The organism is Paenibacillus soyae, assembly GCF_024623455.1.
In the GTDB taxonomy this organism is placed as follows: domain Bacteria; phylum Bacillota; class Bacilli; order Paenibacillales; family Paenibacillaceae; genus Pristimantibacillus; species Pristimantibacillus soyae.
In genome coordinates this window covers 111033-338831 of the sequence record NZ_JANIPJ010000002.1, presented here as the reverse complement: position 1 = coordinate 338831, position 227799 = coordinate 111033, and the positions used below count along the sequence as shown (strand labels likewise).

Genomic DNA, 227799 nt, shown 5'->3' with positions numbered 1-227799 from the left:
TCATCGTCAAGGAAGGGCGGATCGTCGGCATCGGGACGCATCTGAAGCGCGGCGAAGGCCATGCGGAGGTCCATGCGCTAAGAATGGCGGGAGCCGAAGCCGAAGGCGCGACGGCATACGTGACCTTGGAGCCTTGCAGCCATCATGGCAAGACGCCGCCTTGCTGCGAGAGGCTAATCGATGCGAAAGTGGCCCGGGTCGTCGTCGCGGCGACGGATCCGAATCCTGTCGTTTCGGGCAGGGGGCTTGCGCGGCTGCGGGATAACGGCATTGAAGTGAGAGAAGGTCTGCTCGCGGACCGGTCGCATGCGATGAACGAGAAGTTCAACAAGTACATTACGACCGGTATGCCGTTCGTTACGCTGAAGACCGCCAGCACGCTGGACGGGAAGATCGCGACGGTCGACAATCACAGCAGATGGGTAACGGGCGCCGTTGCCCGGGAACAGACGCACACGCTCAGGCATCAGCATAATGCCATCATGGTCGGGATCGGCACCTTAACGGCAGACGACCCGATGCTGACGACGAGAGCGGAGGTTCCCGCTCTGCATCCGGCCAGGGTTATCGTGGACTCGAAGCTGCGGATACCGCTTGATGCCCGGGTCGTAACAGACAAGACGGCTCCGACCATCGTCTTGACGACGGACGGCGCGGATGCCGGCAAGCGCCAAGCGCTCGAGGCTGCGGGCGTCGCGGTTGTCGCCGCCGGCGACGGGCCTGCGGTCGATCTGACGGCGGCGTTGAAGGAGCTCGGCAGAAGAGAAATCGGTTCCGTCCTTCTAGAAGGAGGAGGCAAGCTGAACGGAGCCATGCTGGAAGCTGGACTTATCGACAAAATGGTTCTCTATTACGCTCCGAAGCTGATTGGGGGCGATCTGGCTCCTTCTAACTTCTCCTTCGAGGGACGGAAACTGATGTCGGAAGCCATCATGCTTGACCGGGTGCAGGTGGAGATGGCCGGCGAGGACATATGCGTCATTGGATATCCGCGCAACCGTTCCGGCCATGGCGAAGCGAAAGGGGAGTAGGATCATGTTTACCGGACTTGTAGAAGAAGTCGGTCAGCTTCAGTCCGTGGCGAAGCAAGGGGAGGCGATGGTCCTGACGATTCGAGGCGACGTCGTGCTGGAGGGCGTAAAGCTGGGCGACAGCATCTCGGTCAATGGGGTATGCCTGACCGTCACGTCTTTCGACCGCCAGTCCTTCGCATGCGACGTCATGCCGGAGACGTATCGGCGTTCGAGCCTGCATCGCCTTAAGGTGGGGGATCCCGTCAACCTGGAGCGCGCGATGCAGGCCGGCGCAAGATTCGGGGGCCATATCGTGCAAGGGCATGTGGACGGAACCGGGCAGATCGTCTCGCGGGCATCGGACGCGAATGCCGTTGTATTCCGCATCCGCTTGGAGGACCCCAGCCAGCTGCGGCACATTATTCCGAAGGGCTCCGTCACCATCGACGGCATCAGTCTAACGGTGATCGACACAAGCGACGATGGCTTCTCCGTCTCGATTATTCCGCACACGCTGGCCGAGACGGCTTTGCAGCATCGGCAGGCCGGCTCTACGGTCAATATCGAGACGGACATTATCGGCAAATACGTGGATCATCTTCTGCACTTCAGGCAAGCCGGAGGGGCCGGCGCAGGGAGCCCGTCCAAGCTGACCGCCGGGTTTTTGGCCGAGCACGGATTTATCTGACGACGAAAGTCGGCTATCTATTCAAAGGAGATGAAGAATATGAGCCAAAACGAAGACGCCGTGTCTCCATTCGATACGGTCGAAGACGCGATAGCGGAGCTTAAGCTCGGCCGTTCGGTTATCGTCGTCGACGACGAAGACCGGGAGAACGAGGGAGATCTGGTCGCGCTCGCCGAAACCGCGACGCCCGAAGTCATTAATTTCATGATTACAGAGGCTAGAGGGCTCGTATGCGCCCCGATTACGGCGGAACGGGCGGAAGAGCTTGAGCTTCCCCCAATGGTCGCTCATAACACGGACTACCATGGGACGGCTTTTACCGTCTCGGTCGACCATGTCTCGACGACGACGGGCATCTCGGCAGCCGAACGCGCCTTGACCGCCAGAGCGTTAATCGATCCGAACGCCAAAGCGTCGGATTTCCGAAGACCAGGCCATATCTTCCCGCTGATCGCCAAGGCGGGCGGCGTGCTGCGCCGCGCGGGCCATACGGAGGCGGCGATCGATCTTGCTATCCTTAGCGGCTCGAAGCCGGCAGGCGTCATCTGCGAAATCATCAAAGAAGACGGAACGATGGCGAGACTGCCCGATTTGGTCGAATTCAAAAAGAAGCACGGCCTGAAGCTTATTACGATCCAAGAGCTGATCCGCTACCGCAACCAGAAGGAGAAGCTTGTCGAGCGTGCCGTCGACGTCAAAATGCCGACGGATTACGGCGTGTTCCGAGCGGTCGCGTATACGAATCAAGTGGACCGGAAGGAGCATGTCGCTCTTGTCAAAGGCGAAATCACGCCGGATAAGGCGACTCTCGTGCGCGTGCATTCGGAATGCTTGACGGGAGACGTGTTCCATTCGCATCGCTGCGATTGCGGTCCTCAGCTTGCCGCCGCCCTGAAGCAGATCGACGAAGCGGGGAGCGGCGTACTGCTCTACATGAGGCAAGAAGGGCGGGGGATCGGTCTTATTAATAAATTGAAGGCCTACGAGCTGCAGGAGCAGGGATTCGACACGGTCGAGGCGAATATTAAGCTAGGATTTGCTCCGGATTTGCGGGATTATGGCATAGGCGCTCAAATTTTGAAGGATCTTGGCATTACGAAAATAAAGCTTCTGACGAACAATCCGCGCAAAGTCAAAGGACTTGAAGGCTACGGAATGGAAATCGTCGAGCGCGTGCCGATTCAGATGGAAGCGAACGAAAGCAATCGCGGCTATCTTCGGACAAAGCATGACAAGCTTGGACATATGCTGAAGCTGGATCGCTTGGAGCAAGGCGAAGCGCCGCGGCAGCAATCATAAATAGAATCGAAGGAGAGTGTGAGAGATGACAAAATATTATGAAGGACATTTAGTCTCGAAAGGCTTAAAATACGGTGTAGTCGCAGGACGGTTTAACGAGTTTATCGGCTCGAAGCTGCTGAGCGGAGCGCTTGACGCGTTCAAGCGGCACGGCGCGGACGAATCGGACGTAGAGGTCGCATGGGTGCCGGGCGCATTCGAAATTCCGCTGATCGCCCAGAAGATGGCGGAGAGCGGGAAATACGACGCCGTTATTACGCTTGGCGCGGTCATTAGAGGCTCCACGCCGCACTTCGATTACGTCTGCAACGAAGCGGCCAAGGGAGTTGCCGCGGTCGCGCTCAAAACGGGCGTTCCTACGGTGTTCGGCGTTCTGACCGTCGATTCGATCGAACAAGCGATCGAACGGGCCGGAACGAAAGCGGGCAACAAAGGATACGAAGCGGCGGTTACGGCAATCGAGATGGCGAATTTGACGAAGCAGCTTCAGGGATAACCGCAAGCTGCGAACTCGGGAGGTCGCGATAGGTGTCTGTGCTTTACAAGCTTGAAGCTTTCGAAGGTCCGCTTGATCTTCTGCTTCATTTGATCGATAAGGCTGAGATCGACATTCATGAGGTGTCCATCAGCGAGATTACCGTACAATATATGGAATACCTGGACGCCATGAAGGAGCTCGAGCTGGAGGTGACCAGCGAATTTCTGGTGATGGCCGCCACTCTACTGGCCATCAAGAGCAAGCAGCTCCTGCCGAAGCCTCCCGTATTCGAGGACCACTTCGACGATTGGGAGGACGACGGGCTGGACCTGCAGGATGAGCTGATCCAGAAGCTCGTGGAATACCGCAAGTTCAAGCAGATCGCCGAGCAGCTGCGGGAGAAAGAGGTTGCGAGAAGCCTCGTATTCTCCCGCGAGCCCGAGGATATGACGCCGTTTCAGAAGGATGAGAAGATTAATCCTGTCGAAGGCCTGCACGTATCGGACCTCGTTAACGCGTTTCAGAAGGCGCTTCGGAGAGCCGCAAGGCGCAATGTCATCGCGACGGTGCAGCGCGACGAGATTTCGGTCAAAGACCGGATCCGAGATATAGTCGATGTGCTGAAGCAATACGAGACGGTCCGATTCTCGAAGCTGATTCGCGAGAATATGGACCGTCACGAAGTCGTCGTCACTTTCCTAGCGATTCTGGAGCTTATGAAGATGAAGCATATCCGGTGTTTCCAGCATTCGTTATTTGACGATATCGTCATTCATTGGAGAGGAGAAGCCGGCGAAGATGGATTATCAGAAGTTGAAGTCGATTATTGAGGGATTGCTGTTCATGGCGGGAGACGAGGGTCTGACGAAACGGCAGCTCGCGGATATTCTGGAGCTGGATCCCGAATTCGCGGGCGAGCTCGTGTACGACCTTCACCGCGATTTGCTGCGTGAAGGAAGAGGCGTCCAAATCGCGGAGGTGGCATCCGCCTACCGGATGACGACGCATCCGGAGCACGCTCCCTACTTCGAACGAATGGCTTACACGCCTACGAGAGCTCAGCTCTCGCAAGCCGCCTTGGAGACGCTCTCGATCGTCGCTTACCGGCAGCCGATTACGAGAATCGACATTGAGGAAATACGCGGCGTCAAAAGCGACAGAGCGATTGGGTCGCTTGTCTCCAAAGATTTAATCGAAGAGGTCGGCCGCGCGGACGCGATCGGCAGACCGATCCTATACGGTACAACGAAATCATTTCTTGATTACTTCGGTCTCGCGTCGATTCGCGATTTGCCGGAGCCCCGGCATGTCGATGTGGAGGATGCTCTGGACGAGCAGACGCAAATGTTGTTCGAGAGATTGGACGGCCGCCAGATGACAATCGACGAACTAAAAGAATGAGATTCAGCCGCCAGGTCATACTATATTCAACCTTTGGGAAACGGAGGAAGCATGCACATGCTTGGAACCCCTAACGGTTGGATGATGGCCGGCGGTTTTTTTGTATTGCTCGCCGCCTTCGTATTGATGTCCCCAATCGTCGTGAAAGCGTACATGAAGCGGGTGGGGCTAGACAATGACGACGATGCGGAAATAAGCGTAAAAGCGCTGTTCGGTCTCATTCAATTCCGGTACAAAATTCCGATTATGAAATGGTCGGGCGCTGCGTTGAAGATGGAGGAGCAGATCAGCGCCAAAAGCGCCGGCATCGACACCTGGAAGCAATTCGAGGATGAAATCAACGCGGATAAGGTCGTCAAGGCGGTCGATAAATTGAGGGATATTTTACATATGGTGAAGGATTTGACCGGGCTCGTCAAAAAAACGATGTCCCATGTCAAGCTGACGGATTGGCAATGGTCGACGTCGGTTGGCACGAAAGACGCGATGTGGACGGCTATGGCCACGGGGGCCGTCTGGTCGATCAAGACGTCGATTCTCGGCGTATTGTCCCAAATGGTACAAGTGAAAAACCATCCGAATATGTCCGTCCATCCGAACTTTAATCATCCTTCATTTACAACCGAATGGTCGTGCATAGCGCAAATTCGCTTAGGTTATGCTATCCTTGCCGGGCTGCAGCTTATAGTTCGCATGAAGAAATGGAAGGGAGGCGTCAAAGCATGGCAGAACACCCTATTCAAGGCTTAATGCAAACCGCTATGGAAAATATTAAAGAGATGGTCGACGTCAACACGATTGTGGGCGATCCGGTACAGACGCCGGATGGCAGCGTCATTATGCCAATCTCGAAGGTCGGATTCGGCTTCGTTGCCGGTGGCAGCGACATCCGAATGGGCGAAGAGAAACAAAACGGGGCGGACATGCACAACGCTCACGTCGCATTGCCGTTCGGCGGAGGCAGCGGCGGAGGCGTATCCATTACGCCAATCGCGTTCCTCGTCGTCGGTACGCACGGCGTGAAGATCGTGCCGCTCGATAATCAGACTCATCTGATGGAGAAGGTCATCGATTCCGCTCCGAAGGTGTTCGACAAGATTCAGACGATGATGAAGAAGACGTCCGGCACTAATAATACGGAGTATGTGGAATCCACCACGACAATCATTGACGGCCATGTCGCCGACGAAGCCGTAAAAGCCGTTCATCAGCAAGGATAAGGTTTTGCCCGAACTGCCCGCAAGGGCAGTTTTTCATTTTACAGGAATCGGCTCGTCTACCTTGGCGGGTACAAGCATATACTAAAGCAGTCGAATCCAATGCTTACGCCTGAATAGCACCGAGAGGAGTTTGGACAGCATGAAAATCGGAAAGCAAGGTCGGCTGCGCAAGGTCTTCCTGCTGGCGGGAATGATCCTTAGCTTATGCGCAAGCTCGATCCATCAAACGGCAGAAGCGGCCCCCGCGGCCATTGGAACCCATGCCAGAGCGTCGGCGCTTATCGATGTGGAGTCCGGCCGCCTGCTGTATAGCAGCCGCGGAGATACGCCGATGAGAATCGCGAGCTTGACCAAAATCATGACGGCCATCGTCGCGATTGAAAATGGCAATTTGACGGATATGGTGAAGGTATCGAAGAGGGCGTTCGGCAAAGAAGGATCCTCCATTTATTTGAAGCTGGGCGAAGAGATGAGCTTGTCCAATTTGTTGTACGGACTGATGCTCAGGTCCGGCAATGATGCGGCCACGGCGATTGCGGAGCATGTCGGCGGATCCGAGGAAGGATTCGTATATTTGATGAACCAAAAGGCGCTCGAGCTCGGGCTTGCGAATTCGCATTTCATGAATCCGCATGGTCTCGATGCAGAAGGCCATTATTCGTCGGCTAACGATTTGGCCAAGCTTACGGCGTACGCGCTCAGAAACAAGGTGTTCGCGGAGATCGTGGCCACCAAAGTGAAAAGCGCGCCGAACCCGAATGAAAAATGGGATTACCGTTGGCACAATAAAAACAAAATGTTAAACATGTACGACGGCGCGGACGGCGTCAAAACGGGATATACCAAAAAAGCGCTGCGTTGTCTCGTCAGCTCCGCAACCCGGAACGGACAGAAGCTGGCCGCCGTGACGATCAACGACGGCGACGATTGGGCGGATCACCGCAGGCTGCTCGATTGGGGCTTCCAGCACTATCCCCTGCACTCCATCGTGAAGAGAGGCGACGATATTGCCGGTTATCCATATGCGGTCGGACAAGACTTCAATTACCCGCTTGAATCGAGCGAGACGGGAAGTATTCATACCGCGCTGCACCTTATTGAGCCGACATCGATTGCTTACAGGCTTGGCGAACGGGGTTCGCTCGTTATATCGATGAACAACAGTCCGATTGGTTCCGTTCCCGTTTACGAACCAGGCAGCGCCCGACTGCAGCAGCAAACAAAGCCGGAAGCAAGCAACAAAACGATGCAGCAGTTCCGCCATGCGGAAAGGAACGATCATTCAATTGGCCGCAGAGTAAGGCAAACCATAGAAGGTTGGTTTGATTAAGGTAAGGTGATGCATGAATCCGCGACCGCGCCGAATGGGGAGAGTTCTGCCGGTTGCTTTTTAACAAGATAGGTTTTTCTGGGGGAGGAAGCAAATCAATGGTGAACTGGATTTGGTTGTTTTTTATCGTGATCAGCGTCGTGGTCGCCGCCGCGACAGGCAAGATGGATACGGTGACGCAGGCCGCGTTCGACGGAGCGAAATCCGGCGTCACCGTAAGCTTTGGTCTTATTAGCATCATGGTGTTTTGGCTCGGTATGATGAGGATCGCGGAGGATGCCGGACTTCTCGCCAAGCTGGCCAAAGCGCTCCGTCCAATCGTCCGGTGGCTGTTCCCCGACGTTCCGAAAGATCATCCCGCTTTAGGGTACATTATGAGCAATCTGAGCGCGAACTTATTCGGACTCGGCAACGCGGCAACCCCTATGGGAATCAAGGCGATGCAGGAGCTGCAGAAGCTGAATCCGGATAAAGAAACCGCGACGCCCGCCATGTGCACCCTGCTCGCGCTCAATACGTCCAGCATTACGATCGTCCCTACGACGCTCATCGCAATTCGGATGAATTACGGCTCCGCGAATCCGGCCGAGATCATCGGCACGACGCTTGCCGCCACGTTCGTGGCCACGGCGGCCGCGATATTGGCCGATCGTTGGTATCGAAGCCGCGCGCAATCGCCGCCGGCGAAGCCTCCGGTTCAACAGGGAGGCCGACACCCGAATACCGGCAGCGGCGTAACGGGAGGTGGCGAGCTTGTATGAGCTGTTCTCCCAGCTGTCGGTGTGGATGATTCCCGCCATCATCGTTTTTATCCCTCTCTATGCGGCCGTTCGCCGCAAGCAGCCGGTCTATGAGACGTTCGTCGAAGGAGCGAAGGACGGGTTCGGCACCGCGATCTCCATCATTCCGCATCTGGTTGGAATGATGGTAGCCATCAGCATGTTCAGAGCGTCCGGCGCGATGGAGCTGATGCTGTCAGCGGTCCGTCCCGTCTTCGACTGGATGGGGATACCGAGCGAGGTGCTGCCTCTAGGCTTACTCCGTCCGCTTACCGGAGCGGGTTCCCTGGCGTATACGGCCGACCTTATCCAAACCTACGGACCCGATTCGATGATCGGCCGTATCGCATCTACCATTCAGGGGAGCACCGATACGACATTCTACGTACTCACCGTTTATTTCGGAGCCGTCGCCGTCCGGAGGACGCGATACGCGCTTAAAGTAGGACTCTTCTCTGATATTGTCGGATTTTTTGCAGCCATCTTTATTTGCTTATACATATTTGGATAGTGCTTGCTTGTGATTTCCTCCCTATATCGTTATGATGTAGAGTGAGGTGAAACCATTGGAACGTTTACAAAAAATTTTAGCCCAGGCGGGCGTGGCTTCTAGAAGGAAATGCGAAGAGCTGATCTTGTCCGGTTCCGTTGAAGTCAACGGAGAGAAAGTGACGACGCTCGGCGTCAAAGCGGACCCGGCGGTCGATGCCATTACCGTGAACGGGAAGCCTATCAAGAGCGAAAAGAAGCTATATTTAATGATGAACAAGGTGAAAGGCGTCATTACGAGCGCCAAGGATCCGCAAGGCCGCAAGATCGTCTCCGATTTCCTGCCGGGCATCAAGGAAAGAGTCTACCCCGTGGGCCGCTTGGACTATGATACGGAAGGGCTGCTGCTGCTGACCAATGACGGCGAATTCGCCAATTTGCTGACGCATCCGAGCCATCACGTGCCGAAGACGTATTTGGCGACGGTCAAAGGCGTTCCGCACGGATCGGCGTTGGAGCAGCTGCAGAAAGGCATTCAGCTGGAGGACGGGATGACGGCGCCGGCCGAGGTGGAGTACCATGACGTCGACACGGAGAAGAAAGAAGCGACGATCTCCATCACGATCTACGAAGGGCGTAATCGTCAAGTCCGCCGAATGTTCGAAGCGATCAACCATAAGGTCATCCGGTTGAAACGGATCAAATTCGGCGATTTGGGCCTTCAGCAGCTGGGCAGAGGCAAGTACCGCCATCTGACTCCGCAAGAGGTGAAGGATCTCCTCGCTGCGGCGCGCAAGACACATAAAGTTCATAAAAAGTGATCGGCGGCGGCATTTATTGCCGTCGACTTTTCGTTATAATGAATAGGAAAATACGGCTATTTTTTATGTTCGAATGGTGGTGCATACATACATGGGCAAATCGCGCAAAACGATCCAAATCGTCATATTATTCGCCGTTCTGCTGCTTGGGGGCTACGCGATATGGGCGGCGCTGTTCGGCGGGGACGACGCCGGCCGACCTGAAGCCGGGGGCGAGCCGCCTTCCTTTACTCTCGCGGATACGGCAGGCGGCGTACAGAGCTTGTCCGATTACGAAGGGCAGCCGGTCGTCATCAATTTCTGGGGCTCGTTCTGCGAGCCGTGCGTGAAGGAAATGCCGGAATTCGAGCGGCAATACGAGAAATGGAAGGATCGGGGCTTAGCGATTCTGGCCATTAATTTGAGCGAAGATACGCTCACCGTGAACAATTTCGTGAGCCGCTTCGATCTTTCCTATCCGATTCTCCGCGATGTGGACCGCAAGATCGAACGGCAATACGGCCTCCGCCAATATCCGACGACCTTCTTCGTCAAGCCTGACGGTACGATCATGGAAGTCGTCGTTGGCGGCATGCTGGAGAGCGATATCAACGAGCGGGTAGAGCGATTGCTGGAGCTGTAGGAGGTCATCATGTGTTAGCAGTAGAGAATACCAAATGCGAGTGCGGGCATCAGAACGCGGTCGGCACGGTGCTGTGCGAGTCTTGCGGGAAGCCGCTCGACGCGGCTCTCCAGCAATCGTCCGAGCCTCTGGAGATGCGCTATGACGGCGTGGCTCGCAGATCGCAGAAGAGCAATCCGGCGATTATCGACCGGATCTGGAACTTCTTCTCTTCCGTCAAGATCGCGATCTACCTCATCGTCGTTACGTTCGTGACGGCGATGCTGGGGACGATCTATCCGCAAGAGAGCTCGTTCATCAACAGCTTCGATGCGACAACCTATTACGAAGAGAATTACGGAACGCCGGGCAAAATCTATTACGAGCTCGGATTATCGCATACCTACGAGAGCTGGTGGTTCATCGGCCTGCTTGTCATGATCGGTACGTCGCTTGTCATCTGCAGCTTGGACCGGGTGCTTCCGCTTTACCGCGCGCTTCAAAAGCAGCAAATCCGAAAGCATCATCAGTTTATTCTGAGACAGAAGACGGTATACAGAAGCGAGATCGCCGGAGATCCGAAGGAATGGGTGGAGAAGTTCGGCGCGCAGCTGAAGCGCAAGGGGTACAAGCTTCACTTCGAAGAAGGAACGGGAACGGCGTTATTGGCGGAGAAAAACAGGTTCAGCCGCTGGGGGCCTTACATTAACCACATCGGTCTCATCCTGTTCCTGCTCGCCGTCCTTGCACGGAGCATTCCGGGCTGGCAGATGGACAGTTACGTAAGCGTTCCCGACGGAGACACGGTCCCGATCGCCGGAACGAACTATTACGTGAAAAGCGAGAAGTTTAACGTAGAGTTTTATACCGACGACGAGCTGCCGGAAGAGCTGAAGGGCACGGCACGCGCGAAGAAGTACGAAACGCAGGCCGTTCTGTACAAGTGCGTCGCCAATTGCGACGATCCGCTTAAGGAGCCGGAGCTTGAAGAGGTAATGGACCACAACATTATCGTCAACGACCCTCTTGTATATAAGGGTCTCAAGCTGTACCAGTTCGATTTCAATCTAACGCCGAGGCTGAACGCCGTAAGTCCCATCCTGGAGGACAAACGCACCGGCGAAATTTACGGACCGTTCTATCTCCCGATGAAAAATCCGGAGCTTAAGCACCAGCTGGGACCGTTTACGCTCGAGATTCGTGCGAACTACATGGAGTTTGCTCTGGACAGCGAAGGCAAGCCGACGACGTTGTCCCGTGAGCCAAATGCGCCGGCCTTTATCTTCTCCGTGAAAGGACCGGGCCTTGCCGAAGAAGGAGAGCCTTATATCTACTTCCCGATGCAGAAGGACAAGGTGAAATTCGCGCAGGACACCATCAACCGGGAGCTGGCCGGGAAAATCGAGATTCGCGTGGACGGCATGGAGAACGTCGATTTTTCGGAAGCGACGACGCATTTGAACGTACGCATGGACAAGGCGTTGCCTTATCTATGGGTCGGAGCCGTATTTTCCATGGTCGGTCTGATTTTGGGCTCCTACTGGCAGCATCGAAGAATTTGGCTGCGCGTGGACGGCACAGAGCTTGCCCTTGGCGCGCACACGAACAAAAACTGGTTTGGCATGCGTTCGGATGTCGCAGGCGCCTTGAAGAAAATCGGCGTCGAGATCGATCCGAAGACGCTGGACAACGGAGGGAATAACGCGTGAGTTTAGTGGAGTTTAGCGGCGACGTTTTTCTGGTCGCGTTTTTTCTATATTGTTTTTCGTTTCTATTCTATGTCATCGCGGTAACGGGCAAGAGATGGAGCGGACGAGAGCCTCGCGAGCATGAGAGGCGCTGGGGCAAAATCGCGTTCGTCGTATCACTGGCGGGGCTGGCGGCCCATCTGGCTTTCTTCTTTACAAGATGGGCCGGCAGCGGCCAAATTCCGACGAGTAATATGTATGAGTTCATGACATTCCTCGCGATGGCGATCATGATCGCCTTCACGATCGTCTTCGCGATTTACCGCAAGCCGCTTCTCGGCATGTTCGCGGTGCCGCTAACGATTATTATTGTAGCTTACGCTTCGGTATTCCCAAGCGAAGTACAGCCGCTAATTCCGGCGCTCGAGAGCATCTGGCTGAAGGTTCACGTTACGACGGCGGCGCTGGGCGAGGCGTTCTTCGCGGTTGGATTTGCGGCCGGTCTTATGTATCTGCTGCGGGTCATCGACTTCAAGGACACGTCCAAGAGTGGGCGGAAAGCGCAGAGATGGGTCGAATTCACGCTTTATACGATTCTCGTTATCGTCGGCTTCCTCATTGCCGTCTTCGCCTTCCGGGGCGCAGGCTACGAGGCGACGTTCACGCAGGAGAAGCTTGTTATCGACAGTCAAGGCCAGCAGCAGGACGTGAAGGAAACCGTCCATTATTACCTGCCGCCGATCGTGAAGCCATACAACAGCCAAGCGGAATCGGTAGAGCCGTTCCTTGGCTTGGACAAACCGCTGCTCGAGGCTCCATCTTGGATGAACGGCGTCAATGCCGGCCGCAAGCTGAACACCGTGGTTTGGTCGATTATCGCGGGTACGCTTCTGTACGGCTTGCTTCGGCTGCTGTTCCGCAAGCCGCTTGGCGCCGTCATTCATCCGGCGCTGGAAGGCGTCAATCCCGAGGATCTGGACGAGATCAGCTATCGGGCGATCGTCATCGGCTTCCCGGTCTTTACGCTCGGGGCATTAATATTCGCCATGATCTGGGCGGAGAAGGCGTGGGGCCGGTTCTGGGGCTGGGATCCGAAGGAAGTATGGGCGCTTATCACTTGGCTGTATTACAGCGCCTATCTGCATTTCCGGCTGTCGAGAGGCTGGCAGGGTCTACCTTCCGCATGGCTCGCTGTCATCGGCTTCGTTATCGTCTTGTTTACGCTCATCGGGGTCAACCTGATTATCGCCGGTCTGCACTCTTATGCCGGAGTATAAAAAAGAATAACGCTCGAGAGGAGCTGCTAGCATGTCCGATTTCGGAAACCGCATATTGGTCGTCGACGACGAAGAACGGATTCGCCGTCTTCTGAAAATGTATCTGGAGAAGGAAGGCTATACGATCGACGAAGCCGAGGATGGCGAAACCGCCCTTCGGCTCGCGTCGAATACCGACTACGCGCTAATCTTGCTCGATGTGATGCTCCCGGGCATCGACGGGGTTGAAGTCTGTTCGAGGCTGCGCCAAGTGAAAGCGACGCCCGTCATTATGCTGACGGCCAAAGGCGAAGAGATGAACCGCGTCCAGGGCTTCGAGGTAGGCGCGGACGATTACGTCGTGAAGCCGTTCAGCCCGCGCGAAGTGATCTACCGGGTAAAGGCGATTCTCAGACGCTCCTCCGCCACGGCGTTCCTGACCAAAGAGTTGAATACGAGCAATAACATCGTATTCCCGCATTTGGTCATCGAGCATGACGCGCATCGGGTGACGGCAGGCGGGCAGGAGGTCAGCCTCACGCCGAAAGAATATGAGCTGCTGCATTATTTAGCCGTATCGCCGGATAAAGTATTTTCGCGCGAGGAGCTGCTGAAGGATGTATGGAACTACGAGTTTTTCGGCGATCTTCGTACGGTAGACACCCATGTCAAGCGTCTGCGCGAGAAGCTCAACAAAGTTTCGTCGGAGGCGGCTTCCATGATTACGACCGTATGGGGAGTCGGCTACAAGCTCGAGGTGCCGAAGTAGATGAAGCTATGGGATAGGCTGGCGCGCCTGCTGTGGCATAGCGTCGTCGGCAAGCTGTGGGCGACCATCATGCTGCTCGTCGCCGTCGTGTTGCTTATACTTGGCGTGTTCCTTCTGCAATATATCGATATTTGGTTCGATCGAAAAGACTCTCATGATATTAAAGTGCTTTTCATCGTCGTTGCGATCATCGGATTTTTATTGTCCACGTTTTTTGCGTTCTTCCTATCCGCGAAGATCCAGCAGCCGCTCCTGCAGCTCAAGAATGCGGCCGACTCCGTCTCGCACGGGGATTACAGCACGCGGGTTCCGATACGGTCATCAGACGAGATCGGCCAGCTGGCCAATACGTTCAACCACATGACCGAGCAGCTCGAGAAGCTCATCTATGATTTGAATCATGAGAAGAACCACTTGACCAGCATCCTTCGAAGCATGGGGGATTCCGTTATCACGTTCGACGCGGACGGCAAGGTGATTCTGACGAACCCAAGCGGCCATCTCTTGATCGACGGGTGGTCGGCGCTGGAATACGCTTGGGACGACGAGCCGCCGGAGAACGCCCCGACCTATTCGGGCGTGCCGATGCCGCTGCGGTACCTGTTCCAGCAGGTCATGAAGGAAGGCAAGGACTTGACCGAGAAGGTGCATGTCCATAGCGGCGTCTGGTCCGTCGTTATGGCGCCTCTGCAGTCCGGAGGCGTGATCCGTGGCGCGGTTGCGGTCATTCGGAACGTGACGGAAGAGCATAAGCTGGATAAGCTTAGAAGAGATTTCGTGGCGAACATTTCCCACGAGATCCGGACGCCGTTGTCCATGCTTCAAGGCTACAGCGAAGCTCTGCTCGACGATATCGTCGCGTCGCCGGAGGAGAGCAAGGAGCTTGTCCAGGTCATTTATGACGAATCACTCCGGATGGGCAGACTGGTCAATGATTTTCTGGATATCGCGAGAATGGAAGCGGGACATGTCGACATGAATTATCAGGAGGTCGACTTGCGCAACGTCGTGCGGAGAGTTCACCGCAAATTCCAAGTGTACGCGAAGGAGCGGGAAGTGACGCTGCATGCCGAGCTGCCGGACAATCTGCCGCTGTTGATGGAGCGGGCCGACGAAGACAGACTGGAGCAAGTTTTGACGAACTTGCTGGACAACGCGCTTAGGCATACTCCCGCTGGCAAATCGATTACGATTTCCGGCGAGACGCAGGTTGTCAGCGGCAAATCCTTCGTCCAGCTTAAGATAAGGGACGAAGGGGCGGGCATACCACCGGAGGATGTTCCTTATATTTTCGAACGTTTCTACAAAGCGGATAAGGCGAGGAAGAGGGGCAATTCCGCAGGCACGGGCCTCGGTCTCGCCATCGTCAAAAATTTGATCGATCTCCACCACGGCAAAATCACGGTAGACAGCTTCAGCGGCATCGGCACGACGTTCACGCTGCTGCTTCCTGTCGAAGCTCATGAATAAATGTCAGCGGGACTGGAAACCTGTCCAATACCGTAGAAACAAGGAAACGGCGCTCCCGTGAGGGAACGCCGTTTTTGTTGAAGCGAAACGATAAATCTTGTTGTACGTGGAACATTGCAAGCGGGCTGGCTTTATTAGCAGGTGCTACTACTAGCGGGTGCAGGTTGAACGGATCGTTTCTGAAAGAAAAAGGGCTGTTCCCGGAAGGGAGCAGCCCTTAAGCTATTAAGCCAAAATAATTTCTTTCGCGGTGTTCAGCTCCGGCATGTTCGTCAGCTGCTGAAGCACTTCTTTTGGCGTGCCTTTGTCGACGCGCAATACCATGATGGCGGAGCCGCCTTCGAGCTGGCGTCCTACTTGCATGGTTGCAATGTTAACGTCATTGCTGCCAAGCAAGGTGCCGACGCGGCCGATAATACCCGGCTTGTCGTTATGCGAAATCAGGATCAGGTTGCCTTCCGGCGTGACGTCCACTGGGAACTTATCGATCTGAACGATGCGCGGACCATAGCCGGTGAGCAAGGTTCCGGAAACGACGTGTTCTTCTTTCTTCGTGCGGAGCGTTACCGTAACCAGGTTTGTAAAGTCCTTGGCCGTGGAAGATTTCTGAATGACGATGTTGACGTCGCGCAGCTTGGCAAGATGCATCGAATTGACGACATTAACCTGCTCCAGACCCAGGTGATGAGACAGAACGCCTCTTACGACGTAACGGGTGAGCGGCTGCGTGTCGACCTCGGCCAGCTCGCCGGAATAGCTGACGACGATTTCCTGTACGGGGCCTTCCGTCGATTGGGCGATGAAGCTGCCCAGCTTCTCTCCAAGCGAGAAATAAGGCTGAAGCTTGCTTTGCAGATTAGCCGGAATCGGCGGCATGTTAACCGCGTTCATGAACGGCTCGTCGCGCAGAATGTGAAGCACTTGCTCCGATACGTCGATGGCCACGTTTTCTTGCGCTTCTACGGTCGATGCGCCAAGATGCGGAGTGACGATGATTTTCGGATGCGTCAGGAATGGATGATCGGCTGCTGGTGGCTCGACTTCGAATACGTCGAACGCGGCTCCGGCAACGATGCCTTCGTCGATGGCGTCGACCAGGGCGATCTCGTCAATGATGCCGCCGCGCGCGCAGTTCACGATACGCATGCCAGGCTTCATGACCGCGAATTGCGGTCTGCCGATCATATGGCGCGTTTCGGAAGTAAGCGGCGTATGAACGGTCATGAAATCCGCCTCGCGGACGATTTCGTCCACGCTTGCCAGCTTGATGCCAAGCTTCTCGGCGCGTTCTTCCGTCATGAACGGGTCGTAGCCCATGATGTTCATGCCGAACGCTTTGGCGCGTTTGGCAACCTCGCTGCCGATCCGGCCCATGCCGAGAACGCCGAGCGTTTTGTTGCGAAGTTCTACGCCGAGGAACGATTTGCGGTCCCATGTTCCTCCGACCGTCTTCGCGTATGCCTGCGGAATGTGGCGGGCAACCGCCATCATCATGGCGAAGGTATGCTCGCAAGTCGTAATGGTGTTGCCGTCAGGCGCGTTAATAACGATGATGCCGCGCTGAGTCGCCGCTTCCAGATCGATGTTGTCGACGCCTACGCCTGCTCGTCCAACGACTTTCAGCTTTTTGCCGGCTTCCATGACGCGGGCGGTGACGCGAGTCTGGCTTCTGACAAGCAGAGCGTCGTATTCGCCGATAATCGCGACCAATTCGTCCTCGCTTAGACCGGGATTTTTGTCGACGGCCACGTCTGTGGCTTCGACAAGCTGTTGGATCCCCAGATCGCTAATGGGATCGGACACTAGCACTTTGTACATGTGTAACAAGCCTCCTAGAGTTTGGCGCCGCAAGCTAAAAAGGTTTGTTCAAAAATCCGCTGATAAGCGAATTTTTGAACCTGATTTTTATAGCCGCGCCGCTGAAATATGTACAGAAAAACTCTCGGCCCGCGCTCTCAGGAGCATGGGTCAAGAGTTCACTCTACGAACGAATAGGACTTTACTATTTTATAGCATTAGCGCGGTTCATTGCAATGCTCAAACTTGCTCATTTGTGAAAATTTCGTTATGATTCAAGCACGACATTCGACAAATTTATTGCTCCGGGTAGAAAAATGGCAGCTGCGGCAGCGTCTCGGCCGAATAGTACCGCGCCTTGTTCGGAGCGAAGTCGCCCGGATCGACGGCGCGCGTGTTCAGAAGCAGCTCGACAATGCTGTTCATCGTCTGAAGCTTCATATTGGAAGCTTGTCCGGATTGAATGAATTCGTCGACGCGGCTCGTAAGATCATGCGGGTAGAAGCCGTACATTTCGTTCCGCTTGGCCAAATATTCGCCGATCACAAAGTTTTTGACCGTTAACGGCAAAGCGCTCCATTGCTTAATGCTGAGCGGGTTCGGCGTCTTATATTCGGCCGAAATGTTGAGATCCACGGTAGCCGCCCATTTCAGCATTGCTTCGTAATAGGCGCTTTGCCCGGCGAGCGCTTCGGATACGGCGGCTTTGTAGGCGTTACCTGCCTGTATGCTCTTGTGCAAGGCGGCATGGTCGGCTGACTTCGAGGTCGCCGCCCAATCGGCAGACTCCTTGAACTTGTTCATGCTGCGTATGTACGCAACCTGCGCTTCGCCCAGAAGAGGAGATTTCTGCATGTTAAACGATCTCGCTTCCTGTGACTTCTCTGTAGCGAGCTTAGATAGGCTTTTGAAGGCCGCCGCCGCATCGACGTTCCCGCCGCGGGACAATTGGTCCATGGTGCTCAGCCATTCCGTCTGAAATTCACGGTAAGGCGAAAATACGGTAAGATAGAAGGATACGAGATCCTGCTGCTGATAAGGCGTTGCGGACACATCCACGACGTCCTCCTCTTCCTTGGCGGCCGCGTATTTGGCTTCGATCCGTTCGGAGCCGAATTGAACGCCGTAGAAGAATGCGCCAACCGCGACGACAAGCATAAACACAAATCCGATGCTGAATAACATTGCTGACATTGTTAATCGTTTTTCCATGATAATCTCCTTCTCTATTTCTATGGATGAAAAGATTGTAACACAACATTACGGGAGCGGGGCGCGCAGAATATGAAAAAATTCGACATACGCAATATTCGCGTACGCAAAGTGGACATTGACGAAATCGATGACCGCATGCTGCTGATCAATCTATATGCAACCCAAGCTCTTACTCTTATTATCGGAATCATATGGATTTTATTTCAGCGTCAAAATCTATTGGATCTATTCACCATTCCGAGAGAGCTGGAAGTCCTTTATTGGGGAGCCGGTCTAGCGGCCGCGGTGATTGCGGTCGATCTTCTCATCTCCAGGTGGGTGCCGGAGGAAGCGGCCGACGACGGGGGCGTCAACGACCGCATTTTCCGGAAGCGCGCGGTATGGCATATCGCAGTCATCTCGCTTATTGTCGCCATATGCGAAGAGCTGTTGTTCCGGGGGGCGATTCAGCATGCGATCGGTCCTTATTGGACCAGTATCGTTTTTGCGGCCATTCACGTCAGGTATCTGAAGCATTGGATTCCAACCGGCCTCGTCTTTTCTATTAGCTATGGCCTCGGATGGATTTACGAACAGAGCGGAACCCTCTGGGCTCCGATCATCGCGCATTTTTTAATCGATCTCGTGATGGGTTTGATCATTCGTTTCAGGAGGGAGAGTCATGAGCAGGAAACTGAGGCATAGCCGCTCGCAGCGATCGCGCCCAAGCGTCCATGCGCCGGACGACACGGCGAATACGGCGCCATCGCAGGACGATGCGCCGCTGAAGCTGCCTCCCAGACGCAAGAAGTTTCCTTCGAGCCTTCAAAAGGTGAACAAGTGGTATTATAATTTTTTGTTCGTATTGTTCTTGTGCCTGGTCGGCTTCTTATTCTGGTACGGCAATAAGTTTAGTCCGTAATTGCAATCGTTTCGGGGTCGATGAATAGGTAGCCTTCGGCTTCGATCTTCGTCAGCAGCTCATCCAGCGCATCCGCCGTCCAAGGCAATTCGTGCATCAGGATATTCGCGCCGGGATGCAGCTGCTCCATTACGTTCCGGATGACCACCTCCGGTTTGTCCCGCGCCGAGCTGTCCCAATCGAGCGAGCCATTCGACCACGTCATGTACAGCATGCCGTGGTTTTTTGCCGTTTTTTTGACGGTGTCGCCTCCGGCTCCGAAAGGAGGACGGAAAAATTTCGGCTTTGAGCCGACCAGGTCATCGACGGAGCGTTGAACGCGGGAAAGCTGGTCTTCGACAACGGCCTCGTCTTCGTTTTTTAAGTTGATGTGATCGTACGAGTGGTTGCCGATCGTGCCGCCGCGTTCAAAGATCAGCTTCAGCAGCTCGGGATTTTGGTCGACCCGGTATCCGTTCACGAAGAAGATTGCTTTCGCCTTATGTTGATCGAGCGTATCGAGAATGCTTGTTATGATCTCTTTATCCTTCGGCCCGTCGTCGAACGTAAGCAGAACCGCCTTTTTCGGCGCATCGCCGATCGGAACGAAGCGGTACGCCTCGCTCATCCGATATCGTTTTGGCGCCTCCTCCGCAGTGGGCGATGGCGACGGCGATGCGGCCGGCTCGGAAGGCGAGGGGCTCGCGGCGGGCACGGAAGCCGGAGCATCGGCTTGGCGCGTTGGCTCAGCCGAGACCGCAGCCTGCGGCGTGGTAATCGAGACAGAGTCGGCGTCCCCGCCCGAGCAGCCGGCCAAGCCTATCAACATGGCGGCGGCGATTATGTATGTCCATTTTTTGCGCATATGGAACCTCCTTAAGAAGAATATCGTGCTGCAGCCATTATCATTCTACCATAAGGCGAGTTACAAACATGGCTCCGTTGTTCTTTCCTTTATTTATCTAGAATTCGCGGGGGGCGGGAGGGCTACACTACATACTGAATCCAAAGCATGAAAGAGGTGTTCGAATCATGAAATGGTCAGGTATTCTGGTTGGAGGCGTCATCGGCGCGGCCGCGACGCTGTATTTCTCCCGGAAACGTCCGGGCGCCGTGGCTTGGGCCGCCAGCGCGATGTCCGACGTAGCCGGCAAATCGGTGGCGAGGATGCTTAGCGCAAGCTCCGGATTGAAGAGGGAGGCAGCCGATCTAGCCCCAAAGCATACAGACGATACCGCCGCAAACTCCGCAGCCGCATGGGAGCGCATTGAAGCGATCGTGGAGAGCGATCCGGCCGTGAAGCAGGAAGTGAATAAGATAAGAGCGGAATCGTCCAACATTTCTCATTAAAAAATAGTGCCGGATTACGGCCGCTTCATCCCGATCCGTCGTCTTCCGAATGAAGGAAGAACGACGGATCGTTTCTTTTTTTGGTTCAAATCTAGTGCATTCGGTCATCAGACATGATAAAGTAAATACATAGCGGGTATGAGTCCATTTTATTCACATCGGATCCAATGATTCATACGCTATTACGACAGATGCTGCAGAGGAGGATCCTGTCATGAAAATCGAGCGACTAAGTCAGGATAGAATACGGATTTTCCTGACGTTCGACGACTTATTGGAGCGGGGGATCCAGAAGGATGATATGTGGCGCGAGCCGCCTAAACTTCACGAGCTGTTCCTCGAGATGATGGAGCAAGCGTATACGGAGCTTGGCTTCGACGCGAGCGGTCCTCTGGCGGTAGAAGTGCTGGCTATGCCGGCACAAGGCATGGTCATCATCGTAACTCGCGGCAAGAGCAACAACGCGGGAGACGAACGCTCGAGAGAAGAGGACGAATTGGAAGACGATATATACGATATGGAAGTGACGATGGAGCAGAGCGACGTTGTCATGTACGCGTTCCGGGACTTTGAAGACGTGATCTCCGTCTCGAAGCAGCTCATTGCTTCCCGCTTGACGGAGAGCGGCAGGCTGTATTCCTATAACGGAAGATGGATACTAGCGATCGAGCCGTCCCAGGTGGATGCGTCCAAGCAGCAAGCGGTGATCGCCCTGCTCGCCGAATACGGCGAAGCGATTTCCGTCACGTACGCGATGCTGGAAGAGTACGGGAAAGTAATCATGCCGGAAGAAGCGGTGCGGCAAGTTTACAATCATTTTCATTTCTAAAGTGGTCTGCGCGTGAAGAACATCGGAAGCCGTCGGCTTTGCGATGTTCTTTTTTCATAATCCGCCCTTCGGAATAGCTGGCGCCCGCTGAGTTCATATTAGATGTAGACAAAGGCGGAAGGATAGGATGGGTGAGTGACGATGAACGACGTATTGCACGCTACGCAGGTTGTTATAGAACAAGCTCTCAAAAGATTAGGCTACGGAGATGACATGATCGAGCTGTTGAAGGAGCCGATCCGTCTGCTGACCGTTCGAATACCCGTTCGGATGGACGATGGCACGACGCTTGTGTTCACGGGCTACCGCTCCCAGCATAATGACGCCGTAGGGCCGACTAAGGGCGGCGTTCGTTTCCATCCGGGAGTCACCGAGAAGGAAGTCAAAGCGTTATCGATATGGATGAGCTTGAAATGCGGCATCGCGGATTTGCCGTACGGCGGCGGAAAGGGCGGCATCATATGCGATCCACGCAAGATGTCGTTCCGCGAGCTGGAGCGGCTGAGCAGAGGCTACGTCCGTGCCATTAGCCAATTGGTCGGGCCGACCAAAGATATTCCTGCTCCGGACGTAATGACGAATTCGCAGATTATGGCCTGGATGATGGATGAATACAGCAGAATCAGGGAGTTCGATTCGCCTGGTTTCATTACGGGCAAGCCGATCGTGCTCGGCGGGTCCAAGGGCAGGGAAACGGCCACGGCAAGGGGCGTCGTCATCATGATACACGAAGCGCTGCGCTTGAAAGCCATTCCAATCGAGGGCGCCCGTATCGTTATACAAGGCTTCGGCAACGCGGGGAGCTATCTTGCCAAATTCATGCATGAAGCAGGCGCGCGCGTAATTGGTATTTCCGATGTGAACGGGGCGTTGTATAATAAAGAGGGTCTCGATATTCCGCATCTGCTTGATCGCAGGGATTCGTTCGGCAACGTGACGAACCTATTCCCGAATACGATCACGAACGAGCAGCTGCTCGAACTCGATTGCGACGTGCTCGTTCCGGCGGCGATCGAGAATCAGATTACAGAGCTTAACGCGGGGAACATCCAAGCTTCCATAATCGTGGAAGCGGCGAACGGACCTACGACGCTTGAAGCGACCCGAATTCTGACCGATCGGGGCGTCCTGCTTATTCCGGACGTGCTGGCCAGCGCGGGCGGCGTCATTGTTTCTTACTTTGAATGGGTGCAGAACAACCAAGGTTATTATTGGGACGAAGACGAGATCGATCACAAGCTGAAAGTCATGATGATCCGAGGCTTCGAGAACGTATACGACATACATCAAACCCGCAAGGTCGACATGCGGCTGGCCGCCTACATGGTTGGCGTTCGCAAGATGGCGGAGGCGGTCCGCTACAGAGGGTGGGTGTAGGAAAGCAGGTTGCTGATGCTTTTATTTTCGATTTTGACGGCGGCGATTGCTCCAGGCATATCGCTGCTGACTTATTTATATTTGCGAGACCGATACGACTCCGAACCGATTCATATGGTGATCCGGATGTTTCTGCTCGGCGTTCTCATCGTGGTGCCGATCATGGTGCTCCAGAGAGGCTTCCAAATATGGCTGGGCGATACGCCGTTCGTGTCGGCGTTCGTCCATTCCGCGTTCGTGGAGGAGTTTCTGAAGTGGTTCGTCTTGTATCACGTCATCTATAATCATACGGAATTCGACGAGCCGTATGACGGGATCGTCTACGCGGCCGCGATTTCGCTGGGCTTCGCCACGATGGAGAACGTGCTGTATGCCATGTACTCCACAACGTCGCTTGGCTCCCTTATCCTAAGGGCGCTTCTTCCGGTTACCGGCCACGCTTTGTTCGGGGTTATGATGGGCGCCTATTTGGGAAAAGCGAAGTTCGCGAAGTCGTCCAAGTCCAAGTGGTACTTGTGCATGTCCTTGGCTATCCCCTTTGCTCTGCACGGCTTGTACGATTGGATTATTCTCGCGACCAAGCATGATTGGATATGGTTCATCGTTCCGTTCATGGTCATGCTGTGGATTTGGGGCTTGTACAAGATGAACCGCGCGAACGCCAGCTCTCCTTTCCGCTTCATGAGCCGAGAGGACGAGATTAAACTTTAATTATTCCGTCTATACTGACTGTATATGGAAGGTTCTATTGAACGTTCTCGGGATCAGGAGGTAAGTATGGAAGCGGCACGTGTGAAGGTGACAATCCGCTGCAACGTTTGCGGCGAAAAATTCGTACTCCGCGGCAAGAGGGAGAAGGGCGCGATCGATACGGGCTTCAAGCAATGCATCTGCAATAATAGCAACGATCTGGAAATTGAAGAGCATCCGGTTTAAGCTCTCGTCATCCGCTCAAATGAATACCAAATATGCATAAAGCTCCTTTCAGGAATCCAAACTAACACCAGGTTTGGCATTAGAAAGGAGCTTTTTGTATGTATAGTAGACTCAGCTCAATTATGTTTCCGATTGTTTTGGTAATAGCGATCGGCGCTGGATATTGGGGCTATCAGGAGCACCAGGAGAAAAACTCGATTCTCATCAAGGCGGAAAACCAATACCAGCGGGCATTTCACGATCTGACCTTCCATGTGGAGAAGCTGCATGAGCAGCTGGGCAACACGCTTGCGGTCAATTCGACCTCGAACGATTACCACCGCAAAGGGCTTGTTAACGTATGGCGTCTGACAAGCGAAGCGCAGAACGAAATCAGCCAGCTGCCCCTGAGCTACTTGCCGTTTACGGACGCGGAAAATTTCTTATCCCATATTTCCAACTTCGCTTACAAAACGGCGGTCCGCGATTTGACGAAGCAGCCGCTGTCCGACAGCGAATACCAGACGCTGCAGGCGTTGTACCAAAAGTCGGACGAGATCGCAAAAGACCTGCACAAAATGCAAGAAGACGTGCTTCTAAACAATTTGCGCTGGATGGACGTGGAGGTAGCGATCGCCGCCGATCAATCGGAGAGCGGCAATATCATTGTGGACGGCTTGCGCGGCGTCAACGAGAAGATCAGCGCTTATCCGGAGCTCGATTGGGGACCTTCAGTTAACAGCATCTACGAGAAACGCTCCATTAAGGTTCTAGGCGGGGAAATGGTGTCGCCGGAGAAGGTGCGGGAGAAAGCGGCTCAGTTCATGAACGTCGATCCTTCGCTGGTGACCGTAACGGAGAACGGCAAGGGCACCGAATATTCCTCCTACTCGGCGGTCATTTACCCGGATGATCCGTCGCGGAAGGTTCAGATGGACTTCACCCAAAGGGGCGGCGGACAATTGATTTGGTTCATGAAGTTCCGCGATCTGGGAGCGCCGAACGTTTCGTTCGAGCAGGCCAAGGCATCCGCGGATAAATTCGTGGAAGAGCAAGGCTTTAAGGACATGGAAGCGGTGAGCTACGACATGTACGAGGATTCGGGCACGTTCACGTACGTCAGCACCCAGAACGGCGTATTGATTTATCCGGACAGGCTGACCGTAAAGGTAGCTCTTGATAACGGGGAAGCGGTCGGTCTTCAGGCAAGCGATTACGTATACGAGCACCGGAAGCGCGAGCTGCCAAGCCCAATCATCAACAGAGAAGAAGCGCGGAAGGCGATCAATCCGGGCTTGAAGGTTACAGGGGAGCAGCTTGCCCTAATCGACGGCGATTTGGGCGAAGAAGTGTTGTGCTACGAATTTACCGGCCAAATCAACGGCTCCTTGTACCGGATTTACATTAATGCGGAAACCGGTATCGAGGAGTCCATCGAGGAAATGAGCAAGGAGGACCGGGAAGCGGCTTCGAGCTGATTCTTTCGACCTATTTTTAGTGTAGCTCCCCTCTAAATGACATGCTATAATGGCTGATATATGGGAGGGGACAATCGTGCTGCCTAAGGTCAATCAGATGCTGCATTACCAAATCGCTTCTTCCGACGAATCGGAAGCGGCGCTCGAATACAAATCCCGGATCGCGGACGAAGAGGGAGAAGCTTTTCTTATCGAATATCCGCTTAGCGAGAAGACCGGCCGTTTGAAGCGCATGTTTCTCGGCGACGAGCTGTCGGTCTTTTTCGTATCGTCCGACGGGGTCAAACATTATTTCGATTCCCACGTGCTGGGTTTTAAGGAAGACGGACTGCTGCGGTTAGTCAAAATCATGAAGCCCGACCCGGAGCGCATGACCAAAGTCCAGCGAAGGAGCTTCCTCCGCATGCCGGCAGCGTTGGATCTCGCTGTAAAGCTCTCGAATCACGAACGTTTCGTCTGCCAGACCGACGATGTCGGCGGGGGAGGCATCTCGTTCATCTGCGAAGGCAAATGGAACCTCAGGGTCGAATCCCAGGTCGACTGCTGGCTGCTTATTCCTTACAAGAACGGAACGATCGACCATGCTCCGTTCCAAGGCGAAGTCGTCCGGATTAACGAACTGGAAACGGGACGGAAGCAGGTTATGATGAAGTTCGTCATGATCAATGATTCCGAGCGCGGCAAGATTATCCGGTACTGCTTCGAGAAACAGCTGGAATACCGCAACAGATAGTCATGCATAAATTACGCGGACGATGGAATGCTATTCCTAATAAGACAAAAGGAGTCGTTCCCCTTGATCCGTCGAACAGCGCGAGGACCGTCCGATGACGGAAGAGAAGAAGTCTTGAAGCTGGCGAACGCGATCGGCAAGCTGCTTGCCAGGGCCGCTCTGGCCTTGCTGATTCTGATGCTGCTTTCCCAGCTCGCCCTGCAAAACGAAATGATCAGAGGCTTCGTGACAAGCGCGGATCGGTGGGAAGGAACCCGCCTGAACTAGCGCTTCTCTTTTGCATCCCAAGGTAAACTGTGGTATAATTTTCACGTTCGCAGGCAATGCCTGCTTTTTCTTTGAAATGACAGAGGAAATACGTTTCATGGAGAAAGAGGCCGTCTTGATTTAAAGGGGGTTGACTTTACGTGGCATTGCAAGAAGGTGACAGCGACCGAATCAACATCGCGATTGACGGGCCGGCAGGGGCCGGCAAGAGCACGGTCGCAAGAATGGTCGCCGGACAGTTAGGTTATGTGTACATCGATACAGGCGCGATGTACAGGGCGGTAACGTTAAGCGCGCAGCGTTTGGCGATAGCGTTCGAGCAAGAATCGGCACTCTCGGAGCTGTTAAGCGGACTCCGCATCAAGCTAGAGCCCGGCCCGAACGGCCAATCCATATTCGTGAACGGCGAAGACGTTACGCAGGAGATCAGGTCGAGGGAAGTAACCCGCCAAGTATCCTATTTTGCGGCAAGCGGCGTCGTGCGGGGCGTTCTCAGCGCCATGCAGAGAGAGATGGCCGCGCGCAAGGGCGTCGTAATGGACGGACGGGATATCGGCACTCATGTGCTGCCGGATGCCGAGCTCAAAGTGTTCCTGACGGCTTCGGTCAAGGAACGCGCCGCGAGACGGTTCAAGGAGCTTCCCGCGGATCAAGCAATATCTCTGGAGCAGCTGGAGAAAGAGATCGCCGAGAGAGACGCGTTGGACGAGCAGAGAGACATTTCCCCGCTGCTTAAGGCCCATGACGCGATCGAACTCGACAGCAGTTACATGACGATCGAAGAAGTCGTCGCTTCCATCGTGAAATTAAGCAGAACCAAATTAGCGGAGGCGAAGTAAACTATGTTATACGTCCTTTTCCGCTTTTTGCTTAGAGTCATTTATACGGTTCTGTTCCGGCTGGAAGCCATCGGCGTCGAACATATTCCGAAGGATGGGCCCGTTATTCTGGCATCGAATCATATCAGCAATTTCGATCCGCCGACTATCGGAGTGAAGGTGCCCCGCAAGGTGTACTTCATGGCCAAGGAAGAGCTGTTCAAGATTCCCGTGCTCGGACCCCTAATCAGGGCATTCGGCGCGTTCCCGGTGAAGCGAGGCGGCGTCAGCAAGGACGCCATTAAATCCGGCATTACGCTTCTGAAAGCGGGGAACGTGATGGGCATATTCCCGGAAGGCTCGCGAAGCAACGCCGGCGCAGCCAAGAAAGGCACGGCGATGATCGCTTTGCGAAGCGAAGCGGCCGTTGTTCCCGTAGCGATCGTGGGAAGCTACAAATTATTCAGGAAGACCAAGGTTGTATATGGCAAGCCTATCCATCTTACCGAAATTATCGATGAATCATCATCCGATGTGCTGGATCAAGCGATGGATGTCGTCATGAACCGCATTCGCGAGCTGATCAAGCAGCATCAATAAGTCGTTTTAAATACCGCCGATGCCAAGGGCTGAAGGCGGGTTTAAATAAAGTTGGGGTATGAACTGAGGAGGTTATTTCAATGTCAGAAGAAATCAATGTGCAAGAATCCGCCGCGGAAGAAGTGAACCAAGACGCGATGGACAATTTTGTTTCTTTGAAGAAAGGCGACTCCGTTAAAGGTACAATCGTCAAAATCGAAGATAACCAAGCTTACGTAAGCCTTGGATATAAATACGACGGTGTCATTCCGATTCGCGAGCTGTCCTCCGTACAACTGGAGAACGCGACAGACGCGGTTCAAATCGGCCAAGAGGTTGAATTAAAGGTTGTCAGCATCGACGACAACAAAGAAAGCCTGGTTCTTTCGAAACGTCTTGTCGACGGCGAGAAAGCTTGGGAAGAGCTTCAAAGCAAATTCGAATCCGGCGAAGTATTCGAGGTTGTCGTGGCTGACGTCGTCAAGGGCGGTCTTGTCGCGGACGTGGGCGTACGCGGCTTCATCCCGGCATCCATGGTAGAGCGCCATTTCGTTGAAGATTTCAGCGATTACAAAGGCCGTACGCTTCGCGTGAAAGTGAAGGAGCTGGACTTGGAAAACAAAAAAGTGATCCTCTCGCAGAAGGATGTACTGGACGCCGAGTTCGAGCAAAATAAACAACAAGTGATGGGCAACCTCCAAGTTGGGCAAGAGCTGGAAGGCACCGTTCAACGCTTGACGCCGTTCGGCGCATTCGTTGACATCGGCGGCGTAGACGGGCTCGTTCACGTATCCGAGCTTTCGTGGCAGCACGTAGCCCATCCGAAGGACGTAGTGTCCGAAGGTCAATCCGTTCGCGTCAAAGTACTTAAAGTTGATCCGGCTGCCGGCAAAATCAGCCTCAGCATCAAAGCGGCACAACCAGGTCCATGGGATACGGCCGCAGGTCAATTCAACGTGGGCGACATCGTAACGGGCACGGTTCGCCGTATCGTGACGTTCGGCGCTTTCGTTGAGATCGCCCCAGGCGTTGAAGGTTTGGTGCACATTTCCCAAATCGCGCATCGCCACGTGGCAACTCCGTTCGAAGTGCTGAAAGAAGGCCAAGAAGTAAAAGCGAAGGTTCTTGACTTCAACCCAGCCGAGAAACGCGTTTCTCTGAGCATCAAAGAAACGGAAGAAGCTCCTGAGCAACCGGCTCAAGAAGCAAAATCCGACCGCGCGCCTCGTGCACCTCGCGCGCCTAAGATCGAAGAGATCAACAACCCGAACGTCAGCCTGAACAGCTCGAGCATGAGCTATTCCCTTGGCGAGCGTTTTGGCGACAAACTGAGCAAGCTGAAATAATAAGCAAACAAAGCAAAAGGCTATTCCTGCTAATCGGCGGGAATAGCCTTTTTTTGTTGGCGCATAATAGGGGTACATGAGGTGAAATGACGATGATACCCGGATACGTATGCGCGCTATTATTGCTAATCGTTTCGATATTGTGGGCTACAGGCTGGAAGGCGGCGTTCGCGCCGCGAGTTTCGACGAGTTGGACTATTGCCGTCTTGGGGATTATAGCGATTTTGTTGATGTTTCCTCTTTGGATTACACCGATTGCCCGCTTGGCGGAAATCAAAATTCACGCCGCCGTATGCGTGCTTCTTCTGTGCGGCTCCGGAAGCTTCTGGCGCCGTCCTGCGCATGGTCAGCGATTATATATCTTGTCCTGTGCTATCATGCTTGCGATTGTTTGGGGGAGCGCTAGAAGCCTCTATTCTCATGAATCGATGTTCTATTTTGTTCATCCGGATTGGGACGCGCCGCTGTTAAGCGGAATACTGTGCGGCGCCTTTACTTCGGACATTCGGCATCAATTCTCAATCGTTGTGTGGGGGGCAGCGGTTAGCGAAGCCGTACAGTGGTTTCTTATGGAGAGAGGCACCTCTCCTTTGTATCTTATTGGAGAGTGGGCATGGTGGGATGGCGTCGCGGTCGCCCTATGCGCTGCTGTTTTGTTTACCGCCGTTTCGAGAGCCGCTCGAACAGGAATCGTAAAGCTGGGGGCCGTTTGGCTTCGACAACTGAGGGGAGGCAAATCGTAATGCTGGCATTTCTACAACACAATCAACATTTGGTCGGCGTATTGCTCGGCATCGCGTTCGGCGTCATCTCGAGGTTATTAATGTTGAAAACGGACTATAGGCAGTATCCGACATACCCGCATGGAAGAATCATTCATATATCGCTTGGCGTTATCGCCGCCGCGCTCGGCGCGGTGGCGGTCCCGGCTTTATTCAACAAGGACTATACGGCTATTACCTTTCTCACGCTGGCGGCTTCCCAATTTCGGGACGTCCGCAAGATGGAACGCGAGACGCTGACAAAAATCGACAGTCTCGAGCTCGTCAGCCGAGGCGCTACATATATTGAAGGCATCGCGATGGTTTTCGAAGGGAGGAACTATCTGGTCATTATGTCGGCGCTGCTGACAAGCCTATTCGCAATCCTATTTAATGTCTGGATCGGCATAGCGGCGGGGTTGTTGACGCTGCTCATCGTCGTCAAGCTCAAATCGGGCAAATCGATTTCCCATATCGCCTCTGTCGAGCCTGGCGAAGTGCGCATAGACGGTCCGGATTTATTCGTTGGCGACATCTATATTATGAATGTAGGGCTTAAGGCGAACCAGGAGATTATATCGGATCGAGGAGTGGGATATATCATCACTCCTTATAATGCCAATGGCAAGGTGACCATCAGCAATCTGGGACAAAGGCAAGCGATTCTTTATGACTTGGCCACTATACTCGGCGTTTACCGAGACAGCGGCGAGCCTGCTTTGATCCCCATGGCCAAGCTCGATATGAATGACGGACGGCTTGCCGTCTTTTTGCTGCCGCAGGAAAGGAACGTCCGGAAAGGGAAGGAAGTTGTGCTAAACGTGCCGATACTGGAATCGGCGGTACGCATGCCGACGGAAGCGCCGGTAAATCAAGGAGGAGCGGGAAAGAATGGCTAAAATCGTTGCCGTCGTTTCGTTGAAAACGGAGGAGGTTCGCGGGGGAGCTCCTATTTTTATTGCCCCGGACCAGAAGAATCTGGAGGAAATCGCCTTCCTTCTGGAGAAAATATTGGATGCGAGCGCACATGATCTGAAGAACGGGACATTCATTCTCGTCGACCATCAGTGACATGAAAAGTTAGCCAAGAGCGTTCTTTTTTGCTATGATGGGTTAGGTGAGAATGATAGTCAGGCTTCTGAGATCGTTCGTTTCAGAAACAACTAAGGAGTGAAACATTTTTATGGCAAGACCCGTAATCGCCATCGTCGGTCGACCGAATGTGGGGAAGTCCACCATTTTCAATCGCATTATCGGCGACAGACTGGCTATCGTTGAGGATAAACCGGGCGTGACCCGTGACCGTCTATACGGAACCGGCGAGTGGAATGGCAAGCCGTTCAGCATTATCGATACCGGAGGTATCGAAATCGACGGCGAAGACGAGATCATGAAGTCGGTCCGCATGCAGGCCGAGCTCGCCGTGGAGGAAGCGGACGTCATTATTTTTATGGTTGACGCCAAGAGCGGCTTGACGCACGCGGACGACGAAGTCGCGCAAATGCTGTTCCGCTCCCGCAAGCCCGTCGTTGTCGCCGTCAACAAAGTGGACAATGAGAACCGCATGGATGAAGTGTATGAATTTTACGGTCTTGGCTTCGGGCAGCCGATCCCGATCTCCGGCTCGCACGGACTTGGCATCGGCGATCTGTTGGATGCGGCATCCGATCTGCTGCCGGAGCTGGAGGATGACGGCTACGACGAGGATGTAATTCGCGTCGCGCTTATCGGCCGCCCGAACGTCGGCAAATCATCGCTCGTCAACGCGCTGCTTGGGGAAGACCGCGTCATCGTGAGCAATGTAGCCGGTACGACGAGAGACGCTATCGATACGCCTTTCGAGCATGACGGACAGCGCTATGTCTTGATTGATACAGCAGGCATGCGCAAACGCGGCAAGGTGTACGAATCCACCGAGAAATACAGCGTCATGCGCGCCATGAAAGCGATCGAGAGAGCGGATGTCGTTCTCGTGCTGATCAACGGAGAAGAAGGCATCATCGAGCAGGACAAACATATAGCGGGCTATGCGCATGAAGCGGGCAAAGCGTCCATCTTTGTGGTGAACAAATGGGATATTGTCGACAAGGATGATAAGACGATGGCTCATTTCACGCAGAAGATTCGCGATCATTTCCTGTTCATGACCTACGCGCCGGTTGTATACTTGTCTGCGCTGACCAAACAGCGCTTACATAAACTGCTGCCCGTCGTGAACCATGTGTCGGAACAGCATGCGATGCGCATTCAGACGCATCTTCTGAACGACGTCGTCTCCGACGCGGTCGCGATCAACCCGCCTCCATCCGACAAGGGCAAGCGCCTTCGCATCAACTATGTGACGCAGGTGGCGACGAAACCGCCGACGATCGTGTGCTTCGTCAACGATCCGGAGCTGATGCACTTTTCGTACGAGCGTTACCTGGAAAACAAAATACGCGCGGCATTCGATTTCGAAGGTACGCCACTTCGTATATTCACGCGGCGCAAATCCGACGAGGACTAGGGGAGAAGAAGGTTGCTACTGGATATTGTCGCGGTTGTGCTTAGTTATTTGATCGGTTCGGTATCATTCAGCATCGTCATTGCGAAATGGGTCAAAGGCATCGATATCCGCCAGCATGGTAGCGGAAACGCCGGCGCAACGAATACGCTTCGCGTCCTGGGGAAAGGACCGGGCATCTTTGTTTTCTCCCTGGATATCGCCAAAGGCATCTTGTCCGTATATTTGGGGAATACGCTTGGCAGCAACGGCTGGATACCGGTTGTTTGCGGCCTGGCCGCCATCGTTGGCCATAATTGGCCGATATGGTTCAAGTTCAAGGGCGGGAAAGGCATCGCGACGACGATAGGCGTTATTGCGACGTTGGCGTTTTTCCCTGCCTTGTACGCGGGCATTATCGCGATTCTGGCCATCGTCCTCACGCGTTATGTTTCGCTCGGTTCATTGATTTTCGCGGGATTGCTGCCCGTGTTTATCCTCTTGTTTCAGTTTACCTGGCCGCTGCTTAGCGCGGCGCTTGCCATTGCGATATTCGCGTTTGTCCGCCACCGGACCAATATCGTGAAGCTGATCCAAGGCACGGAGAACAAGCTTGGAGCGAAGAAGGGAGCTTAAGCGGTTATGATACGAGAAGATGTGAAGCGCGATCGCAAGGCGACCGTTCTAGTCGCGGGAAGCTGGGGAACGGCGCTTGCGCTCGTTCTCGCGAGCAACGGCTACTTCGTCACGTTATGGACGCGCAACGCGGAACAAGCGGCCGAGATCAACGAAAAGCATCAGAACAGCCGATACTTGCCGGGCAGCGAGCTGCCTGCCAATATCGTCGCGACGACGAATATGCAAGACGCGCTCGATGGGGCCGAGCTGGCGCTCTTCGTCGCTCCTTCCGCCGGAATGCGGCTTGTCGCGAAGGCAGCTTCACCTTATCTCGCGGCAGAGACGCTGGTTGTCCACGCTACCAAGGGCTTCGAGGCGGAGACGATGAAGAGGATGTCGATCGTGCTGGCCGAGGAGCTCGGCCGCGAGCCGTCGTCCATCGTCGTATTGACGGGACCGAGTCATGCGGAGGAAGTCATCAAGAAGCAGCCGACGACGGTTGTCGTCGCCTCGGAGTCGCTCGAAGCCGCGGAGAAAGCCCAGGACGCGCTCATTAACGGCGATTTCCGCGTCTATACGAACGTGGATGTCATCGGGGCCGAAGTCGCGGGCGCTATAAAAAATATTATCGCGCTTGGAGCGGGTCTGAGCGACGGTCTCGGTTTCGGAGACAACGCCAAAGCCGCCCTTCTAACGCGCGGACTGGCCGAAATCGGCCGATTGGGCACCGCTATGGGCGCCAATCCGATGACATTCGCCGGGCTTGCGGGCGTAGGCGATCTTGTCGCGACCGGAACGAGCAAGCACAGCCGCAATTGGAGAGCCGGCTATATGCTGGGAGACGGCACGCCTCTCGAGACGGTGCTCGAGAAGATCGGGATGGTCGTAGAGGGCGTCCGCACGACACGCACGGCCTACCAGCTGTCGAAGCAATTCGGAGTCGAGATGCCGATCACGAGACAGCTTTACGAGGTTCTGTTCGAAGGAAAGGAACCAAAGGCCGCGGTGGAGCATCTGATGGGCCGTCTCAAAACGCACGAAATGGAACCGCTGGGCTAGTATCTCCAAGCCTACACCAATTGTGTCCCCTCCTCATATGATGCTAGAAGCTCATAGACCAGAGGAGGGTGAGGAAATTGTCCAAAGGATTACCCAAAGACGTTTTGAGCGCGATCAACCAGAAAACCGGAAAAAACATTACGGAAAATGCCGTCAAAAAATTGGCTAAAGGCGTGGACGCGAGTACGCTGCAGAATGACGCGGAGCTTCGCAAGCTGATCAAACAGGTGGGCGACATGGCGAAGATCAAAGTGCCGGAATCGACCATAAACGATATTGTGAAGGCCGTGAAAGCAAGCGGCATGAGTCCGTCCAGCATGGAGTCGTTAGTCAAAATGATGATGAAGAAGTAACGATATGGGACAAAAGCTAGCGAACGCTCTCCGGAGCGCGCCGAAATGGCGAAATTCGCAGTTGCTTTTGTCCTTTTTTTTGGCTGGTGCTATAATGGTTTAGAATTTATTACGAAATAGGTTAGGAGAATGGAACGGCAATGGATGCAATGACGAAGATGTGGATTTCATTTCTCGGGATCGGGCTGATGGCGGTCGCCGCCTTTTTAATCACTTTTGCGCGCCTCAAGACGAAGGGCATTATTAAATTCGTATTATCATTTGTTGCTTTCGTTTTATTGATTTTCGGATTTATTTACGGCTTCTTCTCCATTCTATAACCGAAACAAGAAGACGGCATGGCGGCATACATAAGGGTCGAAGAACATGAGGGGGCTGGATTAAAGTGTTGGAACTAACGGGCAGGACTTTGACAAAAACGGTGGAAGCGGAAGCCGGGCTTACGATATTGGATCATGCGATCAAACACGATGTCGACTTCGGGTTCTCCTGCACGCGCGGGACATGCGCCCGCTGCCGCTGTCAAGTGACGGAAGGCGGAGAATATCTGGAAGGCGTCACGGACGAGGAATGGGACCGTCTGGAGCCTGAGGAGTTCGAGGACGGCTTCCGTCTAGGCTGCCAAGCGGTCGTAAAGGAAGGCGCCGGCAAAATTGTCGCGGTGAACAAAACGTATTTCTAAGGAGCAACCGGCATGACAGAATCGACGAATATTGGGCAAGCTCTCGGCATCGTCTCGGCGGCGGCCGGGACAAGCGGCTGGGCGCTAGGGGGGAGCGCAGGCCTCTTATTGAGGGGCGTACGTCTGGAGGCTCCGCCGCGGGATATCGATCTGTACTGCGATGAGCATCGGATGGGAGACATCCATCTAGCGCTTGCGCCGTACGCGACAGACTCTCCGTCGTACAGCGAGACCCCCATCTACCGATCGACGCTCAGCCATTATGATATTAAGGGCTGCAAAGTCGAGCTGGTGGGAGGATTCGAGGTTCGCAATTTCGGCTGCCGCTATTCGGTTGACGTCGACGGTTTTCTGGTTCCGTTCGGCGATCTTGTTCATCTCGAGCTGGAAAATTCCCGTTCGGCGGAGGTGCGAGTCGTACCCCTTGCCCATGAATTGCTGTTTAACGTGCTGCGAGGCCGAGAGGACCGCGTGCGTCTTATCGCCGACGCGATGCGTCGCGGCACCCAAACGCATGTAGCCGCGTTCGCCATGCTTCAGGCCGGAAACGAAATAACGAGAGAAGTGGGCGAACAACTGCGCCTGATTCTGGGAGGGGAACGCGAGTGGACGCGGAGGTAACATTCTATCCAAGCGGGAAGTCGGCCAGGGTCAGAAGAGGAACTACCGTATTGGACGCCGCGAGGAGAGCCGGCGTCACGATCGCTACAAGATGCGGCGGGAAAGCGGCTTGCTATATGTGCAAGGTAACGGTTCGCCCGTCGAGCCAGCTATTGCCCATAGGGGACGAGGAACGCAGGAAGCTGGCCGGGCTGGATGAAAAAAATATTCGGCTGGCATGCCAGACGCGGGTATCCGGCAAGACGGAGGTCGAGCTTCCTCCGGATCCTCTCCGCGCCGCGGTGGCCAAGGCGCTCGCGCGCCAGAAGGAAGAGGAAGAGCTTTGGTAATGGGGTAATGGGTAATGAAACGGAGGAACATCGAATGAAATCTTGGATGAAGTCAGCAGCGCGCCGCAGCGGTTATCGGGCGGCCGCTTCCGCTATCATGCTCGCGGCAATGATGACGCTGCTGTCGGGTTGTCTGTACCCGGAGGAGAATTTGAAGCAGAACGTACCGCCCAAAGAAGCGGTGCGCAATGTGCAGGCGGCGATTGACCAGTATTTCGAGGAGAAGGGCTTGCTGCCGATTTCGAACAGCGATCAGGACGTGCCGAAGTACGAGAAGTTTAAGCTGGATTTCAAGAAGCTTCAGAGCACAGGGTATTTGAGCGCCATTCCGACAGCCGCGTTCGAGAACGGAGGAACTTATTTTTTCCTGATCATGGACGAAGAGACGGACCCGACCGTTAAGCTGATGGATATCGTAACCTATCAAAGAATCAATGACGTCCAGAAGTGGGTGAAGGAGTATCGGGACTCCAGGGGCGCTCTCCCGCAAGGGGACGAAATGTATCCCGGCTTCTACACGATTGATTACGAGAGCATGGGCCGCAAAGCGCCGGAATTGCGCAGCGTCTTCTCCGGAACGATGCTTTCGGCGATTATGGACAAGAACGGCCTCGTCTATACCGATTACGGCGTAGATATCATGCAGTTGATGCAGAAGAATGCCGATTTGCAGGCAGCCGAGGATACGGATCTGCGTGAATGGCTGGCGGACGCTTCGGACTTTGTGCCGGTGAAAGCGCCAGAATACCGACTGCGGAACGGCGAGCCTGTCGCCGTTCTCCCATAGCTTTAACACCTATATAATCCTCTCCCAGCCTACCCGGGAGGGGATTTTTTTGTTTGCCCGGGTTATAGATTGCGGCGGGGCTTCATATATTTCAATCTTGGAAGGGAAGCAGGGTTCATCCGGTGAAAAAAAGTTTTCGTAGAAGCAGGCGTCATAATTGGACAGTCCGGACATAAGCTATTACTAGTCCAAAAGCATGTACGAGTTGCGTCGCTGGCCTGCCCTCTTGTCCGGTGGATGGCGGCGAACCGGAAAATCAATTGGGAGGGGATATTCAGTGGAGAAAGTAGATATTTTCAAGGACATAGCCGAACGTACCGGCGGGGATATTTACCTCGGGGTAGTCGGGGCGGTCCGGACGGGCAAATCAACGTTTATTAAGCGATTCATGGAGACGGTCGTGCTTCCCAACATCTCGAGCGAATCCGACCGGGTAAGAGCCGTGGACGAACTCCCTCAAAGCGCCGCAGGCAAAACGATTATGACAACCGAGCCCAAATTCGTGCCCAATCAAGCGGTACAGCTCAAAGTGGCGGAAGGGCTTGAAGTAAATGTAAGACTCGTCGATTGCGTGGGCTACGCGGTCGAAGGAGCAAAGGGCTACGAGGACGAAAACGGTCCGCGTATGATTACGACTCCATGGTTCGACGAGCCGATTCCGTTCCAAGAGGCTGCGGAGATCGGCACGCGCAAGGTGATCCAGGAGCACTCTACGCTTGGCGTTGTCGTCACGACGGACGGCTCCATAGCCGAAATTCCTAGAAGCTCCTACGTCGTCGCAGAAGAGCGCGTCATCGAAGAGCTCAAAGAGGTCGGCAAGCCGTTCGTGCTCATCATCAACTCCACTCGTCCGAAAAGCGAGGAAACCCAGCAGCTCCGCAGCGAGCTGCAGGCCAAATACGACATTCCGGTCATCGCGCTCAGCGTGGCGACGATGGGGGAAGAGGAAGGCACGGCCGTTCTGCGCGAGGTGCTCTACGAGTTCCCGGTGCATGAAGTAAACGTCAATCTTCCGAGCTGGGTCATGGTGCTGAACGACAACCACTGGCTGCGCAGCAACTACGAGAATTCCGTGAGAGACACGGTTAAGGATATTCGCCGTTTAAGAGACGTTGAGAGAGTCGTTCAGCAGTTCATGGACTACGACTTTATCGCGAGAGCTGGACTTAGCGGAATGAATATGGGGCAAGGCGTGGCGGAGATCGATCTCTACGCGCCGGATGAGCTGTACGATCGGATCCTGATGGAAGTGGTCGGCGTGGAAATCCGCGGCAAAGATCATCTCCTACAGCTGATGCAGGATTTCTCGCACGCCAAACGCGAATACGATCGTTTCGCGGAAGCGCTCGAAATGGTGAAGACGACTGGCTACGGCATCGCGGCGCCATCGCTTGCCGAGATGATGCTGGATGAGCCGGAGCTGATCCGCCAAGGATCGAGATTCGGCGTAAGGCTTAAGGCAACCGCGCCATCCATCCATATGATCAGGGTAGACGTCGAATCCGAGTTCGCTCCGATCATCGGCACCGAGAAGCAAAGCGAAGAGCTGGTGCGATACTTAATGCAGGATTTCGAGAACGACCCGATCAAGATTTGGGAGTCCGATATTTTCGGCCGCTCCCTGCACTCCATCGTGAGAGAGGGCATCCAAGGCAAGATCGCCATGATGCCGGACAACGCGCGTTATAAGCTTCAGGAGACGCTGGGCCGTATCATTAACGAAGGCTCGGGCGGTCTGATCGCCATCATTCTGTAATCCATAGGCTGCGAAGGCTGCCCCGCAATTGGTCGGAGACGACCCTGCGGGGCGGTCTTTTTTATCTGCGCGCGCGATTCGGCAACATTAAAAAATGTTTCATTTCCGCGTCAAATCAAGGAATTTACTTGAAATTGCAATTGGGCTGTATTACTATAGGTTTGTTCATGCTAAGAATTAACAAGAAGAGCCGAAGCGCGGCAACAGGTATATATTTCAAGTTTTCGGTGAATAAGAGGGATAAGAAGAAAAACTAAGCCTATGTTTACGAAGTAAGTTTTTCTCAAAGGCTTGCGCCTGTATGAGAAAAACTTTTAAGGAGGTGAAACCATGAACAAAACCGATCTGATCTCGAAAGTAGCGGAATTGACGGAACTGTCCAAGAAGGACGCAACGAAAGCGGTTGACGCCGTATTCGAAGCAATCTCCGAAGCGCTGCAAAACGGCGACAAAGTTCAGCTTGTCGGCTTCGGCAACTTCGAAGTGCGCGAGCGTCAAGCCCGTAAAGGCCGCAACCCGCAGACAGGCGAAGAAATCGATATCGCCGCAAGCAAGATGCCGGCATTCAAACCAGGCAAATCTCTTAAGGACCTTGTATCCAATTAACGTATAGCAAGAGTAACGCTCGAACGAAACGCGGTTTGAGCGTTTTTTCTTTTGGCGCGCAAAGCGCGACGCTAGGACGTACCTGTCATTGCGCAAAAGGGAGACTTCCACTATAATTCTGATGGATGGTATGGAATGACGATGCGGGGGGATCATTAATGGAGCCTACGGTTGGCGAATATATTGTAATTAAGGCAAAGGATCAAGGCGTGCAGGTCATCGGACTGACGCGCGGCCACGATACGCGGTTTCATCATACGGAGAAGCTGGACAAAAACGAAGTGTTGATCTGCCAGTTTACGGACCATACTTCGGCGATCAAAATTCGGGGCAAGGCAACGGTCATGACCAAATACGGAACGGTGGATACCGACCAATAAAACCGGGACCGGATACCAAGCAGGCGATGCCTGCTTTTTTATTTGCCCGTCTGCCAAGAGCCCGCTCTTTAATGCCGAATAAACAACCTTCCAGCCTCGTACACTGTTGTATAAGCCCCGGACGGTATGACTGCGCAAGGGAATGAAAACACTTGATGGGTAACAATTTCGAGCAAGGGTGGAGGTGCGTCCGTGCGTAACAAAAAAACGGTATGGATCGCATTCGCGGCGACGTTTGCGATTACGATAGGAGCGGGCTGGATTCCGGCAGCCATCATGGATGACGAAAATTTGAAACAAGACGTTGCCGTATTCCGCGGAGAGCCGATCGTCCACTTGTCGAACGCGAATATCGTGGATGCGCTCGCGAACGTCAATTTGCGCGAGAGGCTCGGACATGCGGAATGGAAACATTCCGTGTTATCCTTGGAGCTTCTGGTGCCCTCCGAGGGAGGAAGGCCGGAGGCTTGGTTCGATGACATCGGGAAGCTTGTCGGCGTATCCTTTCATCAGCTGGATAACGTCAACCGGCTGCTCGTTCGCATCGTGGAGAACGCCGAAGGCGAGAAACGCCTGCTAGCTGCCGTCGATGTCAGGTCGAGCGATGCTTGGCTGCATGGCGAAGAAGGCGGCGCGGTTATTTCGGATCCCGTTCACGACGAGGTATGGCGCCAGCGCCTCCGGCTCAGCTTTACGTCGGCCTGGGTCGAACGATTCGGCGTTCCGGAGGGGTACTCCGCTCATTCGAAGCGGCAATTCGAGCCGGATATTGCGAAATGATGAACAACGAAGGCAATCGAATGCCCTCCTGTAAAAGTTGTGCTATAATAGTTTAGATATTAATGTGCAAGTTCCCTGTCACAATAGTTCGGAGGCTTCTACCATGACAACTTACCGCATTTCAGAGATGACCAGGCAGCATGCGAAGCATGATATGATCGATCTGCATACCGAGCTGCCGCCGCTTGCGGAACCTAGAACCCGCATGCTGTTCGCGTTCTTGAATGAGCAGGGATCTTCCAAATCATATAGCGAGTTGTACACGCTGGTCGTTTCGCTCGTCCAGCTTGGCATGGATACGCACGACTTGATTGATACGGAAACCGAGCGGCGCTCGGAGCGCGACATGCGCTCGAGGCAGCTTAAGGTGCTAGCCGGCGATTTCTTCAGCGCGAAATTTTATCAGCTGCTTGCCGATGCCGGACAGATCGAGATGATTTCCAGAATCAGCAATGCCGTATGCGAAGTGAACCGGATGAAGGTGAATTTATACACCCGTATGAGAAGTCTCCGCCTATCGGCTGAAGATTACTTCGGCTATGCCGTTCAGCTAAGAAGCGAGATGTTCCAGCAATTCGCCGGCATCATGGACGGGGCCCGGTCGAGAGTCTGGCCCGAGCTGCTGCACGGAGTAGGCCGCTGCGAGGTCGCGCTTGACGAGCTGGAGAGAAGCGGGCATGAGGATAAATTCGAGAAAGGCTGGGCTTACTGGCACGTCATGCAGGTCGGCAGCGAGGAAGAGAAACAAAGGCTGATGTACGAGAAGCCGGATAAGGGATTCATTCTCTCGCTCCTGCACAAATACGATATTCGAGCCCATCTGACGGCCAAGGTGAAGCAAGCCGCGGATTCGGTCAAAGCGGCGGCGGCGAAGCTCGAATCGGACAAGCTGGAGAGAGAGCTGACCGACATCGCGGACAGCATGCTGGCAAGGCTCGCGGGCAGCATGCCCGCGCTTAACGAGACGAGGTGACTGAAAGTGAACAACATGGATTCGAAGAGCCATGTGCATGCATTGTTCGAGACGATTGCTCCCAAATACGATTTCATGAACGACGTCATCAGCTTCAGAAGGCATAAAGCCTGGCGGAAGTACACGATGGAACGAATGAACATGAAGCCCGGACAGAACGCCCTGGACATATGCTGCGGGACGTGCGACTGGACGATTGATATGGCGAAAGCGAGCGGATCAGGCAAAATTATAGGTTTGGACTTCAGCCAGAACATGCTCGACGTAGGAGCTGTCAAGGTTAGCCGTCAAGGTCTTGAAAAGCAGATCGAGCTGGTGCAGGGCAACGCGATGAGCCTGCCGTTCGAGGACGACAGCTTCGACTTCGTAACCGTCGGCTTTGGACTGAGGAACGTGCCCGATTACGTTCAGGTGCTCAGCGAGATGCGGCGGGTCGTCAAGCCGGGCGGCAAGGTGGTCTGCCTGGAGCTGTCCAAGCCGACGTGGCAGCCGTTCAAAAGCATTTATTATTTATATTTCGAGCGCATCATGCCGCTATTCGGCAAGCTCTTGGCCGGACGCTTCAAGGAATACCAATGGCTTCCCGATTCGTTGAAATTGTTCCCCGATTCCAAAGGCTTGAAGGAGCTTTTCCGTCAGGCGGGAATGCCTAATGCGGAGGTTCGTCTCTTCTTCGGCGGCATTGCGGCGCTGCATATAGGAACGAAGGGAAGAGATGGACAACCATGATTCGCAAACTACGCATCATCCTGGAAATGATTAAATTCGAGCATACGGTGTTCGCGCTGCCGTTCGCTTTTATGGGTGCTTTGCTCGGCGGGGTCGTCATGGAGGGCAAGCTCCCGTCCTGGAGCGAAATAGGCTGGGTAACGCTTGCCATGTTCGGGGCGAGAAGCGCGGCCATGAGTCTTAACCGCTTGATTGATAAGGCGATCGATCTGCGCAATCCCCGCACCAAAGATCGGGCGCTGCCGGCAGGCTTGCTTCAATCGGCGGAAGTCGTTCTGTTTATTGCGGTTTCGTTCACGCTGCTTTTTTGGGCGGCTGCCAATTTGGAGCCGATCGCGATGAAGCTCCTGCCTATCGCGGTATTTTTCCTCGTCATCTATTCTTATACGAAACGGTTTACTTGGTTATGCCACGTCGTGCTCGGTCTTACAATCGCGCTGTCGCCGCTTGGCGGCTGGGTCGCCGTGACGGGACAGTTCGATGCGGCGGCATGGCTGCTGTACGGAACGGTCGCGCTCTGGATCGCGGGCTTCGATATTATATACGCGACGCAGGATTACGAATACGACCGCAATGCGGGACTCTATTCGATCCCGTCGCGCTTTGGCATCTCCGCGTCGCTTTGGATCGCGCGCTGCTTCCACATCGTGACGGCCGTCGGCTTCGTGACGCTGTTCTGGATGACTCAGCTTGGATGGCTGTATCTATTCGGAGCGATTCTGTCCGTGGCGCTTCTGTTCTATCAGCATTGGATGGTTAGGCCATCCGATCTTTCGCGCGTTTCGACGGCGTTCTTCGGCATGAACGGCACGCTTAGCGTCGTGCTATTCCTCTTTACGATCGTGGATTTGGCGGTGTTCGGCCAATGGTAGTCACGGCAAGCGGACAGGAACTGCGCAAGCGCTGGGTCGTCGGCTTGACGGGCGCCAGCGGCGCGGTATACGGCATTCGGCTGATCGAGGAGCTGCTGCTGCGCCGGTTCGAGGTGCACGCGGTCGTGACCGAAGCGGGATGGAGAGTGCTCAAAGAAGAGCTGGGCTGGGAAACCTCGCGAAGAGCGGAAGCGCTTGAGCGGGCATTCCCGGGCGAATTGCGCGCCGGCCGGCTCGTCTTTCATCCCAACGGCGACATTGGCGCTGCCATAGCGAGCGGATCCTTCCGCGTCGAAGGCATGTTCATTATGCCATGCTCCATGGGGACGTTGTCCTCGATCGCCCACGGCGCCTCCAACAATCTGATGACGCGCGCGGCGGACGTCATGCTCAAAGAAGGGCGCAAGCTTCTCATCGTTCCGCGGGAGACGCCGCTTCATGCGATACATCTGGAGAATATGCTGACGCTTGCCAGACTCGGCGTTCGGATCGTGCCGGCTATGCCGGCATTCTATCATAAGCCTCAATCGATGGACGAGATGATTAATTTCCTCGTGGGCAAAGTACTGGACAACGCAGATATCGATCATGATTTGTACAGAAGATGGGGAGATGAGCAGAATGGGCAACCTTCGCCCGATCACCATCGGTGAAATAGATTACGCGAACGCGTGGCCGTTGTTTAAATCGTTTTCCCGCCACGCGCGCGAGCTGAATTACGAATTGATCTCGAGAGTGCCGGCGGAGCTGAATCGTCTCCTGCATGCGGGAGAGCTTGACGTTTCCGCCATTTCTTCCTTCTCATACGGACAATACAGCCAAGATTACGTCTTGCTGCCAGGCTTGTCGGTTGGTTCGATCGGCCGCGTTCATTCGATCCTGTTATTTACAAAGGAACCTCTGGAGAAGAGACTGCCGCGCCGAATCGCGGTAACGACAACATCCGCTACTTCCGTTAATTTGCTGAAGATCATTATGGCCATGCGGTTCGAGTGCGAACCCGAGTACGTCCCCGCCGAGCCAAAGCTTCAACACATGCTGAAGGACGCCGACGGCGCGTTGCTGATCGGCGATCCTGCCATAACAGCTTCTTGGCAACGCGAAGGGCTGCATGTCATGGATCTCGGTGAAGCATGGAACGATTGGACGGGCCTTGGCATGACATACGCCGTCGTCGCGGCCCGCAGGACGGCTGCCGAGAAGCAGAGCGAAGAGCTAAGCGCTGTATTTCGGGCTTTGCACGGCTCGAAGGACGAGCTGCTAGGGCAGCCGGAAGCGCTGATCAAACTCGCTTGCGAGCGAATTGGCGGAGAAGAAACATATTGGAGCACGTACTTCAAATCGCTGCGCTACGATTTCGACGAGAAGCTGCAGGCCGGCTTATCGCTTTATTTCAAGTACGCGAAGGAGCTCAGCCTCCTTCAGCACGAAGTGGATCTCTCGTTTTACGAAGAACAATCCCCCCAAAAGGTGAATGAATGAAACTATTAGACCTGTATGCAAAGATGAAAGGCGATTTGAATCAAATCGAGCAAGAGCTCGAGAGGAGCGTATCTGACGACCACGCTCTTCTAAGGGAAGCCTCGACCCATCTGCTGAAGGCGGGCGGCAAACGGATTCGTCCCGTTCTGGTGCTGCTGTCGGGCAAGTTCGGAGACTATAGGCTGGAACGTCTTAAATCCGTCGCCGTTCCGCTCGAGCTGATCCACATGGCGTCTCTGGTGCATGACGACGTGATCGACGATGCCGAGACGCGGCGGGGTCAACTGACGGTCAAGTCGAAGTGGGATAACCGCATCGCCATGTACACTGGAGATTACATACACGGCAAGGCGCTCTCTATCGCAACGCAACTGCCTAATCCGGACATTCATCGTATTTTATCCAAAGCCCTGGTCCAGATGTGCATAGGAGAAATGGAGCAAATCCGCGATTTCTTCAACACGGACCAGTCCGTACGCCATTATCTTCTGCGCATCCGGAGGAAGACGGCGCTGCTCGTCGCGATCAGCTGCCAGCTAGGCGCGCTTGCGGCAGGCGCCGACCGAGAAACCTCGAACAAGCTGTACCGGTATGGGTATAACGTGGGGATGACGTTCCAAATCCGAGACGATCTGCTCGATCTGTACGGTACCGAGAAGCAGATCGGCAAGCCTCCCGGCTCCGATATTCGCCAAGGGAATATAACGCTGCCCGTCATCCTCGCGCTTCGAGACGAGCGCGTCAGGGAGCCGCTTCTTAAGGAAATCGGCTCCATACGATCGCAAGACGGCTTCCCGGACACGAAGCGGGCGATTTCGCTCATTCGTTCGAGCGAAGGCGGCAACCTGGCCGACGAGCTGGCGAACCAATACATAAAGAAAGCTTTGCACGCATTAGAGGGATTGCCGGATATCGCGGCGAAAAAGAACTTGGTCGACATCGCGCATTTCGTCGGCAAAAGAAACTATTAATCAATGTCGCGGGAGGAAGGGGTACATAATGGAGAGAACTTTTTTGATGATCAAACCCGACGGCGTTCAACGTGGATTGATCGGCGAGATCGTATCGCGATTCGAACGGAAAGGGCTGCAATTATCGGCTGCCAAGTTTTTGCAAATTTCCCGGGAGCGGGCGGAGATCCATTACGCGGATCACAAAGGCAAATCTTTTTACGAGCCCTTGCTGCAATTTATTACGTCCGGTCCCGTATTCGCAATGGTATGGAGCGGGGATAATGTAATTGCGCTCACTCGCGCGCTGATCGGCAAGACGGACGCGCTGGATGCTGCGCCTGGAACGATTCGTTCGGATTTTGCCGTGCATACGAACTTTAACCTGATCCACGGCTCCGATTCCGCCGAAAGCGCGGAACGCGAAATCGGGATTTTCTTCGCTCCTGAGGAGCTTGTGGATTACGAGCATACGATCCAGCGCTGGGTTTAATTAGCCTCAGCTGCGCACACATCATGGAGGCCGTTATGACAGAAGATTTGGACTTCTCGCAATTTATCGCCCGCATCAAACGGAAGACGGATATCGATTTGTCCCAATACAAGGAAGCGCAGATGAAACGCCGGTTGACAACGCTGCGGATGAAGAACGGTTACTCGACCTTCGAGCAATATTACCAAGCACTCGAACAGAACAAAGCGCTCATGAACGAGTTTCTGGATCGTATGACGATCAACGTTTCGGAATTTTGGCGCAATCCGACCCGGTGGGAAGTGCTCAAGAACCGCTTTCTCCCGGATATGCTTGCCGCGAACGCCAGGGTGAAAATATGGAGCGCCGCTTGCTCCACGGGCGAAGAACCGTATACGATCGCCATGATCCTGTCGGAATTGGATGCCTTGGGCAGGGCCTCTCTCCTCGCAACCGACTTGGACAACGGGGTGCTGGAGAAGGCGCGTGAAGGCAGCTATCTGGAACGTTCGCTTCGCGATGTCCCGGCGAGCTGCCGCTCCAAATATTTTAAGCCGTCGGAAGGCGCGTTCCTCGTGTCGGATACGCTTAAGAAAGCGATTCAGTTCAAGCAAGGCAATTTGCTTCACGATACGTTTGACAAGGGCTTCGACCTGATCGTGTGCCGCAACGTCATGATTTATTTCACGGAGGAAGCGAAACACGCGTTGTACCATAAATTCGCGGCTGCGCTGAAGCCGGGCGGCATTCTGTTCGTAGGCAGCACGGAGCAGATTTTTTCTCCCGGACAATACGGCTTCGAGACGGCGGACACGTTCTTTTACCGCAAGGTTTAGCTTCGCATGTATACCGATTTCCATGTTCTCCTATACTAGTCGTAGGCAACACAGATGCGAAGGGAGATTGGAGATGGACAAGCGCAAGGTCATAGCGGCTTACCGCCGCGGTTTTATTACGATCCAGGAATGCGCGCAAATTATCGGCGTGGACAGCAGGCAGGCCGCCAGGCTCGTGAACGACGTCAAGCTGACGCACGACTTGTCGATGCTGCGCGAGCAGGCCACCGTCAAAAGTTTATAAAAGGTTATGCCGGCTAGGCCGGAGCTCAAGGTTCGTTCGACGGCCTTCGGCTCCGGCCTTTTGTATTCGGAGGGGCTCTTTCCGAAACAGCGATCCGCTATTACGTTTCTTGTCAAACCAGCATCCCTGTACTATAATGAGGCAAGATGTTCGAGGGGATTACATAACAGCAGGGTCGCGGCGACGCATTCCTGCGGTGAAGGAGGAGCTGGCTTGAATGTAACCTATTTGACGGCCGGTGAAGCGAATGACCCTCTATTGACGGCGATAATCGGAAGGCTGCCCGAAGTTCGGCGGCGACTCCAACGAAGAAATCCGCGCCAATTACGAGCAGTATACGGCGCAGTTAGGCAGGTACTAGAACAATGCGCGAATTAACGGTAGATTTAGGCGAACGCTCTTATCCCATTTATATCGGGCAAGGCCTCCTTGACCAGGCGGCTTCCTACTTCCAGAAGCACAACATCGGCAACAAATCTCCTCTTCTTATTATCGCGGATTCCAACGTGGCTCCGCGTTACTTGGCGAAGCTGGAGCAAGTTCTTCAAGCGGGGGGCTATAAGACAGCCAGCGCCGTCGTACCCGCAGGCGAAAGCTCCAAGTCGCTGGCGATGCTGGGTGATCTGGTTGGCAAAGCCCTTGATGCCGGACTTGACCGCAAATCCGCGATCGTCGCACTTGGGGGCGGGGTCGTTGGCGATTTGGCCGGCTTTGTAGCCGCTTCGTATATGCGCGGAATCAAGTTCGTCCAAGTGCCGACGACGATCCTGGCGCATGACAGCAGCGTCGGCGGCAAAGTCGCGGTGAACCATCCCCAGGCCAAAAATATTATAGGCGCGTTCCATCAGCCGGAATTTGTCCTATATGATTTGAATACGCTGCAGACGCTCCCTCCGCGCGACGTCAGCTCCGGATTGTCGGAGGTCGTCAAGCATGGATTGATCTGGGACGCTTCGTTCGTAGATTGGTGCGAAGCGAATGCGGAGAAGCTGCTCGCGCTTGATCCCGACAGCTTGGGGTATGCCTTGTATAAGGGCTGCAGCGTCAAGGCTGCCGTCGTATCGGAGGACGAGAAGGAAATGGGTCTCCGAGCGATTCTGAATCTGGGCCATACGATCGGCCATGCCATCGAGGCGGTTGCGGGCTATAACGAGATGCAGCATGGAGAGGCGATCTCGATCGGCATGATCGGCTCCGCGAAGCTTGGTCTTCGGTATGGCGCGCCGGAGGAAGTTTATACGAAGACGAAGCGTGTTCTCGCGAAGTGCGGCTTGCCCGTCTCCTTGCCGAAGCATTACGATGTGGACGCCATTATGGCGGCGATGATGCACGATAAGAAGTTTAAGGAAGGCACGATGGTGTTCGTCGTCCCGACGGCGATCGGCAAAGTCGAGATCAAATCCGACGTGTCCGTCGAGTGGATGAAAGAAATCGTGGAGGAATTGAAATTGGAGGCTGAACAGATATGAGTGTACGCGGAATTCGAGGCGCAATTACAGTCGATGCGAATGACAGCAAGCTCATCGCCGACGCGACGCTCGCGATGACAACCGATCTTATGCGTTTGAACGAGCTGGATCCTGGTGATATTTGCAGCGTGTTGATTACGGTAACGAGCGATTTGGACGAGGCGTTCCCCGCTCAGGCGATCCGGCAGCTGCCGGGATGGGAGCTGGTTCCGCTGATGTGCGCCCTGGAGGTGCCGGTCAAGGGAAGCTTGGAGCGCTGCATCCGCCTGATGGTGCTCGTTAATACCGAGAAAACGCAGCAGGAGATTCGCCACGTCTATCTGGGAGGAGCGCGCGTGCTCCGTCCCGATCTATCCAAAGCGAATTAAGCGGTTGACGCCGGCAAGAGTAATGTTTTATAGTTAGAACCATAAGTGAGATGAGCCAGAGTAGGTTTTTAGCTGAGATGAGATGAGACGAGTTTAGAGAGTTGCCCTTGCAGGACTTGGGTTTTTGTTGTCGGTTTATGGCAGTTGCGGTCGCGCAATGACATGTGCATCCCGTTACTGTTCCTCTTTGCCGCATCGCAGTGCCCGAGCTTCGGTCCAAGGCCAATCTATGCCATCATCAAATTTACGGCTCCTGCTTCGGCAGGAGTTTTTTATTTTGGACTCCTCGCCGAAAACATTTGAGAGATGGAGGTCGCATGCGAATGTCCAATGAATTGAAGAACGTAATCCAGCAGGCCGGCACATTCAACCTGATTCCGATCATTCGGTACGTGATGGCGGATACGGAGACGCCGATCCGATTATTTCAGCATTTCGCTCAAGAGGAACACGCGTTTCTGCTCGAAAGCGTAGAGGGCGGCGCGAAGTGGGCCAGATATTCCTTCATCGGCACGGACCCGTTCATGAAGCTGTACGGCAAGCACGGGGAGCTGATCCTTGAGCACAACGGGGAACGGACGGTGCTGCGGGAGAAGCCGATCGAGCTGCTGAAGGCTAAGCTCAGAGCATTCCGCAGCCCGGCGAACAGCGCGCTTCCGCCGTTCACAGGGGGAGCGATCGGATTTTTCGGCTATGATCTGCTCCAGTATTACGAGAAGCTGCCCGCGCATCGGATCGACGATCTGAACATGAACGATATGCAATTTATGTTCTGCGATCAGGTCATCGCCTTCGACCATTTCAAGCAGCAGCTTCAAATAATCGGCAACGTCCATATCGAAACCGGCGCCACGGATGAAGAGATCGCGGTCGCGTACAGGAAAGCGGTCGCCAAGATCGAATCGACGATCGAGAGGCTGCAGCAGCCGGTTCCGAGCATCGCGTCCCCGACCGCTGCCGTTCCGTCCGATCCCGAGCTTGGCGACGTGCAGTCGAATTTGACCAAAGAGCAGTTCATGGCGAACGTGGACAAAGCCAAAGAATATATTCGCGCCGGCGATATTTTTCAGGTCGTGCTCTCCCAGCGCTTCAGCATCGAGACGGATATTGATCCGCTGCTCGTATACCGGGTGCTTCGCACGATGAACCCTTCTCCTTACATGTACTATTTGAAGATGGGCGAGGAAGTGATCGTCGGAACGTCCCCCGAGGCGCTCGTCAAGGTCGCGAACGACAGGGTCGAGACGCGGCCGATCGCGGGTACGAGACCGAGAGGGAAGACGCCGGAGGAAGATCAAGCTCTCGAGCTGGATCTGCTCGCCGACGAGAAAGAACGCGCCGAGCACCTGATGCTCGTCGACCTCGGCCGCAACGACATCGGCCGAGTATCGGAATTCGGTTCGGTCAGGTGCGATTCCTTCATGGAGATCGAGAGATATTCGCACGTTATGCATATCGTCTCGAACGTATCGGGCAAGCTTCGCTCGGACAAAGACTTTTTCGACGCGTTTATCTCCTGCCTGCCTGCGGGAACCGTCTCCGGCGCGCCGAAGCTCCGCGCGATGGAGATCATCGCCGAGCTGGAGAACGAAGCGAGAGGCGCGTATGCGGGGGCGATCGGTTATCTGGGCTTCGGCGGCTCGATGGACACCTGCATCACGATCCGCACGATCATCTTCAAGCACGGCAAGGCTTACGTGCAGAGCGGGGCGGGCATCGTATGGGACTCCGTTCCCGAGAACGAATATATGGAGACGGTCAACAAAGCGAAGGGCATGCTGAAGGCGATCCGCGCGGCGGAAGCGAGCTTCGGCAAGCGGCCCAAAGGCGAATTGATCGCCGCAGCCGTCAATACGGATTACGAAGTCCATATTCCGGTTGAAAGAGAGGCGAAGCTAAGATGAGCGCACCATTCACAATGCAGGCTGCTTTAAACAAAATAATTGCCGGCGAGCATTTGTCGAGATCCGAAGCGGGCGGCGTTATGAGTCAAATCATGAACGGGGAAGCGACGGGCGCGCAAATCGGCGCGATCGCCGCGGCCCTTCGGATGAAAGGCGAAACGAAAGACGAAATTACCGGATTCGCGGAGATGATGAGGCAGCACGCGAGCCATGTTCGGACCGAACAGGAAGGCTTGTTGGATACATGCGGCACCGGCGGCTCCGGCATTCATAAATTTAACATTTCCACGGCCTCCTCGATTATCGCGTCCGCTGCCGGCATTCGCGTGGCGAAGCACGGAAATCGGGCGATGTCGGGCAAGACGGGCAGCGCCGACGTGCTCGAGGCTCTGGGCGTGAACATTAACTTGACGCCGGATCAAGCGGCCGCCTGCTTGCAGGGGATTGGAATCTGCTTCATGTTCGCCCAGCTATACCATCCTTCGATGAGGCATGCCGCGGGACCAAGGCGCGAGCTAGGCATCCGGACGATATTCAATATGCTGGGCCCTCTGACGAATCCGGCCGGCGCGGACCGCCAGCTTCTCGGTTTATATGACCGCGCCAGGACCGGAACGATCGCCGAAGTGCTTAAGGATCTCGGGCTGAAACGCGCGATGGTCGTGAGCAGCCACGACGGCTTGGACGAAATCAGCATTTCCGCCTCGACCCAAATATCCGAGCTCAAGGACGGCATCGTTCGAACGTTCGACATTCAGCCGGAAGATCTCGGTTTGTCCCGCTATCCGATCTCGGAAGTGCAGGGAGGCGAGCCGTCGGTTAACGCTTCACTCATACAAGCGGTATTCCGCGGAGAGCAACGGGGAGCTTACCGCGATATCGTGCTCGCGAACGCCGGCGCTTGCATTTACTTGGGAGGGCACGCTTCCAGTCTGGCCGAGGGCGCGGCAGTTGCTGCCGAAGTCGTCGACTCGGGCAGAGCGGACCAGAAGCTTCGCGAGTTAATTCAGATGACGGGAGAGTTGGCGCATGTTTCTTGATAAAATCGTAGCGACGAAGCGGGCGGAAGTAGAAGCGCTCGCTTCGGAGTTTCAGCTTTCGCAATATGAAGAGATTATCTCGGCGTTGCCCGCGACCAAAGGTTTCGAGTCGGCCTTATCGGCCGACCGCCGCAACCGCGGCATGGGCTTGATCGCGGAAGTGAAGAAGGCCTCCCCTTCCAAAGGGCTGATCCGTCCGGATTTCGATCCGGTCCAGCTCGCGGCCGCTTATGAAGCGGCCGGAGCGGATTGTATCTCGGTGCTGACGGACCGCGATTATTTCCAGGGCTCTAACGAATACTTAATGCGGGTCAGGGAAGCGGTCAACGTTCCGCTGCTCCGCAAAGATTTTACGATCGACTACCGTCAAATTTACGAAGCTCGCGTTATTGGAGCCGACGCGATTCTGCTGATCGCCGCGATCTTGACCAAGCAGCAGCTGGCGGAATACCATGACTTAGCCCAGTCGATCGGGCTGGACGTTCTGGTCGAGGTGCATGACGCGGCGGAGCTCGATACGGTATTGTCGCTCGATAAAGCAACCCTGATCGGCATTAACAACCGCGATTTGCGTTCCTTCGTTACGGATTTGAAAACGACGGAGAAGCTGATCGGCATGATGCCGAAGCACGTGACCGTCATTAGCGAAAGCGGAATTGCCGGCCGGTCCGATATGGAATATTTGCAATCCATCGGCGCGCACGGAGTGTTGATCGGCGAACATTTCATGCGGCGCGAGCATGTCGGCGATGCCGTGCAAGACCTTATGGGCGCGGTGAAAGCATGACTGCCCGCATCAAAATTTGCGGACTTCGAGATACGGAAACGATCGCCGGAATGAATGGACTGCCGATCCACGAGATCGGATTCGTGCTGGCGCCGAGCAAACGCAGAGTAGGCAAGCCGGAGCTTCCTGCGCTGGTTCAGGCCGTACGAGAGTTAAAAGCCGCCGGGGAGCAGCCTCCTAGCACGGTGGGCGTATTCGTGAATGAAAGCCTGGAGGAGATGCAAGATATTCTAGGCATGGCATCCCTTGATGTCGTACAATTGCACGGAGACGAGTCGCCTGCTTACTGCGAGCGGCTTAAGGAGATGCATCCGTCCGTCCGGATCTGGCGGGTTTTCTCGATTCGTGATTCGGGTGCAACATCGGAAGAAGAGTTTGTCCGGCAGGCAAGGGAACGACTGACACCATATGCCGGAGCTGTGGACGCCATTCTCATAGATGCGCCCGGAGGCGGCACGGGGCAGCCGTTCAATTGGTCCGCCATACGGGCCTACAAGGAAGAGGCGGCCGCTCTCGAGCTTCCGCTGTACGTAGCGGGGGGGCTGCACGCCGACAACGTGCAGGAGCTGCTGCATGCTTACTCTCCCGACGGCATCGACGTATCGAGCGGAGTGGAGACGGATGGGCGGAAGGACATCGACAAAATCAGATTATTCGTAAGAAGGGTGATGGAAGCATGATACAAGTACCGGACGCAAGCGGCAGATTCGGCAAATTCGGCGGACGATACGTGCCGGAGACGCTTATGAACGCTTTGCTCGAGCTCGAGGAAGCGTATATACATTATTCGAAGGACCCCGACTTCCAAGCGGAGGTCAAAGAGCTTCTGCATAAATATTCGGGAAGACCGACATCGCTTTATTACGCCAAGCGCCTTAGCGAGCAGCTTGGCGGCGCGAAGGTCTACCTGAAGCGCGAGGATTTGAACCATACCGGCGCGCACAAGATCAACAATACGATCGGCCAAGGCGTTCTGGCGAAGAGAATGGGCAAAACAAAAATCATCGCGGAGACGGGAGCGGGCCAGCATGGCGTGGCGTCCGCGACGATCGCGGCGCTGCTTGGACTCGAGTGTAAGGTATTCATGGGCGAGGAAGATATGAAGCGCCAGCAGCTGAACGTGTTCCGCATGAACCTGCTCGGCTCCGAAGTCGTGCCGGTCACTTCCGGCACTCGCACCCTGAAGGACGCGTGCAACGAGACGCTTCGTTACTGGGTGAGCCACGTGAACGATACGTATTACATTTTGGGCTCCGTTACGGGACCGCATCCTTACCCGATGATGGTTCGCGACTTCCAGCGGATCATCGGGGACGAGGCTCGCGGCCAAATTCTGAACGAAGAAGGCAGATTGCCGGATTACGTCGTCGCGGCCGTCGGCGGCGGAAGCAACGCCATGGGCATCTTCTACCCGTTCGTACAGGACGATGGCGTTAAGCTGCTGGGCGTTGAAGCGGCCGGAAGAGGCGTGGAAACGGATGAGCATGCGGCCACGATGACCAAAGGCCGGCATGGCGTATTCCAAGGCTCGCTCAGCTACGTGCTCCAGGATCAGCACGGCCAAGTGCAGCCCGCCCACTCGATCTCGGCCGGCCTCGATTATCCGGGAATCGGACCCGAGCATGCCTATCTGAAGGATTCAGGCCGCGCGGAATATGTGCCGATTACGGACGCCGAGGCGCTGGACGCGCTTCAGCTGCTGTCCCGCACGGAGGGCATTATTCCGGCTCTCGAATCCGCTCACGCCATCGCGCAGACGATCAAGCTGGCCCCGACGTTGTCCAAGGATCAGATCGTCGTCGTCAGTTTGTCCGGCCGCGGGGACAAAGACGTGGAAGCCATCATGGGCTATCTGGGAGGTCAGAAGCATGAATCTCATTGATCAGACGTTCGCAAGGCTGAAGCAAGAAGGCCGCACGGCGCTAATCCCGTTCGTGACCGTAGGGGATCCCGATTTCGAGACATCGCTCGATATCATTAAGCGGCTTGAACAATCGGGGGCAGACATGATCGAGCTCGGCGTGCCGTATTCCGATCCGCTTGCGGACGGTCCCGTCATTCAGCGCGCATCGGAACGGGCGCTCAGAAGCAGCATTACGCTCGCGGACTGCATACGCATGGCGGAACGGGCCCGCGAAGAGGGCGTTCGAATCCCGCTCATCCTATTCACTTATTTTAACCCGGTGCTGCAATTCGGCTTGGAACAATTTTTCGAGCTTATCGTGAGCAAAGGCATCAGCGGCCTAATCATTCCCGATCTGCCGATCGAAGAGGACGAGGAGGTTCGCGCCATGTCGGAAGCTGCCAATATCCATCTGATTCCGCTAGTGGCTCCAACCTCCAAAGACCGCGTTAGGCGGATTTCCAAAAAAGCGCGGGGCTTCGTCTATTGCGTATCTTCGCTGGGCGTGACCGGCGTTAGATCGGATTTCCATTCGGACATCGATCAGTTCCTGACCACGGTTAGAGAAGCTACCGATCTGCCAATCGGCGTCGGGTTCGGCATTTCGAGCCGCGAGCAGGTCGAACGCTTCGAACGCGTGTGCGACGCGGTCATTGTAGGCAGCGCCATCGTGCGCCAGATCGAGGAAGCGGTGCCTCTTCTCGAAGAGCCCGCGACCCGCGAGCAAGGCTTGGCGGCTATCGGCCGGTTCGTTGCCGGACTGAAAGGGTAACGCGCTTCATGCCAGGAATGTATCATTCAATAGGAAGACCTTCCGACATGGAGGGTCTTTCTTTTTTCAAAAACACTTTAAAACGGCAAACAGATGTGAGACAATGGGTACTGTTACACTTCAATACATAGAAGAGGTGAAGGGCATGCAGCCAAAAACGAATATTGTGCATCTACCCGTGTACCAGCCCGGCAAGCCGGTGGAGGACGTCAAGCGGGAGCTTGGACTCTCCGAAGTCATCAAGATGGCATCCAATGAAAATCCTTACGGCTTCTCCGAAAGCGCGAAAGCGGCTGTAATCGAAGAGCTGTCGTATACGAATATTTATCCTGACGGGGCCAGCGTGGAGCTTACCGCCAAGCTGGCGGACAAGCTGGGCGTTCAAACGAATCAAATTATTTTCGGCTCCGGTTCGAGCGAAGTCATACTAATGGCGGCCAGAGCGTTCCTTGCTCCCGGCGACGAGACGATCATGGCTGACGAGACGTTCGCCCAATACAAGCATAACGCGGAAATCGAAAACGCGCGCATCATCGAGGTGCCGCTCAAAAACGGCAAACACGATTTGCCGGCCATGCTGGCAAAGGTGACCAGCCGAACGAAAATCGTCTGGATCTGCAATCCGAATAATCCGACAGGAACGATTGTCTCCCACGAGGAGCTGACGGCATTCTTGAACGCGGTGCCAAGCCACGTGCTGGTCGTGCTGGACGAAGCGTACGGCGAATACGTGAAGGACGCGGCTTACAGCGACGGCGTCCGGATGTTGCCTTCGTACCGCAACCTGCTCGTGCTCCGGACCTTCTCGAAAATTTTCGGCCTCGCCTCGCTTCGGATCGGCTACGGCATCGGTCATCCGGATGTCGTTCGCTTCATCAACCAAGTGCGAGAACCGTTTAATACAACCCGTGCCGCCCAAGCGGCCGCGCGCGCTTCATTGTCCGATGACGCCTTCGTCGCGAGATGCAGCGATGAGAATCATAAGGGAATTCAGTATTTGACCGCCCAATTCGACCGACTGGGCCTGTCTTACTTCGAGGCGCATGGCAATTTCGTCATGGTCGACGCGAAGCGGCCTTCTTCCGAGGTGTTCGCCGCGATGCTTCGCAGGGGAGTTATCGTGCGGGCCAACTGGACGTATTACCCGACGTATATTCGCGTGAGCGTCGGGACGCCGGAGCAGAATGAAGCCTTTATCGAAGCGCTTGAGCAAGTTCTGCAGGAAGTGACGGTGTAGATACGGAGTTATGACGAATGTAGCGATATTTGGAGTGGGTCTCATCGGAGGATCCATCGCGCTGTGCCTTAAGGGGAAACCCGGCATACGCGTGATCGGCTTCTCCAATAGGGAAAGCTCCGTTCAGAAATATATCCAACGGGGCGTCGTAGACGTCGGCACGACCTCGATCCGCGAAGCGGCCGAGCAAGCTGATTTTATTTTTCTATGCGTCCCCGTCGGCAATCTCCAGGAATATCTGGAGAAGATCAGCGCGTGCAAGCTGAAGGATGGCTGCATCATCACTGACGTGGGAAGTACCAAGTCGTCCGTCGCCGGCTATGCCAGGTCCGTTGACCTGGGCGGCGCCTGCTTTATTGGCGGTCATCCAATGGCGGGCTCGGAGAGATCCGGCGTCGAAGCCGCATCCTATCATTTGCTCGAGAACGCTTTTTACGTTCTGACGCCGGACGAGACAACGCCGCCGGAAGCTGTCGGACGGTTGACCGAGCTGCTGTCTTATACTCGCGCGAACATCGTGAAGGTAGACGCGGATGACCATGACGATATCGTGGGAGCAATCAGCCATCTACCGCACATGATCGCCGTCGCGCTCGTGAATCAAGTCAGAAGCTACAACGAACGCAACGGATTATATGAATCGCTTGCGGCCGGGGGCTTCCGCGACATTACGAGGATCGCATCCGGCGATCCTCCTTTGTGGCGTGACATCCTGCTCGATAACCGCCAAGTGCTTCTAAGGCTGCTGCGCGACTGGAGGTCGGGCATGGACGAGTTCGCGGCCATGCTGGAGACGAACGACGCGGAGGCAATCGAAGAAGCGTTCCGCCAAGCGGGCGAATTCCGCAGCAGGATGCCGGAGAGAAGGAAAGGCATGATTCATTCCGTTTACGACTGTTATGTTGACGTACCCGATCATCCCGGCATCATTGGACGCATCGCGAGCTTATTAGGCAATAACCGCATTAACCTCAGCAATATCCAGATTATCGAGAGCAGAGAGGACGTGCCTGGCGTGCTTCGGTTGTCCTTCCGCAACCAAGAATATCTGGACCAGGCGATCGCCCTGCTGGAGGAAAGCGGATATTCCGTACATCAATAATGGAATGCAAAAAAACGTTTTCATTTTCTGCGAAGAAAATGAAAACGCTTATTGACAGAATGGAAGCGTATACATATAATAAAAGTACAGTATGGTTTCTCTCCACTCCTATCCAATATCTGTAGTGCTCAACATGAGCGCTGACCACTCCTCGGAGTGGTTTTTTTTTGCTCGAAATCCACTGTGCTTCCTTCATATTCCAAATGAGAAAAATGAAGGTTTTTCGGTTCATTGTCGAAAGAAGCAGGAATTTGGCCGCCGAACTCGAAATACATACTACTCGTCCTTCATACTTTTTCGATGAGGGACGCAACTTTTGGTTCCCGGGCCGGTACAATGTAACAAGAGGTTCGGGATGAAGCCGCAGGTGGGGGAGGTTCGCCTGTCATGACTGATTCCCAGTTAATACGCGAGATAAAGGATGGCAATGTCGAGCTGTACTCCGAGCTTATGCGGCGATATCAACGCAAGATATTGGCTTTTATCTTTCATATGCTGAAGAGCGCGAAGCTGGAATTGATGGCGGAGGATTTGTGCTCGGAAACGTTCTATAAAGCGTATCGAAGCCTTCACTCTTTCCGGGAGATGGATGCTTCTTTCTCTACGTGGCTGTACACGATTGCCCGCAATACCGTCCTTAGCGAACTGCGCAAAGGAAAATCGGCAAACGTTTCGCTCGACGAAGCGGGCTTCGAGCCGCTCGCGTCGGCGGAGGCGGCGCCGGAGCAGCAGCTCCTCCGCAACGAGAGAATGGCTATGGTCCGCGACGCGATCAACAATTTGCCGGAGAAGCAGAGGTCGGCGCTCATTCTAAGGGAATACGACCAGCTGGATTACCAGGAAATCGCCAACATTCTTGGCCAGACGGTCAGCTCCGTCAAGTCGCTGCTGTTCCGGGCGAGAGCTAGCGTCAAGACGCAGCTGGAGCCGTATTTCGGTCAGATGCCGATGTCGGAGCCCTTCGAGAGGATGAATACATGATGAAATGCGAGGAAGCACAAGCTAAATTCGACTCCTATTGGGAAATGGGCGAAGAGGATCCGGCGAGAATCGAGCTCGAGGCGCATCTGCTGGATTGCGAGCGGTGCTCCGATCAATTCGGACTGTGGCCGGTGGACGATGAGCTCATCCGTCAGTTGTCCGAGGAGTCTTCGATGGTCGGACCAACCGAGCATGTCAACCGGGCCGTCATGGACCGTATTTATATGGAGCAGGCCTGGTATATGCCCGTTCCAAGCAAGAGCTACCACTTCTCCAAGTCGTTCCGGCGCAACGCGGCCATCTTAATTGCCGCATGCATGGCGATGTTCGCCTGCGCGTTTTTTGTATTCGTGTTCGACTATAAGGATGCTCCGGCCGGAGAAGACATGCAGCAGTGGACCGGATTGATGGAGGCGGCGAACGCGTCCGGCGACGGCGAGGTCATGACGGGAGGCTTCTATGCCGAAGTACCGGTTGCCAGCATCAGCGATCCATTCGTGCTCAAGGTCGTGCCGGCTTTCCCTCAATATTATGTCGCTCTGTCGCTGCTAGGACTGGTGACGGCCTTGCTCATATTAAATTGGCTGTCGAGGACGCGAAGTTAAACAGATACATAGATAGATCGGATCGGGGGGATCGGATTGAATATTGGACTCGTAAGACATGGACAGACGGATTGGAACGCCAAAGGGATCATTCAAGGCCAGACGGACATCCCCCTTAACGCGGAAGGCATTAACCAGGCCAAGGCGCTCGCCGGGAGGCTTGCGCAGGAAGAAGCGTTCTGGGACGCGGTTAGCTCCAGCGATTTGTTGAGAGCCCGCGAAACAGCCGCGATCATTGCGGAACGGCTTCAAGTGCCGCTGCTGGCTCCTGATCCGCGCTTCAGAGAACGGGGCTTCGGGCAAATCGAAGGAACGACCGAGGACGAGCGAATCAAGCGTTGGGGCAGCGATTGGCGGGAGCAGGGCTTAGGGATCGAAACGGACGAGGAGCTGCGATCCCGCGGCGTAAGCGCGATTGCTGATCTGCTGCAGCGCGAAGAAGGGCGCAACGTTCTCATTGTGTCGCACGGCGGATTTATCGCGCAAATGCTGCAGGAGCTTTGCGACGAATTGACGGATGCGCGGCTGGGCAACATGTCCTACTCGATTCTGGAGAGACGCGGGGACGGCTGGTTGCCTTTGCTTCATAATTGCACTAGACATTTGGAATAAGGTACGGACAAACGGCTTCCCGATTGCAATCGGGGGGCCGTTTGTTATTAGCGCCCCGTTCGTTCCCGCGTCATAGACGGCTGCTCCCTTAATCGTCTATGCCTAAGGCATTGCGGCAAGCGAGGTATGAAATGCGAGAATTGTCCCATAATGGTAGTAAAACCTTCGCAATCCTAGCCGCGGCAGAGCTTTCGCGCGCGGTGTTCGCAGAAAGGAGAATGCCATGAATCTATCGGATATGCTGAGCTATGCGGATATCGGACAATTAAGCAAAATCGCGGGCGTCTACCGATGCGAATGCAACGGGAATTCCAAAAACGAGCTTATCCAGTCTATTCTGGCCCAGATGAGCCGGCATGACGTGTTCGAGGAGCAAATCAACGGCATGAAATTGGAAGATTTGCGTTTCCTCAACTCGCTGCTGTTCGAATCGAGGCAGTCCTATAGCTTGGAAGATCTCATTGCAAGAGTGCAGCAAAGCAGGTTCGGAGAGGAACAGCAGGCCCAGGAGAAGGCGGCTGAAGAGACGGTCAAAAAAACGAGAAGCAAGAAAAAAGCGGTTCCGCCGCCTGCGCCGCCGAGTCCAAGAGATATTATCGCCAGGTTCAAGCATCAAGGCTGGCTGTTTAACGGCTATAGCGGACCCGGCCGTTATTTGTTCCAAGTTCCGAACGATTTGAAGACCAGGTTCAGGGAAACGTTGAAGAGGCGATTCGCTGACAGTCTACAATACACCGACGAACCGCCCGTATACCGGGACGAGCAGGGACTGCTGCTCGACGATATCAAGACGTTCCTGCATTACGTCTATCATTATGAGGTTCAGCTCGTATCGGACGGATCGATGTACAAGCGATTCCTTCAGCAGCTGCTTGATCTGATGGGTGTGCAAGAGGAGCCTCCGGCAAAAGGCGCCTGGCGTTTCGGGTACGGTAGACACTTCAATCAATATCCGGACCGTTTCTCATTGCTCTATGATTTTTGTTGCAGCGCCAAGTATGTCAGCGAATCGGAAGGGCTGCTGGCCGTTACGGAAGCCGGCAAGGAAAGACTGCTCAAGTCTCCGACAACGTCCGAGCACGAGCAGCTGTACCGCTATTGGCTGAAAATTTACAAAGGTCCGGTAGCCAATCTGCTGTCGCTCGTCCATTGGGTCCATTCGCTGTCCGGCGAATGGGTCACGGTCGAATCCGTGCGAAGAGTGCTCACGCCTTTCGTCAAAACCTACTATTACGATGACCCGAACGCGATTTTCGAAGCGAGGCTGCTTAAGATGATGACGCATCTGGGCCTGCTGCGGATCGGCGAGCACCCGTTGTACGGAACGGTGATGCGCATGACGAAGGCCGGAGGCTTGCTCGTCGAGGGAGCTGCCCAAAACCTGGACCAGCAGCGGCATTGACTTTCTTCGGGCCAGTTGGTAGAATCTCTCCAATCATTGCGAATGGGAGATGATGGACGATGCTGCTGCCTTATAAGGGAATATTGCCTTCCGTGCACGCCAGCTGTTACATCGCGGAAGGCTCCAAGCTTATCGGCGACGTGTCGATCGGCGAGAAAAGCACCGTTTGGTTCAATGCCGTACTGAGAGGCGATTTGGCACCGATCCGAATCGGCCATAGCTGCAATATTCAGGACGGAGTCGTCGGTCATGTCAACGACGGCCAGCCCCTCATTCTGGAAGACGAAGTGTCCGTTGGCCACAGCGCCATCATTCATGGCTGCCAGATAGGCAGGGGCACATTAATCGGAATGGGGGCCATCGTACTAAACGGCGCTGAAATTGGTGAATATGCTTTAATAGGAGCCGGTTCGATAGTTACTGAGAATAAGAAGATACCACCCTATACGCTTTCTCTCGGAACGCCCGCCAAAGTCGTGAGAGAATTGACAGAGGACGATCTGCAGCGCATGAGGAAAACGATGGAGAGCTACGTGACGAAAGGAATCGAATATAGGATCTCGTAAGCGCCGGCGTGGAGGTGTATCCTATGGACAAAATGAAGGTTACGTATGAAGCCATGCTTGGTTTGGCCGCGGAGCTTGTGCTCGACGAAGCGGTCCTGAAGTTTAAAACGGAAAAGCTGAGCAAGGCGATCGACGAAGCATTGGCATGCGGCGACGAGGATACTTTCTACCGACTCGTCAAGCAGTTGAATGAACTAAAAGCGTAAACGATAAGGAGCTTCCAGACGCCGCGGGGTCATGTCCGCGCTGGCGTTCGGAGGCTTTCTTTTGTAAGATAGAAGAGTTGCAGGATGGAAGAGCCGGTGGAATAGGAGAGGGATTATGAAATTTAGCGACATTTTGGGGGAGCAATGGGACGAGCTGAAGCCTTATTTGGACACGTGCCTGCTTCCCGTTACGGGACTCGATGGGAACGAAGCGCCTCATGAAGCGACGGAGAAGCTGGAGAAGCTGCGCGATCTGATGGATCTGATCGAAATTCCGTTCAAAGGCAGAGTCGTGACTTATCCGGCCAGCCATTACGTGGAATCGTTCGAGAACGCGGGAGAATCGCTAGCGGGCTTCTGCCGGCGTCTTAGAAGCTCGGGCTTTGCATTTATTATTCTCGCTTCCGCTAACCCGGAGATTAAGCTTGGGAATGCCGGAGCGGATCTGGTGATCCAGCCGGGAAGCGAAGGGGAATGGCCGGAAGCCGGAACGGTCTCGTCCAGTATTAGAGAGCTCTGGAGCCGGACATCTCCTTGATTCTGGTTGATCTGCCGTATAAAAGGCTCGAATTATGGGGAAAACAAATGCCAGAGCAGGTCAATTGTGACAAAATGATAACAAATTTTTGAACGTCATTTCCATAATGACGCAAATATCGGGCCATATTCTTGACGCTCCCAAACACCTAGGCTATTATAAGTTATGTCCTAGTTCGTCATGTGTTTTTGCCGTGCGGCAAGACGCGAGATATGGTTGGCAAAGGGGGTTAGAACAGAAGATGAGTAATCATGAACAACACGAGACGGCGCATCGTCCGGTTCAGCGCAAAGAAATGTCCCGGCGTCAATTTTTGTCATATACGCTTGGCGGCACAACGGCTTTCATGATGGGTGGCGCGGTATTGCCAATGGTGCGTTTCGCAGTGGATCCGCTCCTCGTCAAGAAAGAAGGCGGCGACTTCGTCAAGGTTGTCGAAGAGAGCAAGATTACGGCGGAACCGCAGGAATTCAAATTCAAAATCCATCAGGTCGACGGATGGTACGAAAGCGATCCTGAGCTCGTTGCCTGGATTTCCAAAGGCGAAGACAACAAGATTTTTGCCTTGTCGCCAGTCTGCAAGCATTTGGGCTGTACGATTTTCTGGAATACGAAGGGACACAACGAATACGATTGCCCTTGTCACGACGCTCGTTACTCCAAGGACGGGAAGAACTTGGCCGTAGCCAATTCCCCGCTCGACGAATACGAGGTCGAAGTGAAGGACGGATTCGTATATTTGGGACCGATCGTTCCGAACACTAGAAGCTAAGGAGGGCGTATGCCAGATGTTTAAAAATGTATACAACTGGATCGACGAACGTCTTGACATTACGCCGCTTTGGAGAGATGTGGCCGATCACGAGGTGCCAGAGCACGTTAACCCGGCTCATCACTTCTCCGCATTTGTCTACTGCTTCGGTGGCTTGACGTTTTTTATTACGGTCATCCAAATTTTGTCGGGCATGTTCCTGACGATGTATTACGTGCCGGATATCATTAACGCTTACGCGAGCGTTGACTTCCTGCAGCACCAAGTAGCGTTTGGCCAGATCGTTCGCGGCATGCATCACTTCGGCGCGAGCTTGGTCATCGTCATGATGTTCCTACATACTCTTCGCGTATTCTTTACAGGTTCCTACAAGGCGCCTCGCGAGATGAACTGGGTTGTCGGAATGCTCATTTTCTTCATTATGCTAGGCCTCGGCTTCACAGGCTACCTGCTTCCGTGGGACAACAAAGCTTACTACGCGACGAAGGTCGGCGTTGAAATCGCGGCTTCTGTTCCTTACATCGGAAGTTATATCGCCGATTTCCTTTACGGCGGCGATATTGTAGGCGCGCAGACTCTGACTCGCTTCTTCGCGATTCACGTGTTCTTCCTGCCGGGCGCGCTTATTGCGATGCTCGCTGCGCACTTCCTGATGATTCGGAGACAAGGCATTTCGGGACCACTTTAAGCGAAGGGAGGCTTACATATGGCTCACGGTCATAATTCGAACGAGAAGGTCGTCTACGTTGGCGATACGCGGGTCAAGAAAGGCAAGGGCTTCCAAACGCCGCCGGACTACACGTCGTTCCCGGGCAAATCGGAAGCCTTCATCCCTAACTTCCTCTTGAAGGAATGGATGGTCGGCTGCGTCGTGCTGGTCGGCTTCCTGGTGTGGACGATTGCTGAACCGCCTCCGCTAGGGTATCCGGCGGACCCAACGAACGCGGCATTTATTCCGATGCCGGACTGGTACTTCTTGTTCTTGTATCAATTTCTGAAATATCCATATGTTTCGCAGGATTACGTTCTCCTCGGAACAATGGGCATTCCGGCCATTATGTTCGGCGCCTTGCTGCTCGCTCCATTCCTGGACACAGGCAAAGAACGTCGCTTCTACCGCCGTCCAATCGCATCTTCGTTGATGCTGGTAACGCTTGCCGCATGCGTGTACTTGACGGTCGTATCTTGGGATCACTACCAGCACATGCTGGAGAAGAACGGACAAATTCCAGAGCATCATGAGCGTGAAGAGAGGGTAAGGGAAGCCATTGAAGAAGGCAAACCTCGCCCGAATTTCATGAAGAAAGCGGCAGCGGTCATCGAGCCTGACGATCCTGCGGCGACTATCGCGCAAGAAGCTCAATGCTTGGGATGTCACGCGGCTGATCTTAGCGGATCCGCTGGTCCTGCGCTTATCGGCGTAGGCGCGCGGTTATCCAAGGAAGAGATCGCCGAGACGATCACGCATGGACGGAATAACGGCGCGATGCCGGCTTATGAAGGTCAATTGTCGACGGAAGAGATCGATCAACTGGCGACTTGGCTGTCGAAGCAAACGCAAGAATAAGAAAAGGCGCTTAGCCTTTAAAAACCTGATCGTATACATACGGTCAGGTTTTTTTTGAAGGAAAGGGTGGGAGAGTGGGACTGAAGCTGTTTTTTAGCCGAAGCTTTCTGTTGAACCGCCATTTTTTATGGCTATTATTTATCGTAAATCTGCTTGGCACGATTTACGGGTATATCTGGTATGACGACCAGCTTTATTGGACAGCCGTTCACAAACCGGATTGGATGATTCCGTTCGTGCCGGATTCGCCGACATCGAGCTTGTTCTTTACGGCTTCGTTATTGTACTTGCTGTACCCGATGCAGAAACCGTCCAAGGCGGCCCTAGGCGCTCGAGTAATTATTGAGGCGTTAGCTGTCGTATGTTCTGTCAAATACGGCATTTGGGCCGTTGCGATGATCGTATGGGGGGCTGCGCAAGGCGACGTGTTAAATTGGCAGCATTATATGCTTATGGCATCGCATCTGGCGATGGCGGTCGAAGTCTTGCTCTATCTTCGCTTTATGAAAGCGGGAACAGGGGCTCTCGCTATTGGACTCGCTTGGCTGCTTCTGAACGATACGATGGATTATACGCAAGACATCTATCCATGGCTGCCTGAAGAGCTTGAGGACGATCTGGTCAGCGTGCGAACATTTACCTACGCGTTGTCGGTTGCGAGCTTCATCGCGCCATTGATTCTGTTGCGATTTAGAAAACACGAATAACGATGGACATCCCCTCATAGGATTATACTATGGGGGGATGTCCATGAAAGCGCGTTTTATCATTCCGCTAATCGTATTTATAGGAATGGCGGCAGGTTCGGCGGGTGTGGTGTGGGGCAGCGCGAGCCCGGGAGGAAGCTATGATTTTCTGTTTGCGGATAGTCCGTATCGCCAGCTGTACAAGCTTGACGAATCCGCAACGGCTTTATATACGGCCGCATACGCGAATAACCGCCATGCGGCATATGCGGAGCTTCAGAGGCTGAAACGGCTCATGGAGGATGCCATGATCCAGAGCTATGGCACGCCAGAAGGCTGGTCAGCCCAGCTGGGGGATGCCGCGGCGTTAGAACGGGAACTGTCGGCTGGCGTACCCGATTCGTCGTGGATCGAGCATGCTGTTCGTCTGAGGTTAGGCGCGGACGCGCTGGTAGGCGGGGAAGGGGCGCTTTGGCTGCAATACGAGGGCTTACTCAAGGAAGACCTCCAAGCCGTCCGTCAAGCTTGGAAACGCTCGACGGGGGACGCGGCGATAGCAGCCGGCGCGATGCTTAAGGGGATGACGACCCACGCGCATCGAATCGAATCCGCAGCATTGTATGCCGGAGATTCGACGCGAATGAACGAGCTGCTAAAACGGATTTCGTATTCCGAGCGTCTTCTGGAAGCAGCCGCAAATGACAGGTCAAAGATAAAACCCGATCAAATCGAACAGTCTTTCGACGGTATTCAATCGGCCATTAGCGGCGTTTTTCTGCATTATGAAGAAGCGTTGGCCATACCGGCGGAGAAATCCTCCGCACTGGGTCATCCGCTTCAATGGTCGCTGTTCCTCGGAACGTTGATTTCAGCCGTGCTTACCTGGTCGGGCTGGAGAAAATACAAGCAAAGCCCGTTCGGCGTCAAAAAGCTGTAGCGTAAAGCCTATTCTTCTTTGAATCCTTCGCCAAGCACGTCATGAACTTCGTTGATCACGATAAACGCTTTGGGGTCGATATTGCGTACGATGGTTTTGAGACGGCGGGTTTCCGCGCGTCCGACGACGCAATAGACGACCTCTTTCTGCTGTCCGGAGAAGGCTCCCTTAGCCGGCATTAACGTAACGCCTCGTTCCAGCTCTTTCGTTATTTGGAGAGCGATGTCTTGACCGTGATCGGTAATGACCTGGAACGCCTTGGCGGAATAAGCACCGTCCTGGATAAAGTCGATCAGCTTCGAGGCGACGAATACAACGACTAGCGTGTAGAGAACTTTCTCAAGCGAGATGTACAGCAGCGAAACCCCGATAATGATAGCATCGAAAGCCAATATGACTTGTCCCATGCTGTATCCGCGCCAGCGCTGCAGGATGCGGGCGATGATGTCGATGCCCCCGGTCGTGCCTCCAAAACGAAAAACGATGCCGAGTCCCGTTCCAAGCGTCACGCCCGCATACAAAGCGACTAGCATAACGTCGCCGGGCATCGTTATTTTCTCGAGGAGCCCCTTTTTGATCAAGCTTTCCAGCAGCGCTAGGAACAAGGATAACGACACCGTCCCCAGAATCGTATAGAACATCTGGTATTTGCCGAGCGCCTTCCAGCCGAGAAGGAACAGCGGAATGTTAAGCAGCAGCGTCGTGACCGACAACGGCCATCCGGCGGCGTAATTCAGAAGGACGCCTATCCCGGTCAAACCTCCTTCCATAAGCTGGTAGGGGATGACGAAGCATTGCAGGCCGAATGCGTAGATGGCGGTGCCGATAAATATAGGAATCATAAGTTTAAGCTGGTTCAAGATGCGTTTCAAATCGATACTTCCTCTCGTCATAGGTAGGTGTATCCTCTATTATGGCTTATTTGGCGCGATCAAAAAACATTGATTTTCACAATCCCTATACGGTAACATAGTAACGTGTAGCTAATAATGGAAGGAAGCTTACCGATGCAGGAGAAATCTTTGGCGCAAATTCAGCGCGAGGTAGATGAATATATCTCCCAGTTCAAAGAAGGCTACTTCAGTCCGCTCGCGCTCATGGCGAGAATGTCGGAGGAAGTCGGAGAGCTGGCTCGCGAGGTTAATCATTATTACGGCGAGAAGCCGAAAAAGGCGGATGAGGCCGAGAATACGGTCGAGATGGAGCTTGGCGACATTTTGTTTATTTTGTCCTGCTTCGCGAATTCGCTTGGCATCGATTTGACGGAAGCCCATAACAAAGTCATGCACAAGTTCAATACGCGTGACGCGAATCGCTGGACGAAGAAAAGCGGCGAACTGTAAGCAAGCCCCCTACATATGCTGTACCATCACCCTGTACAAGGAGGATGGACAGATGGATGGGGAGAGCTGCATCAGAAAAGCGTACGAATATATTTTTCACAGCGATTTCGAAGAGGCGATTTACTGGTTCGAGCAGGCGATTGTCGCGGAGCCGGACAACGCGGGCTATTATCATAAATGCGCGGTATCATGCGCCAGAAGCGGCAAATGGACCAAAGCGAAAATTTATGCGGATGTCGCGGAGAAGCTGGATCCGGGCAACGAGGAATATCGTTTTCATTCGCAGACGATACAATCCAGGCTGCTGCTCGCGGAAGCAAACGGGTTGATCGCGGAAGCGAATCCGAATTTGAAGGAAGCGGCCGAACGGCTTCGGCATGCGGTGAGCTTGGATCCTCTCAGCTTCGACGCTTACTATACGCTTGCAATGGTTTGTCACTCCGACGGACTGCTGGACGAAGCGATAGACTGCGCGAGAGAAGCGCTGAGGCTGGATCCGAATCACTCCGCCGCCAGAAGATTGTTCGCGGATATTAGCCGCAAACGGAGAATGGAGCGGATTCGTTCCACGATCAGAAGAAAATAAGGATAAGGTGATCAAGATGGCGGATCGGATAAGAGTAGCGGTAATAGGCGCAGGCGGAAGAATGGGCAGGGAAGTCGTGAAGATGGTGCTGGAGGATGAGTCGTTGCAGCTCGTCGCTGCGGTGAGTCCATCCTCGGGGCCAATCGACGCGGGAACGTTCGCGGGCAAGCCGAATACGGGTGTCACGGTAAGCGCAACCTTGGACGAAGCGCTGAGCAATGCGAAAGCGGATGTCCTTGTCGACTTTACCGTGCCGCAGGCGGCTTACGCCAACACTCGAACAAGTATCGAATACGGGGTTCGTCCCATTATCGGCACGACCGGGTTTACGCCGGAACAAATCGAAGAGCTGGACGAGCTGTGCAAAAGCAAGGGAATCGGCGGCCTGATCGCGCCAAATTTCTCGATCGGCGCCATTCTAATGATGAAGTTCGCGGCAGAAGCGTCCAAGTATTTGCCTCATGTTGAAATTATCGAATATCATGGCGATCAGAAGCTGGATGCGCCGTCCGGCACCTCCATCAAAACGGCGGAGCTTATCTCGCAGGTTCGGCAGGAGCTGAGACAAGGCAACCCGAATGAAGAAGAAGTGATCGATGGCGCGCGCGGCGGTTATTACAACGGTTTCCGCATACATAGCGTAAGGCTTCCGGGCGTATTCGCTCAGCAAGAGGTAGTGTTCGGCGGGTACGGACAAACATTGAAAATCCGCCATGATTCGTATGATCGCGCCGGTTATATGCCGGGCGTCAACGTAGCGGTCAAGAAGGTTATGACTTATTCCGGGTTAATTTACGGGTTCGAGCATATTATGGATTAGCCGTTAAGGCATTATTCGACAGCGGGAGAGGGGAACGGCATGCTGAACATTGCATTTATAGCGCATGATCGCAAGAAAGATGAAATGGTGAACTTCGTAATCGCTTATGAACATGTATTCGTTCCTCATAAGCTGTATTCAACCGGCACGACCGGTACTCGCATTATGGAGCAGACAAGCCTATCGATTCAACGCTTCATGTCCGGTCCGCTCGGCGGGGACCAGCAGATCGGGGCTTTGGTCGCACAGAACGAAATGGATTTGATCATATTCCTTCGCGATCCGCTGATGGCGCAGCCGCATGAGCCGGACATTATCGCTTTGCTTCGTCTCTGCGACGTGCAGGGCATTCCCGTCGCTACGAACATCGCGACGGCCGAGGTGCTCGTGAAGGCCGTCGAACGCGGAGACTTCGGATGGCGCGAGCTGGTGCACAAATATAAACCGGGGGCAGCCGAGTAATGGACAATAAGTTAGATATTCTAATCTTCGGAGCGCATGCGGATGACGCCGAAATCGGAATGGGCGGAACGATCGCCAAGCATACCGCCGCAGGCTACCGCGTCGGCATTTGCGATCTGACCGAAGCGGAGATGTCTTCTAACGGCACCGTGGAGCTGAGGCGGCAGGAAGCCGCCGATGCCTCCGCGGTGCTTGGTTTATCTATGCGCTCTAACCTGCGGCTGCCTGACCGCGGCCTTCAGCCGAGCCGGGAACAGATCGATGCGATCGTAACCGAGATCAGGCGCTGGCAGCCAAGAATCGTGTTCGCGCCTTATTGGGTGGACCGGCATCCGGATCATATCGCGTGCAGCAAGCTGATCGAGGAAGCCGTATTTAACGCAAAACTGCGCAATTATTTGCCTGGCCTTCCTGCCGCGCAGGTGGACCAGCTTTTCTATTATTTCATAAACGATATGGAGAACGTCTCTCTAATCGTGGATGTCACGTCGACTTACGAAGCGAAGCGGAACGCCCTGCGCGCCTACCGCTCGCAATTCGATCTTCGGGCGAGCGATAATTCCGTCGAGACGCCGCTTACGAGCGGGTATCTCGAACGGGTCGAAGCAAGGGATTATCTACTTGGACAAAGCAGAGGCTGGTCGTACGCCGAAGGCTTCGCGATCAAAAAACCGCACGGCGTCTCCTTATTCTAATAAATTGTACAGCCCAACAGGAATATAAATAGAGAGTAACCACACGAGTGGGAGGTGCAGCATTCATGACGCGCAAATTAAAGATAGGCATTACCTGTTATCCGACGCTTGGCGGTTCGGGCGTTGTCGCGACCGAACTAGGCAAGCTGCTGGCCGAGAGAGGCCATGAAATTCATTTTATAACGCATAGCATTCCTTTCCGGCTAGGAAAATTTCATAAAAACATTTTTTTTCATGAAGTCGAAGTAAACGAATATTACGTATTCCGTTATCCTCCTTATGATCTGTCTTTAGCGAGTAAGATGGCCCAGGTCGCCAAGATGCAGCAGCTCGATATCCTTCACGTGCATTATGCCATCCCGCACGCCGTCTGCGCGTATTTGGCCAAGCAAATGATCGGGGATGGACTGAAAACCGTAACGACCCTCCATGGCACGGATATAACGGTACTCGCGCAGGATGAATCGCTGAAGGATCTGATTAGGCTCGCGATACACCAAAGCGACGCGGTAACCGCCGTTTCGAATGATTTGATCGCGGAAACGAGAAGCCTGCTCGATATTATGTCGCCTATCGATTTGACCTATAACTTCGTGGACAAACGCGTCTATTATCCGAGGGATGTCACATCGTTCCGGACGGATTTCGCCAAGCCCGACGAGAAGATTTTGATGCATATTTCAAACTTCCGCCCGGTCAAGCGGGTCAGCGACGTCATCGAAGTGTTCGATAGAGTGTCGAAGGAAGTGCCTTCGAAGCTTCTGCTTGTAGGCGAAGGTCCGGAGCTTTCCAAAATGCAATGCAAAATCAAAAATATGGGCCTCGAGGACCGCGTCCATTTCCTCGGCAAGCAGGAGGATGTCGCGCATGTCATTTCCCTCGCCGACGTCATGCTCCTTCCATCAGAGAAGGAAAGCTTCGGATTGGTCGCTCTTGAAGCGATGGCTTGCGGCGTTCCGACGATCGGCTCCAACGCGGGAGGCATTCCGGAGCTTGTGACCCATGGCGAGACCGGATTCCTGTCGAATATAGGGGACGTTGAAGACATGGCGTCTAACGCGATAAAGCTGCTGACAGACGAGGCTTTGCGCAATAAAGTGAAAGAAGCTTGCCTATTCCGCGCGCGGCACGAATTTTGCAACGATTCCATTACGGCGCAATACGAGTCGATCTATTACCGCGTACTCGGCATCGAAGCGGACATTAAGGTTCCTGCCTGCGAGTAGTAAACTTCAAATTCATTTCATTAGGAAGAGAGAGATCGCCTATGCTTCTTCGACTGACGGACGAGATGAAGGAGGCATTGCCGATTATCGAAGCGCTGCGGCAGTCCGGGCATGAGGCCGTTTTCGTCGGCGGAGCCGTACGCGACGCGGTTCTGGGGCTGCCTATCCACGATGTGGATATCGCGACTTCCGCGCTCCCGGAGCATACGATGGCGTTATTCCCCAAGTGCATTCCGACCGGTCTGCAGCATGGCACAGTGACGGTGATGCAGAAGGGAGTGCCCTACGAAGTAACGACTTACCGGGTCGAATCGCAGTACGAAGGGCATCGCAAACCCAAAGAAGTCGTCTTCGTCCAGCGATTGGATGAGGATCTGCTGCGTCGCGACTTCACGATGAACGCGATGGCCATTCAAATGAGCGGCGAGCTCTACGATCCTTATCAAGGAGAACGCGATCTGCGGGAGAAGAGACTAAGATGCGTCGGGGATGCAGGCGCGCGCTTTCAAGAGGATGCGCTTCGAATGGTGAGAGCCGTTCGTTTCCTCAGCGCCTACGAGCTTGCTCCCGCGATGTCCGTCTGGCGCGGATTGAAGAAGCACGGCGCTCTTCTTCGCCACGTTGCCATGGAACGCGTGCAAGCGGAGCTGGACAAGATGCTCGGAAGCAGATCGCCGGGGCGGGCCTGTATTTGGCTGGCCTCGAGCGGCCTGCTTGCTTTTTGGAAGGAGCCTTTGCCGGAGAAAATTCTAAACCAAGTGAACGAAGCGTTGAGAAAGGCCAGGGCAGGCAGCGAATCCGCAATGCCCGATTTCTCTCTGCTGGCGAACGTCGATGAACGATGGGCCGCATTGTTACTAGCGATTTCTTGCGGCGGCTCGGAGGCCAATGACATCTTGTCCGCGCTCCGTTTCTCGAACAAGAGAAGCACGTTCATTCTTCAGCTAATTGCGTGCCAAGAGAAGATGGAGAGCGCGGGGCATCTCTCCGATCATGATTCCATTCAACTCAAACGTTCTTGGACCGAAGCCGTCCTCCGCTTTGGCGAACAAACGGCAAGACACTGGCTGACGGTGGCCGGCTCATTGCCGGAGACCCGGGGTAGTCTTCCGAAATCGACCGCGATCTACCTCGAAAGCGTATTGGACGAGATGCCGGTCAAAGCATTGAAAAAACTTGCGGCGGGCGGCTCCGACCTGCAAAAACATCTTGGTCTGCCGCCCGGACCGTGGCTCAGCGGCATGCTGAACCGGTTATTGCTGGCGGTCGCGCTGGGTGAAGCGGCCAACGAGAAGGACAAGCTGCTGGCGCTAGCAAAAATATGGAGTGAAGAGGACCAAAGCCATGAGCCTTGAACCATTGTTACAGCTTTTCGTACGCTATAAAAATCAATATGTATCAGGGGCTTTAATGAGCCAGGAGCTCGGCGTAAGCCGCACCGCCGTATGGAAGCAAATCCGCAAGCTGGAGGCGGCGGGCTATGAATTCGAAGCGTCGACGAAGCTTGGTTACCGGCTTATATACGCTCCGGAGGCGCTGGGAGTAAGCTCTCTGGCGGGCAAGCTTCGGGCAAAGCGGTTCGGCAGCGTCCTGAGCTTCCAGGAGCAGGTGAAATCGACGCAGGACGTCGCCCGGGAGCTGGCGGACAACGGCGCGGTCGAAGGGACGCTCGTCATCGCTGAGGAGCAGCTAGGCGGTCGGGGACGGATGGGGCGCAGCTGGGTATCCCCTCAAGGCAAAGGCTTATGGATGAGCATGGTGATGCGTCCGAGCGTGCCGATTCATTGCGCCCCGCAGCTCACGTTGTTGACCGCGGTGGCTCTTTGCCGCAGCTTGAAACGGAAGACGGAGCTGCCTATCGGCATCAAATGGCCCAACGATCTGCTCGTAAACGGCAAGAAAATCAGCGGTATCTTGCTGGAATCGGCAGCCGAGGACGAACGGCTGAAATATATTGTTGCCGGCGTGGGCATAAGCGTAAATCTGTCGGAAGCCGACTACCCGGACGAGCTTCTGGCCAAGGCGACGTCTCTGCGTATTCAAGCCGGACATACGTTCAGCCGTCAGGAGCTGCTGGACGAGTTCCTTCTGGAATGGGAGACGCTGTACGACCTGTTCCTGCAAGAAGGCTTCGGACCGATTTCGACTCTATGGGAGTCGTTATCCGTTACCCTCGGAACCCGCGCAAGATTTATTACCCCGCAGGGAGAATTGAACGGTATCCCGGTCGGTCTGGAGGAGAGCGGGGCGATTCGCGTACTGCGGGATGACGGAACGTACGCGTCGATCTTCTCCGCGGAAATGGGCGAGCCGCTCCCTCAAACTTAATTTCTCTCGCATTGACGTAATGATAGTTGCCGCGCCTTGGCGCGGCAGCATTTACGAAACGACCCTTTTTTGTTACACTACAATTATCAGGCGGTATTCCCCCGTGAAGCTGCACTGATAATGAAAGTCCGGTTGGCCATATTGGTGTTTCGCACTCTGCTCTGAGCCGAAGGGACCGAGACAGAAGGAACCGCGAGCAGTATCCTTTTCTCTCCGGGAACCTTTTTAGCAGCGGCTAAAAGGTTTTTTTGTGTTTACACTATGTTGTATGGAAGTGTTCAAAAAAAACGCTGCAATTCGGTAAGCCGGCAGGCGTGCGAGGAACACAATCAAAGGAGATGAAAGCGGATGAGGAAACGACTGACGATTAACTCCCTTCAGAAGATGAAGCAGGAGCGCAATGCGATTTCCGTGCTGACGGCTTATGATTATCCGTCGGCGAAGCTTGCCGAAGAAGCGGGCATTGACGTGATCTTGGTGGGAGACTCCCTCGGGAACGTGGTGCTCGGATACGAAACAACGATACCCGTCACGATTGACGATATAATCTATCATACCCGCGCCGTCGCAAGGGCAGCCGCAAGCACGTTCATCGTAGCGGATATGCCGTTCATGACGTACGGCGCAAGCCGCGAAGCGACGTTAACGAACGCGGCCAAAATCATGCAGCAAGGCGGCGCTCAAGCGGTGAAGCTGGAAGGCGGAGCGGAAATCGCGGATGATGTCAAAGCACTGGTAAAAGCGGGCATTCCCGTAATGGGTCACATCGGCCTGACTCCGCAATCCGTTCACCAGCTGGGCGGCTACAAAGTGCAGGGCAAGCTGGATAAGGACGCGCAGCGGCTGCTTGACGACGCTCTGGCCCTTGAAGCGGCCGGCGCGTTCAGCATCGTGCTCGAGCTTGTCACGGAGCCGGTAGCGGAAGCCATAAGCCAGAAGCTGACGATTCCGACGATTGGAATTGGCGCGGGCAGAGGCTGCGACGGTCAAGTGCTCGTGTACCATGACTTGCTGCAGTACGCTTCTCCATATTTTGAGAAAAAATTCGTAAAAACATACGCCGATATCGGAACGACGATCCGCGGCGCGATCGAATCCTATGTAAACGATGTGAAGACGGGACAATTCCCGGCGGAGGAGCATGTGTTCCAGCCTCATACGTCCTCCTCGACGACAAGCTCGCTATACGGCGGCGCAGCGGGGCAACCGAATTCCCCGGAGCAGGGCAGAAGTCATGAACAGAAGAATGGAGTCCCGGTAAAATGATCATCTGCCGCACGATAAACGATTTGAAGCAGCAGCTTCGCGAGCTTAGAAAAGAAGGCAAGTCCGTCGGCTTCGTCCCGACGATGGGCTATTTGCACGAAGGGCATGCCAGCTTAATGAGGGAAGCAAAAGCCAATAACGATATAGCGGTGCTCAGCATCTTCGTCAATCCGATGCAGTTCGGGCCTACCGAAGATCTGGACCGGTATCCGAGAGACGAGGAGCGGGATACGGCGCTTGCGGAACAGTGCGGAATCGATATCGTGTTTCTGCCGACCGTTCAGGAGATGTACCCGCACAAACCGCTTACGAGCGTCATGGTGAGCAGCATTACGACCCGCTTATGCGGCGCTTCCAGACCCGGCCACTTCGACGGCGTAGGACTTGTCGTAAGCAAGCTGTTCCATCTTGTCCAGCCAGACCGCGCCTACTTCGGGATGAAGGATGCGCAGCAGGTTGCCGTAATCGAGCAGCTCGTCCAAGATTTGAATTTCGATTTGGAAATCGTGCCATGTCCGACCGTCCGGGAGCCGGATGGACTTGCGCTAAGCTCGCGCAACGTTTATTTGTCCGCGGAGCAGCGCGCTCAGGCGGTCGTATTATCCCAGTCGCTGACCTTGGCCGAAGAGTGGATCCGGGAGCCGGGTATGACGGCCAGGCGACTTCTTGATCGGGTCAAGGATCATATTAAGGGAGCAAAGGACGCGGTGATCGATTATGTCGAATTGCTCAAGTTTCCTTCCTTGGAGGAAATCGCCGCGACGGAAAGGACGGACCAGCTGAACGGCTCCGTTATTCTGGCCATGGCCGTCAAGTTCGGAACGACCCGATTAATCGACAACAGCCTGTATCAACCTACCGGAGGTGTAAGCCATGTTTAGAACCATGATGAAATCCAAGCTGCACCGCGCGACGGTGACGGAAGCGAACCTGAACTATGTAGGAAGCATTACGATCGACGAGGACCTGATGGATGCCGCCGATCTTCTCGAGAACGAGAAGGTGCAGATCGTGAACAACAACAACGGCGCGCGATTCGAGACGTACGTCATAACGGGAGCGAGAGGTTCCGGCGTTATTTGCCTCAACGGCGCGGCAGCTAGACTCGTGCAGCCCGGCGACACGGTTATTATCATATCCTACGCCATGATGACGAACGAAGAAGCCAGAACGCACAAACCGACCATTACGATTTTGGATAGCGGCAACAAACCGGTCCAAATGCTAAAAGAAGAGCTGCACGCGACCATTCTGTAACATATGCCTTGGTCGCATCATCCCTGCCTTATGTAACGATTGGGATGCCGTATGAAAAACCGCGTGCAAACAAAAAATGACCGTATCACTCCTTAATCAAAAGCGAAGGCGGGATGCGGCATGTTTCAGCATATGTTCACTTCGATGAACGAAATGCTTGACGGGATCTCGAAGCAATTCCCACAAGCAAGCGATCAGGAGCGACAATTTTATTTGCAGCAAATCGGCGAGCTCAAAAAAATCAGCGACAATTTTATCGAGCAATGGCTGGAATTCGAGGAGAAGGTTGCGGATTTCCAAGACCAGTTCGGTCCAGACGAGCTGCCGTCCCTTGGTACGTCTGCTGACATGTTCAGCCAGGCAGGCGATTCCGGCCAAGCTGGCGTTCTGCCAAAGCTTGACGTCGAGAAGCCTGCGAAAGCGATCGATAAGTCTGTATGCAACATGGCCGATCTTACCATTCCGGAAGAAGTCGCGGCGTTCATTAATCAAGGTCAAGGCTATTATAAATTATTTATGTTTTCTGAAGCCGCGGCGTTGTTCCAAGATGCCATTAAGGTTGCGCCCGAATGCAATTTGGCCCGGCTGTTTCTGGGCATGAGCCAGATGCACATGCAGAATTGGCAGGAAGCCAAACGCCATTTTCAATTGCTGATCGAATTGTCGGACTTCCCGAAATGGCTGGCTTTGGGCTATAATGCCCTTGGGTGCATTCATGCCGTGCACATGAATATGGCGCAGGCGGAGAAGCTGTTCCGCAAGGCATACGAAGTATACCCTAGCTTTACGGATTCCCTGAATAATTTAAAGTCTTGTCAAGAGACACCCGGGCAATTATCGTTATATTTTGGTAGCACGGAGCTGTGCTGTTTGTGAGAGGATCGGAAATCAATGAAATTTGCCGTATTGGATTTGGAAACGACGGGCCATGGCGCGGATGATGACATCCTTCAAGTAGGCGTCGTCATCGTAGATGAACAACTGGATATCGTGAAGACGTATAGTTCATTCGTGAAACCGACGGTTCCTATTCCTACATTTATTACAGGCTTGACGGGAATTACCGAAGAGATGGTGAAGAACGCGCCGGAGCTGAACGATGTCCTGCTTGATCTGATTCCGTTGCTTGACGAAGCCGTGCTCGTAGCCCATAACGTCGGGTTCGACGCCGGTTTTCTTAATCAGGCGCTGGATCGTTGCGGTTATATGCATTTTACGGGCCGCAGACTGGATACGGTCGAGCTTCTGCGTATCTTCTATCCTTCCATAACCACGTATCAGCTCGGCGCCGTAGCCGAGCAGTTCGGCATAGACGGTCATCAGCACCATCAAGCCGACAGCGATGCGATGGCTACCGCACTCATCTTTATCGAAATAACGAAAAAGCTTCGCTCCTTGCCGCTGCTGACCGCGCAGCGGCTCTCTGCGTTAATCGACGAGAGCAAAGACCTGCACTGGTATTTAAAGCAGAACGAGACGTGGATCGAGCAAAGCACCGTTTTCGAATCGGCCGAGTTTGATTATTACCGCCAATTCGCTTTAAGAGCGAAGGAATGGAATGAGGATAAAACGCCGAGAGAAGAAGGATCCGTCAACCCGCTCGACGGTGTTACGTTCGAGGATTATTTGGCAGGCATCAAGGAACGTTTCCAAGCCAAATTCGAGCAGTACGAAGAACGGGAATCGCAAAGCGCCATGTTCCGGGAAGTGTACGCGGCGATGTCGGAAGATAAGCATTTGCTGATCGAAGCGGGCACGGGGACGGGCAAATCGCTTGGTTATTTGATTCCAGCCTTATATTACAGCGTTCAATCGAACAGCAAAATCGTCGTCAGCACGCACACGATCAATTTGCAGGAGCAGCTTAGACAACGCGATTTGCCGCTCCTTGGCGAGGTTCTTCCTTTTCCGTTCAAAGCTTCGATCTTCAAAGGAAGAGGCAATTATCTTTGCATGCGCAAATTCGAAGGCAAGCTGAACGCGCAGGACATGGTTGCGCCTATAGAAGATCCGATAACGGCCGCCCAGATGGTCGTGTGGCTTAGCGAAACAGAGACCGGGGATCAAGAAGAGCTGAATTTCGGCAACCGGGGACCCGAATTTTGGGCGACGGTGGCCAGCGACGCGGATTCCTGCCTCAACCGGGCTTGCCCTTGGTTCAAGCGCTGCTACTATCATCGGGCGAAACACGAATCGAATATAGCCGATGTTTGCATTACGAATCACTCGATGCTGTTCACCGACGTGCAAGCGGATCACCGTTTATTGCCGTCCTACAGCCACCTCGTCATCGACGAAGCGCATCACGTCGAAGAGGTCGCCGGCAAGCATTTGGGACTAAGCGTTCATTATTTCACCCTGGTACAAGCATCGCAAAGATTGTTTCGGGACAGCCGTTCCGGGCTGCTGCCGGCGCTTCGGCTTAAGCTGCAGCAGGAAGGCGACGACCATGTACAATCATGGGTGGAGACCATCGATACGGTCATCCCCGTCTTCCAGGAGATCAAAGAGCATTGGGATAAGCTGTTCGAGCTGCTCTACGGATTCGTTGCGAACGCTTCGGACAGCGTAAGCGAAGGCGGAGCGCTTGTGAAGCGCCTTCATTCCGGCATGCTTCCGAAGGACTGGGAGGATGTTCTGACGGTCGAAAATAATATATACGTAGAGCTTACCCGCGTCACGAAGTCGGTGGAGAAAATGATGAACGATGTGAAGGACCGCGTCGACGATCTATCCGTTCAAGCTCAGATCACGGATCTGAACGGGGCTATACGGGATTTGAATCGGGTGAAGGATGAACTGCGCATCATCATCAAGCTGGAGGATATTCATTTCGTTTATTGGATCGAAGCCAGCTCCGCGTACCGTCATCGGTCGCTGCAGCTCTTCGGCGCCCCGGTTGACGTCAGTACTCAGCTGCAGAAGCATTTCTTCGACGCGAAGGACAGTATCATTCTGACGTCCGCCACTCTCACCGTGCAGAAAAACTTCCAATACGCGGAGGAGCAGCTGGGCCTCGTCGGATATGAGCAACAAGGGAAACTGCGAACGGTGCTTCTGCCCTCTCCCTTCCATTACAGGGAACAGGCGCTTGTCGTCATTCCGCGCGACTTCCCGGTGCTCAAAGGCGCTAACGTGGATGACGCCTATCTGGAGAAGCTCGTCGGATCCTTAGCGGATGCCGCCGCCATGACCAAAGGCCGGATGCTGGTGCTGTTCACGTCCTACAAAATGCTGAAGCAGGTTTACGATCCGCTGAAGGCTCATCTGGACGCCAGAGGGATCGGGTTGCTCGGTCAAGGGATTGACAGCAGCAACCGGACGAAGCTGACGAGAAGATTTCTGCAGCAGCCCGAAACCGTTCTGCTCGGCACGAGCAGCTTCTGGGAAGGCGTGGATATTCCCGGGGAAGGGCTAGTATGTCTGGCCATCGTCCGCCTGCCGTTCCAGCCGCCGAACCATCCGCTTGTCGAAGCGAAATCGGAGCTGCTGCAGAGGCAGAAGCAGAACCCGTTCATGAAGCTGTCCATCCCTCAGGCAGTGATCCGCTTTAAGCAAGGTTTTGGCAGGCTCGTCCGCACGGCCCGGGACAAAGGCATCGTCATTCTGTACGACACGCGCGTCATCGATACGTATTACGGCAAGCATTTCCTCTATTCCCTCCCGGGGCCTAAGATCGAGACGATGCATACGGATCAAATGGTGCCAAGAATGCAGGAATGGCTGTCGAGCGGATACTCTGGGACGCGTGCAGGCGAACAAACCGCGACCCTTACGAAGGAGGAGTAGGTTCCCATGAAGCAAGCCAAAATATCGGAAGCGGTAGTCAGGCGCCTGCCCATCTATCTGCAGGTGCTGAACGAGCTTCACAGCAGGGAGATTCAGACGGTTTCGTCCCAGGAGCTTGGCGTGAAGCTGGATCTGAATCCGGCTCAAATACGGAAGGATCTGGCTTATTTCGGAGAGTTCGGCCGGAAGGGGATCGGTTACGACGTCATCTACTTGATCGAGAAGATCAGACAAATTCTGAAAGTGAACCAAACGATCAAGGTCGCGCTTGTCGGAGCGGGCAACCTCGGCCATGCTTTGTGCAATTACAATAAATATTCAAAGGACAATATGAAAATAACGGCCGTGTTCGACATCCATCCCGATAAGATCGGCACGAACATCAATAATTTGGTCGTTCAGCCAATGAACGAGCTGACGGAGGTCGTGGAGGAGCAGAACATACGGATCGGCATTATAACGGTGCCGGCGTACGAGGCGCAGAACGTCGCGAACCAGTTTATTGCCGCAGGGGTGGAAGGCATTCTGAACTTCGCGCCGGCCATTCTGCGGGTCCCGGAGGAAGTCCGCATTCACAACGCCGATTTTACTCGCGAGCTGCTTAGCTTAGCCTATTATTTGAATCATGAAGACGACGGAGAGAATGAGGAAGGGGACAGAGATGAATCAGCTATGGATTGAGAACGGGTTGTTCGTCACGATGAACGACGACAGGCGCACCGTGAAGGGCCATATGGTCGTCACGGACGATCGCATTACATATATCGGGGAAGAAGCGCCGAAGCCGGAGCAGCTCGCCCCGGACGTGAAGAAGCTAAATGGCAGCCGGCTTGCTTTTATGCCGGGATTGGTCAACACGCATGGGCACGCGGCGATGTCGCTTCTGCGCGGCTATTCCGACGATCAGAACCTTCAAGTATGGCTTCAGGAGAAGATGTGGCCGATGGAAGGCAAATATGTCGACGCGGATACGCGGGCCGGCAGCGCTCTGGCGATTGTGGAGATGCTTCGCTCGGGAACAACGGCTTTTGTCGATATGTACGACCGTATGGATCAAGTTGCGCAAATGACGGAGCAGGCCGGCATTCGCGGCATTCTGACGCGCGGCGTCATTGGGCTTTGCTCAGAGGAGGTGCAGCAAGCGAAGCTGCACGACGCCATTACGTTCGCCAAGGAATGGAACGGCAGAGCCGATGGCCGAATTACGACGCTGCTGTCGCCTCATGCGCCGTATACCTGCCCGCCCGATTATATCGTAAAGTTCGTGGAGGCGGCGCACGATATGAATCTGCCTCTTCATACTCACATGTCGGAGACGCTCGCGGAAGTGGAGCAGAACGTCCGCGATTATGGCGTTCGTCCGGTCGAGCATCTCGATCGGCTCGGATTCTTCTCCCGCCCGTCGCTTGTCGCTCATGCCGTTCATCTCAATGATGACGAAATCGCGCTGCTGGCGGAGCGCGGCGTATCCGTCTCGCATAATCCGGTCAGCAATTTGAAGCTGGCCAGCGGTATCGCCAGAGTGCCGGAGCTTCTTCGCGCAGGCGTGAAAGTGTCGCTCGGCACGGACAGCGCCGCCAGCAATAACAACTTGGACCTGTTCGAAGAGATTCGGTTCGCAGCCTTGCTCCACAAAGGAATTTCCGGCGATCCGACGGTTATACCGGCTTGGGAAGCGCTGAAGCTCGGGACGATTTACGGCGCGCAATCGGTATGGCAAGGCGAGTCGTTCGGCCTGCTTGAGGAAGGCCGGAAAGCCGATTTTATCGCGATTGATCTGGATCAGCCTCATATGTACCCGCTAACGGATATCGTCTCCCACTTGGTATACTCCGCGAGCGGACGCGATGTTCGTCATGTATGGGTTGACGGGCGCCAAGTCGTAAGAGACGGCCTATGCACTCAAATGGATGAGGAGAAAATCCGCTACGAGGCAGCTGCAAGCTTCGAGCGGCTGCTGAATGGATAATGCGGGCGGTCGAGAGGAAACGTCCGCCGTTCATGACGCCGAAGCGTTGGCTGATCATCGCGGCGGCCGCCTTGATTACTCTCCTTGTTTGGTTCGGACTTTATTTCCATGACATTCAGAAGCCGCAATGGACGCTTGAACGGAATATGAGTCAGGCCGCTATTCAGACGGGCGATATTTCGGAGGTCGACGAGCTCTTCATGCATGTATGGGAATCGAAAACCTGGATTGCGGAAGGCGAAGATGAGAATGGCCGGCGGAGCTATGTGTTCCTGACTGGCGAAGGCGAGCCGCTCTTTACCGTAGAAGCCGAAGACGTTATGACGGAAGAGGATGTGCGGGCACGCTTCGAAGCAGAGAACGCCAACGAGCCTGAGATTGACATGATTCGGCTGCAGCCGGGCTTGCTGCGCGAATCGCCCGTCTGGGAAGTGTATTATTCATTAATCCGCGACGGCGTTCGCCGCTATTATTATCAATTCTATTCGTTCGACCGCGATGCCGATTTAATCGAAACCTACAAGCTTCCTGCGAAGACGGGACCATGATGCCATGGTCCCGTTTCCTGTTTTTACACGACCCATACCGTATACGAATGTGATATACTAGCGTATAGCAAAGGACGCACTGATCTATCTTGATCAAATAAATAATACAACTACGGTATGGGAGGGATTGCTTCATGAGAAATCTTCGTATGCTGCCTATCGCCGTCACCGTTACGATATCTGCTGCCGCTTTGTTCGGCGGATGGACGTTATATAAAGAAGTGGCCGTTGCCTCTCCGCTGACCAGCGCGCTTCAAGAAGTGCCAGGCATCGTAGAAGCCGGCAAGGCTCAGATCGGGAAGGATGAAGTCGCCGTTTCGGTCGAGTTGTCCAAAGACGCGAAGCTGAAGGAAGTTTATGGTTCCATTCTGGAAGAGAGCGCGGACGCCTCGAACGGGAAGAAATTGGATCTGGACATCGTGTCGGAGGAAGATCCGGTTCTCGAGGATATTTGGCAATCCGCTTTGTTCGAAATCGCGGAAGCGATGGAAACCAAATCGTATTCGGACATCCCCGCGACGATGGAGAAAGCCGTGGCAGACCATGAGGGGATAACAGCCGAAACGGCTATGGACGAAACGAATGTGTACGTGACGATTCGCAGCGAGAAGGGAGCTAAATTTATCGTTCTGCCAAGAACGCCAAACCAATTGGGGGTGTGGGGGAATGCGTAAATACGGACTAGAGCTATTGGTCGGGTTCGTTCCCGTCCTTCTTGTTTTCTTGCTGTTCTTAGGCGTAAACGTTCTGCCATTCGTCTTTCTTGCGGTAATTGGCGCGGCCGTGTTTTATTCCGCCAAGGGAAGAGGCAAGCTGGCTGCTCTGTCGAACGGGAAAAGCCGTAACGAGGTTAAAGCGTCTGCCTTCAGCTTCGACCAGATTGGCGGTCAGGAACGGGCAAAGGAAGAGCTTGTCGAGGCGCTGGATTTCTTGGTTAAACGCGATAAAATAGAAAAGCTCGGCATTCGTCCGCTAAAAGGCATTTTGCTTGCTGGGCCTCCGGGAACAGGCAAGACGCTGCTTGCGAAGGCCGCGGCGCATTACACGGATTCCATTTATTTGGCTGCGTCGGGCAGCGAATTTGTGGAAATGTACGTGGGCGTCGGCGCCGGACGGATCCGCGACTTGTTCAAGGAAGCCCGAACGAAAGCCAAGAAAGCCGGCAAAAGCAGCGCCGTCATCTTCATTGATGAAATCGAGGTCATCGGCGGCAAGCGCGACGGCGGGCAGCACCGCGAATACGACCAGACGCTTAATCAGCTGCTGACGGAAATGGACGGCATCCATTCGGGCGAGTCTCCGCGCATTCTCATCATTGCGGCGACGAACCGCAAGGAGATGCTGGACAGCGCGCTGCTTCGGCCAGGGCGATTCGACCGTCATATCGGCGTCGACCTGCCCGACAAGAAAGGCCGTCTTCATATTCTCAACATTCATGCAGCGAATAAGCCGATCGACGAATCGGTCAGCATGGAGCGCTTGGCGGAGCAGACCTATAGCTTCTCCGGAGCGCAGCTAGAATCGGTGATGAACGAAGCGGCGATCTATGCGATGCGCGAGGATCGGGACACGGTCGGGGAGCGCCACCTCAATATGGCAATCGACAAAGTCATGCTCGGCGAAAAAACGGACAAGGAAACGTCGAAGGAGGAGCGCGAGCGCGTGGCGCTTCACGAGCTCGGCCACGCGATTATGGCCGAGATCGTACGGCCCGGAAGCGTGTCGCAGGTTGCGCTGTCGCCGAGAGGCGGCGCCCTGGGTTACGTCAGACACCAGCCGCAGCAGGACCAGTATTTGTACACCAAACAATTTTTACACGGGCAAATCCGCATTGCGCTTGCTGGCGCCGCAGCTGAGGAGATATTCTACGGCGAGCGCAGCACGGGCTCGCGAGGCGACTTCGATCAAGCGGTTAACATCGTGAAGACGTTGGTCGAGTCCGGTCTAACTTCGCTTGGCATCCTTAATGCTTCGATGATGACGCCGGAGAAATGGGCGGCCGTTACGAAGGAAGTGCTCGACGAGCAAATGGAGGCTACAAAAGCTTTGCTTGAAGAACGGAAGTCCGTCTTCACTTCGTCGCTCGAGACGCTGCTTACGGAAGAGAATCTGGACGGCGAGCAGTTCCGGACGCTGATGGAACGGGGCTCAGCCGCATAAAACGGTTACAATATTACAATTTGGAGGCGGACCTGCGGTTCGCCTTCTATTTTTGCGGAAAATCGTTATAATAAGAAAGAATCTACCTAGAGGGAGCAATTTAAGCAATGATTAAGAAGGTTGGAGTAATCGGCGTAGGCACGATGGGACAAGGGATCGCGGAGATGCTGGCGGCCAAAGGCCTCGATGTGGTTATAATCGAACGGACGCCTGAACGTCTGTCCTACGGATTACAAATGATTGAAGTGAGTCTGGATAAGCAAATCGAGAAATGGGCGCTGACCGGCGCCGAGAAGAAGCTTATTCTTTCCAGAATACATAAGGCATCGGATTACGGCGAGCTTGCCGATTGCGGATTGATCATCGAGACGATCACCGAGGACATGGAGGCAAAGAAGGAAGTATTCCGGCAGTTGAACGCTATCTGCGGACCGAATACGATTCTGGCGAGCAACACGTCCACGCTGAGCTTGACCGAGCTTGCAAGCGTGACGAACGTGCCTAACCGCGTAATCGGCCTGCATTTTATACATCCCGTACTGAAAATCGATCTCGTCGAAATCGTGCGCGGACTCAAAACGTCCGACGATACGTTTAACCAGACCAAACACTTCGTGGAGGAGGTTATCTCGAAGAAGGGCGTTATGGTGTTCGAATCGCCGGGCTTCGTGACGACGCGTCTCATCTGCCTCTTCATCAACGAAGCGCTTCACGTTCTGGAAGAAGGCGTCGCGTCCGCCGAGGATATCGACAGGGCGATGCGGACCGGCTATTCCTTCCAGCACGGCCCGTTCGAGATGGCGGACCGGTTCGGCCTGGACGCGGTTCTTGCCGCTCTCGACCGGATGTTCCGCGAATACGGTGAGCTGAAGTATCGTCCGTCCATCGTGCTTAAGAAGATGGTGCGAGCCGGACATCTGGGAGCGAAAACGGGCGTAGGATTCTTCGAATACGACAGGGATGGGGATCGGATTTCATGAAAGTATTAGTCATCAACGCGGGGAGCTCTTCCCTGAAATATCAGCTGTACGACATGACGAACGAAGGGGTTCTCGCGAGCGGGAGAGTGGAGCGGATCGGCATGGATTCCTCCATCGTGACGCATGAACCGGCGGACAAGCCGGAAGTTCGCGACGTCAGCGAAATTCTGGATCATGTAACGGCTGTCAAGCGGGTCATCGACATGCTGACCCATTCGGAGCACGGCGTGCTTGGGGCTATGACCGAGATCGATGCGGTCGGGCACCGCGTCGTGCACGGGGGCGAGGTGTTCAAAGGCTCGGTGCTCGTGACGCAGGAAGTGAAGCTGGAGATCAAGAAGCTGTTCGACTTGGCGCCGCTGCATAATCCGGCTCATATGATGGGCATTACGGCGGTTGAAGCGAACATGCCGGGCGTGCCGCAGGTTGTCGTCTTCGATACGGCGTTCCATCAAACGATGCCGGCAACCTCGTATTTGTACCCGATTCCGAAGGTGCTGTACCGCCGCCATAAGATACGCCGATACGGCTTCCACGGCACGTCGCATTCCTATGTCAGCGATAACGCAGCCAGACTGCTCGGCTTACCGCTGGAGTCGCTCAAGATGGTGACCTGCCATATTGGCAACGGCGCGAGCTGCGCGGCGATTCTGGACGGCAAGTCCTTCGATACAAGCATGGGCATGACGCCGCTCGAGGGACTGATGATGGGGACGCGCAGCGGAGATATCGACCCTGCCATCGTACCGTTCGTCATGAACAAGGAAGAGCTGACGCTTAACGAGGTCAATTCCATGCTGAATAAGCACAGCGGCATGCTGGCGATCTCCGGCATCAGCAGCGATATGCGCGAAGTGACGGAAGCCATGACGGGCGGCGACGAAAACGCTAAGCTGGCCTTTGACATGTATACCTATCGTTTGAGAAAATATATAGGCGCCTACGCAGCCGCGATGAACGGGCTGGACGTGCTGGTCTTCACGGCGGGAGTCGGCGAGAACGCGCCGGACGTCCGCGCGGCCGTATGCGACGGCATCACGTTTTTCGGGGTCGAGCTCGACCATGAGCTGAACGCCAGAAGAAGCAAGGAAGCGCGAGTTATTTCGACGCCGGGCTCCAGAGTGAAAGTGCTTGTCGTTCCGACGAATGAAGAGCTGTTGATCGCGAGAGACACGTATGCGATCGTGAATGAAACGAAGTGATGTGAGGACTGCCCGCGCTGCCGGGCAGCTCTTTTTTGTCTGCGCGCCAGGGGAAGGGGGAAGCGGCATGAATGACGAAATATGGAAGGCTTATACGCATGGCATCGCGGCCGCGATCGCGGAGGGAGGCGTACATGTTCCGAGCCTGCTGCTGCAGAGCTACAGCAGCTTGGGGCTGTCGGATTCGGAAGCGATGCTGCTGCTGCAAATTATGCTTTACGCGGAGTCCGATAGGAATGATTTTCCGACGCCGGAGGAGCTGGCCGGACGGATGGGGATCCAGGTGCGATTGATCGGGACGATGCTGGGGCGGCTGATGAAGGAAGGCTTTCTCTCGATCGACGATTATGTCGACGAAGCGACCGGCCTTCAAGCGGAACGGTATAATTGGAGCGGCTGGTTCATGAAGGCCGCGGAATGGCGGGCGGCCGAGAAACGGCAGACGAAGAGGACCGAACGCCAGCCGGCGGGAGGGGTGAAGAAGCCTGCATTGCCGAATGCGGCCATCTCCGATTTGTTCTCCGTATTCGAACAGGAGTTTGGCAGGCTGCTGTCCCCGTTCGAGTGCGACTTGCTCAGCAAGTGGCTTGACGAGGACAAGTATACGGAAGAAATCATCGTGTTCGCTCTGAAAGAAGCGGTATTCGCCGGAAAGCTTAGCCTGAAATATATCGATCGCATATTACTGGAATGGAGTCGCAACCGCGTGACGAACGTGGAAGAAGCGAAAGCGCATGCGGGGAAGTTCTACGGCGGCAAGGCTTAGCGGAAAACGAAACAAATCACATAAAACAAGCGAAAATCGCGACGGATATGACCGTCTGAGTATGGCCCCCAGGCTCAAGCTTGGGGGCTTTCCTATTCATTCGCCTTCCTATCTGTTTTCTACTAACGTTTTTCGGTTTGCGGCTTGAGGGGGTTGCTCCATCCACCCGTTTTTTATCATAATATTAGCGGCATCTTCTAGATATTTGGCTGTCTCTCCCAATAAACGCGTGAAATGTAGACCGATATCTCGTCTGCTGCTTAAGCCTATCGAAGAGCCGTACTTGCTTATTAATACAGAACCCAGCGCCATCATGAAAAACATCATCATTTTATCGCTAAACGGGGATGAGGTTGAGTTTGTTATTTCCGCTTCGTAGGTTGTCGGGGAAGGCAGGTCATCTTCTCATAGCAATGAGGTAAACAGCTCAATGTGGTTATCACACAGTTCCTTTCCTCTAACGAAAAATTCGCGAATTTCTTTTGATTTTGTTACTTGACTGTAAGACATGAGCTTTGCTCTTCCGAAAGCCGCCGTTCTAAAATTAAATACGAATTGATTAATTTCAATCGCATTTAAAGGCCTCTTATCGCCAAACCAGCCCGTTAAAAATCCTTGTCGGTGTACAAATTCTGCTTTTTCGGGAAAGGGAATTGTCGGTGCGGAATTTGCTAATCCTGTTTTTACCAATAGGTTTTTACTTTGATTATAAAGTTTTGTTGTTAGAGAAATACAATGCGTAAAAAAGTCGCGGACATCCAAACGCGTCGAATTCGCTAACGAAAGAACATAAAAAAACAAACCGTTTTCAGCCAAGGCATTATATTGGATAAGAGCGAACCGATCGGAATATAACCGGGGGGCACCTATATCAACATCTTCTTTCGTAAATCCAAACGGTAAGGGGAAGTCTTCTTGTTCCAATATTTGTTCAACACGGGCGAGAATCTCTTGTGAAATTTCTAACGTTAATTCTATAATGGAACGAATTTCTCCATCTTCACATTTTTTCATGTAATAAGGTACAGAAAAAACATACACTGTGTTATTCATATATGTGGTCCATAGACTCGCGATTTCCGAAGCATCTAATTGGTTTGTCATCGTAACGCCTCCATCCGGCATAATGTACAGATATAATTTTCCCAGTTCCCCAAATAAATATCGGGCAAGGAAAAATTAAAAAACGCCCTCCCGCATGACTGACCGGCAGGAAGGGCGATCCAAGGAATGAGGTGAAACGAAATAAAAAAGGGGTGCTCAAGGGCCGAAACGACCCGGAGCACCCCCTTCTTGTCGGGACTGACGTTTGCGTTGTTCCTATACGCCGCCGCGCTTCAGCAGCTCCAGCCGGTAGACGTACTCAAAAATAAACTCGAAGGCCTCGAGGTGGCGCTTCGCTTCGAACGCGTTAGCCCCCCAAGCGTAGATGCCGTGTTTGCGGAGCAGAATGCCAGGGATCTCGTCTGTCATGCGATCCGTTATTTCCGGCACGATCGACGGGATGTGCGCGAAATTCGAAACGATCGGAATGTCGATATGCTTCTCTTCCTCCCACAGGTTGAAGCCCTTGATCAGCTCCACGCCGTCAACCGGCACGGATTTGCGATCCCAGAAATATTCGGAGATGACATTGTTGAAGACGGTATGCACATGAAAGATCGCTCCCGCGCCCGTCAGACGGTAAATTTCGCAATGGATCAGCGTTTCGGCGGATGGCTTCAGCGAGGTCGCCTCGCAAGCTTTACCGTTCTGATCGACGAAGAGATAATCCTCCGGCGTATGTACGGTTTTGTCTTTGCCGCTCGCCGTAATGGCGAACTGGAACGCTTCGGGGGAGAAGTCGCCCACGCGAACCGACAGGTTGCCGCTCGTGCCCGGGAACCAGCCGCGATTCGCGAACAGCTCCTTCACATCGCGAAGCTCGCTGAGCGCCCGCTGCTTCTCTTCCGTCTTAATCTGGTCAAAGCTCATGATCTACTTCCTTTCTTCATCGGCCATCGCCGCTATGATGTCGTGGAACGTATCGAACTCCGTATGCGCAAGACCAAGCTCGCGGCATTTCACCGTCAAGTGCGAGCGGGAATATACTCGGTCGGCCAGCTTGGCGCCTTCGAAGTCCGTTACGCTGTCGCCGATAATGATCCGCTCGTATTGGTCCTCGGGAAACCGGCGCATGATCGTTGTTTTGCACATGCCGCAATGATTATGGCAATGCTCGTCGCAGGGATGCGGCCATAAAATTTCGATGCGCTCGCCAGAGAAGTCGCTGCTGTTGCAGTAAATGTGGTCGCGCGGAATATCGAACGGCTCGAGCGTCGGGTACACAAAAAAATCGATGCCGCCGCTCGTCACGTAAAACTCGATATTCTGCTCTTTGCAATAGCTTAGAAATTCGGCGAAGCCGTCCCGGATGCGCACGTTGTTGACGCCGTACGACACCACCTCGTCACGGAGCGAGGAGGGAAGAAGACGGAACAGCTGTCCGACCCCGTCTTGAATCGTGAGCTCCGTCGCGATCGTTCGTTCGGCGATTCTCTCCCAGCCCTCCGGGTTAAAATGTTTGATGATCGCGATAATATTATCGTTGATTGTGATGGTTCCGTCGAAATCGCAAAACACGATGCGTTTCTTGGTTGCGTTTGATTTCGTCATCATGATTCTCTGACTCCCCATGCTTGAATGGCTGCCTTAAGCGCCTCGTTGCCCGCGGCTTCGGCTGCTTCCTGCAGCGGCGTACCCGCCAGAGCGGCGCCGATTGCTTGGCGGAAGGCTTGGCCTCCGGCCGCCGTTCCCATCGGATGGCCGTGAATGCCGCCGCCGGCGTTCACGACGACGTCGGTTCCGAAGTCCTTCAGGATAAGCGGCACCAGGCCCGGATGAATGCCCGCCGACGGGACCGGGAAGCTTGTCCGCAGGCCGTGGAGCGGACGGAGCAGAGCGTCCTTGACGGCCAAGTTCTCTTCCTTCGGCATGACGACGGAGCCGTAGGGGGAAGGGAACAGCACGAGATCCGCGCCCGCAAGCCTCATTAGCTTGCCAAGCAGCAGGGAGGCGCTCATGCCATAGTGCGGAGACGGATAGATCGCGCCGGCCATAGCGGGATGAGCAGCGATCGGCACGTTGATGTCAGGATCGCTGCTGAGCTCGTGCAGGGCGTCATAGCCGTATGCCAGCACGTTGAACAGGATCGCGTTCGCGCCGGCCGCGATCGCTTTGCGCGCGTTAGCGGCAAGCTGCGAGGTCGGACCGGTCAGGTTAACCGCGTAAAGAAGCTTCTGTCCCGTTTCCTCTTGCGCCTTGCGGGCCGCTTCCATGCAGGTTTCTACGCGCTTCTCGAGCGGCGTAAGCGGGTTCTCGAACAGGATTTCGTCATCCTTAATCAAGTCGACGCCGCCAAGCGCCTGCTTGTAAAACTGCTCCCGCAGGTTGGCGAGATCATGTCCGACAACGGATTTGAAGATGCTCATGAGCAGCGGCCGCTCCTGCACGCCGAGCAGCTCGCGAACGCCGGGCAAGCCGAACTTCGGACCTGGGAACGCGGACGCGAACGATTCGGACACGTCGAGATCGAGCAGCTTGATCCGGCCGTCCATCGACAGCTTGCCGAACACCGTGACGAGAAGGGCGGGAATGTCGCGGCTGAAATTAATGTCCGGATACGCAATCCGGATATCGGCATATCGTTCGCCGGGGCCGCCTTCGTGCACATCGACGGAGAGCACCTTGCCGAGATGCTTCTCCATCTCCGCTTTTTGCGCTTCGGGGAGCTCGGTCCAGCTTCCGACGGTCAGACCGACGGCGATCGAAAGCGCCTTTTTCTGAAAATCCGCCTTATCGTCGTAAGAGCGGTATGTCGCGATACACACTTGACTCATTATCCAATGCTCCTTTCGATGTCGGCGCCGATTTCCGCCGCACGCTCGGAGCTGCGCTTCATGCCTTTGACGATCGCCTCCGGCAAGCCAAGCTCGGTCATCTTCTCGATAGCGGCCTGAGTCGTTCCGTTAGGAGACGTCACCTTGCGGCGCAGCTCTTCCGGGCTTTCGCCGGTTTGCTTCACCATCTGGGCGGCGCCGAGCACCGTCTGCACGACGAGATCCTTGGCGGTCTTATCGTCCAAGCCCAGCTCGGCGGCGGCTTTCATCATCGCTTCCATTACGAAATAGATATAAGCGGGACCGCTTCCGGACACGCCCACGACGGAGTCCTGGAGCGCTTCCTCAACGACGGCGTTCAGGCCGATCGACTGGAACATGACTTCCGTAACGAGCCGCTGCTGCGGCGTGACATGGTCCGAATAGCTAATGCCCGTAGCGCCGAGCCCGATTGTGCTGGACGTGTTCGGCATCGTGCGGACGATCGGCTGGGACGAACCGAGAAGCTTCTCAAGCGACGAGATGGAAAGCCCCGCGATAACGGATACGATCAGTTGGTTGGGCGAGAGCAGGGGGGCGATCGCCGATATTGCTTCGGCCGCGTCCTTGGGCTTCATCGCCAAGAAGATAATATCGGCACCTTTCAGATACGCATCGTTCGTCGATCCCTGCAGCACGGTCTGCACGCCGTACCGTTCATGCAGCTCGCCGAGCCGCTCGGCATTGCTCCGGTTAAGCATGGATATTTTGCCGGGAGCGACCAGCTCCTCGCCAATCAGCCCGCGCGCGATCGCTTCGGCCATGGATCCGGCGCCGTAGAAACAAATGTGCATGGATCCGATGCCGGATTCGGTAAGTATACTCATGGGGGGTTCCTCCTGTCTGTTTGTCTTGCTAACGGATCAGCCTCTGACTTGACCGTTCCCGTAAATCCGGTATTTCGTCGATGTCAGCGCAGGCAGGCCCATAGGGCCGCGGGCATGCAGCTTCTGCGTGCTGATGCCGATCTCCGCGCCGAAACCGAATTCGAACCCGTCGGTAAAGCGCGTCGACACGTTATGGTATACGGCGGCGGCGTCTACCTCCTGAAGGAACCGTTCCGCATGGGCGATTGTTTCCGTCACAATACATTCCGAGTGCTTGGTTCCATAACGGCGGATATGCGCAAGCGCTTCGTCCAGACTGTCGACGATACGCACGTTCATTATATAGTCGTTATATTCGGTGGCGAAATCATCGTCGGTCGCGGTCTTGACGCCGTCAAGCAGCGACTGCGTATCCGGGCAGCCCCTTACTTCAACGTTCGCTTGAAGCATGGGCGCGAGCAGCTCGGCCAAAGAGGTCTCCGCTACCTTGCGATGAACGAGCAGCGTCTCCATGGAGTTGCATACGGACGGGCGCTGCACCTTCGCGTTGAAAGCGATGGACGCCGCCATCTCGAGCTGAGCGCTTTCGTCGACGAAAACATGGCAGATGCCCGCGCCCGTCTCGATAACCGGGACCGTTGCATTCTCGACGACGTTGCGAATCAGCGCCGCGCCGCCCCGCGGAATGACGACGTCAAGCAGACCGTTCAGCTTCAGCATCTCGTTAACGGAAGCGCGGTCGCTGTCCTCGATCAGCTGCAGCGCGTCGCCCGGCAGGGCAGTGGAGCCCAGCGCGTCCTTCAGAATTTCGACGATCTTCCGGTTGGAGGAGAGAGCGGCCGAGCCGCCGCGCAGCACGACGCAATTGCCTGTCTTCAGACAGAGGCCGGCTGCGTCCACGGTCACGTTCGGACGGGCTTCGTAGATCATGCCGATCACGCCGAGCGGCACGCGGATCTTCTCGACCTTCATGCCGTTCGGCCGCTCGAACCGTTCAAGCAGCTCGCCGACAGGATCGGGGAGCTCGACGATTTGCCGCAGGCCTTCCGCGATGCCGGCGATGCGATCGCCGTTCAGCGCGAGACGGTCGAGGAGGGAAGGGCTCGTACCGTTCTCGCGCCCCCGCCGAAGATCCTCTTCGTTCGCCGCAATAAGTTCATCTTGTCTTGCGATTAGAGCATCGGCCATCGCCGAAAGCGCGGCGTTCTTCTGCTCCGTCGTCATCCGGTTCATCGCCGCGGCCGCTTCCTGCGCCCATGTCGCTTTCTGTCTCACTTCACTTATCATGCCAGTTCGCCTCCCGATTCATCAGTTCGATCTCGATTGTTTGCTTGCTATTTCAACGTAACCCACTCATCTCGGTGTATCACTTCGATGCGGGGAACCTCCAGCCGCCGCGCGACTTCCTCCGTGCCTAGACCGGCAGCGGCCAGCAGCTGCCAGGACGCGTAGTTCACGACGCCTCTGCCGAGCACCTCGTTCTGCCGGTTAATTACCTCGACGATGTCTCCCGGATGGAAGTCGCCTTCGGTTGCCGTTACGCCGGCGGGCAGCAGGCTCTTGCCGCCGACCAGCAGCGCGGTGACCGCGCCGTCGTCGACCGTGATCCGGCCCTGCGGCATCGCGTGGAAGCCGAGCCATTGCTTCTTCATCGATAAGCTGTGGAGCTTCGTGTCGAAGTAAGTGCCTCTGCCGCTGCCATTCACGGCCAGATTCAAATCGCCTTCCTGCTGCACTTTGCCGATAAACGCTTGAACGCCGCCGCGCATCGCGATCCGCGCCGCCTCGATCTTCGAGCGCATGCCGCCCGTTCCGACGGAGGAGCCGGCGCCGCCCGCCAATTTCAGAATATCCTCCGAAATCTGCTCGACGCGGTCGATCTTGACGGCTTGCGGGTTTTTGCGCGGATCCTCGGTGTATAAGCCGTCCATATCGGTAATGATGACGAGCTTGGCGGCTTTGGTCATGGCGGCCACAAGGGCGGACAAATTGTCGTTGTCGCCGAACTTCAGCACGAGCTCATCCGTCGCGACGGTATCGTTCTCGTTAATGATAGGAATGATGCGCTGATTCAGAAGCTCCTCGATCGTCATCAGCGCGTTCTGAATGCGGCGGCGGTTCGAGAAATCCGCGCGCGTCAGCAAAATCTGCGCGGCGACGATGCCGTATTCGGACAGCTCTTCTTGATAGGCCTGCATGAGCAGCGCCTGGCCGACGGCCGCGGCCGCCTGCTTCTCGTGCACGGCCTTCGGCCGCGACGCGTAACCGATGCGGCGGAAGCCGGCTGCAACCGCGCCGGACGTCACGAGCATGACCGCATCGCCGCGGCTATGCCTGGACGCCAGCTCCGATGCAAAGAAACGGATGCTGTCCCGGTTAAGCCCGCCTTCTTCGGAAGTCAGCGAGCTGCTTCCGATTTTCACTACGATTCTCTCCGACATGTACGATCCCCATCCCATCCAGCTTTCGTGACAATGAAAAAAAGACCTTCATCCTATAAAGGACGAAAGTCTATGCTTCCGCGGTACCACCTTCGTTGACGGTCCTGCTGCGCGCACGACCATCCATCTTCATGCCTCGTAACAGGAGGCGCTGTCCGGCTTGTCGCCGGCCGTTCGGAGGTAGGTTCGGCAGGGGCCAACGGTAAATTCTCTCAGCCGGTGGAATTTACTCTCTGAACAAGGCCTGATCCGCTTACTGGTCCCGTCATCACGTTTCTTATTTCAGCTAAAATAAGGATAACACGATACCGGTGCCCTGTAAAGAAAGGCGAATCACCAATCTACTCCCGGGAGCCGCCGAACAAGCCGAGCTTGCCGATTCTTTCGACGGCTTCGGTCAACCTCGCTTCGTCGGACAGGAGGCCAAGCCGCACGTAGCCTTCGCCGTGCGTTCCGAAGCCCACGCCAGGCGCAACGACGACGTCCGCCTCGAGCAGCAGCTTGTCAGCGAATTGCTCCGACGTATAGCCGTCCGGCACGGGCAGCCAGCAGAAGAAGGAGCCCCCGGGGCGTTCGGCCTTCCAGCCGATGCGGTCCAGAGCCTCGAATAGCGCGTTCCTTCTCCGCTCGTATCGCGCCGCGAGCTCCGCGACGCAGTCCTGCGGTCCTGTCAGAGCGAGCGCGGCGGCTTCCTGGATGCCGCCGAATAAGCTGCAATAATAATGATCCTGAATGAGATTGATCATGGCGACGACTTCGGCGTTGCCGAGGGCGAAGCCGACACGCCAGCCCGCCATGTTGTATGTCTTGGACAGCGTATAGAATTCGACGCCGACTTCCTTCGCGCCAGGGGTCTGAAGGAAGCTGACCGGCTTCACGCCGTCGTACCCGATAGCCCCGTAGGCGAAGTCGCTGGCGACGACGACGTCATGCGCTCTAGCAAACTGGACGACATCCTCGTAGAACTCCGCGCCCGCGACGGCTCCCGTCGGATTGTTCGGGTAATTCATGAACATCAGCTTCGCACGATTTGCCAGCTCGGGGTCGATCGCCGACAGATCGGGCAGATAGCTGTTCTTCTCCAGCAGCGGCATAAACGACATTTCTCCTCCGGCAAGCGCGACACCCGACCAATAATCCGGATAACCGGGGTCCGGAACCAAACAAATGTCGCCCGGGTTCAGCAGGCACTGGCTGATCTCGACCAGTCCCGTCTTGCCTCCGAACAAGATCGCGACCTCCGTCGCCGGATCCAGCTCGACGCCGTAGTCTTCCTTATAGCGTTTCGCTACCGCTTCCTTCAAGAAGGCGTAACCGCTGAACGGAGGATATTTGTGATACAGCGGGTTGGCTGCAGCCTCCTGCAGCTTCTCGACAATATGGGGAGGCGTCGGCTGATCCGGATTGCCCTGGCCCAAGTTAATGACGTCCCGCCCTTTGGCGATCTGAGCGTTCGCCTTCGCCACCAGCTTCGCGAAAAACTGCGTAGGCAGTCCTTCCATTCGGTCAGCGGGCTTGATCCGCCTCATCTGTTCCTGCGTTTCCATTCCATCACACTTTCATTCGCGATTTTGTCAATCGTTGCCGAGTAGACATTAGCAATAATGTAGCATGAATGTATGGAGAATTGAAGCCTAGGCGCTTCGGGCGTTTAGGATTCGAGCGGAGGAAGCCCTACTTTTTTGATAAACGGTTTAATGTCGGCGTCGAACAAGAACAGATACGGCTTGCGCTGATCGTCGAACGTCAGCAGCATGGGCGGCTGCTCCTTGCAATAGAACAGGAAGAGATCGGACGCCGCTAAGGAAATGCCGCCGGTCTGGATCGTAACGGGTTTGGCGAGCGGGACGCGGTAGACGTAGGTGCAGGATTGATCGGCCGTCAGCTGAGGCGCAAGGCCCGTGATCGAGCCCGTCCATTTCTTCGCCATCTTCTGGAATTTCTTGTCGTTCGGAATCGTCTTGACGACCTTGCCGGCCGCGACGTCGAATACTTGAACGGGTCTGAGCGTCTCCTCCTGGCTGCTTGCGGCGGAATCCTCTCTCTGTGCCTCGGCGAAAGCCGGCGCGCCGCTTAATGCAGCCAACAGCAAAGCGAGGGAGAGCATCGGCAGCAGCCGTCCCAATCGAACCTTCATCATATAGAAAAACTCCTTTGACTGTAGTTTCGAAGAACGAGCTTCCTTGTTACAATGCCCATCTTGACACGGAACCATGAGAAGGTATCATTAGGGAAAACCAACAATGCTGGGAGGCAACACCCATTATGACGAAAAAGCTGCGGCTGGCGCTGCTCCAAATGCCGATCGACGCGGGCCGTCCGGAATCGAATAAAAAGAAGCTGGAAGCGCTTCTGGAAGAGGCGGTTTCCGCCGGGGAGAAGCCGGACGCGATTCTGTTTCCCGAGATGTGGAACACCGGGTACGCGCTGACGGAAATCGATAAGCTCGCGGATCGCAACGGAGAGGAAACGCTGGCGTACTTGTCGGCATTCGCCCAAACACACGGGGTTTATCTTATCGGAGGCTCGATTGCGGAGGGCAGGGAAGACGGCGTTTATAACACGATGTTCGCCATGGACCGCGAAGGCCGCGCGATTGGGCAATATTCGAAGATTCACCTGTTCCGCTTGATGGACGAGGAAAAATATTTGAAGGCGGGCAGCGAGCCCGGAGAGCTTGTTATCGAAGGCGAGCGGGCGGGCATGATGATCTGCTACGATATCCGGTTCCCGGAGCTGGCGAGAACGCTCGCGCTCGGCGGGGCGAAGCTGCTGTTCGTGCCCGCGGAATGGCCGAACCCCCGCCTGCATCATTGGCGGACGCTGCTCACCGCGCGCGCGATCGAAAACCAGATGTACGTCGTAGCCTGCAACCGGATGGGGATCAGCGGGGAAACGAGCTTCTTCGGCCATTCCATGGTGATAGATCCTTGGGGCGAAATTATCGCCGAAGCGGGAGAGGAAGAGACGATTCTTCGCTGCGAGATCGATCTGGCGCTCGTGGACGAGGTCCGCTCGCGCATCCCGGTGTTCGAGGACCGTCGTCCTTCCTTATACCGCCTTGATTAGAGTTTAGCCATTCTGATGATACGCGCTGATCGTCTCCTTCAGCGTAACGATGAAGGCTTGAGCCGCCTTGGACAAGTAACGTCCTTTGCGGCTGGCGACGACAAGCGTGCGGGTCGGCTTCGAGCTCAGCCTTAAATATACGGGCGCGAACTCGGAGCCTTTCGGCCTGGTCAGCATTTGCGGCACGAAAGCGATGCCCATGCCGCCGGCGACGAGAGACTGCACGGTTTCAATGTTGGAGCTCTCGAAGACGATCTGCGGCGAGAAGCCGGCCTGCTCGCAGAGTTCGACCGTAATTTGTCGGAAGCCTTGTCCGCGCTTGAGCTTGATGAACGGCTCCGCCTTCAGCTCCTCGATTCGCACGGCGTCCTGCCGGGAAGCCAGCGGATGCTGGGGAGGGACGGCGAGGCAAATCTGTTCTTCCATATAAGGCTCGCAGGATAAGGTTCCGTCGATAAGCGGCAAGGTCAGGAGACTAAGGTCCGTGCCGCCGCTCGCGGTCAGCTGCTCCAGCTTGGCGGTCGACTCTTCCACGAGCACCACTTCGATCTGCGGATATTGGGCTCCGAACGCCGGGAGCACGAGCGGAAGAATGTGCGACCCCGTAATGGGCAGCGTGCCGACGACGAGACGGCCTCTGCGCATCTGGGCCATGTCGTCCATTTCCTGCTTCAGCTGCTCCACGGCGTCCAGAATGGACTGCGATTTGTCGACGAACACTTGGCCGGCCTGCGTAAGCTCGACGGAATTCGTCGTTCGGCGGAACAGCAGGACGCCAAGCTCCTGCTCCAGCTTGGACAGCTGCTGGCTGAGCGACGGCTGCGCGATGTGCAGCTTGTCCGCGGCTCTGGAGAAGTTTTTTTCGGCGGCGATTTGAATGACGTAGTGAAGCTGACGGAGTTCCATGACGGCGGTTGCCCCTTTCCCAGAAAACAATGTATATACAAAAAGCCAAGCGAACGCTATAGTTTATAACTATAGTCCTTATAGATATTATATCTTAGATCAATCAAGAAAGACATGGTATGATGATAGCAATCAAGAAGAGAAGCATTAGCGTTAACGAAAAGCGAATCATTGCGAAAGCAATCTATGAACTTATGAGGTGATCATAATGGCGAAGAAAACAATGTTTGAGAAGATTTGGGACAATCACGTCATTTATCAAGAGGAAGGGAAGCCGAGCGTCATCTACATCGACCTGCAGCTCGTTCACGAAGTAACGTCGCCGCAAGCGTTCGAAGGCCTTCGCATGTCGGGCCGCAAGGTGCGCCGTCCCGACCTGACGTTCGCAACGATGGACCACAACGTTCCGACGAAGGACCGCTTCAATATTACGGACCCGATCTCCAAGCAGCAGATCGACACGCTGACGAAGAACTGTCAGGACTTCGGCGTGAAACTGTTCGACCTGGACAACATCGACCAAGGCGTCGTTCACGTTATGGGACCTGAAATCGGCCTCACTCACCCGGGCAAAACAATCGTCTGCGGCGACAGCCACACTTCGACTCACGGCGCGTTCGGCGCTCTGGCGTTCGGTATCGGCACAAGCGAAGTCGAGCACGTTCTGGCGACGCAATGTCTGCAGCAATCCAAAGCGAAGACGATGGAAGTCCGCTTCAACGGCAAACGCAAACCGGGCGTAACCGCGAAGGACATGATTCTCGGCGTCATTGCCAAATACGGCACTGATTTCGCGACGGGCTACGTTATCGAATACACGGGCGACGCAATCAAGAGCTTGACGATGGAAGAGCGTATGACGGTCTGCAACATGTCGATCGAGGCAGGCGCGCGCGCAGGACTGATCGCTCCGGACGAGACGACGTTCAACTATCTGCGCGGACGCGAATACTCGCCGAAAAACTTCGACGAAGCGGTAGCGGAATGGTCGAAGCTGACGACGGACGAAGGGGCGGCATACGATACGGTCGTAGAATTCGACGTTGACGCCTTGATCCCGCAAGTCACTTGGGGAACAAGCCCTGGCATGGGAACGGACATTACGTCCCGCGTGCCTAACCCTGCCGACCTCCCGACGGAGAACGAGCGCAAAGCAGCCGAGAAAGCGCTGGAGTACATGGATCTGAAGCCGGGCACGCCAATGACGGAAATCGAGATCGACTACGTGTTCATCGGCTCCTGCACGAACGGCCGGATCGAAGACCTGCGCGCCGCGGCGGAGATCGCCAGAGGCTACAAGGTCAGCGACCGCGTAACCGCGATCGTCGTTCCGGGCTCCGGACGCGTGAAGCTGCAGGCGGAGAAGGAAGGCCTAGACAAGATCTTTATCGAAGCGGGCTTCGAATGGCGCGACGCGGGCTGCTCGATGTGTCTCGCGATGAACCCGGACGTGCTGAAGCCGGGACAACGCTGCGCATCGACATCGAACCGCAACTTCGAAGGCCGTCAAGGCCGCGGCGGCAGAACGCATCTCGTCTCGCCGGCAATGGCGGTGGCCGCGGCGGTGAACGGGCGCTTCACGGACGTGCGCGATTGGGAAATCAAGACTGAAGTGCTGAACTAGAAAGGGGAACGGACGAATATGGAACCATTTAAACAACTGACAGGAATCGTAGCCCCGGTCGACCGGGTTAACGTGGATACGGATGCCATCATCCCTAAACAATTTCTGAAGCGCATCGAGCGCAGCGGATTCGGGCAATTTCTATTCTTCGAATGGCGCTTTCACGAGAACGGCGAAGTGAACGCCGAATTCGAGCCGAACAAGCCGCGTTATCAAGGCGCGTCGGTTCTCATCTCCAGAGCGAACTTCGGCTGCGGCTCGTCCCGCGAGCACGCCCCTTGGGCGATTCTGGACTACGGCTACCAAGTGATTATCGCACCTTCGTATGCCGATATTTTCTACAACAACTGCTTCAAGAACGGCATTCTGCCGATCAAGCTGAGCGAAGAGCAAGTCGAGGAGCTGTTCCAGCGCACGGCGAAGCATGAAGGCTATAAGCTGAGCGTAGACCTCGAGAACAAGCTGCTGACGGACGAATACGGCCTGAGCATCGCGTTCGACCTCGACGAGCACCGCCGTCAATTCCTGCTTCAAGGACTGGACGACATCGGTTTAACGCTGCAGCATGAGGACAAAATCGCCGCGTACGAGCAGAAGCACGCCGCTCGTTTGGGCTAAATCGACTACCCGCAAAGAAGGACATCCGCCCATTAGGACGGCTGTCCTTTTTTTCTTCAGGGCGCAACTTTTATTGACAAGAAGCGTCTATATGTTTGTCCTATTTGTCGAATGAACACATTCGATGCGGGCAATTCAGTCATCGAGGTGGGAAATGAAGAAGTTTGTATCCATTATGGTAATGATGTCGTTGTTGTTCACCATGTTCGCGGCAGTCGGACATGCTGCCGAACCTCCGCCTTCGCCCAAGCTGTTCCTGAACGAGAAGCCGATCGTTACGGATGTCGCTCCGAAAATTGAAAACGGTTCAACGTATGTACCGTTAGCCGTTCTATCCGACGGCCTCGGTTACGTCGTGGAATGGGAACAGGCGAAGCAGAAAGTAACCGTCAAAAACGAAAGCAAGTTGATTGAACTGGTTATCGGTGAAAAGCAAATCAAGGTTAATGACGTCATAATGGAGACAACAGTAGCGCCGAAGCTGGTCAATTGGAGAACGATGGTGCCCGTACGGTTGGTGGGTGAGCTGCTGGGACTTACATTCGAGTGGAAGGATACCGAACGCGAAGTCCACATGTTCAGCGAATCGTACGTGCCCGGGACGGAACAGCCGCAGGAGCCGGGGACGTCCGAGCCGGATGGTTCGGAGCAAGCCGGGCAGATCGGATACATAACCGGAATTGCGATGGACGGACAATCGGTGCTGACCGTGACGCATCAAGGCGTGCAGAAGCCGGGCAAGCCGCTGCTGCTCGACAATCCGAAACGGTTGGTATTCGACTTCCAGAATACGACGTTCAATCCGGCCACCAAAGGCGAGACGGTCGTGTCCGTAGCGGATAACGCGCTGCTGACCGGCTACAAGTACGCGCAGTTCCAGACGAACCCGTTCGTCGCCAGATTGGTCATTCTGGTGGGCGATGAGACGGGATATGTGCTGACGGAGACGGAGAACGCGTTCCATTTTGCGTTGATGCCCAAAAGCGAAGTGCCGGCAGAGCCCGCGACTCCCGCCGATCCGAATCAGCCAGATCCGGAAGATGAAGTGTACGACATTGTCATCGATGCCGGACACGGCGCCAAAGATCCAGGCGCTTACAGCAAGTCCATCAACCGATGGGAGAAGGAATTTAATCTTCTCGCGGCGCTGGCGCTGAAGGCGGAGCTGGAGAAGGACAAGAGGTTCCGCGTGCACATGACCAGAGTCGACGATACGTTCCTAGAGCTGACCGATCGGATCAAATTCGCGGAAGATCGCAAAGCCGATCTTTTTATCTCCTTACACGCCAACAGCTTCGATAAAACAAGCGTTAACGGTTCCGAGACGTATTATTACCGCGATAACAGCAAGCCGCTTGCCGACCACCTGCACAAATACGTGCTCAAAGGACTTGGCTTAAACGACCGCGGCGTCAAGAAAGCGGCTTACAAGGTCATTAAGGAAACGACGATGCCCGCCGTTCTGATCGAAGCGGGATACTTGAGCAACTCGACCGACGCCAAGACGATATTTAACGCAAACGTTCAGAAAAATTTCGCCGTCCAATTGACGGAAGGGATTAAATCTTATTTCAAATTGAAGTAGAAAGCAGGTGACGTGCCCATGGGAATGACCAGATCAAGCCTCTTACTTGCTTCAATGTTATTGGCCGCGGCGCTTGCCGGCTGCGGGAATCAAGAGAAAACGAACTCTAATGGCTCAGAAGCAGTCACTGCATCTTCGCCTTCGCCGACTGCGGGTCAAGTCAGCGGCGCGGGAGGAGATTCGACTAATGCGACGCCTTCGCCATCGGCTCAAGAAGAAGAGAAAGCCGATACCATAGAGATCAGCGTATTCGGTTCAGACGCGGACCTGCAGGAAATGACGGAGCGTAAAGCGAGCGTGCCGAATGGCTCCGAGGCGGAGCAGCTGAAGGCTGCGCTTTCCGAATTAATGAAGGAATCGGACGACATGGTCTCGATGTGGAAGGACATCAGGCTCTTATCGATGAAGTTCGAGGACGGGATCGTTACGATCGATATCCGAATCCCGGACGAAAGCCGTGTAGGCGCACCCGCGGAGACGCTCATGATCGAGACGATGAAAAGCACGCTGTTCCAGTTTTCGTTCGTTAACGGCTTCGATATTCTAGTGGACGGCGAAGCGGCCGAAAGCATGATGGGACATGTCGAGCTCGAGCATCCTTACGTCAAATAATGCCATTATCTATTATTCCTATCGCATAGAGGAGATTCGACAATGCCACTTAAATTATGTTGGAAGCAAATCATGACGGGATCGATCGCGATCACGTTAGCCGCGGGCAGCGGCGCGGCCGTCTTGTCTTCGCCCGTGCAAATCAACGCCGAGCAGCTGCAATCGACGTCTCCTTTCACGGACGTGACTCCCGGCCATTGGGCGGAGAAGCATATCGCGAAATTATATTTGCAGCATATTATTAACGGTTACGAGAATACGGCGAGCGGAACGGTAACCTTCAAGCCGGAGAACAGCGTTTCCCAGCAGGAGGCCGTATTGATGGCGCTTCGTTTCGCCGGCTTGGACAGGCAGGCGGATTCCGACGCGATCATCGTATTCGATTCGTCGTTTCAAGTGGCCGATTGGGCCAAGCCTTACGTAGCGCTCGCGTTTACGGAAGGCTTGCTGGAGCGCGAGGAAGAATACGCTCTCGCTGCCGCCGATCAGAGCGTTCAATGGGGAGAGAAGCCGGCAAGCCGCGAATGGGTGACGAAGCTGATCGTAAGAGCGATCGGCCAGCAGGCGGTGGCGGGCCAGCTTCAAGATACGGAATCGTCGTTCGAGGATGCCGCCGATATCGACTCGCGATACAGAGGCTACGTCAACGCGGCCGTCCAGCTGAAGCTGGTGAAGGGCATTACCGAAACGACGTTCGGCGCGGACAAGCCCGTTACGCGCGCTAGTCTTGCGACGCTGCTCAGCAGAGCCCAGGCTTCCTTCCCAGTTGACTATGAAGGTCAATCGGCCGGCGTTGTATCGGAGCTGACGGAGACGTCGCTGACGCTTTATCATGAAGGCGAAGAAACGACGTATGCTCTGGACGAGAGCACGCTCTATTTCCACTACAATTCCGAGAAGCCGATTACGAAGGATCAATTGCTGGAATACGGCGACGTCTCCGTCATAGCGGAAGACGGCAAAGCGCTTTACGTCGAAGCGCAAGGGGACATTCAGCACACGAAGACGATTACCGGTACATACGCTCGTTATAACAGCAGCGAGAGCACGATTTATATTTGGGTCGAAGACAAGCCGGTCGCGATTCCGTACGAGCCGGGTCTGGTCATCGAAGATTCCGAAGGCAGCCCGCTCTCCATTCTGGATTTGAAGCCGAACTCGAATCTGACTATCGTGCAGGACTCGTTCCGCGACAAACCGATCGCGCTTAGCATCATTGCCGAAACGGCAGCGGCCGCTACACAAATTTCCGGAAGCTTCCAATCGGGCGACAAGAACATCGTGACGATCCGAACCGCGGACGGCAGCTTGGTCTCGAAGGACGTGGCGCCGGGGGCGACGGTAGAAATCAAAGGGTTGGACAACCCGGGCTTCGGGGATCTGATCAAAAACGAAGACGCGGTGGAGCTTTCGTTGAACGCGGACGATCAGGTGACGAAGGTGAAAGTTACGAACCGCGAAATCGAAGTGATGGTCGGGGCGCGCATTACGCAATACGACGCCAAATACAAGTTCATGACCGTTGTGGACCTGAACGGTGAACCGATCTCGCTGAAGCTAACGGATAAATCCGAATTCGACGTATCCGGCGCGGCGATCGATCTGAATACGGCGGTATCGCTGATCAGCCAAAACTTCTACACGACGGTTCGTTATACGGATAACCAGATCGTGTCCGTACACTTCAGCAATTCGATATCGGGCAGCGTTACGGCCATCGATACGAAGCTGAAGACGATATCGGTATTGGCGGACGGCGTGAATCTCACGCTTCCGTATACCGCCACAACGATCGACATGGCCGGCAGGCCGCTTGCCAACCATCTGGATATCGATCTTGGAGACGTCGTGACGCTCCAATTGAATCCGGCGAAATTCGAAGCTTCGGCGATACGCATGCATGTAGCAACCAAATACACGGTATCGTCCGTCGACGCGGCAACCATGAAGATGAAGGTGAAAACGTCCACGAATATTTCGCAGGAGATTTCTCTTACGGGAGCGGAAATCATTTTGGCGGACGGTAACAAAGGTACTCTTTCGGCGTTAAAGGCCGGCGCTTCGATCGAGGTTTCTTACGTTGGCAGCACGGCCGTAAAAGTTCAAATCCTATAAGCGTTTCATACGCTAATTTCAAGAGGTTTGTCTTAAAGCAGGAACGTTTTGTGAAAAACTGCCCGTTCGGGCAGTTTTTTTCATGAAAAGAGGTGATTTGTTATTGCGCCGCGTGACAAATTTCGCTACACTTTGAACGATAGTGATTAAACTGGAGGCTATCTTTAGGATGAATGCGAAGCAGAAAATGCGTCATATATTGGATATCGTAGCGGAGATGTTCCCGGACGCGCATTGCGAGCTGAATCATGACAATCCGTTCGAGCTTACGATCGCCGTCCTGTTATCGGCGCAGTGCACCGACGAGACGGTGAATAAGGTGACGGCGGACCTCTTCAAGAAGTACAAGACGCCGCATGATTATTTGGGCGTGCCGCTCGAAGAGCTCGAGCAAGACATTCGGCGCATCGGCTTGTTCAGAAGCAAAGCATCCAATATTCAGAAGCTGTGCCGCATTCTGATCGATAAATACGAAGGCGAGGTTCCGGAGTCCCACGAGGGATTGACCGAGCTCCCGGGCGTTGGACGGAAGACGGCGAATGTCGTAATGTCCAATGCGTTCGGCGTGCCGGCGATCGCGGTAGACACTCACGTCGATCGAGTCTCCAAACGACTTGGCGTGGCTAAAGCCGACGACAGCGTATTGGCGGTAGAACAGAAGCTGATGAAGCTTGTGCCGAAGGAAGAGTGGACGATCACGCATCACCGCCTCATATTTTTCGGCAGATACCACTGCAAAGCTCAAAGTCCACAGTGCTCCATATGCCCTCTTCTTGATATATGCAAGGAAGGCAAGCTGCGTATGAAGCCGGGAGTAAAAACCAAAAATAGAACTAGAAAACCAAAAATAGCGAACGAAGGATGATGAACATGAAATGCATTTCCGTTTATACGAACAATTTTGAACTGTTTTCGGATATTTACGAGCAAGTACTAGAATCGCCGCCGAAAGAGAATGAAGATATCGTCATTGAAGGCGTTACGGTGAGCGGCTCGGGCGACGTGCCGGACCAATACATCGACCGTATGCGCGTCAAGCCGGAAGTGGTCGTGATGAAGGAGAAAGAGCGTAACATCATGATCCTGCAGCATGGCAACGTCTTCGAAATCTGCTTGCCTTCCGACGAAGAAGTAGAAGCCGTCTAGGAGCAGAGAACGATGACAGTGATCATGGAACAAAGCATCGAGCAGGCGCTGAAGCAGGCGGCGGGCGCGATGACCCAAGCGGGAGATCATACTCGCGCGGCGCAAGCCGGCGAGCTGGGCGGTAAGCTGACCGAAGGTCGGCTTACCGTCGCTTTATGCGGACATTTCTCCGCCGGCAAATCGACGCTCGTTAATCAGCTGTGCGGAGCGAAGCTGCTTCCTTCGAGCCCTATCCCGACAAGCGCTAACGTTGTGTCCATACGAGGCGGCGCTAGAGCGTATGCGGAAGTCGAGAAGGTGACGGAGAACGGGTTCAAGGTTCAGGCTGAAGTGCCGATAGACGGCTTGGCCCAATATTGTACCGACGGGGAGCATTATACGTCCGTGTCGATCGTTTACCCGAGCGAGCTGCTCGGCAACGATATCGTGCTGCTCGACACGCCGGGCATCGACTCGACGGACGACGCGCACCGGATGGCCACGGAATCGGCTCTTCATCTGGCCGATGTCGTCTTCTACGTCATGGACTACAATCATGTCCAATCGGAAATTAATTTCGCGTTTGCGAAGGAATTGAAGGATTGGGGCAAGCCCTTATATTTTATCGTTAATCAAATTGATAAGCATCGAGAACGCGAGCTTCGTTTCGCGGATTATCGCAGAAGCGTGGAGGAAGCGTTTCAAGCTTGGCATCTCGAGCCGGCTGGAATCGTTTATTTGTCGTTGCGCGAGCCGAACCACCCGCATCATGAATGGGAGAAGCTTATTCATCTTATTAAGAAGCTGGCGGGCAAGCGTCTCGACCTCTGCGCATACAGCGTGGACGCATCGCTGCGTCATTTGGTCGAAAGCCATTTGAAGTGGCGTGATGACTTGCTGGAGCCGGAGCGGGAGCGTCTGCTCGAAGAAGCGGGCGGAGAGGAAGCAGCCGCCTCGCTTGCCAAGACGATTCAAGAGCTGAAGCAGCAATTGGAGCGGCTCGCGGCGAAGCGTGAGCAATATCGCGGGGAGCTTCGGAAGGAGCTGCAGTCTATCCTGGACAACGCGAACGTGACGCCGGCAGGCCTTCGCGATCTCGCGCAGTCCTTTCTGGAGAGCCGCAAGCCCGGCTTCAAGGCAGGCTTGTTCGGATCGAAGACGGCCGCCGAACAGGTAAGACGGCTGGATGCGTTCCGCACCGAGTTTAATAGTCTGGTAGGAGCGGGAATAGACTGGCACGTGAAGCAGCTGCTAAGGAACGCGTCCGAGCAGATCCGTTACGATGCGGAGAGCCTCGAGCGACTGCTGGCGGAGCATCTCTCCTGGACGCCGGGCGACGAATGGCTAATTGGCCGGGTGAAGCAAGGAGCTGTATTCGGCAACGAATATACGATGACGTACAGCCGGGAGCTGGCGGCGGACGCGAAGAGCGAGTACCGGCAGCGCGCGCTGGAAGTGATCGACGAATTGGCGGCTTTTGCCGCCGCGGCAGGCGAAGCGGAATCCATCCAGCTAAAGGCTAGGCTGGCAGAGCTGATGGAGCAATCCGGTTCACTGGCGGAGCTTGAGAAGCTGAACGGAAAGCAGCAGCGCCATTCGGAAGAGCTGAGGGCCATTCTGCCTATGCGGTTGCCGCAGCCGGAGCTGCCCGCGCCGGAAGTCAAAGCTTCCTTGCGTGAACAGATATCCGCTCAGCCGCAAGCTAAGGGCTCGGCGGAGGAGAACATCCAAGCCGTTTCGTCCGAACGTCAAGAGCGGACGGCTTCAGTAGGGGATTCCACTGCAGGCGCCAGAAGCGCGCTTGCCGGAGGGAACGGGGCTGCGGCGTTGTCCCTGCAGCGCGATGCGGCTTCCAGGCTGCTCCAAGCGGCAGAACTCATCGCATCGCAGTCTTCGCTGCGCGCGGCGGCGCAATCCATGCGCGAGAAAGCGGCGAGACTATCGGACAGCCAGTTTACGGTCGCCTTGTTCGGCGCGTTCAGCGCGGGCAAGTCATCGCTCGCGAACGCGCTGATCGGAGATGCCGTTCTGCCGGTATCGCCGAATCCGACCACCGCTGCTATTAACCGCCTGCTCCCTCCGAAGGGGGAGTACGGCCATGCCGAGGCGCGCGTCATGATGAAGAGCAGGGATGCGATTCTGTCGGATTTGAGATATTCGCTGGCCTTGCTTGGCGAGAATGCAACCGAATCGCACCTGCCGGATGCCGGTTCGATCATGCGGGCGATCGACAAGCTGTCTCCGCAATCGATCGGAGCGGGAGGCAGGCCGCATTATAGCTTCCTTCGTGCCGCGCGCGCCGGCTGGGACCGTCACGAGCCGCTGCTCGGCAAGGAGCTGAAGGCGGACCGGGCAGAGTACGCGGCATACGTAGCGGAGGAATCGCGTTCCTGCTTCGTAAGCGAAATCGATTTCCATTACGACTGCGCGCTTACCGCGGAAGGAATCGTGCTCGTCGATACGCCGGGAGCGGACTCCGTCAACGCCAGACATACCGGGGTTGCGTTCAATTACATTAAGAACGCGGACGCGGTCCTGTTCGTGACCTACTACAATCATGCCTTCTCGCAGGCGGACCGGCAGTTCCTCGATCAGCTCGGAAGGGTGAAGGACCAATTCGAGCTCGACAAGATGTTTTTCATCGTCAATGCGGCGGATCTTGCGGCGGACGAGGAGGAGCTCCGCGGCGTGCTGTCCCATGTGGAGAGCAATCTCAAGCAGCACGCCATCCGATCGCCAAGGCTGTATCCGGTATCGAGCATTCAAGCGCTTGACGGCAAGATGGACGGCAATGGGGTGCTGCTGGCGGCGTCTCGCATGGAGGCGTTCGAAACCGCGTTCCTATCGTTCATTCAGCATGATCTGGGACGTCTTGCCGCGGATTCGGCGAGCCAGGATCTGAACCGGGTGATCGGCACGGTCGCGAATTGGCTGAAGGGCGCCCAGGGCGATGCCGCGGCGCGGCAATCGGAGCTCGAGAAGCTGAAGGTTTCCGTGCAGTCGGCTGGGAATGAGACGGACGCGCTAGCCCGCGTCGCGCTTCCGGAAGGGGTTAAACAAGAGATTCGGGAGCTGTTGTATTACGTCGTCCAGAGGGTCATGCTTCGCTTCGGAGATTTCTACCACTTGGCGTTTAACCCGTCAACCTTGCAGGACGACGGTAGAGATTTGAAGAGGATCATCTGGACCGCCTGGCTTGAGCTTCAGCGGCTGCTGCAGCGCGAGCTGTCGCAGGAGCTGCTGGCTACGACGCTGCGGGTGGAGAAAGCTTCGTACGGCGCCCTCAGAAAACAATACGACGCTGTTGGCGCAGCAGCGGCTCAAGCGGTAGACGGCTATTCCGCGCTTCCATATGAGGCGGGAGCGATTGAGGCCCCGGATGCTTCGAGGGATTGGGAGATGACGGGGATCGACGCGAAGTGGCTGTGGAGCAGGTTCAAATCGCCTCGCCAGTTTTTCGAGGGGAACGGCAAGACGGCGCTTCGCAAGGAGCTGGAAGCTCTGATCGGCCCTGCCCTTGCCGAATGGTCGGGCGAGGTAGCCGAGCGTTGGCTTGCGCACTACGCTTCGGCATGGTCGCAAGAAGCCGCGCGCGCGGGCGATAGGTTAAAACGCGACCTGACGGCTTATGCGGACGGGCGCAAACAATCGCTCGCGGACAGCGCGAACGTGGATGAACTAAACCGTCTGTATGAAGCGCTGACTCATATCTAATTGTATTGGATGAAGGATGGTTTCATCGCATGAATCGATGGATGCTTTTGCCGGGGTTGTTTCACCTGGCAAAAGCTTTTTTTATTTTTGTGTGCAAATGTGCAAAAACGGAGCAATACGCACATATTGGCAACGATTTTCGACGATTTAAGAGCATAAACCGCTTCCAGTTCCACTATCGGGGATATAAGGGGCACAACTAAAAAATTCACAAAAATATCGACTTTGCTACGCAAAACCGATGCTGATAAGATTCACTCATACTTAAATAAAAGAGACGGGGAGATGGATTTCGTTGGACGTACTGAGGCAATTGAAAGCCTTTTATTTGCCGGAGAGAAAGTTTCTGATTTCGTCGATTTTGTTTCTTATGATCGCGACGGCGCTGGGGCTTATTTATCCGAATTTGCTCAGGTACCTGATCGATGACGTCGTCAGACCGCGGCGGTTCGAGCTGGTGCCGCAGCTTGCGCTAATCGTCGTAGGCGTCATTTCGCTCAAGGCGCTCAATCAGTTCCTGCACGGTTTCTTCGGCGGACGGCTGGGCAACCGAGTGGCTTACCGGATGCGCAACGCGCTCTACGATAAGCTGCAGACCTTATCCTACCAATATTATGACAAAGCAAAAACAGGGGACCTGATGTCCCGGCTGACCGCGGATTTGGAAGCGATTCGAAATTTCATCGGCTTCGGCTTCGCCCAAATTCTAAACATGGTGCTTATGGTCGCGTTCGGCGGAGCGATGATGCTGTACATCAACTGGCAGCTGACGCTCATTACTCTCGTGACGATCCCCGTGCTCGTCTTCCTGGCGCTTCGATTCGAGAAGCTGATTCATCCCGCGTTCCGCGAGATGCGGCAGGCGATGAGCAATCTGACGACGGCGGTACAGGAAAACATTACGGGCGTGCGCACCGTGAAATCCTTTGCCCGCGAGAAGCACGAAGTCACGAAGTTTTCGGTTCGGAACGAGGCTTACCAGACGAACCAGGTCGGCGCTTCGGGCCTGTGGGCCAAGTTTTTCCCGGCGATGGAATTGTCGGCGAACATGAGCGCGGTCATCCTGCTCGTCGCGGGCGGCTCGATGGTCATCAACGGCTCGTTGCAGCTTGGCGAATTCGTCGCGTTCTTCAGCTTGATCTGGTACATCATCGGCCCGATGTGGGGTCTGGGCTTCCATATTAATAACTATACGCAGTTCAAAGCATCCGGTGAACGCGTGCTCGGTTTATTGAACGAGCATATCCATGTGAAAAACGAAGAAGACGCTATCGCGGTCAGCCCTGAGCAAGTCAAAGGCCATGTGCGGTTCGAGAACGTGACGTTCAATTATCCGGATAAATCGGCCGCGCTGACCGATATCAGCCTCGATGCGCCCGCGGGCTCCGTCATCGGTTTGCTGGGAGCGACGGGCTCCGGCAAATCGACCATTATTCAACTGATGATGCGGGCTTATAACGTGAAACAAGGCAGCATCTATCTCGACGGAATGGACATTCGCCATCTGGACGTCGAGTCGCTGCGCCGCCAGATCGCGCCGGTATTCCAGGAGACGTTCCTCTTCTCCGCCTCAATCCGCGATAATATCGCTTACGGAGTGCGGGACGTGACGCAGGAGCAGATCGAATACGCCGCGAAGCTGTCGAAGGCGCATGATTTCATTATGGAGCTTCCCCTCGGCTACGATACGATCGTGGGAGAGAGGGGGATGGGTCTCTCCGGCGGTCAGAAGCAGCGGATCGCGATTGCCCGTGCCCTAATCAAAAATCCTCGCATTCTTATCCTCGACGACGCGACGAGCGCGGTCGACATGGAGACGGAGCACGATATTCAAGCGGGCTTCAAGGAGCTGATGGCGGGGCGTACGACGTTCATTATCGCCCACCGGATTTCCTCGTTGCGCCACGCCGACGAAATTATCGTGCTTGATAAAGGACGCATCGTGCAGCGCGGCAAGCATGCCGAGCTGATCGCGAAGGAAGGACCTTATCGCGACACCTACAATATCCAGTATGCGGACTTCGTGGCCCAAGAAGGCAAACCGAACGTCATCGATATTCAAGACCGGAGAAGGAGCATCGTTCAATGAGCGCAAATACCGCAAAAACCCGCAGCCGCGACGAACGGTTCGTCTATCAGGACGACGACGCGATAGAGAAGCCGTTTAACTGGGCGCAGCTGCGGAGGCTGTACACTTATATGCATCCGTACCGGAAGCAGCTGATGCCCGTAATTATCATGATGGTCATCGGAACCCTCACCAAGCTTACGGTTCCGATCATTATGGGTCTTGTCATCGACAACATCCTTAACGCGGAGAAGGGCTTCGGAGACTTCGGCACGCTGGCGCTCGCGGGCGCCGGCATGCTCGCCCTGTACGTCGTGCAGTGGGCTTCCAACACGTATCGAATCAAATATACGAATATCATCGGCCAGAAGGTCATTTACGACCTGCGCGAGCATCTGTTCCGGCATATTCAGAAGCTGTCGTTCCGCTTCTACGACAAACGTCCCGCTGGCTCCGTGCTCGTCCGCGTCACGAACGACGTGAACGCGCTGCAGGATCTGTTCACGAACGGCGTCGTCAACTTGCTGATGGACTGCATCCAGCTTGTCGGCATCGTCGTCATCCTGCTCGCGCTCAACGTCAAGCTGGGGCTGGCGGTCATGATTACCGTGCCGATCATGTTCATCGTCTCGACGTCGCTTCGCAAGCGGATCCGCTTCGCCTGGCAGGACGTTCGCATGAAGCAGTCGCGCATCAACGCGCATTTGAACGAGAGCATTCAAGGGATGAAGGTCACGCAGGCCTACGTGCAGGAGAAAGACAATATGGGCTTCTTCACCCATATGAATACGGATAACATTAAGTCGTGGAACAAAGCGTCGGCGCTTAACCAGGCATTCGGCCCGATTATCGAGGTTACGGCGGCGATCGGCACGTGCATCCTGTTCTGGTACGGCGCCCACCTGATACAGAGCGATGCCATTACCGTCGGCTTGCTCGTCATGTTTGCCAACTATATCGGCAACTTCTGGGAGCCGATTAACCGTCTCGGCCAGATGTATTCGCAGCTGCTCATCGCGATGGCTTCCTCGGAGCGAATTTTCGAGTTTATCGACGAGGAGCCGACGGTCGGAGAAGCGAAGACCGCGCGGCAGCTGCCGGCCATCAAAGGCGACGTCACCTTCGACAACATCGTCTTCGAATACGAGAAGGACCGCCCGGCGCTCAAAGGCGTCAGCATCGACGTCAAAGCCGGCCAATCGATCGCGCTCGTCGGCCATACCGGCTCCGGTAAAAGCACGATCATCAATCTGCTCTGCCGATTTTACGACCCGGTTCAAGGACGCGTGCTAATCGACGGCATCGACATCCGCGACGTCACGATCGAAAGCCTGCGCTCGCAGGTCGGCATCGTGCTGCAGGATACCTTCATCTTCGCGGGCTCGATCCGCGATAATATCCGCTACGGCAAGCTGGACGCGACGGATGACGAGATCGTCAAAGCGGCCCAGGCCGTCCACGCGCACGAATTCATCATGTCGCTGCCGGACGGCTATGACACGCAGGTCGAGGAACGCGGCAACGTGCTGTCCATGGGCCAGCGCCAGCTGCTGTCGTTCGCCCGCGCGCTGCTTGCCGATCCGCGAATACTTATCCTGGACGAAGCGACGGCGAGTATCGATACGGAGACTGAGCTTAGGATCCAAGAAGCGCTCAAGACGCTCTTGTCGGGCCGCACGTCCTTTATGATCGCGCATCGGCTCTCGACAATCCGGCATGCGGACGACATCATCGTGCTGGATCACGGCCGAATCGTCGAGCAGGGCAATCACGAGGAGCTCCTCGCGAGAAAAGGCGTTTACAATGGATTAATCGAGGCGCAATACCGCTTCCTGTAACAAAGAAAACCGAACGTTTCAGCTATAATCCACGAAATCATATTGCTTTTTGACCAAAGAACCTCCACAATGGAAGAAAAACCGCCGCTTGAAGCGGCAACTTCCAGGAGGTTCTTTGTTGTTATGTATGGATCACCGTTAACGTCAGGCGCGCGTAAAGTGCTGCTGTTGGGTTCTGGAGAATTGGGCAAAGAGGTGGTGCTCGAGGCGCAGCGCCTCGGCGTCGAGACGATCGCCGTCGACCGGTATGCGAACGCGCCGGCGATGCAGGTCGCGCATCGCAGCTATGTGACCGACATGCTCGACGGCGACGGCATACGCCGCATTATTGAAGAAGAACGTCCGGACTTCATCGTGCCGGAGATCGAGGCGATCGCGACGGAAACCCTTCTCGAGCTCGAGAGCGAAGGGCATCGCGTGATTCCGACCGCCCGCGCCGCCCGTCTGACGATGGATCGCGAGGGTATCCGTCGCTTGGCGTCGGAAACGCTGGGTCTGCCGACGGCCCCTTACCGGTTCGCGGATACGCTGGACGAGCTTCGCCAAGCGGCAGCGGAGCTGGGCTTCCCTTGCGTGATTAAGCCGATCATGAGCTCCTCCGGCAAAGGCCAGAGCGTATGCCGCTCCGAAGCGGAGATCGAGGGCTGCTGGAATTACGCGATGGAAGGCGGCCGCGCGAAGAAGAGCCGCATCATCGTGGAAGGCTTCGTCACGTTCGAGTCCGAGATTACGCTTCTGACGGTTCGTTCCGTATCCGGCACCAGCTACTGCCCGCCGATCGGGCACGTGCAGAAGGACGGCGACTACATCGAGTCGTGGCAGCCTCATCAAATGACGGAAGCTCAAATCCGCGAGGCGGAAGAGATCGCGCTACGTATTACGGACGAGCTTGGCGGCTACGGCATCTACGGCGTCGAGCTGTTCCTGACGAAGGACGGCGTCTTGTTCAGCGAGGTTTCGCCGCGGCCGCATGACACCGGCATGGTCACGATGGCGACGCAGGACTTGTCGGAGTTCGCGCTGCATATCCGCGCGATTCTCGGCTTCCCGATCCCGACGATCCGCTTGCTTTCTCCGGGCGCTTCGCATACGCTGAAAGCAGATCGCGAATCGGCCGCTTTCCGCATCGGCGGTCTCGAGGAAGCGTTGTCGCTGCCGAATACGCAGGTACGGGTGTTCGGCAAACCGGAGACGAAGGTTGGCAGACGGATGGCGGTTGCGCTCAGCACCGCACCGGATACGGACGCCGCCCGCGAGCTGGCGAGAAGAGCGGCCGAATCGCTGCGCATCGAATACGACAACAAGTAAGCGGAGGATAGAAGCATGGCGAAAAAATCGAACGGCAGGCAGGCGCCAAGGCAGCATGAGAAGCCGGCGGAAGAGGCCAAGCAGGGCAATTCCTTAAAGGATTTGCTGGGCGCGGCTACGATTCAGAAGCTGAAAGCCCAAGCCGACGAAATGAAGCTGGCCGAACAGAAGCGCAAGGAAGAGAAGCGCAGGCAAGAGGAAGAAGCGAAGAAGCAGGAGCAGAAGCGGCTGGAGAACGACTTCGCTTATTTGCTGGACAACAGCGATCCTAATTGGGGCAAGTTTAAATAAAGGGCCTAAGAGCTTTCCGCCGCGGCGGAGAGCTCTTTTTTTGACCGAAAACAGGCATGGCAGCCTCGATCCGTTCACCGCATCGCCTATCCGCCCATACAATAAATGATCGCGAACGTTTATGGGCTCCCGCGCGATGGGGAGCGAAGGAGGCAGCTACAAGATGCAAGTAACGGTAAGAAGAGGGGATACCCTCTGGCGGTACAGCGTGCTGTTCGGCATTCCCTACCCGCTGATCGTCGATTCCAACAGAGGCGTCGATCCGAACGCGCTCGTCATCGGCCAGACCGTGCAAATACCGGGCTATGTATGGTCGGATTACAGCATACAGAGAGGCGATTCGTTGTGGCGAATCGCCGTGCAGAACGGCATCTCGACGGAGCTCCTGCTGCAGACGAATCCGGGCGTTCAGAGTAATGCTCTGCAGATCGGCCAAGTCATCCGGGTGCCGAGGCGCGTCACCTCCCTTGTCATTAATCCGGTACGGAACTATAATTACGCGGCGCTGCGGGCGGATCTGCAAACGCTGCAGGCGGTATATCCCTTCTTGCTTCGATCTTCGATCGGCAGAAGCGTGATGGGCAAGGAGATGCCCGAGATCCGCATAGGCCGCGGCAGTAAGCGCGTGCATTTCAACTCGTCCATACATGCCAACGAATGGATCACGACGCCGGTGATTATGCGGTTCATGAACGAATACGCCCTCGCGCTGACGAACAGCACGGACATACGGGGGCTGAACATGTATGAGCAGTATTTGCAGACGACTTTGTCCATCGTTCCGATGATGAATCCGGACGGCGTGAATTTGGTGATCGACGGTCCGCCGAACGAGGAGCCGTTTGCTTCGGAGGCTGTGCGCATCAACAACGGAAGCTATGATTTCAGCGGCTGGAAAGCGAATATCCGAGGCGTTGATCTCAACAAGCAGTTTCCGGCGTTATGGGAGAGGGACGCCGTTATCGGTCCACAGGAGCCGGCGCCGCGGGACTTCTCCGGAACGGCGCCGCTCACGGAGCCCGAGGTTCAGCATTTGGCCGCCCTGACGCGGGAACGGGATTTTGTTCGCGTGCTTGCTTTCCATACGCAGGGTAACGTGTTTTTCTGGGGCTTCGAAGGGCTGGAGCCGCCCGAATCGGCCGTGCTCGCGAGAGAATTCGCGGATGTGAGCGGATACCGCGCCGTGCGGGACGCGGGAAGCACGGCCGGCTACAAGGATTGGTTCATTCAGGACTGGCGGCGTCCCGGCTTCACGATCGAGCTTGGCACAGGCGCGAATCCCCTGCCGCTCTCGCAGTTCGGGCCGATATACGACTCGTCGCTCGGCATCATGCTTGCGGCGCTATATATGTAAGCTTGACGTTGGAAGGATGCGGGGCTGCCGCATCCTTTTTTTGTCGGTTTGGCATAAGGCGGAGCGGAAATGCAAACCATGGTAACATCTGACACGATATGGACGAGAGGAGGCAGTCCCTCAATGAACAGCCGCTTGGCGTGGTACCTGATCGCCGTGTGCTCCGTCATCGCTACCGTCTTGTGGCTGACGGGGCTCGGAATAACGGCGATGGATATACTGGTTCCGGCATCAGCGTCGGAAGCGGGAGGAACCGAAGAGACGCGGACGGCTCCCGTCGCGACGCCGCTTGAGCAGGCAGAGGAAATTCGGTTGCTTGCGTTAGGCGACTCCTTGACGAAAGGAACGGGCGACGAGACGGGACAGGGCTATGTTCATCGCCTTGCGGAAGGGCTCAAGTCCCGGTACGGGAAGCCGGTGTCGATGCTCGGCAATCTGGCCGTTAACGGAATGACGGCAACCGAGCTTAGCGAACGGCTAGAGCAGGATGAGATCGTCCAGAACACGGTCAGGCAAGCGAACTTGATCGTGTTCAGCATCGGCGGGAACGACTTATTCCTGTCCGCGCGGGCCAAGTGGAACGGCCGTCAGCTGAAGGCGGTCAGCGTCGATGAGCTTACCGGAGACTTGGAAGAGGCCGCCGGAAGGTTCCGGAGCATAACCAGCAGGCTTCATGCGCTGAATCCGAATGCTACCGTCGTATATATGGGACTGTATAATCCGTTTTTCGATATCGACGAGCTTCGGGACGCCAGCTTGAAGATCCAGCTGTGGAATAAGCAAGCTTACGGCGCTCTTCATGAATTTCCGTTGATGCGGATGGCGCCGACGTTCGACCTGTTCGAGGACCGTATTATCGAGCGACTGTCCTCGGATCATTTCCACCCGAACGGCGACGGCTACGAGAAGATCGCTTCCCGTATGCTGGACGCCCTTTAGTCCCCTTCATTCGATGAGAGGTGAAAGTCATGCAAGAGACGGTTCTTTCCGTCCAAAACCTGAGCAAAAAAATAAACGGCAAAACGATCGTCGACGATGTCAGCTTCGAGCTCCGGGCCGGAGAAATATTAGGCTTCCTGGGGCCGAACGGGGCAGGGAAAACGACGACGATCCGGATGCTCGTCGATCTGATTAAGCCGACGTCCGGAACCGTGACGATCTGCGGGAAACCCGTCCAGCGCGAGCCGGAGCAAGCGCTTCGGCATGTCGGATCGATCGTCGAAAACCCGGAAATGTACGGCTATATGACCGGCTGGCAAAATCTCGAGCATTTCGCCCGCATGCAGGACGGGATAGACGAAGCCCGCATTCGCGAAGTAACGTCGATCGTGAAGCTGCAGGACCGCATCCACGATAAGGTCAAGACCTATTCGCTTGGCATGCGCCAGCGGCTGGGCATTGCCCAGGCGCTGCTGGGAAGGCCGAAGCTGCTCATATTGGACGAGCCGACCAACGGACTTGATCCGAAGGGGATCAAGGAGCTCCGAACGTTCATCCGGCAGCTGGCGCAGGAAGGACTCTGCCTGCTCGTCTCCAGCCATCTGCTCAGCGAGGTGCAGCTGCTTTGCGACCGATTCGTTATTATTCACGGCGGCAAAGTGGCGGCGGCCGGGACGGTGGAGCAGCTGATTCGCAGCGCGGGAAACCAAGTCCTGTGGCAGTTCGAGCATGGCGAGGATGGAATCCGGGAGCTCTTGAAGGATAGCCGGATACAGCTGATCGAACGAATCGATTACGGCGATGCGGCGGCGCAGCCGGCCGCGAAGGCGGTGACCGCGATGAGCGAGGAGCTGATTCCGGAGACGGTGGCCAGACTGGCGGCAGGCGGCGTTCGGATTCATGGCGTATGCAAGGCGGAGCCGACGCTTGAGGAAATGTTTCTAACCATGACGGAGAGTGAGACGATTGCTTAGATTGGCAGCCCTTATTCAGAATGAAGCGATGAAGCTGTGGCTCAAAAAAAGATTTTTGGTTATCGTCCTGATCCTCCTTATTCTGATTCCCGTCTTCACGTACGCGCAGCATAAGATGGTCAAAAACAATCGGGAGCATTTCGCCGATTGGCGAAACCAGACGCTGCAGCAAATCGCGGATATCGAAAACACGTTATCCAGCGACCGGATTCCGGAGGAATGGAAGAAAGGAAGAAGGATAGCCGTTCAGCAGCTCCGCTATTATTTGGAGCATGATATTAATCCGAGCGAGCCCAGCGGCGTCCAATTCACGAGAGAGTTTCTCGGCAACGCGATTACGCTGTTCATTCCGATGCTGGTGCTTGCGATCGGCTCGGATATCGTATCGGGGGAGAGGACGGCCGGCACGATCAAGATGCTGCTGACCAGACCCGTGCGCAGGTGGAAAATATTGCTTGCCAAGCTGCTTGCGCTGACGCTTTACGTGTCACTTACCATTGCGGTAACGGTCATATTATGTTACCTTATATCCGGCTTTGTTTTTGGATACGGCGGGTTCGGCGCTCCGGTGCTGACGGGCTTCAGGCTTCAAGGAGGAACGGTCGACGCGCAGGCGGTTCACGCCATTCCGCAATGGAGGTTCCTCCTCATGCAGGCGGGGCTATGCTGGTTCGCCTCCATGATCGTCGCTATACTCGGACTCATGGTAAGCGTACTGGTTCGCAGCACGGCGGCCAGCATGGTCACGATGATGGCCGCGATCATCGCCGGTTCGATTCTATCCTCTATGTCTTCGACTTGGACGAGCGCCAAATATTTATTTTCCGTCAACTTGAAGCTGACCGGCTATCTGGACGGATCGCCGCCTCCGATCGAAGGAATGACGCTTCCCTTTTCGGTTGCCGTCCTGTCCGTCTGGGGCGCGGCATCGCTTGCCGTTTCGTTTCGCGTCTTTACGAAAGGGGACATCTTGAATTAAAATAGCTTGAAGCAACGTGCGACAAAAGACACGGATTGGGGGAAGCTCATGGCTGAGCAACTGGATTTATTCGGTAACACGGCGGCCAAAGACCGGAATTACGAGGCCGATGACATACAAGTGCTGGAAGGCCTGACGGCCGTCCGCAAACGTCCGGGCATGTACATAGGCAGCACGAGCACGTCCGGCCTGCATCATCTCGTCTGGGAGATCGTCGACAACGCGGTGGACGAGCATCTGGCGAAGTTCTGCTCCGCGATCGAGGTTACGCTCCATAAGAACGGCTCCATCACCATTCACGACAACGGGCGCGGGATTCCGACCGGCATGCATAAGACCGGCATTCCCACGCCTCAAGTCGTCTTTACGATCCTTCATGCGGGCGGCAAGTTCGGCGGCGGAGGCTACAAGAAGTCGGGCGGTCTGCACGGCGTCGGCGCATCGGTGACGAACGCGCTGTCGGAGTGGCTCGAGGTGGAAATCTATCGCGACGGCAAGATACATAAGATGAGATTCGAATATTGGGTCGACGGACAAGGCAAGGAGCATGTCGGCGAACCCGTAACCGGCCTCGAGATCGCGGGCAATACGAACCGGACGGGTACGAAGGTGACGTTCAAGCCGGACGGCCGCGTATTCCAGAGCGGCACTTCGTTCAACTACGACACGCTGGCCGAGCGGCTGCAGGAAATCGCTTTCCTGAACTCGGGCCTTAAGGTGACGATCAAGGACGACCGCAGCGGCAAAGCCGACGTGTTCCATTACGAAGGCGGCGCCAGCCAGTTCGTGCAATATTTGAACGAGGACAAGACGGTGCTGCATGACGTGATTCACTTCACCGGCGACCGTGACGATATCGAGGTCGAGGTGGCTCTGCAGTACAACGACGGATACACGGAGACGATCGCATCATTCGTCAACTCCATTCCGACGCGGGGCGGCGGAACGCACGAGACAGGCTTCAAAACCGCTTATACGCGTGTTATGAACGACTATGCCCGCAAAGCCGCGCTGCTCAAGGAGAAGGACAAGAACCTCGAAGGCAACGACTTGCGCGAAGGCATGATGGCCGTCATCAACATCAAGATGTCCGAGGTCGAGTTCGTCGGCCAGACGAAGGACCAGCTCGGCAGCGCTTCGGCGCGGAGCGCGGTCGACGCCGTCGTCACGGACAAGATGCAGGTGTTCCTCGAAGAAAATCCGCAGGTTGCGCAGTCGCTGCTGAAGAAAGCCGTGCAGGCTTCCAAAGCGCGCGAAGCGGCGCGCAAAGCCCGCGAGGAAATCCGCAGCGGCAAGAAGAAGAGCGAAAGCTCGAATCTCGGCGGCAAGCTGACGCCGGCGCAGTCCAAGGATTACGCGCGCAACGAACTCTTCATCGTCGAAGGGGATTCCGCCGGCGGCTCCGCCAAGCAGGGCCGCGACTCCAAGCATCAGGCGATTCTCCCGCTTAAGGGCAAGCCGATGAACCCGGAGAAAGCGAAGCTCGTCGACATCCTGAAGAACGACGAATACAAAGCGATCATTACCGCGATCGGAGCGGGCGTAGGTCCCGAATTCGAGGCGGAGGAGAGCAATTACAGCAAAATCATCATCATGACGGACGCCGACACGGACGGCGCGCACATCCAGGTGCTGCTCCTGACGTTCTTCTATCGTTATATGAAGCCGCTGATCGACACAGGCCGCATCTACATCGCGCAGCCGCCGCTCTATAAGATCACGCGCAAATCCGGCAAGCTCGAGACGGTCCGTTACGCGTGGACGGATGAGCAGCTGCAAAATTATTTGAAGGAATTCGGCAAAAACTACGAGATTCAACGCTACAAGGGTCTTGGCGAGATGAACCCGGATCAGCTGTGGGAGACAACCATGGATCCGGAATCGCGCACGCTTCTGCAGGTGCAGATCGAAGACGCGGCCAAGGCGGAGCGCCGAGTGTCCACGCTGATGGGCGACAAGGTCGATCCGCGTAAGCGCTGGATTATCGAAAATGTAGACTTTACCGAATACGTGGAATAGGGGGGAGCAAGCATGAGTATCCTGGAACAATTCCTGCCGGCGTTTCTGGAGGAGGTCGTAGGCGACCGCTTCGGACGCTATTCGAAGTACATCATACAGGATCGCGCGATTCCCGATGTCCGCGACGGCCTGAAGCCGGTGCAGCGCCGCATTCTGTACGCGATGTACGATGCGGGCAACACGCCGGACAAGCCATACCGCAAGTCGGCCAAAACAGTCGGGGACGTCATGGGCAACTACCATCCGCATGGCGACTCGTCGATCTATGAAGGCATGGTGCGCATGGCGCAGCCGTGGAAGATGGGTATTCCGCTCATCGACGGCCACGGCAATTGGGGCTCGCAGGACGATGACCCGGCCGCGGCCATGCGTTATACGGAGGCCCGCCTGTCCAAGATCGCGATGGAGCTTCTTCGCGATATCGACAAGAGGACCGTTCAATTCAAAGACAACTTCGACGGTACGACCAAAGAACCTGTCGTGCTGCCGTCCCGTTATCCGAACCTGCTGGTGAACGGCGTCAGCGGCATCTCGTCGGGGTTTGCGACCGAGATTCCTCCGCATAGCCTGAGGGAAGTCATCGACGCCTGCATCGCGTACATGAACAAGCCGGAGATCGAGCTGCCCGAGCTGATGGGCATCATCAAAGGCCCGGATTTCCCGACCGGCGGTCTCATCATGGGCGAAGAAGGCATTCGCGAGGCTTATTCGACGGGCAAAGGACGCATCTATATCCGTTCGAAGACGGCGATAGAGGACTTGCGAGGCGGCAAGCAGCAGATCGTCATCACGGAAATTCCGTATCAGGTCGTGAAGTCGAGACTCGTCACCGCGATGGAGAACATCCGTCTCGAGAAGAAGGTCGAGGGCATCGCCGAGGTTCGCGACGAGAGCGGACGGAACGGACTCCGGATCGTCGTAGAGCTGAAGAAGGATGCCGACGCAAGCGGCATTCTGGCCTACTTGCTCAAGAAAACCGATCTGCAGGTCACCTACAACTTCAACATGGTCGCCATCGTCAACAAGGCGCCGCAGCAGCTTGGCTTGAAGCCGATGCTCTCGGCTTATGTAGAACATCAAAAAGAAGTGGTGACGCACCGCACGAAGTATGAGCTGGAGAAGGCCGAAGACCGCGCCCATGTCGTGGAGGGACTTGTAAAAGCTCTTAATATTTTGGATGAAGTCATCGCCACGATCAAGGCGTCCAAAAACCGGGGAGACGCGCAGGACAACTTGATCGCCAAATACGGCTTCACGGAGCGGCAAGCGGACGCGATTCTGACGCTCCAGCTCTATCGGTTGACGAATCTGGAGATTACGTCCCTCGAGAAAGAGCTCAAAGAAGCGCAAAAACGGATTGCCTACCTGCGTTCCATCCTGGAAAGCGAGAAGAAGCTGCTCGGTGTCATCAAGGACGAGCTGACCGAAATCCGCGATAAGTATGGCATCGACCGCAGATCCGATATTCAAGGCGAAGTCGAGGAGCTGAAGGTCAATCTCGAGGTGCTGGTCACGCCGGAGGACGTGCTCGTCACGCTCAGCCAAGACGGCTACATGAAACGGACCAGCATGCTGTCGTTCACCCGCTCCGGCGGAGAGCTGGACAGTGCGGGAGTGAAGGAGGGCGACGTGATCCGCGAGCTTCTGCAGGTGAACACGATCGACAACCTGCTGCTCTTCACGCGCAAAGGCCAATATTATTTGCTTCCGGTTCATCAAATTCCGGAATTCAAATGGAAGGATACCGGAACGGCGATCGTCAATATCGTGCCGCTGCCGAAGGACGATGCCATTATTAGCGTTATTCCGATCAAAGATATTCAGCAGCCGGAGCTTTCGCTCGTCTTCGTGACGCGAAGAGGGCAGGTGAAACGGACGGAGCTGAAGGAGTACGCGACGACAAGATCGACGGCTGTCGCGGCATGCAAGGTGGCGGACGGCGACGAGGTCATTCATGTTGCCGTAAGCGACGGCTCGAAGCAGCTGATGCTTGTATCGAAGAACGGTCTTAGCATTCGCTTCCAAGAGTCGGACGTGAATCCGATGGGACGCGTGGCATCCGGGGTAAGAGGCATGCAGCTGAAGGAAGACGACGAGCTGATCGCGGCGATGTGGGTTGCTGACGACGAAGGAGAAGTGCTTGTCATGTCGGAAATCGGATACGCGAAGCGCACCTTGCTGCTGGACTATCCGATTCAAGGCCGGGGCGGCCGAGGCGTGCAAACCTTCGAGTTCAAAGAAGGCAAACGCGTAAGGTCGAACGGGGAGAGGCTGGTCTCCGCTTATTATTGCACGCAGCCGATCGAGATTGTCGCGCTTACATCAAGCGGCAGCAAGCTTGCAGCCGAATCCGAGAAAGCGCCGATCGAGGAACGCAAGTCCGTCGGCAAGGGATTGTTCCCCGTCGAGAAAAACGATGTCATTACGACGACCTTTATCAGGTCCATGCCTGAACTCAATCAAAAGGCCGATTAGGCGGATCGAGACGTTCGATCAACTCGAGAAAAGCCTCGAGCATGACCCACAATGGCACAAGCTCATCCGGGCGATCCAGCCATTGCGGGTCTTTTATTATGCCGTATGCGCGTATTCGATTGATCACGTCCGCTTTTCTCTCATCCATTGCAATCACGCTCCCTTTTCCGCCTTTCTGTTGACAACGATTTCACCGAACTTGCGGGCTATCGCCTCATCATATGTCACAACCTGTCATATGGTTCGGAATCGTCGCGATTAGTGACGCAAACTATTAATTGCGTTAACCTTTTATTCGACATACTCAATTGGTATAATAGAGTAAGAGAAAGGTTAATAGGACAGAAAGCGGGTGGTAAGAGTGGTTTCCGATGATTTTACCAAGCTTTGGACGAGGCTTTCGCGCGAGTGGAAGATTAGCTTGGAGCAATCGTTAGCTCCCTTGACGGAGGGGCAGCTGAACGTGCTGGAATTGCTCCTGGAGTCTCAGCCGATGAAGCCTTCCGATCTCATTCAATACTTATCGACGACGCCTGCCGCCATTACGACGTTGCTCGACCGTATGGAGCGGAACGAATTAATCGTCCGGACGCGGGACGACAACGACCGCAGAATCGTATGGATCTCCGTCTCGGACAAAGGAAAGGCGGAGGCGGAGCGGGGACGCGGCATCCGCAGCAGCATGATCGAGCAGTCGCTTGACCGAATCTCCATACATAATCAGCAGCTGCTTGTCTACTTGCTAGGCAAGGTAGCGAATGCATAATGACGAATAAGGCCGCTTTCTCTTATGAGAAAGCGGCCCTTTTTTGTAGATCGTTATTCGCCCGCGCTCATCGATTCCAGACGAGCAACGAGCATGTCGAAGTCGGAGCTTAATTGGTCGTAAATCGTACCGCTCAGCAATTCGTCGTCGCGCTCGGCGAGCGTCTGCTCGACCGGGAGTACGCGGTACCGATAAGAGCGGTCCGGCTTGTATCGATGCACCCAGGTCGGGATCGCTTCAATCTCGGTCAGCTCCGTCACGCCCTCGGTCACGTTTTTGCGAATGCCGACCTTGAAGATGACGCCGTAATCTTTGGAATCTCCGCGTTGATTCGAGATGAAGTTGCCCATGGAGTAAATAATAAGTGCTTTTTTCGTCTGCCCATCAGGTCCCGGCGTTTCAACCACCTCGTAAGGCTGAATGACATGGGGATGGGAGCCGGCAATGATATCCGCTCCGGCCGCGACCAAGGCGCGCGCCAGTCTCTTTTGCTCCTCGCTTGGCGTTGTCTGATATTCGTTGCCGAAGTGAAGCGCCACGGTTACGATATCCGCCCCGCCGTCTCGCAGCCGCTGAATATCGGATTTAATCTTCGTTTCGTCGATCAAGTTGACGAGATAAGGCTTGCCGTCCGGAATCAGTATGCCGTTCGTCCCGTACGTATAGGAGAGCAGCCCCATCTTAATCCCGTTCTGCTCCGAGAAGACGAGCGTTTCCGCTTCCTCCGGCGAAGCGGCGGTGCCGACCGACTGAAGTCCCAGCTCTTTCAAATGCTCCAGCGTGCGCAGAAGCCCCTTCTCGCCCTTGTCGAGCGAATGATTGTTGGCCGTCGACAGCAGATTGAAGCCGGCCGCTTTCAGAGCCTGCGCGAGCTCGACGGGCGCATTGAAGGTCGGATAGCCGGTATAGCCGTAATCCTTGCCCGCAATAGGCGTCTCCAGGTTGGCCATTACCCAATCGCCATCCTCGAAGATCGGCTTGACTTCCTCGAAGAACGGAGTGAAATCGTAAGCGTCCAGCTCCGCGTCATAAGCGCCCGGCAGCTGGGGCGTGTGGCTCATAATATCGCCGACGCCCATCCACACGGCTTCCGTGAACACCGGCTCCACAGGCGTTGGCTCCGGGGTAGGCGGAGCGGGTGACGCGGTCTCGGCCGCGCTCGGCATGACGGAAGCGACGTTATTCTCGTCGCTCAGCGTCCCGGGATTATCGCCGCCTCCGTCTAGAAGGGGGCCGAAGCCTATATATAGAATGACGGCGGAAGCTATTCCGAGCAGAAGGACAAGGGGGATCCAGAACTTCTTGTGTCGCATCGATTCACTCTTCCTCTCATGACGAATGGGAGAGAGGCGCTGCCTGCTCTCCCATTCTTAACGTTACATAAAATATTCGGCCGCTGCGCGGATATGCGCGTCCTGCCACCAGCTCCACGCTCCGATCTTCTCCGGCAAGGAGCGGAACACCATTTGCTCCTTCGAAACCGGGTGGGGCACGGAAACGGAGGTCGACCATAAAGCGATGTCGGAGAAGCCCGAGCCTTTGGCCGCGCCGTACTTAAGGTCGCCTGCCAGCGGACAGCCGATATGCGCCATCTGGGCGCGAATCTGATGCGGTCTGCCGGTATGCAGCCGAACGGCTACGAGACTATGCCGATTCGCGCTGGCCGCGACAGCATAGGCAAGCGAGGCGTCCTTGGCTTCCGGCGCCGGCGTATCGAATACCGATACTTGATTGCGCTTCTGGTCCTTGCGAATATAATGCCTCAGAGTCGCCTCCGGCTCAGCGGGAATCCCGTGCACAACGCACATATAGGTTTTGCCGAAGGAGCGGCTGCGGACAGACTCGGATAACCGGGAGGCGGCCTTCGACGTCTTGGCGAATATCATCGCTCCGCCTACGGGGCGGTCGAGACGGTGTACCAGACCTAGGAACACATTGCCGGGTTTATCATGACGTTCCTTCAGATCCGCTTTCAGCAGCGTCAGCATGTCCGGATCGCCCGTCTCGTCCTCCTGCGAAGGGATGCCGGGAGGCTTCACCACGGCGAGCAGATGGTTATCTTCGTACAGAACGGGAATGCGCATCACTTCGATTCCCAGCGTCCAAGAATGCCGCAAGGCAGATTCAAGCCGGTTCTCGTAATCGGAAGTCCGATTTCCCCGCAATGGATCGAACCGCCGAACTTGCCCGCCATCGTCATATGCAGCATATTGTGCAGAACCGTAGGGGACAGGCCGGTCGTGTAAGAGTTAATAAGCAGGAACAGAGGATTATTCGATAGTATGGTCGTGCAGAATTGTAGGAAAGGATACAGGTTTTCTTCGAGCTTCCATGTTTCCCCGTTCGGACCGCGACCGTAGGACGGAGGGTCCATAATTATCGCGTCGTATTGTCTTCCCCGGCGCTGCTCCCTCTGCACGAACTTGAAGACGTCATCGGTTATATAGCGAATCGGCGCGGACTCCAGTCCGGACAGCTGCGCATTCTCTTTGGCCCATTGGACCATTCCTTTGGCGGCATCGACATGGCATACCTCGGCACCCGCGGCCGCGGCGGCCACGGTAGCCCCTCCCGAATAAGCGAACAAGTTAAGAACGCGAATCGGCCGGCCGGCTCCGCGAATCTTGTCCATCATCCAGCTCCAATTGACGGCTTGCTCGGGGAACAACCCGGTATGCTTGAAATTCGTCGGCTTAATATGGAACGAAAGCTCGCCGTACGTAATCGTCCATCTTTCGGGCAGCGACTTCGTCATCTCCCACTTGCCGCCTCCCGAGGAACTGCGGTAATAGCGTCCGTCCGTCTTCTTCCAAGGACCGGATTCATCGGCGATCGGCCATATAATCTGAGGGTCCGGGCGCCGCAATATGTAGGCTCCCCATCGTTCGAGCTTGTCTCCTTCGCCGGTATCTATCACTTCGTAATCGGTCCATTTATCCGCGATGTACATCATTAAGGCATTCCTTCCTATTCTTCTTGACATTAGGCTTGTCATGTAATAATATCATCGCTTATTATAACGAAGCGAGGGGCACTAAGCAATGAATCTTACATAGGGGGCGTTATTTATTCGTAATCCATCTACAGGCTGGTATATAGGAATGGCAGCGGGCATCATCGGATTCGTCGCCGCATTCCTGACTCTACCGGAGCAAGGAGGCCATTCTCTCGATAGAGAGGTACAGGAGTGGATCGGAGGCTTGAGGAGCGATGGGCTGACATCCGTGATGGAGCTGCTGTCGGGCATCGGCTCCACGGTCGCGATCATCGTCATCACTTTAGGCGCCGCAGGCGTATTCGGCTATCTCTTCGGCTGGGGGTACGGGGGAATGTTCATCGGGGGCGTTCTCGGCGGCTTCGTGATTAATACGATTCTCAAAAACGCGATCGATCGGGTGAGGCCGGAAGAGGCCTGGGGGCTGTCGGCCGACGGCGCCAGCTTTCCCAGCGCTAACGCGATGCTCGGCTTCGTAATATTCGGACTCATGCTGATCGCCCTATGGCGGGAGACGAGATGGCCGGGCTTCGCGAAAGGAATCATAGGCGTCGTTGCAGCGGCCCTGATCTTGTTCATGGGATTGTGCCGAGTGTACTTCCACGTTCATTACGTATCGGATATATTGGCAGGGTACAGCGCCGGATTAGCCGTATTATGCGCAACCGTCATCATTGCGGATGGGATCCGGCGGAAGAAGAGAGGGTGAACAGCGAATGATGCATATCGAATGCGAGTGCGGCAATCGAACCGAACTGTTCGCGACCGGCGATCGCGACGAGCAGGGGCGCGAATTTATCGAGCTCGAGGATGACGACCGATTCAGCTTCGCGATCGGCGAAGACAGTATCGTATTTAAATGCGGCTTTTGCGGGTACCGCTATCGCTTGAAACGTTACGAATAGGCGAACTCAGTTGACATTGATAATCGTTATCGATATGATGAGTGAGAATAATACTCAAATGGGGAGCGATGACGATGTTTATCCAACTGCGCACGATCGTGGTAGAACCCGGCAACGCGGAGCAAGTCGCTGAACGATTCGGCCAGCCTGGCCATATCGATACGATGCCAGGACTTATTGACCGTACGGTTATGGTTAGCAGGAAGAGCAAGGAGTCGGAAGAAGTGATTGCCATGATTCGGTGGGAGTCAGAGGAAGCTTGGAAAAACTGGGAGAAGGACCCCGTTCATATCGCTGGACATCGAGAGAAGAGAGGGGAAGGCCCTCCAAGCTACGTCATTAGCAGCACCGTCAAAATGTACGACGTCAAAAAAGTATTTCAGGGAACTCCTGCCGGCGTCTAAAATTGCGTGATTGAATAACTCTAAATATAAGGGCTGCAGCAATCGAATCGGTTGCTGCAGCCCTTGTCATGATTACCAGCAGTAATATTTCTCCCAAATCTTCCAAGAGTCGTCCTTGTGATCATCCCACCAGCAGTAATCGTCCCACCAATCGTTATCCTTCACCCAATCCCAAAAGTCGTCCTTGTCGTAATGATTGGTATTCTTATCTTTGTCCTTGTTTTTGTCTTTGTCTTTGTCCTTGTCTTTATCCTTGTTCTTATCCTTATCTTTGTCCTTGCTGTAATCCTTGTTGTAGTCGTAGTCGTACCCGCTGTACTTGTCTCCCGACGATCCTCCGAAAAACGAGAAGATGGAGGAAAAAAATCCTTTGTTCTGATCGTTGTTGTAGCTCGAATAGCCCGAGGCGAACGCCGATGCCGGGAACGCGAGCAGTGCCAGAAGCGCGGTAAGGCCGATGATCCGTTTCATCATCTTCATCTGGATACACTCCCATTGTACGGTATTGAGAATATAAGGTGTTCTCTATAAAGAATTTTACCGCATAGGACTTCCGTTGTAAATGTCATTTTCCAGCATAGGGACGCTTTTCCCATATTCATAAAAGATGCCGGCCTCTGCAGGCCGGCATCGATTATTTAATAGGTTAAGGGATGACTTTCCATACATCCGCCGCCGGCGTTCCGGGCGTCTGGCCCTGCGTCCACCATCTGGCTTCGTAATTCACTCCGTTGTATGTTACTTTGTCCCCGCCCCAGTAGACGGTGGAAGCGTTCCAGGCCGGGTAAGTCGCAGGAGCGGCCGGGGTCGTTAGGCTTATGGCATTGCTCGCGGCCGAAACGTTGCCGGCGGCGTCCACGGCTTTGACCGTAAAGGTATATGCCGTATTCGCGGACAAGCCGGTCACTACATGCTCGATGGCTGTGCCGGATACAGTCGCGACAAGCGTGGTGCCGTTGAAAATACGGTAGCTGGTTACCCCTACGTTATCCGTGGAGGAGCCCCACATCAAATGAACGGATTGATGGGTCGGGGTTCCCATAATATGAAGTCCGGTTGGGGCCGTAGGCGCCGTCGAGTCGGGACCGGACACAGCTTGTGTCGTAAAGTTGGCCGTATTGCTCGCGTTCGATACATTGCCGGCCGCGTCGACGGCTTTGACCGTAATGTTGTATGTCGTATTCGAGGTCAATCCCGTCAAATTCAGTGACAATGCTCCGTTCGTGGAGCCGATCTGAGTGGAGCCGTTGTATATGCGGTAGCCGGTGACGCCGACGTTGTCGGTAGAAGCGGACCACGATACAGTGGCGCTGGTCGTGCCGATATTGGACGCGGCAAGATTGGCAGGAGCCGTAGGCGCCGTAGGATCGGTCGGCGCGCCGAACTGAACGTCGATCGCGTTATAGAAGGCGTTCGCCGTGTTGTCGACATCCCAAACCGCAAGGATGACATGATATCCGGAACGATCGGTCGGCACGTTGCACGTATGCGAATAGGTCATCGGGGGCTGCGCGCCGCCGTAGTTCACGGTGCAGAACGGCGTCAGCTCGAATTGGTCGCGAGTGAGCGGAGAGTTCGGGTTCCAGGTCGCTTTCGTAATAAAATATCGGAAGCTGGTCGTGGCATGGTTCGCCGTAAACTTCCAAGTAAACGTTTTTTGCCCGCCGGAGATCGCCACTTTGCTCCAGCGCGTGCTCGATTGTTCATCCAGCTTAGGGAAGATGCCGCCCGCGCTTGCTATTTTGCCGTCGGCGGGACCTGCGGCAGGGAAGCCTTTAGTCGTTTCCAAGCTTTGCGGTTCATAGACCACGGCCCCGCAGTCCGTATTCGTGCCTTGCTTGCAAAGGTAAGGACGGCTCGCGGGCGATTCCACGTAGCCGTGAGCGGAAGCTCTGTCGGATAATACAAACATACAAGCAAGCAGAACAAGCAGGAAGCCGCATGCAGCAATCGCTTTCACCATCAATTGCCTCGAATTTTGAAGCATCGTCATTAATCAATTACCTCCTAATGGGTTTGGATTCATGCGATCGCTAAGATGATGGTTGACGGATAACGGAGCTAGAAGCCTCCTTTCTGCAAATGATTATATAAACTCACGGAAGTGAGCTTATATCAGGTCTCACGGAAAGCGGGCGGGGAGACGCTGGAGTCGAACTCAACGTTAAGTATAGAGGGGAAGCTGAATGATGGGGAGGGGAATTTTCAGAGTAATCAAAATTTATCCCTCTAAAAATCGTTTATAATCGCTTCATACTCAATAAAATGATTTAATAAATCATGATTTGCAAAAAAAGAGACCCATAATCGGATCTATTGAATATGGCGATGTAGAAGGCGGGGCTCCGCGCCGCGATTTATCCGAGGTTTTCATCAGACTGCTTCTTCATACCGAGGAAGGTCATTCCCGCTTCCTGACTCGGCTTAAATGCGTAAGCCCGGTCATGCCAAGCATGCTGAAAGCTCGTGCCGGAAATCGGGTACATCGGATTTCGTTCGCGTTTGTTCCACAAAAAATAATAGCCGTCCTCATCCCGATCGACGATGGCTTGGCAGCCGAAGCCCTCGTAACGACCTCGAAGATGTCCGAATTCTGCTTCGGATAATGGGTAGGCGGGAGGCGGCTCCGGTATGGACGCATCCTGGCCGAATACGATTCCCGCCAACTGCTCGGCGAGAGCCGTAACGGGCACGAAGTCGTAATTGGACAACACGATGACGGTCACGCCGTCATCGGGGTAACGATGAAGCTCGCTGCGGTAGCCGCGGTAAGCGCCCCCGTGATAGACTCTGCGCCGTTCATGCTTACGATCTAGAAACCAGCCTAAGCCGTAACCGGCTTCCTCGTTAAGCAGTATAGGATCCATGACCTCTCTTCCAAGCAATGTGCCGGAATAGAAGGATTGATCCCATAGAAGCAAGTCCCGCGCGGTGGAATACATGCCTCCGGCGGTAAAGACGGAGCTCATGTCGATAAATTCCGCCGGCGACAGCTCATAGCCGGTTGAGTGATAGGCGCTGGCTAGCCCAGGGATCATATGCCGTCCATCGTTAAGGCCTGTATCCCGCATGCCTAGCGGCTCCAGGATCCTGGAGCGGAGGAAGGAGTCATAGCTTTCTCCGGCCGCGCGTTCGACGATCCATCCAAGCAAATAATACCCCGTATTATTATAAGCAAACGATTCTCCCGGTTTGAAGCTTGCGGGGACGTCCCGTAGCAGCGCCAGACATTCGTCCCGCGTCAGCGGCCACTTGTTCCAATTCGCGTTGTACGACGCGAGGCTCGTGAAGTTCGGCAGCCCGGAGCGATGCTGAAGCAAATGCCGAATCGTTATCGGTTCGCCGCGGTCGAATCGTTCGATGTATTCGGCGGCAGGGTCGTCTAGGCTCAGCCTGCCTTGTTCGGCTAAGAGCAGGACGGACATCGCCGTAAACGATTTAGTAACGGACCAAATTCCAAAGCGCGTATTCATCGAATTCGGGACCCCGTGCTCGACATTGGCGCCGCCGAATGCTTCTTCATAGACAATCGCCCCGTCGCGGGCGACCAATACCGTGCCGCTAAGCGGGTAACGATCCTTGTAGGCGTTCAGATACGCGCCGATTTTATTTTCCATTGTCATCCTTATGACCTCCCTAAAGGGTAATTCTACCACAGAACGCGCTGACTGCTATTTTCATCGATCACTTTTTTCGGGCGGAATGCTGAAAAAATTCCCAATATGCTTTATTCTTTTAATGCAAGAAGAAACGATTCACAGACAGTAAGGAGCTTAGGCGATGAACGAGAAACAGCTTGCCGGCGAGAAAGCGGCCGAATTCGTGAAGAACGGCATGACCGTCGGCTTAGGGACGGGTTCTACCGTGTATTATACCATTCGCCGGATCGGCGAGATGGTGAAGGAAGGCTTGACCATCAAAGCGGTATCGACTTCGTCGTCCACGACGCGATTGGCGGAAAGCCTGCGCATTCCGCTTGTCTCGATCGATGAAGCGGGGAAGCTCGATTTAACGATCGACGGCGCGGACGAAGTGGATCCGGCGTTTCGCGGGATCAAAGGAGGAGGAGGGGCGCTCTTCTTCGAAAAAATCGTTGCGGCGGCCTCCGAAAGGTCGATCTGGGTGGTCGGCTCCGATAAGCTGGTGGATCGGCTAGGGAGGTTCCCGCTGCCGGTGGAAGTCGTTCCGTTCGGCTATTCGCAAGTCTATCGGCGGCTATTCGACAAAGGCTTGAATCCAAAGCTGCGCATGTCGGGGGAGAACCGGTACATAACGGACAGCGGCAATTATATTATCGATTTGCAGCTTGGCGCGATCGGAGACCCGGAAGCGCTAAACGATTGGTTAAACGGGATAACGGGCGTTGTGGAGCACGGACTGTTCCTGGGGATGGCGAATGCCGTTGTCGTCGCGCGTCAAGATATCGTGGAAGTAAAGGAGAGGGAAAATGGATAAGCAAGCATCGGTGAAGCTGCCCATAGCGGCGTTCGCGGAGAAGCGGGTGACCTGGCTCGAGCTGTTCTACGATCTGCTCTTCGTGGCTGCGGTCGCGAAGGCGAGCCATGTGCTCCTTCATATGGAGGACGGCGTCATTCCGTTCGAATATTTGGGGAAGTTCGTTCTTATCTTTGTTCCCATTTGGTGGGCTTGGGTAGGTCAATCCCTATTCAATAACCGCTTCGGCCAAGATTTATTGTCGCATCGCCTGTTTATGATCATGCAATTATTTTTCGTGCTCATTATGACGGCCAGCCTCAACGTGGATTTCGACCGCTACTACATGCCGTTTCTTATCGGCTATACCGGCCTGAGGGCGGTAACGGCCATTCAGTATTTGTCCGTCCGAGGCAATGGAGACTCCTCTCATCATCAAGCTGCGGCCCGCTTCCTCGGCAGATGCTTTTGGATCGGCCTCGCGATTTCGGCGAGCTCGCTGTTCTTCGACGGATGGGTACGCTACGTTGTCCTGTACGCCGGCATCGCCGTCGACATTCTCATCCCGATCGCGGGCAGAAAGTATTTGGTGAAAAGCCCCATTCAAACGCATCATCTTTTGGAACGCTTTTCATTGTTCACGTTAATCTTCCTGGGCGAATCCGTCGTGAGCGCCCTTGCCATCCTCGAATCGATCGAATGGTCATGGTCGTCCATCGGTTATGCGTCGGTCTCTTTCTTCCTGATCATCGCCATATGGTGGCATTATTTCGAGAACGTCGAGAAGCGGGTGAACAAGCATAAAGAAACGGCGGGACAAACGATCATATACGGGCATTTCTTTATTTATTTCTCCTTATGCATGCTCGCGGCATCGATTCAATTGCTGTTACTGGAGCAATTCGATTATAGGTTCATGATCGGCTTCGTTTTTGGATCGGCTGCGCTCTACTTCTTGTCGACCGCGATTGTTTTCCATCGGTATCGGCAGTCGCATCAGGTTTGGAGAAACGATCATTTCGCCAGCCTGGCGGCATTGCTTGCGCTGTTTGCCGCGTTCGATACGTTCGTCGAAGTGCCGGGGTATGTCATTCTCTTGGAAATGTTTCTATTTTTTGCAGCGTACGCTTTCCTGTCGAGCCGGTCATCCCAAGCTGTAACCGAAACCAAATCAACCGTCGCGTAAAGGAGAATGGGTTGTGCTATTGCTGGATCGTTTTGTCAATGAATACTGGCCTGAGAGAATTGGGGAGATTCGACAGAAGGAAGGAGGGTGGAACAATTCGACCTTCGTCATTCTGAACGGGAATAAACGATCCGTCTTGCGGATTTACAATACGCATAAGGATCGGGGCAAAATCGAATTCGAGCATCGCGTGCTCGAACGTCTGGCGGCTTGTCCGCTGGCGTTCGCGGTCCCAACGCCGATAGCCGCTCGGAACGGAGAGACGATCGCGCGGCTGGACGACGGCAGCGGACGTTACGCTTGTCTGTTCAGCTATATCGAAGGCGCCGCAGCGGTGGCAGACATCTCCGACTATGCCTGGTCCTTCGGTCAGGCAGCCGGGGGATTGACCGCGGCATTGGCGGCCATTGATCCCGCGATCCCGCCGGTTTATCCTCCCTATTACCGGTTAAAGGAAGCTTATCCTTTATGCGATTCGGATACCGTTCTGGATTTTTGCCGCAATCCGCATGAGCCGTTCCGCCATCTTAAGGGGGAGCTGGCTCTGCTGGAAACGGCTTACACAGCTGCTATGTCATCGCTTGACGGGCTGGAGAAGCTGCCGCATCAGCTGGTGCATGGCGATCTGAACGGCTCTAATCTGCTGCTGGATCCGTTGTCGCCGAGCAAGGTTTCGGCTCTGCTGGATTTTGAATTCTGCACATGGGATGTTCGGGCTATGGAGGCGGCCGTTATTTTGTCCGGCATGCTGGGGACGGAGAGGGAACGGGAGGCGGTGCGTTCGTTCTGCGAAGGCTATGCCGGCAAAGTACGTCTGCTAGGGGAAGAAATCGAAGCGCTGCCCATTCTGCTTCGCCTTCGCGTCGTCGACGTGTTCCTGCATTTCCTAAGCCGATATTTGCATGGCACGGACGATAGCGTGGTTCTCGTTCAGCAAATCGGGTCGCAGGCATCGAGTCTGAAGCAGCTGGACGGCAAGGAGTGGCTGTCGCGAGAGATTGGGATTCTTGTTTAATAGAACCGGTACTTGGTTCATCCAGGTGCCGGTTTTTTTGTTGGGCCGAAACATACTCCGTTTGTCGAAGCTTGTTGTTTTAACGCGATTGAAATAGGCAATAACTGAAAGTACCTCTTCTGGAAAGCGGTGCTTGGGTGAGAAAGAGAATCTATTTGTCGCAACAGAATACGCGCTCCAAGGACGAAGCCAACGAGAAGGATCATAAGCCGCTGTCCAAACAGCTGCAGCAGAATGTCGATTATATCCATTATCGACTGCATTCGCCTGGAGATCTGATTACAAAAGAAATCGAGCTCGGCGAATCCGGTTTATCGTGCGTGATTATGAATCTGGATGGCATGATCGACAAGACGATCGTTCACCAACAGCTCATGAAGCCGATGATTGCGTTCGGCTCGCAATTGGACGCCGAGTCGCTCGCCGATCCGGAGCGTATCGTGAAACGTCTGAAGGACGAGGTGCTGCCGACGGAGGAAGTGCTGTCCATCTATCGGATGGACGACGCGTTGTACGCGATCTTATCGGGAGATACGTGTCTCTTCTTGAACGGAACCGGCCATGCGCTCGTTATTGGAACGAAGGGATGGCTGCGAAGATCAATCGAGGAGCCGCAGACCGAATCCACGATTAGAGGGCCCAAGGACGGATTCACCGAAGATATACGAACGAACAGCTCGCTGATTCGGCGACGAATCAAGGATTCGGATCTCCGAATGGATTCCCATCTTATCGGCAGCCGAGGAAGACGGGAAGTTATGGTCGCTTATATGCAAGACATCGTCAATCCGAAGCTGGTAGACGAAGTGAAGAAACGGCTGCTGTCCATCCAGATCGACGACGTGGAGGGCTCGGGTTATATCGAGCAGTGGATTTCGGACAGCTTCCTGTCTCCGTTCCCGCAAATCCTGAACACGGAGCGCCCCGATCGGTTCGCTGCATCACTGCTTCAAGGGAGAGTCGGACTGCTGGTCGACGGCACGCCTTTCCAGCTTGTCATGCCCATCAGCATATCCGACGCCTTCAAGTCGCCGGAGGATTATTACCAGCATTGGCTGCTCTCGTCTCTGATTCGGGCGTTAAGATATATATCTACGTTCGTCGCCACATTCCTTCCCGGGTTCTATATCGCGCTGGCGGAATATCATCACGGCATGATACCGTCGAATATCGCTTTTTCGATCGCCTCCGCGAGAGAAGGCGTCCCGTTCCCCGTATTTATCGAAGCGATGCTGATGGAAGCGACGCTCGAGATTTTGCGGGAAGCCGGGGTAAGACTACCCAAGCCGATCGGCCAGACGATCGGCATCGTCGGCGGTCTTGTCATCGGAGAAGCGGCGGTGTCGGCGGGGCTGGTCAGTCCGGTTATGGTCATCGTGGTGGCGGTTACCGCGATCGCGTCTTTTACGCTTCCGTCGTATTCGTTCGGAATCGTGACGCGCATTTTGCGTTTTTTCATTATGATGCTGGCATCCGTGCTCGGATTGTTCGGCGTTATTTTAGGCTTTCTGATTATATGCATCCATCTGGTTAACCTGAAGAGCTTCGGCTTGCCGTATCTTACGCCGATATCTCCGTTGTTCTTGTCGGACTGGAAGGATTTGATTCTTCGGGCTCCGGTCACGTTCATCCGGAAGAGACCGGAGATGCTTCAAACAGAGGACAAAAATCGGTTGAACGACTAACTTAGGAGGGAGTGATCGGCTTTGGGCATGCGCAGCTGGGAATACGGGGACGAGCGTATCGGGCAGAAGGAAATGGTGCTCACGACCAGCTCGCTTATGATCGGGGTCGGCATCTTAACCTTGCCGCGAACGATCGCGCAAGCGACGAACGCCTCCGACGGATGGCTCTCCATCCTGCTTGCGGGAGGAGCGGCAATCTTCATTGCATGGCTTCTGGCAAGGCTGAGCACGAGATTCCGGAATCGGACGTTCCTAGAATATACGTCCGAAGTGGCGTCTCGGCCGGTCGCGTACGTCGTAGGAGGATTGTTCGCGTTTTATTTTTTGATCTTCTGCGCGTACATTACGCGCTCCGTCGCGGAGATGAGCAAGCAGTACCTGTTCGATCGCACGCCGCTCGAGGTTATATCGCTGTGCTTTATGCTGATCGTGATCTACGCCGTATCGGGCTCCCGGACGGGGCTTGTACGTCTAACGGTGCTATTCCTTCCGTTCGTCTTCATTACGACGATCGTTTTCCTGCTGCTCAGCATTAATTTGTTCGAGGTGGACAAGCTGCTGCCTTTATTCCATAGCGACTGGAAGACGATTCTGGAAGGCTCGCAGAAATCCATCTTCTCCTTCCTTGGCTTCGAGGCGCTGCTCTTCTATAACTCGCTGTCGAGAAAACCCGAGAAGACGCCGAAAACGGCCGTCATTAGTGTGCTTATTTCGGTGCTCTTGTACGTGATGATCTACGTCTTCACGATCGCCGTGTTCTCCAATGAAGTGACGCGGAACATCATGTACCCTACGCTTGAGCTGGCCCGAGAGGTATCGGTGCCGGGGGAGTTTTTCGAGCGTCTGGAATCTTTGTTCCTCATGTTCTGGGTGATGTCTATCTTCACGACTTCCGCGATCGCGCTCGACGTGTCCATTCAATCGCTCCGTTTTTTTACGAAAATCGATAAAAAGAAGCTGCTGTATGTACTCGGGCCCATCATCTATCTGATCTCCATGTCGCCGCAAAATATCGTGCAGCTATCCAATTTAGGCACGCTCATCAGCTACCTGGGCATGCTGACGGCGATCGCCATCCCCGTGCTTCTTCTTGTCTATGTGAAGCTAAGAGAGGCGATTGGACATGGCTAAACGTCTATTGCTGCTTGCCGCATGCTTCCTGATTATGCTACCGTTGTCCGGCTGCTGGGATCAAATCGAGCTTGAGCAGAGGGGGTTCGTCATAGGCGTGGCAATCGACGAGGGGAAAATGCCGGAGGATGAGGGAAAGAAGGGAGCCAAGCAGAGCTTTCGCGTCACCTTTCAGGAGGTTATTCCGGCAGGTCTTCGCCAGACTAGCCAATCCGGGGGCTCGCTTGCGGGAGATTCCTATTTCAACATTACGCTGGAAGGCAGGACGATGCTGTCCGTTATCGCGAAGATGTCTTCCATGACGAGCCGTACCCCTTTCTTCGAGCATTTGAAGCTGGTCATCATATCGGAGAAGGTCGCCAGTACGAAGTATGGCTTCGCCAACGTGCTCGATTATTTCCTCCGGAACAACGACGCCCGCCGGAGCGTTGCGGTCATGGTCGCCAAAGGAGAAGCCAAATCGGTGCTCGACACGCTGCCTCAAGGCGAAAAAACGCCGGTCATGTTCGTGCAGTCGATTTCCAAAAATCAAGACAGCTACAGAATGGTGCCGGAGACGCGGATCGGCGACGTTCATGAGTATTTGCTGAAAAAGGAAAGCTTCGTCGTCCAGAAGGTGAACACCAAAGGGAATTATATTTCGTTGATCGGCGCGGCGGTCATGGACGGCATGGACAATAATTTGGTCGGGACGTTAAATGAGACGGAGACGGAAGGGTATAATTTCCTGCACGAAGGGATTAAAGGCGGCGTCTTGGAAATCTTGATCGGCGATAACCTCGTCGCATTCAAGGTCGAACGTGTAGACCGCAAAATAAAGGCTGTCACGGAGGATCTCGCCCGTATTCGGTTCGAAATCGAGTTGAACGTGGAAGGGAGCATGCTGGAGGCTTTCGAACGGAAAGACTATTTGAAAGACGCGACCATCAACGAGCTGGAGGAGAAAGTAACCGATTCGATTAAACAGCTGGTTGAACAAACGATAAGCAAAACGCAAAAGGAATTAAAAAAGGATGTGCTCGGACTAGGCACTCATCTGAAGGAGCAGCATCCGAAGGTATGGGATCGCGTCAGCAACAACTGGGATACGGGCGACAATTATTTCGCGTCAAGCCAAATAGTAGTGACGGCGGAGGTCGGCCTCAGGCGGATCGGATCCGTGAACAATACGGAAGAACGAGGCGAGTAGGGAGGAGGCGGAGGATGTTATCCATAGGACAGGTGCCGTCAGGGTTAAGCTTTGTGTGCGCTCTTCTTACGCTAGTGATTCCGCTAGCGTTCAATATCGTCGTCAAGCAAGTCAAGAAGCATGGAAACCCGCCATGGAAGAAGAGCAATCGGTGGTAAAGTGAATAAACGAACCCTCCTGTCCGTTTAAGGACCGGAGGGTTCGTAGTTGTGAATCAGGAGGACTTGGCGCGCAGAATTTTCGTCCAGAGATCAGCGTCCTCATAGCCGAGCCGCCAGAAGGCGACGCCCGCCAAATCGTATTTCTTCGCGATGGCGATCCGCTTCAGCACCGTGTCGTGGGTTTCGGCCCAAAATACGTGCGTGTAGCCGTCTTTGACGTACGTATATTTGGTTTGGCCGGATTCCGCATCGAATACGCCTACGGCGTTCTGCTCCGCGATAAGCTCCGGCAGCTCCTTCATCAGAATCGCGCGATTGTCGACCAGCTTTCCCGCCGCGTCGATGCGCCATTCCCTCACGTAGAAGGGGATGCCCAGCATGAGCTTGCTGCGGGGGATGCCGTAATCCAAATATTGTTTGACGCCCTCTTCGACCCAATGGAGGCCAGCCACGGAGCCCGGCTCCTTGCTGCCTCTCCAGTGCTCGTCGTACGCCATAACGATGACCGTATCGACGATCGCGCCGATAGCGGCATGATCATAAGCGGTAAGATGATTCCAAGCGGCATCGCCTCGGAGAAGATCGATCGATACCTTCAATTTTTTGGCATGCGCGGCTGTCGTCAGCTGCTTCACGAAGGCGGTAAAGGCGGCGCGGTCCGAAGCGGCCACCTCCTCGAAATCGAGATTGATGCCGTGAACGCCCAGAGCCGACGCTTTGGCCACCAGTGCTCCGATGAACTTCGTCTGTGCGGCTTTGTTCGTCAGAAATTCGGTCGTCAGGCTCCGGTCGAACCCGTTATGAACAAGAGGCGTCACTAAGATGTCTTGCTCTTTAAGCGCATTCACGACGGCGATATCCGACGTGTCCTTCATCGTGCCGTCAGCGTCCGTCAGCTCGAACCAGGTCGGCGAATCGATCGACAATCCTTGCGTATTGGCGACATGGTTCATAATCGTCTGACTGCCGCTGCTGCCGTTCCAGCCGAGAAGCTGCAGCGTTTTCGCGTTATTCCACAGCTTCCGTCCGTCTAACGTCCGGATGGAGATGTTCGCGTAATATTTGGCATAGGCAAGGGCGGACGATAGCTTGTGGAACGTTTTTATTTTTTTGTCGCCTTGATATACCTCCAAGTAGGGGTAGCTCGACCATAGCTGCTTACCCTCCAGCAATACCTCGGCATTCGCGAGCGTCTTCGCGTATTTGACGGCCGGCTCAAGTCCGATATACGTCTTGATGAGCTTTCCGTTCTGGCGCACTTCGTATGCCGGCACGTTGGAATACACGATTTTGTCCTTGCCCGTATGGACGACTTGGCTGTTCGGAAGCTGGAGCGACGCGGCGACGGCATCCTTCAAGAAGGAATAAACCGCCGAATCCGGAACGGGCTCGCCGTCCAACTCCAATTGATAAACGGGATCCGCCGCTTTCTGCGCGGCGACCTGCGCCGCCGTCAGGTTATCCCAGATCCAAGCGTTCGTGGATAAGTCGATAATATGGGCGTTGGCCCATTTTTTTGCTTCTTTTTTGGCGTCTTCGAGCGTTCGGAAGCCCCAATTCGGCAAGGTCGCGTCGCCTTGATAGAGCCGGAATTTGGAGAACGTGTCGAAGCTCCAGCCGACATTTTGCAGGTCGCGGACATAGGCGTCCTTCATGGTTTTGGCGACCGCGGCCGCCTGATCGAAGGTGCGGAATTCCCACTTGGCGATCGATGTTCCGTTCGCATAGACCTTATAGCGAGGGAAGTTATCCCAGAGCCACTTCCGGTCCGAGATCGTCTCGACGTGGCTGTAGGCGTAACCGCCGGCGTAGCGGATCGCGTCGCCCTCCTTGGCGAATTCTTTGAGCGGCATATCGTTCTGGTAGACGCGGAACTTGGTCATGCCGGAGCCGAGAGCCGCCGCATCTGCCTCGCGGGCGGGCGCGGCGATGGACGTCAGCAGCATCGCGACAGCGGCGAGCAGCGTTAGCTTCTTGATCATGCTGGTTCTTATCTCCTCCCCAATCTATTCATCTATTAGACGCGAGATAGATGGGAGAGTTGCTGTAGTAATTCGTGGAAACAACAAAACATCCCGCTTCCGGTAAGGAAGGGGATGTCGGAATGAACGATTATGCGGTTATCCCGGAAACTCGGCCCAGAACTGCTCAGCTTCTTCGTCGATGCCAAGCTGGATGTCGGAGCGGAAAACTCGCCGATTGTAATGCGTGTACAAATATTGTTCGATCGCTTCCAGAAGGTTCGATTCAATTAAATATTGACTTCGGCCCGCCACCCACATCTCTGCGGTAATGCCATACTCCTCGTCGTAGCTTAATTGAACCTCCACGTCGTTCGGCCGGAGGCCTCTTCGTTCCGCGGCGTTGAAGCAAATCGCGTTGATAATTTCGTCGGTAAAGATCCTCACAATTAATACGGCCTCCGGCTGTCCGGATTGTTATTCTGATTCTTCTTGCTCTTCAAATAGACGAAGGCAACGCGAATCAACATAATAATGGCGAAGATCGCGAGCAGGTTAATCAACAATCCGAAAATTTCGCCCATGGCGCCCATGTTCGCGAACATGCCGCCGAACAGAAGGCCGGCCAAACCGCCGATCATGAGTCCTTTCATCAGGCTGCTGCCGCCAGACTTGGTCGCGCCGGTCGTAGCGCCTGTTCTGGTGCCAGGATTGGTCTGGCTTACGTTATCGGATTTTTTCGTGTCCGTAACGCTCTGCTTCGGCGATTTGAAGCCTCCCCGTTTGGCCGCGTCGGCAACCTGTCCAAAGCCGAGGCTCAGAAACAACGTAAGGGCGAGCATGACAAGAAAACCTTTTTTCATCTTCTTCTTCTCCTTCTGCGTAATGTGTTGGTATATTGCTAACCATGCGTAATACGGATAAGATGGACGAAGGTTTCAGTCATCAAATAAGTTTTTGTGGGAGGAAACCCATGGATTACCCTGATGCTTATATTGCGTATCTTGTGGAATTTCATGCAACAAGAGATTTTTTCGAATGTCATGAACTTCTGGAAGAATATTGGAAGGAACACCCGGATGACGGCTTGGGCGAAACCTGGATCGGACTGATTCAGACGGCGGTGGGGCAATACCATGAGCGCCGGGGAAATCTGCGAGGAGCAGCCAGCATGTACGGAAAGGCCGCGGGCAAGCTGCTTGCGTCGCCTTTGGAACGGCTGGGCTTGGATCGCGAAGACCTGATCCGGCAATTGGAAGCACGAAGAGAAGCGGCCGAAGCGGGCACGAGCGGCTACGAGGATATTAAGATGCGGCTTGCAGACAGCGAGCTGGCTGCGTTGTGCGAGGAGAAATGCAGAGAGCGCGGGCTTGTTTGGGGAAAATCGGGTTTGGATGCGGCAGACGAGGTTATCCACCGGCATCTGACCCGGGACCGGACGGAGGTCGTGGAAGCGAGAGCGGCTGCCTTGAAGGCCAGAAGAGCAGGGAACGAGTAACTCGGATCGTCCCCATGCTTTCCGGATGCTAAGCCTGCAGACGCATCAACGTCGTGTAGGTTTGGCTGTCGCTCTTCAAGCTGAAGGCGCCGGTCGTCTCCCGGTAGTCGACCTTCATATGAGGCTCATAAAAGACCTCGTGTCTTGGCTCGTACAGATAAGGAAACGGATCGCCTTGCGCTTCTCTGTCGTCTACGGTTGCCTCGCTGACCAGCTGCAGGGCGGGAACGCCGCTCATGACGCAGCCGCAGCCTTCGGTATCGTGCAGAAGCTTCAATTTTTTGGTGCCGTCTTCAAGCAGCGGAGCCAGCTTCCGAACGGCGGCTTCCGAAAAGGTGATGTGCATTTATCGTTCGCTCCTTTGGTGCCCGCGCATGCGAAGCGGGCAGGTTTAGTATGATTATAGGGAGCGCTTGCCCGAAGATCAAGATTGGCGTAATGTTTGAAATAGAATATCGAAGCGAAAGGCGGTCATTCGAATGTCCGAACAACAAGCCGTATTGCAGCAATTCAGAGAGACGATACATAAGATCAAAAGCTATGAAGAAGCGCTGGGCCTGCTTTATTGGGATCTGAGAACGGGAGCGCCCCGCAAAGGTATGGATACCCGCTCCGAATCGATCGGCATGGTGTCCGGGGAGATGTTCAAGCTGTCTACGTCCCCGCAGCTCGGAGAATGGCTCTCCGCGCTCGAGGAAAAAGGCTCGTTCGAGGAGCTGACCGAGATCGATCAGCGGCTCGTGTCGGAAACGCGCAAGGAATACGACCGCAGCGTCAAAATTCCTCCGAAGCTGTACCAGGAATACGTCGTGGCGGCAGCCCAATCCGAAAACAAATGGGAGGAAGCGAAGGCGCAAAACGACTTTAAAGGGTTCCAGCCTTATTTGGAAAAGGTGATTTCGTACACGAACCAGTTCATCGATCTGTGGGGAGCCAAAGCAACGCGCTACGACACGCTGCTCGATCAATATGAACCGGGAATGACGGTCAGCCAGCTGGACAAGGTGTTCGGCGACCTTCGCGATAAGCTGGTCCCTCTCTCCGCCGCGATCGCCGCGTCGCCGCATCAGCCGGATACCGGCTTCTTGCGGCAAAGCTTCGACAAATCCGCGCAGAAGTCGTTCAGCCTCTATATCTTAGAGCAGATGGGCTACGATTTCGAAGCCGGACGGCTGGACGAAAGCGCGCATCCGTTCGCGACGGGGCTGAATCCCGGTGACGTCCGCATCACGACGCGCTACCTGGAGAACGACGTGACGAGCGCGCTGTTCGGGACGATCCATGAAGGCGGCCACGCGCTGTACGAGCAGAACATTATGGCGGAGCTGACGAATACGACGCTCTGCACGGGCACCTCCATGGGCATCCATGAATCCCAGTCGCGCTTCTGGGAGAATGTGATCGGCAGAAGCCGTCCGTTCTGGGAACGCTATTTCGGCGAGCTGCAGAGCCGTTTTCCCGGCCAGCTGGACGTCTCCGTCGACCAATTTTACCGGGGCAACAACATTGTAAGTCCTTCGCTTATCCGTATTGAAGCGGATGAGCTGACCTATAACCTTCATATCATCATCCGCTACGAGATGGAGAAGCTGATTTTCGACGGCGGGGCGAAGGTTTCGGACCTTCCCGAGCTATGGAACGAGAAATACAAGCAGTACCTCGGCATTACGCCGCCGTCGGACGCGGAAGGCGTCCTGCAGGACGTTCATTGGTCCGGCGGGGCGTTCGGCTACTTCCCTTCGTATTCGCTTGGCAATATGTATGCCGCGCAGTTCGCGGATACGATGGAGAAGGAGCTTGAAGGTATGTGGTCGCTTGTCGGCCGCGGCGAGCTGCTGCCGATCAAGGAGTGGCTGTCCGAGCGGATCTACAAGTACGGAAAGCTGCGGTCGCCTTCCGAGCTTGTTCAGTCCGTCACGGGCAAGCCGCTCGATCCGCAATGTTTGGTCGACTATTTGACGAAAAAATATACGGATATTTATAAGCTGTAAAAAAGAGCAAGGCACGGTTTTCTTCATTGAAAACTGTGCCTTTTTTCGTGCACTCTGCACAATCACCGCGTGCCGAGCGCCCGCATAGGCTGATATACATCAAGTTTTATCTATTGGCGGGAGGAATTGATTATGAGCAAACGTGCATTCGGCATGCTGCTGCTGGCGCTGATGCTGGCGGCGGTGACCGCGCTGGCGGGTTGCGGCACGGGCGGTTCGGATAAGAAGCTGGTCCGGATCGGCGAAGTAACCCGGTCGCTGTTCTACGCGCCGCAATACGTGGCGATCGAAAAAGGTTTTTTTGAGGAGGAAGGGCTCGAAATCGAGCTGACGACGACGCCGGGCGGGGATAAAACGATGACGGCGTTGCTGTCGAACTCCATCGACGTGGCCCTCGTTGGATCGGAGACGTCCATCTACGTGTATCAGCAAGGGGCGGATGATCCGGTCATCAACTTCGCTCAGCTGACACAGACGGACGGAACGTTCCTTGTAGCGAGGGAGAAAACGGAGAGCTTCGATTGGAATTCGTTGAAGGGCTCTGTTTTCCTCGGACAAAGAAAAGGCGGAATGCCGCAAATGGCTGGCGAATTCGCGATGAAGAAGCACGGCATCGATCCGCATAACGACATGGAGCTGATCCAGAACGTCGATTTCGCGAACATCGCGCCCGCGTTCTCGTCCGGCACAGGCGATTACGTGCAGCTGTTCGAGCCGACGGCTTCGATCTTCGAGAAGGAAGGAAGAGGGTATGTCGTCGCCTCCTTCGGAACGGAAAGCGGCCATCTGCCTTACACGGTGTTCATGACCAAGGAAAGCTTCATCGACAAAAACGCGGAGACGGTTCAGGCGTTTACGGACGCGGTCTACAAAGCGCAGCAATGGGTGGATGAGAATAGCGCCGAAGCGATCGCCGACGTGGTGCTGCCTTACTTCGAGAACGTCGACCGGGATATTCTGGTCAGTTCCCTCGACCGTTATAAGCAGCAAGGCTCCTTTGCGACGGACCCTATCGTCGACGTGGACGAATGGAATAACCTGCTGGACGTCATTACGTCAGCCGGCGAGCTGCAGGAACGGACGGAGCATGATGTGCTCGTGAACACGGACTTCGCCGAGAAAGCAATCGCCGAGGGAGAGAAGTAATCCGGCTCTCGGCGCGAGGGGGAGATGAAATGAACGACTCGACGGCGCTTGCGCTGCGGCGGCTCTCGCACGTTTACGTGGGCGATAAAGGCGCATCGCTGGCGGTGGAAGGCATCGACCTTGCTGTGGCGAAAGGCGAATTCGTCAGTTTGGTAGGCCCGAGCGGCTGCGGCAAGACGACGCTGCTTAGCCTGCTCGCGGGATTGTTCCCGCCAACGACGGGAGAGGTTTGGCTTGGCGGGGAGCGGGTGTTCGGTCCTTCGCCGAAGGTAGGCTATATGCTGCAGCAGGATTATTTGTTCCCATGGCGTACGATCCGCGACAATGCGGCGGTCGGACTGGAAATACAGGGGACGAAGTCGAAGGAAACGATGAAGAAAGTGGACGGCTGGCTGGAGGAGCTGGGGCTTGGCGGTTCGGGCTACCGATACCCGCACGAGCTGTCGGGCGGGATGCGCCAGCGGGTTGCTCTCGCCCGCACTTTGGTAACGGAGCCGGAGGTGCTCCTGCTCGACGAGCCGTTCTCCGCGCTGGATCTTCATATTAAGATGCAGCTCGAAGAGCTTGTGGTCGAGACGCTCGGGAAGCTGGGGAAGACGGCCGTGCTCGTAACGCATGACCTGTCCGAGGCGGCCGCGATGAGCGACCGGGTCATCGTGCTTGGCCGGAATCCGGGACATATACGCAAGGAGATCGCCATTCCGGAGCCGATCCGATCAACCGATCCGATCGAGGCCCGCAAGCTTCCCGGCTTCCAGACGCTCTTCGAGGAGCTGTGGGCGGAGCTGGATGCCGTTGACGAAGGGAAAGGGGGCGAATCGCATGCGTAACCCGGAACAGCAAGCGGCTGGCGAGCCGGAATCCGAGCGCGCGGAAGTGTCCGGCGCGCAGGAGGAACGCGCCGCGCTCATGGACGATTTGTACGCGAAGCATAAACGGAATGCCAGACGAACGTCCGCGCTGGCATTCGCGACCCAAGTCAGTTTGCTCGTGGCGTTCATCGTGCTCTGGGAGGCGGCGGGCCGGAACAAGTGGATCGACCCTCTGCTCTTCAGCTTTCCCTCCAAGCTTCTAGACCAGCTGTGGACGACGATGATGGACGGCTCGCTGTGGCCTCATGTCGGCGCGACGGTAATGGAGACGATCGTCGGCTTTCTGCTCGGCACGCTTACAGGAACGGTGCTTGCCGCCATTCTATGGTGGTTCCCGTTTCTGTCGCGCGTATTCGACCCTTACCTCGTCGTGCTGAACAGCATGCCGAAGGTGGCGCTCGGTCCCATCTTCATCGTGGGTCTTGGGCCCGGCTTCGCGTCCATCGTCGCGATCACGCTGATGGTGACCGTCATTATTACGACGATTAATATATATAACCGGTTCAGGGAGATCGACAGCGGCTATGTGAAGGTCGTCCGATTGTTCGGCGCGTCGCGGCTGCAGCTGTTCCGGCTGGTTATCCTGCCGGGATCGTTCCCCGTCATTATCGCGACCCTGAAAGTAAACGTAGGCCTTGCGTGGGTTGGGGTGATCGTCGGCGAATTTCTGGTGGCGAAAATCGGGCTGGGCTACCAGATCATCTACGGCTTCCAGGTATTCAACTTCACGCTTGTCCTATCCAGCCTCGTCGTCATCGGGGTGGTGGCGACCGTCATGTACCAGCTCGTCGCTTGGCTGGAGAAGCGGTTGACGGAGGGCTGGCGGGAACGGTAGGATGGTGGATGAGCTATCCAGCATCCTAATTGAAGGCCGGGGTTAAACCATATGGGCATTCGAGTGATCAAAACGGCGGCCGCCGCCATCGCGGCCATCTATACCGCAATATATCTAGAGCTGTCTCCCGCGCTGTCCGCGGGCATTCTGGCGATACTCGGCGTCGAGGTGACGCGGATGAAGGGGCTACGAAGCGCCTCTGTCCGTTTTATCGCCTCGGTGCTGGGTCTTTTTTTCGCTTCGCTCATCTTCACCGTGCTGGGCTTCCACCACTGGGTCGTGGCGATCTTCATTCTGATCACGTTCCCGATTCTATCGCGGTTCCAGCTTAAGGACGGCATTCTGACCAGCTCGGTCATCGTCTTCCAGCTGTTCGCCTACGGAGAAGTAACGGCGGACTTCATCGCGAACGAAATCATGCTGCTGCTGGTCGGGCTCGGATGGGCGACCGCGATCAACTTCATCTATATGCCGAAAGGCGAGAAGGAGCTGATGGCGATCCGCTCCAAGCTGGAAGAGGCGTTCAGCGCGATCTTCCGGGAGATGGCCGTGACGTTGCGCGATCCGGAGCATCTATGGAACGGCGGTGAGCTGCTGGACGCGCATGGCATGATCGAGCAAGGAGCGCAGCATTCCGTGCGGAACCGCGAGAATCGGATATGGAGCCAAGAGACGACGTATTGGCCGACGTACTTCGAAATGCGCGGGCAGCAACTGTATTCGATCCAGCAAATGATGGCGGAGCTGTCGCTCGTCTACGAGAAATGGCCGCAAGGGGAGCTGATCGCCGAGCTGCTCGATCAATTGTCCGGCGACGTCAAGTCGGACGTCTATCAAGGAAAGGCCGAACAAATGGTGTTCGACCTGATGCGTTCGTTCCGCGCGATGGAGCTGCCCCGCACGCGCGAGGAATTCGAGATCCGCGCGGCGCTGTTCACGCTGCTCCACGAGGTAGACCGTTATCTGGCGATCGCGAAGCGGCTTAAGAAGAAAGGCGAGGACATGGAGCAGCTGCCCGCTTAATTTTTGGCAGAGCGCGCTGGAACCGTCTCATATTTGCGCCGCCACCCACATATAAATGAACCAAGAACCGACGATCGTCACGGAGGCGCTATCGTTTCCCGCGAGGCGGCCGCGGGAGGGCATGTAAAATAAATTCGCTTAGATGTACTTGTTTTATCAACAAACGCCTATGACCTGCATACACTTTAATTGAATGATTGTGTGGAGGAGGTTAAATCAATGACTATTGCAGATAAACAGCTACAGTGCAGAGAAATTATTACGAAAGCTGTCTGCGGCAAAGGTCGTAAGTTTTCCACTGTAACTCATACCGTAACACCGCCTCATCATCCGACCAGCATTCTGGGCGCGTGGGTCATCAACCATCAGTATGAAGCGGTTCGTTCGGGCGACGGTATTGAGGTAATCGGTACTTACGAAATCAACATTTGGTATTCGTACGACAAGAACTCGCAAACGGGAGTGGCCAAAGAATCCGTACAATTCGTCGAGAACGTTCCGCTTTCTTATGTCGACCCTAAGCACAGGGCTGCGACGGAGGAAGTATCCGCGGAGGTGCTCCAAGAGCCGAACTGCATCGAGGCGAACATCTCTTCGAACGGCAACAGCGTCAACATTCGCGTTGAGCGGGAGTTCGCGGTGGAGATGATCGCCGAGACGAAGGTCTGCGTGGCGGTCGTGCCTGGCGGCTGCAGCGACTTGGATGACAAGGATCTGGACTTCGGCGTGGGCGAAGACGACGAAGACTACGAAGATCTGGACGCCGATCTTCTGGACGACGAGCTGTAAGGCGTTTTACGATCCGCTTGCTTGGCGGATAATGGCATTATATGCCGCTTATGCGGCGGATTCGAGGGCGAAAGCCCTCTTTTTTTTGGACGTTTTCGGCAGTCAAAATAACGCTCGGGCAAAGGCGGGGATGCGTGTGGCAGCGACATGGATATGGCGGGGACGGGGAGGCGGCTTGGAGCCGGCGCCCGGCGGCATCGCACCGCCCGGCCGGGAGGGAAGCGCCGTGCGCGCTGCGAATGCCGTGGGGCCGGGCGACGCGATCATAGCGGTATCGAAGCAGGAATCGGTTCCCGTCCATTCGTTCGACGGAGTTTGGGTGTTGAACGAAGGAGCCGCGCGCGCCTCGGCCATGGGGTTGGAGGAGCGGCGGAGGCTGTGGAAGCGGGCGGGCTTGAGCGTGGACGGCGGAACGGTAACGCCAGCCAGAGTCTACGCGGTGAGCATCGAGAATTTGAAGCCGTCGCGCGTGGAGAGAATCGGCAGGGCTCTGCCGCCGAAGCTCGGGGCGGACGGCTGGCCGGAGGAGGCGGCCGTGCGCAGGGCCGCGCGCGCCGCCGTGCGGGCGCTGTACGCGCTCGGCCTCGACATCGGAGAGGCCGAGGTGGCGCTGAGCGACGCGGGGCGAGCGATCGTGCTCGACGCGCGGCCGCGGGTGAGCGCGGCCGCGGCGGGTTCGTTCGCCGCGTGGTACGCCGCGGCGGCGGAGGGGGGCGGGCGCCGGCCGATTCTGATCGGCGCCGACCCCGAGTTCGCGCTGCTGACGCCGGCCGGCAAGCTGGCGCCGGCGTCGCGCTTCTTCGGCGAAGGCGCCGCCGGGGCGGCCGGCGCCGACGCCATGGTCGTGGGGCGACGGGTCATCTATCCCGTCGCCGAGCTGCGGCCCGCGCCGGCGGAGACGCCCGCCGCGCTTGCCGCGAACGTGCGGCGGCTGCTCGCGCGCGCCGCCGCAAGCATCGGCGACCCCAGCCTGCGCTGGGTCGCGGGAGCAATGCCCTTGCCGGGGCTGGCGCTCGGCGGGCACATCCATATTAGCGGAGCGCCGCTGACGGGGCGCTTGCTCCGCATGCTCGACAGCTGCGCGGCCTATCCGCTCGCGCTGGTGGAGGACCCCGCCGGCAGAGGCCGGCGTCCCCGCTACGGCGCGCTCGGGGACTATCGTCCCCAGCCGCACGGCGGGTTCGAATACCGCACGCTGCCGAGCTGGCTCGTGTCGCCGGCAGCGGCCAAGGCCGCCTTCGCCATCGCGCTGCTGTGCGCGCGGGAGGCGCTGCGCATTCCCCGCTTGCCGGCTCGGGAGGAGCGCTTCGCGGAGGCGTATTACGCCGGCGACCGCGCGGAGCTTGCCGGCTGCCTCGACGGCGTCTATTCGGCCATCGCGGCTACGGAGAGCTACCCGGCGCTCTCGCGTTACATCGAGCCGCTGTTCGACGCCGCCCGCAGGGGCAAGACGTGGGACGAAAGCGTCGATATCCGCGGCAAGTGGAGGATGAGACTGTGAAGCTGCGGATCCCGCGCCGATTATTGGCGCGGGTCCGCTTCCTTCCGGGTAAGCGGCGTGCCTTGAGGCTCGAATGCACCGGAATATAGCGCTCTATCAACGCGGGAGCATATGGATTTGGAAGAGTTCGGGTTATAGCTTCCTTCCGTTCACATTGGTATAATGAAGAGATGAGGTTTTGAGAGTCGGCCTGCCTGGGTTCATTGAGTCAGGCGCGTCGACAATGGACAGCTGCATTCATTCGTTTACCATACATAGCAGGGGGAACGTTTATGGCCGGATACACGCCGATGATCCAACAATATTTGTCCGTTAAGGAAGAAGCGAAGGACGCTTTTCTTTTTTTTCGGCTTGGGGATTTCTATGAAATGTTTTTCGACGACGCGATCAACGCGGCGAGAGAGCTCGAGATCACGTTAACGGGCCGGGAAGGCGGGGGCGAGGCCAAAATCCCGATGTGCGGCGTTCCGTACCACTCCGCGGAAGGTTACATCAACCGGCTCATCGAGAAGGGCTACAAGGTGGCGATCTGCGAGCAGGTCGAGGACCCCGCCGCCGCCAAAGGCGTCGTCCGAAGGGAAATCGTCCGCATCGTTACGCCGGGCACCGTTATGGAATCCAAGTCGCTGGAGAGCAAATCGAACAACTTTATCGCCTCGGTCGCGGCCGCCGGCGGAATGCTCGGCATCGCGGCGTGCGACTTGTCGACGGGCGAGCTGTACGTGACGTCGTTCCTTGATACGCTGGAAGGGCTGACCGACGAATTGAACGTCTACATGCCGTCCGAGGTTGTCGGCGACGCGGCGCTTCTGGACAAGCTGGCGGCTTCCGCCGGCTGGAGCCGGCCGGTGCCGCTGACGGCGCGCGAGCCGATCGCGGCCGGCAAGCTCGCGGAGCAGTTCGGCGAGGAGCAGCTAGCCGCTCTATCCGCCGCGAGACTGCGGGCCGTGGGACAGCTGACGGGCTACCTGGAGGAGACCCAGAAGCGTTCGCTCGGCCATGTACGCGTCATAACGGCCTACGAGCCGAATCAATTCATGATTCTCGACCATTACACGCGCCGGAATCTCGAGCTGACCGAGACGGTCCGGGACCGCAGCAAGAAAGGCTCGCTCCTCTGGCTGCTCGACCGCACGGGCACGTCGATGGGGGCGAGGCTGCTGCGCCGCTGGATCGACAAACCGCTGCTCAGCAAGAGCGCCATCGACCGCAGGCTCGACGCCGTGGAGACGCTGTACCGGGATCTTATCCTGCGCGAGGATTTCCGTGCCGAGCTGTCGCCGATCTACGATCTCGAGCGGCTCGTCGGCCGAGTCGCGTACGGCAACGCGAACGGCCGCGATCTTAACGCGCTGAAGACCTCGCTTCGCCGCATCCCGGCGCTTGCCGAGCTCTGCCGCGCTTCGGGCTCCAAGGTGCTGATGGAGCTGGTAGAAGGCTGCGACGATTGCTCGGACCTCGCGGATTTGATCGAGACGGTCATCGTGGACGAGCCTCCGGTGTCCATTCGGGAGGGCGGCCTCATACGAGGCGGCTATGACGACTATCTGGATCAGCTGCGGGAAGCGAGCACGAACGGCAAGAAGTGGCTCGCCGAGCTGGAGCGCGCCGAACGCGACGCGACCGGCATCAAGTCGCTGAAGATCGGCTTCAACAAGGTATTCGGCTACTATCTCGAAGTGTCCAAGGCGAATCTGTCGATGCTCCCCGAAGGCCGTTACGAGCGGAAGCAGACGCTCGCGAACGCGGAGCGGTTCGTCACGCCGGAGCTGAAGGAGAAGGAACGCCTCATTCTCGAAGCTGAGGACAAGATGGTCGATCTGGAATACGCAAGATTCATCGAGCTGCGGGATCAGCTGGCGCTTCACTTGCACCGCTTGCAGCGAGCCGCCGCGATTATCGCGGAGCTGGACGCTTATCAGTCTCTCGCGACGGTGAGCGCGGAGAGGCGGTATGTTCGCCCGACGATGACGGAAGGGTTCGGACTCCAAGTGGAGGAAGGCCGTCATCCCGTCGTGGAAGCGATGATGGATGGCGCGCCGTTCATCGCCAACGATACCCGGTTGAACGAAAAGGAACAGCGTATCCTTCTTATTACGGGACCTAACATGGCCGGCAAAAGCACGTATATGCGTCAGGCGGCCCTCATCTCGGTCATGGCGCAGATCGGCTGCTTCGTCCCGGCCAAATCCGCGGTCATTCCGCTTATCGACCGCATCTTCACGCGCATCGGCGCGGCGGATGACCTGATCGGCGGCCAAAGCACGTTCATGGTGGAGATGAAGGACATCCAGATCATGACCGAGAAGGCGACGGCAAGCAGCCTCGTGATCATCGACGAGCTGGGCCGCGGCACGTCGACGGGCGAAGGCATGGCCATCGCGCAGGCCGTCATCGAATACGTGCATGATCATATCGGCTGCAAAGCGCTTGTCTCGACGCATTTCCACGAGCTTGCCCATCTCGAGGACACGCTGCCTTCGCTATCGAACGCGCGCATGGCGGTCGAAGAGAGCGGCAGCGACGTGACGTTCCTTCGCAAGCTGGTGTCGGGAGCGGCCAGCACCAGCTACGGCATCTATTGCGCGCAGCTTGCCGGCTTGCCGCAAACGATCATAGGGCGCGCCTACGCTTTGCTTGACGATGCGGATCAGGCGGCGTCGAATCAACCGGCGCAGCTCCCGCGTCCCGACCGCTTAGCTGCCGCCGCGATTCCGGAAAGGCCGGAGCCCCATGTCGCGGAGGCTCCTGCACCCGGCTATTCCGTCGTCCAGCTGTCGATGTTCGAGGAATCCGCGGCGGCCTCGGCCGAACCGCAGAAGGCGAAGAAAGCTTCGCCGAAGGCGGAGCACTTGGCCGAGGAGCTGCGCAAGCTGGATTTGTTCAATATGACGCCGATGATGGCGATGCAGTGGCTGAATGATCAGAAGGCGAAGCTGCGAGATTAGAAGAGGTTGTTCAAAAAGCGAGAGGAGTGCTTGGCCATGTCGAAAATAAAAGTGCTGGACGAGCAGCTGGCGAACCAGATCGCGGCCGGCGAAGTGGTCGAACGGCCGTCGTCCGTCGTCAAGGAGCTGGTCGAGAATGCCGTCGACGCCGGCAGCACGACGATCGACGTGACGATCGAGGAGGGCGGTCTAAGCCTGATCCGCGTGACGGATAACGGCGGCGGCATCGAGGCGTCGGACATGCAAACCGCGTTCCAGCGCCATGCCACCAGCAAAATATCGACGAGCAGCGACTTGTTCCGGATCGCCAGCCTCGGCTTCCGCGGAGAAGCGCTGCCGAGTATCGCGGCTGTCTCCCGATTGACTTGCGTCTCCGCCGATTCGAACGGCGGCTTGGCCCGCAGGCTGGTCATCGAGGGTGGCCATATTACCGCCGACGAGCCGGCGAATGCGCCGCAGGGCACGGATATGAGCGTAAGGGATTTATTTTATAACACCCCCGCCCGCTTGAAATACATGAAATCGATACAGACGGAGCTCGGCCATATCTCGGATTATATAAACCGCCTGGCGCTGGCGCATCCCGGCATCGCCTTCACGCTCAAGCATAACGGAAGCACGCTGCTGAGGACGATGGGAACGGGCGACAGGCTTCAAGTGATCGCGGCCGTATACGGCACGAGCGCGGCGAAAGCCATGCTGGCGTTCACGGACTCCGATTCCGATTACGAGCTGACAGGCTACACGTCGAAGCCCGAGCTGACCCGGGCGAACCGGAATGGCATTACCGTCGTCGTGAACGGACGGTACATCCGCAGCCATGCCGTCAACCAGGCTCTTCTGCAGGCGTACCACACGCTGCTTCCGATCAACCGGTTCCCGCTCACTATACTGGAGCTGGGCATGCATCCGGGGCTGCTGGACGTCAACGTGCATCCTTCGAAGATGGAGGTGCGCTTCAGCAAAGAAGCGGAGCTCCGCGTCTTGATCGAGCGGGCGGTGAAGGCGACGCTGACGGCCCAGCGGTATATACCCGGCGCGAGCACCGGGGGAAGGAGCGAGCGCTCCGGCCCGCAATATGTTCAGGACGCGATTTCCTTCCATATCGCGGACCGCGACAAGCGCGAGCCTTCCGGGTTCGGCGAAGCCGCGAGCGCGGCCGAACCGAGGCTATCGGGGGCAGCCAGCCCGTCATACAAGCCGGCATGGTCTCCAGGTGGTTCCGTGTCGCCTTCGTCCTCGCCTTCGTCCTCGCCTTCGTCCTCGCGGCCGCTCGCGAACCAGACGAATAGGGAATACGTGCCGAGAAACGCCGCGGAGAGGCTGTATGCCCCTTCGAGCAGCTTCGGAGAGCGCGCGGCGGCCCAGCCGGATTGGACCGTCCGCGAGACAGCCGCGCCTTTGCCAGCATCGGAGCCGGCCAAGCGAGCCCCTTGGCAGGAGGGAGCTGCTACCACCCTGCCTGATCGCGACGAGCCCGCTTTCCCAGCCGCCGCGGAAGCCGATATCCCTGCGCAAGGGAAGCACTTGCCTAATGAAGAGGCTGCGGGGCAACCGGCAGAGCGGGCCGAAATGTCCTCTCCGGCGGCCGAAACGAGCGGCCGGATGAACGATTTTCCCGAGCTGCATTGGATTGGGCAGCATCATGGCACGTATATTGTGGCGCAAGCGGACGACGGGCTCTATTTGATCGACCAGCACGCGGCGCACGAGCGAATCAATTATGAATATTTTCTTCATAAATTTGGGAATCCTGTTGCTGCAAGCCAAGGCCTGCTCGTGCCCTTGACGCTCGAGTTCACGCCGGGCGAAGCCGCGCAGCTGAAGGAACTGCTGCCGCTGCTTACCGAAGCCGGCGTCGAGATCGAGCCGTTCGGCGCACAGACGTTCCTCGTCCGCGCTTATCCGGAATGGATGCCGAAGGGCGAGGAGCAGGCGCTGATCGAGGAGATGGCGGAGCTGCTGATCTCGGAGCGCAAATCGATAGATATTACGAAGCTGAGAGAGAAGGCGGCCATCATGTGCGCATGCAAAGCTTCGATCAAAGCGAACAACCGGATGACGCGCGAGGAAGGCGACGCTCTGCTCGGAAGGCTGTCCGCTTGCTCGCAGCCGTACACGTGTCCGCACGGCAGGCCGATCATCGTTCACTTATCCACTTATCAGCTCGAGAAAATGTTCAAGCGGGTGATGTCATGATCATTACGACGGCCCCGGGCAAATCCGACAAGTCATGGGAGCAAGCCCGCCGCCTCGGCGCGGAGCTGGGCGCCGCGGTCGTGCCGAGAAGGGGGCTGTCCGTCCGAAAGCTGCTGGAAGCAAGCGGGGACAGCCGCGTTATTATCGTCACGGATTCGGAGACGAGATTCTACGAGCATCCGGATGAATCGCCGCTCTATTTCCATCCGAGCATGGCGTTCATCCGGGTGAAGAGACTGCGCAAGGGAGAAAGCGACCCGCTGCTTGCCGTCTCCCACTGCCGGCCCGGCGACAGCGTAATCGACTGCACCGCCGGAATGGCCGCGGATTCGCTTGTTTTCTCCTATGGCGTCGGAGAGGCCGGCAAGGTTACGGCTCTGGAGAGCGAGCCCGTGCTGTGCGCTCTCGTGAGGGAAGGATTAGCCGCGTACGAATCGGGGCTTCCCGACGTCGACGCCGCCATGCGGCGCATCCGGCTGCTGAACGAGAATCACGCGGAATATTTGGCGGCGCAGCCCGATGACAGCGCGGATATCGTTTACTTCGATCCGATGTTCCGGCAGCCGATTCTGGAATCGGCGGCGATCGGCGCGTTCCGAACGCTTGCCAATATGGACGCTTTAACGGCCGAAGTGGTCGAGCAGGCGAAGCGCGTGGCGAGGAAGGCGGTCGTCATGAAGGAGAACGGGAAAAGCGGCGAATTCCAAAGACTTGGCTTCGAGAGAAGCCGTTTCAATACATCGAAAATTGCGTATGGAGTGATCGACATTGATAGAGCTTGAAGGCGGCGGCACGCGGCTGCCGGCGGAAGGCGAGCGGCCGAAGCAGCCATTGCTGGTGCTCGTCGGGCCGACGGCGGCGGGGAAAACCGCGCTCAGCGTGAGCATCGCCAAAGCTTGGAACGCCGAGATTATCTCGGGCGACTCCATGCAGGTATACCGGGGAATGGACATAGGGACGGCCAAGATCAAGGAAGATGAACGAGAAGGCGTTCCCCATCACCTCATCGACATCCGGGACCCCGAAGAGGCGTATTCGGCTGCCGATTTCCAAGCCGAAGCGGGCCGGGCGATACAAGAAATCGCCGGCAGGGGGAAGCTTCCGTTCGTCGTAGGAGGAACGGGGCTGTACATAGAATCGTTATGCTATAATTATCAATTCGCGGACCGGGGCTCGGACGAAGCTTTCCGCGCCGAACAGGAAGCGTTCGCCGAAGCACACGGGCCGGAAGCTTTGCATGCCAAGCTCGCGGAGATTGACCCGAGGGCGGCTCAGCGGCTCCACGCGAACGATATCCGGCGCGTCATCCGGGCACTGGAGGTATATCATACGACGGGGCAGACGTTCTCCGAGCAGCAGGAAGGGCAGCGCAAGGTATCGCCCTACGAGCTCGTCATCATCGGACTGACGATGGATCGGGCGGAGCTGTACCGGCGCATCGAGCTGCGGATAGACGATATGCTACAGGAAGGTCTTGTCGAGGAGGTCCGGCAGCTGCTCGAGCGTGATCTGCCCCCGAACGCGGTGCCGATGCAAGCGCTCGGCTACAAGGAAATCGCGCGTTATCTGCGCGGAGAATGCAGCTACGAAGCGGCCGTCGAGCTGCTCAAGCGGGATACGCGGCATTTCGCGAAGCGGCAATTATCGTGGTTCCGGCACATGCAGGACATCCAGTGGATCGACGCAGGGGAAAATTTTCGCAACAAAATGCAGGCGATTCATGGTATACTAGCAGGAAAGTTTCAAGATCATCTTGAATATACTTCTAATCAATCTTTTTTAGACGGGGGTAGCGGCCAATGAACAAAACAATCAATATTCAAGATACGTTCCTGAACCAATTGCGCAAGGATAACATTCCGGTAACCGTGTTTCTGATGAACGGCTTTCAGATCCGGGGCGTTATTAAAGCCTTCGACAACTTTACGATCATCATTGACAGCGAAGGCCGTCAGCAGATGGTGTACAAGCATGCCATCTCCACCTTCGTTCCGCAGCGCAACGTGTCGTTAATGCAGCAGGACCAGAACCAGACTGAAGGCTAGTCTCGCGCTTTGCGTGAAACTTTCTTATAACGGGTATCGTTTAACTAGATAGCGGCAGTCAAGGGCAACCCGCTCGAGCCGGGTTGCCCTTGCCGTTTCGCGGGTGAATGATAAACGAGGATGGAAGAGCAGGAGGGAGTCATCATGGCTGAGAGAGCAAAAAGAAAGTCGGCAAGTCCGAGGAAAAAAAAGAAAAGGATCTCGGGCAAGGCTTGGTTTTACGGATTGTTTTTTACGGCGGTCATCGGGATCGTGTGCGGTATTATCGGTTATTTGCTCATTATTCTGAACGGCGAGAGGCTGCTGGAGGAGCATGGCAGCAAGCTGGAGTTCGGCGAGGCTTCCATCATCTATGATGTGAACGGAGAAGAAATCTCGCGGCTTTACACGGCTGTTGACCATCGGGAGGTCGCCGAGTTCTCCGAAATTCCCGAGATCATGAGACAGGCGATCGTGGCGACCGAGGACGAGCGTTTCTATGAGCATTCGGGACTCGATTTCTGGGCGATCGGACGCGCGGTCGTCAAGGACGTCATCGCGCGCAGCGCCGTCGAAGGCGGCAGCACGATTACTCAGCAGCTGGCCAAAAACGTGTTTTTGTCCGCGGACAAAACGTTTTTCCGGAAAGCGACGGAGGCGTCGATCGCGGTGGCGCTGGAGCAGCAAATGACGAAGGACGAAATTTTGACCATGTACTTAAACCGGATTTACTTCGGCAAGGGCATTTCGGGCGTGAAAGCGGCAGCTGATTTTTATTTCGGTGTGGAGCTTAAAGATTTGGAGCTCTGGCAAGCGGCGACGCTGGCGGCGATGCCGAAGGCGCCTAACCGTTACAATCCGATCAACGACCCGGAAGCTTCGATGAACCGCAGGGCGGTCGTCCTAAGCCTGATGGAGAAACATGGTTATATAACAGAGCAAGAGAAGCTGGAGGCGCAGGCCGTCGTTTATACGCCGCCTGCCAATCAAGAGCAAATGAAAGAGGGCTCCTATCACGCCTTCGTCGATTTTGCTCTGGAAGAAGCGATGGAAATAACGAATTTGTCGGAGGCGGAGCTGCGCGTCAGCGGCTTGCAAATCTATACGACGCTTGACCAGCAGGCCCAGAAGTCGGTGGATGAGCAATACGCGAACGACGACAACTTCGAGAAGAGCGTGGACGACCAAATCGCCCAAAGCTCGATGGTCATCATTGACCACCGCAACGGGGAGATAAAAGCTCTAGCTGGCGGCCGCGATTACGAGATGAGAGGCTGGAACCGCGTCGACAAGCTCCGTCAACCTGGTTCCGCGATCAAGCCGATCGTCTCCTACGGTCCGGCGCTTGAATCGGGCAAATACTTCCCGTGGTCGACCTTGACGAACGATAAGGAATGCTTCAACAATTATTGTCCGTCCGACGCATGGGGTCCCGTACCGGTATCGATGACGGATGCGATCAAGCAATCCCGCAACTTGCCGGCGGTATGGATGCTGAACGAGGTCGGCATCAAAAACGCGACCGCGTTCGCGGAGAAGCTTGGCATTCAGCTGGAGGACGAGGACCGCAACCTGGCGATGGCGCTTGGCGGTCTGACCAAAGGCGCTTCGCCGCTTCAGATGGCGACGGCGTACAGCGTCATGGCGAACGACGGCAAATCGGTCGATCCGCATACGATTACGCGCATTACAGGCAAAAATTTCGAATGGGAATACAAGGCACCTGCCTCCAAGCAGCTCATGTCACCGGAAACGGCCTGGTATTTGACCGAAATGATGCAGTCGGTCGTAGCCAAAGGCGGCACGGGCGCGCGGGCCGCGATCGACCGTCCGGTAGCGGGCAAGACGGGCACGACTCAGCACGGCATTCCCGGTTATAAGGGCGACGGGATCAAGGACGCCTGGTTCGTCGGGTATACGGCGGAGTGGACAGCGGCGGTCTGGATGGGATACGATAAAACAGACAAGAACCATGTTCTTCAGAAAGGCGGCGGCCAATCCGCAGCCGCTTTGTTCGCGAAGGTAATGGGTCCGGCCCTCAAAGGGGTGGAGAAAGAAAGCTTCAATCGTCCCGCCGAAGCGAAGGAAGATAAACCGCCGGCGACGATCGCGAATTTCAAAGCCGTGTTCGTGGAAGAGGAAGTCAAGGTGCAGCTAAGCTGGGATCCTCTTGAAGCTTCTGGATTAACCTATGAGGTTTATCGCAAAGAGAGCGGGGCGAACGACTTCGTTCACTTCGTAGACGCGGTAACGACCAACGTGGATGATATGTCCGTTTTCCCGGGGGTTACCTACGATTATTACGTCGTCGCGTACGACGCGAAGACGGAGCAGCGCAGCGAGCCGACGCAGACGCTTACCGTCACGATTCCAGAGGTGGAGCTTCCGACGGATATCCCGATGGAGCCCGTGCCGACGGATTCGGAGCCGACGGAGCCCGGCGACGGGCAAGAGGGGCAGCCGGGCGAGGATGGCGGCGGTCAGGGCGAAGACGGAACCGGGCAGACGGAGCCTCCGGCAGAGACGGAGCCGCCGAACGAGACGGATCCGGGAGCCGGCCAGGGTGACGGAAGCGCTGGAGGCGGCGATGCTGGGGCTACCACGCCCCCTCCCGCCGATGATGCGCTAGGCGATTTTCTAAACGGACTTGAGAGCGGCGGCGAATAACAGACTGGGTTCTAGATAGGTGGTTGGACATGTCAATACGCAGAAGGGCCTTATGGTTTCATAGCCTTTGTTTGATCGGGATCGCGCTGTTGCTCGCAGGATGCGGCAGCAACGGCGATTCCGTAGCGGTGTCGGACGGTGCGTCCGGCGCCGCGGGCAAGGCTTTAAGCTGGAACAAAGCCCCGGAATTATCGATTGATCTGGACAAGCATTACGAAGCGGTCGTGACGACCAGCAAAGGCCGGTTCACGATTGCGCTCGACGCGAAGAACACGCCGGTAACGGTCAACAATTTCGTGTTTCTCGCGGAGGAAGGGTTCTATAATGGATTATCTTTTCACTCCATTATCGAATCGTTTATGATTCAGACCGGCGATCCCAAAGGGAACGGCACCGGGAATGCGGGTTATCGCATACCGGACGAGCTCGACGCGGAGGCCCGGTATGAGGAAGGCGCCGTCGCGATGTTCAATACGGGATCGCCGAATACCGGCAGCAGTCAATTTTTTATTTGCACAGGTCCCGAAGCGTCCAACTTGGATCGCCAGCCGAACTACACGATTTTCGGCAAGGTGACCGAAGGCATGGACGTGGTCCGCGCGATCGCGAAGACGCCGTCCAAGGACGGCAAACCGCTGGAGCAGGTACTGATCGAAACCGTGACGATTCAACAAAGCTAAACGGCTATGGCCGCCTTCGGGATGTAATTGTCCCGACGGCGGCCATTGGCGTATTTGCCGCGTTTTTCGGTGCTACTCGGGAGCGGGGAGGACAAGCAGTCCTCTTTATTTTTCCCGCCGGGTGGAGATGGACGTAAAGATATGGTAATCTTTTTCTATAGGGGTTACCTAAATGAGCGGAAAGGTACGTACCGAGATGAAGAGAAAATTTTCTGATCGAGCGAATTGGCGCCGTATACTGCGGAGAAGCTACTCTTGCTTGTCGCTTGACGGCGACGAGTTTCGGGGTCTGGTTACCTTCTATCGGATTCATGAATTGCGGGAACCGCTATGGAAGGAATACGACGGACGCAGGCTATGCCTGGCTGACCGCGGTTACTTGTGGATGCAGCATTTTCCGAAGGGCGAGCACTTTGTCGTCACCACGATGTTCGACGACAAAGGCCGCGTGGTGCAATGGTACATCGACGTATGTAAGACACAGGGGTTGACGGAGCAGCAGGTTCCCTGGTTCGATGATCTATACTTGGATGTTGTCGTGCTGCCTAGCGGCGAGGTTTATTTGATGGACGAAGACGAATTGGAGGAAGCGCTCCGGCAAGGCGACGTCAGCGGCAAAGACGCGGCGCTTGCCCGCAAGACGGCAGGCAGGCTGCTCTCCAGCATTCGGAACGGCAGATTCCGTTATTTCACGCTAAGCTTGAAGCATCGTAAGAGCTTGGCCGAGCGTACGGGGGAACTAAGCGAATCATGAAGACGCAGGTTCAGAAGAGGAGCAGACCGCGGAAGCGAAAAACTGAATTTCGTCCGTGGCTGCTCTTATTTCGTTTGGCGATGTGGACGCTTGCGGCAGGATTATTGTGGTCGGGTTATATGCTTTGGTTAATCAACGGGTACAACGCGAAAGCGTCGTACCCTTCGGCCGACGCGGGAATCGTGCTCGGGGCGGCGTTATGGAATGACAAGCCCAGCCCCGCGCTCAAGGAGAGGCTGAACTACGCGCTTAAGCTGCTCGAGGATGGCACCGTGGGCGCTTTGGTGCTCTCCGGCGGGCATGGAGGAAGAGCATCGACCTTGACGGAAGCGGAGGGCATGAGAAACTACCTTCTCGAACAAGGCGCGCCCGCTGACAAGCTGTTACTAGAGACGGAAGCAACGAGCACGTACCAGAATCTCGTCCTTAGCCGAGATGTGGCGGAGCAGCATGGACTGAAGACGTTTCTAGTCATCACGCATGATTATCATGCGGCGAGAGCCGGCGAGATCGCAGCATATGCAGACATCGGGGCGGTCGGCGTTGCCGGAGCGGAGTCGCTCGTTCTGAACGAATTTTACAACCATTCCCGCGAGGTGCTTGCTTTCACGAAGTGGAAGCTGGACTGGCTCACGCTGACGCTCGGGATACGCTCTCCCGATTCCTTGCTTTGAATCTGCTAATATGCGATCGCAAGAGAGAATAAACTTGTAGTGCGATGCAGCTTCTGTAAAGGAAAGGTGATGCGTCAGATGAACGGACACGTCATATCGGGACCAGGCAACGGAACGACGAGACCTTCCCGTCAGATCAATGTAGTGCTTCGAAGCCATGAAACGTTCGGGGCCGGCGCTTCCGCGCAGGCGCTTGAAGCGGAACCGCTTCCGGCGGTCAAGCCGCTGCCAGCGGTCGACCATTATGCCGACATTCAGAAAGAGCTTGAGCCGATGATCGGCATGGACAACGTGAAGGCGCTGGTCTACGAGATCTACGCGCTGCTCTATATTAGCCGAATGCGGACGGAAGCGGGCTTGTACGGCGGCTCGCAGGTTTACCACATGATTTTCAAAGGGAATCCCGGAACGGGAAAAACGACGATAGCCCGCATCGTGGCAAAGCTGCTTCAGAAGATGGGCGTCCTCACGAAAGGCCATCTCATCGAAGTGGAGCGAGCCGATCTCGTCGGCGAATATATCGGACATACCGCTCAAAAAACAAGAGATTTGGTGCGGAAGGCAATGGGCGGCGTATTGTTCGTGGATGAAGCCTACAGCCTTGCGAGAGGCGGCGAAAAGGATTTCGGCAAAGAAGCGATCGACACGCTCGTGAAAGCGATGGAGGATCACCGCAACGGCTTCGTGCTGATCCTCGCGGGCTACCCGCTCGAAATCGAACAGTTCCTGATGACGAACCCCGGCTTGCCCTCCAGGTTCCCGATTCAGATTGAGTTTCCGGATTACTCCGTGGACCAGCTGCTGCAGATCGGCGAGATGATGGTGAAGGAGAGAGATTACGTTCTCATGCCCCAAACCGTGTTCAAGCTGAGGCAGCTGCTGATTCAGGAGAAACAGAATGACGCTTTCTCCTTCAGTAATGCGAGATTCGTGCGCAACGCCATCGAGAAAGCGATTCGACATCAGGCCGTTAGACTGATCGGGCAATATTCGAACGCGATACCCGGCAGAGGCGAGCTGATGTCGATCAGGCCGGAGGATTTGAAGGTCTAGCATCCTCCGGCCGCCGGCGAGGCATAAGGGAAAGGAGAGCTTGCATGAGCGATAAAACGCATAATGTGGACTATAAAATCACGGAAAAGGCGATCTTGATCAGCCTGATCACATCGGACGACAAACGAGCGGGCAACGATGCCGCCCATTCGCTCGCGGAGCTGGCTCAGCTGGCGGAGACGGCCGGAGTAGCGGTACTCGCCTTGATCACGCAGAACAAGGAGAGCGCCGATTCAAGATGGTTCATCGGCAAAGGCAAGGTGCAGGAAGTGAAGCAGCTTGCCCTCGACTTGGAGGCCACAACGGCCATATTCGACCAAGAGCTCTCCGGCGCGCAAGTCCGGAATCTCGAAGAAGAGCTCGATCTCAAGATAGTCGACCGCACGCAGCTGATTTTGGATATATTCGCGCAGCGCGCCAAGACGAGAGAAGGAATCATTCAGGTCGAGCTGGCCCAGCTTAGTTATTTGCTCCCCCGACTGTCCGGCCACGGCCGCAATCTGTCGAGACTCGGCGGCGGCATCGGCACCCGCGGACCGGGGGAGACGAAGCTGGAGACGGACCGGCGCCATATTCGAAGCAGAATATCGGACTTGAAGGCGCAGCTCCGCGAGGTGATGCGCCATCGCCGTCTCTACCGTGCAAGACGGAAGAAAGCCGGGGCGGTTCAGGTGGCGCTGGTTGGATATACGAACGCCGGCAAATCGACCTTGCTGAGGGAGCTGACGCAAGCGGACGTGTTCGTGGAGGACCAGCTGTTCGCCACGCTCGATCCGACGTCGCGGGTGCTCGAGCTGCCAAACGGCCGGGAGGTCATCTTGACGGATACGGTCGGATTCATCCAAAACCTTCCTCATGATCTGGTCGCCGCATTCCGCGCGACGCTCGAGGAAGTAAACGAAGCCGATCTGGTTCTCCATATTATCGATAGCAGCTCCCCTTACCGGGAAGAGCAGATCGCCGTCGTGGAGGATATTCTGGGCGAGCTGGGGGCTTCGGACAAGCCGATCGTGAAAGTATATAATAAGAAGGATTTGCAGAAGGACGGAGAAGGTATGTCTCTTGTCGATTTGCCGCATCGCAGCCTGAAATCGTTGGTCATCAGCGCGTTCGTCCAGGAGGATCTGACGCTTCTTAGGGAAACGGTTCAGGAACTGCTGACGGGCGGAACCTTGAGCTTACGGCTCCCCGCAGACCGCGGGGATCTGATCGCGCTTGCTTACCGCTGCGGCGAAGTGAAAGGGCAATCGGTCGAAGAGGAATCCGTCCGCATTGAATTGGAAATCAGCAAAAGCGACTATGAGCTGCACGGACAGCCACTTCGTCCATTTATTCAGACGTAGTCCGAAAACTCGGAATTTCATTTTAAAAGCGAGTTCAAAAATGAATTCAATATTCGACGTCGAGTAGGCTTCCCTGAGTTACTTCGTGATCGAAAGTGGACTTTTTGAACATCATCTTTAAGGGAGCAAGGTTCAGTCATGACGACAGAAATGCATGGGAACGGAGAGCTATGGGAAAACTTACTCCGGTTGTCGGAGGAAATGGAAGACAAAGCGCGCGACGCGTTCCGCAGGATTGACGGAATCGCGGAGCGGAATCAATGGAAAGTAATCGAAGCGTTCAAGAAGCATCAGGTCAGCGACTTTCATTTTGCCGGATCGACGGGGTACGGCTACAACGACCGCGGCCGCGAAATATTGGATCTGGTCTATGCGGACGTGTTCGGAGCAGAGGCGGCGCTTGTCAGGCCGCACTTCGCATCCGGCACCCATACGATCAGCTGCGCGTTGTTCGGGGTGCTTCGCCCAGGGGACGAGCTGCTGTATGTAACGGGCAAGCCTTATGATACGCTGCACAAAGTGATCGGCAAGCCCGGCGACGGGAAAGGCTCGCTTCGGGACTGGGGCGTCGTCTACAACGAGGTGCCGCTGCTAGAAGATGGAGGAATCGATTGGCAGGGCATTGAGGCCAGTATCGGCGAGCGGACGAAGGTGATCGGGGTGCAGCGCTCCAGAGGTTATGATTGGCGCGCTTCGTTCACCGTCGCCGAGATCGGCGAAATCGTAAAGCGCGTAAAGGCGATAAAATCCGACGTCATCGTATTCGTCGATAATTGCTACGGCGAATTTACGGAGCTTCTCGAGCCGACGGAGGTCGGCGTCGACCTGATGGCGGGCTCGCTTATCAAAAATCCCGGCGGAGGGTTGGCGGAGACCGGCGGTTATATCGCGGGAACGCGCGATGCGGTTGAGGCCGCGTCTTACCGATTGACGGCGCCGGGAATCGGCGGCGAGGTCGGCGCGATGCTCGGAACGCTGCGTTCGATGTACCAAGGCTTGTTCCTCGCTCCCCATCTTGTCGGACAAGCCGTCAAAGGAAGCGTGTTCGCGGCGGCTTTGTTCGAGCGGCTAGGCTTCGAGAGCAAGCCGAAGTGGCATGAACCGCGCACGGACCTCATTCAAGCGGTGCGGTTCGGACAAGCCGATCATCTGATCGCTTTCGTGCAAGGCATTCAAGCGGCGGCGGCCGTCGATGCGCATGTCGTTCCGGAGCCATGGGATATGCCTGGCTACGAGAATCCCGTCATTATGGCGGCCGGGACGTTCATTCAAGGCGGAAGCCTGGAGCTGTCCGCGGACGCTCCGATTCGCGAGCCTTACATCGCTTATATGCAGGGCGGCCTGACTTATGCGCATGCCAAATACGGCGTTCTCACTGCCTTGAGAAGACTGGTGGAGAGCGGATTAATTGTGATCAAACCTTACATACCTTGACACATTTATGGCCGGACGCTACAATGAAGCTATAAAAGCGAGAGTGGAAGGTTGATGCGACATGGCTGATGAAATTCGCAGAAATATGGCCTTATTTCCAATAGGTATCGTAATGAAGCTGACGGATCTGACGGCCAGGCAAATCCGTTATTACGAGCAGCATGAATTGATCGTTCCGGCTCGGACAGCGGGCAATCAACGGCTGTTCTCCTTCAACGACGTAGAGCGCCTGCTGGAAATCAAGTCCTTGATCGAGAAAGGCGTCAACATCGCAGGAATCAAACAGGTCATGAATCCGGTTTCCAAAGAATCCGATGACGCAACGACCGTCAGCGAGCAATCCGAAGTGAAGCGACGCGAACTGTCCGATCAGCAGCTTCATCGCTTGCTCAAGCAGCAGCTGCTGGAGAAGAGGCCGGGGCAGGCTTCCCTTATTCAGGGGCAGTTAACCCGTTTCTTAAATAGACGGTAACGATAATCGACCAAAGGAGATGATTCTGTGAGTTATACCAAAGAAGATATTAAGCGTATTGCCGAGGAACAGAACGTACGGTTTATCCGTTTGCAGTTTACCGACTTGCTGGGTTCGATCAAAAACGTCGAAATTCCGGTTAGCCAGCTGGACAAGGCGCTAGACAATAAAATGATGTTCGACGGTTCTTCCATCGAAGGTTACGTTCGCATCGAAGAATCCGACATGTACTTATACCCGGATCTGGATACATGGGTCGTATTCCCTTGGGTTTCGCAAGACCGCGTAGCCCGCTTGATTTGCGACATTTACATGCCGGACGGCACGCCTTTCGCGGGGGATCCTCGCGGCATTCTGAAGCGCGCGCTGAAGGAAGCGGAAGCGATGGGCTTCACGGCGATGAACGTAGGTCCAGAGCCGGAGTTTTTCCTCTTCAAGACGGACGAGCGCGGGGAACCGACGAACGAACTGAACGATCAGGGCGGTTACTTCGATCTTGCCCCTATGGATATGGGCGAGAATTGCCGCCGCGAAATCGTGCTTACGCTTGAAGAGATGGGCTTCGAGATCGAAGCGTCCCATCACGAGGTTGCTCCCGGCCAACATGAGATCGATTTCAAATATGCGGACGCGATCAAAGCGGCCGACCAAATCCAAACGTTCAAGCTTGTCGTTAAGACGATTGCCCGCGTACACGGCCTTCATGCGACTTTCATGCCGAAGCCGCTGTTCGGCGTTAACGGTTCGGGCATGCACTGCCATCAATCGTTGTTCAAGGACAGCACGAACGCGTTTTACGACGAGAACGACAAGCTCGGCCTTAGTGAGACCGCAAGGTATTACATGGCCGGCATTCTGAAGCATGCGCGCGCTATGGCGGCGATCACGAACCCGACCGTGAACTCTTACAAGAGGTTGGTTCCGGGCTATGAAGCGCCTTGTTATGTGGCTTGGTCCGCGAGCAATCGTTCGCCGATGATTCGGATCCCGGCGTCCCGCGGTTTGTCCACGCGTATCGAAGTTCGTAATCCGGACCCGGCAGCTAATCCGTATCTGGCCCTGGCGGTTATGCTCAAAGCCGGACTCGACGGCATCCAAAACCAAGAGCCGCTGCCTGCGCCAACGGACCGCAACATCTACATCATGTCGGAGGAAGAGCGTATCGACGCCGGCATCCCAAGCTTGCCTGTCGACTTGAAGGAAGCGCTTGACGAGATGCTTAGAAGCGATATCGTCTGCGAGGCGCTTGGCGATCACGCTCTCGCGCATTTCTACGAGCTGAAGGAAATCGAGTGGGACATGTACCGCACGCAAGTGCATCAATGGGAGAGAGATCAGTATTTGACGCATTATTAATCGTCGTACATAGAAGCGGAATGCCTTTGCGGGCGTTTCGCTTCTTTTTTTCGCACGGTTGAGAACAAAAAAAGGACTGCCCCGTTCGTGAATGGGGCAGTCCTTCTTCGCGATATTAATGAATGTCGCGGAATAGGCCGATAACCTTGCCAAGAATCGTGACGTTATGAAGCCGAATCGGCTCCATCGTGGAGTTCTCGGGCTGGAGGCGGATATGATCCTTCTCCTTATAGAACGTCTTAACCGTCGCTTCGTCATCCTCCGTCATCGCCACGACGATATCGCCGTTATTCGCCGTCTGTTGTTGGCGGACGATGACATAATCGCCGTTATGGATGCCGGCTTCGATCATGCTCTCGCCGACGACGTTCAAGATGAACACCTTGTTGTCTCCAACGAAGTGGGAAGGAAGCGGGAAATAATCTTCTATGTTCTCCGTTGCCGTAATCGGAATGCCGGCCGTTACCTTGCCGACGATTGGCACTTGGGCAACGGGGAAAGGAATGACGTTGTCCTGCTCGTCCTGATTCAAAATCTCGATCGCGCGGGGCTTGGTAGGGTCGCGGCGGATGAAGCCTTTCTTCTCCAGGCGGTCCAGATGCCCGTGAACCGTGGAGCTGGACAGCAGACCGACGGCCTCCGCGATCTCGCGGACGGAAGGCGGATAACCCTTATCCCGAACTTCCTGCTTAATAAATTCAAGGATCGAATGTTGCCGTTTGGACAGCTTCGACACGCAGATCAACTCCATTCGTATTATTGTGTCAAATTATAACACAGAACCGAGGTTCGTACAAACATAAGTTCTTAAGCACAAAGGTTCGCATTTTTTGTTGACTGGAACGTTTGTTCGTGTTATTGTAATAGCAGAACAAATGTTTGGGGTGCTGATAATGATCATGATGAACGAAGGTACATACCGTTCGATTTATGCGAATAACGACGCTGCAAGAAACCATACATCCAACAACGCGACGGCACGTTGGCTGAGATCGCATGCCGTGAAGCTGACGGCGTGCATTCTACTAGCTCTTCTTTTATTCTCTAGCTTCCTCTTAATACGTACGAACGCTTCCGGGGGCGAGCTTCCTGGCCAAGGCGAGCTTCAAGTAACGGTGGGCAGCGGCGATTCATTATGGTCGATTGCTAGCCGCCATGCGGAAGCGGGGGAAGATGTCGGTTTTCTGGTCTATCGGATCAAGGAACGGAACAATCTTACGCATGTAACGATCCTTCCCGGGCAACAGCTCATTATTCCAAACTCATAATTGATCCTATAAATCAGAGCATGATTTCTGCCAAACAGGAATTATGCTCTTTTTGCCTTTGTGTACCGACATCTCTCCGCATGTTTTCTTGACAAGACATTAGCGAAAATGTCAAAGTAAGGGGTAGTATGTTCGCAGCTAGAGAGGGGTGGAAACAAAGGTATGGATATCGATAAGCTGATTGCGCGAATCAACGAATTATCCCGCAAGAATAAAACCGTCGGACTCACGGACGAAGAAACAAAGGAGCGGGACGAGCTCAGACAGCAGTACTTGAACAATTTCAAACGGAATTTCAAGCAGCAATTGGACTCCATCAAGTACGTGGAAGACGAAGAGGACAACATGAAGCATTAATGGAAAATCAGACACACAAGTATACGCAATTATATAGGAGGAATCCGATTGTCACGTTCATGGGAGCGCAAGGTGCGCAAAAATATGAGCAAAATCAATCAAAACCGGAAGAAGCAAGGCGCCGGACAAATCGTATTGAACGCGGAGAAAAAAGACCGGTACGTGGGCCGCAGTTACGCGCTTCCTTCCTTTCTAGTCTTGTTCGCATTGTTCTACGTCGTCATGATGCTGATGACGCCAAAGTTTGAGACGGATACGATGTTCTGGGTGACGATCGCCTGCTACTTCGCGCTTGCGGCATTGTTCTTCCTGCGTCGTCCGTATTTGACGATCGGCAAGGACTACGTGCAGTCCCGCCGGTTCGGCGGAGACAAGCGTCTGACGGTCAAAGACATCAAGAGCATTCGCGTTCAGGACGGCTACGTGACGATTATCCCGCAGAAAGGCGCGGGCTGGACCTTCTCGCGGCTGCTCAACCGGTTCAAAACCGAGGAGATGGCGGAGAAGCTGAAGGCGTTTGCGGCAGCGCATCAGATTTCTTTTGAACAAATTTAACGGAGCAAGGGAGTAGAGGAGAGAATGGCGAAGCAAGCGGTACTATTTGATTTGGACGATACGCTGCTATGGGATGACCGCAGCGTGAAGGAAGCCTTCGAAGCGACATGTCAGGCGGGCGCGGAGGCGTCGGGCGTCGACCCAGAGGAGCTGGAAGCGTCCGTTCGCAGAGAAGCTAGAGCGCTGTACGAATCTTATGAGACGTTCCCGTTCACCAAGATGATCGGCATTAACCCGTTCGAAGGATTGTGGGCGCATTTCGCCGCAGGGGAGCAGGAAGAATTCCGCAAGCTGCAGAGCCTTGCGCCATCCTATCGCAAGGCGGCATGGACGCAAGGCCTTAAAGCTCTCGGCGTGGACGACGAAGAGCTTGGCGCCAAGCTGGCCGAGCAGTTCCCGGCGGAGCGACGCCAACGTCCGATCGTCTATGACGAAACGTTTAAGGTGCTGGATCAGTTGAGAGGCAAGTACAAGCTGCTCCTGCTGACCAATGGTTCGCCTGATCTTCAGAAGGAAAAGCTGGACGGCGTTCCCGCCCTCATCCCTTACTTCGATCACATCATCATCTCCGGTGAGTTCGGGGAAGGGAAGCCGGCTGCCTCCATTTTCAAGCATGCGCTTGAGAAGCTGGGCATTGAGCCGGAGCACGGCATCATGGTCGGCGACAAATTAACGACGGATATTTTGGGCGCCAACACGATCGGCATGACATCGGTTTGGATTAACCGCCACGGTATGACCCGTACGGATGAGATTGTTCCTACCTATGAAATTCATAATCTCGATGAGCTTCTTCAACTATTAGAGCGGTAGAAACGCAAAAGCCCCTGTCCTGGCGCATGGCACCGGAACAGGGGCTTTCCTTATGGATGTTTATTGTTTATTTCGCGAATGCCGGGTCCGCGAACGGATGCGCGATCCAGCCTTCCGTCTCGATGAAGAGGCGAACGGCTACGATTTGGCGGTTCTCCATCAGCGTGAAGAAGTGCGGTTTATGCTCCGGCACGGAGATGACGTCGCCTGCTTCCAGCTCGACGTCGAAGTAGCCGACATCGTCTGTTCCTTTTATAATGAAGATGCCGCGTCCGGCCGTAATGGCGCGTACTTCATCTTCGGTGTGGGTGTGCACGTTTTCGAATTTTTTGAGCAGCTCTTCAAGATTAGGAGTAGCGTCGGACAACGCGATGATGTCCCATGTTTTGTAGCCGCGGCGATCGGCGAGATCGCGAATCTCCGAATCGAACGTTGCTAGAATTTCGGCTTTTTCCTCGTCGGAGAGCACGAATTTATTTTGCAGGCTTTCGGACAGCTTGCTAGGATCCCAATGCTCGTATAGAACCTCTTGGCTCTCCAGAAACGCGCGTACGTTTTCTTCTCCCTTAATTCGTTCCTCTGTATTGCGAATGCGAATTTCAGCCATGCTCATTCCCTCTTTTCCAATGGAAATTAAATGATATAATGATTATAATTCAAAAGCCTATGATTGTCGATGGATGTTCCTTTTCAGCCAAGTGCTATTCTGTTAAACTATTTTGTAATGATTTCGGGAAGGGTGTAGCACATTGTCGAGAACTACCTTAGAACAACTGCTCAAGGAACGCATTCTCATATTGGACGGCGCGATGGGCACGATGATTCAGCAAGAGAACTTAACGGAGGATGATTTCGGCGGGGCGGAGCTGGACGGGTGCAACGAGATGCTCGTTCTGACTCGTCCCGACGTTATCTCGAAAATTCACGAGTTGTATCTCGAAGCGGGCGCCGATATTATCGAGACGAATACGTTCGGAGCGACCAGCGTCGTGCTGGCGGAATACGACATTCCGGAGAAGGCGCGCGAGATCAATCTCGCGGCGGCGAAGCTGGCGCGGGACGCGGCGGACAAATACAGCACGCCGGACAAGCCCCGTTTCGTGGCGGGGGCGCTGGGACCAACGACCAAGACGTTGTCGGTAACGGGAGGCGTGACCTTCGACGAGTTGGTAGAGAGCTATTACGAGCAAACCCTCGCGCTTATGGAGGCGAACGTGGACGCGATCCTGCTCGAGACGTCCCAGGATACGCTGAACGTCAAAGCGGGAAGCATCGGCGTTCGTCAAGCGTTCGATACGCTGGGCAAGGAGCTTCCCATCATGATCTCGGGCACGATCGAGCCGATGGGCACGACGCTTGCGGGCCAGTCGATCGAGTCGTTTTACATTTCCCTCGAGCACTTGAAGCCGATCTCTATCGGTCTCAACTGCGCGACGGGTCCCGAATTCATGCGCGACCATATCCGGACGCTCAGCGAGATAGCAAGCTCCGCCGTCAGCTGTTACCCGAACGCGGGACTGCCGGACGAGAACGGGAATTATCATGAGTCGCCGGAGTCGCTGGCGAAGAAGATGTCCGCATTCGCGGAGCAAGGCTGGCTGAACATCGCGGGCGGCTGCTGCGGAACGACTCCCGCGCATATCCGCGCGATGGCGGAAACGATGTCGAAGTATGCTCCGCGCACGAAGCCGGGCACGCATCCGGACGCCGTATCCGGGATCGACACGGTGTTCATCGAGGCCGATAACCGTCCGATCATGATCGGCGAAAGAACGAACATTTCCGGCTCCCGCAAGTTCAAACGATTGATTAAGGAAGAGAAGTTCGACGAAGCGTCCGAAATTGCCAGAGGGCAAGTGAAGGGCGGAGCGCATGTCATCGACATCAACCTGCAGGACACCGACATCGATGAAGCGTATGCGGTGCATCAGTTCCTGCCGCAAGTCGTGAAGAAAATCAAGGCGCCGCTCATGCTGGACTCCACTTACGATCATATTATCGAGCTGGGGCTCAAATATTCGCAGGGAAAAGCGATCATCAACTCGATCAACCTCGAGGACGGCGAATCGAAATTCGAGAAGATCGTACCGCTTATTCACCGTTACGGCGCGGCCGTTGTCATGATCCTCATTGACGAGCGAGGACAAGCGGTGTCGCGCGAAGCGAAGATGGAGGTCGCCGACCGCTCCTATAAGCTGCTGACAGAAAAGTACGGCGTCAATCCGGCCGACATTATTTTCGACCCGAACATGTTCCCGGTCGGCTCCGGCGATCCGCAATATATCGGTTCTGCGGTGGAGACGCTGGAAGGCATCCGCATGATTAAGGAGAAATACCCGGAGACCAAAACGATTCTCGGACTCAGCAATATTTCGTTCGGCTTGCCCGATGCGGGCCGCGAAGTGCTGAACTCCGTTTATTTGTACCACGCGACCAAAGCAGGCTTGGATTACGCCATCGTGAACACGGAGAAGCTGGAGAGGTACGCTTCCATTCCTGAGGACGAGCGCAAGCTGGCCGAGGATCTGATCTACAATACAAATGACGATACGCTGGCGGCGTTCGTTGCGGCGTTCCGCAACAAGAAGGTCGAGAAGAAGGAGAAAATTTCGAACCTGACGCTGGAGGAGCGCCTTGCTTCCTACATCGTGGAAGGGACGAAGGAAGGCCTCATCCCCGATCTGGACGAAGCGCTTAAGAAATACGCGCCACTCGAAGTGATCAACGGTCCGCTGATGAGGGGCATGGAAGAGGTAGGCCGCCTGTTCAACAACAACGAGCTGATCGTTGCCGAGGTGCTTCAGAGCGCCGAAGTCATGAAGGCGTCCGTCAGCCATCTCGAGCAGTTCATGGAGAAGGAAGAGACGGCCGTGAAGGGCAAGATCATTCTGGCGACCGTGAAGGGCGACGTGCATGACATCGGCAAAAACCTGGTCGAGATCATTCTCTCCAACAACGGCTACAAGATCATCAATCTCGGGATCAAGGTGCCGCCGGAGCAGCTTATCGAAGCCTATCGCCAGGAGAAGGTCGACGCGATCGGATTGTCCGGATTGCTCGTCAAATCGGCGCAGCAGATGGTCATTACGGCGCAGGATATGCGCAACGCGGGTATCGACGTTCCGATTCTGGTAGGCGGCGCGGCGCTGACGCGGAAATTCACGAAGACGAGGATCGGTCCCGAATACGACGGTCTCGTGCTGTACGCGAAGGACGCGATGGACGGTCTCGATATCGCGAATAAGCTGATGGATCCCGAGCATCGCAAGCGGCTCGAGGAAGAGCTGGCGGCGTACAAGGCGGCGGGAGCGGCGGATGAGGAAGACGCGAAGCCGATGCCTCAGCTGACGCGGGCGGTCCGCTCCAAGATCAGCCCCGACGCGCCTGTCTTCTCGCCACCTGATTTGGAGAAGCACATCCTCCGCGACGTGCCGATCCCGCATATCGTCCCATACGTGAATATGCAAATGCTGCTTGGTCATCACTTGGGGCTGAAGGGGACGGTCGAGAAGCTGCTTGCCGAAGGAAACGAGAAGGCGGTTCAGCTGAAAGAAACCGTCGACGCGATTCTGAAGGAAGGAAGCGAGCAGGGCTATCTGAAAGCCCATGGCATGTACCGCTTCTTCCCGGCGCAGTCATCCGGCAACGACGTTATCATCTATGATCCGCAGGATCATGCCAAAGAGATCAAGAGGTTCACGTTCCCGCGCCAGCAGGTGGAGCCGTATCTCTGCCTCGCGGACTTCCTGAAGTCCGTCGACAGCGGCGTCATGGACTACGTCGGCTTCCTCGTCGTGACGGCGGGCCAAGGCATTCGCGAGCTCGCGAACGAATGGAAGGACAAAGGCGACTATCTTCGCTCGCATGCCCTTCAGTCGGTCGCGCTCGAGGTGGCGGAAGGACTCGCGGAGCGCGTCCATCATATGATGCGCGATATTTGCGGCTATCCGGATCCGGCGGATATGACGATGAAGCAGCGCCACGGCGCCCGTTATCAAGGCATCCGCGTATCGTTCGGCTATCCGGCCTGCCCGAATCTGGAGGATCAGGAGCCATTGTTCGATCTGATGAAGCCTGCCGATATCGGCGTTGAGCTCACCGAAGGCTTTATGATGGAGCCGGAAGCGTCCGTGTCCGCGATGGTATTCGCCCATCCGGAAGCGCAATATTTTAATGTAGAGAAAGTATAAAAGAAATTGTAACCGAGCCTTCCGATATTCGATTCCCGGAATCGAACGCGGAGGGCTCCTTCTTATCCATGGAAGCGAGGCGTTAAGGATGAAGATGTGGTTTTTGGGAACAGGCGCCGGCCGGCCGAACAAGCACCGGAACGTATCGGCGATCGCGCTTCAGCTGCCCGAGCCCGATTCGGTCTGGTGGCTATTCGATTGCGGAGAAGCGACGCAGCATCAATTGATGCATGTGCCGCTTAAGCTAAGCAAGCTCGAGAAGATTTTCGTGACGCATCTGCACGGCGATCACCTGTATGGACTGCCGGGTCTGCTCAGCACCCGTTCCTTCGACGGCGGAACGACGCCGCTGACGGTATACGGTCCTGCCGGCCTGAAATCGTATATCGAGACGACTTTTGCGCTGACGGGCACCATGCTCGATTATGAGCTTGTGGTCCAGGAGCTGACGGAGGAGAAGCAGGCCGAGATATGCGTCGACGGTCCCTGCCGCGTGGAAGCGGGACCGCTCGAGCACCGCGTCCCGTGCTTCGGCTATCGAGTAATCGAGACCGACGCGCCCGGTCCATTCATGGCGGACAAAGCAAGAGCGCTTGGCGTCAAGCAGGGGCCTTTGTTCGGCAGGCTGAAAGCCGGCGAGGCGATTACGCTGGAGGACGGTACGGTAGTCTCGCCCGGCGAAGTGACGGACGGGGCGTGGAAGGGGAGAATCATTACCGTGCTCGGCGATACGAGCCCGTGCGAGATGGCGTTTGCGCTAAGCGAAAAGGCGGACCTGCTGGTCCACGAGGCGACGTTCGCAGCCGGGCTGGAGGAGAAGGCGCACGAATTCGGGCATTGCACGACGGCGGAAGCGGCGATCGTTGCGCGAGATGCAGGAGCGCAAAGACTGGTCATGACCCATTTCAGCGGCAGGTATTCGAACGAGGAGCTGGCGCGGCTGGAAGCGGAGGCGGCGGAGATCTTCCCGAACGTGACGGCGGCCAAGGATCTGAGCATGCTGGACATTCAACGGATCCACAAGCCAAGCGCGACGTAATCGTCGCCTGGCTCAAAATGGCATTGCCTAGCGAACATGTATTCTGTACAATATAGATCAAATCATTTCGAATGAACGGTCAATGAAACTAGGCAGCTGGGGAAATCGGCGTAAGGGGGAAAGCGCAATGAATAAGTGGACAGGCAGAGCGTCCAGCCTGGAGGAGTGGCTGGAGTTTTTGAAATCGAATGAAGGGCTGATGGAGAATGTGACGCACTGGCGTACGCTTCCCTCCCGCGATCCAGTCTACGCCCCGCTGCCGGCTGATCTGCATCCCGCATGGCGGGAAGCGCTGCATAAGAGAGGCATCGAGAAGCTGTATGCCCATCAGGCGTCCGCCTACGCCGCCGCGCGGCGCGGAAGCCACGTCGTCGCCGTGACGCCGACGGCCTCCGGCAAGACGCTGTGCTATAATTTGCCGGTTGTGCAGAGCATCCTGCAGAACGAAGAGGGCAGGGCGCTGTATTTGTTCCCGACGAAGGCGCTGGCTCAGGATCAGGTCGCGGAGCTGCAAGTGCTGGCGGATCTGATGGAGAGCGGAATCAAGACCCATACCTACGACGGAGATACGCCGCCGACGGTTCGCACGGCTATCCGCAACGCCGGCCACATCGTCGTTACGAATCCCGACATGCTTCATTCGGCGATCCTGCCGCATCATACGAAATGGGTGAAGCTGTTCGAGAACATCAAATTCATCGTCATCGACGAGGTTCACGCCTACCGGGGCATATTCGGCAGCCATGTCGCGAACGTGATCCGGAGGCTGAAGCGGATTTGCCGGTTTTATGGCTCGAACCCGCAGTTTATTTGCGCGTCGGCGACGATCGACAATCCGAAGGAGCACGCGGAGCGTCTGATCGGAGAGCAAGTGGAGCTGGTCGACAACAACGGCGCTCCGATGGGAGAAAAGCATTTTATCATGTATAATCCGCCCGTCGTGAACAAGCAGCTCGGCATTCGGCGCAGCAGCGTGCTGGAGACGCAGAAGCTCGCCGCGATGCTGCTTAAGCAGGGCGTGCAGACGATCGTGTTCGCGAGGAGCCGGGTTAGGGTGGAGCTGCTCTTGACGTATCTGCAGGAGCTTATCCGCGACAAGCTGGACGCAAAGACGATACGGGGCTACCGCGGAGGATATCTGCCCAAGCTGAGGCGGGAGATCGAGAAGGGGCTGCGCACCGGTGAAATCCGCGGCGTGGTCAGCACGAACGCGCTCGAGCTTGGCATCGATATCGGGCAGCTGCAGGCATGCGTGTTGAACGGTTATCCCGGCACGATCGCAAGCACGTGGCAGCAATCCGGGCGGGCGGGAAGGCGCCAGGAAAGCTCCGTGACCTTCCTCGTCGCAAGCAGTAATCCGCTGGACCAATACATGATCCAGAATCCCGATTTCTTCTTCGGCCATCCGCCGGAGCGGGCGCTGATTCATCCGGACAATCTGCTCGTGCTGATCGACCACGTGAAATGCGCCGCATACGAGCTGCCGTTCCGCGAAGGCGAAGAGTTCGGCTCGGAGCCGCTAGCGGACATGATGGAATTTCTGGTCGAGGAGAAGGTGCTGACCCATGCGGGGGGACGCTGGTATTGGATGGAGCAGTCGTTCCCGGCGCACGGCATTTCGCTCAGGTCCGCCGCTCAGGAGAACTTTATTATTATCGATATCACGACGAGCGAGCACCGCGTGCTTGGCGAGGTAGACCGGTTCAGCGCTCCGACGCTTATTCACGAAGAAGCGATCTACATTCACGAAGGCGTCCAGTTCCAAGTCGAGAAGCTCGACTATCCGGAGAAGAAGGCCTATGTCCGAGAGGTGGACGTCGATTACTACACCGACGCGAACCTCGCCGTCGAGCTGAAGGTGCTCCACGTCGACAAGGAACAGGAGACGGGAGAGCTGCTACGCCAGTACGGCGAGCTGACCGTGAACGCGAAGGCTACCATTTTCAAAAAAATCAGGCTCCGCACGCACGAGAACATCGGCTCGGGACCGATCCATCTCCCCGAGGAGGAGCTCCATACGAGCGGGTACTGGTTCTCGTTCAGCGAAGAAGCCGCCTCCCGCAAGAGCAAAAACGAAATGCAGTACGCGCTGCTCGGCATCGCGAACGTGCTGGTCCACATCGCTCCGCTGTATCTGATGTGCGATCCGTTCGACATTCGCGTCGTGCCTCAGGTTAAGGCGGTGCACTCGCAGCGGCCGACCATCTACTTCTACGACCGATATCCAGGCGGAATCGGGCTGAGCGAGAGGCTCTACGAGGTGCATGACCAGCTCATCCGCCATGCCCAATCGATGATTACCGCATGCGGCTGCCTTAGCGGCTGTCCTGCTTGCGTAGGTCCGATCGAGGAAGTCGGACTGCTCGGCAAGGAACAAGCGCTTCAGCTGCTTCGCGAAGCGGGAGGTTCGGCATGAGCGGCCTTCGCGACCGAATGAACCGCTTAAGGGGCGTCTCGGCCGAAGCCGGTCCGTCCGCCTCCGATTCGCATACCGAAGAAACGACTGTGCCGCAACAGCCGGACGATAAGATTATAGAAGAGGCGGCCGACGAGGAGACGCTCCATCCGGGCTTCGAAGCGTTTGGCGTGAGAATTTGCCGAACCGAATGGGGGCCTTATCTGGTCCGCAGACTGGAATATCCCCTCAATCACCGACACGGCACCCACGCGCTCGGAGAGCTGGTCGAGGCGGCTCCGGGGCTTGCGGCATTCCACGAAGAGGCCGGATGCCCTTCGCCCCAAAGCATCCTCTATCTCGATCTCGAGACGACCGGTCTCGGCGTCGGGACGGGCAACGTGCCGTTCATGATCGGAATCGGCTATATGAACGGCGAATCATTCGTAATCGAACAATCGCTAATCCGCCATCCGGCGGAAGAATACGCGATGATGATGGATTTGAAGCGAAAGCTCCGTAATTTCTCTTATCTGGCCACATATAATGGGAAGACGTTTGACTGGCCGCTTGTGCTGAACCGCATGATTATGAACGCGATCGGGTCCTCTCCGTGGACGCCGCTTCACCTTGATTTTTTGCATCCATCCCGCTCGATTTGGCGAAATACGCTTACGTCGTGCAAGCTGAGCCATATCGAGGAGGAGCGTCTCGGCATCGAACGCGAGGATGACGTGCCCGGATCGCTGGCGCCGCAGCTTTATTTTCAATTCCTGGCGGACGGCAATCCCGAGCCCCTCGAAGGCGTGTTCCGACATAACGAGATCGATTTGATGTCCCTTGCTTGCTTGTCGATACGGTTCGGATTCCTGCTGCAAGAACGGATTTTCGAACGGATTCCGTTCCCGGAGGAGGCGGAGGAGCTGGTTCGGACGGGATTGTGGCTTGGGCGCATGGGCCGCTCCGGGCTTCCGGAGGAGCTGTTCCGTCTTGCGACGTTATCGGTAACGGCGGCGCCATCCTCCTTGCTAAAGCTGGCCGCGGCGGACAAGAAAGCTGGAAATTGGGACCGCGCTGTGTTATTGTGGCAGAAAGCCATCGTACAAGCGGGAGAACAATGCCATGAAGACGCGAGCGAAGCTTGCGTGGAACTAGCGATGTATTATGAGCATCGGACCAAGCAGCTCGATTTGGCGCTGACTTTCGCGCAGCAGGCTCTCGAACGATGCCAGCTTGCCGGGATGGAAGGCAAGCCAAGCGCCAAGCAGATAGCCGAGCTGGAAGCCTTGCAGAACCGCTCGGCGAGGATTAGAAGAAAGCTGGATCAGGAGAGATCGAGAAAGAAGGACGAAGCATGAGGGATCTATCGGCCGCTAAGGGCTTATTAATAGATTTGGACGGAACCTTGTATCACGGCCATGAAATGATTGCAGGCGCCGACCGGCTGATCCGTTCCTTGCGGGCTCGTCGCATTCCTTATTTATATGTAACGAACAACTCTTCCGCGACGCCCGAAGAGGTGGCGGATCGGTTGTCGGCGATGGGGATTCCGGCGGTCGCGGACGAGGTCTGCACGTCAGCCCAAGCCGCGGCGGGATACATCGTCGCCAAGTCGCCGGGCGCATCCGTGTACGTGATCGGCGAAGCCGGGTTGACCGCGGCCTTGGAGGCTGCCGGCTTGCATCTAACCGAGCAATCCCCCGATTACGTGGTGCAAGGCATTGACCGCTCATTGTCTTATGACCGCGTCGCGCGGGCCGTTGCATTTATCCGCGGCGGAGCCGTATCGGTCATGACGAATCCCGATCTGCTGCTCCCGACGGCGGGAGGCCTAATGCCGGGCGCCGGCTCCATCGGAGCCATGCTGCAAGCGGCGTCGGGGGTGAAGCCGGTATTAATCGGGAAGCCGTCGGATGTCATCATGAATTACGCGCTGGACCGGCTGGGCGTACGCGCGGAGGAGACATGGGTCGTCGGCGACAATATCGCCACGGACATAGCGGCCGGTATCGCGGCGGGCTGCGGTACGGTGTTAGTCTTAACGGGGCTGACGAATGCGGATAATAGGGAGCATTACGAGAAGGAGGCGGGCTGCCGAGCCGAGCTCGTGTGCGAGAATCTGGATGCTCTGATCGACAGGCTGGATCGGGAACGTTGAAGCAACATTCATATCATAGAAGCACATTCAGGGAGGATTAAAGCTTATATGCAGGAACTTCCGGAGGTAGACATCTATCGGGCGATGCTGGCCGAGCGTTACGCGGGAGCCCAAGTAACGGCCATGCATATACATAAGGAATTACGGGAATCGGACGGGGGACACGACGTTAGTCAGGATGTCGTCGGCCAATCCATATGGTTCGTTGAGCGAAGGGCGCAGCATTTGGTTTTCCATCTGGATAACGGCAAGCGGTTTCTAATCCACATGTCGGACGGCGTAACCGCCTACTGCGGGCTTGCTGCCGATTCCGCACAACCATCGGAGCCGGCGCTTTCTCTCGACTTCCAGGAACGTCGATTATCGTTTTTTGGTCTGCGTGCCGGCGACTTATCGATTATGTCGGTCAAAGGACTCGAAGGGTACATGAAGACATTCGGTCTAGATCCGCTAGACAAGAGAGTAACGCCAAGCCGGCTTAAGGAACGGTTCGCGAAGAAGAGGAGCTCGCTCAAAACCGCGTTGATGGACGAGAAGCTGATGACGGGAATCGGGAACGTCTATTCCGACGAAATTGCGTTCGAAGCGCGAATCCGTCCGGAAACCAAAGTTGCCGTTCTGGGCGAGTCGGAATGGGAGCGGCTGCATGCCGCCATCGTGCATGTTCTTCGCGAAGCGATCTCGCATGGCGGCATCGGGGAAAGCCCGTTGTTCGAAGGCGATATTCTGACGGGCGGCTATAGGGAGCGGCTGCAGGTATACAATCGAGCAGGCGAAGCCTGCCACCGATGCGGCGGCTCGATTCAGAGAATCGCGGTCGGAAGCCGCAAAGCATTCGCCTGCGATGGATGCCAGAACGATTCTTCGAGCATAGGAGCCGATGAGGAATCCTTGCCGCAATAGAAGGAGGCAAAGGCATGATCCATGTGTACTTGGACGATTACCGTAGTTGTCCAATCGGCTTTGTGCCCGCCCGAACGGCGGAAGAATGCAAGCTTTTGATCGAGCACGAGAAAATTGACATATTGTCCTTGGATTTCGACTTGGGCTGGGGACAGCCAACAGGTCTTGACGTTGCGCGGTTTCTGACCTCTTCGGGAAACTACCCGAAGCGCATTTATTTACATACCTCCAGCGCGGCTGGGAAAATTCAGATGTACCATCATTTATCCGAAAACGTCCCGGGCGAATGCGAGTTGTTCGGAGGGCCCATGCCGCAAGAGCTGCTGGATCAAATCGCCGCCGAAGCAAAAGCTTGACGGAATTCTGTACTCATCCCGATTACTATACGAAGAAGAAAGAGGCTATTACAACCGTGAGTCAATGGATCGGAACCTCGAATCAAACCTATGCTCCCTATGCGATGGAGGAGCTGCGAAGATTGCTGCCCGGCACGAGCTTCGCGCAGCTGGCGGCGGGTGAAGTATTTCTTATGGAATGCCAGCTTGACCGGGAGGAGGTGCTCGGATTAATCCGAGAGCAAGAGCCGATTTTCCTCAGGCACATTCAACCGGTGGACAGAACGCTGACGGTCAGCGGAAACGCCGAGGATTTAGAGCTTCTCGGCGAAATGGTCCGAAACGCCAGATTGACCTTCATGGATAAGCGCACAGCCGTCCATATTCGCCGGAATGCGAATGCCGCGTTCCATTACTCCGCTTCGGATACAAAGGCGCTGCTGGACGCGGTGCTTGAGGAGTGGGACGCTGAGCCGGTCGTGCAGCAGCCGGAAGTGATCATCTCCATCTATGCGGCCGGAGACAAGCTATTCGTAGGCTTCGGAGCATCCGCGGACATGCTGTCCGATTGGCCCGGGGGCGCGGTCCGGTTCCAAAGGGAAGAAGGACAAATATCCCGCGCGAAGTTTAAATTGCTGGAAGCGGAACGGGCTTTTGGCCTGCATTACGAGACGTTCCGGTCGGCGCTCGACATCGGCGCGGCTCCCGGAGGCTGGACGTCGCTGCTGCTGGAGCGCGGCCTTCGGGTAACCGCCATCGATCCGGCGGACATGCATCCGTCGCTGCTGTCACATCCTCTTCTTACGCATCTTAAGAAGAATGCCTCGGAAGCGAAGCTTCAAGCAGGCTCCTTCGATCTTCTTGTTTGCGACATGAGCTGGAGCCCTATGCTAATGAGCCGGCTTGTTCTTGATTTGAAGGATTCGCTGAAAGAGGACGCGGAGGCGATCGTGACGGTGAAGCTTATGCACCGTAAGCCATTGCAGACGATCCGAGAGGTGAAGGAACGGTTATCGACCGGTTTCACGGTTATTAAGGCGAAGCAGTTGTTCCACAACCGGGAAGAAATTACGCTTTATTTGCGCAAAAAATGAAAGCACAGCACCTATAGGCGCTGTATCATACAATTAAGGGAAAGCATCCCGAAAACGTCTGCCACCGCGGACGTTTTCGGGATGCTTTTTTTTCAGGAGGTCAAAGATGGAACAGCCTAAGAGTTTGACTCCCACATGGGAGAGAGGGACGATAGTAGGGGACAGATACCGCGTCGTCCGCGTCATTGGGCAAGGCGGAATGGGCATTGTGTATGCGGCGGAGGATTTGAAGCTTGGGTGTTCTCTCCGCGCGATGAAGGTGACCCGCACGACGCTCGGGGACAGCGCGTATTCGGAGGAAGCGGTCACGTTAATGGGATTAAACCATCCCAATCTGCCTCTCATCACCGATTATTTCGCGTCGAACGGGACGGAAATATTAATTATGGATTACGTTGAAGGAGATTCGCTCGCGGGCATCTTGCGGAAATCATACGCGGGCTTTACGTTCGAGGAGCTTCGGCAAGTAGGGCTGCAGTTATGCTCCGCGCTTCAATATTTGCATGGGCAGCCGTCGGCGATTATTCATCGGGATTTGAAACCGTCCAACGTGATGATTGATCGCGACGGCCATGTGAAGCTGATCGATTTCGGCATATCGAGGCGCTACAAAGAAGGTCAGCCAAACGACACGGTTCAGCTCGGCACGATAGGCTTTGCGGCTCCCGAGCAGCAGCTTGGTCTTCAAAGCGATGCCCGTACCGATATTTACGGGCTGGGGGCTCTGCTTTATCATTTGGCGACGGCGGGCACGAAGGCGATAGACGGGCATAGGTTGAATGCCGGCGGCCGGCAAGCTCCCGTCCTGCGGTTGCCCACGGACTATCCTGCTTCGTTCGCGCCGGTGCTGGAGCGGATGCTCCATCCAACGCCTGACCGGCGCTATCAATCGATGGCGGAGGTGGAGCAAGCGCTGCTGGCCATCTCGTCTTACGGCCATGCGTCCGCGAATCAACCGAAGGGCTGGAACAAACGCGTCTGCGCGGCCGAGCCTGCTCTTGTCAGCGTAATGTCGGTATCTCCCGGAGCCGGCGCGACGCTCCTGTCGATTTCTCTCGCGATGATGCTGGGCAGGAACGGCTACAACGTGACGGCTGCCGAATATATCGGCTCCTCGCCGGAATGGACGGAGCTGCTTCCGGACAAGGTTAAAAGAGAAGCTGAAGTGTATGATCCTCTAGTTGCGTTTACGGATAGACAGACGGGGCGCAAGGAGCAGAACCGAATCAAGTGGCTGGCGAAGCATGCCGCATACGTCGGAGAACGGGAGCAGGCGGCCCGATCGTTCGAGCAGCGGCTTAGAGAGCATGGTCAGACGTTTAATGTAGTCGATTTTTCAAGCAGCTGGCAGGATCGTCACGCGCTGCATTGGCTCAAGCAATCGAAGCATGTCATCGCCGTCGGCGATCCTTTTATCGCCAAGTGGCAGGTCGAGGCCGTTCAGAAGCTGATCAAGCTCGGGGAGGAGCTGAAGGCAAACGGCGGAAGCCTGCACTGGATCGCGAACAAGGATATCCGGTTCCGTGGCAGACGGGAGTGGCTGTCGTTGTTCCCGGAGCCGCCTCTCGCCGCGGTGCCGCTGCTCCCTCAAGAGGCGGTGCTGAACGCGCTGTGGAGCGGGAAATGGCTGAATGATAATGCCGTGCTGGATTACAGGATGAACAAGCCGTTATCCAAAATTTTAGCCGCCTTGAGCGCGTCCGCGAAGTGACCGGGGAACCGCCGTCTCCCTTGCAATTCGACTTTTCCTTCTTTATGATGAAAGTATTATTTGGAATTCTACATAAGGAGGTGCCCCGGAACTTGAATGAGCGCATATTGGTCGTAGAGGATGAGGCGGGCATCGCGCGCATCTTGCAGCTAGAGCTTGAGCATGAAGGCTATACGGTAGGGGTGGCGTCCGACGGACGCAAAGGCTACGAAATGGCGTCGACAGGGGAATGGCAGCTGGTGCTGCTGGACGTCATGCTTCCGGAGATGAGCGGCATCGAGGTGCTGCGCCTGATCAGGCAAGCGGGAAATCCGGTGCCCATTATTTTATTGACCGCAAGAGACACGGTTCCGGACAAAGTAAGCGGCTTCGAGCACGGAGCCAACGATTATATAACGAAACCGTTCGCCATGGAAGAATTGCTGGCGAGGGTTCGGAACATACTGCGCATCTTTCAGCAATACCCGAAGGAAGCGGAGGGCTCCGACCTCATTAAGCTGGGAGACCTGTCGATTGAGCTTCGGACGCGCAAGGTGTACCGGAAGGATCTGCTCATCGAGCTGACCCCGAGGGAGTTCGAGCTTCTTGTCTATTTGGTAGAGAACCGCAACGAGGAGAAGTCGCGCGAAGATATTTTGTCCGAGGTGTGGGGGTACGACTTTATCGGCGAAACGAATCTCGTCGACGTGTACATCCGATATTTGCGCCAGAAGCTGGACAAAGGGTATCGCCATAAGCTGATTCATACGGTGCGCGGCGTCGGTTACATGATCAAGGAGCCTGACGCATGACGCTGCGTAAACGCTTTACGCTTTTCACGATCTTTTGGCTTATCTTGATCCTTATCTTTTTTAATATTTTCGTCTATTTCTACGTCATCAAGATTACGACGGAGAGCGAAGAAGAGGTCATCACGACCAAGGTCAATCTGCTGCTTGAGAATCCCCGCATTCAAAGCGGGCGAGGGCTCAGCTCTCCCGATTTGCTGGAGGAATACCGCAACGTCAACGAAATGATTCGCATCATCTCGCCGAATAACCGCGTGCTCAATATCGGAATCGGTTCTCATCCGGTACTCATGGAGCTGCCCGCCGAATTCGAGGCGTTCCATAACTCCGGCATGCTGACGAAGGGCGGCGAGCGCATCCTGTTCATGCGCGTTCCCATCTACGAAGAGGGGAACGTCATCGCCATGCTCGAAGTGACGCGTATCCTGGACGAGCTCGACAATTATTTGCAGGTGCTCGTGGCGGCCCTCAGCGTCACAAGCGGCGGCGCGATACTGTTCGCGATCTTCGGCACGTATTGGTTCACGTCCCGATTGACAGCCCCGATTCAACAAATGGTGAATACGATGAGGGAGATCGACCGGAGCGGCAAGCTGCGGCAGATCGATATGGGCAATCGCGAAGAATCGGCCGAGCTGCAGCAATTGATCCGAGCGTTCAATCAGATGATCGAGCGGCTCGACCGGACGTTCGCGAGACAGAAGCAGTTCGTTGCCGATGCATCCCATGAGCTGAAGACGCCGCTGACGGTTATCAGCAGCTATGCGGGCATGCTGAAGCGATGGGGCCGGGATGACGAGAACGTGCGCGACGAAGCGATCGATGCCATCGCCAAGGAAGCGACGCGTCTTCAGAATTTGACGAAGTCCATGCTGACGCTTGCGGAGGCCGAACAAGAGGATTGGCTGAAGCTCGAGATGTTCGACGTGGTGCAGGTCGTAGACGAGCTGGCTACCATGCTTCAGACGACGTTCCAGCGGCCGATAAGGGTGAAGGCACTGTCCAAAGTCGTCCGCATGATGGGGGATAAGGACAAGATCCGCCAGCTGCTCGTCATTCTGCTGGACAACGCGATCAAATATTCGAAAGAGCCGATCGATATCTCCATCACGCTAATGAAGAATATCGTCAAAATCGAAGTGAAGGACAAAGGGATGGGCATTCCGGAGAAGGAAATCCCCCATCTGTTCGAACGGTTCTACCGGGTGGACGGCGCAAGAAGCCGTTCCACGGGGGGAGTAGGTCTTGGCCTGTCCATCGCCAAGCGGATCGTTGATCTGCATGAAGGCAAGATCGACGTCTTCAGTCTGCCCGAGCTCGGAACGACCATCACGCTGCAGTTCAAGCAGCGTAAATAATTTATTGGGATTGGAGGAACCGCCATGAAATACCGGGTATCGGCCGTGCAATACAAGCTCGCGGATATTCAGAGCTTCCAGCAGTTCGAGGAGCAGGTTTCCCATTACGTTCGCAACGCGTCGGAGTACGGAGTGCAGTTTCTTCTGTTCCCCGAATTCATGACCACGCAATTATTATCCATAGGCGATGAAGCGGGAGAGGGGCTGCCGATCAGCAGGCTTCCCGAGTTCACCGAGGCTTACATCGCGTTATTCCGGAGGCTCGCCGGGCAATACGGCATGTATATCGTGGGCGGCACGCATGTCGTGGAAGTAGAGGGCGGCAAGCGCCGCAACGCCGCGCATTTGTTCCATCCGAACGGTAAAGTGGACGTTCAGCACAAAATTCATCTGACGCCGACGGAAGTCGCCGAGTGGGATATGTCGCCCGGAGACGGCGTTGAAGTGTTCGAGACCGAGTTCGGCACGATCGCGATGCTGACCTGTTATGACATCGAGTTTCCCGAGATCGTCCGGATGGCCAGAGCCAAGGGCGCCGATGTGATCTTCTGTCCGTCTTGCACGGACGACCGCCACGGCTTCCATCGCGTTCGCTATTGCTGCCACGCGCGCACGATCGAGAATCAAATCTATGTCGTCACGACCGGTACCGTGGGAGCGCTTCGCAAAGTTGATTTTATGCGCGCGAACTTCGGCCAGGCAGCCATCATCGCTCCGAACGACATTCCATTCCCGCCGGCCGGCATTATTGCGGAAGGCGTCATCAACGACGATATGCTGGTCGTTGGAGATTTGGATCTCGCTCTGCTGGAGGAGGTCCGGAAAAACGGCTCCGTCATGACATGGAGGGATCGCCGTTCCGATCTGTATCCCGATTGGAGCTGACGGGATGAGAAAAGAGCTCTATCTGCTGCATGCCGGCAAGCCCGTCCGCGCGACCATCCGGAATTACACGCATGACGATTTCGACGGTCTTATCGCGGCGCAGAAAGCCAGCTTCCCTCCGCCGTTCCCGGAAGAACTGCTATGGAACGAGCAGCAGTTGAGGGAGCATGTGACGCGTTTCCCCGACGGGGCGCTTTGCATCGAAGCGGAAGGGCGAATTATCGGCTCGATGACCGGACTCATCGTCGAACTCGACCGCTACGCCAGCTCGCATACATGGGAAGAGATAACGGATAACGGATACATTCGCAAACATGACCCGAACGGCGACACGCTGTATGTCGTCGATATATGCGTCATTCCGGAGTTCCGCAAATCAGGGGCGGGCAAATGGCTGATGCAGACGATGTACGAAACGGTTGTTCATCTGCGCCTGGCAAGACTTCTGGGAGGCGGACGCATGCCGGGATACGCAAGCAAAGCGGCCGAAGCGACGCCCGAGCAATATTTGGAGAAAGTCATTGCCGGCGAATGGAACGACCCGGTCATTACATTCCTTCTTCGCTGCGGCAGGATGCCCATCGGGGTGGCCGAGCATTACTTGGAGGACGAGGACTCTTTAGACTGCGCGGCGATCATGGAATGGCGCAATCCTTTTTTATAACCATTTGAAGCACAGATAGGAGAGAACGCACTCATGTTAACTTATCATCGAATTACTTCCATAGACGACCCTTATTTCAAGCCGCTGCACGAGCTGCTTGGCACGATCTTCCCTCCGGAGGAGGTGCTCGCATACGAGCTTTGGAGAGAGCCTCTGCAGGACCCTTCCATTCATGTGTATGCGGCGCTGCTAGGCGACGAAGTCGTCGGGTCGACGGAATACCGCTATTATCCCGAGCTTCGCGTCGCGATGACCGATTTCACGATTATCGGGAAGCCTTCGCTTGGCGTGGGGCGATTCCTAATGCGGAGCCGGCAGAAGGATCTGGAGCGTCTCGCGGCGGAATCCGGTACGGTCCCTATCGGCATGTTCGCGGAAATCTATGATCCTTATCGCGCGGCGATTCACGAGTTTGGAGGCGTGTCGCCGATGAATCCGATCGTTCGCAGAGAGGTTTTGTCGCATATGGGATATAAGAAGCTCGATCTGGCGTACGTGCATCCGTCCTGGGATCATGAAGGAGCTGCCGTGTCGGAGCTGGATCTGGGCTTCCTGCCGCAAAACGAAGAGTTGAACGAAATCGATGCCTCCTTGGTCGCAACATTCCTAACGGGTTATTATTCGGCCCTCCCCAACAAGCCGGCCGAGTGGGTAACGATGATCGAGAAGCTGAAGGGCATGGAAAAGGTGGCTCTGCTGCCGCTATGACGACTAAGCTCACATTCCGAGGCACGGGCGATTCGCAAGGCGTTCCCCGCGTGTATTGCGACTGCAGGATATGCGATGAGGCGCGCTCCTCGGAAGGAATAAATCGCCGGCTGCGTTCGGCTCTTCAGATCGATATGCCGGACGCCGGCGTGACATGGATCGATTGCGGGCCGGACTGGGGACGCCAGATGGAAGCCGCAGGCTTGCGGACGATTGATCGTATGCTGATCACGCATGCCCATTTCGATCACATCGGTGGACTTCCGGAATGGTACGACGTCTGCCGCTGGTCCAAAACCCGAGGCATCGCCTATTCGCCGTCCGAGGTTATTGAAGAGATCAGAAGCCGGTTTCCATGGCTAACCTCCATGATCGATTTCCGGCCGTTCGATGAGCCGATACTGATCGGAGCGTGGCGCGTGCGGGCATGGCGGGTCAACCATGGCAAGAACGGCTATTCGTACGCGTTCCGATTCGACCATTCGGTAAGCGGCTATTCATGGGTGTATTGCTCGGATGCCATTGATTTGACGGAAGAGCAGCAGGAGCCGCTTCGCGGCGCTGATTTGCTTATTCTGGGAACCAGTTTCTTCAAGGAGCCATTCCCGCGCGAAACGAGATCGTTGTATGACGTGCACGAGGCTCTTGAGTTATTCGAGCAATGGAAGCCGAAGCAAGCATTCCTGACGCATATGTCGCACGATATCGATATCGCGAAGGACGGCTACCTTCCCTCGCATGTTCACTATTCGAAAACCGGCATGACCATCGAAATAAACGAATGATTAGAGAGCTGCTTCCCAAGATCATTTCTTGAGGAGCGGCTCTTTATATTTTCGCGCATTAGAGGAGATGCTATGGCAAGTGAAGGAGGAATTGCCATGGTTTTTTGGATATCCATAATCATAATCGCGTGTTTCGTGGCTTGGGGAGCGATCATGCCTTCGCAATTGGCGGATATGGCGAGTTATGTGTTCGATCTCATGATTCAGAAGATGGGTTGGTTCTACCTGCTGACCATGTTCGGTATCCTGGTATTTGCGTTCACGCTGGCCTTCGGCAAATACGGATCGATCAAGCTCGGTGATGACGATGACGAGCCGGAATATGCGCTTTTCCCGTGGTTTGCCATGTTGTTCAGCACGGGAATGGGGATCGGGTTAGTGTTTTGGGGCGTTGCAGAACCGCTGTCCCATTACTTATCGCCTCCGGAGAGCGTAGTCGGAGGCACGCCGGAAGCAGCTCGCATCGCCTTGCGTTATTCTTTTTTTCATTGGGGGCTGCACCCATGGGCGATCTATACGATCGTAGGGTTAATTCTGGCGTATCATCAATTCCGCAAAGGAAGGAAAGGGTTGATCAGCTCGACGTTCTATCCGCTGCTTGGCGAGAGGGTGAATGGTCCGATCGGCAAAAGCATTGATATCTTGGCTATCATCGCTACGGCATTCGGAGTCGCCACATCGCTTGGTTTGGGAGCTCTTCAGATCAACGGGGGGCTTAACGCCATGTTCGGATTGCCCCTATCCGCTGCGTCGCAGATGTGGATCATCGTAATCGTGACCTTCTTGTTTATGGCCTCCACGCTTTCGGGGCTGGATAAGGGAATCAAACTGCTTAGCACAACCAATTTATATATTGCTTTTCTGCTGCTCCTGTTTGTGTTTTTAGTAGGGCCCACTTCGTTTATTATGGATTCGCTCACCAATACCTTCGGGTCCTACGTGCAAAACCTGATTGGGATGAGCTTACGGCTTACCCCTTTCTCTCAAAGCAAATGGATAGGCAATTGGACGTTATTTTATTGGGCATGGTGGATCGCATGGGCGCCGTTCGTAGGCACATTTATCGCCCGGGTTTCAAGAGGAAGGACCATTAAAGAATTTGTTTTGGGGGTTCTAATCGTCCCCAGCATTTTGGGATTCGTATGGTTTTCCGTCTTCGGCGGGACGGCGCTAAATATGGAGCTGATGAAGCACGTGCCGCTTGCCGCGGCGGCGGAGCGGGATGTAACCACGGTGCTATTCCTCATGCTGGGCGAGCTGCCGGTCGGCCAAGTCGCTTCGGGGATCGCCACGGTTTTAATCGTCGTCTTTTTTGTGACCTCCGCGGACTCCGCCACGTTCGTGCTCGGCATGCTGTCTCAGGATGGGAGTCAAAATCCGAGAGCCTTAGTCAAGCTGACTTGGGGCGTGCTTCAATCGACAGTCGCTATCGTTCTGCTGATCAGCGGGGGATTAAACGGATTGCAAACCGCGTCCATCGTGACGTCGCTCCCGTTTGCGGCCATTATCATCGGCATGTGCGTAGCGCTGCTTCGTAATTTGCAGGAGGAAGATCGAATAAGGCGGCTCAAAGAAAGAAAAAGAAGGAAGAAGCTTGACGAGCTCATCGAGGACATGTAGTGTCGCCTAAAAATATCCGAAGGCTTGACGTTAGCCTCGATTTTCCTATATGATGTAAAAGAACTTGCATGATAAAGGGGAAATTTTGATGTTTGCCGGTGTTCTTAACTCTTAAATTGGATATGATCAGCACGAATGTCCAGCCTTGCGGCGCCATTTTCGAAAAGATGGATGCAGCCGAGGTTTATTTCGTGATCTGATGCCAAGAGTTGAGAACATGAGGATTTCCGCCTGCATGCATTAGGATGAGGCCCAATCACCGTGCTCCCATAGCACGGTTTTTTTATGCTTTTTTTACTGCTGCGTTGACGAGACGAGCGGAGGAAGAGCATGGGGTTTTATTTTGCGATAAGCAGGAACGGAACGCGCCCGCGTTTTCGTTCCTGCTTTTTTTTTATCCAAAAGGAGGCTGACAAGCGAAATGAACGAACAAACTTTAACGAAGCTGGAATACGACCGGATCAAACGAATGACCGTCGACATGACGGTATCGCCTGCGGGACGCGAGCTTGCGGAAGAAATGAGACCCAGCACATCACATGGACAAATTACGGCATGGCTGCGCGAGGCGCATGAAGCTTCCGAGCTTCTCGGAAGCGGTGCAAGCATTCCGTTATCTCCGATGGATGGTATCGACGTCTTTATGGCGCTGCTCGGGAAAGGGAAGATCTATACGGAAGGAGAGCTCGACGCGGTCGCCGTCTGGTTAACATCCGTAGCCCAAATGAAAAAATATATGAGGAGCAAAATTCATATCGCTCCCACGATCGGTTCCTACGCGGAATCGATGGATGAATGCAAGCCGCTCCGCGAGGAACTGGCGAGGTGCATCCGATACGGAAGGCTGACGGACGAGTCGAGCGCCGACCTGGCATATATAAGGCGGCAAATGTATGCGATGGAAGATAAGATCGCCAAGAAGATGGATCAGGCCTTGAGCAAATACAAAAGCGCGCTGCAGGAGTCTATTGTGAGCAAGCGAAGCGGGCGGTTCGTCATCGCCGTGAAGCGGGAGCTCAGGAAGCAGGTGCCGGGAACGGTTCTGGACGAATCGTCGAGCGGCCAGACGTTGTTCGTTGAACCTAACGATATAGCCGAGCTGCAGCAGGAGCTTTCCGAATGGCGGGCAGCCGAAGAACGGGAGCGTTCCGTCGTGCTTGCCCAGCTATCCCATCTGGCGGAAGGATATGCCATACCGCTTACTACTAATGTACAGGCGATGGCGGCATTCGATTTTATTATGGCCCGCGGCAAGCTTGCCAGAAGCATGAGCGGCCGGCTGATCGAGATTAGCCCGGAGCCGGTAATCGTGCTCAAAGGCGCCCGGCATCCGCTTCTAGGTCCGTCGAGCGTGCCGCTTGACGTAGAGCTTGGCCTCGGCTGGAAGCAGTTGATTATTACAGGGCCGAATACCGGCGGCAAAACCGCTTCGCTCAAAACGATGGGTCTGCTTGCGCTGATGACCCAGTCCGGATTGCTGATTCCCGCGGAGCAAGGAAGCCGGATGGGCATCTTCCGCCATGTCATCGCCGATGTCGGCGACGGTCAGAGCTTGGAGCAGTCGCTCAGCACGTTCTCATCCCACATTGCCGTCCTGAAGCAGATGTTCGATCATGCGGACTCCGCCAGCCTGCTGCTTCTGGACGAAATGGCAGCCGGAACCGATCCGTCCGAAGGAATAGCCCTTTCGATCGCGGTGCTGGAGAGACTGCTTGAGCGGGGGGCGTTGGTAGCCGCGACGACCCATTTTAACGAAATCAAATCGTTCGCCTCGCGAACGCCGGGATGTCAGAACGGCAGAATGGCGTTCGATCCCGAGACGCTGCTGCCCTTGTACCGGTTGGAAATCGGAGAGGCGGGAGACAGCCACGCGTTCGCGATCGCGAGAAGGTTCGGTCTGCCCGAAGCTGTGATGACGAGAGCGGAGACGCTGCTTCGGTCGAGGGGCGTCCCGGAATCGGGAGCGTACCCTGCGGCAGTGGAGCTATCGGCACCGAGCATGGCTCCGGTGAAGACCGAGCAGCCTAAGGGAGACGAACGGGCCAGCGATTCGCCAGCCAAGAAAGGCCAGGGAATACCGTTCCAAAAAGGAGATGCCGTATGGATCTATCCGTTGAAACGGGCGGGAGTCGTCTATCGCCCCGCGGACGAGAGGGGAAATGTGGTCGTTCAGGTGAAGGGGGAGAAGCTGACGTTTAACCGGAAGAGGCTCAAGCTGTATATCGCCAAATCGGAGCTTTATCCGGGAGAAACGTACGACCTTGATATCGTCTTCGAATCGAAGGCGAACCGGAAGGCTCGTCATTCGATGAGCCGCAAGCACGTCGAAGGGCTCGAAATCGTGATCCCGTCAGACGAGGAGGGAGCGGTGGATTAATCCCGGCTTTGGATGACGAGCAGCTTGCCCTCGCGAAGCGCGACGATGCCTTCCTCTCCAATCAAGACGTTGCTGATCCCTAGCGACTGTCCGATCGTTAATGTCGCCTCGTGGAGAGGGTACCGGAAGCCCTTTAGCGTGATGCCGGTCACCCTCTCCGTAAGAGGAAGCAGCGACAGCTGAGGATGATCCTGCATGTGTACGACGGATGTCGCCGAAACGATGCGGACCTGATTGTGCTCGTCTACAATCTGCGCGGGAATGCCGTGCTCATCGGCTAAAGCAAGCAAATGCACGTTGGCCAGGGAGTGGTCGAAGCGGGTCCCCAGAGCCCCCATCAAGAGGAGCTCGGCCGGCTTCATGTCAAGTGCCAGCCGGAAGGCCATCTCGGTATCGGTATAGTCTTTGTCGATCGGATCGCATGCGATCGTTTGTTTGCTTCGAGCGCGAATGGACGCCATTTCGCTTTCGGTTACCGAATCGAAATCGCCGATGGCGATGTCGGGCGAATATCCATTCTCGATCAGGAAGCGAGCGCCGCTGTCCGCCCCGATCAAAGTGTCATCGGCTCGAAGATGCGCCAGCGCCCAATCGCCCAGCGTTCCTCCGGCGAAGATCACGATCCGTTGCAGCATGGTAAATAATTCTCCTTTCCGAAATGCGCATAGTTCGTCTAACAGTATATCGTGAACCGGACTATCCGACAATGAAGGCGAAAATTGTCGTTGCGTGACGAGGGAAGCGGATATAAAATGAGAAGGAATGCACGGGTACCGCGTGCACAATGGACGGGAAGCGGGGAATAGAGGGCTGTGGGTATGGACATCTTCAACGTGTTCAGCATCATTGGCACGATCGCGTTTGCGGTGAGCGGAGCGATCGTGGCCATGGAGGAAGAGTATGACATATTGGGCGTATACGTCCTGGGTCTCGTCACGGCGTTCGGGGGAGGCGTCGTCCGGAATTTATTGATCGGATTACCCGTAACGACGCTCTGGAGCCAGGGCTATCTGCTCAAAATCGCGATCATCTCGATGACTATCGCCTTCGTGCTTCCGATACGCTGGATTCTACGGTGGCGGAGAAGCGAGGCGTTCTTCGACGCGATAGGTCTTGCGGCGTTTGCGATCCAGGGAGCGCTGTACGCCACGCAAATGAAGCACCCGCTCAGCGCCGTGCTTGTCGCGGCCATGCTGACGGGCATCGGCGGCGGTATTATACGGGACGTGCTTGCCGGGCGCAAGCCGCTTGTGCTGAAAGATGAGATTTACGCCGTATGGGCGATGCTGGCGGGACTGGCCATCGGTTTAGGCTGGTTCCAATCGACGGTTGAGTTATTAATTCTATTCGTGATTATAATAACGTTCCGGATGCTATCCGTTTATTACAAATGGAAGCTTCCAAGACGCTCGCTTCGCGGAGCGTTCGCCGCATCGGACCATGCGGCGGCCGCCCGCAAGCAAAAAATAAACAAAGAGGATGAATGAGGATGCAAGCGTCGGTACGCGTATTATTTGTATGCTTGGGCAATATTTGCAGATCCCCCATGGCTGAAGCCGTGATGCGGCATCTCGTGGAGAGAGAGCGGCTGCCGTTCCGGATTGACGTAGACTCCGCGGGAACGGGCGACTGGCATCTCGGGCATCCGCCCCACGAAGGCACGCGCAAGGTGCTGGACGAGCACGGGGTGTCTTATGAGGGAATGAAGGCTAGACTTGTGCAGTCCGCCGATTACGAACAGTTTGAATATATCGTTTGCATGGACCATAAGAATCTGAGGGACGTCCGAGAGATTTTCGGTCATAAAGCCGACGGGGCGAGGCTGTTTGCCTTCATGGACCTGCTGCCGGACCGCGGCGTTCAAGATGTGCCCGATCCTTATTACGAGGGCAATTTCGATTACGTGTACGAGCTGGTAGAAGCGGGCTGCAGAGCTCTGCTGGAGCAAATAAAGGCCGACACGGCGAGGGGTTAGTCCCTCCCGTGCCGGCCTTTTTTGCCCTGTCATTCGACTTATTCGACTTATTCGACTTCGATGAAATAGCGAAGCGCCTGCGGAATTTCCTGCTGCCAGAAGCCCCATTGATGCTTGCCATCCTTCTCCTCGTAGAAGATGACGGCGTCTTTATGCTCCAGCAGAGCGCGGGTATTGCGGTTGAGCGCTATAAAGTCGTAAACGCCGCGGTCGGTCTCGTACGCGTCCTCCTGCAGCCCGACGATCATATAGATCGACAGCCAGCTGAGATCGTAGCAGTTGCCGACGATGCTCTGCGAGCTGGCGTAAAACGCTCCGGAGAGCGACATGACCCGCGTGAATAGCTCCGGGTACGAGATCGCGAGATGCAGGGACACCGTGCCTCCGAGCGAATCCCCAGCCAGCAGGCGGTGCTCCGGATCGCGCCTCACCGGATATTTGCTTTCGATATAAGGGAGCAGCTCTTCGGCAAAAAAACGCAAGTAGGCTTCGTGCCTGGAGCCGTCCGGCGCATATTCCTCCGTCCGAACCTTCTTGTCCACGTCCACGCCGACTATAATGAACGGCTCCAAGCCCTCGTCCAGGATGAGCTTCGTCGCCGTCGTCGCCACGCGTCCGAAATTGAAGAAGTCTTCGCCGTCCTGGCAATAGACGACCGGATAGCTAAGCAATTCATTGTAGCCCGGCGGGAGGAAAATGCGCAGGCTCCGGCTTCCTTCGGGCAAATAGCGGCTTGCTACGGTTTCTTTCAGAATGGTTCGTTTCAAATATCGTTCGTCTGTCATCGCGATAACTCCTTGTCGTCATTGAATGGAATGCTGCCGTTGTGGGTAAACAATAGTAAGGTAAAAGGTAAAGAAGGGAAAAGAGACGCTATTAACGTTGTTGTATTATGCTGTTATAGTTCATTTCCGACTCTGTAGCATATACAATTTCTTAATAGAATGTGTGGAATCGGCGAAAAAACAACGGTTTTTTTGTTTTTTGCTTTGACCATTTTCGTTAAACAGGTTTATAATAATTCTATAACAGAGGTACCCGATTTTCAAATATTTCGATTGAGGTGAACGTTCAAAATGAGCAAATTGCCATACGAAGTTCAAACGGAACCGGTCACGCCGCTATCTGTATTGTCACTCGATGGGGACGTAATTAACCCGGACTTGATGCCGGATTTGACGGATGAACAGCTGAAAGAAATTATGTACCGCATGGTATTCACGCGCACTTGGGACGAGCGTGCCGTCAACCTGGGCCGTCAAGGCCGCCTCGGCTTCTACGCGCCAGTATCCGGCCAAGAAGCATCGATGGTAGGAAGCGAATACGCGCTGAACAAAGACGACTTTATTTGCCCGGGCTACCGCGACATGCCGCAGCTCGTATGGCACGGCTTGCCGCTGTACCAGGCATTCCTATATTCCCGCGGTCATCAGCACGGCGGACAAATTCCGGAAGACGTGCACGTTCTTATGCCGCAAATTATTATCGGCGCCCAAATTTTGCACGCGACAGGCGTTGCCATGGCGTTCAAGAAGAAAGGCGAGAAGCGCGTCGCGATTACTTACACGGGCGACGGCGGTTCGTCGGAAGGCGATTTCTACGAAGGCTTGAACTTTGCGGGCATTTACAAGCTGCCTGCCATTTATGTCGTTCAGAACAACGGCTATGCCATCACGACTCCGTTCGCCAAGCAAACGGCGGCACAGTCCGTAGCCCATAAAGCTGTCGCAGCCGGCATCAAAGGCGTGCAAGTTGACGGCATGGACGTTCTTGCGGTTATTAAAGCGGTTCAGGAGGCGGCAGAGCGCGGACGCAGCGGCGAAGGCGCGACGCTGATCGAGATGCTGACCTACCGTTTCCGTCCGCACTCGATGTCGGATGACACGACAAAATACCGTACGAAGGACGAAGAAACGGAATGGGCTCCGAAGGATCCGCTTATCCGCTTCGGCAAGTTCCTGGAGAAGAAAGGCCTTTGGACGGAAGAGGATACGAACCGCGTGAAGGAAGAAGCGAAAGCGACCGTTAACGAACATATCAAGAAAGCGGAAGCAGTAGAGAAAATGACTGTCGCCGGCTTGATCGACACGATGTTCGAAACAACGCCAAAATACCTCGAAGAACAAAAAGCCGATTTCCAATAGAAGGGGAGGACGAAACGATCATGGCTCAAATGAATATGCTTGAAGCGATTCGCGACGCGATGCGCGTCGAACTAAAACGCGACCCGAACGTGCTCATCTTCGGTGAGGACGCAGGTAAGGTCGGCGGTGTATTCCGCGTAACGGAAGGTTTGCAGGAGGAGTTCGGGGAAGAGCGCGTATTCGATACGCCGCTCGCGGAATCCGCTATCGCCGGTATGGCTGTCGGCATGGGCTTGCAAGGCTTCCGTCCGATTGCTGAAATTCAATTCGTTGGCTTCATCTTTGAAGCGCTTGACCAAATGTTCGTGCAGGCGGCGCGCATGCGTTTCCGTTCCGGCGGACGCTACAACTCGCCGATCGTATTCCGCACGCCGTTCGGCGGCGGCGTCAAAGCGGCAGAGCTTCACACGGATTCCCTGGAAGGTCTCGCGGTCCAAACGCCTGGTATCAAAGTCGTTATCCCATCCAATCCATACGACGCCAAAGGCCTCATGATCTCCGCGATCCGCGACAACGATCCTGTCTTCTTCATGGAGCACTTGAACCTGTATCGCGCGTTCAAAGCGGATGTTCCGGAAGGCGAATACACCATCGAGATCGGCAAAGCGAACGTTGTCCGCGAAGGCAGCGACGTAACGATCATCGCTTACGGCATGATGGTGCATACGGCAGTGAAAGCGGCCGACGAGCTTGAGAAGCAAGGCATCAAAGCGGAAGTCATCGACCTTCGTTCCCTTGTTCCGCTCGATATCGACACGATCGTCGCTTCCATCCAGAAGACGAACCGCGCGATCGTCGTGCAAGAAGCTCAGAAAACTTCCGGCGTGGCAGCGGAAGTGATTGCGCAAATCAACGAGAAAGCCATTCTGCACCTCGAAGCGCCAGTGCTGCGCGTTGCGGGCCCGGATACCGTATATCCATTTGCCCAAATCGAAGACGCATGGCTGCCAACGCCGGCGCGCATCGTAGCTGCCGCACAGAAAGTCATTAACTTCTAAATCAGAAATTACCCTATGAACGGATTTTTAAAGGAGGTTACCATCGGTGGCTAGATTCGAATACCGATTCCCGGAGCTGGGCGAAGGCTTGCACGAGGGCGAAATTATCAAAGTGCTGGTTCAGCCAGGTCAGGCCGTGACGGATGACGATATTATTATGGAAGTGCAGAACGATAAGGCTATCGTGGAAGTACCTTGTCCGGTGAACGGCAAAGTGCTGGAAGTATTGGTGAAGGACGGTCAGGTATGCCATGTCGGCGAGCTTGTCGCCGTCATCGAAGCGGAAGGCGACGTTCCGGAGCAAGCGGCTCCAGCCGCGTCGGAAGCTCCGAAGCAAGAACAAGCGGCTCCTGCTCCGGCGAGCGCTCCTGCTCAAGCGGCAGCGCCTGCTGCGGCTCCTGCGCCGCAAGCAACGAACGCGCAAGTGCTTGCCACGCCAAGCGTGCGCAAATACGCCCGCGAGAAAGGCGTAGACCTGACGCAAGTGGCCGGCACCGGCAAGAACGGCCGCATCACGCGCGAAGACGTGAACGGCTTCGGCGGCGCTGCCTCGGCGGCTGCGGCTGCTCCTGCAGCTTCTGAAGCTGCGCAAGAACAAGCGGCAGCACCTGCAAAAGCGGAAGCCAAAGCACCTGCGGCATCCGGAACGGCTTATCGTCCAGAAGAGCGCGTGCCGTTCAAAGGTATCCGCAAAGCGATCGCGAACGCGATGGTCAAATCGGTTTACACGGCTCCGCACGTTACGATCATGGACGAAGTAGACGTAACCGAGTTGGTTGCGCTCCGCGCGAAATATAAGCCTTACGCAGAGAAGAAAGGCTCCAAGCTGACTTACCTGCCGTTCATCGTGAAGGCTTTGGTTGCGGCTTGCCGCCAGTTCCCGATCATGAACTCCACGCTGGATGAGGCGAACCAAGAGATCGTGTACCGCAAGTACTATAACATCGGTATCGCGACGGATACGGACAATGGTCTGATCGTTCCCGTTATCGAAGACGCAGACCGCAAAAATATCTTTATGGTTGCCGACACCATTCGCGATCTGGCAGCCCGCGGCCGCGACGGCAAGCTGGCGCCGAACGAGCTGAAAGGCAGCACGATTTCGATCTCCAACATCGGATCTGCAGGCGGCATGTTCTTCACGCCGGTCATCAACTTCCCTGAAGTGGCGATCCTCGGAACGGGCCGCATCTCGGAGAAGCCAGTCGTGCGGAACGGCGAGATTGTTGCCGCTCCTGTCATGGCGCTGTCGCTGAGCTTCGACCACCGTCTGATCGACGGCGCAACAGCTCAAAACTTTATGAACTACATCAAACAGCTTCTGGCGCAGCCTGAACTGTTCATAATGGAGGTTTAACACATGGTAGTAGGAGATCCTTCCTTAGATATTGATACGCTAGTCATCGGCGCGGGTCCAGGCGGTTACGTTGCCGCCATCCGCGCGGCACAGCTGGGACAAAGCGTCCTGGTCGTCGAGAAAGAGCATGTGGGCGGCGTTTGCTTGAACGTAGGCTGTATTCCTTCCAAAGCGCTGATCTCTGCGGCTCACCAATATGAGTCCGTCAGCCACGCTTCCGACTTCGGTATCGAAGTCGGCGAAGCGAAGGTGAACTTTAACAAGGTGCAGGAATTTAAAAACGGCATCGTCAAGAAGCTGACTGGCGGCGTAGCTTCGCTTCTGAAGGCTAACAAAATTCAATATTTCCATGGCGAAGTGATGTTCATCAACGAGAACGAAGCGCGCGTATTCAACGACCAAGAAGCGCCTCGTTACCGCTTCAAAAACTGCATCATCGCTACAGGCTCCCGTCCGATCGAGCTGAAGGCGTTCCCTTATGGCGGACGCATCGTGTCGTCGACCGGCGCGTTGTCGCTGCCTGAAATTCCGAAGAGCCTTGTTGTAATCGGCGGCGGTTACATCGGTATCGAGCTCGGCCAAATGTACTCCAAGTTCGGCACCAAAGTAACCGTAATCGAAGGCTCCGACTCGATCCTTCCTGGCTTCGACAAAGATATGTCGCAGATCGTCGCGAAGAAGCTGAAAGGCAAAAACGTCGACATCGTAACCGGCGCCCAAGCGAAGAGCGCGGAGCAAACGGATAAAGACGTAACGGTCACTTACACAGTAGGCGACAAAGAAGAGAAAGTAACGGCGGACTACCTGCTCGTAACGGTCGGCCGTCGTCCGAACACGGACGGCGAGCTGGGCCTGGATCTGATCGGCGTGAAAACGACCGACCGCGGTCTCGTGGAAGTCGATCAGCAATGCCGCACCAGCATTCCGCACATCTTCGCGATCGGCGACATCATCGCAGGTCCTGCGCTTGCTCATAAAGCGATGTACGAAGGCCGCGTTGCAGCCGAAGTCATCTCCGGTCTGCCTAGCGTCATCGATTACAAATGCGTTCCAGCCGTCTGCTTCTCCGATCCGGAGTGCGCTAGCGTTGGCCTCAGCGAGAAGGAAGCGAAGGAGCAAGGCCATAACGTTAAAGTCGGCAAGTTCCCATTCGCGATCAACGGACGCGCCATGTCGCTTAACGCGAACGAAGGTTTCGTGAAGCTTGTAGCCGATGCGGACTCCGGTCTCGTTCTTGGCGCGCACATCGTCGGTCTGGAAGCATCCAACATGATCGCCGAGCTTGCTCTTGCGATCGAGATGGGCGCTACGCTTGAGGATATCGCGCTTACGATTCACGCGCATCCGACTCTGGGCGAGATCGTTTTGGACGCGGCAGAGGTTGCCCTGGGCCATCCGATCCACACATTTGTTAAATAAAGACCCTATATAACGCATCTTCATGAGAGAGGTCACGCGGATTCATACAGCCGCGGGGCCTCTTTGCGCATATATATGAACAAATATAGTAGTTAGACATTCGAAAGGCGGCGGAAATCCATGCATGAACAAGAAACCAAGCGGGCAAACGAATCCAGGACGTTAATGACGCAATTGATATTTCCGCTCGACACGAATCATTACGATACGATGTTCGGCGGGAAGCTGATGGAATACATGGATAAGGTGGCGGCCATCGCCGCGATGCGCCATGCCCGCAAGCGAGTTGTGACGGCGTCGACCGACAGCTTGGATTTTTTGGCCCCGATCCGCATCGGCGACGTCATCGAAGTCGAAGCGTTCGTATCGTGGACGAGTCGAAGCTCGATGGAAATCTACGTTTCGGTGACAAGGGAGCATCTATATAGCGGCGAGCGGGAAGTGACGGTAACGGCCTTCTTCACGTTTGTGGGGCTCGACGAACAGGGCAAGCCAGCGCCTGTGCCTGCCGTCGTTCCGGAAACCGAATTCGAGAGACAGCTGTACGACAACGCGCCGGAGCGTCATGCCCTTCGAAAAAAACGGAAGCAAGACAGACTGGGCAACTAAGCCTATCAGGTGATATAATAAGAGTTATTTTGTTCGAAACGAGGGGGGACAAGCATGAGCACCAGTGAAATGGCTTATCTGCAGATGCTGCGTCACGTCCTGGAGAATGGCGTGCGGAAGGATGACCGAACGGGAACGGGAACGATTTCCGTATTCGGTTATCAAATGAGATTCCCATTGAACGAGGGCTTCCCGCTCTTGACGACTAAGCGCGTTCCTTTCAAGCTGGTCGCCAGCGAGCTTCTATGGTTTATGAAAGGCGACACCAACATCCGTTATTTGCTGCAAAACAACAATAATATCTGGAATGAGTGGGCCTTCAAGAGGTTTGTCGAAAGCGAGGATTATAAGGGTCCCGATATGACGAATTTCGGGCTTCGTTCGCAGACGGATTCCGCCTTCGCGGACGAATACGAACGGCAGATGTCTCAATTCAAGGAACGGATTTTGTCCGATGAAGGATTTGCGGCGCAATATGGAGAGCTTGGCGACGTGTACGGCAAGCAGTGGCGGGCATGGAAGACGACGCAAGGAGATACGATCGATCAGTTGAAGGATGTGATCGATACAATCAAGCGAAACCCGGATTCAAGGAGACTCATCGTGTCGGCTTGGAATCCGGAGGACGTGCCAAGCATGGCGCTGCCGCCTTGTCACACGTTGTTTCAATTCTACGTGTCGGAAGGCAAGCTGAGCTGTCAGCTCTACCAACGCAGCGCGGATATATTCCTGGGCGTGCCGTTCAACATCGCGAGCTATGCGCTTCTGACCCATCTAATCGCGCACGAATGCGGTCTGGAGGTCGGCGATTTCGTCCACGCGTTCGGCGATGCCCATATTTATTCCAACCATCTGGAGCAGATCGAAATTCAGCTCTCGCGCGAGCCCCGTCCATTGCCGACGCTAACGCTGAACCCGGACAAGCGGTCCGCGTTCGAGTTCGAGCTGTCCGATCTCGCCATCGCAAATTACGACCCTCACCCGGCGATCAAAGCGCCGGTTGCGGTGTAGGAAGGGCGGAGATTCGCATGCCGGTAACTTTAATATGGGCCATGGACCGTAACCGGGCCATAGGCGGGGACAACCGAATGTTATGGCATCTGCCCGCGGACATGGCGTTCTTCAGAAAAACAACCACGGGAAAAACCGTGCTTATGGGAAGAAAAACGTATGAATCGCTTGGCAAACCGCTTCCTAATCGCCGGAATGTCGTGCTTACGCGCCAGGAAGGTCTTGAGCTGGAAGGCTGCGAAGTGATCCATGACATCGAAGAGGCGATCGGCCGTTACGGGGAAGAAGAGCTGATGGTCATTGGGGGCGCTGAAGTATACGCGCTGGCGCTTCCATATGCGGACAAGCTCCTGCTTACGGATGTCGACGCGGAAATCGCGGACGCGGACGCCTTCTTCCCGATATGGGAGGAAGACGAGTGGACTCTGACGGACAGCGTATTCCGTGAGAAGGATGAGCGTAACCCGTATGACTGTCGTTTTTGCACTTATGAGCGCGTTTTAAAGCCGATGGGTTGAAAAGAATTGAAGAATTAACGAACTATATGTCATAAAGTGCAAATGATTGTGCGGAAAATCCATTAACCTGTTCATCTATGGGATGCTAGCATGTTATAATAAGTTATTCGACTTTAAAGCAGTGAATAAAGATACACAATATATAACGACTTGGATTCCCGCAATTATTGATGAAATCATACGCATGCACCGGGATACAGGGGATGGAGGAATAGCGATCATGTCTACACCAACAGGATTTATGGAATATCAACGCGAATTGCCGGCCGATCGCGATCCGCTCGAGCGCATTAAGGATTGGAACGAATTTCATAAGCATCTGTCCGATGAGCAGCTTCGCACGCAAGGCGCGCGCTGCATGGACTGCGGAACGCCTTATTGCCACACCGGGATGGAATTGGCCGGCTCGGTGTCCGGTTGTCCGGTCAACAACCTGATTCCGGAATGGAACAACCTGATCTACAGAGGGCTGTGGCGCGAAGCGCTGGATCGTCTGCACAAGACGAACAACTTCCCCGAGTTCACGGGACGCGTATGTCCTGCGCCTTGCGAAGGCTCCTGTACGGTAGGCTTAATCGGTGACGCCGTTACGATTAAGACCATTGAACAAGCTATCATCGACAGAGGCTTCGAAGAAGGCTGGGTTGTGCCGCAGCCTCCGAAGGTTCGCACCGGCAAACGCGTAGCGGTCGTAGGTTCGGGTCCTGCAGGGATGGCAACCGCCGCTCAATTGAACAAAGCCGGCCATACGGTAACGGTATACGAACGCGCCGATCGGATCGGCGGCCTGCTCACGTACGGCATCCCGACGATGAAGCTGGAGAAGCATGTCGTCCAGCGCCGCGTTGATCTGCTTACGGAGGAAGGGATCGAGTTCGTGACGAACACCGAGATCGGCAAGGATATCTCGGCAAGCGAGCTCATGGAGAAATTCGATGCGGTCGTCCTGTGCGGCGGCGCTACGAAAGCTCGCGATGTCGAGATCGAGGGACGCGATCTGAAGGGCGTTCATATGGCGATGGATTATTTGAACGGCACTATCAAGAGCTACCTGGACTCGAATCTCGAGGATGGCAACTATATCTCCGCCAAGGACAAGGACGTTATCGTCATCGGCGGCGGCGATACTGGCACGGACTGCGTGGCGACAGCGCTTCGTCACGGCTGCAAATCCGTTACGCAATTCGGCACGCACGCGAAGGCGCCGCTGGAGCGCGATCCGATCGGCAACCCTTGGCCGCAGTTCCCGAACGTATACACGCTGGACTACGCCCAAGAAGAAGCGAAAGCTCTATACGGCGAAGACCCTCGCGTATTCTCCGTCCTCACGAAAAAGTTCGTAGGCGATGAGAATGGCAATCTGAAAGAGCTGCACACGGTTCAGATTGAACGTACGGTTGACGAGACAGGACGCAAAATTTACAAAGAGATTCCAGGCACGGAGAAAGTATGGCCTGCCGATCTCGTATTCATTGCGGTTGGCTTCGAAGGACCGGAGAAGACGTTGATCGAACAGCTTGGTCTGGATCAAGACCGTCGTTCCAATGTCAAAGCGACTTACGGCAAATACAAAACGAACGTGGATAAAGTATTCGCTGCCGGCGATATGCGCCGCGGTCAAAGCTTGGTCGTATGGGCGATTAACGAAGGCCGCGAAGCAGCTCGCGAAGTGGACAAATATTTGATGGGATCCTCGATGCTCCCATAACAAGCATAAGGCATATAGCCGCAGGCAGCGGCTGTGGCGGCATACCAAGAAAGCGCCCCTGGGGCGCTTTTCTTGCTTGTCTGCGAACAATTATTGAAGGAGCGGATAGCATGATCAAATACGGATCCGATTGCATAACGGAATTGAAATTCGAAGGCTACCGGCCTGCAATGGAGCTGCGGGAAGACGGACAATGGGTCGATATCGTGCTGCATCCATCGCTGCATGAATCGACGCCGGCGCCGGATGATTTGATCCAGTTCTCCATTCTGGTCATCTGCACGACCGATGGGACAATCGCCCAAATCGTTCCGCAAGACGAGGATTGCGACTGCGAATATCAGTTCACCTTCTCGGAGAAAGAGCAGATCGCTTCGTACATCAATAGCGGCGAAGTACAGGCGGCCATCGGAAAACTAACCTCCCGCAGCTAAGGAAAGTTGTGGTAAAATCGGGGGAGATGTTATGTCCAGGGGGAGATGAACATGTCCGCCGATCAAGCCTACCTGCTTACGCCGAACGATGTTCGGAACATTAGAAGCTACGTCCATCATAAGTACTCTGCCATGCCGAACGAACAGCGGGCGGAGATCGTTGCCGACGCGGTTACGCGTATCATTCACAAACAGCTCCCAGAGTTCAGTCCCCCGGTCAAAAGAGAGCTGACCCGCACGCTGATCCGAACGACGGTTCTCGAGCATCAGCGGCCTGTGAGCGCGGACGATGTGTACGCTTTATGCCTGGAGCTGGATCAGCGGGATGAAGCGATCGCAGGGCCCCTTCGCAGATGGGTAAGGGAGAAGGAAGCCGTATTATTTTTGACAGAGTCCTCTTCGACTGCCGGACAATTGGCCGAGGCTTCGTCGAGGCTCGCCGAAGTTATTCCGCTAAGACCGCCCATTCATCCGATAATCCGCAGAAGGAGACGAGATCGCCTTCTGTTATACGGCGTGTTATCGGCGTGCGTTGTCGCGGCGACGGTTATATTTAATTGGACGATATCGACGCCCCAGGAGGGGCCGGTGCCTGTCGCTCAGCAGCAGACCGTTCAACCGGCGGCGTCCGCCGAGGCTCGCGTGAACGAATTGCCGGACGAGCTGCGGTATGCGGATATCGACCGGAAACGTCTCATCGGTTATCTGGACGACAAATCCTCGCTGCTCGCTGAACCCCGGTATTTTGACGCGATTATCGACGCGTCCAAGCAATTCGATATCCATCCCGCTTTCTTGTTTGCGATTACCGGGCAAGAGCAGGCTTTTGTTCCAGCCTCGCACGAGAGAGCGAAGGAAATCGCCAACAATCCGTTTAACGTCTTTCACAGCTGGCAGGATTTTAACACGACTATCGAGCAGTCGGCGCAAATCGCGGCCAGGACAATCGTGCGCTTAAGCAAGGACAGGCCTGCCGAAGTGAATCCCTTCACATGGATCAATCGCGAATACGCGGAGGATCCGAACTGGTCGAAGGGCGTCGAATCGATATTCCGCGCGATTGTATCCGTGCTTAACGAGCCAGTTTAATGATTACCCATAGCAATAGTATGAAGACCGCAAAGGAGCGACCCGTTGTTGAAGACTTTAATCATAGCGGAGAAACCCGACATGGGGCGTAATATCGCGGCTGCCATAGATCCCCGAGCCAAAAACAACCGCACTTATATCGAAGGCGAACAATATATCATTACCTGGGCGATCGGCCATCTCATTGGACTAGCCGAGCCCGACGCTTATGATGACCGGTACAAGAAGTGGAATATTAACGATTTGCCAATCATCCCGAGCGCATTCAAGCTGGTCCCCAACCGCAAGACGTACGATCAATTGAAGGTGATCAAGGATTTGGCCAAGCGTTGCGACTCGCTCGTGAATTGCTGCGACGCCGGGCGCGAGGGACAGTACATCTTTTCGCTTATTCAGAGACACCTCAAGCTAAAGCAGCCCGTGAAGCGGCTATGGATTTCGGATCTGACGCCGGAGACGATCCGCAGAGGGTTCGCGGAGCTGAGAGACGGTTCCGAATACGACAATCTGACCAAAGCGGCTACGGCAAGAAGCGAAGCGGATTGGCTGATCGGCATGAACGGTTCGCGGGCGTTCACGACGCGGCATAACGTGTTGTTGTCCGTCGGCAGAGTGCAGACGCCGGTGCTTGCGCTAATCTATGACCGTCAGAAGACGATTGAAACGTTTGATTCGCTGAAGTTCTACGAGGTGGAAGCGCAGTTCGAGCAATTCGAAACGTCTTACCGAGGGCTGTGGCAAGGCGATCGAATGACGGATCCGAAGAAAGCCGAAGCCATCGCGGCCAAGGTGAAGGGGAAAACCGGCCGTATCGCGTCCTACGAAGTAAAAGAAGTAAAGGAGTATCCTTATAAATTGTACGACCTTACGCTTCTGCAGCGGGAGGCGAACGGCAAGTACGGGTTTTCCGCCAAAAAAACGCTGGACATCGCGCAGGCGCTCTACGAGAAGCACAAAGTCATCTCTTATCCGAGAACGAATTCCAACTACGTGACGGAGCAGAACATTCCCGAGATGCACAAGGCGTTGGCGTCCCTGCAAGGGACGCAGTATGACGAATGGGTGAAAGGCGCGAACCGCGGGCTTGTACACAAGGGGAACAAATTTATTTGCAACCCTGCCAAAGTCGAGGATCACCACGCCATTCTTCCGACGCACCGGAAAGCGTCGGGCCTGTCGGCCGAAGAAGCGAAGCTCTACGATCTAATCGTGCGCCGGTTTCTGTCCCAGTTCTATCCGGCCGCCGAATACAAATCGCATACCGTGCTTACGGAAGTCGAGGGCGAAACGTTCAAAACGAATGTGAAGGAGCTTCTCAGCCTCGGCTGGAAAGCGATCTACGCCGACCAGAAAAAAGAGAAAGGCAAGAAAAAGGACGAAGACGCGGAGGAAGAAGAGGAAGTCGCCGAGCCGTTCTCCGTTGATGATAAGTCCGACGTTCTCTGTCGTAACGCCCAATCGAAGGAGAAGGAGACGCAGCCGCCTAAGCCCTATACGGAAGGTACGCTGCTCAAAGCGATGGAAAGCGCGGGCAAGCAGATCGAGGACGAGGAAGTGCGGGATGCGATGAAGGATTCCGGACTGGGCACTCCGGCTACCCGCGCCGCAACGATCGAAAGACTCAAGAACGTGGGCTACGTGACGATGCAAGGCAAAAAAATAATGATTACGCAGAAGGGGCGCACGGCGATCGAGCTCATCCGGGCCGCTGGCGTGGAACTCTTAACCTCGCCTGAGATGACTGGCATGTGGGAACGCCGGCTGAACGAAATCGCTAGAGGCAGCGCATCCGACGAGCAGTTTATGGAAAACGTAAAGAAGTTTGCGACGATGATCGTGGAGAAGGTACGCCAGCAATCCAGAGCGGACATCAAAGCGTTCGAGGGAGATGCGCCAGCCGCCAAAGGGAAACCCCGCCGGACAGTCGCGAGATCAGGCGAGGAGAAGCCGGCGTCCGCTAGGGGCGTAAAAAGCAAAAGCGCTGCTGGACGATCCAAGGCAGCGCCGGCCGCAGGAGCGGGACAGAGCGGAGGAGAGACTTCGGGCGAACCGCGGACCGTTGCCGCCTGTCCGCGACCGGGCTGCGGCGGCCAATTGTTTATGGGCCGCAAGGGTTATGGCTGCTCGAACTATCGAACCGGCTGCAAATTCGTGATCTGGAAGGAATCGTTCGGCCGCACCTTAACGGATGCCCAGATCAAAGCCCTAGCCGAAAAAGGTAAAACGGCAAAGCTCAAGCTCGTCCTCGCGAACGGGTCGCAAAGCGAAGGGCGAATCGTCCTTCGCAGCCTGGACAACGGGGAGCTTGGCGTGGAACAAGCTTAAGGCCGGACTGGAGGTTTAATCGCGATTCACATACCGGTGAATCGTCTCCGGCACGTCCTTGAGCTGATCCAGCGTGAAGAAAGCGCCGCGCGGCTTCACGTCAATCTGCACCAGGTTGTACTGCCATTCTTCCTGCATACGCATATGGATGGCGTGAATGCCGGCCGTTAGGGCGGGAACCACATCGGTACGGATCGAGTTGCCGATCATCCACGTATGATCGCGATCGAACTGGCCGGTTTTTAGGATTTGTTCCAGGGCGTCATTGTTTTTTTTCTGCCGGATGTAAATACGAGAGCTAAAGTACCGCTCGAGCCCCATCCGATCGATCTTGCGCTGCTGGATGAGCAGCTCACCGCCCGTATAGAGGTGAAGCTCATGTCCCGCGTTCGCGAGTTCGTCAAGTGTATGCTCCATGTTCGGATACGGCTCGGTTTCATGCTCGTAGACGCTAATTCCGAGCTTCCATAGGAAATCTTTTTCCACGGCGGATCGTTTGCGACCGGTCAGATCGCTGAAGTATATATAGGTTTCCAAGAAGGATTGAGGAAAATGCTCGCTCTTGAAGCCCGTCTCGCCGATCAACGCGATATCGATCTCCGTTTGCTTATCGCGGATCGCTCCGCTCGTCACAAGAGAAGAGCCGCCGAACCAAGTCGTCATGGCGTCGACGAATTGATCCACAACGTAGAAAAAATATTTATTGCAATAAATTAACGTATCGTCTAAGTCGAACAAAATATGCTGCTTCATCTTATGCAGTCTCCTTTGCGGGAACGATGGCTTTCTAATCTTATCGTATGACCAATCTACCGCAAATGGATGTCATTAGTCAATGAATGGGAATCAGAAGCCTCATATGCCCGCAGCAGGCATAGTAAGGGCTTGCCCTCCGCATAATGTAAGTGGAGGTGAACTACCGTGCCGCATAATAAAAGCGAAAAGATTCATAATCAGCAGGACGACGCCAGTCAGAAGTCTCACGCGAGAACGCCGAAAGAGAATGAGATCGCGGAGAGACCGGCAAGCTTAAACGGAATAAGCAAAGAAAATCCGTAATGATGCAAAAACAAAGAGGAGAGCTCGAACGAACGAATCGTTCGGGCTCTCCTCTTGTCTATAGTTAAGCATATTTCAATTGCGTCTCGGCTAGACGGTTCTTAATAAACGCGATCCGCTTGCGTACGTAAAAATCCCGGCTGTCGCCTCTAAGGTCTCGCGGCCCGATCACCTCCTCTGTGTCGTTGTTAATAATGACGAGCCGTCCGTCGCTATAAAACTTAAACGTCAAATCGCGGTTCGGCCTTACCTTCTCAACGTAACGGAAATTCTCACAGTTGGTCTTCATGGTGATCAAGCCTCCTTTATTTTGTTGAACAATTTCGAACATTTGTTCTTGTTTTGATTATACCAAACATTTGTTCGTGTGGAAAGTGTTTTTTATTTACTTTAAACTAGATTCATAGAAGCGTTTGCAGGATGAGAAGGAGTGCGGACTATGTTGAGAATAAAAGGTTTGACCAAACGGATCCCGGGCGGTCCGAAGGTGCTTAACGATATTAGCTTCGAAGCTTACGAAGGCGACTTTATCGCGGTCAAAGGCACCAGCGGCAGCGGCAAATCGATGCTTCTCAAATGTTTGGCGCTGCAGGAGAGCTGGACGTCCGGCACGTACCAGTTCGGCGGCAAGGACGTGCTCAAGGAAGGCTGGCTCGCGAAGCAGAAGGTGAAGCAGCAAGTAGCCTACATAGAAGAGAAGCCTTACTTGATCCCGGAGAAGACCGGCCTGAAAAACGTCATTATCGGATCGGTCAACCAAACCCCCGCCTGGCGGAGATGGACGGGCATGGTCCGAAACGACGATTATATGGGCGCGATGGATCTGATCGAGAAGCGCGGCCTGCTGGATAAGGCGCATACGAAAGCGAAGCATCTGAGCGGCGGTGAACGGCAGCGGATGGCCATCGCAAGGGCGCTCGTGCATGGCGCCAAAGTAATCGTGGCGGACGAGCCCGTCTCCGGTCTCGACCCGCACGCCGCGGACGCCGTGCTTAGCGAGCTGAAGGCTCTCTGCAAGAACGAAGGCATCATCGTCATTGCCGTGCTCCATCAAGGGGACTGGGCAGAGCGGTACGCGGATCGTATTCTGGGTCTGAACAAAGGCAATCTCGTGCTGGACGTATACGGCAGAAGGCTGACGGAGCGGGAGAAAATGCTTCTGTAAGCAAGCGGCGAGGAAACGTCCGCGTCATGGGATGAGCGGGAGGAAGCATATAGTTAACCATCTAACGTAAATAGGATGGTGGAATTAGAATATGGCGATATCTCACCCGCTTATCGTTCAGACCGCGAAAGCCAGCTTTCCGAAGGCCGACTTGTCCATCCCGCACGTAAGCGGAGGAGCGAGCGCTTCTGCGGAAGCAATCATCAATCAAGCGCTGCTGAAGGAAGCGCAGGAGCTGGTCAACAGCCAAGGGAGCTTGGAGGACCCCCGGGCGGAGATGATCGGCTACTACGAGCTGAAAACGAACGAGAAGGACATATTCAGCCTGTCGCTTTTCAATTACGCTTACACAGGAGGAGCGCACGGCATGACGCTGCAGCATTCCTTAACGTTCAAGGCTTCTACGGGCAAAATATATACGCTCGCCGAGCTGTTCAAGCCGGGGAGCGACTATGTTTCCCGAATCAATAAGTTCGTGGCGGCAGGCATCAAAGCGAGAAATATCGAAACGCTCGAGCCGTTCACTTCCATTGCGCCCGATCAGCCATTCTACGTGGCGGACCGTTCGCTGGTCATTTATTTCGGGCTCTACGAGCTCGCCGCTTACGTATATGGATTTTTATATTTTCCGATTTCGGTATTCGAATTACAGGATATCGTGAACGAAGACGGTCCGCTTGGACCGATGCTCGCGGGCGATTAGCGAAACGCAAGGAGCGGTGTATGAACGTCTTTATAACTATCGGCGCTGCGGCAGCAGGAGCAGCCGTCATCATCGGCATCATTCAACACGTGGCGCTCCGGCGCCAACAACAAAAATCTTCATCGATTGGCCGATCCGAAATGATCCGAACCGAGCTTCGGGATGCCCGCAATTCAACCGGAGCATCGCCAAGCCAGGAGAAGGATATTCCGGCCTCCGGGCAAGCCGGCATGACGCATGGGAAACGGAGAGGGCGGCCTGGCGGCTCTCGGCAGCCCGTTATTCTTCTCGTCGACGACGGAATAACGCTGCGCCAGCTTATGGCGGAGATGCTCCGCGACCGAGGATATGTCGTGATGGAAGCCGGAACCGGCTTGGAAGCGGTACAAGCGGCGGCAGAGAAACGGCCCGACTGCGTGCTGCTCGACGTAAGGCTGCCCGATATGAGCGGCATAGAAGCGCTTAAGGAGATTAGACGGAAGGGGTGCGACGCCTCTGTCGTCCTCATGACCGGGTACATGGATGAGCGACAGATGGAAGAAGCGAATCGAATCGGATTCGATCGTCTGCTTACGAAGCCGTTCGACCTCATTCAGGTGCGCCTGGCCGTCGAACAGTTATTAAACGCGGAGGAGCTCAATAGCGATATCGGGTAACGTAAGGATCTCTAGGAATGCTGCGAATGCGGCATCTCCGGAGGTTCTTTTTGCGTGATCGCCAGCATGCTTGACCCTCGCCGGACATACAGTAGGTTAAGGAGGGGATTTGTATGCTCACGATCCTGCTTGGACTCATATTGTTCGGAGCCGTGTGCGCGCTGATCATGGCGATCGCCTTCAAAGCGCAGAGGGGGCTCCGGTTAACCGGATACCAGAGCATGGCGCGTTACGGTAAGCAAACGCAGATGATGCAGGACAAGCACGATCTTGGACGTTTCGGTCTTGCGCAGCTGCTTCGGAGGAGCGGGGGCGGCATATGGCCGCTGGGGCTTTCCTCCGGCTCCATGGCCCTAATCGGCAGCAGCGTGATATTGTTCGGGCCAGCGCTGCAGCAAGGGGGCTTATCCGTTATCGGTTACGGCCTGCCGCTGCTTGGCCTGTTCTACCTGTGCGTAAGCGGGAGCTTGGCCGAGCTGTCGTCCGCTTATCCGGTCGCGGGCAGCTTCTACCATGCGTCGTATGAGATGGGGGGCAGAAGATGGGGACTTCGGGCCGGCTGGTTCCATGCCGCCGGTCATCTTGCCATGCTCGCTCTTCTGGTCGGCGGCTGCGCCTATCTGGCCGATGGCGCGGCGTCTGCCTTTTTGGGGTACGACTCGTCTATTTTCAGCTTCGGCGCGATGATACTGGCGGTTGCCGGCACGCTGGCTGCCGTTCATCAGTACGGGGCGGCATGGCTCAAAGTCATACATGCGGCCGGGCTATGGTTCCAGCTGCTATGCGCGGTATTGATCATTGCCGGTCTGACTTGGATGTTCTGGCCGGGAGGTTATTCACCCGCGCTGTTATATGAGATGCAAACCATCGATTTTAGCGGAAAAGTAGGCTTGGAACCTTTTCTCGTCGCCCTGCTGCTGCTGGCCAAGTTGTTCCTCGGAATGGACGGCGCTTCGCAAGGGGCGGAGGAGACGATAGAGCCGCGCGTCAGAGTGCCGTGGGCGATCTTCTTGTCCACCTCCTATACGTTCGTCATCGGCCTCGTGCTGTTGACGTTCTTGGCGTTGACAGCGGGTTCGATCCAAGCGGCAGGCGGAGGCTTCGAGCCGTCGCTTGGCTGGAATAACGGCCTTGCCGGCTTGAATGGATTCATGGAGAGCGCGCTCACGGGTTTTGGAGGCTCGCCTCTTGTCTTGCTCTTGATTATTGGTACGCTATGGGGAAGCGGACTGCAGTCCTTGTCCGTATGCGCGAGAGCGTTATTAGGTCTTGCAAGGGAGGAGGCCGTGCCGTTCGCCGGTAAAGTCGGATGGATATCCGGCCGAACGCAGACGCCATGGCTGGCGGGATGGATTAGCGCGGCCGTTGCCGTAATGATGCTGGCCGGCGCGCAGCTCCTTCGTCCAGAGGCTTCTTTGCTTCCGCTCCTGGGCTTCTCCATCGTTACGCTTCATGCGGCTTACGCCATACCGATTGGTCTGCGGTTCACGCACTGGAAGCCGGCAGGAACGGCTCGAAAGCGCCGCCCTTGGGCCGGAACAAGCGTGGAATCGCGATGGAGCAGCGCGCCCTGGCAGCTTGGTGGGTGGAGTCCCGCCGTGAACGGAGCGGCTTTCCTATGGCTTGTCGCGACGGCTGCCGCGGCGGCTGTTTTTCTTGATCATGCCGCCGCGGTCGGCGGCGCGGCGATCGTGCTTCTCGTGACCGTTTTTGAGCTGGGAGACGGCAGGAGGGCTCGCCGGGCATCGGGCAAATGAAAGAAATAAGGGCAGGATCATTTCCCGGAAGCGGGAAATGAACGCCCGCGCTGAACGATCATTTCCCGGGGAAACGCAATAACGGACAGGAACTAAATCGTTTCGACAATAGCGTGAAGCATTGCGCTGTAAACTGTCGAAATTATCAGTCTATTTTCATTATTTTCAAGGATCATCTCTTCGTTAACGTGGTTAATCAGCGAACGGCAACTAGGCTTTGCCATCTTCTCCCTGCTAAGCTTATAATGAAGAAAACGGATAACAACATAAGGGAAGGATGGAGAATCGTTGAATAGGAATAGCACTACGGCTATGCTCGCTTCGCTCCAAATCGGAATGCCGAGGCCGCTGCAGCACGGATCCAGGGAAGTGACAAGCGGCATTTTCAAGACGGCAACGCAAGAACCGCTGCGCATCGGCCGGCTTGGCATTCAAGGCGACGGGCAAGGCGACACCATCCACCACGGAGGTCCCGATAAGGCCGTATGCGCCTATTGCGATGGGCGATATCCGTTTTGGCGGGAGGAGTTCGGCTTGCCGTTCCCTAACGGCTCTTTCGGCGAAAACTTTACGATCGCCGGTTGGCTAGAAGACGATCTCTGCATCGGCGATATCATCACGATCGGCTCCGTAACGCTGCAGGTCAGCCAGCCCCGACAGCCCTGCTTCAAGCTGGGCATCCGTAACGAATTGCCTACGCTGCCTGTTCGTGCGCAGGAAACCGGGTATACCGGATTCTATTTCCGCGTACTGGAGGAAGGAGAAACGAAGGCCGGAGACGTGTTGACCGTGGTCGAGCGGAATGGTCATGCGTTCAGCATCGCGGCCGCGAATGACGTTATGTACCGCGCCAAAAACGATAGGGCGGCCATCTCGAAGCTGCTTGAAGTCGGAGAGCTTGCGGAAGCCTGGCGTCAGCAGCTCCAAAGCAGGCTGGATAAGCTGAAGACGGAAACATAGAAAGCTCTCATATCGTTAATGTCCTTAACAAAAAGCGGGAGGTTCGTGAAATGAATTTAGCGCAGAAGCTTGGATATTCGGAAGGGGACAAACTGCTGCTTGTGAACGCGGATGATTACGGGTTATGCCACTCCGTCAACCAAGCCGTAGAGTCCCTGCTGACGGAAGGAACGGTCAGCTCCGCGACGGTGATGATGCCATGCGGCTGGTCGAGCGAAGCCGCGTCGTGGAGCGCGAGCCATCCCGAATACGACGTCGGTGTGCATCTCACCTTCACTAGCGAATGGGACGCTTATAAGTGGGGACCCGTCACAAGCGACGGGGATGTGTCATCCCTTGTGGCGGAGACCGGTTATTTCCACAAAACCTCGCAGGAATTCGAAGAGAGAGCGGAATCCGTCCATGTGAAGCGGGAGCTTGTCAGCCAGATCGAGAGGGCGATCAAGCTGGGCATGAAGCCCACCCACGCGGACAATCATATGGGCAGCCTATACGGTCTTCGGACGGGCAAGCATTTTATGCCGGAAGTGTTGGACGTATGCGCTTCCTATGGCCTTCCGTTCCGCTTGCCGCGTTATCTGAATGCGGAGCAGGGAGTCGCGCCGAAGGAAATGGAGGAGCAGGCGAGAGCGATAGCGGCGCTTGCGGACGCCAAGGGCGTCGTCATTCTGGACTATTTGGTCGGCTTGCCGTTCCAGCTGCAAGAAGGCGAAAGCTACGATTCGTTCAAGTCCGATATGAAAGCGCTTCTGGGTAGCCTTAAGCCAGGCGTGACGGAGCTTATTATCCACCCGTCGATTGTAACGGACGAGCTTGAAGCCTTCCACTTTGAACCGGCGAAGCGGGGAATGGAATACGATATTTTCAGAGACCGGGATATTCAAGAAGAGTTGGGGAAGCAAGGCGTCAAGCTAATCCGCTGGAGAGAGCTTCAAGCTCTTCAGCGCCGTCAGCAAGCATAATCATACCAGCATGGGAGAAGGAGAAACGTCATGTCCTACCAATCGATCCAGTCGCTAGCGGAGCAGATGAAACGGAACATCGGCGAAGTGGTCGTCGGCAAAGAAGATATAATCGAGCTATTATTTATCGGGTTAATTACTTCGGGGCACGTTCTCTTGGAGGACGTGCCGGGCACGGGGAAGACAGTGCTCGCCAAATCGTTCGCCAAGTCGTTGTCGTTAACGTTCAAGAGGGTGCAATTCACGCCCGATTTGCTGCCATCCGATTTAAGCGGCATTCATTATTACAACCAAAAGCTAGGCGACTTCCAGTTCCGGCAAGGGCCGCTCTTCACGAACCTGCTGCTTGCCGACGAGATTAACCGCGCGACTCCGCGCACGCAATCCAGCCTGCTCGAAAGCATGGAGGAGAGACAGGTCACCATCGACGGCGAGACGAAGCCTCTCGGATTGCCGTTCATGGTCATCGCCACTCAAAATCCTGTCGAGCACCAGGGCACCTTCCCGCTGCCCGAAGCACAGCTCGACCGTTTCTTGTTCAAGATCAAGATGGGGTATCCGACGACCGAGGAAGGCCTGCGGCTGCTTAAACGGTTCAAGGATCGCGATCCTCTGGCCGAGCTTCAGCCGGTAGCGGGACCGGAGCAGCTCGAAGAGGCTAGGCGGTCCTATTCTTCCGTCCGCATATCGGACGACGTGCTTCGTTATCTGCTGGCGATCGTGGAAGGCACCAGGGGAAGAGACGACGTCGCGATCGGCGTCAGCCCCCGCGGCAGCCAGGCGTTGCTTCGCGCCTCGCAGGTTCATGCGATTATACGGGGCAGGGATTACGTGACCCCGGATGACGTGAAAGCGATGGCGACGCCGGTGCTGGCGCATCGTCTCGCGCTTAGGGGACTGACGCGCGCGCATGGACAAGCCGATAAAATCGTGGACGAAGTGATCCGGCAGACGGACGTTCCGGCGGAAGCCGACCTGACGCTTCGGTAGCGCCGCCATGTTTATATTCTGGCTGTTGCTGACAACGGTTGCCGTCTTGTATGGTCAAAGCCTGCTATTTAAGCGCTTGGTGTTCAAAAACTTAACCTATCGCAGGGAATTCCGCCGGAAAACATGCTTCCGCGGCGACGAGGTGGAGCTAGTCGAAACGCTAGAGAACAACAAGAGATTTCCTGTCCCTTGGCTGCGCGTAGAATCGCTGCTGTCCGCGAATTTGGGCTTTCGCAAGAGCGAAAATTTCGACGTCAGCAAAGGAAGCCTCTTTCAGAACCACCGAAGCTTCTTCAGCCTGGCAGGCTATACGCGAATTACCCGCACGCATCACCTGACGCCAACAAGGCGCGGCTGCTACAAGCTCGATACGGTCACCCTCACGGGGGGCGACTTGCTCGGCAACGCGCAGCGTCATATGCAGCTCCCGCTGCAGAGCGAGCTGATCGTCTATCCCAGACCAGCGGAAGTCCCGTTCCATGAGCTTCCATCCCGCAGCTGGCAAGGAGACTACTCGATTCGGCGGTTCATCGTGCCCGATCCATTCGTGATCGTCGGCGCGAGGGAATACCAAGCGGGGGATTCCATGAAGCAGGTGAACTGGAAGGCTAGCGCGCGAACGGGCGAGCTCATGGTTCATCAATATGATTTCACGGCGGATCGGTGCCTGATGGTCATCGTCAACGTGGAGGATGTTGAAGGCATGTGGAGAAGCGTCTCCAACGAGTCTCTCATCGAGAAGGGGATCGAATGGGCGGCCGGCGCGGCGGAAGCGGCGATCTCGCAGGGAATGGAGGTTGGCTTCGCGGCGAATATGCCGCTTCGAACCGAATCCGGCAGCGTCCGGATCGATGCGGACAGGGGGCATGAGCATTTATTGATGCTCTATGAAGCGATGGCAAGGCTTGAACTCGACCGGACGGAACCTATGTTATCGCTCCTCGAACGGGAGATTCGGATCGGCTACGCCAATCGCGATGTTCTCGTGATCTCGGCCTATTGGAATGAAGAGCTCGAAGCGGCGGCGCAAGCGCTGCGGCTCCTCGGGAATTCGGTGACGGCGTGGCAGCTGACCGAAGAGCGGGACGAACAGTCTCCGAACCGGAAGGAGAGAAGCGCATGACGAAAACAAAAGCTTTCGCCGTTACGCTGGCGAAGGGGTATGCGGAGCTCGCGTTCTATTTGCCTATTCTCCTGCTGGCCGTTTATCTTGCGGTGCCTTCCCGTTCGGCCGCGTTCGTCTGGCTGTTCACCTTGCCGGTCATCTATTTATTGCCGAATCTATTGCTCCGCCCGGATTCCCGCGTACGTCTTATCGTGCGGCTCATCCTGCAGGCGGGAGCCGGCTTCATCCATTTTGCCCTTGCAGCACTAGCTGCCGGCTCGACCGTCAACCTTCTTTCGCTCCTCGTCTGCGGAACTCTCGGCGCGATTTTCGCCGGCTTCGGCTTCGCGGGGTGGAGGGACGACTGGCGGAATTCCTTCCGCAGCATGCACATGATCGTTGGCGTAATCGCATATCTCGCTTGCCAGCCGATCAAGATGGCGGCTGAGGGCTTTGCGGATTATGCCGTATTTATAGATGTCGGAGCCGTTATCGCGCTCTCTCTGTTCGTCATAATAGCCAACGAGAGACATCTCTCGGCGGAGACCGTGGATACGCATCGGACGACTACCATGGCCGCCACGCGCCGTTTAAACCGGATGCTCGTCGCCGGAATTGCCGTTCTGGTCGCCTTCTTGCTTCTCTTCCGCCGGCTGAGAGAATGGCTGGAAGAGACGGTCCTGTCCTTCCTTCGATCGTTGTTCGGCCGGGGGAGCGATGAAGCTCCGTTGCCTGAACCGGAACAGCAGACTCCCTCTACGCCCGAGCTGCCGATGACCGAGCCGCCTGGCGAGCCTTCGGCGTTCATGAAGCTGCTTGAGCTCATCTTCCAGATCGGCGTGACGGTGCTTCTGGCCGCATTGGCGTTGGTTGTTCTTTATTTTGTATGCAAAAAAATCTATCGTTTGTTGCAACAAGCATTGGCTAAGCTTGCCGCCAGGCAAGGAGCCGGACAAGGCGAGGAGCAGGGCTTTACCGATGAAGTCGAAAGCTTAACGACGAAGGAAAGACGGAGCTGGGGCTTACGATTCAAGCCCCGGAACGCGAAGCTTGAACGGACGTCTTGGAACGAGCTGGGGACGAACGCGGAGCGCGCGAGGTTCTTATACCGCGAGTGGCTTCGGCAAGAAAGCAGCCGCGGGTATGAAACAAAGCCATACTTAAGCCCGCGCGAGACGGCGGAGGATATCGGTTCCGGAGCCGGAAGCAGCCCTGCCCATACAGCTGGTCTAGTCAGCCTATACGAGCTGGCCAGGTACGGGGAACGGGAGCCGTCGGATGAAGCGGTCGAGAAGCAGCGCCAGCTGCTGGAGCCCGAACGAAAAGGAAGGAAATAACGGATTAGGCCGTTTTTCCTTCCTCCGATTAGGTCCATTCGCAGAGGATAAACGGATTGCCCCGTTATTTCCTTCCGGAATCGAGCATATGCTGGGCGATTTTCCTTCCGTGGAAGCGTCCGGATTCGATAAAAATTTCGTTCGCTTCGTGCTTGGAGGCGACCACGCCGGCCAAGTAGATGCCCGGTACGTTCGTCTCCATCGTCTCTTCGTTGAAGGTCGGATAGCCTTCCGCTTCCATCGTGACGCCGGCAGAGGTAAGGAAGCCTCGGTCGGGATGAAAGCCGGTCAGGGCCAGTACAAAATCGTTGGCGATCGATTCGCAGCCTTGCTCGGTCTCCACAATGATGTGGCGGGGGTGGATTTCGGTCACGCGGGACGCGAATCTCATCGAGATTGAACCTTTGGCCACCTTGGCCTCGAAGGTTGGTCTCACCCATGATTTGATGCTGGAGGAATAATGGGCGCCCCGGTAAATGACGGTTACACGCGCTCCGACGCGTTCCAGCTCCAGCGCGGCGTCTATCGCGGAGTTGCTTCCCCCGATGATCGCGACCTCCATCCCGACATAAGGATGCGATTCGCGGAAGAAATGGCTTACTTTATCCATCTCTTCGCCAGGGATCCCCAGTACGTTCGGATGATCGAAATAGCCGGTCGCGATGATGACATGACGGCAGCGATACGTTCGAAGCTCGCCGAAGCGGTCAGTGCCTTCCAGCTCGAAGCCATTCTCATACCGATTGATGGCCGTAATGCCTACATAAGCCTCGACATGGACGTTATGCCGCTGCGCGGCTGTCCGATAATAATTCAGCGCCTCCAGCCGGGACGGCTTCACGTTCGCCGTGGTGAAGGGAATATCGCCGATCTCAAGCAGCTCGGGAGAGCTGAAAAAATGCATATAGGTAGGGTATTGCGAAATCGAGTGCACGATATTTCGTTTCTCGATGATGAGAGGAGTAATGCCGTTCCTCTGCAGCTCGATCGCCGCAGCCAAGCCGCACGGACCTCCTCCGATGATGATCGTATGTTGGATAGAATGATTTGTCATAAGAAGGGGTCCTCCCAAAAGTTAGAGGTTGTTCAAAAAGTCCACTTTCGATCACGAAGTAACCCAAGGAGCATACTCGACGTCGAATATTGAATTCAACCGGACCTTCCGGTGCTCACGTAGTTCCACTACGCTCCGCTCCTCAGTTCCTAGTTTCATCCAATCTTCTTGGTGCTAGAAACCGGACCTTTTGAACACGCACTAATAGATTCAAGCCATAATGACGATATTGTCATTGTACTAGAGGTGGCGGCCGGCGCGCAAACATGGGCGAAGGTGATCTTGTACGGCTAGAGGATTATTGTATAATAGGGTGAAGCGCCACTTTATAATTTGTTGGAGTCAGGGGGAGAGACCATGCGTCGACGGTTTGTAATTGAAGCGGTGATGGTGGCATCGTATGGACATCTGCTCGTGCCAAGTCGTCCTGTCGATTACGTCGTGCCTTATTCGTCTATCGCGGAGCTCTACGATATGAGAGACAGCTCGGATCCGGTCATGGATAATCCGGAAGACGACGGACACGTCAAACAGAAAATAAATGAACTGATCCAGTTTTTCGAGGATTCCTTGAACCGGAAGAAAATCGAAAAAGCGCTCCAAGTGCCGTGGCGCGAAAGCTCGCCGCTTCTCCTGGACGAAACTATACAGTTTACGGTTGTTCATGCGATCGACAACGCGGAATACGGGGAGCGGTTCGACCCGATCGAGACGGAGCTGCTCGTAACGGCCATGAAGCTCGACATTCCGTTATTGTCCGATCAATTCGAATTTATGGATAAGCTTATCGAAGCGGAAGTGCCGGTTCAAGTGTTCGATATCGAGGATTTCGAATTCGCTCTCGAATCGGAGTTCACATCGGCGGATATGGAAGTGTAGACAAAGAAGAAGGCAAGCGGACAACGGGTTAATCCCGTTCATCCGTCTTGCCTTCTTTATTTCTGCGGTCGATGGCTTCGGCCATCGTTTTGTCGGTGAGATGCGCATAGATCTGCGTCGTCTCGGGCGACGCGTGGCCAAGCTGCTCTTGCGTCTTGTAAATGTCGTTCTGCAAGTAATAATCGGTAGCGAACGAGTGCCGAAGCTTATGAACCGACAGATAAGGCTTGCCGAAGCGTTTGGCGTATTTGATCACCATGGCTTGAATCGCCCGTTTGGTCATGCGGGAGCCTTCGTTTTTGCCGTTGGCGATGGCGAGGAACAGCGCTTTCTCGCGTCTGGGCGCTTTGTACCGCATCTCGCGCAATCCGAGATAGTTGTTCAAATCGTCTATCGCGTCATGCCGGAAATAGACGGGCGTTTTGAACGTATCGTCGTTTTTGCCCTTGCGGTAGACATAACACAGCTTCTTCTTCAGATCGATATCTTCCACGTTCAGATTAACGAGCTCCGATACCCGAAGACCAGAATGAAGAATGAAGCTGATGATGCAGGCATCCCGGATTTTATTAAGCTCGTAAGCGTACATCGCCTGCTTGTTGCCGGCGAGCTCTTCTCCGTAATAGACCTTTACATAAGCCAGGAACTCCGAGATCTCTTCTTCCTGCAGCAGCTTGCCTTCCAGCTTGGCCGCCGTGTCCTTCGGTTTGTGCGTGCGCTTGATTGAAACCTTGGCCATCACGTTCCGCTTCAATAAAGGATAGAAATCGTCATCCTCCGCGATTTGGCTCAAGTAATGGAAGAGCGAGCGGAGGGAGGACAGCTTCCTCGAAATCGTGGTCCGATTGTTGCGTTCGGGCTTGTAGGTCGATAGGAACATGCGGTAATTGTCGATGCTCTCCATCTTCAGCACCTCCAGCTCCCCGAGCTGTACTTCCTTGAGCGTACCGGCGGAGGACAAGCCTTCGCTCATCATCCATTTCAGAAAGGTTTCATAGTCCCTTATGTATTCAACCAGGGAAGAAGGGGACAAATCCGGCAGCTTATAATGAATGAATTGCTCAATATACCAAGGCATGGCGGGCAGTTTGGCATCCAGCTCTTCTCGATCTTTCATCTTAATAATATTCATTCGTTTCGCCCCTTACCGCGTATATCCATTATTTTATCAACGCCAGGGATTTTGGACAATAGCATGCTTTTTAGGATGTACATATGTAATTAATCGATTATTATTCATAATTCTCATCATTGTTTGGTAAGTATATGTAATTTATATAATACTATTAAATTGGATGTGGATGTATGTTACACTCTTTCACAACGAAGGCGACGGAATAATTGAAAAATAATCATCCATGTTGAATATATAATCGTTTGCCTGATTAAGGAGGAATACACAATGAAGAAGAAATGGATTACGTTGACCATAGCAGCTGCAATTCTCACCTCGACCGCTGCCGGCGCGACAGCGCAGACGGCGCATGCCGCCGAGCCGGAGACGATCCGTTACGGTTCCATAAGCCGGGACGTGCCGGATTTGCAATACCGCCTGAAGACGCTTGGTTACTTCGAAACGGGCGTCACAAGTTATTTCGGGTCGGCGACGCAGCAGTCCCTGGTCCAATTCCAGAAAGATTACGGAATAGCGGCCGACGGCATTGCGGGACGTCAAACTTGGGCGATGCTGAAGAAAGTGTCCGTCAACAAAGCGGAGCTTGACATGCTGGCGAAGATCATTCATGCGGAAGCCCGCGGCGAATCTTATAAAGGGAAGGTAGCGGTGGGAGCGGTAGTCATGAACCGGCTGGCATCCTCCAATTTCCCGGATTCGGTGAAAGCGATCATTGAAGAGCGCAACGCCTTCACCGCGGTTGCCGACGGACAGTATGGGCTGACTCCAGACAAAGAAGCTTATTTTGCCGCACTGGATGCGGTTCGGGGCTATGACCCGACGAATGGCGCCTTATATTACTTTAACCCGGAGACGGCTACATCGTCCTGGATCTGGTCGAGACAGCAGACGACGAAGATCGGACGCCACATCTTCGCGGTTTAACGGGAAAGCTCCGTCTTCTTACTGAAGACGGAGTTTTTGTATATCCGGACATGTAGAATCGTTCTTTGCCGGCAGACGTGGTATAATAAGGACCGATAAACAGTCGAGAGGGAGGTTAAGCTATGAAGGTCGAAATTTGGTCGGATTTTGTATGCCCGTTCTGTTACATAGGCAAGCGGCGGCTGGAAGAAGCGCTTGCCGGTTTCGAACATAAAGAGCAAGTGGTCATCGAATATAAAAGCTTCGAGCTCGACCCGAACGCGGATTCCGAAGCAAGAATGCACACGCATGAAATGCTCGCGAGCAAATACGGCATGAGCGTGGAGCAAGCGAAAGCATCCGGCCAAAGCGTTGCCGGACAGGCGGCGGCTGCCGGATTGGAGTTCCGATTCGAGAATCAATACGTCCAAAATACGTTCGACGCGCACCGGCTCGCGCAATTTGCGGCGGTAAGCGGTCGCGGCGCAGAGATGGCCGAAAGATTATTCCGCGCGTATTTTACGGACAATGACCTGATCGGCAATAAGGAAGTTTTGGCGCGGCTTGCAGAAGAGGTCGGCCTTGACGCCGGACAAGTCTCCGAGCTGCTCGGATCCGAACAATTCGCGGATGTGGTCCGCCAGCAGGAATCTGAGGGCAGCCAGCTTGGCATTCGCGGCGTGCCGTTTTTTGTGATCGACCGCAAATACGGTATTTCCGGTGCTCAATCGCCGGCCGTGTTTTTGGACACGCTTCAGAAGGCATGGACGGAGAAATACCCGGAGCTTGTACAGGTTCAAGGAGCCGATGACGCGGCCTGCGCGGACGGCTATTGTGCTGCGCCGGGTGCCGACGGAGACAAGAAATAATAGAGGAACGAGATGGGGAGGAACGGTTGTGCCAAGAGAGCTGTTAGTTTTTACCGGGGCTTACGCGGAAGAGTCCGATAAAGGGATCTGCGTGTACCGAATGAACGAAGAGAGCGGTCAGCTTACCGAAATTCATCATGTGACCGGACTCAAGAATCCGACCTTCATTCACGTGGACCCCGATCATAAACGACTCTACGCCATCTCCGAAGGCGTAAACGACGAGGGGAAAAAAATCGGAGAGGCTGCCGCATTCCGGATCGGGGAGGACGGTTATTCGCTTACTCTGATCAATAAGAAGGTTACGGTGCAGTCCACGACCTGTCACATTCAGAAAGACGCGAATAACCGTTTCCTGACCGTGACAAGCTATCATGGCGGCATGATCGGGTTGCTTGACCTGGATGCCGAAGGCGGCATAGGCAAGCTGCTTGACGTGAAGCAGCATGAAGGAAGCAGCGTCCATCCGAACCAAGACCGGCCGCATCCGCATTCCAGCTTCTACAGCCCCGACGGTCAATATTTATTCGTGCAGGATATGGGCCTCGATCTTATCGTGACCTATAAGCTGGACGCGGAAGCGGGCAAGCTTATCCTTCACGATCAGACGAAGCTGCAGCCGGGAGCGGGTCCGCGGCATTTGGCGCTTCATCCGACGGGACAATACGCGTATGTCATTAACGAATTGGATTCGACGGTCACCGCGTTCGGCTTTAACGCGGCGGAAGGCAAGCTTACGGCGTTCCAGACCATCAGCACGCTGCCGTCCGATTATAAAGGAGATAACGGCTGCGCCGAAATCGCCATGTCTCCCGACGGACGCTTCCTGTACGGCTCGAATCGAGGCCATGACAGCATTGTTGTCTACGCGGTCGATGCCGGCACGGGACAATTGACGACCATCCAACACATGTCGGTCGGCGGCGGTCATCCTAGACATTTTGCGCTGACGCCGGAAGGTCAATACTTGATTGCAGCCAATCGTGACACGAATAACCTCGTAACGTTCCGGGTTGACCGGAATGAAGGAACGCTCGCGCCGACAGGTCACGAAGCGGAAGCTTCGAAGCCGGTTTGCGTCATTCCTCTATACGTATAGCTTACAAATGAAAGGACTAATCCATACGTGACTTCAAGCGACGACGCAAAAGATAATTTAAAGCCGACAAAAATTTGGAAATGCAAAAACGCGGAGTGCAAGGCCTGGGTCAGAGATGAATTCGCCGCCGCAACCGAGCAGCAATGTCCCATCTGCAAAGGTCCCATGCACCGAAGCA

General features: G+C 55.4%; 230 protein-coding genes and 2 pseudogenes (2 of these 232 running past the window's edge). 199 read left to right on the top strand and 33 right to left on the bottom strand.

The genetic code is table 11. The features are described from left to right. The 17 genes from ribD to NQZ67_RS04065 form a co-directional block, all read left to right on the top strand. On the top strand, positions 1 to 1031 hold the 3' portion of the coding sequence (gene ribD / locus NQZ67_RS04145) for a bifunctional diaminohydroxyphosphoribosylaminopyrimidine deaminase/5-amino-6-(5-phosphoribosylamino)uracil reductase RibD (protein ID WP_371825267.1). The gene continues 97 nt to the left of window position 1, outside the view; 1031 of the gene's 1128 nt are visible here — the last part of the coding sequence; the start codon falls outside the window, past its left edge; it ends in the stop codon at positions 1029 to 1031. A gap of 4 nt (positions 1032 to 1035) precedes the next feature. Continuing rightward, complete coding sequence (gene ribE / locus NQZ67_RS04140; RefSeq protein ID WP_257443024.1) at positions 1036 to 1701, top strand: riboflavin synthase; 666 nt, start codon at positions 1036 to 1038, stop codon at positions 1699 to 1701. A 39-nt stretch (positions 1702 to 1740) separates the two neighbouring features. Then, positions 1741 to 3000, top strand: coding sequence for a bifunctional 3,4-dihydroxy-2-butanone-4-phosphate synthase/GTP cyclohydrolase II (locus NQZ67_RS04135; protein ID WP_257443022.1), 1260 nt, complete (start codon positions 1741 to 1743; stop codon positions 2998 to 3000). 25 nt (positions 3001 to 3025) lie between these two features. Beyond that, a complete protein-coding gene (gene ribH, locus NQZ67_RS04130) occupies positions 3026 to 3496 on the top strand; it encodes a 6,7-dimethyl-8-ribityllumazine synthase (RefSeq protein WP_257443021.1) in 471 nt (156 codons plus the stop codon). Between the two features lie 32 nt (positions 3497 to 3528). After that, positions 3529 to 4308, top strand: a complete 780-nt coding sequence (locus NQZ67_RS04125) for a segregation and condensation protein A (RefSeq protein WP_257443018.1) — start codon at positions 3529 to 3531, stop codon at positions 4306 to 4308. Next, positions 4277 to 4879 (top strand): SMC-Scp complex subunit ScpB, encoded by a 603-nt coding sequence (scpB, locus tag NQZ67_RS04120; RefSeq protein ID WP_257443017.1) that lies wholly within the window; start codon positions 4277 to 4279, stop codon positions 4877 to 4879. Before NQZ67_RS04125 ends, scpB begins: the two co-directional genes overlap by 32 nt. A gap of 57 nt (positions 4880 to 4936) precedes the next feature. Then, positions 4937 to 5629: a DUF2953 domain-containing protein gene (locus tag NQZ67_RS04115; RefSeq protein ID WP_257443015.1), complete on the top strand. Its 693-nt coding sequence runs from the start codon at positions 4937 to 4939 to the stop codon at positions 5627 to 5629. Continuing rightward, a complete protein-coding gene (ytfJ, locus tag NQZ67_RS04110; RefSeq protein ID WP_257443013.1) occupies positions 5602 to 6099 on the top strand; it encodes a GerW family sporulation protein in 498 nt (165 codons plus the stop codon). Before NQZ67_RS04115 ends, ytfJ begins: the two co-directional genes overlap by 28 nt. A 139-nt stretch (positions 6100 to 6238) precedes the next feature. Continuing rightward, positions 6239 to 7429: a D-alanyl-D-alanine carboxypeptidase family protein gene (locus tag NQZ67_RS04105; protein WP_371825260.1), complete on the top strand. Its 1191-nt coding sequence runs from the start codon at positions 6239 to 6241 to the stop codon at positions 7427 to 7429. Between the two features lie 98 nt (positions 7430 to 7527). Beyond that, entirely contained in the window at positions 7528 to 8190 is a 663-nt protein-coding gene (locus NQZ67_RS04100) for a nucleoside recognition domain-containing protein (RefSeq protein WP_257443011.1), read from the top strand. 25 nt (positions 8191 to 8215) lie between these two features. Continuing rightward, entirely contained in the window at positions 8216 to 8719 is a 504-nt protein-coding gene (locus NQZ67_RS04095; RefSeq protein ID WP_257443374.1) for a spore maturation protein, read from the top strand. 55 nt (positions 8720 to 8774) lie between these two features. After that, positions 8775 to 9518 (top strand): pseudouridine synthase, encoded by a 744-nt coding sequence (locus NQZ67_RS04090; RefSeq protein ID WP_257443009.1) that lies wholly within the window; start codon positions 8775 to 8777, stop codon positions 9516 to 9518. A 91-nt stretch (positions 9519 to 9609) separates the two neighbouring features. Next, positions 9610 to 10140, top strand: coding sequence for a redoxin domain-containing protein (locus NQZ67_RS04085; protein ID WP_257443008.1), 531 nt, complete (start codon positions 9610 to 9612; stop codon positions 10138 to 10140). 11 nt (positions 10141 to 10151) lie between these two features. Continuing rightward, entirely contained in the window at positions 10152 to 11828 is a 1677-nt protein-coding gene (resB, locus tag NQZ67_RS04080) for a cytochrome c biogenesis protein ResB (RefSeq protein WP_257443006.1), read from the top strand. Beyond that, a complete protein-coding gene (ccsA, locus tag NQZ67_RS04075) occupies positions 11825 to 13084 on the top strand; it encodes a cytochrome c biogenesis protein CcsA (protein ID WP_257443004.1) in 1260 nt (419 codons plus the stop codon). Before resB ends, ccsA begins: the two co-directional genes overlap by 4 nt. Before the next feature lie 31 nt (positions 13085 to 13115). Further along, positions 13116 to 13832, top strand: coding sequence for a response regulator transcription factor (locus tag NQZ67_RS04070; RefSeq protein ID WP_257443002.1), 717 nt, complete (start codon positions 13116 to 13118; stop codon positions 13830 to 13832). After that, on the top strand, positions 13833 to 15302 hold the full coding sequence (locus tag NQZ67_RS04065; protein ID WP_257443000.1) for a HAMP domain-containing sensor histidine kinase: 1470 nt from the start codon (positions 13833 to 13835) through the stop codon (positions 15300 to 15302). A gap of 225 nt (positions 15303 to 15527) precedes the next feature. On the opposite strand, the gene serA is transcribed toward NQZ67_RS04065, so the two are convergent. Further along, positions 15528 to 17120, bottom strand: coding sequence for a phosphoglycerate dehydrogenase (gene serA, locus NQZ67_RS04060; protein WP_257442998.1), 1593 nt, complete (start codon positions 17118 to 17120; stop codon positions 15528 to 15530). Positions 17121 to 17396: 276 nt separating this feature from the next. Then, entirely contained in the window at positions 17397 to 18311 is a 915-nt protein-coding gene (locus tag NQZ67_RS04055; RefSeq protein ID WP_257442997.1) for a hypothetical protein, read from the bottom strand. A 72-nt stretch (positions 18312 to 18383) separates the two neighbouring features. On the opposite strand from NQZ67_RS04055, the gene NQZ67_RS04050 reads away from it, so the two are divergent. Next, positions 18384 to 18998, top strand: a complete 615-nt coding sequence (locus NQZ67_RS04050) for a CPBP family intramembrane glutamic endopeptidase (RefSeq protein WP_257442995.1) — start codon at positions 18384 to 18386, stop codon at positions 18996 to 18998. Further along, on the top strand, positions 18976 to 19215 hold the full coding sequence (locus NQZ67_RS04045) for a hypothetical protein (RefSeq protein ID WP_257442994.1): 240 nt from the start codon (positions 18976 to 18978) through the stop codon (positions 19213 to 19215). Before NQZ67_RS04050 ends, NQZ67_RS04045 begins: the two co-directional genes overlap by 23 nt. Here NQZ67_RS04045 and NQZ67_RS04040 read toward each other — a convergent pair. Continuing rightward, the gene (locus NQZ67_RS04040) at positions 19205 to 20059 is read right to left on the bottom strand and encodes a polysaccharide deacetylase family protein (RefSeq protein WP_257442993.1); all 855 of its coding nucleotides are present in this window, start codon (positions 20057 to 20059) and stop codon (positions 19205 to 19207) included. The two genes, NQZ67_RS04045 and NQZ67_RS04040, sit on opposite strands and share 11 nt — an antisense overlap. Positions 20060 to 20226: 167 nt before the next feature. Here NQZ67_RS04040 and NQZ67_RS04035 point away from each other — a divergent pair, with 167 nt between their 5' ends. From NQZ67_RS04035 to NQZ67_RS03750, 58 genes are all read left to right on the top strand, one after another. Further along, entirely contained in the window at positions 20227 to 20544 is a 318-nt protein-coding gene (locus NQZ67_RS04035) for a hypothetical protein (protein ID WP_257442990.1), read from the top strand. Positions 20545 to 20758: 214 nt separating this feature from the next. Continuing rightward, on the top strand, positions 20759 to 21373 hold the full coding sequence (locus tag NQZ67_RS04030) for a genetic competence negative regulator (RefSeq protein ID WP_257442987.1): 615 nt from the start codon (positions 20759 to 20761) through the stop codon (positions 21371 to 21373). Positions 21374 to 21514: 141 nt separating this feature from the next. Further along, positions 21515 to 22750: a Glu/Leu/Phe/Val family dehydrogenase gene (locus NQZ67_RS04025; RefSeq protein WP_257442986.1), complete on the top strand. Its 1236-nt coding sequence runs from the start codon at positions 21515 to 21517 to the stop codon at positions 22748 to 22750. 15 nt (positions 22751 to 22765) lie between these two features. After that, a complete protein-coding gene (gene prsW / locus NQZ67_RS04020; protein ID WP_257442985.1) occupies positions 22766 to 23461 on the top strand; it encodes a glutamic-type intramembrane protease PrsW in 696 nt (231 codons plus the stop codon). Between the two features lie 66 nt (positions 23462 to 23527). After that, a complete protein-coding gene (locus NQZ67_RS04015) occupies positions 23528 to 23686 on the top strand; it encodes a hypothetical protein (RefSeq protein ID WP_257442984.1) in 159 nt (52 codons plus the stop codon). 98 nt (positions 23687 to 23784) lie between these two features. Next, positions 23785 to 25143 carry a germination protein YpeB gene (gene ypeB, locus NQZ67_RS04010; protein WP_257442982.1) on the top strand — a complete coding sequence of 453 codons (1359 nt, stop codon included), beginning with the start codon at positions 23785 to 23787 and terminating at the stop codon, positions 25141 to 25143. 76 nt (positions 25144 to 25219) lie between these two features. Next, positions 25220 to 25876: a flagellar brake protein gene (locus NQZ67_RS04005; protein ID WP_257442981.1), complete on the top strand. Its 657-nt coding sequence runs from the start codon at positions 25220 to 25222 to the stop codon at positions 25874 to 25876. Positions 25877 to 25939: 63 nt separating this feature from the next. After that, positions 25940 to 26143, top strand: coding sequence for a hypothetical protein (locus tag NQZ67_RS04000; protein WP_257442979.1), 204 nt, complete (start codon positions 25940 to 25942; stop codon positions 26141 to 26143). A 140-nt stretch (positions 26144 to 26283) separates the two neighbouring features. After that, a complete protein-coding gene (gene cmk / locus NQZ67_RS03995; RefSeq protein ID WP_257442976.1) occupies positions 26284 to 26982 on the top strand; it encodes a (d)CMP kinase in 699 nt (232 codons plus the stop codon). Positions 26983 to 26985: 3 nt separating this feature from the next. Continuing rightward, a complete protein-coding gene (locus NQZ67_RS03990) occupies positions 26986 to 27561 on the top strand; it encodes a lysophospholipid acyltransferase family protein (RefSeq protein WP_257442975.1) in 576 nt (191 codons plus the stop codon). Between the two features lie 80 nt (positions 27562 to 27641). Beyond that, positions 27642 to 28886 (top strand): 30S ribosomal protein S1, encoded by a 1245-nt coding sequence (rpsA, locus tag NQZ67_RS03985; RefSeq protein WP_257442974.1) that lies wholly within the window; start codon positions 27642 to 27644, stop codon positions 28884 to 28886. A gap of 86 nt (positions 28887 to 28972) precedes the next feature. Beyond that, entirely contained in the window at positions 28973 to 29629 is a 657-nt protein-coding gene (locus NQZ67_RS03980) for a YphA family membrane protein (protein ID WP_257442973.1), read from the top strand. Then, positions 29629 to 30546 (top strand): YIEGIA family protein, encoded by a 918-nt coding sequence (locus NQZ67_RS03975; protein ID WP_257442972.1) that lies wholly within the window; start codon positions 29629 to 29631, stop codon positions 30544 to 30546. Before NQZ67_RS03980 ends, NQZ67_RS03975 begins: the two co-directional genes overlap by 1 nt. Then, on the top strand, positions 30539 to 30718 hold the full coding sequence (locus tag NQZ67_RS03970) for a capping complex subunit for YIEGIA (RefSeq protein ID WP_257442971.1): 180 nt from the start codon (positions 30539 to 30541) through the stop codon (positions 30716 to 30718). Before NQZ67_RS03975 ends, NQZ67_RS03970 begins: the two co-directional genes overlap by 8 nt. 112 nt (positions 30719 to 30830) lie before the next feature. Further along, positions 30831 to 32153, top strand: a complete 1323-nt coding sequence (gene der / locus NQZ67_RS03965; RefSeq protein WP_257442970.1) for a ribosome biogenesis GTPase Der — start codon at positions 30831 to 30833, stop codon at positions 32151 to 32153. 12 nt (positions 32154 to 32165) lie between these two features. Beyond that, a complete protein-coding gene (gene plsY, locus NQZ67_RS03960) occupies positions 32166 to 32765 on the top strand; it encodes a glycerol-3-phosphate 1-O-acyltransferase PlsY (protein WP_257442969.1) in 600 nt (199 codons plus the stop codon). Positions 32766 to 32771: 6 nt separating this feature from the next. Continuing rightward, positions 32772 to 33806: an NAD(P)H-dependent glycerol-3-phosphate dehydrogenase gene (locus tag NQZ67_RS03955; RefSeq protein WP_257442968.1), complete on the top strand. Its 1035-nt coding sequence runs from the start codon at positions 32772 to 32774 to the stop codon at positions 33804 to 33806. A 77-nt stretch (positions 33807 to 33883) separates the two neighbouring features. Then, a complete protein-coding gene (locus NQZ67_RS03950) occupies positions 33884 to 34159 on the top strand; it encodes a stage VI sporulation protein F (RefSeq protein ID WP_257442966.1) in 276 nt (91 codons plus the stop codon). Positions 34160 to 34299: 140 nt separating this feature from the next. Continuing rightward, positions 34300 to 34479 (top strand): DUF2768 family protein, encoded by a 180-nt coding sequence (locus tag NQZ67_RS03945; protein ID WP_257442965.1) that lies wholly within the window; start codon positions 34300 to 34302, stop codon positions 34477 to 34479. A gap of 65 nt (positions 34480 to 34544) precedes the next feature. Further along, a complete protein-coding gene (locus NQZ67_RS03940) occupies positions 34545 to 34841 on the top strand; it encodes a 2Fe-2S iron-sulfur cluster-binding protein (RefSeq protein ID WP_257442962.1) in 297 nt (98 codons plus the stop codon). Between the two features lie 12 nt (positions 34842 to 34853). Continuing rightward, complete coding sequence (locus tag NQZ67_RS03935; protein ID WP_257442961.1) at positions 34854 to 35462, top strand: nucleotidyltransferase family protein; 609 nt, start codon at positions 34854 to 34856, stop codon at positions 35460 to 35462. Then, entirely contained in the window at positions 35447 to 35791 is a 345-nt protein-coding gene (locus NQZ67_RS03930) for a 2Fe-2S iron-sulfur cluster-binding protein (protein ID WP_257442960.1), read from the top strand. The genes NQZ67_RS03935 and NQZ67_RS03930 overlap by 16 nt, the downstream gene beginning before the upstream one ends. Positions 35792 to 35825: 34 nt before the next feature. Next, positions 35826 to 36578: a YphF family lipoprotein gene (locus NQZ67_RS03925; RefSeq protein WP_257442959.1), complete on the top strand. Its 753-nt coding sequence runs from the start codon at positions 35826 to 35828 to the stop codon at positions 36576 to 36578. Positions 36579 to 36855: 277 nt separating this feature from the next. Beyond that, positions 36856 to 38334 carry a stage IV sporulation protein A gene (gene spoIVA / locus NQZ67_RS03920; protein ID WP_257442958.1) on the top strand — a complete coding sequence of 493 codons (1479 nt, stop codon included), beginning with the start codon at positions 36856 to 36858 and terminating at the stop codon, positions 38332 to 38334. A gap of 330 nt (positions 38335 to 38664) precedes the next feature. Continuing rightward, positions 38665 to 38940: a non-specific DNA-binding protein Hbs gene (hbs, locus tag NQZ67_RS03915; RefSeq protein ID WP_257442957.1), complete on the top strand. Its 276-nt coding sequence runs from the start codon at positions 38665 to 38667 to the stop codon at positions 38938 to 38940. A 158-nt stretch (positions 38941 to 39098) separates the two neighbouring features. Beyond that, positions 39099 to 39320 carry a trp RNA-binding attenuation protein MtrB gene (gene mtrB / locus NQZ67_RS03910; RefSeq protein ID WP_257442956.1) on the top strand — a complete coding sequence of 74 codons (222 nt, stop codon included), beginning with the start codon at positions 39099 to 39101 and terminating at the stop codon, positions 39318 to 39320. Between the two features lie 192 nt (positions 39321 to 39512). Continuing rightward, positions 39513 to 40100, top strand: coding sequence for a hypothetical protein (locus NQZ67_RS03905; RefSeq protein WP_257442955.1), 588 nt, complete (start codon positions 39513 to 39515; stop codon positions 40098 to 40100). A gap of 103 nt (positions 40101 to 40203) precedes the next feature. Beyond that, entirely contained in the window at positions 40204 to 41073 is an 870-nt protein-coding gene (locus NQZ67_RS03900; RefSeq protein WP_257442951.1) for a heptaprenyl diphosphate synthase component 1, read from the top strand. A 15-nt stretch (positions 41074 to 41088) separates the two neighbouring features. Continuing rightward, entirely contained in the window at positions 41089 to 41802 is a 714-nt protein-coding gene (locus tag NQZ67_RS03895) for a demethylmenaquinone methyltransferase (RefSeq protein WP_257443372.1), read from the top strand. After that, complete coding sequence (locus tag NQZ67_RS03890; RefSeq protein ID WP_257442945.1) at positions 41799 to 42674, top strand: UbiA-like polyprenyltransferase; 876 nt, start codon at positions 41799 to 41801, stop codon at positions 42672 to 42674. The genes NQZ67_RS03895 and NQZ67_RS03890 overlap by 4 nt, the downstream gene beginning before the upstream one ends. Beyond that, on the top strand, positions 42668 to 43327 hold the full coding sequence (locus NQZ67_RS03885) for a UbiX family flavin prenyltransferase (RefSeq protein ID WP_257442943.1): 660 nt from the start codon (positions 42668 to 42670) through the stop codon (positions 43325 to 43327). Before NQZ67_RS03890 ends, NQZ67_RS03885 begins: the two co-directional genes overlap by 7 nt. Then, positions 43296 to 44156 carry a menaquinone biosynthesis protein gene (locus NQZ67_RS03880; RefSeq protein WP_257442942.1) on the top strand — a complete coding sequence of 287 codons (861 nt, stop codon included), beginning with the start codon at positions 43296 to 43298 and terminating at the stop codon, positions 44154 to 44156. Before NQZ67_RS03885 ends, NQZ67_RS03880 begins: the two co-directional genes overlap by 32 nt. Next, a complete protein-coding gene (locus tag NQZ67_RS03875; RefSeq protein ID WP_257442940.1) occupies positions 44153 to 45127 on the top strand; it encodes a polyprenyl synthetase family protein in 975 nt (324 codons plus the stop codon). Before NQZ67_RS03880 ends, NQZ67_RS03875 begins: the two co-directional genes overlap by 4 nt. Before the next feature lie 28 nt (positions 45128 to 45155). Continuing rightward, positions 45156 to 45599: a nucleoside-diphosphate kinase gene (gene ndk / locus NQZ67_RS03870; RefSeq protein ID WP_257442938.1), complete on the top strand. Its 444-nt coding sequence runs from the start codon at positions 45156 to 45158 to the stop codon at positions 45597 to 45599. A gap of 35 nt (positions 45600 to 45634) precedes the next feature. After that, positions 45635 to 46414 (top strand): CheR family methyltransferase, encoded by a 780-nt coding sequence (locus NQZ67_RS03865; protein ID WP_306812681.1) that lies wholly within the window; start codon positions 45635 to 45637, stop codon positions 46412 to 46414. Between the two features lie 73 nt (positions 46415 to 46487). Next, the gene (locus NQZ67_RS03860; RefSeq protein WP_257442937.1) at positions 46488 to 46658 is read left to right on the top strand and encodes a hypothetical protein; all 171 of its coding nucleotides are present in this window, start codon (positions 46488 to 46490) and stop codon (positions 46656 to 46658) included. A gap of 365 nt (positions 46659 to 47023) precedes the next feature. Continuing rightward, positions 47024 to 48127: a 3-dehydroquinate synthase gene (gene aroB / locus NQZ67_RS03855; RefSeq protein ID WP_257442936.1), complete on the top strand. Its 1104-nt coding sequence runs from the start codon at positions 47024 to 47026 to the stop codon at positions 48125 to 48127. Next, a complete protein-coding gene (gene aroH, locus NQZ67_RS03850) occupies positions 48124 to 48495 on the top strand; it encodes a chorismate mutase (protein ID WP_257442935.1) in 372 nt (123 codons plus the stop codon). Before aroB ends, aroH begins: the two co-directional genes overlap by 4 nt. A 323-nt stretch (positions 48496 to 48818) precedes the next feature. Then, a complete protein-coding gene (gene trpE / locus NQZ67_RS03845) occupies positions 48819 to 50399 on the top strand; it encodes an anthranilate synthase component I (RefSeq protein ID WP_257442934.1) in 1581 nt (526 codons plus the stop codon). Continuing rightward, on the top strand, positions 50396 to 51439 hold the full coding sequence (gene trpD, locus NQZ67_RS03840) for an anthranilate phosphoribosyltransferase (RefSeq protein WP_257442933.1): 1044 nt from the start codon (positions 50396 to 50398) through the stop codon (positions 51437 to 51439). The genes trpE and trpD overlap by 4 nt, the downstream gene beginning before the upstream one ends. Further along, positions 51429 to 52226 carry an indole-3-glycerol phosphate synthase TrpC gene (gene trpC / locus NQZ67_RS03835; protein WP_257442932.1) on the top strand — a complete coding sequence of 266 codons (798 nt, stop codon included), beginning with the start codon at positions 51429 to 51431 and terminating at the stop codon, positions 52224 to 52226. The genes trpD and trpC overlap by 11 nt, the downstream gene beginning before the upstream one ends. Continuing rightward, positions 52223 to 52906, top strand: a complete 684-nt coding sequence (locus tag NQZ67_RS03830) for a phosphoribosylanthranilate isomerase (RefSeq protein WP_257442931.1) — start codon at positions 52223 to 52225, stop codon at positions 52904 to 52906. Before trpC ends, NQZ67_RS03830 begins: the two co-directional genes overlap by 4 nt. Continuing rightward, positions 52903 to 54108: a tryptophan synthase subunit beta gene (trpB, locus tag NQZ67_RS03825; RefSeq protein ID WP_257442930.1), complete on the top strand. Its 1206-nt coding sequence runs from the start codon at positions 52903 to 52905 to the stop codon at positions 54106 to 54108. The genes NQZ67_RS03830 and trpB overlap by 4 nt, the downstream gene beginning before the upstream one ends. After that, positions 54095 to 54901: a tryptophan synthase subunit alpha gene (gene trpA, locus NQZ67_RS03820; protein WP_257442929.1), complete on the top strand. Its 807-nt coding sequence runs from the start codon at positions 54095 to 54097 to the stop codon at positions 54899 to 54901. Before trpB ends, trpA begins: the two co-directional genes overlap by 14 nt. 145 nt (positions 54902 to 55046) lie before the next feature. Then, the gene (gene hisC / locus NQZ67_RS03815) at positions 55047 to 56138 is read left to right on the top strand and encodes a histidinol-phosphate transaminase (protein ID WP_257442928.1); all 1092 of its coding nucleotides are present in this window, start codon (positions 55047 to 55049) and stop codon (positions 56136 to 56138) included. A 10-nt stretch (positions 56139 to 56148) separates the two neighbouring features. Further along, a complete protein-coding gene (locus tag NQZ67_RS03810; protein WP_257442927.1) occupies positions 56149 to 57240 on the top strand; it encodes a prephenate dehydrogenase in 1092 nt (363 codons plus the stop codon). Positions 57241 to 57627: 387 nt separating this feature from the next. Beyond that, positions 57628 to 58221, top strand: a complete 594-nt coding sequence (locus NQZ67_RS03805; RefSeq protein WP_257442926.1) for an RNA polymerase sigma factor — start codon at positions 57628 to 57630, stop codon at positions 58219 to 58221. Continuing rightward, entirely contained in the window at positions 58218 to 58826 is a 609-nt protein-coding gene (locus tag NQZ67_RS03800) for a zf-HC2 domain-containing protein (protein ID WP_257442925.1), read from the top strand. The genes NQZ67_RS03805 and NQZ67_RS03800 overlap by 4 nt, the downstream gene beginning before the upstream one ends. Positions 58827 to 58862: 36 nt before the next feature. Beyond that, positions 58863 to 59438 carry a histidine phosphatase family protein gene (locus tag NQZ67_RS03795; RefSeq protein WP_257442924.1) on the top strand — a complete coding sequence of 192 codons (576 nt, stop codon included), beginning with the start codon at positions 58863 to 58865 and terminating at the stop codon, positions 59436 to 59438. Between the two features lie 223 nt (positions 59439 to 59661). Beyond that, a complete protein-coding gene (locus tag NQZ67_RS03790; protein ID WP_257442923.1) occupies positions 59662 to 60840 on the top strand; it encodes a hypothetical protein in 1179 nt (392 codons plus the stop codon). A gap of 59 nt (positions 60841 to 60899) precedes the next feature. Continuing rightward, complete coding sequence (locus NQZ67_RS03785; protein ID WP_257442922.1) at positions 60900 to 61406, top strand: gamma carbonic anhydrase family protein; 507 nt, start codon at positions 60900 to 60902, stop codon at positions 61404 to 61406. Positions 61407 to 61429: 23 nt separating this feature from the next. Next, positions 61430 to 61612 carry an IDEAL domain-containing protein gene (locus NQZ67_RS03780; RefSeq protein ID WP_257442921.1) on the top strand — a complete coding sequence of 61 codons (183 nt, stop codon included), beginning with the start codon at positions 61430 to 61432 and terminating at the stop codon, positions 61610 to 61612. Positions 61613 to 61727: 115 nt separating this feature from the next. After that, positions 61728 to 62150: a DUF2487 family protein gene (locus NQZ67_RS03775; protein WP_257442920.1), complete on the top strand. Its 423-nt coding sequence runs from the start codon at positions 61728 to 61730 to the stop codon at positions 62148 to 62150. A 241-nt stretch (positions 62151 to 62391) separates the two neighbouring features. After that, positions 62392 to 62922, top strand: a complete 531-nt coding sequence (locus NQZ67_RS03770) for a Rieske 2Fe-2S domain-containing protein (protein ID WP_257442919.1) — start codon at positions 62392 to 62394, stop codon at positions 62920 to 62922. 16 nt (positions 62923 to 62938) lie between these two features. Continuing rightward, on the top strand, positions 62939 to 63610 hold the full coding sequence (gene qcrB / locus NQZ67_RS03765; RefSeq protein WP_257442918.1) for a menaquinol-cytochrome c reductase cytochrome b subunit: 672 nt from the start codon (positions 62939 to 62941) through the stop codon (positions 63608 to 63610). 18 nt (positions 63611 to 63628) lie between these two features. Next, positions 63629 to 64489, top strand: a complete 861-nt coding sequence (locus NQZ67_RS03760; protein WP_257442917.1) for a menaquinol-cytochrome c reductase cytochrome b/c subunit — start codon at positions 63629 to 63631, stop codon at positions 64487 to 64489. 74 nt (positions 64490 to 64563) lie between these two features. Beyond that, on the top strand, positions 64564 to 65196 hold the full coding sequence (locus tag NQZ67_RS03755; RefSeq protein ID WP_257442916.1) for a DUF1405 domain-containing protein: 633 nt from the start codon (positions 64564 to 64566) through the stop codon (positions 65194 to 65196). A 43-nt stretch (positions 65197 to 65239) separates the two neighbouring features. After that, positions 65240 to 66112: a sporulation protein YpjB gene (locus tag NQZ67_RS03750; protein ID WP_257442913.1), complete on the top strand. Its 873-nt coding sequence runs from the start codon at positions 65240 to 65242 to the stop codon at positions 66110 to 66112. 8 nt (positions 66113 to 66120) lie between these two features. On the opposite strand, the gene NQZ67_RS03745 is transcribed toward NQZ67_RS03750, so the two are convergent. Continuing rightward, complete coding sequence (locus tag NQZ67_RS03745) at positions 66121 to 67005, bottom strand: YitT family protein (protein WP_257442912.1); 885 nt, start codon at positions 67003 to 67005, stop codon at positions 66121 to 66123. Positions 67006 to 67119: 114 nt separating this feature from the next. Between NQZ67_RS03745 and NQZ67_RS03740 the strand changes: the two genes are divergently transcribed. From NQZ67_RS03740 to NQZ67_RS03640, 21 genes are all read left to right on the top strand, one after another. Next, positions 67120 to 67455 (top strand): nucleotide pyrophosphohydrolase, encoded by a 336-nt coding sequence (locus NQZ67_RS03740; RefSeq protein ID WP_257442911.1) that lies wholly within the window; start codon positions 67120 to 67122, stop codon positions 67453 to 67455. A 52-nt stretch (positions 67456 to 67507) separates the two neighbouring features. Then, entirely contained in the window at positions 67508 to 68041 is a 534-nt protein-coding gene (locus NQZ67_RS03735) for a tetratricopeptide repeat protein (RefSeq protein WP_257442910.1), read from the top strand. Between the two features lie 16 nt (positions 68042 to 68057). Beyond that, entirely contained in the window at positions 68058 to 68861 is an 804-nt protein-coding gene (gene dapB / locus NQZ67_RS03730) for a 4-hydroxy-tetrahydrodipicolinate reductase (protein ID WP_257442909.1), read from the top strand. Between the two features lie 39 nt (positions 68862 to 68900). Beyond that, entirely contained in the window at positions 68901 to 69323 is a 423-nt protein-coding gene (mgsA, locus tag NQZ67_RS03725) for a methylglyoxal synthase (RefSeq protein ID WP_257442907.1), read from the top strand. Beyond that, positions 69323 to 70018, top strand: a complete 696-nt coding sequence (gene bshB1, locus NQZ67_RS03720; protein WP_257442906.1) for a bacillithiol biosynthesis deacetylase BshB1 — start codon at positions 69323 to 69325, stop codon at positions 70016 to 70018. Before mgsA ends, bshB1 begins: the two co-directional genes overlap by 1 nt. Positions 70019 to 70083: 65 nt before the next feature. Further along, positions 70084 to 71244, top strand: a complete 1161-nt coding sequence (gene bshA / locus NQZ67_RS03715) for an N-acetyl-alpha-D-glucosaminyl L-malate synthase BshA (RefSeq protein WP_257442904.1) — start codon at positions 70084 to 70086, stop codon at positions 71242 to 71244. Positions 71245 to 71285: 41 nt separating this feature from the next. Next, the gene (locus NQZ67_RS03710; protein ID WP_257442902.1) at positions 71286 to 72599 is read left to right on the top strand and encodes a CCA tRNA nucleotidyltransferase; all 1314 of its coding nucleotides are present in this window, start codon (positions 71286 to 71288) and stop codon (positions 72597 to 72599) included. After that, positions 72589 to 73572 carry a biotin--[acetyl-CoA-carboxylase] ligase gene (locus NQZ67_RS03705; RefSeq protein ID WP_257442900.1) on the top strand — a complete coding sequence of 328 codons (984 nt, stop codon included), beginning with the start codon at positions 72589 to 72591 and terminating at the stop codon, positions 73570 to 73572. The genes NQZ67_RS03710 and NQZ67_RS03705 overlap by 11 nt, the downstream gene beginning before the upstream one ends. Positions 73573 to 73920: 348 nt before the next feature. Continuing rightward, on the top strand, positions 73921 to 74838 hold the full coding sequence (panB, locus tag NQZ67_RS03700; RefSeq protein ID WP_257442897.1) for a 3-methyl-2-oxobutanoate hydroxymethyltransferase: 918 nt from the start codon (positions 73921 to 73923) through the stop codon (positions 74836 to 74838). After that, positions 74835 to 75719, top strand: a complete 885-nt coding sequence (gene panC, locus NQZ67_RS03695; RefSeq protein WP_257442896.1) for a pantoate--beta-alanine ligase — start codon at positions 74835 to 74837, stop codon at positions 75717 to 75719. Before panB ends, panC begins: the two co-directional genes overlap by 4 nt. Further along, positions 75712 to 76095, top strand: a complete 384-nt coding sequence (gene panD, locus NQZ67_RS03690) for an aspartate 1-decarboxylase (protein WP_257442895.1) — start codon at positions 75712 to 75714, stop codon at positions 76093 to 76095. Before panC ends, panD begins: the two co-directional genes overlap by 8 nt. Positions 76096 to 76215: 120 nt before the next feature. After that, positions 76216 to 76971: a tetratricopeptide repeat protein gene (locus NQZ67_RS03685; RefSeq protein WP_257442894.1), complete on the top strand. Its 756-nt coding sequence runs from the start codon at positions 76216 to 76218 to the stop codon at positions 76969 to 76971. A gap of 15 nt (positions 76972 to 76986) precedes the next feature. Beyond that, on the top strand, positions 76987 to 79884 hold the full coding sequence (dinG, locus tag NQZ67_RS03680) for an ATP-dependent DNA helicase DinG (protein WP_257442893.1): 2898 nt from the start codon (positions 76987 to 76989) through the stop codon (positions 79882 to 79884). 6 nt (positions 79885 to 79890) lie between these two features. Next, a complete protein-coding gene (locus NQZ67_RS03675; RefSeq protein WP_257442892.1) occupies positions 79891 to 80565 on the top strand; it encodes a redox-sensing transcriptional repressor Rex in 675 nt (224 codons plus the stop codon). Beyond that, the gene (locus NQZ67_RS03670; protein WP_257442891.1) at positions 80546 to 81853 is read left to right on the top strand and encodes an amidohydrolase; all 1308 of its coding nucleotides are present in this window, start codon (positions 80546 to 80548) and stop codon (positions 81851 to 81853) included. Before NQZ67_RS03675 ends, NQZ67_RS03670 begins: the two co-directional genes overlap by 20 nt. Positions 81854 to 81885: 32 nt before the next feature. Then, positions 81886 to 82401, top strand: coding sequence for a hypothetical protein (locus tag NQZ67_RS03665; RefSeq protein ID WP_257442890.1), 516 nt, complete (start codon positions 81886 to 81888; stop codon positions 82399 to 82401). 134 nt (positions 82402 to 82535) lie between these two features. After that, positions 82536 to 83075, top strand: a complete 540-nt coding sequence (locus NQZ67_RS03660) for a hypothetical protein (protein WP_257442887.1) — start codon at positions 82536 to 82538, stop codon at positions 83073 to 83075. Then, positions 83068 to 84561, top strand: coding sequence for an AAA family ATPase (locus NQZ67_RS03655; protein ID WP_257442884.1), 1494 nt, complete (start codon positions 83068 to 83070; stop codon positions 84559 to 84561). The genes NQZ67_RS03660 and NQZ67_RS03655 overlap by 8 nt, the downstream gene beginning before the upstream one ends. Before the next feature lie 107 nt (positions 84562 to 84668). Further along, complete coding sequence (locus NQZ67_RS03650; RefSeq protein ID WP_257442883.1) at positions 84669 to 85541, top strand: 3-hydroxyacyl-CoA dehydrogenase family protein; 873 nt, start codon at positions 84669 to 84671, stop codon at positions 85539 to 85541. Continuing rightward, the gene (locus NQZ67_RS03645) at positions 85538 to 86743 is read left to right on the top strand and encodes an acetate kinase (RefSeq protein WP_257442882.1); all 1206 of its coding nucleotides are present in this window, start codon (positions 85538 to 85540) and stop codon (positions 86741 to 86743) included. Before NQZ67_RS03650 ends, NQZ67_RS03645 begins: the two co-directional genes overlap by 4 nt. A gap of 67 nt (positions 86744 to 86810) precedes the next feature. Continuing rightward, the gene (locus NQZ67_RS03640) at positions 86811 to 87509 is read left to right on the top strand and encodes a DnaD domain protein (RefSeq protein WP_257442875.1); all 699 of its coding nucleotides are present in this window, start codon (positions 86811 to 86813) and stop codon (positions 87507 to 87509) included. A 108-nt stretch (positions 87510 to 87617) separates the two neighbouring features. Here the strand turns inward: NQZ67_RS03640 and NQZ67_RS03635 are convergent. From NQZ67_RS03635 to NQZ67_RS03595, 9 genes and pseudogenes are all read right to left on the bottom strand, one after another. Continuing rightward, positions 87618 to 88613 (bottom strand): annotated as a pseudogene (locus NQZ67_RS03635) (DUF3231 family protein). Positions 88614 to 88829: 216 nt separating this feature from the next. Further along, positions 88830 to 89483 (bottom strand): methylthioribulose 1-phosphate dehydratase, encoded by a 654-nt coding sequence (gene mtnB, locus NQZ67_RS03630; RefSeq protein WP_257442873.1) that lies wholly within the window; start codon positions 89481 to 89483, stop codon positions 88830 to 88832. Between the two features lie 3 nt (positions 89484 to 89486). After that, positions 89487 to 90167, bottom strand: coding sequence for a 2-hydroxy-3-keto-5-methylthiopentenyl-1-phosphate phosphatase (locus tag NQZ67_RS03625; RefSeq protein ID WP_371825259.1), 681 nt, complete (start codon positions 90165 to 90167; stop codon positions 89487 to 89489). Next, a complete protein-coding gene (locus NQZ67_RS03620; protein WP_257442871.1) occupies positions 90164 to 91387 on the bottom strand; it encodes a 2,3-diketo-5-methylthiopentyl-1-phosphate enolase in 1224 nt (407 codons plus the stop codon). Before NQZ67_RS03620 ends, NQZ67_RS03625 begins: the two co-directional genes overlap by 4 nt. Beyond that, positions 91387 to 92253, bottom strand: coding sequence for a pyrroline-5-carboxylate reductase (gene proC, locus NQZ67_RS03615; RefSeq protein ID WP_257442869.1), 867 nt, complete (start codon positions 92251 to 92253; stop codon positions 91387 to 91389). Before proC ends, NQZ67_RS03620 begins: the two co-directional genes overlap by 1 nt. Positions 92254 to 92289: 36 nt before the next feature. Then, positions 92290 to 93540, bottom strand: coding sequence for a glutamate-5-semialdehyde dehydrogenase (locus NQZ67_RS03610; RefSeq protein ID WP_257442867.1), 1251 nt, complete (start codon positions 93538 to 93540; stop codon positions 92290 to 92292). A gap of 47 nt (positions 93541 to 93587) precedes the next feature. After that, entirely contained in the window at positions 93588 to 94694 is a 1107-nt protein-coding gene (gene proB / locus NQZ67_RS03605) for a glutamate 5-kinase (RefSeq protein WP_257442865.1), read from the bottom strand. Positions 94695 to 95035: 341 nt separating this feature from the next. Further along, positions 95036 to 96241 carry a pyridoxal phosphate-dependent aminotransferase gene (locus NQZ67_RS03600; protein WP_257442863.1) on the bottom strand — a complete coding sequence of 402 codons (1206 nt, stop codon included), beginning with the start codon at positions 96239 to 96241 and terminating at the stop codon, positions 95036 to 95038. 104 nt (positions 96242 to 96345) lie between these two features. After that, complete coding sequence (locus NQZ67_RS03595) at positions 96346 to 96834, bottom strand: hypothetical protein (RefSeq protein WP_257442861.1); 489 nt, start codon at positions 96832 to 96834, stop codon at positions 96346 to 96348. Between the two features lie 125 nt (positions 96835 to 96959). Here NQZ67_RS03595 and NQZ67_RS03590 point away from each other — a divergent pair, with 125 nt between their 5' ends. Further along, entirely contained in the window at positions 96960 to 97763 is an 804-nt protein-coding gene (locus NQZ67_RS03590) for a carbon-nitrogen family hydrolase (protein ID WP_257442859.1), read from the top strand. A 3-nt stretch (positions 97764 to 97766) separates the two neighbouring features. Here NQZ67_RS03590 and NQZ67_RS03585 read toward each other — a convergent pair whose 3' ends face one another. Then, positions 97767 to 98669, bottom strand: a complete 903-nt coding sequence (locus NQZ67_RS03585; protein ID WP_257442857.1) for a LysR family transcriptional regulator — start codon at positions 98667 to 98669, stop codon at positions 97767 to 97769. Positions 98670 to 98877: 208 nt separating this feature from the next. On the opposite strand from NQZ67_RS03585, the gene leuC reads away from it, so the two are divergent. The 18 genes and pseudogenes from leuC (at position 98878) to gyrA (ending at position 124307) form a co-directional block, all read left to right on the top strand. Next, the gene (gene leuC / locus NQZ67_RS03580; RefSeq protein WP_257442855.1) at positions 98878 to 100293 is read left to right on the top strand and encodes a 3-isopropylmalate dehydratase large subunit; all 1416 of its coding nucleotides are present in this window, start codon (positions 98878 to 98880) and stop codon (positions 100291 to 100293) included. Positions 100294 to 100311: 18 nt separating this feature from the next. Beyond that, a complete protein-coding gene (gene leuD, locus NQZ67_RS03575; RefSeq protein ID WP_257442852.1) occupies positions 100312 to 100911 on the top strand; it encodes a 3-isopropylmalate dehydratase small subunit in 600 nt (199 codons plus the stop codon). A gap of 154 nt (positions 100912 to 101065) precedes the next feature. Beyond that, complete coding sequence (locus tag NQZ67_RS03570) at positions 101066 to 102496, top strand: N-acetylmuramoyl-L-alanine amidase (protein ID WP_257442850.1); 1431 nt, start codon at positions 101066 to 101068, stop codon at positions 102494 to 102496. Between the two features lie 18 nt (positions 102497 to 102514). Continuing rightward, positions 102515 to 103108 carry a GerMN domain-containing protein gene (locus NQZ67_RS03565; RefSeq protein ID WP_257442848.1) on the top strand — a complete coding sequence of 198 codons (594 nt, stop codon included), beginning with the start codon at positions 102515 to 102517 and terminating at the stop codon, positions 103106 to 103108. A gap of 42 nt (positions 103109 to 103150) precedes the next feature. Continuing rightward, a complete protein-coding gene (locus NQZ67_RS03560) occupies positions 103151 to 105223 on the top strand; it encodes an S-layer homology domain-containing protein (RefSeq protein WP_257442846.1) in 2073 nt (690 codons plus the stop codon). 169 nt (positions 105224 to 105392) lie between these two features. Then, a complete protein-coding gene (gene nth, locus NQZ67_RS03555; protein ID WP_257442844.1) occupies positions 105393 to 106088 on the top strand; it encodes an endonuclease III in 696 nt (231 codons plus the stop codon). A gap of 5 nt (positions 106089 to 106093) precedes the next feature. Further along, positions 106094 to 106369 (top strand): NAD/NADP transhydrogenase alpha subunit, encoded by a 276-nt coding sequence (locus NQZ67_RS03550; protein WP_257442842.1) that lies wholly within the window; start codon positions 106094 to 106096, stop codon positions 106367 to 106369. Between the two features lie 12 nt (positions 106370 to 106381). Continuing rightward, positions 106382 to 108988 (top strand): annotated as a pseudogene (locus NQZ67_RS03545) (dynamin family protein); the annotation flags it as partial. Between the two features lie 1369 nt (positions 108989 to 110357). Next, the gene (locus NQZ67_RS03540) at positions 110358 to 112151 is read left to right on the top strand and encodes an ABC transporter ATP-binding protein (RefSeq protein ID WP_257442838.1); all 1794 of its coding nucleotides are present in this window, start codon (positions 110358 to 110360) and stop codon (positions 112149 to 112151) included. Continuing rightward, positions 112148 to 113968: an ABC transporter ATP-binding protein gene (locus NQZ67_RS03535; RefSeq protein WP_257442834.1), complete on the top strand. Its 1821-nt coding sequence runs from the start codon at positions 112148 to 112150 to the stop codon at positions 113966 to 113968. Before NQZ67_RS03540 ends, NQZ67_RS03535 begins: the two co-directional genes overlap by 4 nt. 123 nt (positions 113969 to 114091) lie before the next feature. Next, a complete protein-coding gene (purT, locus tag NQZ67_RS03530; protein WP_257442832.1) occupies positions 114092 to 115276 on the top strand; it encodes a formate-dependent phosphoribosylglycinamide formyltransferase in 1185 nt (394 codons plus the stop codon). Positions 115277 to 115291: 15 nt separating this feature from the next. Beyond that, complete coding sequence (locus NQZ67_RS03525; protein ID WP_257442831.1) at positions 115292 to 115567, top strand: YqkE family protein; 276 nt, start codon at positions 115292 to 115294, stop codon at positions 115565 to 115567. A 163-nt stretch (positions 115568 to 115730) separates the two neighbouring features. Further along, positions 115731 to 116921: a M14 family metallopeptidase gene (locus NQZ67_RS03520; protein WP_257442829.1), complete on the top strand. Its 1191-nt coding sequence runs from the start codon at positions 115731 to 115733 to the stop codon at positions 116919 to 116921. A 123-nt stretch (positions 116922 to 117044) separates the two neighbouring features. Next, positions 117045 to 117860 (top strand): GDSL-type esterase/lipase family protein, encoded by an 816-nt coding sequence (locus tag NQZ67_RS03515; RefSeq protein WP_257442827.1) that lies wholly within the window; start codon positions 117045 to 117047, stop codon positions 117858 to 117860. Positions 117861 to 117889: 29 nt separating this feature from the next. Then, positions 117890 to 118834, top strand: a complete 945-nt coding sequence (locus NQZ67_RS03510; protein WP_257442825.1) for an ABC transporter ATP-binding protein — start codon at positions 117890 to 117892, stop codon at positions 118832 to 118834. Further along, positions 118827 to 119813, top strand: a complete 987-nt coding sequence (locus tag NQZ67_RS03505; protein ID WP_257442823.1) for an ABC transporter permease — start codon at positions 118827 to 118829, stop codon at positions 119811 to 119813. Before NQZ67_RS03510 ends, NQZ67_RS03505 begins: the two co-directional genes overlap by 8 nt. 48 nt (positions 119814 to 119861) lie before the next feature. Next, positions 119862 to 121832, top strand: a complete 1971-nt coding sequence (gene parE, locus NQZ67_RS03500) for a DNA topoisomerase IV subunit B (protein WP_257442821.1) — start codon at positions 119862 to 119864, stop codon at positions 121830 to 121832. A 12-nt stretch (positions 121833 to 121844) separates the two neighbouring features. Then, positions 121845 to 124307 carry a DNA gyrase subunit A gene (gyrA, locus tag NQZ67_RS03495; RefSeq protein WP_257442819.1) on the top strand — a complete coding sequence of 821 codons (2463 nt, stop codon included), beginning with the start codon at positions 121845 to 121847 and terminating at the stop codon, positions 124305 to 124307. Here the strand turns inward: gyrA and NQZ67_RS03490 are convergent. Then, positions 124288 to 124455, bottom strand: coding sequence for a hypothetical protein (locus tag NQZ67_RS03490; RefSeq protein ID WP_257442817.1), 168 nt, complete (start codon positions 124453 to 124455; stop codon positions 124288 to 124290). The genes gyrA and NQZ67_RS03490 overlap by 20 nt on opposite strands. Before the next feature lie 213 nt (positions 124456 to 124668). On the opposite strand from NQZ67_RS03490, the gene NQZ67_RS03485 reads away from it, so the two are divergent. After that, positions 124669 to 125073 (top strand): MarR family winged helix-turn-helix transcriptional regulator, encoded by a 405-nt coding sequence (locus NQZ67_RS03485; protein ID WP_257443367.1) that lies wholly within the window; start codon positions 124669 to 124671, stop codon positions 125071 to 125073. Positions 125074 to 125126: 53 nt separating this feature from the next. Here the strand turns inward: NQZ67_RS03485 and NQZ67_RS03480 are convergent, their stop codons facing one another. The 3 genes from NQZ67_RS03480 to NQZ67_RS03470 all read right to left on the bottom strand — a co-directional run bounded on the left by NQZ67_RS03480 (position 125127) and on the right by NQZ67_RS03470 (position 128023). After that, the gene (locus tag NQZ67_RS03480; RefSeq protein WP_257442814.1) at positions 125127 to 126386 is read right to left on the bottom strand and encodes a CapA family protein; all 1260 of its coding nucleotides are present in this window, start codon (positions 126384 to 126386) and stop codon (positions 125127 to 125129) included. A gap of 63 nt (positions 126387 to 126449) precedes the next feature. Next, positions 126450 to 127157 (bottom strand): RluA family pseudouridine synthase, encoded by a 708-nt coding sequence (locus NQZ67_RS03475; RefSeq protein WP_257442813.1) that lies wholly within the window; start codon positions 127155 to 127157, stop codon positions 126450 to 126452. Continuing rightward, positions 127157 to 128023, bottom strand: coding sequence for a class I SAM-dependent methyltransferase (locus NQZ67_RS03470; protein ID WP_257443361.1), 867 nt, complete (start codon positions 128021 to 128023; stop codon positions 127157 to 127159). The genes NQZ67_RS03475 and NQZ67_RS03470 overlap by 1 nt, the downstream gene beginning before the upstream one ends. Before the next feature lie 151 nt (positions 128024 to 128174). On the opposite strand from NQZ67_RS03470, the gene NQZ67_RS03465 reads away from it, so the two are divergent. The 3 genes from NQZ67_RS03465 (at position 128175) to NQZ67_RS03455 (ending at position 129377) form a co-directional block, all read left to right on the top strand. After that, a complete protein-coding gene (locus NQZ67_RS03465) occupies positions 128175 to 128777 on the top strand; it encodes a phosphatase PAP2 family protein (protein ID WP_257442811.1) in 603 nt (200 codons plus the stop codon). Between the two features lie 7 nt (positions 128778 to 128784). After that, complete coding sequence (locus tag NQZ67_RS03460; protein WP_257442809.1) at positions 128785 to 128973, top strand: hypothetical protein; 189 nt, start codon at positions 128785 to 128787, stop codon at positions 128971 to 128973. 74 nt (positions 128974 to 129047) lie between these two features. Next, positions 129048 to 129377 (top strand): antibiotic biosynthesis monooxygenase, encoded by a 330-nt coding sequence (locus NQZ67_RS03455; protein WP_257442807.1) that lies wholly within the window; start codon positions 129048 to 129050, stop codon positions 129375 to 129377. A 72-nt stretch (positions 129378 to 129449) separates the two neighbouring features. Here the strand turns inward: NQZ67_RS03455 and NQZ67_RS03450 are convergent, their stop codons facing one another. From NQZ67_RS03450 to NQZ67_RS03440, 3 genes are all read right to left on the bottom strand, one after another. Further along, positions 129450 to 129857: a hypothetical protein gene (locus NQZ67_RS03450; protein ID WP_257442805.1), complete on the bottom strand. Its 408-nt coding sequence runs from the start codon at positions 129855 to 129857 to the stop codon at positions 129450 to 129452. A gap of 166 nt (positions 129858 to 130023) precedes the next feature. Next, positions 130024 to 131370, bottom strand: a complete 1347-nt coding sequence (locus NQZ67_RS03445; protein ID WP_257442804.1) for a lytic polysaccharide monooxygenase — start codon at positions 131368 to 131370, stop codon at positions 130024 to 130026. A gap of 364 nt (positions 131371 to 131734) precedes the next feature. After that, a complete protein-coding gene (locus NQZ67_RS03440) occupies positions 131735 to 133000 on the bottom strand; it encodes a serine hydrolase domain-containing protein (RefSeq protein WP_257442803.1) in 1266 nt (421 codons plus the stop codon). 157 nt (positions 133001 to 133157) lie between these two features. Between NQZ67_RS03440 and rpiA the strand changes: the two genes are divergently transcribed. The 7 genes from rpiA (at position 133158) to NQZ67_RS03405 (ending at position 140175) form a co-directional block, all read left to right on the top strand. After that, positions 133158 to 133832, top strand: coding sequence for a ribose-5-phosphate isomerase RpiA (gene rpiA, locus NQZ67_RS03435; RefSeq protein ID WP_257442801.1), 675 nt, complete (start codon positions 133158 to 133160; stop codon positions 133830 to 133832). Further along, positions 133825 to 134997, top strand: coding sequence for a low temperature requirement protein A (locus NQZ67_RS03430; RefSeq protein WP_257442799.1), 1173 nt, complete (start codon positions 133825 to 133827; stop codon positions 134995 to 134997). The genes rpiA and NQZ67_RS03430 overlap by 8 nt, the downstream gene beginning before the upstream one ends. Before the next feature lie 13 nt (positions 134998 to 135010). After that, complete coding sequence (locus tag NQZ67_RS03425) at positions 135011 to 136012, top strand: phosphotransferase (RefSeq protein ID WP_257442797.1); 1002 nt, start codon at positions 135011 to 135013, stop codon at positions 136010 to 136012. Between the two features lie 137 nt (positions 136013 to 136149). After that, the gene (locus NQZ67_RS03420) at positions 136150 to 137697 is read left to right on the top strand and encodes a spore germination protein (protein ID WP_257442787.1); all 1548 of its coding nucleotides are present in this window, start codon (positions 136150 to 136152) and stop codon (positions 137695 to 137697) included. A 27-nt stretch (positions 137698 to 137724) separates the two neighbouring features. Next, positions 137725 to 138828, top strand: coding sequence for a GerAB/ArcD/ProY family transporter (locus NQZ67_RS03415; protein WP_257443359.1), 1104 nt, complete (start codon positions 137725 to 137727; stop codon positions 138826 to 138828). Continuing rightward, entirely contained in the window at positions 138821 to 140017 is a 1197-nt protein-coding gene (locus tag NQZ67_RS03410) for a Ger(x)C family spore germination protein (protein ID WP_257442785.1), read from the top strand. The genes NQZ67_RS03415 and NQZ67_RS03410 overlap by 8 nt, the downstream gene beginning before the upstream one ends. A 14-nt stretch (positions 140018 to 140031) precedes the next feature. After that, complete coding sequence (locus NQZ67_RS03405) at positions 140032 to 140175, top strand: hypothetical protein (protein WP_257442784.1); 144 nt, start codon at positions 140032 to 140034, stop codon at positions 140173 to 140175. 56 nt (positions 140176 to 140231) lie between these two features. Here the strand turns inward: NQZ67_RS03405 and NQZ67_RS03400 are convergent, their stop codons facing one another. From NQZ67_RS03400 to NQZ67_RS03390, 3 genes are all read right to left on the bottom strand, one after another. Then, entirely contained in the window at positions 140232 to 142160 is a 1929-nt protein-coding gene (locus tag NQZ67_RS03400; protein WP_257442782.1) for a glycosyl hydrolase family 18 protein, read from the bottom strand. Positions 142161 to 142298: 138 nt separating this feature from the next. After that, positions 142299 to 142586, bottom strand: coding sequence for a DUF2653 family protein (locus tag NQZ67_RS03395; RefSeq protein WP_257442780.1), 288 nt, complete (start codon positions 142584 to 142586; stop codon positions 142299 to 142301). 2 nt (positions 142587 to 142588) lie between these two features. After that, a complete protein-coding gene (locus NQZ67_RS03390; RefSeq protein ID WP_257442779.1) occupies positions 142589 to 143002 on the bottom strand; it encodes a hypothetical protein in 414 nt (137 codons plus the stop codon). Between the two features lie 110 nt (positions 143003 to 143112). Between NQZ67_RS03390 and NQZ67_RS03385 the strand changes: the two genes are divergently transcribed. Next, complete coding sequence (locus NQZ67_RS03385; protein WP_257442777.1) at positions 143113 to 143637, top strand: DUF309 domain-containing protein; 525 nt, start codon at positions 143113 to 143115, stop codon at positions 143635 to 143637. 28 nt (positions 143638 to 143665) lie between these two features. Here the strand turns inward: NQZ67_RS03385 and NQZ67_RS03380 are convergent, their stop codons facing one another. Then, a complete protein-coding gene (locus tag NQZ67_RS03380) occupies positions 143666 to 143983 on the bottom strand; it encodes an iron-sulfur cluster biosynthesis family protein (protein WP_257442775.1) in 318 nt (105 codons plus the stop codon). Between the two features lie 133 nt (positions 143984 to 144116). Between NQZ67_RS03380 and NQZ67_RS03375 the strand changes: the two genes are divergently transcribed. The 21 genes from NQZ67_RS03375 (at position 144117) to glnA (ending at position 169398) form a co-directional block, all read left to right on the top strand. Then, on the top strand, positions 144117 to 145628 hold the full coding sequence (locus NQZ67_RS03375; RefSeq protein ID WP_257442772.1) for a carboxypeptidase M32: 1512 nt from the start codon (positions 144117 to 144119) through the stop codon (positions 145626 to 145628). Positions 145629 to 145760: 132 nt separating this feature from the next. Then, the gene (locus NQZ67_RS03370; protein ID WP_257442769.1) at positions 145761 to 146774 is read left to right on the top strand and encodes an ABC transporter substrate-binding protein; all 1014 of its coding nucleotides are present in this window, start codon (positions 145761 to 145763) and stop codon (positions 146772 to 146774) included. A 29-nt stretch (positions 146775 to 146803) separates the two neighbouring features. Continuing rightward, complete coding sequence (locus NQZ67_RS03365) at positions 146804 to 147604, top strand: ABC transporter ATP-binding protein (RefSeq protein ID WP_257442767.1); 801 nt, start codon at positions 146804 to 146806, stop codon at positions 147602 to 147604. Further along, positions 147597 to 148481, top strand: coding sequence for an ABC transporter permease (locus NQZ67_RS03360; protein ID WP_257442765.1), 885 nt, complete (start codon positions 147597 to 147599; stop codon positions 148479 to 148481). Before NQZ67_RS03365 ends, NQZ67_RS03360 begins: the two co-directional genes overlap by 8 nt. Before the next feature lie 51 nt (positions 148482 to 148532). Next, positions 148533 to 149504, top strand: coding sequence for an aromatic acid exporter family protein (locus NQZ67_RS03355; RefSeq protein ID WP_257442764.1), 972 nt, complete (start codon positions 148533 to 148535; stop codon positions 149502 to 149504). A 219-nt stretch (positions 149505 to 149723) separates the two neighbouring features. After that, complete coding sequence (locus tag NQZ67_RS03350) at positions 149724 to 150293, top strand: outer spore coat protein CotE (protein WP_257442762.1); 570 nt, start codon at positions 149724 to 149726, stop codon at positions 150291 to 150293. A 226-nt stretch (positions 150294 to 150519) separates the two neighbouring features. Next, on the top strand, positions 150520 to 151794 hold the full coding sequence (locus NQZ67_RS03345) for a putative amidoligase domain-containing protein (RefSeq protein ID WP_257442761.1): 1275 nt from the start codon (positions 150520 to 150522) through the stop codon (positions 151792 to 151794). A 272-nt stretch (positions 151795 to 152066) separates the two neighbouring features. Continuing rightward, on the top strand, positions 152067 to 154742 hold the full coding sequence (gene mutS / locus NQZ67_RS03340; RefSeq protein WP_257442760.1) for a DNA mismatch repair protein MutS: 2676 nt from the start codon (positions 152067 to 152069) through the stop codon (positions 154740 to 154742). A gap of 36 nt (positions 154743 to 154778) precedes the next feature. Beyond that, complete coding sequence (gene mutL / locus NQZ67_RS03335) at positions 154779 to 156941, top strand: DNA mismatch repair endonuclease MutL (RefSeq protein WP_257442758.1); 2163 nt, start codon at positions 154779 to 154781, stop codon at positions 156939 to 156941. Continuing rightward, positions 156938 to 157723 carry a class I SAM-dependent methyltransferase gene (locus tag NQZ67_RS03330; RefSeq protein ID WP_257442756.1) on the top strand — a complete coding sequence of 262 codons (786 nt, stop codon included), beginning with the start codon at positions 156938 to 156940 and terminating at the stop codon, positions 157721 to 157723. The genes mutL and NQZ67_RS03330 overlap by 4 nt, the downstream gene beginning before the upstream one ends. After that, a complete protein-coding gene (gene miaA / locus NQZ67_RS03325; RefSeq protein WP_306812678.1) occupies positions 157710 to 158744 on the top strand; it encodes a tRNA (adenosine(37)-N6)-dimethylallyltransferase MiaA in 1035 nt (344 codons plus the stop codon). The genes NQZ67_RS03330 and miaA overlap by 14 nt, the downstream gene beginning before the upstream one ends. Further along, complete coding sequence (gene hfq, locus NQZ67_RS03320; RefSeq protein WP_257442754.1) at positions 158741 to 158986, top strand: RNA chaperone Hfq; 246 nt, start codon at positions 158741 to 158743, stop codon at positions 158984 to 158986. The genes miaA and hfq overlap by 4 nt, the downstream gene beginning before the upstream one ends. A gap of 144 nt (positions 158987 to 159130) precedes the next feature. Next, a complete protein-coding gene (locus NQZ67_RS03315; protein WP_257442752.1) occupies positions 159131 to 161632 on the top strand; it encodes a transglycosylase domain-containing protein in 2502 nt (833 codons plus the stop codon). 29 nt (positions 161633 to 161661) lie between these two features. Further along, positions 161662 to 162312, top strand: a complete 651-nt coding sequence (locus NQZ67_RS03310) for a peptidylprolyl isomerase (protein WP_257442751.1) — start codon at positions 161662 to 161664, stop codon at positions 162310 to 162312. Between the two features lie 196 nt (positions 162313 to 162508). After that, on the top strand, positions 162509 to 163066 hold the full coding sequence (locus NQZ67_RS03305) for a ribonuclease FAU-1 family protein (protein WP_257443356.1): 558 nt from the start codon (positions 162509 to 162511) through the stop codon (positions 163064 to 163066). Then, positions 163063 to 163740 carry a YdcF family protein gene (locus tag NQZ67_RS03300; protein ID WP_257442750.1) on the top strand — a complete coding sequence of 226 codons (678 nt, stop codon included), beginning with the start codon at positions 163063 to 163065 and terminating at the stop codon, positions 163738 to 163740. The genes NQZ67_RS03305 and NQZ67_RS03300 overlap by 4 nt, the downstream gene beginning before the upstream one ends. Before the next feature lie 78 nt (positions 163741 to 163818). After that, complete coding sequence (locus NQZ67_RS03295; RefSeq protein WP_257442748.1) at positions 163819 to 164793, top strand: AAA family ATPase; 975 nt, start codon at positions 163819 to 163821, stop codon at positions 164791 to 164793. Positions 164794 to 164837: 44 nt separating this feature from the next. Beyond that, on the top strand, positions 164838 to 166136 hold the full coding sequence (hflX, locus tag NQZ67_RS03290) for a GTPase HflX (RefSeq protein ID WP_257442746.1): 1299 nt from the start codon (positions 164838 to 164840) through the stop codon (positions 166134 to 166136). Positions 166137 to 166337: 201 nt separating this feature from the next. Further along, complete coding sequence (locus tag NQZ67_RS03285; RefSeq protein WP_257443354.1) at positions 166338 to 167570, top strand: methionine gamma-lyase family protein; 1233 nt, start codon at positions 166338 to 166340, stop codon at positions 167568 to 167570. A 61-nt stretch (positions 167571 to 167631) separates the two neighbouring features. After that, complete coding sequence (locus NQZ67_RS03280; RefSeq protein WP_257442744.1) at positions 167632 to 168042, top strand: MerR family transcriptional regulator; 411 nt, start codon at positions 167632 to 167634, stop codon at positions 168040 to 168042. A gap of 27 nt (positions 168043 to 168069) precedes the next feature. Then, the gene (gene glnA / locus NQZ67_RS03275) at positions 168070 to 169398 is read left to right on the top strand and encodes a type I glutamate--ammonia ligase (RefSeq protein ID WP_257442742.1); all 1329 of its coding nucleotides are present in this window, start codon (positions 168070 to 168072) and stop codon (positions 169396 to 169398) included. A 115-nt stretch (positions 169399 to 169513) separates the two neighbouring features. On the opposite strand, the gene lexA is transcribed toward glnA, so the two are convergent. Continuing rightward, the gene (gene lexA, locus NQZ67_RS03270; RefSeq protein ID WP_257442739.1) at positions 169514 to 170134 is read right to left on the bottom strand and encodes a transcriptional repressor LexA; all 621 of its coding nucleotides are present in this window, start codon (positions 170132 to 170134) and stop codon (positions 169514 to 169516) included. A gap of 157 nt (positions 170135 to 170291) precedes the next feature. On the opposite strand from lexA, the gene NQZ67_RS03265 reads away from it, so the two are divergent. The 4 genes from NQZ67_RS03265 to NQZ67_RS03250 all read left to right on the top strand — a co-directional run bounded on the left by NQZ67_RS03265 (position 170292) and on the right by NQZ67_RS03250 (position 172391). Beyond that, positions 170292 to 170666, top strand: coding sequence for a LysM peptidoglycan-binding domain-containing protein (locus tag NQZ67_RS03265; RefSeq protein WP_257442738.1), 375 nt, complete (start codon positions 170292 to 170294; stop codon positions 170664 to 170666). Between the two features lie 162 nt (positions 170667 to 170828). Continuing rightward, on the top strand, positions 170829 to 171023 hold the full coding sequence (locus tag NQZ67_RS03260) for a DUF896 domain-containing protein (protein ID WP_257442737.1): 195 nt from the start codon (positions 170829 to 170831) through the stop codon (positions 171021 to 171023). Positions 171024 to 171071: 48 nt separating this feature from the next. Further along, positions 171072 to 171578, top strand: coding sequence for a hypothetical protein (locus NQZ67_RS03255; protein ID WP_257442736.1), 507 nt, complete (start codon positions 171072 to 171074; stop codon positions 171576 to 171578). A 24-nt stretch (positions 171579 to 171602) separates the two neighbouring features. Beyond that, positions 171603 to 172391 (top strand): HAD family hydrolase, encoded by a 789-nt coding sequence (locus NQZ67_RS03250; RefSeq protein ID WP_257442733.1) that lies wholly within the window; start codon positions 171603 to 171605, stop codon positions 172389 to 172391. Positions 172392 to 172458: 67 nt separating this feature from the next. On the opposite strand, the gene mtnD is transcribed toward NQZ67_RS03250, so the two are convergent. Then, a complete protein-coding gene (gene mtnD / locus NQZ67_RS03245; protein WP_257442731.1) occupies positions 172459 to 172998 on the bottom strand; it encodes an acireductone dioxygenase in 540 nt (179 codons plus the stop codon). Between the two features lie 202 nt (positions 172999 to 173200). Here mtnD and metH point away from each other — a divergent pair, with 202 nt between their 5' ends. From metH to NQZ67_RS03160, 17 genes are all read left to right on the top strand, one after another. Continuing rightward, positions 173201 to 176581 (top strand): methionine synthase, encoded by a 3381-nt coding sequence (gene metH / locus NQZ67_RS03240; protein WP_371825266.1) that lies wholly within the window; start codon positions 173201 to 173203, stop codon positions 176579 to 176581. 88 nt (positions 176582 to 176669) lie between these two features. After that, entirely contained in the window at positions 176670 to 177620 is a 951-nt protein-coding gene (gene rnz, locus NQZ67_RS03235; RefSeq protein ID WP_257442727.1) for a ribonuclease Z, read from the top strand. A 127-nt stretch (positions 177621 to 177747) separates the two neighbouring features. After that, positions 177748 to 180036 carry a DEAD/DEAH box helicase gene (locus NQZ67_RS03230; RefSeq protein WP_257442725.1) on the top strand — a complete coding sequence of 763 codons (2289 nt, stop codon included), beginning with the start codon at positions 177748 to 177750 and terminating at the stop codon, positions 180034 to 180036. Continuing rightward, the gene (locus NQZ67_RS03225) at positions 180033 to 181373 is read left to right on the top strand and encodes a ribonuclease H-like domain-containing protein (RefSeq protein ID WP_257442724.1); all 1341 of its coding nucleotides are present in this window, start codon (positions 180033 to 180035) and stop codon (positions 181371 to 181373) included. The genes NQZ67_RS03230 and NQZ67_RS03225 overlap by 4 nt, the downstream gene beginning before the upstream one ends. Then, positions 181370 to 182173 (top strand): 5' nucleotidase NucF, encoded by an 804-nt coding sequence (nucF, locus tag NQZ67_RS03220; RefSeq protein WP_257442722.1) that lies wholly within the window; start codon positions 181370 to 181372, stop codon positions 182171 to 182173. Before NQZ67_RS03225 ends, nucF begins: the two co-directional genes overlap by 4 nt. 48 nt (positions 182174 to 182221) lie before the next feature. Beyond that, a complete protein-coding gene (locus tag NQZ67_RS03215) occupies positions 182222 to 183076 on the top strand; it encodes an Fpg/Nei family DNA glycosylase (RefSeq protein ID WP_257442720.1) in 855 nt (284 codons plus the stop codon). 14 nt (positions 183077 to 183090) lie between these two features. Beyond that, on the top strand, positions 183091 to 183432 hold the full coding sequence (locus NQZ67_RS03210; RefSeq protein WP_257442717.1) for a cyclic-phosphate processing receiver domain-containing protein: 342 nt from the start codon (positions 183091 to 183093) through the stop codon (positions 183430 to 183432). 56 nt (positions 183433 to 183488) lie between these two features. Further along, the gene (locus NQZ67_RS03205) at positions 183489 to 184505 is read left to right on the top strand and encodes an SAM-dependent methyltransferase (RefSeq protein ID WP_257442715.1); all 1017 of its coding nucleotides are present in this window, start codon (positions 183489 to 183491) and stop codon (positions 184503 to 184505) included. Positions 184506 to 184611: 106 nt separating this feature from the next. Beyond that, positions 184612 to 186216 (top strand): serine/threonine protein kinase, encoded by a 1605-nt coding sequence (locus tag NQZ67_RS03200; RefSeq protein ID WP_257442712.1) that lies wholly within the window; start codon positions 184612 to 184614, stop codon positions 186214 to 186216. 92 nt (positions 186217 to 186308) lie between these two features. Continuing rightward, on the top strand, positions 186309 to 187007 hold the full coding sequence (locus NQZ67_RS03195; RefSeq protein WP_257442709.1) for a response regulator transcription factor: 699 nt from the start codon (positions 186309 to 186311) through the stop codon (positions 187005 to 187007). Beyond that, the gene (locus NQZ67_RS03190; RefSeq protein WP_257442707.1) at positions 187004 to 188362 is read left to right on the top strand and encodes a HAMP domain-containing sensor histidine kinase; all 1359 of its coding nucleotides are present in this window, start codon (positions 187004 to 187006) and stop codon (positions 188360 to 188362) included. Before NQZ67_RS03195 ends, NQZ67_RS03190 begins: the two co-directional genes overlap by 4 nt. A 24-nt stretch (positions 188363 to 188386) precedes the next feature. Next, complete coding sequence (locus NQZ67_RS03185) at positions 188387 to 189247, top strand: carbon-nitrogen hydrolase family protein (RefSeq protein ID WP_257442704.1); 861 nt, start codon at positions 188387 to 188389, stop codon at positions 189245 to 189247. A gap of 4 nt (positions 189248 to 189251) precedes the next feature. After that, complete coding sequence (locus NQZ67_RS03180; RefSeq protein ID WP_257442702.1) at positions 189252 to 189911, top strand: GNAT family N-acetyltransferase; 660 nt, start codon at positions 189252 to 189254, stop codon at positions 189909 to 189911. Positions 189912 to 189944: 33 nt separating this feature from the next. Beyond that, positions 189945 to 190619: a GNAT family N-acetyltransferase gene (locus NQZ67_RS03175; RefSeq protein ID WP_257442700.1), complete on the top strand. Its 675-nt coding sequence runs from the start codon at positions 189945 to 189947 to the stop codon at positions 190617 to 190619. Continuing rightward, a complete protein-coding gene (locus tag NQZ67_RS03170) occupies positions 190616 to 191404 on the top strand; it encodes an MBL fold metallo-hydrolase (protein WP_257442698.1) in 789 nt (262 codons plus the stop codon). The genes NQZ67_RS03175 and NQZ67_RS03170 overlap by 4 nt, the downstream gene beginning before the upstream one ends. Before the next feature lie 96 nt (positions 191405 to 191500). Then, positions 191501 to 193024, top strand: coding sequence for a glycine betaine uptake BCCT transporter (locus tag NQZ67_RS03165; protein WP_257442696.1), 1524 nt, complete (start codon positions 191501 to 191503; stop codon positions 193022 to 193024). A 421-nt stretch (positions 193025 to 193445) separates the two neighbouring features. Continuing rightward, the gene (locus NQZ67_RS03160; protein ID WP_257442694.1) at positions 193446 to 195401 is read left to right on the top strand and encodes an endonuclease MutS2; all 1956 of its coding nucleotides are present in this window, start codon (positions 193446 to 193448) and stop codon (positions 195399 to 195401) included. Here NQZ67_RS03160 and NQZ67_RS03155 read toward each other — a convergent pair. Continuing rightward, a complete protein-coding gene (locus NQZ67_RS03155) occupies positions 195398 to 196036 on the bottom strand; it encodes a thiamine diphosphokinase (RefSeq protein ID WP_257442692.1) in 639 nt (212 codons plus the stop codon). The genes NQZ67_RS03160 and NQZ67_RS03155 overlap by 4 nt on opposite strands. Positions 196037 to 196219: 183 nt before the next feature. Between NQZ67_RS03155 and NQZ67_RS03150 the strand changes: the two genes are divergently transcribed. Further along, positions 196220 to 196888 carry a trimeric intracellular cation channel family protein gene (locus tag NQZ67_RS03150; RefSeq protein WP_257442691.1) on the top strand — a complete coding sequence of 223 codons (669 nt, stop codon included), beginning with the start codon at positions 196220 to 196222 and terminating at the stop codon, positions 196886 to 196888. A gap of 2 nt (positions 196889 to 196890) precedes the next feature. Continuing rightward, positions 196891 to 197376 (top strand): low molecular weight protein-tyrosine-phosphatase, encoded by a 486-nt coding sequence (locus NQZ67_RS03145; protein WP_257442689.1) that lies wholly within the window; start codon positions 196891 to 196893, stop codon positions 197374 to 197376. A gap of 47 nt (positions 197377 to 197423) precedes the next feature. On the opposite strand, the gene NQZ67_RS03140 is transcribed toward NQZ67_RS03145, so the two are convergent. Further along, positions 197424 to 198161, bottom strand: coding sequence for an alpha/beta hydrolase (locus tag NQZ67_RS03140; RefSeq protein ID WP_257442686.1), 738 nt, complete (start codon positions 198159 to 198161; stop codon positions 197424 to 197426). Positions 198162 to 198452: 291 nt separating this feature from the next. Here NQZ67_RS03140 and pdhA point away from each other — a divergent pair, with 291 nt between their 5' ends. From pdhA to NQZ67_RS03085, 11 genes are all read left to right on the top strand, one after another. Beyond that, positions 198453 to 199520 carry a pyruvate dehydrogenase (acetyl-transferring) E1 component subunit alpha gene (gene pdhA / locus NQZ67_RS03135; RefSeq protein WP_257442683.1) on the top strand — a complete coding sequence of 356 codons (1068 nt, stop codon included), beginning with the start codon at positions 198453 to 198455 and terminating at the stop codon, positions 199518 to 199520. Positions 199521 to 199540: 20 nt separating this feature from the next. After that, on the top strand, positions 199541 to 200518 hold the full coding sequence (locus NQZ67_RS03130) for an alpha-ketoacid dehydrogenase subunit beta (protein ID WP_257442680.1): 978 nt from the start codon (positions 199541 to 199543) through the stop codon (positions 200516 to 200518). Between the two features lie 46 nt (positions 200519 to 200564). After that, positions 200565 to 201875, top strand: coding sequence for a dihydrolipoamide acetyltransferase family protein (locus tag NQZ67_RS03125; protein ID WP_257442678.1), 1311 nt, complete (start codon positions 200565 to 200567; stop codon positions 201873 to 201875). A 3-nt stretch (positions 201876 to 201878) separates the two neighbouring features. Next, entirely contained in the window at positions 201879 to 203294 is a 1416-nt protein-coding gene (gene lpdA, locus NQZ67_RS03120) for a dihydrolipoyl dehydrogenase (RefSeq protein WP_257442677.1), read from the top strand. Between the two features lie 120 nt (positions 203295 to 203414). Beyond that, complete coding sequence (locus NQZ67_RS03115; protein WP_257442673.1) at positions 203415 to 203903, top strand: acyl-CoA thioesterase; 489 nt, start codon at positions 203415 to 203417, stop codon at positions 203901 to 203903. 54 nt (positions 203904 to 203957) lie between these two features. Next, a complete protein-coding gene (locus NQZ67_RS03110; RefSeq protein WP_257442670.1) occupies positions 203958 to 204914 on the top strand; it encodes a thymidylate synthase in 957 nt (318 codons plus the stop codon). A 17-nt stretch (positions 204915 to 204931) separates the two neighbouring features. Continuing rightward, positions 204932 to 205432, top strand: coding sequence for a dihydrofolate reductase (locus tag NQZ67_RS03105; protein ID WP_257442667.1), 501 nt, complete (start codon positions 204932 to 204934; stop codon positions 205430 to 205432). Positions 205433 to 205652: 220 nt separating this feature from the next. Continuing rightward, positions 205653 to 207140 (top strand): glutamate synthase subunit beta, encoded by a 1488-nt coding sequence (locus NQZ67_RS03100; RefSeq protein WP_257442665.1) that lies wholly within the window; start codon positions 205653 to 205655, stop codon positions 207138 to 207140. Between the two features lie 110 nt (positions 207141 to 207250). Then, the gene (locus NQZ67_RS03095; RefSeq protein WP_257442662.1) at positions 207251 to 207574 is read left to right on the top strand and encodes a hypothetical protein; all 324 of its coding nucleotides are present in this window, start codon (positions 207251 to 207253) and stop codon (positions 207572 to 207574) included. 51 nt (positions 207575 to 207625) lie between these two features. After that, positions 207626 to 208663 carry a hypothetical protein gene (locus NQZ67_RS03090; RefSeq protein ID WP_257442660.1) on the top strand — a complete coding sequence of 346 codons (1038 nt, stop codon included), beginning with the start codon at positions 207626 to 207628 and terminating at the stop codon, positions 208661 to 208663. 48 nt (positions 208664 to 208711) lie between these two features. Continuing rightward, on the top strand, positions 208712 to 210988 hold the full coding sequence (locus NQZ67_RS03085; RefSeq protein WP_257442658.1) for a type IA DNA topoisomerase: 2277 nt from the start codon (positions 208712 to 208714) through the stop codon (positions 210986 to 210988). 15 nt (positions 210989 to 211003) lie between these two features. On the opposite strand, the gene NQZ67_RS03080 is transcribed toward NQZ67_RS03085, so the two are convergent. Beyond that, on the bottom strand, positions 211004 to 211741 hold the full coding sequence (locus tag NQZ67_RS03080) for an HAD family hydrolase (RefSeq protein WP_257442655.1): 738 nt from the start codon (positions 211739 to 211741) through the stop codon (positions 211004 to 211006). 168 nt (positions 211742 to 211909) lie between these two features. Here NQZ67_RS03080 and NQZ67_RS03075 point away from each other — a divergent pair, with 168 nt between their 5' ends. After that, positions 211910 to 212047 (top strand): hypothetical protein, encoded by a 138-nt coding sequence (locus tag NQZ67_RS03075; RefSeq protein WP_257442653.1) that lies wholly within the window; start codon positions 211910 to 211912, stop codon positions 212045 to 212047. Positions 212048 to 212111: 64 nt separating this feature from the next. Here NQZ67_RS03075 and NQZ67_RS03070 read toward each other — a convergent pair whose 3' ends face one another. After that, entirely contained in the window at positions 212112 to 212336 is a 225-nt protein-coding gene (locus NQZ67_RS03070) for a hypothetical protein (RefSeq protein ID WP_257442652.1), read from the bottom strand. Positions 212337 to 212486: 150 nt separating this feature from the next. Between NQZ67_RS03070 and NQZ67_RS03065 the strand changes: the two genes are divergently transcribed. The 9 genes from NQZ67_RS03065 (at position 212487) to NQZ67_RS03025 (ending at position 221682) form a co-directional block, all read left to right on the top strand. After that, positions 212487 to 213212, top strand: coding sequence for a phosphonate ABC transporter ATP-binding protein (locus NQZ67_RS03065; protein WP_257442651.1), 726 nt, complete (start codon positions 212487 to 212489; stop codon positions 213210 to 213212). A 91-nt stretch (positions 213213 to 213303) separates the two neighbouring features. Beyond that, the gene (locus NQZ67_RS03060; protein WP_257442650.1) at positions 213304 to 213915 is read left to right on the top strand and encodes a DUF3298 and DUF4163 domain-containing protein; all 612 of its coding nucleotides are present in this window, start codon (positions 213304 to 213306) and stop codon (positions 213913 to 213915) included. A 20-nt stretch (positions 213916 to 213935) separates the two neighbouring features. Next, a complete protein-coding gene (locus NQZ67_RS03055) occupies positions 213936 to 214571 on the top strand; it encodes a response regulator (RefSeq protein WP_257442649.1) in 636 nt (211 codons plus the stop codon). 113 nt (positions 214572 to 214684) lie between these two features. Next, on the top strand, positions 214685 to 216328 hold the full coding sequence (locus NQZ67_RS03050; RefSeq protein WP_257442648.1) for an amino acid permease: 1644 nt from the start codon (positions 214685 to 214687) through the stop codon (positions 216326 to 216328). A 288-nt stretch (positions 216329 to 216616) separates the two neighbouring features. Then, positions 216617 to 217288: an MOSC domain-containing protein gene (locus tag NQZ67_RS03045; protein WP_257442647.1), complete on the top strand. Its 672-nt coding sequence runs from the start codon at positions 216617 to 216619 to the stop codon at positions 217286 to 217288. A 50-nt stretch (positions 217289 to 217338) separates the two neighbouring features. Continuing rightward, a complete protein-coding gene (locus tag NQZ67_RS03040; RefSeq protein WP_257442646.1) occupies positions 217339 to 218250 on the top strand; it encodes a polysaccharide deacetylase family protein in 912 nt (303 codons plus the stop codon). A gap of 30 nt (positions 218251 to 218280) precedes the next feature. Beyond that, entirely contained in the window at positions 218281 to 219240 is a 960-nt protein-coding gene (locus tag NQZ67_RS03035) for an AAA family ATPase (protein WP_257442645.1), read from the top strand. A 7-nt stretch (positions 219241 to 219247) separates the two neighbouring features. After that, positions 219248 to 220363 (top strand): DUF58 domain-containing protein, encoded by a 1116-nt coding sequence (locus tag NQZ67_RS03030; protein WP_257442644.1) that lies wholly within the window; start codon positions 219248 to 219250, stop codon positions 220361 to 220363. Beyond that, positions 220360 to 221682 carry a DUF4129 domain-containing protein gene (locus NQZ67_RS03025; RefSeq protein ID WP_257442643.1) on the top strand — a complete coding sequence of 441 codons (1323 nt, stop codon included), beginning with the start codon at positions 220360 to 220362 and terminating at the stop codon, positions 221680 to 221682. The genes NQZ67_RS03030 and NQZ67_RS03025 overlap by 4 nt, the downstream gene beginning before the upstream one ends. Before the next feature lie 64 nt (positions 221683 to 221746). On the opposite strand, the gene NQZ67_RS03020 is transcribed toward NQZ67_RS03025, so the two are convergent. Then, positions 221747 to 222736, bottom strand: coding sequence for a YpdA family putative bacillithiol disulfide reductase (locus tag NQZ67_RS03020; protein ID WP_257442641.1), 990 nt, complete (start codon positions 222734 to 222736; stop codon positions 221747 to 221749). A gap of 357 nt (positions 222737 to 223093) precedes the next feature. Between NQZ67_RS03020 and NQZ67_RS03015 the strand changes: the two genes are divergently transcribed. Further along, positions 223094 to 223615, top strand: a complete 522-nt coding sequence (locus NQZ67_RS03015; RefSeq protein ID WP_257442640.1) for an ADP-heptose synthase — start codon at positions 223094 to 223096, stop codon at positions 223613 to 223615. Between the two features lie 28 nt (positions 223616 to 223643). Here the strand turns inward: NQZ67_RS03015 and xerS are convergent, their stop codons facing one another. Beyond that, on the bottom strand, positions 223644 to 224747 hold the full coding sequence (gene xerS / locus NQZ67_RS03010; RefSeq protein WP_257442638.1) for a tyrosine recombinase XerS: 1104 nt from the start codon (positions 224745 to 224747) through the stop codon (positions 223644 to 223646). A 270-nt stretch (positions 224748 to 225017) separates the two neighbouring features. On the opposite strand from xerS, the gene NQZ67_RS03005 reads away from it, so the two are divergent. The 4 genes from NQZ67_RS03005 to NQZ67_RS02990 form a co-directional block, all read left to right on the top strand. Then, a complete protein-coding gene (locus tag NQZ67_RS03005; RefSeq protein ID WP_257442637.1) occupies positions 225018 to 225674 on the top strand; it encodes a cell wall hydrolase in 657 nt (218 codons plus the stop codon). Between the two features lie 122 nt (positions 225675 to 225796). Further along, complete coding sequence (locus NQZ67_RS03000; protein WP_257442635.1) at positions 225797 to 226522, top strand: DsbA family oxidoreductase; 726 nt, start codon at positions 225797 to 225799, stop codon at positions 226520 to 226522. A gap of 28 nt (positions 226523 to 226550) precedes the next feature. Next, entirely contained in the window at positions 226551 to 227621 is a 1071-nt protein-coding gene (locus tag NQZ67_RS02995; RefSeq protein ID WP_257442634.1) for a lactonase family protein, read from the top strand. A 27-nt stretch (positions 227622 to 227648) separates the two neighbouring features. Beyond that, a protein-coding gene (locus NQZ67_RS02990) for a cold-inducible protein YdjO-related protein (RefSeq protein WP_257442633.1) crosses the window boundary here: on the top strand, positions 227649 to 227799 show its 5' portion. Its footprint extends 68 nt past the window's final position; the window shows 151 of its 219 coding nt (coding positions 1–151); the start codon lies at positions 227649 to 227651; its stop codon lies off the right edge, out of view.

What these genes read in the sequence shown, in the direction of transcription:
- NQZ67_RS03925 (WP_257442959.1), top strand. Translation starts at nt 35,826, where the DNA reads ATGAAATCTTGGATGAAGTCAGCAGCGCGCCGCAGCGGTTATCGGGCG.
- NQZ67_RS03600 (WP_257442863.1), bottom strand. Translation starts at nt 96,241, where the DNA reads ATGGAAACGCAGGAACAGATGAGGCGGATCAAGCCCGCTGACCGAATG.
- NQZ67_RS03525 (WP_257442831.1), top strand. Translation starts at nt 115,292, where the DNA reads ATGGCGAAAAAATCGAACGGCAGGCAGGCGCCAAGGCAGCATGAGAAG.
- NQZ67_RS03895 (WP_257443372.1), top strand. Translation starts at nt 41,089, where the DNA reads ATGGATTCGAAGAGCCATGTGCATGCATTGTTCGAGACGATTGCTCCC.
- mtnB (WP_257442873.1), bottom strand. Translation starts at nt 89,483, where the DNA reads ATGAGCTTTGACCAGATTAAGACGGAAGAGAAGCAGCGGGCGCTCAGC.
- NQZ67_RS03775 (WP_257442920.1), top strand. Translation starts at nt 61,728, where the DNA reads ATGAAATTTAGCGACATTTTGGGGGAGCAATGGGACGAGCTGAAGCCT.
- NQZ67_RS03190 (WP_257442707.1), top strand. Translation starts at nt 187,004, where the DNA reads ATGACGCTGCGTAAACGCTTTACGCTTTTCACGATCTTTTGGCTTATC.
- NQZ67_RS03305 (WP_257443356.1), top strand. Translation starts at nt 162,509, where the DNA reads ATGAAGAGAAAATTTTCTGATCGAGCGAATTGGCGCCGTATACTGCGG.
- trpE (WP_257442934.1), top strand. Translation starts at nt 48,819, where the DNA reads ATGTCCAATGAATTGAAGAACGTAATCCAGCAGGCCGGCACATTCAAC.
- NQZ67_RS03475 (WP_257442813.1), bottom strand. Translation starts at nt 127,157, where the DNA reads ATGCGCATTCCCGTTCTGTACGAAGATAACCATCTGCTCGCCGTGGTG.
- panB (WP_257442897.1), top strand. Translation starts at nt 73,921, where the DNA reads ATGAGGAAACGACTGACGATTAACTCCCTTCAGAAGATGAAGCAGGAG.
- NQZ67_RS03230 (WP_257442725.1), top strand. Translation starts at nt 177,748, where the DNA reads ATGAATAAGTGGACAGGCAGAGCGTCCAGCCTGGAGGAGTGGCTGGAG.
- NQZ67_RS03480 (WP_257442814.1), bottom strand. Translation starts at nt 126,386, where the DNA reads ATGCGACACAAGAAGTTCTGGATCCCCCTTGTCCTTCTGCTCGGAATA.
- NQZ67_RS03040 (WP_257442646.1), top strand. Translation starts at nt 217,339, where the DNA reads ATGAATTTAGCGCAGAAGCTTGGATATTCGGAAGGGGACAAACTGCTG.
- NQZ67_RS03400 (WP_257442782.1), bottom strand. Translation starts at nt 142,160, where the DNA reads ATGATCAAGAAGCTAACGCTGCTCGCCGCTGTCGCGATGCTGCTGACG.
- NQZ67_RS03105 (WP_257442667.1), top strand. Translation starts at nt 204,932, where the DNA reads ATGCCGGTAACTTTAATATGGGCCATGGACCGTAACCGGGCCATAGGC.
- NQZ67_RS03130 (WP_257442680.1), top strand. Translation starts at nt 199,541, where the DNA reads ATGGCTCAAATGAATATGCTTGAAGCGATTCGCGACGCGATGCGCGTC.
- NQZ67_RS03350 (WP_257442762.1), top strand. Translation starts at nt 149,724, where the DNA reads ATGACTATTGCAGATAAACAGCTACAGTGCAGAGAAATTATTACGAAA.
- metH (WP_371825266.1), top strand. Translation starts at nt 173,201, where the DNA reads ATGGGCACGATGATTCAGCAAGAGAACTTAACGGAGGATGATTTCGGC.
- hflX (WP_257442746.1), top strand. Translation starts at nt 164,838, where the DNA reads ATGAGCGATAAAACGCATAATGTGGACTATAAAATCACGGAAAAGGCG.
- NQZ67_RS03625 (WP_371825259.1), bottom strand. Translation starts at nt 90,167, where the DNA reads ATGATGACGAAATCAAACGCAACCAAGAAACGCATCGTGTTTTGCGAT.
- purT (WP_257442832.1), top strand. Translation starts at nt 114,092, where the DNA reads ATGTATGGATCACCGTTAACGTCAGGCGCGCGTAAAGTGCTGCTGTTG.
- NQZ67_RS03385 (WP_257442777.1), top strand. Translation starts at nt 143,113, where the DNA reads ATGGATTACCCTGATGCTTATATTGCGTATCTTGTGGAATTTCATGCA.
- NQZ67_RS03405 (WP_257442784.1), top strand. Translation starts at nt 140,032, where the DNA reads ATGTTATCCATAGGACAGGTGCCGTCAGGGTTAAGCTTTGTGTGCGCT.
- NQZ67_RS03460 (WP_257442809.1), top strand. Translation starts at nt 128,785, where the DNA reads ATGATGCATATCGAATGCGAGTGCGGCAATCGAACCGAACTGTTCGCG.
- NQZ67_RS03020 (WP_257442641.1), bottom strand. Translation starts at nt 222,736, where the DNA reads ATGACAAATCATTCTATCCAACATACGATCATCATCGGAGGAGGTCCG.
- NQZ67_RS03740 (WP_257442911.1), top strand. Translation starts at nt 67,120, where the DNA reads ATGCAGGAGAAATCTTTGGCGCAAATTCAGCGCGAGGTAGATGAATAT.
- NQZ67_RS03055 (WP_257442649.1), top strand. Translation starts at nt 213,936, where the DNA reads ATGAACGTCTTTATAACTATCGGCGCTGCGGCAGCAGGAGCAGCCGTC.
- NQZ67_RS03185 (WP_257442704.1), top strand. Translation starts at nt 188,387, where the DNA reads ATGAAATACCGGGTATCGGCCGTGCAATACAAGCTCGCGGATATTCAG.
- hisC (WP_257442928.1), top strand. Translation starts at nt 55,047, where the DNA reads ATGCAGCCAAAAACGAATATTGTGCATCTACCCGTGTACCAGCCCGGC.
- NQZ67_RS03280 (WP_257442744.1), top strand. Translation starts at nt 167,632, where the DNA reads ATGGCTGATGAAATTCGCAGAAATATGGCCTTATTTCCAATAGGTATC.
- NQZ67_RS03140 (WP_257442686.1), bottom strand. Translation starts at nt 198,161, where the DNA reads ATGACAGACGAACGATATTTGAAACGAACCATTCTGAAAGAAACCGTA.
- NQZ67_RS03980 (WP_257442973.1), top strand. Translation starts at nt 28,973, where the DNA reads ATGACGATGATACCCGGATACGTATGCGCGCTATTATTGCTAATCGTT.
- NQZ67_RS03170 (WP_257442698.1), top strand. Translation starts at nt 190,616, where the DNA reads ATGACGACTAAGCTCACATTCCGAGGCACGGGCGATTCGCAAGGCGTT.
- NQZ67_RS03805 (WP_257442926.1), top strand. Translation starts at nt 57,628, where the DNA reads ATGACTGATTCCCAGTTAATACGCGAGATAAAGGATGGCAATGTCGAG.
- proC (WP_257442869.1), bottom strand. Translation starts at nt 92,253, where the DNA reads ATGAGTATACTTACCGAATCCGGCATCGGATCCATGCACATTTGTTTC.
- trpD (WP_257442933.1), top strand. Translation starts at nt 50,396, where the DNA reads ATGAGCGCACCATTCACAATGCAGGCTGCTTTAAACAAAATAATTGCC.
- NQZ67_RS03440 (WP_257442803.1), bottom strand. Translation starts at nt 133,000, where the DNA reads ATGACAATGGAAAATAAAATCGGCGCGTATCTGAACGCCTACAAGGAT.
- NQZ67_RS04115 (WP_257443015.1), top strand. Translation starts at nt 4,937, where the DNA reads ATGCTTGGAACCCCTAACGGTTGGATGATGGCCGGCGGTTTTTTTGTA.
- NQZ67_RS03660 (WP_257442887.1), top strand. Translation starts at nt 82,536, where the DNA reads ATGAGAAATCTTCGTATGCTGCCTATCGCCGTCACCGTTACGATATCT.
- NQZ67_RS03675 (WP_257442892.1), top strand. Translation starts at nt 79,891, where the DNA reads ATGAAGCAAGCCAAAATATCGGAAGCGGTAGTCAGGCGCCTGCCCATC.
- NQZ67_RS03355 (WP_257442764.1), top strand. Translation starts at nt 148,533, where the DNA reads ATGGGCATTCGAGTGATCAAAACGGCGGCCGCCGCCATCGCGGCCATC.
- NQZ67_RS04095 (WP_257443374.1), top strand. Translation starts at nt 8,216, where the DNA reads ATGATTCCCGCCATCATCGTTTTTATCCCTCTCTATGCGGCCGTTCGC.
- NQZ67_RS03050 (WP_257442648.1), top strand. Translation starts at nt 214,685, where the DNA reads ATGCTCACGATCCTGCTTGGACTCATATTGTTCGGAGCCGTGTGCGCG.
- NQZ67_RS03810 (WP_257442927.1), top strand. Translation starts at nt 56,149, where the DNA reads ATGACGAATGTAGCGATATTTGGAGTGGGTCTCATCGGAGGATCCATC.
- NQZ67_RS03890 (WP_257442945.1), top strand. Translation starts at nt 41,799, where the DNA reads ATGATTCGCAAACTACGCATCATCCTGGAAATGATTAAATTCGAGCAT.
- NQZ67_RS04100 (WP_257443011.1), top strand. Translation starts at nt 7,528, where the DNA reads ATGGTGAACTGGATTTGGTTGTTTTTTATCGTGATCAGCGTCGTGGTC.
- NQZ67_RS03155 (WP_257442692.1), bottom strand. Translation starts at nt 196,036, where the DNA reads ATGCTGCAACGGATCGTGATCTTCGCCGGAGGAACGCTGGGCGATTGG.
- NQZ67_RS03360 (WP_257442765.1), top strand. Translation starts at nt 147,597, where the DNA reads ATGCGTAACCCGGAACAGCAAGCGGCTGGCGAGCCGGAATCCGAGCGC.
- NQZ67_RS03560 (WP_257442846.1), top strand. Translation starts at nt 103,151, where the DNA reads ATGCCACTTAAATTATGTTGGAAGCAAATCATGACGGGATCGATCGCG.
- NQZ67_RS03945 (WP_257442965.1), top strand. Translation starts at nt 34,300, where the DNA reads ATGGATGCAATGACGAAGATGTGGATTTCATTTCTCGGGATCGGGCTG.
- NQZ67_RS03465 (WP_257442811.1), top strand. Translation starts at nt 128,175, where the DNA reads ATGGCAGCGGGCATCATCGGATTCGTCGCCGCATTCCTGACTCTACCG.
- NQZ67_RS03590 (WP_257442859.1), top strand. Translation starts at nt 96,960, where the DNA reads ATGACGAAAAAGCTGCGGCTGGCGCTGCTCCAAATGCCGATCGACGCG.
- NQZ67_RS03000 (WP_257442635.1), top strand. Translation starts at nt 225,797, where the DNA reads ATGAAGGTCGAAATTTGGTCGGATTTTGTATGCCCGTTCTGTTACATA.
- NQZ67_RS03665 (WP_257442890.1), top strand. Translation starts at nt 81,886, where the DNA reads ATGACGCCGAAGCGTTGGCTGATCATCGCGGCGGCCGCCTTGATTACT.
- NQZ67_RS03585 (WP_257442857.1), bottom strand. Translation starts at nt 98,669, where the DNA reads ATGGAACTCCGTCAGCTTCACTACGTCATTCAAATCGCCGCCGAAAAA.
- NQZ67_RS03080 (WP_257442655.1), bottom strand. Translation starts at nt 211,741, where the DNA reads ATGAAGCAGCATATTTTGTTCGACTTAGACGATACGTTAATTTATTGC.
- xerS (WP_257442638.1), bottom strand. Translation starts at nt 224,747, where the DNA reads ATGAATATTATTAAGATGAAAGATCGAGAAGAGCTGGATGCCAAACTG.
- NQZ67_RS03390 (WP_257442779.1), bottom strand. Translation starts at nt 143,002, where the DNA reads ATGAAAAAAGGTTTTCTTGTCATGCTCGCCCTTACGTTGTTTCTGAGC.
- mtnD (WP_257442731.1), bottom strand. Translation starts at nt 172,998, where the DNA reads ATGGCTGAAATTCGCATTCGCAATACAGAGGAACGAATTAAGGGAGAA.
- NQZ67_RS03025 (WP_257442643.1), top strand. Translation starts at nt 220,360, where the DNA reads ATGACGAAAACAAAAGCTTTCGCCGTTACGCTGGCGAAGGGGTATGCG.
- NQZ67_RS04135 (WP_257443022.1), top strand. Translation starts at nt 1,741, where the DNA reads ATGAGCCAAAACGAAGACGCCGTGTCTCCATTCGATACGGTCGAAGAC.
- hbs (WP_257442957.1), top strand. Translation starts at nt 38,665, where the DNA reads ATGAACAAAACCGATCTGATCTCGAAAGTAGCGGAATTGACGGAACTG.
- NQZ67_RS03865 (WP_306812681.1), top strand. Translation starts at nt 45,635, where the DNA reads ATGACAGAAGATTTGGACTTCTCGCAATTTATCGCCCGCATCAAACGG.
- NQZ67_RS03090 (WP_257442660.1), top strand. Translation starts at nt 207,626, where the DNA reads ATGTCCGCCGATCAAGCCTACCTGCTTACGCCGAACGATGTTCGGAAC.
- NQZ67_RS03670 (WP_257442891.1), top strand. Translation starts at nt 80,546, where the DNA reads ATGAATCAGCTATGGATTGAGAACGGGTTGTTCGTCACGATGAACGAC.
- NQZ67_RS03470 (WP_257443361.1), bottom strand. Translation starts at nt 128,023, where the DNA reads ATGTACATCGCGGATAAATGGACCGATTACGAAGTGATAGATACCGGC.
- NQZ67_RS03650 (WP_257442883.1), top strand. Translation starts at nt 84,669, where the DNA reads ATGATTAAGAAGGTTGGAGTAATCGGCGTAGGCACGATGGGACAAGGG.
- NQZ67_RS03515 (WP_257442827.1), top strand. Translation starts at nt 117,045, where the DNA reads ATGAACAGCCGCTTGGCGTGGTACCTGATCGCCGTGTGCTCCGTCATC.
- nth (WP_257442844.1), top strand. Translation starts at nt 105,393, where the DNA reads ATGAATGCGAAGCAGAAAATGCGTCATATATTGGATATCGTAGCGGAG.
- NQZ67_RS04050 (WP_257442995.1), top strand. Translation starts at nt 18,384, where the DNA reads ATGAAAAAATTCGACATACGCAATATTCGCGTACGCAAAGTGGACATT.
- proB (WP_257442865.1), bottom strand. Translation starts at nt 94,694, where the DNA reads ATGTCGGAGAGAATCGTAGTGAAAATCGGAAGCAGCTCGCTGACTTCC.
- NQZ67_RS03450 (WP_257442805.1), bottom strand. Translation starts at nt 129,857, where the DNA reads ATGAAGATGATGAAACGGATCATCGGCCTTACCGCGCTTCTGGCACTG.
- pdhA (WP_257442683.1), top strand. Translation starts at nt 198,453, where the DNA reads ATGAGCAAATTGCCATACGAAGTTCAAACGGAACCGGTCACGCCGCTA.
- NQZ67_RS03035 (WP_257442645.1), top strand. Translation starts at nt 218,281, where the DNA reads ATGTCCTACCAATCGATCCAGTCGCTAGCGGAGCAGATGAAACGGAAC.
- NQZ67_RS03860 (WP_257442937.1), top strand. Translation starts at nt 46,488, where the DNA reads ATGGACAAGCGCAAGGTCATAGCGGCTTACCGCCGCGGTTTTATTACG.
- dinG (WP_257442893.1), top strand. Translation starts at nt 76,987, where the DNA reads ATGAAATTTGCCGTATTGGATTTGGAAACGACGGGCCATGGCGCGGAT.
- NQZ67_RS03410 (WP_257442785.1), top strand. Translation starts at nt 138,821, where the DNA reads ATGGCTAAACGTCTATTGCTGCTTGCCGCATGCTTCCTGATTATGCTA.
- NQZ67_RS03745 (WP_257442912.1), bottom strand. Translation starts at nt 67,005, where the DNA reads ATGACGAGAGGAAGTATCGATTTGAAACGCATCTTGAACCAGCTTAAA.
- NQZ67_RS04055 (WP_257442997.1), bottom strand. Translation starts at nt 18,311, where the DNA reads ATGGAAAAACGATTAACAATGTCAGCAATGTTATTCAGCATCGGATTT.
- NQZ67_RS03260 (WP_257442737.1), top strand. Translation starts at nt 170,829, where the DNA reads ATGGATATCGATAAGCTGATTGCGCGAATCAACGAATTATCCCGCAAG.
- NQZ67_RS03990 (WP_257442975.1), top strand. Translation starts at nt 26,986, where the DNA reads ATGTTATACGTCCTTTTCCGCTTTTTGCTTAGAGTCATTTATACGGTT.
- hfq (WP_257442754.1), top strand. Translation starts at nt 158,741, where the DNA reads ATGAACAAAACAATCAATATTCAAGATACGTTCCTGAACCAATTGCGC.
- mutS (WP_257442760.1), top strand. Translation starts at nt 152,067, where the DNA reads ATGGCCGGATACACGCCGATGATCCAACAATATTTGTCCGTTAAGGAA.
- gyrA (WP_257442819.1), top strand. Translation starts at nt 121,845, where the DNA reads ATGAGTATCCTGGAACAATTCCTGCCGGCGTTTCTGGAGGAGGTCGTA.
- NQZ67_RS03520 (WP_257442829.1), top strand. Translation starts at nt 115,731, where the DNA reads ATGCAAGTAACGGTAAGAAGAGGGGATACCCTCTGGCGGTACAGCGTG.
- rpsA (WP_257442974.1), top strand. Translation starts at nt 27,642, where the DNA reads ATGTCAGAAGAAATCAATGTGCAAGAATCCGCCGCGGAAGAAGTGAAC.
- NQZ67_RS04085 (WP_257443008.1), top strand. Translation starts at nt 9,610, where the DNA reads ATGGGCAAATCGCGCAAAACGATCCAAATCGTCATATTATTCGCCGTT.
- NQZ67_RS03785 (WP_257442922.1), top strand. Translation starts at nt 60,900, where the DNA reads ATGCTGCTGCCTTATAAGGGAATATTGCCTTCCGTGCACGCCAGCTGT.
- NQZ67_RS03565 (WP_257442848.1), top strand. Translation starts at nt 102,515, where the DNA reads ATGGGAATGACCAGATCAAGCCTCTTACTTGCTTCAATGTTATTGGCC.
- NQZ67_RS03640 (WP_257442875.1), top strand. Translation starts at nt 86,811, where the DNA reads ATGAATGACGAAATATGGAAGGCTTATACGCATGGCATCGCGGCCGCG.
- NQZ67_RS03115 (WP_257442673.1), top strand. Translation starts at nt 203,415, where the DNA reads ATGCATGAACAAGAAACCAAGCGGGCAAACGAATCCAGGACGTTAATG.
- NQZ67_RS03885 (WP_257442943.1), top strand. Translation starts at nt 42,668, where the DNA reads ATGGTAGTCACGGCAAGCGGACAGGAACTGCGCAAGCGCTGGGTCGTC.
- dapB (WP_257442909.1), top strand. Translation starts at nt 68,058, where the DNA reads ATGGCGGATCGGATAAGAGTAGCGGTAATAGGCGCAGGCGGAAGAATG.
- NQZ67_RS03595 (WP_257442861.1), bottom strand. Translation starts at nt 96,834, where the DNA reads ATGATGAAGGTTCGATTGGGACGGCTGCTGCCGATGCTCTCCCTCGCT.
- serA (WP_257442998.1), bottom strand. Translation starts at nt 17,120, where the DNA reads ATGTACAAAGTGCTAGTGTCCGATCCCATTAGCGATCTGGGGATCCAA.
- NQZ67_RS03970 (WP_257442971.1), top strand. Translation starts at nt 30,539, where the DNA reads ATGGCTAAAATCGTTGCCGTCGTTTCGTTGAAAACGGAGGAGGTTCGC.
- NQZ67_RS03610 (WP_257442867.1), bottom strand. Translation starts at nt 93,540, where the DNA reads ATGATAAGTGAAGTGAGACAGAAAGCGACATGGGCGCAGGAAGCGGCC.
- trpA (WP_257442929.1), top strand. Translation starts at nt 54,095, where the DNA reads ATGAATCTCATTGATCAGACGTTCGCAAGGCTGAAGCAAGAAGGCCGC.
- panD (WP_257442895.1), top strand. Translation starts at nt 75,712, where the DNA reads ATGTTTAGAACCATGATGAAATCCAAGCTGCACCGCGCGACGGTGACG.
- NQZ67_RS03160 (WP_257442694.1), top strand. Translation starts at nt 193,446, where the DNA reads ATGAACGAACAAACTTTAACGAAGCTGGAATACGACCGGATCAAACGA.
- mgsA (WP_257442907.1), top strand. Translation starts at nt 68,901, where the DNA reads ATGCTGAACATTGCATTTATAGCGCATGATCGCAAGAAAGATGAAATG.
- NQZ67_RS03490 (WP_257442817.1), bottom strand. Translation starts at nt 124,455, where the DNA reads ATGGATGAGAGAAAAGCGGACGTGATCAATCGAATACGCGCATACGGC.
- NQZ67_RS03445 (WP_257442804.1), bottom strand. Translation starts at nt 131,370, where the DNA reads ATGACGATGCTTCAAAATTCGAGGCAATTGATGGTGAAAGCGATTGCT.
- NQZ67_RS04035 (WP_257442990.1), top strand. Translation starts at nt 20,227, where the DNA reads ATGAAATGGTCAGGTATTCTGGTTGGAGGCGTCATCGGCGCGGCCGCG.
- NQZ67_RS03100 (WP_257442665.1), top strand. Translation starts at nt 205,653, where the DNA reads ATGTCTACACCAACAGGATTTATGGAATATCAACGCGAATTGCCGGCC.
- NQZ67_RS04070 (WP_257443002.1), top strand. Translation starts at nt 13,116, where the DNA reads ATGTCCGATTTCGGAAACCGCATATTGGTCGTCGACGACGAAGAACGG.
- nucF (WP_257442722.1), top strand. Translation starts at nt 181,370, where the DNA reads ATGAGGGATCTATCGGCCGCTAAGGGCTTATTAATAGATTTGGACGGA.
- aroB (WP_257442936.1), top strand. Translation starts at nt 47,024, where the DNA reads ATGCGCGAATTAACGGTAGATTTAGGCGAACGCTCTTATCCCATTTAT.
- NQZ67_RS03735 (WP_257442910.1), top strand. Translation starts at nt 67,508, where the DNA reads ATGGATGGGGAGAGCTGCATCAGAAAAGCGTACGAATATATTTTTCAC.
- mutL (WP_257442758.1), top strand. Translation starts at nt 154,779, where the DNA reads ATGTCGAAAATAAAAGTGCTGGACGAGCAGCTGGCGAACCAGATCGCG.
- der (WP_257442970.1), top strand. Translation starts at nt 30,831, where the DNA reads ATGGCAAGACCCGTAATCGCCATCGTCGGTCGACCGAATGTGGGGAAG.
- NQZ67_RS03875 (WP_257442940.1), top strand. Translation starts at nt 44,153, where the DNA reads ATGAAACTATTAGACCTGTATGCAAAGATGAAAGGCGATTTGAATCAA.
- NQZ67_RS03790 (WP_257442923.1), top strand. Translation starts at nt 59,662, where the DNA reads ATGAATCTATCGGATATGCTGAGCTATGCGGATATCGGACAATTAAGC.
- NQZ67_RS03830 (WP_257442931.1), top strand. Translation starts at nt 52,223, where the DNA reads ATGACTGCCCGCATCAAAATTTGCGGACTTCGAGATACGGAAACGATC.
- NQZ67_RS03295 (WP_257442748.1), top strand. Translation starts at nt 163,819, where the DNA reads ATGAACGGACACGTCATATCGGGACCAGGCAACGGAACGACGAGACCT.
- NQZ67_RS03375 (WP_257442772.1), top strand. Translation starts at nt 144,117, where the DNA reads ATGTCCGAACAACAAGCCGTATTGCAGCAATTCAGAGAGACGATACAT.
- NQZ67_RS03770 (WP_257442919.1), top strand. Translation starts at nt 62,392, where the DNA reads ATGAGTAATCATGAACAACACGAGACGGCGCATCGTCCGGTTCAGCGC.
- NQZ67_RS03370 (WP_257442769.1), top strand. Translation starts at nt 145,761, where the DNA reads ATGAGCAAACGTGCATTCGGCATGCTGCTGCTGGCGCTGATGCTGGCG.
- NQZ67_RS04015 (WP_257442984.1), top strand. Translation starts at nt 23,528, where the DNA reads ATGGAAGCGGCACGTGTGAAGGTGACAATCCGCTGCAACGTTTGCGGC.
- prsW (WP_257442985.1), top strand. Translation starts at nt 22,766, where the DNA reads ATGCTTTTATTTTCGATTTTGACGGCGGCGATTGCTCCAGGCATATCG.
- NQZ67_RS03955 (WP_257442968.1), top strand. Translation starts at nt 32,772, where the DNA reads ATGATACGAGAAGATGTGAAGCGCGATCGCAAGGCGACCGTTCTAGTC.
- NQZ67_RS03455 (WP_257442807.1), top strand. Translation starts at nt 129,048, where the DNA reads ATGTTTATCCAACTGCGCACGATCGTGGTAGAACCCGGCAACGCGGAG.
- NQZ67_RS03145 (WP_257442689.1), top strand. Translation starts at nt 196,891, where the DNA reads ATGCAAGCGTCGGTACGCGTATTATTTGTATGCTTGGGCAATATTTGC.
- trpC (WP_257442932.1), top strand. Translation starts at nt 51,429, where the DNA reads ATGTTTCTTGATAAAATCGTAGCGACGAAGCGGGCGGAAGTAGAAGCG.
- NQZ67_RS03200 (WP_257442712.1), top strand. Translation starts at nt 184,612, where the DNA reads ATGGAACAGCCTAAGAGTTTGACTCCCACATGGGAGAGAGGGACGATA.
- NQZ67_RS03060 (WP_257442650.1), top strand. Translation starts at nt 213,304, where the DNA reads ATGGCGATATCTCACCCGCTTATCGTTCAGACCGCGAAAGCCAGCTTT.
- NQZ67_RS03535 (WP_257442834.1), top strand. Translation starts at nt 112,148, where the DNA reads ATGAGCGCAAATACCGCAAAAACCCGCAGCCGCGACGAACGGTTCGTC.
- qcrB (WP_257442918.1), top strand. Translation starts at nt 62,939, where the DNA reads ATGTTTAAAAATGTATACAACTGGATCGACGAACGTCTTGACATTACG.
- ribE (WP_257443024.1), top strand. Translation starts at nt 1,036, where the DNA reads ATGTTTACCGGACTTGTAGAAGAAGTCGGTCAGCTTCAGTCCGTGGCG.
- rpiA (WP_257442801.1), top strand. Translation starts at nt 133,158, where the DNA reads ATGAACGAGAAACAGCTTGCCGGCGAGAAAGCGGCCGAATTCGTGAAG.
- NQZ67_RS03180 (WP_257442702.1), top strand. Translation starts at nt 189,252, where the DNA reads ATGAGAAAAGAGCTCTATCTGCTGCATGCCGGCAAGCCCGTCCGCGCG.
- NQZ67_RS03110 (WP_257442670.1), top strand. Translation starts at nt 203,958, where the DNA reads ATGAGCACCAGTGAAATGGCTTATCTGCAGATGCTGCGTCACGTCCTG.
- NQZ67_RS03225 (WP_257442724.1), top strand. Translation starts at nt 180,033, where the DNA reads ATGAGCGGCCTTCGCGACCGAATGAACCGCTTAAGGGGCGTCTCGGCC.
- NQZ67_RS03310 (WP_257442751.1), top strand. Translation starts at nt 161,662, where the DNA reads ATGTCAATACGCAGAAGGGCCTTATGGTTTCATAGCCTTTGTTTGATC.
- mtrB (WP_257442956.1), top strand. Translation starts at nt 39,099, where the DNA reads ATGGAGCCTACGGTTGGCGAATATATTGTAATTAAGGCAAAGGATCAA.
- bshA (WP_257442904.1), top strand. Translation starts at nt 70,084, where the DNA reads ATGACGCGCAAATTAAAGATAGGCATTACCTGTTATCCGACGCTTGGC.
- NQZ67_RS03005 (WP_257442637.1), top strand. Translation starts at nt 225,018, where the DNA reads ATGAAGAAGAAATGGATTACGTTGACCATAGCAGCTGCAATTCTCACC.
- NQZ67_RS03250 (WP_257442733.1), top strand. Translation starts at nt 171,603, where the DNA reads ATGGCGAAGCAAGCGGTACTATTTGATTTGGACGATACGCTGCTATGG.
- lpdA (WP_257442677.1), top strand. Translation starts at nt 201,879, where the DNA reads ATGGTAGTAGGAGATCCTTCCTTAGATATTGATACGCTAGTCATCGGC.
- NQZ67_RS03710 (WP_257442902.1), top strand. Translation starts at nt 71,286, where the DNA reads ATGCTTCTTCGACTGACGGACGAGATGAAGGAGGCATTGCCGATTATC.
- NQZ67_RS03015 (WP_257442640.1), top strand. Translation starts at nt 223,094, where the DNA reads ATGCGTCGACGGTTTGTAATTGAAGCGGTGATGGTGGCATCGTATGGA.
- NQZ67_RS03880 (WP_257442942.1), top strand. Translation starts at nt 43,296, where the DNA reads ATGGGCAACCTTCGCCCGATCACCATCGGTGAAATAGATTACGCGAAC.
- NQZ67_RS03935 (WP_257442961.1), top strand. Translation starts at nt 34,854, where the DNA reads ATGACAGAATCGACGAATATTGGGCAAGCTCTCGGCATCGTCTCGGCG.
- NQZ67_RS04065 (WP_257443000.1), top strand. Translation starts at nt 13,833, where the DNA reads ATGAAGCTATGGGATAGGCTGGCGCGCCTGCTGTGGCATAGCGTCGTC.
- NQZ67_RS04025 (WP_257442986.1), top strand. Translation starts at nt 21,515, where the DNA reads ATGAACGACGTATTGCACGCTACGCAGGTTGTTATAGAACAAGCTCTC.
- NQZ67_RS03645 (WP_257442882.1), top strand. Translation starts at nt 85,538, where the DNA reads ATGAAAGTATTAGTCATCAACGCGGGGAGCTCTTCCCTGAAATATCAG.
- NQZ67_RS03030 (WP_257442644.1), top strand. Translation starts at nt 219,248, where the DNA reads ATGTTTATATTCTGGCTGTTGCTGACAACGGTTGCCGTCTTGTATGGT.
- NQZ67_RS03065 (WP_257442651.1), top strand. Translation starts at nt 212,487, where the DNA reads ATGTTGAGAATAAAAGGTTTGACCAAACGGATCCCGGGCGGTCCGAAG.
- NQZ67_RS03165 (WP_257442696.1), top strand. Translation starts at nt 191,501, where the DNA reads ATGGTTTTTTGGATATCCATAATCATAATCGCGTGTTTCGTGGCTTGG.
- rnz (WP_257442727.1), top strand. Translation starts at nt 176,670, where the DNA reads ATGAAGATGTGGTTTTTGGGAACAGGCGCCGGCCGGCCGAACAAGCAC.
- NQZ67_RS03070 (WP_257442652.1), bottom strand. Translation starts at nt 212,336, where the DNA reads ATGAAGACCAACTGTGAGAATTTCCGTTACGTTGAGAAGGTAAGGCCG.
- NQZ67_RS03265 (WP_257442738.1), top strand. Translation starts at nt 170,292, where the DNA reads ATGATCATGATGAACGAAGGTACATACCGTTCGATTTATGCGAATAAC.
- NQZ67_RS03175 (WP_257442700.1), top strand. Translation starts at nt 189,945, where the DNA reads ATGTTAACTTATCATCGAATTACTTCCATAGACGACCCTTATTTCAAG.
- NQZ67_RS03300 (WP_257442750.1), top strand. Translation starts at nt 163,063, where the DNA reads ATGAAGACGCAGGTTCAGAAGAGGAGCAGACCGCGGAAGCGAAAAACT.
- NQZ67_RS03900 (WP_257442951.1), top strand. Translation starts at nt 40,204, where the DNA reads ATGACAACTTACCGCATTTCAGAGATGACCAGGCAGCATGCGAAGCAT.
- aroH (WP_257442935.1), top strand. Translation starts at nt 48,124, where the DNA reads ATGAGTGTACGCGGAATTCGAGGCGCAATTACAGTCGATGCGAATGAC.
- NQZ67_RS03800 (WP_257442925.1), top strand. Translation starts at nt 58,218, where the DNA reads ATGATGAAATGCGAGGAAGCACAAGCTAAATTCGACTCCTATTGGGAA.
- NQZ67_RS03365 (WP_257442767.1), top strand. Translation starts at nt 146,804, where the DNA reads ATGAACGACTCGACGGCGCTTGCGCTGCGGCGGCTCTCGCACGTTTAC.
- NQZ67_RS03975 (WP_257442972.1), top strand. Translation starts at nt 29,629, where the DNA reads ATGCTGGCATTTCTACAACACAATCAACATTTGGTCGGCGTATTGCTC.
- panC (WP_257442896.1), top strand. Translation starts at nt 74,835, where the DNA reads ATGATCATCTGCCGCACGATAAACGATTTGAAGCAGCAGCTTCGCGAG.
- NQZ67_RS03285 (WP_257443354.1), top strand. Translation starts at nt 166,338, where the DNA reads ATGGAAGACAAAGCGCGCGACGCGTTCCGCAGGATTGACGGAATCGCG.
- NQZ67_RS03430 (WP_257442799.1), top strand. Translation starts at nt 133,825, where the DNA reads ATGGATAAGCAAGCATCGGTGAAGCTGCCCATAGCGGCGTTCGCGGAG.
- NQZ67_RS03760 (WP_257442917.1), top strand. Translation starts at nt 63,629, where the DNA reads ATGGCTCACGGTCATAATTCGAACGAGAAGGTCGTCTACGTTGGCGAT.
- NQZ67_RS03215 (WP_257442720.1), top strand. Translation starts at nt 182,222, where the DNA reads ATGCAGGAACTTCCGGAGGTAGACATCTATCGGGCGATGCTGGCCGAG.
- NQZ67_RS03380 (WP_257442775.1), bottom strand. Translation starts at nt 143,983, where the DNA reads ATGCACATCACCTTTTCGGAAGCCGCCGTTCGGAAGCTGGCTCCGCTG.
- NQZ67_RS03150 (WP_257442691.1), top strand. Translation starts at nt 196,220, where the DNA reads ATGGACATCTTCAACGTGTTCAGCATCATTGGCACGATCGCGTTTGCG.
- leuC (WP_257442855.1), top strand. Translation starts at nt 98,878, where the DNA reads ATGGCGAAGAAAACAATGTTTGAGAAGATTTGGGACAATCACGTCATT.
- NQZ67_RS04040 (WP_257442993.1), bottom strand. Translation starts at nt 20,059, where the DNA reads ATGCGCAAAAAATGGACATACATAATCGCCGCCGCCATGTTGATAGGC.
- NQZ67_RS03685 (WP_257442894.1), top strand. Translation starts at nt 76,216, where the DNA reads ATGTTTCAGCATATGTTCACTTCGATGAACGAAATGCTTGACGGGATC.
- leuD (WP_257442852.1), top strand. Translation starts at nt 100,312, where the DNA reads ATGGAACCATTTAAACAACTGACAGGAATCGTAGCCCCGGTCGACCGG.
- scpB (WP_257443017.1), top strand. Translation starts at nt 4,277, where the DNA reads ATGGATTATCAGAAGTTGAAGTCGATTATTGAGGGATTGCTGTTCATG.
- NQZ67_RS04045 (WP_257442994.1), top strand. Translation starts at nt 18,976, where the DNA reads ATGAGCAGGAAACTGAGGCATAGCCGCTCGCAGCGATCGCGCCCAAGC.
- NQZ67_RS03780 (WP_257442921.1), top strand. Translation starts at nt 61,430, where the DNA reads ATGGACAAAATGAAGGTTACGTATGAAGCCATGCTTGGTTTGGCCGCG.
- NQZ67_RS03095 (WP_257442662.1), top strand. Translation starts at nt 207,251, where the DNA reads ATGATCAAATACGGATCCGATTGCATAACGGAATTGAAATTCGAAGGC.
- NQZ67_RS03210 (WP_257442717.1), top strand. Translation starts at nt 183,091, where the DNA reads ATGATCCATGTGTACTTGGACGATTACCGTAGTTGTCCAATCGGCTTT.
- ytfJ (WP_257443013.1), top strand. Translation starts at nt 5,602, where the DNA reads ATGGCAGAACACCCTATTCAAGGCTTAATGCAAACCGCTATGGAAAAT.
- NQZ67_RS04030 (WP_257442987.1), top strand. Translation starts at nt 20,759, where the DNA reads ATGAAAATCGAGCGACTAAGTCAGGATAGAATACGGATTTTCCTGACG.
- NQZ67_RS03315 (WP_257442752.1), top strand. Translation starts at nt 159,131, where the DNA reads ATGGCTGAGAGAGCAAAAAGAAAGTCGGCAAGTCCGAGGAAAAAAAAG.
- NQZ67_RS03510 (WP_257442825.1), top strand. Translation starts at nt 117,890, where the DNA reads ATGCAAGAGACGGTTCTTTCCGTCCAAAACCTGAGCAAAAAAATAAAC.
- trpB (WP_257442930.1), top strand. Translation starts at nt 52,903, where the DNA reads ATGATACAAGTACCGGACGCAAGCGGCAGATTCGGCAAATTCGGCGGA.
- ndk (WP_257442938.1), top strand. Translation starts at nt 45,156, where the DNA reads ATGGAGAGAACTTTTTTGATGATCAAACCCGACGGCGTTCAACGTGGA.
- NQZ67_RS03330 (WP_257442756.1), top strand. Translation starts at nt 156,938, where the DNA reads ATGATCATTACGACGGCCCCGGGCAAATCCGACAAGTCATGGGAGCAA.
- NQZ67_RS03415 (WP_257443359.1), top strand. Translation starts at nt 137,725, where the DNA reads ATGCGCAGCTGGGAATACGGGGACGAGCGTATCGGGCAGAAGGAAATG.
- bshB1 (WP_257442906.1), top strand. Translation starts at nt 69,323, where the DNA reads ATGGACAATAAGTTAGATATTCTAATCTTCGGAGCGCATGCGGATGAC.
- ypeB (WP_257442982.1), top strand. Translation starts at nt 23,785, where the DNA reads ATGTATAGTAGACTCAGCTCAATTATGTTTCCGATTGTTTTGGTAATA.
- NQZ67_RS03655 (WP_257442884.1), top strand. Translation starts at nt 83,068, where the DNA reads ATGCGTAAATACGGACTAGAGCTATTGGTCGGGTTCGTTCCCGTCCTT.
- ribH (WP_257443021.1), top strand. Translation starts at nt 3,026, where the DNA reads ATGACAAAATATTATGAAGGACATTTAGTCTCGAAAGGCTTAAAATAC.
- NQZ67_RS03550 (WP_257442842.1), top strand. Translation starts at nt 106,094, where the DNA reads ATGAAATGCATTTCCGTTTATACGAACAATTTTGAACTGTTTTCGGAT.
- NQZ67_RS03620 (WP_257442871.1), bottom strand. Translation starts at nt 91,387, where the DNA reads ATGAGTCAAGTGTGTATCGCGACATACCGCTCTTACGACGATAAGGCG.
- NQZ67_RS03570 (WP_257442850.1), top strand. Translation starts at nt 101,066, where the DNA reads ATGAAGAAGTTTGTATCCATTATGGTAATGATGTCGTTGTTGTTCACC.
- NQZ67_RS03705 (WP_257442900.1), top strand. Translation starts at nt 72,589, where the DNA reads ATGAGCCTTGAACCATTGTTACAGCTTTTCGTACGCTATAAAAATCAA.
- parE (WP_257442821.1), top strand. Translation starts at nt 119,862, where the DNA reads ATGGCTGAGCAACTGGATTTATTCGGTAACACGGCGGCCAAAGACCGG.
- NQZ67_RS04105 (WP_371825260.1), top strand. Translation starts at nt 6,239, where the DNA reads ATGAAAATCGGAAAGCAAGGTCGGCTGCGCAAGGTCTTCCTGCTGGCG.
- NQZ67_RS03750 (WP_257442913.1), top strand. Translation starts at nt 65,240, where the DNA reads ATGAAAGCGCGTTTTATCATTCCGCTAATCGTATTTATAGGAATGGCG.